Origin of the sequence: Cupriavidus sp. BIC8F, from assembly GCF_032465815.1 — a bacterium.
Lineage (GTDB): Bacteria > Pseudomonadota > Gammaproteobacteria > Burkholderiales > Burkholderiaceae > Cupriavidus > Cupriavidus necator.
Genome location: NZ_CP136094.1, coordinates 2,648,098 through 2,876,645 on the forward strand (window position 1 = coordinate 2,648,098; position 228,548 = coordinate 2,876,645).

At 67.6% G+C, this 228,548-nt stretch carries 196 protein-coding genes, 5 tRNA genes and 1 pseudogene (2 of these 202 only partly in view); 116 read left to right on the forward strand and 86 right to left on the reverse strand.

Annotated features, from left to right (window positions below; genetic code table 11):
* From RS901_RS12420 to RS901_RS12470, 11 genes are all read left to right on the forward strand, one after another.
* Positions 1-1,150, forward strand: partial view of a ShlB/FhaC/HecB family hemolysin secretion/activation protein gene (locus RS901_RS12420; protein ID WP_316149053.1) — the 3' portion only. It extends 500 nt beyond the left edge of the window; the window shows 1,150 of its 1,650 coding nt (coding positions 501-1,650); the start codon falls outside the window, past its left edge; the stop codon is at positions 1,148-1,150.
* 67 nt (positions 1,151-1,217) lie between these two features.
* Positions 1,218-2,978, forward strand: a complete 1,761-nt coding sequence (locus RS901_RS12425) for a DUF2341 domain-containing protein (protein WP_316149054.1) — start codon at positions 1,218-1,220, stop codon at positions 2,976-2,978.
* Between the two features lie 15 nt (positions 2,979-2,993).
* Positions 2,994-3,404 carry a biopolymer transporter ExbD gene (locus RS901_RS12430; RefSeq protein ID WP_316149055.1) on the forward strand — a complete coding sequence of 137 codons (411 nt, stop codon included), beginning with the start codon at positions 2,994-2,996 and terminating at the stop codon, positions 3,402-3,404.
* Positions 3,405-3,415: 11 nt separating this feature from the next.
* Positions 3,416-4,120 carry a TonB family protein gene (locus RS901_RS12435; RefSeq protein WP_316149056.1) on the forward strand — a complete coding sequence of 235 codons (705 nt, stop codon included), beginning with the start codon at positions 3,416-3,418 and terminating at the stop codon, positions 4,118-4,120.
* 70 nt (positions 4,121-4,190) lie between these two features.
* On the forward strand, positions 4,191-5,975 hold the full coding sequence (locus RS901_RS12440) for a putative porin (protein ID WP_316149057.1): 1,785 nt from the start codon (positions 4,191-4,193) through the stop codon (positions 5,973-5,975).
* Between the two features lie 10 nt (positions 5,976-5,985).
* The gene (locus tag RS901_RS12445) at positions 5,986-6,729 is read left to right on the forward strand and encodes a hypothetical protein (RefSeq protein ID WP_316149058.1); all 744 of its coding nucleotides are present in this window, start codon (positions 5,986-5,988) and stop codon (positions 6,727-6,729) included.
* Positions 6,730-6,789: 60 nt separating this feature from the next.
* Positions 6,790-7,572: a YbjN domain-containing protein gene (locus RS901_RS12450; RefSeq protein ID WP_316149059.1), complete on the forward strand. Its 783-nt coding sequence runs from the start codon at positions 6,790-6,792 to the stop codon at positions 7,570-7,572.
* Positions 7,533-8,228, forward strand: coding sequence for a secretin and TonB N-terminal domain-containing protein (locus RS901_RS12455; RefSeq protein ID WP_316149060.1), 696 nt, complete (start codon positions 7,533-7,535; stop codon positions 8,226-8,228). Before RS901_RS12450 ends, RS901_RS12455 begins: the two co-directional genes overlap by 40 nt.
* Positions 8,225-8,740: an RNA polymerase sigma factor gene (locus RS901_RS12460; RefSeq protein ID WP_316149061.1), complete on the forward strand. Its 516-nt coding sequence runs from the start codon at positions 8,225-8,227 to the stop codon at positions 8,738-8,740. Before RS901_RS12455 ends, RS901_RS12460 begins: the two co-directional genes overlap by 4 nt.
* Positions 8,741-8,827: 87 nt before the next feature.
* Positions 8,828-9,835, forward strand: a complete 1,008-nt coding sequence (locus tag RS901_RS12465) for a FecR family protein (protein ID WP_316149062.1) — start codon at positions 8,828-8,830, stop codon at positions 9,833-9,835.
* Between the two features lie 190 nt (positions 9,836-10,025).
* Positions 10,026-23,690, forward strand: coding sequence for a filamentous haemagglutinin family protein (locus RS901_RS12470; protein ID WP_316149063.1), 13,665 nt, complete (start codon positions 10,026-10,028; stop codon positions 23,688-23,690).
* Between the two features lie 161 nt (positions 23,691-23,851).
* Here RS901_RS12470 and RS901_RS12475 read toward each other — a convergent pair whose 3' ends face one another.
* Positions 23,852-25,225, reverse strand: a complete 1,374-nt coding sequence (locus tag RS901_RS12475) for a tetratricopeptide repeat protein (protein ID WP_316149064.1) — start codon at positions 25,223-25,225, stop codon at positions 23,852-23,854.
* 257 nt (positions 25,226-25,482) lie between these two features.
* Between RS901_RS12475 and RS901_RS12480 the strand changes: the two genes are divergently transcribed.
* Genes RS901_RS12480 through RS901_RS12495 form a run of 4 tightly spaced genes read left to right on the forward strand, consistent with a single transcriptional unit; the run spans position 25,483 to position 30,998 of the window.
* Positions 25,483-27,345, forward strand: coding sequence for a BTAD domain-containing putative transcriptional regulator (locus RS901_RS12480; RefSeq protein ID WP_316149065.1), 1,863 nt, complete (start codon positions 25,483-25,485; stop codon positions 27,343-27,345).
* A gap of 24 nt (positions 27,346-27,369) precedes the next feature.
* Entirely contained in the window at positions 27,370-28,197 is an 828-nt protein-coding gene (locus RS901_RS12485; protein ID WP_316149066.1) for a hypothetical protein, read from the forward strand.
* A 44-nt stretch (positions 28,198-28,241) separates the two neighbouring features.
* Positions 28,242-29,600: an IS1182 family transposase gene (locus RS901_RS12490; RefSeq protein ID WP_316153348.1), complete on the forward strand. Its 1,359-nt coding sequence runs from the start codon at positions 28,242-28,244 to the stop codon at positions 29,598-29,600.
* Between the two features lie 48 nt (positions 29,601-29,648).
* Positions 29,649-30,998, forward strand: a complete 1,350-nt coding sequence (locus tag RS901_RS12495) for a tetratricopeptide repeat protein (RefSeq protein WP_316149067.1) — start codon at positions 29,649-29,651, stop codon at positions 30,996-30,998.
* Between the two features lie 16 nt (positions 30,999-31,014).
* Here the strand turns inward: RS901_RS12495 and RS901_RS12500 are convergent, their stop codons facing one another.
* From RS901_RS12500 to RS901_RS12515, 4 genes are all read right to left on the reverse strand, one after another.
* Positions 31,015-33,015 (reverse strand): thioredoxin domain-containing protein, encoded by a 2,001-nt coding sequence (locus RS901_RS12500; protein ID WP_316149068.1) that lies wholly within the window; start codon positions 33,013-33,015, stop codon positions 31,015-31,017.
* A gap of 79 nt (positions 33,016-33,094) precedes the next feature.
* On the reverse strand, positions 33,095-33,388 hold the full coding sequence (locus tag RS901_RS12505) for a hypothetical protein (protein ID WP_316149069.1): 294 nt from the start codon (positions 33,386-33,388) through the stop codon (positions 33,095-33,097).
* Positions 33,389-33,878: 490 nt separating this feature from the next.
* Positions 33,879-34,166 carry a GYD domain-containing protein gene (locus RS901_RS12510; protein ID WP_013956269.1) on the reverse strand — a complete coding sequence of 96 codons (288 nt, stop codon included), beginning with the start codon at positions 34,164-34,166 and terminating at the stop codon, positions 33,879-33,881.
* A 166-nt stretch (positions 34,167-34,332) separates the two neighbouring features.
* A complete protein-coding gene (locus RS901_RS12515; RefSeq protein ID WP_316149071.1) occupies positions 34,333-35,361 on the reverse strand; it encodes a TGS domain-containing protein in 1,029 nt (342 codons plus the stop codon).
* Positions 35,362-35,753: 392 nt separating this feature from the next.
* Here RS901_RS12515 and RS901_RS12520 point away from each other — a divergent pair, with 392 nt between their 5' ends.
* A complete protein-coding gene (locus RS901_RS12520; protein WP_316149072.1) occupies positions 35,754-36,329 on the forward strand; it encodes an acyloxyacyl hydrolase in 576 nt (191 codons plus the stop codon).
* A 140-nt stretch (positions 36,330-36,469) separates the two neighbouring features.
* Positions 36,470-37,345, forward strand: a complete 876-nt coding sequence (locus RS901_RS12525) for a pirin family protein (protein WP_316149073.1) — start codon at positions 36,470-36,472, stop codon at positions 37,343-37,345.
* Here the strand turns inward: RS901_RS12525 and RS901_RS12530 are convergent.
* The 7 genes from RS901_RS12530 to RS901_RS12560 all read right to left on the reverse strand — a co-directional run bounded on the left by RS901_RS12530 (position 37,302) and on the right by RS901_RS12560 (position 45,017).
* Positions 37,302-37,571, reverse strand: a complete 270-nt coding sequence (locus tag RS901_RS12530) for a porin (RefSeq protein ID WP_410054110.1) — start codon at positions 37,569-37,571, stop codon at positions 37,302-37,304. The genes RS901_RS12525 and RS901_RS12530 overlap by 44 nt on opposite strands.
* Positions 37,572-37,840: 269 nt before the next feature.
* Positions 37,841-38,665 carry an SDR family NAD(P)-dependent oxidoreductase gene (locus RS901_RS12535; protein ID WP_316149074.1) on the reverse strand — a complete coding sequence of 275 codons (825 nt, stop codon included), beginning with the start codon at positions 38,663-38,665 and terminating at the stop codon, positions 37,841-37,843.
* A 26-nt stretch (positions 38,666-38,691) separates the two neighbouring features.
* Complete coding sequence (locus RS901_RS12540) at positions 38,692-39,108, reverse strand: MaoC family dehydratase (protein ID WP_316149075.1); 417 nt, start codon at positions 39,106-39,108, stop codon at positions 38,692-38,694.
* A 14-nt stretch (positions 39,109-39,122) separates the two neighbouring features.
* Positions 39,123-39,563, reverse strand: a complete 441-nt coding sequence (locus RS901_RS12545; RefSeq protein ID WP_035819041.1) for a MaoC family dehydratase N-terminal domain-containing protein — start codon at positions 39,561-39,563, stop codon at positions 39,123-39,125.
* A gap of 20 nt (positions 39,564-39,583) precedes the next feature.
* On the reverse strand, positions 39,584-40,771 hold the full coding sequence (locus RS901_RS12550; RefSeq protein WP_316149076.1) for a lipid-transfer protein: 1,188 nt from the start codon (positions 40,769-40,771) through the stop codon (positions 39,584-39,586).
* 38 nt (positions 40,772-40,809) lie between these two features.
* On the reverse strand, positions 40,810-41,949 hold the full coding sequence (locus tag RS901_RS12555; protein WP_316149077.1) for an acyl-CoA dehydrogenase family protein: 1,140 nt from the start codon (positions 41,947-41,949) through the stop codon (positions 40,810-40,812).
* A 203-nt stretch (positions 41,950-42,152) separates the two neighbouring features.
* Positions 42,153-45,017 carry a LuxR C-terminal-related transcriptional regulator gene (locus RS901_RS12560; RefSeq protein WP_316149078.1) on the reverse strand — a complete coding sequence of 955 codons (2,865 nt, stop codon included), beginning with the start codon at positions 45,015-45,017 and terminating at the stop codon, positions 42,153-42,155.
* Positions 45,018-45,372: 355 nt separating this feature from the next.
* Here RS901_RS12560 and RS901_RS12565 point away from each other — a divergent pair, with 355 nt between their 5' ends.
* On the forward strand, positions 45,373-45,654 hold the full coding sequence (locus tag RS901_RS12565; protein ID WP_316149079.1) for a helix-turn-helix transcriptional regulator: 282 nt from the start codon (positions 45,373-45,375) through the stop codon (positions 45,652-45,654).
* A gap of 30 nt (positions 45,655-45,684) precedes the next feature.
* Here the strand turns inward: RS901_RS12565 and RS901_RS12570 are convergent, their stop codons facing one another.
* Both RS901_RS12570 and RS901_RS12575 read right to left on the reverse strand, forming a co-directional pair.
* Entirely contained in the window at positions 45,685-46,662 is a 978-nt protein-coding gene (locus RS901_RS12570) for a tripartite tricarboxylate transporter substrate binding protein (protein ID WP_316149080.1), read from the reverse strand.
* A gap of 230 nt (positions 46,663-46,892) precedes the next feature.
* Positions 46,893-48,056 carry a CaiB/BaiF CoA-transferase family protein gene (locus tag RS901_RS12575; RefSeq protein WP_316149081.1) on the reverse strand — a complete coding sequence of 388 codons (1,164 nt, stop codon included), beginning with the start codon at positions 48,054-48,056 and terminating at the stop codon, positions 46,893-46,895.
* A gap of 224 nt (positions 48,057-48,280) precedes the next feature.
* Here RS901_RS12575 and RS901_RS12580 point away from each other — a divergent pair, with 224 nt between their 5' ends.
* A complete protein-coding gene (locus RS901_RS12580) occupies positions 48,281-49,003 on the forward strand; it encodes a hypothetical protein (RefSeq protein WP_316149082.1) in 723 nt (240 codons plus the stop codon).
* A gap of 92 nt (positions 49,004-49,095) precedes the next feature.
* On the opposite strand, the gene RS901_RS12585 is transcribed toward RS901_RS12580, so the two are convergent.
* The 11 genes and pseudogenes from RS901_RS12585 to RS901_RS12630 form a co-directional block, all read right to left on the reverse strand.
* Positions 49,096-50,835, reverse strand: a complete 1,740-nt coding sequence (locus RS901_RS12585; protein ID WP_316149083.1) for a long-chain fatty acid--CoA ligase — start codon at positions 50,833-50,835, stop codon at positions 49,096-49,098.
* A gap of 31 nt (positions 50,836-50,866) precedes the next feature.
* On the reverse strand, positions 50,867-52,099 hold the full coding sequence (locus tag RS901_RS12590; RefSeq protein ID WP_316149084.1) for an acyl-CoA dehydrogenase: 1,233 nt from the start codon (positions 52,097-52,099) through the stop codon (positions 50,867-50,869).
* A gap of 66 nt (positions 52,100-52,165) precedes the next feature.
* Positions 52,166-52,303 carry a hypothetical protein gene (locus tag RS901_RS38830; protein ID WP_410054173.1) on the reverse strand — a complete coding sequence of 46 codons (138 nt, stop codon included), beginning with the start codon at positions 52,301-52,303 and terminating at the stop codon, positions 52,166-52,168.
* Positions 52,243-53,430: a CoA-binding protein gene (locus RS901_RS12595; RefSeq protein WP_316149085.1), complete on the reverse strand. Its 1,188-nt coding sequence runs from the start codon at positions 53,428-53,430 to the stop codon at positions 52,243-52,245. Before RS901_RS12595 ends, RS901_RS38830 begins: the two co-directional genes overlap by 61 nt.
* A gap of 65 nt (positions 53,431-53,495) precedes the next feature.
* A complete protein-coding gene (locus tag RS901_RS12600) occupies positions 53,496-53,894 on the reverse strand; it encodes a Zn-ribbon domain-containing OB-fold protein (RefSeq protein WP_316149086.1) in 399 nt (132 codons plus the stop codon).
* 17 nt (positions 53,895-53,911) lie between these two features.
* Positions 53,912-55,078, reverse strand: a complete 1,167-nt coding sequence (locus RS901_RS12605) for a thiolase domain-containing protein (protein ID WP_316149087.1) — start codon at positions 55,076-55,078, stop codon at positions 53,912-53,914.
* 40 nt (positions 55,079-55,118) lie between these two features.
* Positions 55,119-56,016, reverse strand: a pseudogene (locus RS901_RS12610) (SDR family NAD(P)-dependent oxidoreductase).
* 156 nt (positions 56,017-56,172) lie between these two features.
* Positions 56,173-56,547, reverse strand: a complete 375-nt coding sequence (locus tag RS901_RS12615; RefSeq protein ID WP_316149088.1) for a Bug family tripartite tricarboxylate transporter substrate binding protein — start codon at positions 56,545-56,547, stop codon at positions 56,173-56,175.
* A 32-nt stretch (positions 56,548-56,579) separates the two neighbouring features.
* Positions 56,580-57,821, reverse strand: a complete 1,242-nt coding sequence (locus RS901_RS12620) for a CoA transferase (protein WP_316149089.1) — start codon at positions 57,819-57,821, stop codon at positions 56,580-56,582.
* A gap of 20 nt (positions 57,822-57,841) precedes the next feature.
* Positions 57,842-59,218: an MmgE/PrpD family protein gene (locus RS901_RS12625; RefSeq protein WP_316149090.1), complete on the reverse strand. Its 1,377-nt coding sequence runs from the start codon at positions 59,216-59,218 to the stop codon at positions 57,842-57,844.
* 16 nt (positions 59,219-59,234) lie between these two features.
* On the reverse strand, positions 59,235-60,401 hold the full coding sequence (locus RS901_RS12630) for an acyl-CoA dehydrogenase family protein (RefSeq protein ID WP_316149091.1): 1,167 nt from the start codon (positions 60,399-60,401) through the stop codon (positions 59,235-59,237).
* Between the two features lie 255 nt (positions 60,402-60,656).
* Between RS901_RS12630 and RS901_RS12635 the strand changes: the two genes are divergently transcribed.
* From RS901_RS12635 to RS901_RS12645, 3 genes are all read left to right on the forward strand, one after another.
* On the forward strand, positions 60,657-61,718 hold the full coding sequence (locus RS901_RS12635; RefSeq protein WP_316149092.1) for a MaoC family dehydratase: 1,062 nt from the start codon (positions 60,657-60,659) through the stop codon (positions 61,716-61,718).
* 45 nt (positions 61,719-61,763) lie between these two features.
* Positions 61,764-62,756, forward strand: a complete 993-nt coding sequence (locus RS901_RS12640) for an HpcH/HpaI aldolase/citrate lyase family protein (RefSeq protein ID WP_316149093.1) — start codon at positions 61,764-61,766, stop codon at positions 62,754-62,756.
* An 86-nt stretch (positions 62,757-62,842) separates the two neighbouring features.
* Positions 62,843-63,634 (forward strand): GntR family transcriptional regulator, encoded by a 792-nt coding sequence (locus tag RS901_RS12645; protein WP_316149094.1) that lies wholly within the window; start codon positions 62,843-62,845, stop codon positions 63,632-63,634.
* On the opposite strand, the gene RS901_RS12650 is transcribed toward RS901_RS12645, so the two are convergent.
* Entirely contained in the window at positions 63,609-63,770 is a 162-nt protein-coding gene (locus RS901_RS12650; protein WP_316149095.1) for a LysR family transcriptional regulator, read from the reverse strand. The two genes, RS901_RS12645 and RS901_RS12650, sit on opposite strands and share 26 nt — an antisense overlap.
* A gap of 79 nt (positions 63,771-63,849) precedes the next feature.
* Positions 63,850-65,403, reverse strand: coding sequence for a long-chain fatty acid--CoA ligase (locus tag RS901_RS12655; RefSeq protein WP_316149096.1), 1,554 nt, complete (start codon positions 65,401-65,403; stop codon positions 63,850-63,852).
* A gap of 246 nt (positions 65,404-65,649) precedes the next feature.
* Here RS901_RS12655 and RS901_RS12660 point away from each other — a divergent pair, with 246 nt between their 5' ends.
* The 8 genes from RS901_RS12660 to RS901_RS12695 all read left to right on the forward strand — a co-directional run bounded on the left by RS901_RS12660 (position 65,650) and on the right by RS901_RS12695 (position 74,223).
* Positions 65,650-66,408 carry an IclR family transcriptional regulator gene (locus RS901_RS12660; RefSeq protein WP_316149097.1) on the forward strand — a complete coding sequence of 253 codons (759 nt, stop codon included), beginning with the start codon at positions 65,650-65,652 and terminating at the stop codon, positions 66,406-66,408.
* A 189-nt stretch (positions 66,409-66,597) separates the two neighbouring features.
* On the forward strand, positions 66,598-68,223 hold the full coding sequence (locus RS901_RS12665; RefSeq protein ID WP_316149098.1) for an ABC transporter substrate-binding protein: 1,626 nt from the start codon (positions 66,598-66,600) through the stop codon (positions 68,221-68,223).
* Positions 68,224-68,256: 33 nt separating this feature from the next.
* Positions 68,257-69,228 (forward strand): ABC transporter permease, encoded by a 972-nt coding sequence (locus RS901_RS12670; protein WP_316149099.1) that lies wholly within the window; start codon positions 68,257-68,259, stop codon positions 69,226-69,228.
* Positions 69,229-69,279: 51 nt separating this feature from the next.
* The gene (locus RS901_RS12675; protein ID WP_316149100.1) at positions 69,280-70,236 is read left to right on the forward strand and encodes an ABC transporter permease; all 957 of its coding nucleotides are present in this window, start codon (positions 69,280-69,282) and stop codon (positions 70,234-70,236) included.
* 10 nt (positions 70,237-70,246) lie between these two features.
* Positions 70,247-71,209 carry an ABC transporter ATP-binding protein gene (locus RS901_RS12680; protein ID WP_316149101.1) on the forward strand — a complete coding sequence of 321 codons (963 nt, stop codon included), beginning with the start codon at positions 70,247-70,249 and terminating at the stop codon, positions 71,207-71,209.
* Positions 71,206-72,165: an oligopeptide/dipeptide ABC transporter ATP-binding protein gene (locus RS901_RS12685; RefSeq protein ID WP_316149102.1), complete on the forward strand. Its 960-nt coding sequence runs from the start codon at positions 71,206-71,208 to the stop codon at positions 72,163-72,165. The genes RS901_RS12680 and RS901_RS12685 overlap by 4 nt, the downstream gene beginning before the upstream one ends.
* Before the next feature lie 169 nt (positions 72,166-72,334).
* Positions 72,335-73,372 (forward strand): porin, encoded by a 1,038-nt coding sequence (locus RS901_RS12690; protein ID WP_316149103.1) that lies wholly within the window; start codon positions 72,335-72,337, stop codon positions 73,370-73,372.
* Positions 73,373-73,374: 2 nt separating this feature from the next.
* Positions 73,375-74,223, forward strand: coding sequence for an N-formylglutamate amidohydrolase (locus tag RS901_RS12695; protein WP_316149104.1), 849 nt, complete (start codon positions 73,375-73,377; stop codon positions 74,221-74,223).
* A gap of 13 nt (positions 74,224-74,236) precedes the next feature.
* Here RS901_RS12695 and RS901_RS12700 read toward each other — a convergent pair whose 3' ends face one another.
* Genes RS901_RS12700 through wrbA form a run of 3 tightly spaced genes read right to left on the reverse strand, consistent with a single transcriptional unit; the run spans position 74,237 to position 76,681 of the window.
* Complete coding sequence (locus tag RS901_RS12700; RefSeq protein WP_316149105.1) at positions 74,237-75,655, reverse strand: FAD-binding oxidoreductase; 1,419 nt, start codon at positions 75,653-75,655, stop codon at positions 74,237-74,239.
* Between the two features lie 19 nt (positions 75,656-75,674).
* Positions 75,675-76,082 (reverse strand): DUF2069 domain-containing protein, encoded by a 408-nt coding sequence (locus RS901_RS12705; RefSeq protein ID WP_316149106.1) that lies wholly within the window; start codon positions 76,080-76,082, stop codon positions 75,675-75,677.
* Positions 76,079-76,681 carry an NAD(P)H:quinone oxidoreductase gene (gene wrbA / locus RS901_RS12710; protein WP_316149107.1) on the reverse strand — a complete coding sequence of 201 codons (603 nt, stop codon included), beginning with the start codon at positions 76,679-76,681 and terminating at the stop codon, positions 76,079-76,081. The genes RS901_RS12705 and wrbA overlap by 4 nt, the downstream gene beginning before the upstream one ends.
* Before the next feature lie 166 nt (positions 76,682-76,847).
* Between wrbA and RS901_RS12715 the strand changes: the two genes are divergently transcribed.
* A complete protein-coding gene (locus tag RS901_RS12715) occupies positions 76,848-78,194 on the forward strand; it encodes a YihY family inner membrane protein (RefSeq protein WP_316149108.1) in 1,347 nt (448 codons plus the stop codon).
* Between the two features lie 33 nt (positions 78,195-78,227).
* Here the strand turns inward: RS901_RS12715 and RS901_RS12720 are convergent, their stop codons facing one another.
* The 3 genes from RS901_RS12720 to RS901_RS12730 all read right to left on the reverse strand — a co-directional run bounded on the left by RS901_RS12720 (position 78,228) and on the right by RS901_RS12730 (position 80,782).
* A complete protein-coding gene (locus RS901_RS12720) occupies positions 78,228-78,545 on the reverse strand; it encodes an Mpo1-like protein (protein ID WP_316149109.1) in 318 nt (105 codons plus the stop codon).
* A 102-nt stretch (positions 78,546-78,647) separates the two neighbouring features.
* The gene (locus tag RS901_RS12725) at positions 78,648-79,472 is read right to left on the reverse strand and encodes an alpha/beta fold hydrolase (protein ID WP_058696867.1); all 825 of its coding nucleotides are present in this window, start codon (positions 79,470-79,472) and stop codon (positions 78,648-78,650) included.
* Positions 79,472-80,782, reverse strand: a complete 1,311-nt coding sequence (locus RS901_RS12730; RefSeq protein ID WP_316149110.1) for an O-acetylhomoserine aminocarboxypropyltransferase — start codon at positions 80,780-80,782, stop codon at positions 79,472-79,474. Before RS901_RS12730 ends, RS901_RS12725 begins: the two co-directional genes overlap by 1 nt.
* 240 nt (positions 80,783-81,022) lie before the next feature.
* On the opposite strand from RS901_RS12730, the gene RS901_RS12735 reads away from it, so the two are divergent.
* The 5 genes from RS901_RS12735 (at position 81,023) to RS901_RS12755 (ending at position 86,750) form a co-directional block, all read left to right on the forward strand.
* A complete protein-coding gene (locus RS901_RS12735; RefSeq protein ID WP_013956299.1) occupies positions 81,023-81,469 on the forward strand; it encodes a CBS domain-containing protein in 447 nt (148 codons plus the stop codon).
* A 150-nt stretch (positions 81,470-81,619) separates the two neighbouring features.
* Complete coding sequence (locus RS901_RS12740) at positions 81,620-83,518, forward strand: MFS transporter (protein WP_316149111.1); 1,899 nt, start codon at positions 81,620-81,622, stop codon at positions 83,516-83,518.
* A 27-nt stretch (positions 83,519-83,545) separates the two neighbouring features.
* On the forward strand, positions 83,546-84,268 hold the full coding sequence (locus RS901_RS12745) for a glutathione S-transferase C-terminal domain-containing protein (RefSeq protein ID WP_316149112.1): 723 nt from the start codon (positions 83,546-83,548) through the stop codon (positions 84,266-84,268).
* A gap of 85 nt (positions 84,269-84,353) precedes the next feature.
* Positions 84,354-85,463, forward strand: coding sequence for a chorismate synthase (aroC, locus tag RS901_RS12750; protein ID WP_041227845.1), 1,110 nt, complete (start codon positions 84,354-84,356; stop codon positions 85,461-85,463).
* Positions 85,464-85,475: 12 nt separating this feature from the next.
* A complete protein-coding gene (locus RS901_RS12755) occupies positions 85,476-86,750 on the forward strand; it encodes an MFS transporter (protein ID WP_316149113.1) in 1,275 nt (424 codons plus the stop codon).
* On the opposite strand, the gene RS901_RS12760 is transcribed toward RS901_RS12755, so the two are convergent.
* Complete coding sequence (locus tag RS901_RS12760; protein ID WP_316149114.1) at positions 86,672-87,778, reverse strand: NAD(P)/FAD-dependent oxidoreductase; 1,107 nt, start codon at positions 87,776-87,778, stop codon at positions 86,672-86,674. The two genes, RS901_RS12755 and RS901_RS12760, sit on opposite strands and share 79 nt — an antisense overlap.
* 37 nt (positions 87,779-87,815) lie before the next feature.
* A complete protein-coding gene (locus RS901_RS12765; RefSeq protein WP_316149115.1) occupies positions 87,816-88,529 on the reverse strand; it encodes a FadR/GntR family transcriptional regulator in 714 nt (237 codons plus the stop codon).
* 240 nt (positions 88,530-88,769) lie between these two features.
* Here RS901_RS12765 and RS901_RS12770 point away from each other — a divergent pair, with 240 nt between their 5' ends.
* From RS901_RS12770 to RS901_RS12780, 3 genes are all read left to right on the forward strand, one after another.
* The gene (locus tag RS901_RS12770) at positions 88,770-89,657 is read left to right on the forward strand and encodes a flagellar brake protein (RefSeq protein ID WP_316149116.1); all 888 of its coding nucleotides are present in this window, start codon (positions 88,770-88,772) and stop codon (positions 89,655-89,657) included.
* 89 nt (positions 89,658-89,746) lie between these two features.
* Positions 89,747-90,856: a triacylglycerol lipase gene (locus RS901_RS12775; RefSeq protein WP_316149117.1), complete on the forward strand. Its 1,110-nt coding sequence runs from the start codon at positions 89,747-89,749 to the stop codon at positions 90,854-90,856.
* Entirely contained in the window at positions 90,843-91,892 is a 1,050-nt protein-coding gene (locus tag RS901_RS12780; RefSeq protein WP_316149118.1) for a lipase secretion chaperone, read from the forward strand. Before RS901_RS12775 ends, RS901_RS12780 begins: the two co-directional genes overlap by 14 nt.
* A gap of 78 nt (positions 91,893-91,970) precedes the next feature.
* Here the strand turns inward: RS901_RS12780 and RS901_RS12785 are convergent, their stop codons facing one another.
* A complete protein-coding gene (locus RS901_RS12785; RefSeq protein ID WP_316149119.1) occupies positions 91,971-93,659 on the reverse strand; it encodes an electron transfer flavoprotein-ubiquinone oxidoreductase in 1,689 nt (562 codons plus the stop codon).
* Between the two features lie 310 nt (positions 93,660-93,969).
* On the opposite strand from RS901_RS12785, the gene RS901_RS12790 reads away from it, so the two are divergent.
* The 5 genes from RS901_RS12790 (at position 93,970) to RS901_RS12810 (ending at position 98,458) form a co-directional block, all read left to right on the forward strand.
* The gene (locus RS901_RS12790; protein ID WP_018310306.1) at positions 93,970-94,755 is read left to right on the forward strand and encodes an SDR family oxidoreductase; all 786 of its coding nucleotides are present in this window, start codon (positions 93,970-93,972) and stop codon (positions 94,753-94,755) included.
* 267 nt (positions 94,756-95,022) lie between these two features.
* Positions 95,023-95,625, forward strand: a complete 603-nt coding sequence (locus tag RS901_RS12795; protein WP_316149120.1) for a TRAP transporter small permease — start codon at positions 95,023-95,025, stop codon at positions 95,623-95,625.
* Positions 95,622-96,926 carry a TRAP transporter large permease gene (locus tag RS901_RS12800; RefSeq protein WP_013956315.1) on the forward strand — a complete coding sequence of 435 codons (1,305 nt, stop codon included), beginning with the start codon at positions 95,622-95,624 and terminating at the stop codon, positions 96,924-96,926. Before RS901_RS12795 ends, RS901_RS12800 begins: the two co-directional genes overlap by 4 nt.
* A 49-nt stretch (positions 96,927-96,975) precedes the next feature.
* The gene (locus RS901_RS12805) at positions 96,976-98,004 is read left to right on the forward strand and encodes a DctP family TRAP transporter solute-binding subunit (protein ID WP_316149121.1); all 1,029 of its coding nucleotides are present in this window, start codon (positions 96,976-96,978) and stop codon (positions 98,002-98,004) included.
* Between the two features lie 52 nt (positions 98,005-98,056).
* A complete protein-coding gene (locus RS901_RS12810; RefSeq protein WP_316149122.1) occupies positions 98,057-98,458 on the forward strand; it encodes an acyl-CoA thioesterase in 402 nt (133 codons plus the stop codon).
* A gap of 15 nt (positions 98,459-98,473) precedes the next feature.
* Here RS901_RS12810 and RS901_RS12815 read toward each other — a convergent pair whose 3' ends face one another.
* A complete protein-coding gene (locus RS901_RS12815; protein WP_316149123.1) occupies positions 98,474-99,019 on the reverse strand; it encodes a PAS and helix-turn-helix domain-containing protein in 546 nt (181 codons plus the stop codon).
* 182 nt (positions 99,020-99,201) lie between these two features.
* Here RS901_RS12815 and RS901_RS12820 point away from each other — a divergent pair, with 182 nt between their 5' ends.
* Both RS901_RS12820 and RS901_RS12825 read left to right on the forward strand, forming a co-directional pair.
* The gene (locus tag RS901_RS12820) at positions 99,202-99,903 is read left to right on the forward strand and encodes a CoA transferase subunit A (protein WP_013956319.1); all 702 of its coding nucleotides are present in this window, start codon (positions 99,202-99,204) and stop codon (positions 99,901-99,903) included.
* An 11-nt stretch (positions 99,904-99,914) separates the two neighbouring features.
* Positions 99,915-100,553: a CoA transferase subunit B gene (locus RS901_RS12825; protein ID WP_013956320.1), complete on the forward strand. Its 639-nt coding sequence runs from the start codon at positions 99,915-99,917 to the stop codon at positions 100,551-100,553.
* Positions 100,554-100,621: 68 nt separating this feature from the next.
* Here RS901_RS12825 and RS901_RS12830 read toward each other — a convergent pair whose 3' ends face one another.
* Positions 100,622-101,104 (reverse strand): DUF411 domain-containing protein, encoded by a 483-nt coding sequence (locus RS901_RS12830; protein WP_316149124.1) that lies wholly within the window; start codon positions 101,102-101,104, stop codon positions 100,622-100,624.
* Between the two features lie 10 nt (positions 101,105-101,114).
* Positions 101,115-101,891 (reverse strand): 3-hydroxybutyrate dehydrogenase, encoded by a 777-nt coding sequence (locus tag RS901_RS12835; RefSeq protein WP_316149125.1) that lies wholly within the window; start codon positions 101,889-101,891, stop codon positions 101,115-101,117.
* A gap of 206 nt (positions 101,892-102,097) precedes the next feature.
* On the opposite strand from RS901_RS12835, the gene RS901_RS12840 reads away from it, so the two are divergent.
* The 13 genes from RS901_RS12840 to RS901_RS12900 all read left to right on the forward strand — a co-directional run bounded on the left by RS901_RS12840 (position 102,098) and on the right by RS901_RS12900 (position 114,257).
* Positions 102,098-102,979 (forward strand): alpha/beta hydrolase, encoded by an 882-nt coding sequence (locus tag RS901_RS12840; RefSeq protein ID WP_316149127.1) that lies wholly within the window; start codon positions 102,098-102,100, stop codon positions 102,977-102,979.
* Positions 102,980-103,023: 44 nt separating this feature from the next.
* Positions 103,024-103,386, forward strand: coding sequence for a RidA family protein (locus tag RS901_RS12845; RefSeq protein WP_010813105.1), 363 nt, complete (start codon positions 103,024-103,026; stop codon positions 103,384-103,386).
* A 15-nt stretch (positions 103,387-103,401) separates the two neighbouring features.
* The gene (locus RS901_RS12850; protein ID WP_316149128.1) at positions 103,402-105,621 is read left to right on the forward strand and encodes a bifunctional (p)ppGpp synthetase/guanosine-3',5'-bis(diphosphate) 3'-pyrophosphohydrolase; all 2,220 of its coding nucleotides are present in this window, start codon (positions 103,402-103,404) and stop codon (positions 105,619-105,621) included.
* A gap of 21 nt (positions 105,622-105,642) precedes the next feature.
* A tRNA-Val gene (locus tag RS901_RS12855) sits at positions 105,643-105,719 on the forward strand.
* A gap of 360 nt (positions 105,720-106,079) precedes the next feature.
* Positions 106,080-107,987, forward strand: a complete 1,908-nt coding sequence (gene thrS, locus RS901_RS12860) for a threonine--tRNA ligase (protein WP_316149129.1) — start codon at positions 106,080-106,082, stop codon at positions 107,985-107,987.
* A gap of 48 nt (positions 107,988-108,035) precedes the next feature.
* Entirely contained in the window at positions 108,036-108,557 is a 522-nt protein-coding gene (gene infC / locus RS901_RS12865; RefSeq protein WP_078195944.1) for a translation initiation factor IF-3, read from the forward strand.
* 167 nt (positions 108,558-108,724) lie between these two features.
* The gene (gene rpmI / locus RS901_RS12870; protein ID WP_006575466.1) at positions 108,725-108,922 is read left to right on the forward strand and encodes a 50S ribosomal protein L35; all 198 of its coding nucleotides are present in this window, start codon (positions 108,725-108,727) and stop codon (positions 108,920-108,922) included.
* A 28-nt stretch (positions 108,923-108,950) separates the two neighbouring features.
* Positions 108,951-109,307 (forward strand): 50S ribosomal protein L20, encoded by a 357-nt coding sequence (rplT, locus tag RS901_RS12875; RefSeq protein WP_008650487.1) that lies wholly within the window; start codon positions 108,951-108,953, stop codon positions 109,305-109,307.
* Between the two features lie 238 nt (positions 109,308-109,545).
* Entirely contained in the window at positions 109,546-110,577 is a 1,032-nt protein-coding gene (gene pheS, locus RS901_RS12880; RefSeq protein ID WP_010813101.1) for a phenylalanine--tRNA ligase subunit alpha, read from the forward strand.
* Between the two features lie 57 nt (positions 110,578-110,634).
* A complete protein-coding gene (gene pheT / locus RS901_RS12885; protein ID WP_316149141.1) occupies positions 110,635-113,082 on the forward strand; it encodes a phenylalanine--tRNA ligase subunit beta in 2,448 nt (815 codons plus the stop codon).
* 90 nt (positions 113,083-113,172) lie between these two features.
* Positions 113,173-113,583: an integration host factor subunit alpha gene (locus RS901_RS12890; RefSeq protein WP_022534405.1), complete on the forward strand. Its 411-nt coding sequence runs from the start codon at positions 113,173-113,175 to the stop codon at positions 113,581-113,583.
* 116 nt (positions 113,584-113,699) lie between these two features.
* Positions 113,700-114,125 carry a MerR family transcriptional regulator gene (locus tag RS901_RS12895; protein ID WP_013956331.1) on the forward strand — a complete coding sequence of 142 codons (426 nt, stop codon included), beginning with the start codon at positions 113,700-113,702 and terminating at the stop codon, positions 114,123-114,125.
* A 55-nt stretch (positions 114,126-114,180) separates the two neighbouring features.
* Positions 114,181-114,257 (forward strand) — tRNA-Pro (locus RS901_RS12900).
* A gap of 406 nt (positions 114,258-114,663) precedes the next feature.
* On the opposite strand, the gene RS901_RS12905 is transcribed toward RS901_RS12900, so the two are convergent.
* Both RS901_RS12905 and RS901_RS12910 read right to left on the reverse strand, forming a co-directional pair.
* Positions 114,664-115,170 (reverse strand): cupin domain-containing protein, encoded by a 507-nt coding sequence (locus RS901_RS12905; RefSeq protein WP_316149143.1) that lies wholly within the window; start codon positions 115,168-115,170, stop codon positions 114,664-114,666.
* 43 nt (positions 115,171-115,213) lie between these two features.
* Positions 115,214-115,474, reverse strand: coding sequence for a hypothetical protein (locus RS901_RS12910; protein ID WP_035817461.1), 261 nt, complete (start codon positions 115,472-115,474; stop codon positions 115,214-115,216).
* A 226-nt stretch (positions 115,475-115,700) separates the two neighbouring features.
* Between RS901_RS12910 and RS901_RS12915 the strand changes: the two genes are divergently transcribed.
* The 4 genes from RS901_RS12915 to RS901_RS12930 all read left to right on the forward strand — a co-directional run bounded on the left by RS901_RS12915 (position 115,701) and on the right by RS901_RS12930 (position 117,097).
* Positions 115,701-116,087 (forward strand): hypothetical protein, encoded by a 387-nt coding sequence (locus RS901_RS12915; protein ID WP_316149145.1) that lies wholly within the window; start codon positions 115,701-115,703, stop codon positions 116,085-116,087.
* A gap of 40 nt (positions 116,088-116,127) precedes the next feature.
* Positions 116,128-116,361 carry a hypothetical protein gene (locus tag RS901_RS12920; RefSeq protein WP_035817458.1) on the forward strand — a complete coding sequence of 78 codons (234 nt, stop codon included), beginning with the start codon at positions 116,128-116,130 and terminating at the stop codon, positions 116,359-116,361.
* A gap of 86 nt (positions 116,362-116,447) precedes the next feature.
* The gene (locus RS901_RS12925; RefSeq protein WP_018310329.1) at positions 116,448-116,636 is read left to right on the forward strand and encodes a hypothetical protein; all 189 of its coding nucleotides are present in this window, start codon (positions 116,448-116,450) and stop codon (positions 116,634-116,636) included.
* 101 nt (positions 116,637-116,737) lie between these two features.
* Positions 116,738-117,097 (forward strand): hypothetical protein, encoded by a 360-nt coding sequence (locus RS901_RS12930; RefSeq protein WP_316149147.1) that lies wholly within the window; start codon positions 116,738-116,740, stop codon positions 117,095-117,097.
* 187 nt (positions 117,098-117,284) lie between these two features.
* Here the strand turns inward: RS901_RS12930 and RS901_RS12935 are convergent, their stop codons facing one another.
* Both RS901_RS12935 and RS901_RS12940 read right to left on the reverse strand, forming a co-directional pair.
* The gene (locus RS901_RS12935) at positions 117,285-122,141 is read right to left on the reverse strand and encodes an NAD-glutamate dehydrogenase (protein ID WP_316149149.1); all 4,857 of its coding nucleotides are present in this window, start codon (positions 122,139-122,141) and stop codon (positions 117,285-117,287) included.
* Positions 122,142-122,310: 169 nt separating this feature from the next.
* A complete protein-coding gene (locus tag RS901_RS12940; protein ID WP_316149150.1) occupies positions 122,311-122,865 on the reverse strand; it encodes a MarR family transcriptional regulator in 555 nt (184 codons plus the stop codon).
* Between the two features lie 394 nt (positions 122,866-123,259).
* On the opposite strand from RS901_RS12940, the gene RS901_RS12945 reads away from it, so the two are divergent.
* Complete coding sequence (locus tag RS901_RS12945; RefSeq protein WP_316149151.1) at positions 123,260-124,777, forward strand: acetyl-CoA hydrolase/transferase family protein; 1,518 nt, start codon at positions 123,260-123,262, stop codon at positions 124,775-124,777.
* A gap of 79 nt (positions 124,778-124,856) precedes the next feature.
* Here the strand turns inward: RS901_RS12945 and RS901_RS12950 are convergent, their stop codons facing one another.
* The 3 genes from RS901_RS12950 to RS901_RS12960 form a co-directional block, all read right to left on the reverse strand.
* Positions 124,857-125,216 (reverse strand): hypothetical protein, encoded by a 360-nt coding sequence (locus tag RS901_RS12950; protein ID WP_316149152.1) that lies wholly within the window; start codon positions 125,214-125,216, stop codon positions 124,857-124,859.
* Between the two features lie 320 nt (positions 125,217-125,536).
* The gene (locus RS901_RS12955) at positions 125,537-126,517 is read right to left on the reverse strand and encodes a tripartite tricarboxylate transporter substrate binding protein BugE (RefSeq protein ID WP_316149153.1); all 981 of its coding nucleotides are present in this window, start codon (positions 126,515-126,517) and stop codon (positions 125,537-125,539) included.
* 341 nt (positions 126,518-126,858) lie between these two features.
* Positions 126,859-126,934: transfer RNA gene (locus RS901_RS12960), tRNA-Lys, on the reverse strand.
* A gap of 147 nt (positions 126,935-127,081) precedes the next feature.
* On the opposite strand from RS901_RS12960, the gene RS901_RS12965 reads away from it, so the two are divergent.
* On the forward strand, positions 127,082-127,990 hold the full coding sequence (locus RS901_RS12965) for a LysR family transcriptional regulator (protein ID WP_316149154.1): 909 nt from the start codon (positions 127,082-127,084) through the stop codon (positions 127,988-127,990).
* 133 nt (positions 127,991-128,123) lie between these two features.
* Complete coding sequence (locus RS901_RS12970) at positions 128,124-129,512, forward strand: 8-oxoguanine deaminase (RefSeq protein WP_316149155.1); 1,389 nt, start codon at positions 128,124-128,126, stop codon at positions 129,510-129,512.
* A 116-nt stretch (positions 129,513-129,628) separates the two neighbouring features.
* On the opposite strand, the gene RS901_RS12975 is transcribed toward RS901_RS12970, so the two are convergent.
* Positions 129,629-129,704: transfer RNA gene (locus RS901_RS12975), tRNA-Lys, on the reverse strand.
* Between the two features lie 226 nt (positions 129,705-129,930).
* Here RS901_RS12975 and RS901_RS12980 point away from each other — a divergent pair.
* Positions 129,931-130,194: a DUF1488 domain-containing protein gene (locus RS901_RS12980; RefSeq protein WP_010813081.1), complete on the forward strand. Its 264-nt coding sequence runs from the start codon at positions 129,931-129,933 to the stop codon at positions 130,192-130,194.
* Between the two features lie 221 nt (positions 130,195-130,415).
* On the opposite strand, the gene RS901_RS12985 is transcribed toward RS901_RS12980, so the two are convergent.
* The 5 genes from RS901_RS12985 to folD all read right to left on the reverse strand — a co-directional run bounded on the left by RS901_RS12985 (position 130,416) and on the right by folD (position 136,694).
* Positions 130,416-132,206: a SulP family inorganic anion transporter gene (locus tag RS901_RS12985; RefSeq protein WP_316149156.1), complete on the reverse strand. Its 1,791-nt coding sequence runs from the start codon at positions 132,204-132,206 to the stop codon at positions 130,416-130,418.
* Positions 132,207-132,225: 19 nt separating this feature from the next.
* On the reverse strand, positions 132,226-132,741 hold the full coding sequence (gene hpaR, locus RS901_RS12990; RefSeq protein WP_316149157.1) for a homoprotocatechuate degradation operon regulator HpaR: 516 nt from the start codon (positions 132,739-132,741) through the stop codon (positions 132,226-132,228).
* A gap of 86 nt (positions 132,742-132,827) precedes the next feature.
* A complete protein-coding gene (gene xth / locus RS901_RS12995; protein ID WP_316149158.1) occupies positions 132,828-133,658 on the reverse strand; it encodes an exodeoxyribonuclease III in 831 nt (276 codons plus the stop codon).
* Positions 133,655-135,739 (reverse strand): M3 family metallopeptidase, encoded by a 2,085-nt coding sequence (locus RS901_RS13000; RefSeq protein ID WP_316149159.1) that lies wholly within the window; start codon positions 135,737-135,739, stop codon positions 133,655-133,657. Before RS901_RS13000 ends, xth begins: the two co-directional genes overlap by 4 nt.
* A 103-nt stretch (positions 135,740-135,842) precedes the next feature.
* Entirely contained in the window at positions 135,843-136,694 is an 852-nt protein-coding gene (gene folD / locus RS901_RS13005) for a bifunctional methylenetetrahydrofolate dehydrogenase/methenyltetrahydrofolate cyclohydrolase FolD (RefSeq protein ID WP_316149160.1), read from the reverse strand.
* Positions 136,695-136,854: 160 nt separating this feature from the next.
* Between folD and RS901_RS13010 the strand changes: the two genes are divergently transcribed.
* Positions 136,855-137,535 carry a hypothetical protein gene (locus RS901_RS13010; RefSeq protein WP_316149161.1) on the forward strand — a complete coding sequence of 227 codons (681 nt, stop codon included), beginning with the start codon at positions 136,855-136,857 and terminating at the stop codon, positions 137,533-137,535.
* 102 nt (positions 137,536-137,637) lie between these two features.
* Here RS901_RS13010 and RS901_RS13015 read toward each other — a convergent pair whose 3' ends face one another.
* Both RS901_RS13015 and RS901_RS13020 read right to left on the reverse strand, forming a co-directional pair.
* Complete coding sequence (locus tag RS901_RS13015; protein ID WP_010813074.1) at positions 137,638-138,270, reverse strand: response regulator transcription factor; 633 nt, start codon at positions 138,268-138,270, stop codon at positions 137,638-137,640.
* 169 nt (positions 138,271-138,439) lie between these two features.
* Complete coding sequence (locus tag RS901_RS13020; protein WP_316149162.1) at positions 138,440-141,025, reverse strand: PAS domain S-box protein; 2,586 nt, start codon at positions 141,023-141,025, stop codon at positions 138,440-138,442.
* A 426-nt stretch (positions 141,026-141,451) separates the two neighbouring features.
* Here RS901_RS13020 and aceE point away from each other — a divergent pair, with 426 nt between their 5' ends.
* The 7 genes from aceE (at position 141,452) to amrS (ending at position 150,663) form a co-directional block, all read left to right on the forward strand.
* Positions 141,452-144,139, forward strand: coding sequence for a pyruvate dehydrogenase (acetyl-transferring), homodimeric type (gene aceE, locus RS901_RS13025; RefSeq protein WP_316149163.1), 2,688 nt, complete (start codon positions 141,452-141,454; stop codon positions 144,137-144,139).
* A 167-nt stretch (positions 144,140-144,306) separates the two neighbouring features.
* Positions 144,307-145,971 carry a dihydrolipoyllysine-residue acetyltransferase gene (aceF, locus tag RS901_RS13030; RefSeq protein ID WP_316149164.1) on the forward strand — a complete coding sequence of 555 codons (1,665 nt, stop codon included), beginning with the start codon at positions 144,307-144,309 and terminating at the stop codon, positions 145,969-145,971.
* Between the two features lie 72 nt (positions 145,972-146,043).
* Positions 146,044-146,721 (forward strand): MFS transporter, encoded by a 678-nt coding sequence (locus RS901_RS13035; RefSeq protein WP_316149165.1) that lies wholly within the window; start codon positions 146,044-146,046, stop codon positions 146,719-146,721.
* Positions 146,722-146,754: 33 nt separating this feature from the next.
* Positions 146,755-148,539, forward strand: coding sequence for a dihydrolipoyl dehydrogenase (lpdA, locus tag RS901_RS13040; protein ID WP_316149166.1), 1,785 nt, complete (start codon positions 146,755-146,757; stop codon positions 148,537-148,539).
* 320 nt (positions 148,540-148,859) lie between these two features.
* The gene (locus tag RS901_RS13045) at positions 148,860-149,297 is read left to right on the forward strand and encodes a universal stress protein (protein ID WP_316149167.1); all 438 of its coding nucleotides are present in this window, start codon (positions 148,860-148,862) and stop codon (positions 149,295-149,297) included.
* Positions 149,298-149,383: 86 nt separating this feature from the next.
* Positions 149,384-149,578: a hypothetical protein gene (locus RS901_RS13050; protein ID WP_316149168.1), complete on the forward strand. Its 195-nt coding sequence runs from the start codon at positions 149,384-149,386 to the stop codon at positions 149,576-149,578.
* Positions 149,575-150,663, forward strand: a complete 1,089-nt coding sequence (amrS, locus tag RS901_RS13055) for an AmmeMemoRadiSam system radical SAM enzyme (RefSeq protein WP_316149170.1) — start codon at positions 149,575-149,577, stop codon at positions 150,661-150,663. Before RS901_RS13050 ends, amrS begins: the two co-directional genes overlap by 4 nt.
* A gap of 282 nt (positions 150,664-150,945) precedes the next feature.
* Here the strand turns inward: amrS and phaP1 are convergent, their stop codons facing one another.
* Positions 150,946-151,524, reverse strand: coding sequence for a TIGR01841 family phasin PhaP1 (gene phaP1, locus RS901_RS13060; protein ID WP_011615034.1), 579 nt, complete (start codon positions 151,522-151,524; stop codon positions 150,946-150,948).
* A 359-nt stretch (positions 151,525-151,883) separates the two neighbouring features.
* On the opposite strand from phaP1, the gene RS901_RS13065 reads away from it, so the two are divergent.
* From RS901_RS13065 to pbpG, 5 genes are all read left to right on the forward strand, one after another.
* Positions 151,884-152,804: a histone deacetylase gene (locus RS901_RS13065; RefSeq protein ID WP_316149173.1), complete on the forward strand. Its 921-nt coding sequence runs from the start codon at positions 151,884-151,886 to the stop codon at positions 152,802-152,804.
* A complete protein-coding gene (locus tag RS901_RS13070; RefSeq protein ID WP_316149174.1) occupies positions 152,801-153,724 on the forward strand; it encodes a DMT family transporter in 924 nt (307 codons plus the stop codon). The genes RS901_RS13065 and RS901_RS13070 overlap by 4 nt, the downstream gene beginning before the upstream one ends.
* Positions 153,725-153,796: 72 nt before the next feature.
* Positions 153,797-154,255, forward strand: coding sequence for an acyl-CoA thioesterase (locus RS901_RS13075; protein WP_410054111.1), 459 nt, complete (start codon positions 153,797-153,799; stop codon positions 154,253-154,255).
* Positions 154,256-154,272: 17 nt separating this feature from the next.
* Entirely contained in the window at positions 154,273-154,995 is a 723-nt protein-coding gene (locus RS901_RS13080; protein WP_316149175.1) for a nitroreductase, read from the forward strand.
* Positions 154,996-155,267: 272 nt separating this feature from the next.
* Positions 155,268-156,491 (forward strand): D-alanyl-D-alanine endopeptidase, encoded by a 1,224-nt coding sequence (pbpG, locus tag RS901_RS13085; RefSeq protein WP_316149176.1) that lies wholly within the window; start codon positions 155,268-155,270, stop codon positions 156,489-156,491.
* Positions 156,492-156,559: 68 nt separating this feature from the next.
* Here the strand turns inward: pbpG and RS901_RS13090 are convergent, their stop codons facing one another.
* From RS901_RS13090 to RS901_RS13100, 3 genes are all read right to left on the reverse strand, one after another.
* Complete coding sequence (locus RS901_RS13090; protein WP_316149177.1) at positions 156,560-157,972, reverse strand: FAD-binding oxidoreductase; 1,413 nt, start codon at positions 157,970-157,972, stop codon at positions 156,560-156,562.
* A 15-nt stretch (positions 157,973-157,987) separates the two neighbouring features.
* Positions 157,988-158,737, reverse strand: coding sequence for a FadR/GntR family transcriptional regulator (locus RS901_RS13095; protein ID WP_316149178.1), 750 nt, complete (start codon positions 158,735-158,737; stop codon positions 157,988-157,990).
* A 139-nt stretch (positions 158,738-158,876) separates the two neighbouring features.
* Positions 158,877-159,662, reverse strand: coding sequence for an IclR family transcriptional regulator (locus tag RS901_RS13100; protein WP_013956405.1), 786 nt, complete (start codon positions 159,660-159,662; stop codon positions 158,877-158,879).
* 237 nt (positions 159,663-159,899) lie between these two features.
* Between RS901_RS13100 and RS901_RS13105 the strand changes: the two genes are divergently transcribed.
* From RS901_RS13105 to RS901_RS13115, 3 genes are read left to right on the forward strand one after another with little or no spacing between them, the layout of a single operon-like run.
* Positions 159,900-160,625 (forward strand): (Fe-S)-binding protein, encoded by a 726-nt coding sequence (locus RS901_RS13105; protein WP_316149180.1) that lies wholly within the window; start codon positions 159,900-159,902, stop codon positions 160,623-160,625.
* 29 nt (positions 160,626-160,654) lie between these two features.
* Positions 160,655-162,067 (forward strand): LutB/LldF family L-lactate oxidation iron-sulfur protein, encoded by a 1,413-nt coding sequence (locus RS901_RS13110; protein ID WP_316149182.1) that lies wholly within the window; start codon positions 160,655-160,657, stop codon positions 162,065-162,067.
* Positions 162,064-162,333, forward strand: a complete 270-nt coding sequence (locus tag RS901_RS13115) for a hypothetical protein (protein WP_316149183.1) — start codon at positions 162,064-162,066, stop codon at positions 162,331-162,333. Before RS901_RS13110 ends, RS901_RS13115 begins: the two co-directional genes overlap by 4 nt.
* An 18-nt stretch (positions 162,334-162,351) precedes the next feature.
* Here RS901_RS13115 and RS901_RS13120 read toward each other — a convergent pair whose 3' ends face one another.
* Positions 162,352-163,239 carry a LysR substrate-binding domain-containing protein gene (locus RS901_RS13120; RefSeq protein ID WP_013956407.1) on the reverse strand — a complete coding sequence of 296 codons (888 nt, stop codon included), beginning with the start codon at positions 163,237-163,239 and terminating at the stop codon, positions 162,352-162,354.
* 151 nt (positions 163,240-163,390) lie between these two features.
* Here RS901_RS13120 and RS901_RS13125 point away from each other — a divergent pair, with 151 nt between their 5' ends.
* The 3 genes from RS901_RS13125 to RS901_RS13135 are packed head-to-tail and all read left to right on the forward strand — an operon-like array spanning position 163,391 to position 166,328.
* Positions 163,391-164,392: an ornithine cyclodeaminase family protein gene (locus RS901_RS13125; RefSeq protein WP_011615047.1), complete on the forward strand. Its 1,002-nt coding sequence runs from the start codon at positions 163,391-163,393 to the stop codon at positions 164,390-164,392.
* Complete coding sequence (locus RS901_RS13130) at positions 164,389-165,225, forward strand: phosphate/phosphite/phosphonate ABC transporter substrate-binding protein (RefSeq protein WP_316149184.1); 837 nt, start codon at positions 164,389-164,391, stop codon at positions 165,223-165,225. The genes RS901_RS13125 and RS901_RS13130 overlap by 4 nt, the downstream gene beginning before the upstream one ends.
* 56 nt (positions 165,226-165,281) lie before the next feature.
* Positions 165,282-166,328, forward strand: coding sequence for a tripartite tricarboxylate transporter substrate binding protein (locus tag RS901_RS13135; protein WP_316149185.1), 1,047 nt, complete (start codon positions 165,282-165,284; stop codon positions 166,326-166,328).
* 64 nt (positions 166,329-166,392) lie between these two features.
* Here the strand turns inward: RS901_RS13135 and RS901_RS13140 are convergent, their stop codons facing one another.
* The 3 genes from RS901_RS13140 to RS901_RS13150 form a co-directional block, all read right to left on the reverse strand.
* Positions 166,393-167,187, reverse strand: a complete 795-nt coding sequence (locus RS901_RS13140; protein WP_114136460.1) for an ABC transporter ATP-binding protein — start codon at positions 167,185-167,187, stop codon at positions 166,393-166,395.
* A gap of 1 nt (position 167,188) precedes the next feature.
* Entirely contained in the window at positions 167,189-168,085 is an 897-nt protein-coding gene (locus RS901_RS13145) for an ABC transporter permease (RefSeq protein WP_013956412.1), read from the reverse strand.
* 174 nt (positions 168,086-168,259) lie between these two features.
* A complete protein-coding gene (locus tag RS901_RS13150; protein ID WP_316149187.1) occupies positions 168,260-169,237 on the reverse strand; it encodes an ABC transporter substrate-binding protein in 978 nt (325 codons plus the stop codon).
* A gap of 200 nt (positions 169,238-169,437) precedes the next feature.
* On the opposite strand from RS901_RS13150, the gene RS901_RS13155 reads away from it, so the two are divergent.
* From RS901_RS13155 to RS901_RS13165, 3 genes are read left to right on the forward strand one after another with little or no spacing between them, the layout of a single operon-like run.
* A complete protein-coding gene (locus tag RS901_RS13155) occupies positions 169,438-169,629 on the forward strand; it encodes a hypothetical protein (protein ID WP_316149188.1) in 192 nt (63 codons plus the stop codon).
* Between the two features lie 48 nt (positions 169,630-169,677).
* On the forward strand, positions 169,678-170,694 hold the full coding sequence (locus tag RS901_RS13160) for a DUF2092 domain-containing protein (protein ID WP_316149189.1): 1,017 nt from the start codon (positions 169,678-169,680) through the stop codon (positions 170,692-170,694).
* An 11-nt stretch (positions 170,695-170,705) separates the two neighbouring features.
* Positions 170,706-171,188 (forward strand): hypothetical protein, encoded by a 483-nt coding sequence (locus RS901_RS13165; RefSeq protein ID WP_316149190.1) that lies wholly within the window; start codon positions 170,706-170,708, stop codon positions 171,186-171,188.
* Between the two features lie 52 nt (positions 171,189-171,240).
* On the opposite strand, the gene RS901_RS13170 is transcribed toward RS901_RS13165, so the two are convergent.
* The 11 genes from RS901_RS13170 to RS901_RS13220 form a co-directional block, all read right to left on the reverse strand.
* Positions 171,241-172,275, reverse strand: coding sequence for a quinone-dependent dihydroorotate dehydrogenase (locus tag RS901_RS13170; protein WP_316153492.1), 1,035 nt, complete (start codon positions 172,273-172,275; stop codon positions 171,241-171,243).
* A gap of 89 nt (positions 172,276-172,364) precedes the next feature.
* Complete coding sequence (locus RS901_RS13175; RefSeq protein WP_316149191.1) at positions 172,365-173,153, reverse strand: arginyltransferase; 789 nt, start codon at positions 173,151-173,153, stop codon at positions 172,365-172,367.
* 68 nt (positions 173,154-173,221) lie between these two features.
* Positions 173,222-173,974, reverse strand: coding sequence for a leucyl/phenylalanyl-tRNA--protein transferase (aat, locus tag RS901_RS13180; RefSeq protein ID WP_035815704.1), 753 nt, complete (start codon positions 173,972-173,974; stop codon positions 173,222-173,224).
* A gap of 40 nt (positions 173,975-174,014) precedes the next feature.
* The gene (locus tag RS901_RS13185) at positions 174,015-174,599 is read right to left on the reverse strand and encodes an NUDIX hydrolase (RefSeq protein ID WP_316149194.1); all 585 of its coding nucleotides are present in this window, start codon (positions 174,597-174,599) and stop codon (positions 174,015-174,017) included.
* Between the two features lie 215 nt (positions 174,600-174,814).
* Positions 174,815-174,890, reverse strand: a tRNA-Met gene (locus RS901_RS13190).
* Positions 174,891-175,012: 122 nt separating this feature from the next.
* Positions 175,013-175,765 carry an RES family NAD+ phosphorylase gene (locus tag RS901_RS13195; RefSeq protein ID WP_316149195.1) on the reverse strand — a complete coding sequence of 251 codons (753 nt, stop codon included), beginning with the start codon at positions 175,763-175,765 and terminating at the stop codon, positions 175,013-175,015.
* Positions 175,725-176,114 carry an MbcA/ParS/Xre antitoxin family protein gene (locus RS901_RS13200; RefSeq protein WP_316153494.1) on the reverse strand — a complete coding sequence of 130 codons (390 nt, stop codon included), beginning with the start codon at positions 176,112-176,114 and terminating at the stop codon, positions 175,725-175,727. The genes RS901_RS13195 and RS901_RS13200 overlap by 41 nt, the downstream gene beginning before the upstream one ends.
* Before the next feature lie 93 nt (positions 176,115-176,207).
* Entirely contained in the window at positions 176,208-177,458 is a 1,251-nt protein-coding gene (boxA, locus tag RS901_RS13205; RefSeq protein ID WP_316149196.1) for a benzoyl-CoA 2,3-epoxidase subunit BoxA, read from the reverse strand.
* A gap of 43 nt (positions 177,459-177,501) precedes the next feature.
* Positions 177,502-178,926: a benzoyl-CoA 2,3-epoxidase subunit BoxB gene (boxB, locus tag RS901_RS13210; RefSeq protein WP_316149197.1), complete on the reverse strand. Its 1,425-nt coding sequence runs from the start codon at positions 178,924-178,926 to the stop codon at positions 177,502-177,504.
* A 35-nt stretch (positions 178,927-178,961) separates the two neighbouring features.
* The gene (gene boxC / locus RS901_RS13215; RefSeq protein WP_316149198.1) at positions 178,962-180,671 is read right to left on the reverse strand and encodes a 2,3-epoxybenzoyl-CoA dihydrolase; all 1,710 of its coding nucleotides are present in this window, start codon (positions 180,669-180,671) and stop codon (positions 178,962-178,964) included.
* A 105-nt stretch (positions 180,672-180,776) separates the two neighbouring features.
* Positions 180,777-181,736 carry a helix-turn-helix transcriptional regulator gene (locus RS901_RS13220; RefSeq protein WP_316149200.1) on the reverse strand — a complete coding sequence of 320 codons (960 nt, stop codon included), beginning with the start codon at positions 181,734-181,736 and terminating at the stop codon, positions 180,777-180,779.
* A gap of 268 nt (positions 181,737-182,004) precedes the next feature.
* On the opposite strand from RS901_RS13220, the gene RS901_RS13225 reads away from it, so the two are divergent.
* The 11 genes from RS901_RS13225 (at position 182,005) to RS901_RS13275 (ending at position 194,068) form a co-directional block, all read left to right on the forward strand.
* Positions 182,005-183,660, forward strand: a complete 1,656-nt coding sequence (locus RS901_RS13225) for a benzoate-CoA ligase family protein (protein ID WP_316149201.1) — start codon at positions 182,005-182,007, stop codon at positions 183,658-183,660.
* A gap of 35 nt (positions 183,661-183,695) precedes the next feature.
* Entirely contained in the window at positions 183,696-184,532 is an 837-nt protein-coding gene (locus tag RS901_RS13230; RefSeq protein WP_316149202.1) for an alpha/beta hydrolase, read from the forward strand.
* Positions 184,533-184,652: 120 nt separating this feature from the next.
* Positions 184,653-185,855, forward strand: a complete 1,203-nt coding sequence (locus RS901_RS13235; protein WP_013956428.1) for an ABC transporter substrate-binding protein — start codon at positions 184,653-184,655, stop codon at positions 185,853-185,855.
* A gap of 72 nt (positions 185,856-185,927) precedes the next feature.
* Positions 185,928-186,794: a branched-chain amino acid ABC transporter permease gene (locus RS901_RS13240; RefSeq protein WP_316149205.1), complete on the forward strand. Its 867-nt coding sequence runs from the start codon at positions 185,928-185,930 to the stop codon at positions 186,792-186,794.
* Position 186,795: 1 nt separating this feature from the next.
* Positions 186,796-187,893: a branched-chain amino acid ABC transporter permease gene (locus RS901_RS13245; protein WP_316149206.1), complete on the forward strand. Its 1,098-nt coding sequence runs from the start codon at positions 186,796-186,798 to the stop codon at positions 187,891-187,893.
* Positions 187,890-188,660, forward strand: a complete 771-nt coding sequence (locus tag RS901_RS13250) for an ABC transporter ATP-binding protein (protein WP_114134773.1) — start codon at positions 187,890-187,892, stop codon at positions 188,658-188,660. The genes RS901_RS13245 and RS901_RS13250 overlap by 4 nt, the downstream gene beginning before the upstream one ends.
* On the forward strand, positions 188,657-189,370 hold the full coding sequence (locus RS901_RS13255; RefSeq protein ID WP_114134774.1) for an ABC transporter ATP-binding protein: 714 nt from the start codon (positions 188,657-188,659) through the stop codon (positions 189,368-189,370). Before RS901_RS13250 ends, RS901_RS13255 begins: the two co-directional genes overlap by 4 nt.
* Positions 189,371-189,668: 298 nt before the next feature.
* Positions 189,669-191,570 carry a potassium transporter Kup gene (locus tag RS901_RS13260; protein WP_316149207.1) on the forward strand — a complete coding sequence of 634 codons (1,902 nt, stop codon included), beginning with the start codon at positions 189,669-189,671 and terminating at the stop codon, positions 191,568-191,570.
* Positions 191,571-191,850: 280 nt separating this feature from the next.
* Positions 191,851-192,255 (forward strand): hypothetical protein, encoded by a 405-nt coding sequence (locus RS901_RS13265; protein ID WP_316149209.1) that lies wholly within the window; start codon positions 191,851-191,853, stop codon positions 192,253-192,255.
* Positions 192,256-192,474: 219 nt separating this feature from the next.
* Entirely contained in the window at positions 192,475-192,864 is a 390-nt protein-coding gene (locus RS901_RS13270) for a hypothetical protein (RefSeq protein ID WP_316149210.1), read from the forward strand.
* A gap of 67 nt (positions 192,865-192,931) precedes the next feature.
* Positions 192,932-194,068, forward strand: a complete 1,137-nt coding sequence (locus RS901_RS13275; RefSeq protein ID WP_316149212.1) for an alpha/beta fold hydrolase — start codon at positions 192,932-192,934, stop codon at positions 194,066-194,068.
* Between the two features lie 18 nt (positions 194,069-194,086).
* Here the strand turns inward: RS901_RS13275 and RS901_RS13280 are convergent, their stop codons facing one another.
* Entirely contained in the window at positions 194,087-195,142 is a 1,056-nt protein-coding gene (locus RS901_RS13280; RefSeq protein ID WP_316149213.1) for a bifunctional UDP-4-keto-pentose/UDP-xylose synthase, read from the reverse strand.
* A gap of 43 nt (positions 195,143-195,185) precedes the next feature.
* Positions 195,186-196,940 carry a glycosyltransferase family 39 protein gene (locus tag RS901_RS13285; RefSeq protein WP_316149214.1) on the reverse strand — a complete coding sequence of 585 codons (1,755 nt, stop codon included), beginning with the start codon at positions 196,938-196,940 and terminating at the stop codon, positions 195,186-195,188.
* Between the two features lie 304 nt (positions 196,941-197,244).
* Between RS901_RS13285 and RS901_RS13290 the strand changes: the two genes are divergently transcribed.
* Positions 197,245-197,916, forward strand: coding sequence for a response regulator (locus RS901_RS13290; RefSeq protein WP_316149215.1), 672 nt, complete (start codon positions 197,245-197,247; stop codon positions 197,914-197,916).
* Positions 197,913-199,268: an ATP-binding protein gene (locus tag RS901_RS13295; protein WP_316149216.1), complete on the forward strand. Its 1,356-nt coding sequence runs from the start codon at positions 197,913-197,915 to the stop codon at positions 199,266-199,268. The genes RS901_RS13290 and RS901_RS13295 overlap by 4 nt, the downstream gene beginning before the upstream one ends.
* A gap of 57 nt (positions 199,269-199,325) precedes the next feature.
* On the opposite strand, the gene RS901_RS13300 is transcribed toward RS901_RS13295, so the two are convergent.
* On the reverse strand, positions 199,326-201,677 hold the full coding sequence (locus tag RS901_RS13300) for a Tex family protein (protein ID WP_316149217.1): 2,352 nt from the start codon (positions 201,675-201,677) through the stop codon (positions 199,326-199,328).
* Between the two features lie 169 nt (positions 201,678-201,846).
* Here RS901_RS13300 and RS901_RS13305 point away from each other — a divergent pair, with 169 nt between their 5' ends.
* The 3 genes from RS901_RS13305 to RS901_RS13315 all read left to right on the forward strand — a co-directional run bounded on the left by RS901_RS13305 (position 201,847) and on the right by RS901_RS13315 (position 205,117).
* Positions 201,847-202,638, forward strand: coding sequence for a hypothetical protein (locus RS901_RS13305; RefSeq protein ID WP_316149218.1), 792 nt, complete (start codon positions 201,847-201,849; stop codon positions 202,636-202,638).
* Between the two features lie 34 nt (positions 202,639-202,672).
* Entirely contained in the window at positions 202,673-202,876 is a 204-nt protein-coding gene (locus tag RS901_RS13310; protein ID WP_012352626.1) for a DUF465 domain-containing protein, read from the forward strand.
* A gap of 84 nt (positions 202,877-202,960) precedes the next feature.
* Positions 202,961-205,117, forward strand: a complete 2,157-nt coding sequence (locus tag RS901_RS13315; RefSeq protein WP_316149220.1) for an ATP-dependent DNA helicase — start codon at positions 202,961-202,963, stop codon at positions 205,115-205,117.
* An 80-nt stretch (positions 205,118-205,197) separates the two neighbouring features.
* On the opposite strand, the gene RS901_RS13320 is transcribed toward RS901_RS13315, so the two are convergent.
* Entirely contained in the window at positions 205,198-206,028 is an 831-nt protein-coding gene (locus tag RS901_RS13320) for an outer membrane protein assembly factor BamD (protein WP_114135275.1), read from the reverse strand.
* A gap of 17 nt (positions 206,029-206,045) precedes the next feature.
* Here RS901_RS13320 and RS901_RS13325 point away from each other — a divergent pair, with 17 nt between their 5' ends.
* Positions 206,046-207,308 carry an RluA family pseudouridine synthase gene (locus tag RS901_RS13325; RefSeq protein WP_316149221.1) on the forward strand — a complete coding sequence of 421 codons (1,263 nt, stop codon included), beginning with the start codon at positions 206,046-206,048 and terminating at the stop codon, positions 207,306-207,308.
* A complete protein-coding gene (gene pgeF / locus RS901_RS13330; RefSeq protein ID WP_316153496.1) occupies positions 207,292-208,095 on the forward strand; it encodes a peptidoglycan editing factor PgeF in 804 nt (267 codons plus the stop codon). Before RS901_RS13325 ends, pgeF begins: the two co-directional genes overlap by 17 nt.
* Positions 208,096-208,108: 13 nt before the next feature.
* On the opposite strand, the gene RS901_RS13335 is transcribed toward pgeF, so the two are convergent.
* Complete coding sequence (locus tag RS901_RS13335) at positions 208,109-208,312, reverse strand: hypothetical protein (protein ID WP_316149222.1); 204 nt, start codon at positions 208,310-208,312, stop codon at positions 208,109-208,111.
* A 444-nt stretch (positions 208,313-208,756) separates the two neighbouring features.
* Here RS901_RS13335 and RS901_RS13340 point away from each other — a divergent pair, with 444 nt between their 5' ends.
* The 9 genes from RS901_RS13340 to RS901_RS13380 all read left to right on the forward strand — a co-directional run bounded on the left by RS901_RS13340 (position 208,757) and on the right by RS901_RS13380 (position 219,689).
* A complete protein-coding gene (locus RS901_RS13340) occupies positions 208,757-210,526 on the forward strand; it encodes a class I poly(R)-hydroxyalkanoic acid synthase (RefSeq protein ID WP_316149223.1) in 1,770 nt (589 codons plus the stop codon).
* A gap of 84 nt (positions 210,527-210,610) precedes the next feature.
* The gene (locus tag RS901_RS13345) at positions 210,611-211,792 is read left to right on the forward strand and encodes an acetyl-CoA C-acetyltransferase (protein WP_316149225.1); all 1,182 of its coding nucleotides are present in this window, start codon (positions 210,611-210,613) and stop codon (positions 211,790-211,792) included.
* Between the two features lie 76 nt (positions 211,793-211,868).
* Complete coding sequence (locus RS901_RS13350) at positions 211,869-212,609, forward strand: 3-ketoacyl-ACP reductase (protein WP_013956453.1); 741 nt, start codon at positions 211,869-211,871, stop codon at positions 212,607-212,609.
* Between the two features lie 437 nt (positions 212,610-213,046).
* A complete protein-coding gene (phaR, locus tag RS901_RS13355; RefSeq protein ID WP_013956454.1) occupies positions 213,047-213,598 on the forward strand; it encodes a polyhydroxyalkanoate synthesis repressor PhaR in 552 nt (183 codons plus the stop codon).
* Between the two features lie 295 nt (positions 213,599-213,893).
* Positions 213,894-214,862 (forward strand): tRNA-dihydrouridine synthase, encoded by a 969-nt coding sequence (locus RS901_RS13360; protein ID WP_316153497.1) that lies wholly within the window; start codon positions 213,894-213,896, stop codon positions 214,860-214,862.
* 146 nt (positions 214,863-215,008) lie between these two features.
* Complete coding sequence (gene rimO / locus RS901_RS13365) at positions 215,009-216,388, forward strand: 30S ribosomal protein S12 methylthiotransferase RimO (RefSeq protein WP_316149227.1); 1,380 nt, start codon at positions 215,009-215,011, stop codon at positions 216,386-216,388.
* A 91-nt stretch (positions 216,389-216,479) separates the two neighbouring features.
* Positions 216,480-217,664, forward strand: a complete 1,185-nt coding sequence (bktB, locus tag RS901_RS13370) for a beta-ketothiolase BktB (protein ID WP_316149228.1) — start codon at positions 216,480-216,482, stop codon at positions 217,662-217,664.
* An 8-nt stretch (positions 217,665-217,672) separates the two neighbouring features.
* The gene (locus RS901_RS13375; RefSeq protein WP_316149230.1) at positions 217,673-218,299 is read left to right on the forward strand and encodes a hypothetical protein; all 627 of its coding nucleotides are present in this window, start codon (positions 217,673-217,675) and stop codon (positions 218,297-218,299) included.
* A gap of 166 nt (positions 218,300-218,465) precedes the next feature.
* A complete protein-coding gene (locus RS901_RS13380; protein ID WP_316149231.1) occupies positions 218,466-219,689 on the forward strand; it encodes a cystathionine beta-lyase in 1,224 nt (407 codons plus the stop codon).
* Positions 219,690-219,695: 6 nt separating this feature from the next.
* Here RS901_RS13380 and RS901_RS13385 read toward each other — a convergent pair whose 3' ends face one another.
* The 8 genes from RS901_RS13385 to mfd form a co-directional block, all read right to left on the reverse strand.
* On the reverse strand, positions 219,696-219,935 hold the full coding sequence (locus RS901_RS13385) for a DUF2789 domain-containing protein (protein ID WP_316149232.1): 240 nt from the start codon (positions 219,933-219,935) through the stop codon (positions 219,696-219,698).
* A gap of 117 nt (positions 219,936-220,052) precedes the next feature.
* Positions 220,053-221,702, reverse strand: coding sequence for a PepSY-associated TM helix domain-containing protein (locus RS901_RS13390; protein WP_316149233.1), 1,650 nt, complete (start codon positions 221,700-221,702; stop codon positions 220,053-220,055).
* Between the two features lie 8 nt (positions 221,703-221,710).
* Complete coding sequence (locus tag RS901_RS13395; protein ID WP_316149234.1) at positions 221,711-222,022, reverse strand: hypothetical protein; 312 nt, start codon at positions 222,020-222,022, stop codon at positions 221,711-221,713.
* On the reverse strand, positions 222,019-222,306 hold the full coding sequence (locus RS901_RS13400) for a hypothetical protein (RefSeq protein WP_316149235.1): 288 nt from the start codon (positions 222,304-222,306) through the stop codon (positions 222,019-222,021). Before RS901_RS13400 ends, RS901_RS13395 begins: the two co-directional genes overlap by 4 nt.
* A 210-nt stretch (positions 222,307-222,516) precedes the next feature.
* Positions 222,517-223,371, reverse strand: coding sequence for a phosphoserine phosphatase SerB (gene serB, locus RS901_RS13405; protein WP_316149236.1), 855 nt, complete (start codon positions 223,369-223,371; stop codon positions 222,517-222,519).
* Between the two features lie 114 nt (positions 223,372-223,485).
* The gene (locus tag RS901_RS13410; RefSeq protein WP_316149237.1) at positions 223,486-224,877 is read right to left on the reverse strand and encodes an amidohydrolase; all 1,392 of its coding nucleotides are present in this window, start codon (positions 224,875-224,877) and stop codon (positions 223,486-223,488) included.
* A gap of 123 nt (positions 224,878-225,000) precedes the next feature.
* The gene (gene argE / locus RS901_RS13415) at positions 225,001-226,218 is read right to left on the reverse strand and encodes an acetylornithine deacetylase (RefSeq protein ID WP_316149238.1); all 1,218 of its coding nucleotides are present in this window, start codon (positions 226,216-226,218) and stop codon (positions 225,001-225,003) included.
* Positions 226,219-226,291: 73 nt separating this feature from the next.
* Positions 226,292-228,548, reverse strand: the 3' portion of a protein-coding gene (mfd, locus tag RS901_RS13420) for a transcription-repair coupling factor (RefSeq protein WP_316149239.1). It continues 1,193 nt past the right edge of the window; 2,257 of the gene's 3,450 nt are visible here — the last part of the coding sequence; the start codon falls outside the window, past its right edge; its stop codon occupies positions 226,292-226,294.

Consider the following 228,548-nt stretch of genomic DNA (forward strand, 5'->3'; position numbering starts at 1 on the left):
GCAGACGGAGCTGACCGCATTGAACCGCAGTGCCAAGCGCCAGGTGGTGCCGCTGGTGCGGCAGGGCGCGATGCCGGGCACCATGGACGTCGACCTGAAGGTCGACGACAGCAGTCCGTGGCGCGCCAGCGTTGGCCTGAACAACGACTACAGCGCGGATACGAAGGAGCTGCGCGCGTTTGCCTCGCTGGGCCACGACAACCTCTGGCAGCTGGGCCACAGCGCGTCCGTGAGCTTCTTCGGCGCGCCGCAGGACCTGAACCAGACCCAGGTGTGGTCCGGCTCCTATGTGGCGCCGATCCGCGGCAGCAACTGGAGCGTGGAGGCGTCGGGCTATCTGTCTGACAGCAACGTGGCCACGGTGAACGGCACCAGCGTGCTGGGCAAGGGCCACGCCGTCGGTCTGCGCGGCACCTATACCGTGCCGGACACCGGGGCATGGTGGCATACGCTGAGCCTGGGCGTGGACTTCAAGGACAACGAAGAGGTCACGCGCCTGGGCAATGCCGGCGACACCGTGCCGCTCAAGTACGCGCCGATCACGCTTGCCTATGCGGGCTTCACCCAGACTGAGCGCGGCCAGCTGGGCATCAACGCAGCGCTGGTCGCGGGCACGCGCAGCTTCCTTGGCTACGGCAGCAACTGGGAACAGTTCGACTACAAGCGCTACAAGGCCTCGCCCAGCTTCCTGCTGCTCAAGGGCGATACCAGCGGCACCTACAACTTCAAGGGCAATGCGCAGCTCGCCTGGCGCCTGGCCGCGCAGATCACCGATTCGCCGCTGGTGTCCAGCGAGCAGATCGCGGCCGGCGGCATGAATTCCGTGCGCGGCTACCTGTCGGCGGAAAGCACCGGGGACTACGGCGTGGTGGGCTCGGTGGAGCTGCGCACGCCGCCGCTGGACTTCTTCGGCGGCGCGGTGGAGGACTGGCGCGTCTATGCCTTCGTCGACGCCGGCCAGGTGCGCCTGCGCGAGCCGCTGCCCGAGCAGGACAGCCGCTTCTCGCTGGCCTCGGTGGGCCTGGGCACGAGCTTCCGGCTGGCGCGGCGCGTCAGCGGCCGGCTCGACCTGGGCTACCCGCTCAAGGACGGACAGCGCACTGAACGACACGACCCGCGCCTGAATTTCAGCGTGACCGCGAGCTATTGACGACCACCGCCGCGCGCCACGCCTCACCACCTTGCATTCCGATACAAGCCAACGGAGAACCATTGTCATGCGACGTTCCCTTCTGCTGCTGCTCGCGCTGGCGAGCCTGCTCCTGCCGGGCCTGGCCCAGGCCTGGTGGCAGCCCGACTGGGCTTACCGCAAGCCCGTCACCATCGATGCCGGCCCGCAGGGCGGCGCCATCGGCGGCGATGCCGGCCGCACCCCGGTGCTGCTGCGCCTGCATACCGGCAACTTCAGCTTCGAGGGCGTGAGCGAGACCGGCGCCGACCTGCGCTTTGTCGCCGGCGACGACAAGACCGTGCTGAACCACCAGATCGAGCAGTTCGATCCGCTGCTGGGCATCGCGCTGGTATGGGTGGATGTGCCCGCGGTCTCGGCGGGCGCCAAGCAACAGCTGTGGATGTACTACGGCAATCCCAAGGCGCCTGCATCCGGCAACGGCCAGCGCAGCTTCGATCCGGACTTCACGCTGGTCTACCACTTTGCCGAAGGCAATGCGCCGGCGCGCGACACCACGGCCTATGGCAACCACAGCCAGACCGCCGTGACGTCGCTGGACGGCACCGTGATCGGCAAGGGCGCGCAGCTTGGCGCCGCCGCGCTGGCGCTGCCGGCGTCGCCTTCGCTGGCGCTGCAGGCGGGCGCGCCGTTCGCGCTCTCCGCATGGGTGCGGCCTGACCAGCTGGGTCCGCAGCAACTGGTCTATGCCCGCCGCGACAGCGCCGGTGAATTGCTGGTCGGCATCGATCAGGGCGTCCCCTTCGTGCAGGTCAATGGCCGGCGCAGCAATCCGGGCCAGCCGGTGCAGGCCGGGCAGTGGTCGCACCTGGCAGTCAACGCCGACGGCAAGACCGTGACCCTGTTCGTGGCCGGCCGCGCCGCGTCCTCGCTGGAGGCGGCGCTGCCTGCCATGAACACCCCCGCCTTCATCGGCGCGGACAGCGCGGGGCAGGGTGCCTTCACCGGCGCCATCGATGAAGTGCGGGTGTCGAAGGTGGCGCGCCCGGCCGCGCTGCTGCTGGCCGACGCCGTCTCGCAGGGCGCCGATTCGCGCCTGGTGGTATTCGGTCCGGACGAGCAGCAGGCGGGCAAGAGCCACTTCGGCTATATCCTCGCCGCCATGCCGCTGGACGCCTGGATCGTAGTGGGCGTGCTGGGCATCATGATGGCGCTGTCGTGGGCCATCATGATCGGCAAGGGCCGCAACTTCGGCGCGGTCTCGCGCGCCAATGCGGCCTTCATGGAGCATTTCCGCGAGGCCTCCGGGGTGTCGCTGGACCACCTGGCCAAGACCAACCGGGTGCCGGCCGAGGTCCGCGAGCATTCGTCGCTGTGGCGCCTGTATGAAGTCGCCGTGGACGAGCTGCACCGCCGGCACCAGCTCGGCTACGACCTGAACGCGGTCACCGACGCCACCATCAGCGCCATCCGCGCGTCCATGGACGGCGTGATGGTGCGCGAGAACGAGCGCATGGCCAGCCGCATGAACTGGCTGTCCACCACCATCGAAGGCGCGCCCTATGTGGGCCTGTTCGGCACCGTGATTGGCATCATGCTGGTGTTCGTGGTGGCGGCCATGGCCGGCGCGGTGGACATCAACTCAGTCGCGCCGGGCATGGCGGCGGCGCTCCTGTGTACCGCCGCGGGCCTGGGCGTCGCGATTCCGGCGCTGTTCGGCTACAACTGGCTGGCCTCGCGCTCGGACGCCATCGGCGCCGACATGGCCGTGTTCGTGGACGAGTTCGCCACGCGGCTGGCTGAAGAGCAGGGCGAGGGCCGGCGCGCCCCGGTCCTGCAGCGCGCCTGAGCGGGGCCGGCAATCATGGCAAACGCAACCAGGTTCGGCGTCAGGAAGCGCACGGGCGGCATCAATATCACGCCCTTTGTCGACGTGCTGCTGGTGGTGCTGGTGATCTTCATCCTCACCAGCAACGCCAGCATCCCCGGCATCAAGGTAGACCTGCCCAAGGCCAGCGCCTCGGTCGCGCTGGAAAAGCCCAAGACCAAGGCCATCACCATCGATAACGCGGGGCAGGTGTTCCTGGACGCTTACCCGGTCACGCTGGCCGAGCTGGAGGAGCGCCTGCGCACCGAGAAGGCGCTGTCGCCCGATTTCCCGGTGATCGTGCGCGGCGATGCCTCGGTGCAGTACGCCAAGGTGGTGGAGGTGCTCGACCTGCTGCGGCGGATCGAGCTGAACCAGATCGGTCTGGTGACCGGCAAGCCGGCATAAGGAGCGGAGCCGTGAACCATCGCGAACCCATGCCCGTGCCCGCGCAGCGCGCCGCCGCGCTGTGGCGGCGCTGGGGCGGGCTCCTGAGCGGCGCGCTGGTGTTCGCCGCGCTGGCCTCGCTGATCTGGTACCTGCTGTCGGATACGGCAGCCACCCGGCGCGAGGCACCCGCCACGCCCACGCTGGTGCTGCCGCCTCCTCCGCCGCCGCCGCCCGAGCCGGAGAAGCTGCCCGAGCCCGAGCCGGTCAAGCCCGAAGTGGTCGAGCCCGAGCCCAAGCCCGCGGAGCCCGCTGAAGCGCCGCAGGACGACAGCCCGCCCAGCCCCTCGCAGGACCTGGGCGACCCGGTCACCATCGACGGCGCCGCCGAGGCCGGCACCGATGCCTTTGGCATCCGCGCCGGTGGTGGTGGCGGCATGACGGGCGGTGGCGGCGGGCTGGGCAGCCGCTCTTATTCGGCCTATGTCTCGAGTGCCTTGCAGCAAGCCTTTGTGCGTGACCAGCGCACCCGCCAGCTGGCCTTCGACGACATCCGCATCGAGCTCTGGCTGGACGCGGAGGGCCGCGTCACCCGGGTCGAACTGGCGGGCAGCTCGGGCAATGCCACGACCGACCAGGCGGTGCTTGCCATGGTGCGGGATTTCCGTGCCGACGAGCGGCCACCGGCATCGCTGCGGTTCCCGATGCGCATGTCGATCAAGGGCCGGCGGCCATGAATGTCCTGAAGGCCTGGCCATGCGCCGGCCCGACGTTTCTCTTCATCCCAACAGATTTCCGAACGAACCGATGAACCACTTTGTCCATCCCCATCGCCACGCGGGCCGCGCCAGCGTGCTGGCCGCCGCCGTGGCAGCCGTGCTGCTCGGCGCCGCGGGTGCCAGCCATGCGCAAGCCGCGGCGCCGGCCGAGAGCGCCATGGTCAAGCTGATCCGCGGCCTGATCCAGAGCGGCGCGCTCGACAAGAACACCGGCGAGGCCCTGCTGGCCCAGGCCCAGACTGAAGCCATGGCTGCGCAGCAGGCGCAGCGCGTGGCGGCGGCGCCCGCCGCGGGCGCTGCCGCTGGTGCCGCCACCGGTGCCGCCACTGCAGGTGCCGCGCGCGCCGCTGCGGGCGACGTGCGTGTGCCCTATATCCCCGAGACCGTGCGCGACCAGATCCGCGACGAGGTCAAGGGCGAGGTCATGGCCCAGGCCAAGGCCGAAGGCTGGGCCGCGCCCAACGAGACGCCGGAGTGGACCAAGCGCATCCATATCGAAGGCGATGTGCGCGTGCGCAACGAATCGCGCTTCTACTCGGGCAACAACAGCGACATCCAGATCGACTGGGCCGCCATCAACGACGGCAGCGGCTTCGATGTCAACCCGAACACCAACCTGACGCTGCCGCCGCTGCTCAATACCCGCCAGAACCGCACCAACCAGTGGCGCGCGCGCGCCCGCCTGGGCGTGCTGGCCGACATCTCGGACAGCGTCAAGGCCGGCGTGCGCATCGCCACCGGCAACGATGACAGCCCGGTCTCGACCAACCAGACGCTGGGCGGCGGGCTGGCCAAGAAGGATGTGTGGCTGGACCAGGGCTGGCTGTCGTACCGGCCCGCGGAGTGGGTGAACCTGACCGGCGGCCGTTTCGGCAATCCCTTTGTCTCCAGCGACACGCTGTTCTCGAACGACCTGAACTTCGACGGGATCGCGGCGCAGTTCGACAAGGCGATTCCCGACAAGGATGTGTCGCTGTTCGGCACGCTTGGCTTCATCCCGCTGGAGTACTCGGCCGACAGCACGCCCAAGCACAGCCAGGAGAAGATGAAGAGCGAGAACAAGTGGCTGCTCGGCGCACAGTTCGGCGCCAGCTGGAAGGTGAACACCGACAACCGCCTGCGCGGCGCGCTGGCCTACTACGATTTCCGCAACGTCAGCGGCAAGGTTTCCGAGCCCTGTGCGCTGTACGCCGGCGCCGACGGCTGCAGTACCGACTGGACCCGGCCGGCCTTCATGCAGAAGGGCAACACCCTGATGCTGTTGCGCAATATCGCGCTCAACCCGCTCGATCCGGCCAACACCCCGCAGCCGCAGTACGTGGGCCTGGCCTCGGAGTTCCAGCTGATCGACCTGAACCTGCGCTGGGATACCAAGGTTGCCGGCTACGGCCTGCGCCTGGACGCCAACTACATCCGCAACCTGGCCTACAACGAAGACGACATGTGGACGCGCGCCAACGGCGGCATCGTCAACAACTTCGGCGGCAGCGGCGGCACCACGCGCGCGGACTTCCGCAGCGGCGGCAACGCCTATATGTTCCAGGCCACCTTCGGCAAGCCCAGCCCGGCGGCACGCGGCGACTGGAACGTGCTGGCCGGCTACAAGCGCATCGAGCCCGATGCGATGCCCGACGGCTACAACGATCCGACCTTCCACCAGGGCGGCACCAATGCCCGTGGCTATTACCTGGGCGGCTCCTATGCCTTCGACAAGAATGCCTGGGTGACCGGCCGCTGGATCTCGACCAAGGAAGTCTTCGGCCCGCCGCTGTCGATCGATACCCTGCAGGTCGAAGTCAATGCGCGCTTCTAAGGAGGATGCCGTGTCCACAACGCTCCTTTGCCGCATGAAGGCCGTGGCGCTGCTGCTGGCGCTGGCGGCGGGCGCCGCCCATGCCCAGCAGGGCCAGAGCATGGAAGAGCGCCTGCGCAACCAGCTGCGCATCACCACCACGCAGCTGCAGCAGGCGCAGAACGAGCTGGCGGCGCTGAAGGCGGGCCAGTCCCCCCGCGGCGGCGCGGGCGGCGGCGATGCCGGGACGCTCAGGAAAGAGCTCGACGCCGCGCGCGCCCAGCTTGCCGCCGAGCGCGACGCGCGCGACAAGCTGGCCGGCAGCGCCCGCCAGGCCCAGCAGCACAGCCAGGCCGTGGCGGAGAAGGCCGGCAGCCAGATCGCGCAGTACCGCGGCGCCTACGACGAGCTGCTGCGCATGGCGCGCGGGCTGGAAGCCGAACGCCAGCGCCTGGCGGCCGAGGCCACGGCGCGGCAGACCGTACTGTCGCGTTGCGAGGCGGCCAACGCCCAGCTCTACGCGGCCGGCCAGGACATCCTGCGTGCCTACGAAACCGTGGACCTGGGCACCGTGCTGGCCGCGCGCCAGCCGTTCGCGGCCCAGAGCCGCGTGCGCTACGAGCAGATCGCGCAGGAGTACGGCGACAAGCTCTACCAGGGCCGTTTCGACGCGCGCAGCACCGGCGAGGCCGCAGCGCCGCAGGCGGATGCCGCGCCGGCGAAGGCCGCGGCCGAGCCCAAGGGCGAAGCCGGCACCGCCGTGCCGCGCCTGTGACATGAATCGCGGCAAGACGCCTTGCCTTGCCGTACCACGTTTTGCTTTCAAGGAATTGCCATGACCGAATCCGTTTCCGTTGCCGCCGAAGCCACCGCGCCGGCGCTGCTTGCCGCCGTCAATGCCGAGCAGGTGGCCCAGGCCATCCGTGCGGCCGGCTGCGCCGTCAACATCATCGAAGAGGAGGGCGTTGCGCGCCTGCATAGCGCCAGCCACGGCATCGGCTTCCAGGTGCTGTGGGGCAACCGGCTGGCGACCGGCCAGTACCTGGACTTCACGCTGAGCTGCCCGCTGCGGGTCGAGGGTGGCACCTTGCCCGATGCGCTGCTGGCCGAATGGCATCGCAGCCGGCGCTTTGCCCGCGTTGCCGCGCACTGCGATTTCATCGTGCTGGAGATGGACGTGATGGTGACCGGCGGCGTCAGCGCGGAATACCTGTCGGTATCGCTGCAGCTGTGGACGCAGATGATGGGCCAGTTCTTCCTGCACCTGCGCAACTACCGGCCGGAAGCGCCGGAAGGGGCCGACGGGCTGCAGCCCGCCGCCCCGCCACCGCCGTCGCCGAGGCCTGACCGCTGCAGCGGCCAGGCAGGCGCACGGCTTCGAGGGCGGCGCGAAGGAAAAGGTGTTCCGGGGGCGCGCTGTCCTCCTTTTTGCCTTGTAATCCCAACGTCATACGGGGTCTTTACGATCCCAGTCGATGATCGCGCCGGCCACGCCGCCGGCCGCATCGAAGGATCCGGGCGGACACAATGCCTGCGCCGGACCGGCACGCACCCCTATGAACAGGTCATCCGATCTCCATGGCATGTCTGGCTGCCTCCACCGGTGCGCGCGCACTGACAGGGTGCGCCGCGGCCATCGCGCTGGCAACGAGCCTGGCGTGGCCAGGCGTGGGCAGGGCCGCCGCGGAGATGGCCTTTGACCTGCCAGCCCAACCGTTGAAGGCGGCGCTTTCGCGTTACGACGCGCAGACCAATATGTCTGTCTTCTATCCCTCCGAGCTGGCCGAAGGCCGCACCTCGCATGCCGTGCATGGCACGCTGACGCCGGAACAGGCGCTGCACCGCCTGCTGCAGGGCACGGGGCTTGCCGCCCGGGCCGCCGCCGGTGACGCGTTCGTGCTGGTGCCGTCCGGCGAGGAACCGGCGTCGTCCGATGCGCAGGGCGAGCCGTCCGCGCGTCAGCCTTACCATGGCCTGGTGCAGGCGCATGTCCGTCAGGCGCTATGCGCGCGCCCTTCGCTGGCGCTGGGCACCTACCGGCTGGCGCTTGCCGTGCACATCGATGGCGCGGGCCGCGTGCGGCGCGCGCGCCTGCTCGACACCACCGGCGACCGCGGCCGCGATGCCGCGATCGTGCAGGCCGTGCGGCAGGTCGACATCGGCCGCGCGCCGGCCGAGCCGGAAAAACCGTTCGTGCTGCTGGTGCGGCCGGTGCAATGCGAGCAGGGCCAGGGCTGCGCCTCGCCATGCGAAGCGCAGCGGGACAGCCGATGAGCGAGAGCATCCGTTCCAGCCTGCGCGAGCTGCTCACCCAGCGTTACGAAGACCTCAAGCGGCGCCTGACCTGGCGCCTGGGCTCGGCGGAGCTGGCCAGCGACGCGCTGCACGACACCTGGGTCCATCTGGAAGACCGCAATGACGCCAACGGCCCGGTCGCGAGTCCCGCGGCCTACCTGATGCGCATGGCCACCAACCTGGCCCTGGACCGGCTGCAGCGCGACCGCCGCTACATGAGTGCGGACGAGCTCGAGTCCCTGATGACGGAGATCGTCGATCCCGCGCCTGGGCCGGCGCAGACCGTGGCCGCACGCGGCGAGGTCGCGGCGCTGGCAAGCCTGATCGAAAGGATGCCGCCGCGGCGGCGTGCGATCTTCCTGGCGGTGCGCGTCGAGGAGCTGTCGAACCAGGAGGCGGCGGTGCGCTTCGGGGTGTCGGCGCGGCTGATCGGGCTGGAGCTCAAGCGTGCCCACGAATACTGCGTGGCCCACATGGAAAAGCATGACTGAAGAAACCGTGCCGATCCGTGGCGCCAGAACCGTCTTGTATGCAGGCGATACAGGACGGGGAGCTTGCGCAACGCCATGACATCCACCATGAATCCTCCGCTACAACAGCCACGCGGCCTGAGCCGGGTCGAGCGCGAAGCATTGCGCTGGGCGCGCCAGATCGCGACAGGAGAGATGACGCACGCCGATGGCGATGCGCTGCGGCGCTGGTGCCGCGCCGATCCCGCGCATGCAGCGGCCTTTGCCTCTGCGCAGCGCCGCTGGGAGCAGCTTGCGGCGGCCGGCCGGCTGGTGCTGGAGCGCGACCCGGACGCGGCACGCGCCGATGCCAGGCCGGCACCGGCACCGGCACGCAGGGCCACGCCGGTGCGCTGGCAGCGCCGCGCCTTTCTCGGCGGGGCGCTTGGCGCCGCGGCGGCGACCACCGCCGCGCTGATCCACCCGCCGCTTGGGCTGTGGCCGTCGGCGCGCGAACTGCGCGCCGACTACCGTACCGTGGCCGGCGAGCAGCGCCGGCTGGCGCTGGCCGGCGATGTCACCGTCGAACTCAATACGCGCACCAGCATTGCCGTGCGCCAGCAGGGCCGCGTGCCCGGCATCGACCTGATCGCGGGCGAGACCGCCATCGACATGGCCGAGGCGCGCCATCCGTTTGCCGTGCTGGCGGGCGCGGGGCGAACCATCGCCACGCGCGCGCGCTTCGAGGTGCGCCACACCACCGCGGGGGTTTGCGTGACCTGCCTGCAGGGGCTGGTGCGAGTGGCACATCCAGCCGGCATGGCCACGCTGTCGGCGCGGCAGCAGGTGGCCTACGACGAGCGCGCGCTGGCGCGCGTGGTCAGCGTCGACGATGCGCGCATGCCAGCCTGGCGCGAGGGCTACCTGCGCTTTGCCGACACCCCGCTGCGCGATGTGGTCGATGAACTCAACCGCTACCGCAGTGGCAAGCTGGTGCTGATGAATGAGCAACTGGCCGCCAGGCCGGTGACGGGCCGCTTCCAGATCCGCGCGCTCGACAAGGCCATCGCGCAGATCCAGCAGTCATTTGGCCTGAGCGCGCGCCACCTGCCCGGTGGCGTGGTGCTGCTTTCCTGAACGGGTGATGCCCCGGCGGCGCTGTCACGAAATCTTCAAGGAAAAGCTTGCCGATTCGGGCGCGCCAAAAAGTCTAGATCCCAGGAGCACCGGCGGCAGGCGCCGCCGGTGGCAATGACGACAGGACCGGGCCGCATCGTTCCGAAGCGTGCACTGGTCCGCCAACTTGCTTGACGGGATTGAGGGCACCATGCAGATGCGCGTTGACGACAGGACCATGCTTTCGCGGCACAAGGCCAGGTTCAGGCTGGCTGTACCGGAGGCGAGGCCGCTGGCCCGGGCCGTGGCCTTGCTGGTGGCGGCGGGAGGCATGCTGGCCAATGCGCATGCCGCCCAACCGTTCAGCCGCGCCTGGATGGCGCAGAAGAACATGATGCAGGACAGCGCGGCCGCCACCGGCCGCCTGCCCAACGGCACCCCCGCGGCGGCGCTGACCAGCCCGCAGGCGCAGCAGCAGCGCGCCAATGAACAGCTGCAGCGCTCGATCCAGAACCTGGGCCAGGCCGCGCAGGGCATTGCCGCCATGCAGGCCGCGCAGGAAGCGGCGCGGCAGGCTGCGGCGCGGGAGCCTTCGGTGCCCGATGGCCTGGCCGAAGGCGGCCTCAAGGTCGACACCAACAGCCTCACCGCCGGCTGGATCAACGCGAACAAGCCAAGCCCGGCGGTGGTGGACGGCAAGACCCACGTCACCATCGAGCAGACCGGCGAGCGCGCCATCCTGAACTGGGAGACCTTCAACGTGGGCCGCAATACCACGGTGGAGTTCCAGCAGCGGCCCGACTGGGCCGTGCTCAACCGCGTCAACGATCCGCAGGCGCGGCCCAGCAAGATCCAGGGGCAGATCAAGGCTGACGGCACGGTGATGATCGTCAACCGCAACGGCATCGTCTTCACCGGCACCAGCCAGGTCAACACCCGCAACCTGGTCGCGGCCGCCGCCGGCATGACCAACGCCCAGTTCGACAAGGGCCTCTACAGCGAGGCCAAGGGCAACGGCCATGTGCCGACGCTGGCCAACGACCTGGCGGTGTCGACCACCTCGGTGACCCATGGCAATGCCACGGCCGACGTGGTGGTGGAGGCGGGCGCGCGCATCGAGACGCGCAAGCCGCAGACCGTCACCGAAGGCGGCGGCTACGTGCTGCTGGCCGGCCGCGAGGCGCACAACCGCGGCACCATCGTGACCCCGGCCGGGCAGACCGTGCTGGCCGCGGGCGACAGCTTCGTCATCCGGCGCGGGCTGGGGACAGACAGCAACCAGAATTCAAGCACGCGCGGCAACGAGGTGGACGTGCTGCGGCTGCCCGGCAGCGAGGCCGGGCGCGTCAGCAACAGCGGCCTGATCCAGGCCGCCACCGGCGACATCACGCTCAAGGGCCATGTCGTCGAGCAAAAGGGCGTGCTGCTGTCCAGCACCTCGGTCAACACGCGCGGCACGCTGCACCTGCGCGCCGAAGGCGATGCGAAGAGCCAGGTGGTGCTGGCGCCGGGCAGTGTCAGCGCCATCCTGCTCGATGACAGCAACGGCACCGCGCTCGACGTGCAGCGCGACGCGCTGCTGCGCGAGTCCGCCAGCTTCAGCGAAGGCGGCTATAACCGGCGCGACCAGTCGCTGGTGCAGATTGCCTCGGCCGGCGACGTGCTGTTCGAGGCCGACTCGCTGGCGCTGGCCACCGGCGGCCAGATCAGCGTGGCGGCCGCGCGCCGCACGCGCCTGGCCGACCGCGCCATCCTCGACGTGGCTGGCGCGGTGGGCGTCAATGTGGCGATGGAATCGAACAACGTTGAGATCAACGTCCAGGGTAACGAGCAGCGCGACGCGCCCGACAACCGCGATTCCAAGACCCTCAACAACAACACCATGTGGGTGGATCGCCGCTATCTGGTGCGCGTGCCGGCGGGCACCAACGGCTACACCACCGACCGCTGGTACACCGGCGGCGGCCTGCTGGAGGTGAGCGGCTACCTGAGCACCAGTGGCCACGGCATCGGCGAATGGGCGGCGCTGGGCGGAACCGTGCGGTTCGATGGCGGCGAACTGGTGACGCAGGCTGGTTCGGCCATCAATATCTCGGGCGGCTCGCTCAACGTGCAGACCGGCACGCTCCGCCAGAGCTGGCTGCGCGGCGCCGACGGGCAACTCTACAACCTGGCCACGGCGCCGGCGGACATCCGCTACCTGGGCCTGTACCGCGGCTACGAGAACGAGCACAAGCGCTGGGGCAAGAGCGCCACCGAACAGTTCTACAACCCGCTGATCGCGCCGCAGGAGCGGCTGGAGAACGGCTATACGGTGGGCCGGGACGCCGGGCGCGTGCTGGTCGGCACCGGCACGGCGGTGCTGGAGGGCGATATCCAGGCCAGGGTGTACCAGGGACCGCGCCAGGGCGAAGCGCGCGACGCCGGCCTCGATGGCTACCGGCAAGCGCAGGTGGCCGCGCCGCTGGCCGGGGAGCTGGTGCTGGGCAAGCTGGTGCCGGTGTTCGACACTGGCACCGGCATGCTGCGCGAGAGCCCGTCGGCGGTGGCGCGACAGGTCGATATCGGCGCGGTGCAGCGCATCGCGCAGGGGCTGGCGGCTGACGATGCCTTGCCTGAAGACCTGGTTGGCAACGTCCGCCTGGATGCCGGCTGGCTGAACGGGCTGGGGCTGGGCGCGTTCAGGGTCTTCGCCGGCAAGGGCATTGCGGTCGATGTGCCGCTGTCGGTGGCGCCGGGCGGCACGCTGGCACTGCACGCGCCCCAGGTCGAGGTGAAGGCCGGCCTGGCCGCGCGCGGCGGCACCATTGCGCTGGGCGATATCGTCAGCAGGCTGGGGCCGAGCAGCACGCTCAACTGGCTCGACATGCCCATTGCCGCCACGACGGCCGGGCAGGCAGTGGTGAAGGTGGCGCCGGGGGTCATGCTGGATGCGCGCGGACTGTGGACCAACCTCAGGCAGGACGCGGGTGATATCGGCGGGCTGCCCTACGTCAACGGCGGCACCATCGAGCTCAGCAGTTCGGGCGATGTCCTGCTTGGCAGCGGCAGCGTGCTGGACGTGTCCTCGGGCGCGGCGCTGATGGCCAACGGCTCGCTGCAAGGCGGGCGCGGCGGCAATATCGCGCTGCGCTCGAACCAGTATGACATTGACGGCAACGGCTCAGGCACCCTGCGCATGGACGGCGAGCTGCGCGGCTACGGCGTGCGCGGCGGCGGCACGCTGACCATCGATTCGGGCCTGGGCGTGGCCATCGGCGGCGGCCTGCTGGCCGAGGCCGGGCGGCTGAAGGCGGGCGAGTCGGTGCCGGTGCACCTGACGCTGGAGCAAGCCTTCACCATTGCGGCAGGCACGGTGCTGCCGGTCGACTATACCTATGCGTCCGATGTTGCCGCGCCGGGCGAGATGGCGCCGGGGACGATCCAGATCACGGCCGAGCGCACGCTCAAGCTGGGGGCGGACTGGGTGGTGCCGCAGGGCGTCAACTGGAACCCGTTCGTGGTCTATGACGAGTCGGGACGCTGGTATTCATCGGGCATGACGGTGCCCGCGGGCACGGTGCTGACGCGCACGCAGAGCGATATGGCGCCGGGCTATGTCGTGCCCGCGGCCGTGTTCCCCGGCGGCATGCCGGTGGCCGAATTCAGCACCACCATCAAGGCCGGCACGCCGTTCGGCAAGGACCGCGAGCTGGCCGCGGGGGACCGCCTGCCGGCCGGCGTGGTGCTGTCCGCCGATGTCGCGGTCAAGCCGCTGCTGGTGCTGGACGGCAACCTGTTCCAGACCGGCTTCGGCCGCTACGAGGTGACCGGCCAGCAAGGCGCGCAGGTCGCGGCCGGCGCCACCATCGACGTGAACATGCCGGTGCTGCGCCACGACCAGGCCAGCGCCCACGCGGTGCCCACCGGGGCCGCGCCGGAGCAGGCGCTGTGGCGCGAGCTGCCGCCGCTCTGGGAGGAAGATGCCGGGAACGCCGTGCTGACGCAGCGGCGTGGCGCCGACCTGGTGCTGACCGGCGGCAACGTGTACGGCCAGGCCCCCGTGGTGGTTGGGCGGGGCGCCACCGTGACGGTGGACCCGGGCCGCGCGCTGACCCTGCGCGGCAATGGCCAGATCACCATTGACGGCACGCTCAATGCCTGGGGCGGCAAGATCGCCGTGCTGCAGACCGCGCTTGGTGCCACCCCCGACACCGCGGCGCCGAGCGGCCAGCCCGACACCAAGTCGATCTGGATCGGCAGCGGCGCCGTGCTCGATGTGGCGGGCCGCGCCGTCACCGCGCGCGACACGCAAGGCCGCACTTACGGCGTGGTTGCCGATGGCGGCATCATCGAAATCGGCGCGCGCCACGTCGAAGGCGCGCGCGAGGTCGATGCCACCGATGCCTTTGTGATCGTGCGCCCGGGCGCGCGGCTCGACGCGTCCGGCGCCATGGCGGTGCTGGACGTGCCCGGCATGGGCGCGACCCGGGTTGCCGGCGACGGCGGCGTGATCGCGGCCAGCTCGATGCGCGGGCTGTACGTGGAAGGCGATGTGCGCGCGGCCGCGGGCGGGCAGGGCGCCGCCGGCGGCACGCTGGCGCTGAACCTGGAAACGCCGGTCTATCTGAACGTGGACCGCAACACCCTGAAGGGCGCGGCGGCCGATGACGAGGTGCGCGTGCCGCGCGAGCTGGTGCTGGCGCAAGTGCAGGGCGACAGCAGACTCGCCGCCGAGCTGCGGCCCGGCATGCGCGACGGTGCCCTGCGCTATGGCAGCGCCCGCATCGGCGTGGACCGCATCCAGGCCGGCGGCTTCGACAACCTTGCGCTGCTGGCCAACGGCCTGATCAGCTTCGAGGGCGATGTGAACCTGGCGATGGGCCAGAGCCTGCGCCTGACCGCCAGCGCGATCGGCCTGGCGGACCAGGCCGCGCCCGCCACGCGCGTCAGCCTGGCGGCGCCCTATATGCGGCTGGCCGGCGATACGCGCAAGCAGGCGGACAACACCATCATGCCCAATCCGGTGCGCGGCTCGAAGAATGCGGGCGCGGCCGCCGGCACGCTGGGCGTGCCGCTGGTGGCCGAGGGCTCCAGCTTGCTCGCGGATGCGCAGTTTCTCGACCTGGTGGGCGAGGTCGGCATCGGCGCGCGCGGCGAGATCATCCGCAACGCCGGCGACCCGCTCAAGGTGGAGCGCGGCGCGTTCGACCGGATGACGCTGCGCAGCGCCTCGGATATCCGCCTGTCCGACGCCGCGGTGCTGTACCAGCCCGGCAACCTGACGCTCGCCGCTTCGCAGATCTACCCGGCCATGCACGACAGCGGCAAGGTCGTGGCCGGCCTGCGCAACATCATCGATCAATGGGGCAATCCGGCGCGCGGCTTCGACCCCGCCCGCAGCCTGACCATCGAGCGCGTGGGCGAGGCGCTGCCCGCCATGCCGTATTCGGTGTTCGGCAGCCTGATCCTCGCCGGCCCCACTGTCAACCAGGGCGGCGTGCTGCGGGCCCCGCTGGGCACCGTCTCGGTGGGATCCAAGCTGCATGGCGAGGAAACCGGCCAGGTCAACCTGCTGCCGGGCAGCGTGACCTCGGTCAGCGCCAACGGGCTGGTGATGCCATACGGCGGCTCGCTCGACGGCCTGAGCTATATGCACAACGGCACGGATGCGGGGTTCGACCGCGTGGGCGCGGGGCCAGCCATCGTGCTGTCGGGCCACGCCATCGACGTACAGAAGGATGCGCTGCTCGACCTGCGCGGCGGCGGCGAGCTCAAGGGTGCTGCCTTCCTGGCAGGCCGGGGCGGCTCCACCGACGCGCGCCTGCATCCGCTGGCGCAGGTGTCGCTGAAGGGCGGCTTCACGCTGCCGGGGCTGGCCACCAACCCGGTCTATGCCATCGTGCCGGGCGTACAGGCACGCTATGCGCCGATCGTTGCGGAGAAGGGCGCCAGCGATCCGGCCATCGGCCGGCAGATCACCATCGGCGCGGGCGTGCCGGGCCTGCCCGCCGGCACCTATACCCTGCTGCCTTCGACCTTCGCCCTGTTGCCGGGCGCGTTCCGCGTCGAGCTCAACGGCATCGGCAGCAAGGCCGTGCCGCAAGGCCAGGCGCTGGCCATGCGCAATGGCTCGTATGCCGCCGGCGTGCAGCTCGGCACGGTCAATACCGGCATCCGCGACGCCCTGCCGACACAGGCGCTGGTGACGTCCGCCGATGTGCTGCGCCGGTATTCGCAGTACAACGAGATGAGCTACGCCGAATTCGGCCTGGCCCGGGCCGAGCGTGACGGCGTGCCGCGCAGCATGCTGGAGCGCGACGCCAAGACGCTCACGCTGGACTTCACTCCCGACACCTCGAAGGGCAAGCTCGGCGATGCGCCGCCGCTGCGCTTCGCCGGCTCGACCGACTACAGCACGCCGCAGGGCGGCCACGGCGGCAGCGCGCTGGTCCTGAGCGACAGCGGCAACTACGAGATCCTGGCCGCGGGCGCCGCGCCCACTCCGGTGGCCGGCACCGGCCTGATGAGCCTGATTTCCCTGCGCGCGGACGACCTCAACGCCATCGGCGCGAACCGCCTGGGCATCGGCGGCCTGCCCGCAGTGGCCGTCAGCGCCACCGGCAGCACCCAGCGCGACAACGTTGCGGTTTTCTCCAGCAACAGCAGGAACATCATGCTGCGCGAAGGCGCGGTGCTCAGGGCGGGCGAGGTGTTCCTGGTCACCAGCAACAAGCACGGTGGCATCGTCATCGAGCAGGGCGCGGGCATCAATACGCTGGGCCGGGGCAAGGCGGCCTGGGATTCGACCCATGGCTACGTGTACGAGCCCGGGCCGGTTTCGGTGCTGGCCGTATCCAACGGCTGGCTGGACGTGCTGGCGCCCGCGGCCTCCAACGATCCGGACCGTGGCCCGGGCCGCATCGACATCGGCGCCTGCAAGCCCGGGGCCGTGTGCAGCGGTACCACGCAGTTGTACTCCGAAGGCACCATCGCCGCCGTCACCGACCAGACCTTCGACTTGCGCGACACGGCGCGCTATGGCACGCGTAATCTATCGCTGGCGGTTGGCGGCATCAATGTCGGCAGCGAGGCATCGCTGGCCGCGGTGGCGGCGCGCAATGCCCTCGCGCCCGGGCTCACGCTCAACCAGGGCGTGCTGGACCGGCTGCTGCGCGGCGACGCCAGCACGGGCGCGCCGGCGCTGGAAAACCTGGTGCTGACCGCGCGCGATGCCGTCAATTTCTACGATTCGATCGAGCTGTCCACCATCGATCCGGCCACCGGCAAGTCCTCGCTGGAGCGGCTGGTGCTGACCTCGCCGGCCATCTATGGCCTGGGCGGTGCGGATGCGCAGGCGCGCATCCGCACCGACGTGCTGGTCTGGAACGGCACCAATACCGCGCCGGGCCAGGTCGCAGCCGGCGGCGCCGGCACGGGCAGCGGGCGTCTTGCCATCGACGCGCGCCGGATCGAATTCGGCTACGGTCCGGGCTCGCGGCCCGATACCGTCCATGACATGGACCGGCTGGTGCTGGGCTTCGGCCAGGTGGAGCTCAATGCCAGCGACCGCATCACGGCCAACCAGAAGGGCTCGCTCTCGGTCTACCAGGCGCGCGGCGCATGGGATGCGGCAACCAATGGCTACCAGTACAGCGGCGGCAACCTGCACATCAACACGCCGCTCCTGACCGGCCAGGCTGGCTCGGTCAACAAGATCCGCGCGGGTGGGGATATCCGCGTCGCCGCGCCGGCCGGCGCGGCCGTGGCGCCGCTGTCCAGCCAGGAGCTGGCGGCTGCGCTGGGCGCCGAAGTGGCGCTCGACGGGCGCAGCGTGGCGCTGGACACCGCGGTGGCGCTGCCCAGCGGCAAGCTCACGCTGTCGGCTACGGGCGACGTGGTGCTCGGCGAGCGCGCGCAGCTCGACCTGGCCGGACGCAGGATCGATTTCTTCGATGTCAGCAAGTACAGCTGGGGCGGCGACGTGGTGCTGGAAAGCCGGGCCGGCGATATCCGCCAGGCGGCGGGCTCGCGCATCGACCTGTCCGCCCAGGAGAACCGCGCCGGCAAGCTCACCGCCGTGGCGGTGGGCAGCGGCGCCGGCACGGTGGACCTGCAAGGCGCCATCGCGGGCGCCAGCACGGGCCACTACGATGCCGGCGGCACGCTGGTGCCGTTCGCGGCCGGCGGCGCCGATATCCGCGGCCAGCATATCGCCGACTTCGCCGGGCTCAACCAGCGCCTGAACGAGGGCAAGGTGCACGGCAGCCGCGGCTTCCAGCTCAAGCAGGGCGACCTGACGGTGGGCGACGAGCTGAAGGCGCGCGAGATCAGCGTCTCGGTGGACGGCGGCCGCCTGGTGGTAAACGGCACGGTCGACGCCAGCGGCGAGCAGGCCGGCAGCATCCGCCTGGCCGCGCGCAACGGCGTCACCATCGGTGGCGCGGCGCTGCTCGACGCGCACGGCCGCGTGCTGCGCGTGGACAGCTACGGCAAGCTGATCGAGGCGCCCAACCGCGCCGTGATCGACATCAACGCCGGCAACGGGCGGCTGCTGCTGGCAGACGGCGCGCGCATGGATGTGCGTGCCGGCACCGACGGCGCGGCGCAGTCGCTGGGCACGGTGGAGCTGAGCGCGCGCCGCCTCGGCGGCGCCACCGGCAACGATATCGACATCGATGCGGCCGGCACGGTGCGGATCGACGGCGCGCGCGCCGTCACGGTCAACGCTTTCCATACCTACAACGATGCGCCGCTGGTCACCGGCGGCACCGCCGACGGACGCGGCTACCAGTCCGTCACCCAGGCCTACCTGAACGAGAAGCACGACGACAGCGTCGGTTTCATGGCCCACGCGCTGGCCAACGGCGACCTGATGGGCCGCAGGCTGGCCGGCCTGCGCCGCTACGCCGACGCCTTCCATCTGCGCCCCGGGGTCGAGATCGTCAGCGCCACGCCGGACGGCGACCTGCACCTTGACGGCGATATCGACCTGTCGGGCTTTCGCTACGCCAGCGTCAATCCGCATACGCAGCAGAGCGCCGTGCGCGGCTCGGGCGAGGCGGGCGCACTGGTGCTGCGCGCCGGCGGCGACCTCAAGATCTTCGGCAGCGTGTCGGACGGCTTCGACGGCGCGGCGCTGCCGGTCACGCCGGACGACCAGGGCTGGATGCTGCTCAAGGGCCGCGTGCCCTGGGGTGGCGACTTGGTGGTGCCGGTCGACGGCACCGTCACGCTTGCCGACGGCACCTTCTTCAACCCCGGCCGCGCGCTCAACTACGCCTTGCCGATGCAGGCCATGAGCCTGCGCGCCGGCACCGAGCTGGCCACGCGCGCCACGCTCACGGCGGACCTTCTGCTGCCGGCCGGCACGGTGCTGGGCGGCGCCATCCGCGACGCGGCGGGCAATGTGATCCATGCCGCCGGCACGGTATTGTCCGCGGTGCTGACGCTCACGAACGGCATGCAGCTCGACGCGGGCAACCGCCTGCCGGGCGCGGCCAGGGTGGCCGCGATGACCTGGCCGGCCGGTGTGCCGCTGCCCTTCCCCGACGGCGCCGTGAATGATATGGGCGGCTGGAATCCCGTCAACGGCGTGGTGCTGGCGGGCGACCTGCCGCTGCGCAAGGGCGCGATGATCCCCAGCGAAACCGTGGTGAAGCTGCCGGGCGATGCCCAGAGCGTGCTGCTGCGCCCCGCCGATGCCAGCGGCAACCAGGGCCGCACCTGGGCGCTGGCGCCGATGCTGGCCGAGGGCTCGCAATCGTGGTCGATGCGGCTGGTGGGCGGCGCCGACACGGGGGCGGCAGATACGCGCGCGCTGCTGCCGCGCAGCACGCGCGGGCAGATCCTGCTGGCCGATACGCACTACGGCCCCGGGCCGGAACGGGTCCTCAGGCCGGGCACCGGCTTGCCGGGCCAGTACGTCTGGGGGCCGGACGCCGAACCCTTTTTTGGCGAGCCCGCGGGCACGCCGATCAACCTCGACGACTGGGGCGGCGAGGCGGCGGTGGCCGACTTCAACAACGCGGGGCTGGGGGTGATGGTGGTCAAGGTGGCCGACGGCACGCCGCCCGAATACGACGATAAGATGACGCCCACGCGCCAGCAGCTGTTCAGCGTGCTGCGCACCGGTACCGGCGACCTGGACCTGCTCGCCGCCGGCGACTTCACCATGACTTCGCCGTTTGGCGTCTATACCGCCGGCACCCAGGCCGCGGGCGTCGGTCCCGCCTACAACCAGCGCCGCGCGGTCGGCTACGGCGGCACGCTGCTGGGCGAAAAGGGCGGCTTCCTCGAACCCTTTATCAACGGCGGCAGCCAGAGCCTCTACCGGGCCTGGTATCCCGAGCATGGCGGCAACGTGCTGGTGCGCGCCCAGGGGGACGTGCGCGGCGACGTGATCGGCACCAAGCCCGGTTCGCAACGCATGGACGATGCGCTGGGCGTGATGCGCGGCAACTTCGACAACTCCGCCGTGGGCGGATGGCTGTGGCGCCAGGGTACTGGCAGCGCTGCGGCGGCGGGCGAGGGCGTGCCCACGGCGTGGTGGATCAACTTCGGCAGCTATGTGGAGGCGATTCCGGACACCAGTGCGCTGCATGGCACCGCGCCGTTCCTGGTGGGCTTCACCGGCATCGGCACGCTCGGCGGCGGCAATCTCGTGCTGGAAGCCGGCGGCAATGCCGGCATGCTGGAGTCGCGCATGGGCAATGGCGCCGGCTTCCTGTCGCGCAGCCAGGGCCTGAACCTGGCCGTGGCCAGCACCGGCCGCGTTTCGGCCGATGGCAGCCAGCTGACGCTGACCGGCGGCGGCGACCTGGACATCCGCATCGGCGGCGGCCTGAACCCGGTGGCGGAAGTCCGTGCCCAGCCCAATTCCAGTGGCGAAATCACGCCCGAGACCCGCTTCCAGAGCCCGCGGCTGGACCTGAACAGCACCTTTGTCAACCTGCGCGGGGCGATGCGCCTCGAAGCCGGCGCGGTGGGCGGCATCGAGTTGCGCTACGACCGTGCCGATCCGATGGAGTCGCGCGCCTACCAGCCCTATGTCTCGACCTCGGCGATCGCGGGCGGCGGGCCGGTGCTGGTGCCGGGCGACGCCGGCGTGCGCATCGACGCGCGCGGCGACCTGGCGCTCGGCGGCGTGGGCGATCCCGGCCGCGTGGCCCAGTTCCACAACGGCACGCCTTTCACGCTCAACGGCACCGCCCACGATGGCCAGGGCTGGAGTTGGTTCTCGCTGTGGACGCCGGCCACCGCCATCGATCTGTTCAGCGCGGGCGGCAACCTGACGCCATCGATGGCCTGGATGGACCCGCGCCGGCGCAGCAACCACAGCGCCACCGACGGGCGCTTCGTGATGCCGGCTATCCTGCGCGCGGCGGCGCCCAGCGGCAGTCTCTACTACGGCAACGCGAGTTCGGGCCAGTTGAACAACGGCAGTCCGGACCTGTCTCCGGTCGGGCTGGTGCTGGCGCCGTCGCCGGTAAGCCCGCACTTCGCCGTGCAGGGCACCGGTGCGCTCGAACTGCTGGCCGGCGATTCCATCTATGCCGCCGGCTATGCGGTGACGCAGTCCGGCGCCGACCCCACCGCGTTGCCCAGCCCGTTCAACCCGGCCTTTGTCGGCGTCGTGGGCAAGGCCTGGTTCGGGGCGCACAATGTCGGCAACCTCGACCCGCAGGCGCTGGCGCCCAGCCTGATGTTCAACAAGGCGCTGGAGAGCGGGCAACTCTACCCGCTGTTCAGCCTCACACCGCCGACGGCATCCGGCTATGCGCGCGTCGGGCAGCCGCCCGCGCGCTTCTATGCGAAGGATGGCGATATCGTCGGGCTGCGCACCGGCACCATCGTCTACCGCGGCAACCTGAATGGCGCGCCGGGCAACGACGAGACCTGGTACGAGGGGGGCGGCCCGGTGGCGATCCGCGCCGGGCGCGATATCGTCAATGCCGGCACGCCCCTGGGCAGCTTCGAGCTGGCGCCGGAAGAGGCGCTGGGCTGGTTCGGCATGTTCTACAGCGGCGAGCCCGACGCGCCGCTGCGGCCCACCCGGATCTCGGCCGGCAGCGCGCGCGGCAACCTGATCGTGCACAACAACGGGGACGATATCTCGATGGTCTCGGCGGGCCGCGATATCCGCGGCGGCAGCTTCTACGTGGCCGGCCCCGGCCTGCTGGAAGTGAGCGCCGGGCGCGATCTCTACCTGGCTGACAAGGGCGAGCTCAAGAGCCTCGGCGCGGTGGCCAATGTGAGGCCGGGCGACCGTTCCAGCGGCGCCGGCATCGCGGTGGCTGCCGGGGTGGGCGCCAGGGGGCTCGACGGTCTCGGCTTCCAGGCCTTCGCCGCGCGCTACCTGGATCCGGCCAACCAGGCCGACGCCGGCCGCCCGCTGGCCGGGCAGCCGGGCAAGGCGGTGACCATCTACGGCGGCAAGCTGACACTGGCCGACTGGCTGCGCGCAGAATTCGGCTACCGCGGCGACGAAGCGGGCGCGCCCGCCTTCCTGGCCGGCAAGCAGGCCGAGCTGGACCAGGCGCGCCAGCAGGCGCAGGCCGCCGGCACCAGTGCGGCCAACCGCGACCTGCAGCGCGAATACGGCCTGGCCGGCCAGCTGCACCTGGTCAACTGGCTCACCGGCCGCTTCGGCGGCAGCAATGGCCTGGGACTGCATTTCGACGCGGCCACCATGGATGCGCGGCAGTTCTTCGCCGCGCTGCCGCCCGAGCAGCAGCGCGCCTACCTGCGCAATGTGTACTACGCCGAGCTCAAGGCATCGGGCCGCGAGTACAACGACGCCGACGGTGCGCGCGCCGGCAGCTACCTGCGCGGCCGCGAGGCCATCGCCACGCTGTTCCCGGAGCAGGACCGGCAAGGCGCCAGGCTGGACTACCAGGGCGACCTGACCATGTTCAGCAGCGCGCGGTACTACCTGAGCGGCATCAACAACATCGATGGCATTTACTCCACCCGTCCCAAGGCGGGCGTTAAATACCTGACCAAGGCCGAGTGGGTGGCCGCGGGCAGACCGAGCTATGAGGTGCCCTTCTACGATGTGCTCGATGCCGGCATCCACACCAACTTCGGCGGCGACATCAGCGTGCTGACGCCGGGCGGGCGCACCCTGGTCGGCGTGGATGGCGGCTTCGTGCCGGGCGAGGGCTCGGGGATGCTGACCCAGGGCGCGGGCGAGGTGCAGATGTACGCGAAGGACAGCATCCTGCTGGGCCAGAGCCGCATCTTCACCACCTTCGGCGGCAATATCCTGGGCTGGTCTGCGCAGGGCGACATCAACGCCGGGCGCGGCTCCAAGTCCACCGTGGTCTACACGCCGCAGCGCCGCGTGTACGACGAGATGGGCCTGGTCACGCTGTCGCCGACCACGCCGAACACCGGCGCGGGCATCGCCACGCTCAACCCGATCGCCGAGGTCCCGCCCGGCGACATCGACCTGATCGCCCCGCTGGGCACCATCGACGCGGGCGAGGCCGGCATCCGGGTATCGGGCAACGTCAACCTGGCCGCGCTGCGGGTGGTCAATGCCGAGAACATCCAGGTGCAGGGCAAGTCGACCGGCATCCCGGTGGTGGCGGCGGTCAACGTCGGCGCCCTGACCAATGCCAGCGCCGCCGCGTCGCAGGCAGCCAGCGCCGCGCAGGACGCGGTGCAGCGCGACCGGGCCGCGGCGCGCCAGGCACTGCCGTCGGTGTTCACGGTGCGGGTGCTGGGCACCGGCACCGAGCCGGCCGAAGGCACGCCGCGCCCCCGCGAAGGCGCGAGCGCAACGCCGGCCAGCTACGATCCGAAGGGGCCGGTGCAGGTATTGGGGCAGATGGCGTTGAGCGAGGCGCAGTTGAGCCAGCTGACGCCGACCGAGCGCAGCAACCTGCGCTGATGGCACCCTGACGATCGAGGGAGCGCTTTGGGGAGGCTTGCCTGGGCTCGGCACGAGCCAGGGCAAGCCTCCTCGTTTTTTATCCGCTCATGGGCCATTGTCGGCCGGCCCAGGTGCCGGCGACAAAGGCCTGGGCTCGGCACGTGGCCAGCCGGCTCGCGTCACGCCACCTTCGCCGCGACCGCCTCCCCGTGGCCGTCCGCCGCTTCGCGCTGGAGCGCTGAAGCGCGCTGCACCAGCTTGCTCAGGCTGGGGTTCATCGGCTTGAGCTCCATGCGCTCGGCCGCCAGCGCGCAGGCCAGGTTGGCGCGTTGGCCTCGCAACGCCGCCTCGATCAGCGTCAGGTTGACGAGATCGCGCTGGGCGTGGCTGCCGCCAAAGCGATGCGCGATCTGGCGTACCGGCAGCAGCAACCCGATGGCGTGGTCGTAGTCTTGCCGCGCGAAGGAGAGCAGGGCTTCGGTCACCGGCAGGCCGACCTCGCGGGTCATCATCGCGTTGGAGCCGCTGCCACCTGCCGCGGCGCGCATGCTGGCAAGCAGGCCGGCCAGGGCGCTGTCGCGCCCGGCGCAGAGATAGGCCATGGCGGCATGGGTGTCGTTGAAGGCGTAGTAGCCTTCGGCACCGCGCGCCTGCCAGGTGTCGGCGACTTCGTTCCAGCGCGCGCCCACGTCGATGCCGCGCAGGTGCAGGCGCCACAGCATGGCGCAGGCATCGATCAGCTCCAGCGCCACCGCGGAGTGGTGCTCGCGGATATGCGCGTCGTAGATGTCCAGCACCTGCGTGGTATGGCCGAGTTCGAGATGGAACAGCGCCAGGTGCCACCAGTTGTGCACGGCCATCATGTTGTCCTGCGACCAGTCGGCAGCGCGCCCGCTCAGCCAGTCGATGCCTTCATCCTGGCGGCCCTGCATTTCCATCACGTGGGCGACCGCATGAATAGCCCAGGGATCGCGCGGATTCAGTTCCAGGGCGAAGCGGCCGCGTTCCTCCGCTTGCTCGTACAAGTTCGTTTCCTCAAGACCGAACGCATGCATGCCAAGGACGTAGCCGAAGCCGGGTACGCGCGTATTCCAGTGCGGCAGCACCTGGGCGATGCGGTCTCGCAGCAGGGTGGACTGCCCGAGCAGGAAGTCGCCGATATGGGCGACCTGCAGCGCCAGGCTGTCGCGCGGATAGTCGACCGCAATGTCGCCGTACAGCTGGATCGAGCGCGCGAAGTGGCCGTCCAGCCAGGCGCGCGCCGCGGCGATATGCCGGCGCTCGCGTTCGTTGGCGCTGGCGGACAGCGCTTCGCCTGCCTCGACGCTCTGCCTGAGCATCGGCTCCACGGCGCCGTCGCCAGCCGTGATCATCATCCCCGCGCGCAAGGCATGGCCCATCACGAAGCCCGGATCGTCGGCCAGAGCATTGTCGATCACCGTGAGCGGGTCGCCGTAGTAGCCATGCAGCAATTCCAGGGCGGCTTCGAAGCGCTCCAGCGAGTTGGTGTTGGTGCTCGAGACCGAAACACCGCGCGAGTCAGTATGTGTCATGACGCAATCCTTCCAGTGTGACCGAGGCAGCCCTTGCCTCGATGGCAGCCCCTGTTCGTCTGCTATGTCGGAGCCACGCGGCCCGGGGCTGTGGTCATACTAGGCAGCCGGCGTGAACGGGCCCGGCAATCCAGCGTGAAAGAAGCGTGAAAATTGCGGCGGACCGGGAAGTACCGGCTTCATATCTTTGCGCCGGCGAGGGCGCGCGTGATGCTGTGCCGTCGCCTATAAAGGATGGGCTTTCAGGATTCCAAATCATGGCCCGCGCCCGTCTTGACCTGTTCGGCGGCTTCCAGCTGAGTTCCGCAGCCGGAACGCCGATTCCGCTGACTGCCCGCAAGGCGCGCGCAGTGCTGGCCTATCTCGCGCTGGCGCAAGGGCGCGCCCAGCCGCGCGACAAGCTGGCCGCGCTGTGCTGGGCCGAAAGCAATGCCGAGCAGGCGCGCAGCAGCCTGCGCCAGGCGCTCAGCGCGGCGCGGCGCGCGCTGGAAGAGGCTGGCCAGCACGTGGTGCTGGCAGAAGGCGACAGCGTGACGCTCGGCGAAATCGAGGTCGACGTGTGCGAGTTCGAGCAGTGTGCCCGTGAAGCCACGCCCGCGTCGCTGGCGCGCGCCGCGGCGCTGTACCGGGGTGACTTGCTGGAGGGCTTCCATGCCGCCGCGCCGGCGTTCGACCACTGGCTGGCGATCGAACGCGAACGTCTGCGCGGCGTGGCGTTGGCGGTCATGGCCAGGTTGCTGGCGCACCACGAACAGGCCGGCGAGACGGAGCAGGCCATCGCCAGTGCCACCCGCCTGCTTGCGCTCGATCCGCTGCAGGAAAACGTGCACCGGGCGCTGATCCGGCTGTATGAACGCCAGGGCCGGCAGGCGCTGGCGCTCAAGCAATACCGCTTGTGCCGGGCGGCACTGCAACGCGAACTCGGGGTATCGCCCGAGCCCGAGACCGAGGCGCTGTACCAGGCGATGCTGCGGGCCCGCCGCGAGCCGGTGGCTGGCATGCCGGCTGGTGACGACGGTGCCGCGGTGCCACCTGCGTCCGCCGTAATCGCTGCCGAGCCGCAGCTGCGCCACGCAGTGGTCCTGGTAGCCAGCCTGGACGATAGCAGCGCTGGCCTGGAGCCCGAGCCATTGCACGATGCCCTTGCGCGCTGGCGCCGGCATGCCAGGGCATTGGCCAGCGCCTGCGACGGTCATATCACCGATGAAATCGGAACCCGGCTGACCATCGTGTTTGGCGTTCCGGTGGCGCATGGGAACGACGCCGAGCGCGCCCTGCATACCGCCGGGGCGCTGCATGCCGGTCTGGCGCGGCTGGCGGAATCCGCCAACGCCAGGCTGCTGGCGCGCGTAGGCCTGGCCAGCGGCCAGGTGCTGGCCGCCTGCGGCGAAAGCGGCATGACGCTGACCGGCGGGCCGGTTGGCGTGGCCTTGCAGGCGATGGAGCGCGCCGAGCCTGGCGCAACCATGGTGTCGAATCGGGTCTACCAGGCGCTGCCCGGACGCCTGGAAGCGGACTGCGTGGCGCACGCCGTGCTCCCCGGCGTGGCCGAACCGATTCCGCTCTGGCGCGTGCGGCGCTTTCTCGGGGTGGAACAGGCGCCGGCGCAGCACGCCTTCGTCGGGCGGCAAGCGGAGCTGGCCCAGCTCGCCGGCGTTGCCGACAGCTGCCTGCGTTCCGGCCATGGCCGGGTCGTGCTGATCCGCGGCGAGGCCGGCATCGGCAAGAGCCGGCTCGCCGACCGCTTCGTCGCGCTGGCGCGCGAGCATGGCCTGGAGGCACACCGGGTGCTGGTGCTCGACTTCGGCGCCGGCAGCGGCGGCGATCCCTTGCGCATGCTCGCGCGCAGTCTGCTGGGCGTCGCGCCTCGCACGGACGCGAATGGCGCCGCCGCCGAAGAAGCGACAGGCGCGGCCATCGGGCAAGCGCTCGCGGCCTGGCAACTCGGCGAGGATGAGCTTGTGTTCGCCCGCGACATGTTCGAGCAGCCCCAGTCCCAGGAGCAGGCCGCTGCACTGGCCGCGATGGACGCCGCCAGCCGGCAACGCGGCGCACAGCGATTGATGGTGACGCTGGCCACCCGCCGCAGTGCGGTGCGCGCGCAGTTGATCGTGGTCTAAGACGTCCACTGGGCCGAGCGCACGGTGCTCGATTGCCTGGCGCAACTGGCCGCGGCAGCCCGCAGCCATGCGCTGATCCTGGTGCTGACCGTACGTGCCGAGCATGACCCTCTCGATGCGGCCTGGCGGGCGACCAGCCAGGGAGCATCGCTGACCACCATCGACCTCGGACCGCTCGACGATGCCGATGCGCACGAACTGGCTGCCTGCCATCGGCAGGTCGATCCTGCCGTGGCCGCTACCTGCATTCGCCGGGCTGAGGGCAATCCGCTGTTTCTCGACCAGTTGCTGCGCGGCGCGGAGGCGGGTGCGGACGAGTTGCCCGGCACGCTGCAGAGCATTGTGCTGGCGCGGATGGACCGGTTCTGTACCGCCGACCGCCAGGCGCTGCAGGCCGCTGCCGTACTGGGCCAGCGCTTTGGCCCGGCCGCGCAGCGGCATTTGATCGAAGATCCCGCGTACGCTTGCGAGCGCCTGGTGCAGGAGGCCATGGCCCGGCCGGAAGGCGAAGACTATCTGTTCATGCACGCGCTGATCCATGAGGCGGTGTACGCCTCGCTGCTCAAGTCACGGCGACAGAATCTGCACCGGCGCGCGGCCGCCTGGTATGAAGGCCGGGACCCGGCGCTGATGGCCGAGCACCTGGATGCCGCAGGCGATCCCGGCGCGCCCGAGGCCTATGCCGCCGCGGCGCGCCATGAGGCGGCGCACTTCCGCGGCGAGCGCGCATTGCGCCTGGTTGAGCGTGCGCAGCGCCTGGATAGCGGCGACGCCTGCAGGCACACGCTTGCCTGCCTGCACGGAGAGCTGGCACTAGGAGTTTGTCGGGCTTTGCAGTCTTCCGCAAGATGACGTTGTCCGAGATAATCGCTGGCGCACAACCAAAGACCTACCCGATGAGCCGCTTCGTTCCCGTAGACCGAGATACCGCGTACCTGTTGCCGCCCTCAGTGGACGAATGGCTGCCCGATGATCACTTGGCGCGCTTCGTAGTCGAAGTCATCGAGCAGCTCGATCTGAGCGAACTGACACGCCAATACGCGGGCCGGGGTTCGGCGGCGCACCATCCCGCCGTGTTGCTGGGCTTGCTGATCTACGGCTATGCCAATGGCGTGCACTCGAGCCGCAAGCTCGAACGCGCGACCTACGACTCGGTGGCCTTCCGCTATGTGGCAGCCAACACCCACCCGGATCACGACACGCTGGCGACGTTCCGGCGTCGATTCCTGAAGGAGGTGGAGGCGCTGTTTGTGCAGGTGCTGGTGCTGGCGCGCGAGATGAAACTGCTCAAGCTCGGGCACATTGCGCTGGACGGCACCAAGATCGACGCGAACGCGAGCAAGCACCGCGCCCTGTCGTGGGGTCATGCCCAAAAGATCGAGGCGCAGTTACGACAGGAAGTGCAGGCCCTGCTTGCGCTGGCCGAGAACAGCGACCGCGCAGCCATCCCGGATGGCATGGACGTGCCGGCGGAGATCGCTCGACGCGAAGACCGCTTGAGCGCGATGGCGCTGGCCAAGGCAAAGATCGAGCAGCGCGCCGCCGAGCGTCATCAACTCGAACAGCAGGAGTACGAGGCCAAGACGGCTAAGCGCAAGTCTCAGCGGGACGCTGGCAAGAAGCCGCGCGGCAAGGATCCCGAGCCACCAGAGGCGGGGCCCAAGGATGGCGATCAGGTGAACCTCACGGATGAAGAGTCACGCATCATGCCCGTCTCGGGGGGTGGCTTCGAACAAAGCTACAACGCGCAAGCCGGGGTAGACACAGAGACGATGATGGTGGTCACCCAGCACGTGAGCCAGGCGTGCAACGACAAGCGCGAAGTCGTGCCCACGCTGGAGCAGATCGCGGCGTTGCCTGCGGTGCTGGGCGAGGTGCGCACGCTGATCACGGACAACGGCTTCTTCAGTCAGGCCAACGTGATCGCGTGCCACGATGCAGGGATCGAGCCGCTGCTGGCGCTAAGGCGGGAGCCGCATCATGCCCCTGTGCTGGAGCGCTTTGCCCCCGATGTGCCGCAGCCCCAGACCACGGACCCGGTTGTGCAGATGGCGCACCGACTGGGCACACAAGCCGGGCGCGCCCTCTACAGCTTGCGCAAGCAGACGGTGGAGCCGGTGTTCGGCATCATCAAACGGGTAATGGGTTGGCGCCAGATGAGCATGCGCGGGCTGGACAAGGCGCAAGGCGAATGGAGTCTTGTGACCATGGCCTGGAACATCAAGCGCATGCACGTTCTGCGAGCGGTTGGATAGCAAAGTGCGCCTCGACTACCCAAAGCCGAGCCCCTAAGGCGCTCCAATGTGCCATCACAGTGCCTCGTCAACCATCAAGAGCGTTCGATCAGCGCGATTGCCGTCCAAAAATCTCGTCGCACCGATCATTCGGATTCGCCCGGGCTCAAGTCCGACGGACTCCTAGACCTTGGCCTGCCGACGCAATCGCTGCAGGCGTTCCGGCAAGCGCAATTGCTGGCGAGCGATGCGGCACAGCGTGCCCGTGTGTGGCTTGGCACGGCAGCCGCCTTGCGCCTGCTCGACCGCTATGACGAAGCCCTGGCGGCGCTGCGCGAGGCGGAGCAGGCCGCCGCTGTGCCGGGCCAGCCAGAGCGGCTGGCCGAGATCGAATCGCTGCGCGGCAATCTCTATTTCCCGAAGGGCGACATGGAAGAGTGCCTCGCCGCCCACCAGCGCGCCCTCAGCCATGCGAGGGCGGCCGGATCGGTGCTGGGCGAGGCGCGTGCGCTGGGCGGCCTCGGTGATGCGTACTACCAGCAAGGCCGCATGCTGACCGCGCATGCGCATTTTGTCCGCTGCGTCGAGCTGGCGCGGGCGCACGGCTTCATCCGCATCGAATGTGCCAACCTGCCGATGGTGGGCGCGGTGGAGCTGTTCCGCAACGAACTTGCGGCCGCGCAGGCCAGCTGCGAGGAAGGGCTGCGCCTGGCGCGGCGCATCAGTGATGCGCGCAGCGAGATGCTGGCCTGCGACGTGATGACATCGACCGCACAACTCGCAGGCGACTGGCCGCGTGCCGAAGCGCACGCGCGGCTGGCACTGGCGCTGACGCGCCGGTTGGAGGCCCGGCGCTTCGAGGCGGAAGTGCTGGCCCGGCTTGGCCTGGCCATCGGCGCGCTCGGCCAGGTGCAGGAGGCGGAGTCCCTGCTCGACGAGGCGCTGCAGTTGAGCCACGCCAGCGGCGTGCGGTATTCAGGGCCAACCGTGCTGGCGTTCCTGGCGCGCACCACGCGCGATCCCGACAAGCAGCTCGACGCCCTGCGCCAGGGCGAGGCCATGCTGGCCCAGGGCTGCGTGAGCCATTGCCACGTCGACCTGCTCGAAGCTGCGATCGACGTTTCGCTGGCGGAGCGCCGGTGGCAGGAAGCCGAACGCTACCTGGCAGCGCTGCAGGATTACATGCAGCATGAGCCGTTTCCGTGGGGAGACTTCCTGATCCGCAGGGGCCGCGCGTTGATCTGCGCCGGACGGGAAGAGGGCGGCGCGAGCACGCCGCCGCTTTGCGCCCGCTTACGGCTGCTCAGGGACGAGGCACATGCGGCCGGTCTGAATGCGTCCCTGGGTGCCATCGATGCGGCACTGGAGCGGCTGACAGCGACATCGCGTATCGGGCAGGACGCATCAGGCCCGCCCTGATCGAAAGGGCTCACCGTCACCCCACGCAGCGTTCAAGGAGCGCCTGGCCGCTGGTCACGGGTGCGGTACAGGTGCGATGCCGGCACACGTAGGCGGCCGGCCGGCCGTCGACCGGGAGCCGCCCCTGGCCGACGGGAACGTCTTCGGCGAATGCCAGCACGCGTGCCGGAAGATAGGTGCGGTGAACGCTTTCCACCAAGGCGGCGGCCGCCGCCTTGTCGCCGGCAAGAATGATCCCGAACGCGCCGCGCTGCGCGAAGTCCGCGGCGGCCAGGAGGTGCACGAAGCCGGCCGGGGCCGCTGCGGCGGCAGCCCGGTAGCGCTGGAATTCGTGCTCGGCGAGGTCACGATAGCGATCCTCGCCGGTGAGTTCATGCAAGCGCATGAAGGCGAACACGCTGGCTGAAATGCCAGACGGCCAGGCGCCGTCGTACGGAGCGCGAGGCCTGTGTATCAATGGCTCGCCATCATTGGGCGTGAAATACAGCCCGTCGTCCCGGAACCTGTCGATGATGAGCGCCACGAGTTCGGCTGCGCGATCGAGGTATCGCCTGTCGAAGCAGGATTCGTAGAGGTCGATCAGCGCGTTGGCCAGGAAGGCATAGTCTTCCAGGAACCCTGGCACCTTGACTGTGCCGTTCTTCCAGTACCGATACACACCGCCGTCCGGCATGGTGAGCTTGTCCTGGATAAAGCTGGCGGCACGCCTTGCGGCGGCGAGGTGTGCGGGGTTGCCCGTTGCCTGGTAAGCCGCGCAGAGTCCCTGGATCATGAGACCGTTCCACCCGGCGAGAATGTTGTCGTCGCGGCCGGGGCGCACGCGCCGGGCGCGAGCTGCCAGTAGCCGCTTGCGCCAGCCTTCGAGCCGCGCCTCCTCCTGGGGTGCCAGCATGACCGCACGGTGGAGCACCGATCTGCCGGCTTCAAAGTTCCCGCCCTCGGTGACGCCGTAGGCGCGACACGCCAGGGTCCCCTCGGATTCGCCCAGGACTGCCTTCACCTCGGCCGCTGTCCAGACATAAAAGCGGCCTTCCTCGCCTTCGCTGTCGGCATCTTCGCCGGCATGGAAGCCGCCGTCGGGGTGCGTCATGTCTCGCAGAATGTACGCGATCGTTCCCTCGAATACGCGGCGCCAGGCTTGCTTTCCGGTGAGGCGATAGGCGTTGGCGTAGAGGGCGACGAGCTGGCCGTTGTCGTAAAGCATCTTTTCGAAGTGGGGCACGGCCCAGCGTTCGTCGACACTGTAGCGGGAAAACCCACCGCCGAGCTGATCATGGATGCCGCCGGCCGCCATGCCGTCGAGCGTGCGCTCCAGCGCATCAAGCAGCGCGGGTTCATGCGTTCGCTGACAGATGCGCAGCACGAGGTCGTACGCGCTTGCGTTGGGAAACTTGGGCGCTCCGCCCAGGCCGCCATGGGTCGGGTCCGTATTGCGCGCGAGGGCGAGGGCTGTCTGCGCGGGGAGGTCCTGGACCTCCGCGGCTTGTTCCAGGTCTTCACGGCTCAGGACCGCATCGTCCAGCTGCCGGAACCCCTGCTGAAACTGCTCGATGGTGTTGCGCAGTTCCTGGCGGCGATGCGTCCAGGCTTCGCTCAGGCTCAGCAGCACGCGCGGGAGCCCAGGGCGGCCGTAGCGGTCATCCGGCGGAAAGTAGGTGCCACCGTAGAATGGCTCTCCTTGCGGCGTCAGGAACACCGTCAGCGGCCAGCCGCCGCCCTGTCCCATCAACTGGGGGACTTTCTGGTAAATGTCGTCGAGGTCGGGACGCTCCTGCCGGTCGACCTTGATGCTGATGAACCGCTCGTTCATCAGGGCGGCGATCCGGGGATTCTCGAACGATTCGTGCGCCATCACGTGGCACCAATGGCAGGTGGCGTAGCCGACCGAAAGCAGGACCGGCTTGTCGTCGTCGCGCGCACGGCGAAACGCCTCTTCGCACCAGGGATACCAGTCGACAGGATTCTCCGCATGTTGCCGGAGGTAAGGCGAGGATTCTGTGGCGAGCCGATTTGTCATCCTGGTCTCCAGCCTGGGCCGGTGAGACAACTGTGGCGCAGAACAGCGCGCCCGGCAAGCGCGTGGCTGGTTTCCGGCATCAGGCCACCCCAACCCCTTGTGACCAGTACTGGTATCGCCAGGTAAAGCCATCGCGCGGTGGCATGGTGCCGGGGGGTGCCCCGCCGCCGCGATAGGCGAAGGTGTACAGCACCAGCGCCGTGCGCCGCGAAGAATACCGGTCCCGCAGGGGCATGGCTTCCCTTGCGGGCCACCAGCGCGGTGCAAGCAGCGCGCCGCTGACATAGGCCAGGCCGCAGTGCCCCCAGCCGGCGGCAGACAGCTGCCACAGCCACCGGTAGCCGGCGTTCGGAGGGCGTGAGCGAGCGCGCATGCGACTCCTTGTTTCAGTTCGGATCAGGTATGGCTCTGATCCGATCCGTCCACTTTTGCATTGCGAACGGTTTGCCGACCATGGACTGCGATCGGTTAAGGCGACTGTGGCAAAAAAATCTGCCCGCGGCAATGCAAGTTACAGTGCCTGCCGGCATGCCGCCAGCGGCGCCCGCGAGGCGAGTGGTCAACGTCGCCCTGATACGCCGCAAATAAAAAGAGCACCTTCTACAGGTGCTCAGCGCTTCCAACAATCGGGTGCGTCCGAACCGGGTCAGCAACTTATGATCCGGTCCGGACCTGCAGGCATATGTGGCCTGCACGATCACGCTTCATCTGGCAGATCATCCAGGAAACATGATCGTTTCGCTGACCTACCTTCGCTTTACTCAAGCGTGTCTCAGTCAGCACTTCGAGTATAGGGCAGCCGACGGTCAGGTCAACCTGAATCTGGTGCCGCCGCGCCAGCAGCCTGGTTCCATCGGTCTGCGTTACAGGGCCGCGATGAACTTGTCCCACGGCGTCGCTTGCAGCGTCTCGGTCGCGGCGTGTCCATAGCCCCGGATGATCAACGCCGCCCGCTCGAGTTGCTTCAGGTCGTCCGTCTCGACAATGTCCACGACGTCAAAGCGCCCGAGTGTCAGATAGCTGTCCTTCCAGGTGACGGCAGGGCATTCGGCCTTGATTTTCTCGGCCACCGTGGCGGCGAGCTTCTTCATGTCCCTGGGGTCCGTGAACGCGTCAGGAGCGAGACGGCTGAGGATGACGTATGTAGTCATGGGATACCTCCGTGCAAGAAATTGCTCCACAAACCGGCACGGCAGTCACGCGGGAACAACCGGCCGCAGGTCTTTCAGTCTATGTCATCGTCGCTCGCCTGCTGCGACGTGTCCCCAAGCCTCGTGGGCCGGGCCATCAACGAACTCCCTGCGGCCATGGCTTTGATCAGCCATGCGCCTGCGAATGCAGTTCCACCACGTCTCGATCGGCTACCGGATGATCGGCGCCCACCTGCTGGCCGCTGAACTTGCCACTCCCCCAGATGCGGGCGAACTTGAACGTACGCGCGAGATCAGGGTGCACCTGCAAGGCGACATCCAGCACGGTGTCGCCGCGGCGCATCGTAAAAGGCCGACGCTGGTCGACGGGTTTCCCGGGTGCCTTGGTGTAGACACGCACGATGCCCAGAGCCGTGAAAAGGAATGGACCGACCTCGGCCAGTCCGCGCCCGTCGGTTGCCGAGGTTGAGAGCGCCGGAAAACGTACACCGAGCAGGTCTTCGAGCACGGCCGCGTCTTCCGGGTTGGCGAGATCGGTCTTGTTGGCCAGCAGCAGCGCAGGGAGGTGGACACTGAACGGGTCAGCCGCCGCTTCCGCCGTCGCCCCAGGGCTGTCGGCCTGACCCGGCCAGTGCTCCGACAGGATGATCTTTGCCTCGGCGAGCCGCCGCAGAATCAGCGCCAACTGTTCTGTACAGTCTGGCGCGCTCAGATCGGCCACGAGCAATACGCCGTCCGTCGCCCGCAATATGTCAGTGAGCCCGGGTTGCATGAATTCGACGCAGACAGGTGGCAGATCCACCAGCTGAAAAGCAATGTCGTCGAACGGCAACATGGCGGGAACCGGAAACTGCGTAGGGTGGGGGTAGGGCCCGACCTCGCTGCCCGATCCTGTCAGCCTTGCGTGCAGGCTGGATTTTCCGGCGCCGGGCGGGCCGATCAGACAGAGCTGGGCCGCACCTTCGGGATGCACCGCATGTGCCGACCCTCTGTGAGCGGCCTTCCCGTGGCCCGCAGATGCCTGGGTGAGTTCCCTGATCCGCGACTTGATATCGGCCTGCAGACGCTCCGTCCCCTTGTGTTTCGGGATGACACGGAGCATCTCCTTCAGGCATTCGAGCTGCTCGCGCGGCTGGCGTGCCAGCCGATAGGCTTGTTCGGCCTGCTTGTACTCTGGGGTGAGGTTTGCTGGCATGGGCTGTCGCCAGAGTTTCAGCGTCCGGAAGCCGAGAGAGCGATCCAATCGGGGCCAGCTTGACCGCCAAGCCCCGGAGCCCGAAGAACTCGGCCGCGCACGATGGCGGGGCCAGCAGCCCCACCATGGCCCGTGGGCGTCCCCCGTGATTTCCATGCAGATTTGTCTATGTTCTGTCTGGGCTTCGCGGTTATCCGCGTACTACCAAGTTTCGACAATTATCTGTTGATTTGCCAATGCTTTGGCCGTGACGCCGCATTGTTCCGCCTTTGGAACACTGTGTTTGCTTCAGGCAGGCTTCCACAAATTTGAAGGGCTGCTATCTTCGAGCGCCGTGATCAGAACAAAGTGGCAGCGCCGCGATACACCTTGGCGCTGCCCGAAACCCACGGATGTCAGTGAAGAAAGCAACCCGATCAAGCCGGCTGGCGTACCTTGCGGCCGCCGTTCCGTTCGCGGCCTGCCTGTGCGCGCTGCCCGCCGCCGACGCGGCCACCTTCTCGATGCAGGGCGGCTATGGCCGCGACAACGGTCACGGCCTTGAAAAATACGAAGTGGCCGCGCGCTGGGACGATATCGTGCAATGGCAGCTGTCCAACCGCTTTGCACTGTCCCTGGACGGCGAGGTCAATCTCGCGAACTGGCGGGCGCTGTCGTCCCGGCCGTCGAGCCAGTTGACCGAGTTCGGCGTGTCACCGATCTTCCGCCTCAGCTATGCGGGCGAATACGCTACGCCGTTTGTTGAAGCCTCCGTGGGTTTGCGCGTGCTCAGCCATACCGAGATCGCCGACGGCCATCGCATGGGCTCGGCTTTCCAGTTCTCCGACATGGTCGGCGTGGGCCTTGCCTTCGGCAAGGCGCAGCGGCTTGCCATCGGCTACCGTTTCCAGCACCTGTCCAACGCCGGCATCGAGCAGCCCAATCCCGGCACCAATTTCAGCATGGGCTACGTGCGCTACCGCTTCTGACGGGGTGGCGGCCGGACATCGTTCCAGCCGCAGGACACTGCATCGCAATCCCACGGTCTACCGCGCATGGGTTGCGACACCTATCATTGCTCCATGCATTATTGCCTGCCACTATCGGCCGGCATACTCGGAGGACAGACATGAAGCGCATTCTGGGCGTCTACAGCGCACCGCGTCAGCACTGGGTCGGAGATGGCTTTCCGGTGCGCTCGATGTTTTCGTACATGAGCCACGGCAAGCAGCTGAGCCCGTTTCTGCTTTTGGATTACGCCGGGCCGGCCGACTTCACGCCGACGCAGCGCCCGCGCGGGGTTGGCCAGCATCCGCACCGCGGTTTCGAGACCGTGACCATCGTCTACAAGGGCGAGGTCGCGCATCGCGACTCGACCGGGCAGGGCGGCGTGATCGGCCCCGGCGACGTGCAGTGGATGACGGCGGGCGCCGGCATCCTGCATGAGGAATTCCACTCGCCGGCCTTTGCGCAAAGCGGCGGCGCGCTGGAAATGGTGCAGCTGTGGGTCAACCTGCCGGCGCGCGACAAGATGACCACGCCCGGCTACCAGGCCATCGTCGACCACGATATCCCGGTGGTGCCGATGCCCGATGGCGCCGGCACGGTGCGCGTGATCGCCGGTGAGTACGCGGGCAAGGCCGGTCCGGCGCGCACCTTCACGCCGATGCATGTGTGGGATATGCGCCTGAACCAGGGTGCCAGCACGCGGCTGGCGCTGCCGGAGGGCTGGCATACCGCGCTGGTGGTGCTGCGCGGCAAGATCACGGTCAACGCTGAAGCGACGGTGCGGGATGCCGAGATGGTGGTGCTGGACGGTGCCGGCGAGGATGTGAACATCGAAGCCAGCACCGACGCGGTGGTGCTGCTGCTCAGCGGCGAGCCGATCGACGAGCCGATCGTCGGCCACGGCCCGTTCGTGATGAATACTGAAGAGCAGATCGCCGATGCCTTCCGCGACTTCAGCAGCGGCCACTTCGGCAGCATCGCGGCGGGCGGCCGGTAGGCGCCTGCTGCAGCAACGGGGCGAGCCTTGCGGCTCGCCCCGGGCCGCCGACCTGCGGCATGCCGATGCGCTTGCCGCCCTGCGTGGGCGTGGTGGCGGATGCGGCCACGCGATTGACATACTCGATCGATCCGTCGATGACACCATACAGCGTCACGCCGGACTGTGCATTGGCGCTGCCTGCGGCCGCGCCCAGTACAGCCGGCGTGATAAGCGATTTCTTCATGCTAAGTCGTCTCCTGTCGGTTTTCATGGAAGGCGCTGGCCGGTTGCTACGCCCGGCTCTGTTCCATTAGACCTTTGTGCGTGGTGTCAGGCCCCCTCCTAAAAGGAGTGAATCGGGGTCTGGGTGTTGCCATGCCGCACGGTTGATGGCAGGAGGAGAGTCCCTATTGGCTTGAGGTGGGGGGCAGTGCCGGCGCCAGCGCTCCGGATGGCGAAGCCCAAAAAAACGGGGGCTCGCCAATGCGAGCCCCCGCTTCGGTGCGGCTGGACTTACTGCACGTTGCCGGCGACCGCGATCACCTGGCCGGTGATGTAGTTGGAATCCGGCGAGCAGAACAGGTACACGCCGCCCGCGGCTTCTTCCGGGGTGCCCCCGCGGCCAAGCGGATTGCGCTGGGCGTGCGTCTTCAGCGCTTCCGGGTTCAGGCCCACGCGGATTTCGCGGCCTTCGATGTTCACCGTGGCGCCGGCCTTGGCGTCGGCCGAGGTCATGCGGGTGTGGATCAGCCCGAACGCCACCGCATTCACGTTGACGTTGAAGCGGCCCCACTCGCGCGCCATGGCGCGGGTCATGCCGATCACGCCCGCCTTGGCGCCGGAGTAGTTGATCTGGCCGGCATTGCCGTTCAGGCCCGAGGTCGACGAGATATTGACGATCTTGCGGTACACCTCGCGGCCGGCTTCCTTGTCGGCGGCGGCCAGTGCCTTGATATGCGGGTAGGCGGCGCGCAGGATGCGGAAGGGCGCGGTCATGTGGCAGTCCAGGATGGCGTACCACTGCTCGTCGCTCATCTTCTGCACCACGTCGTCCCAGGTGAAGCCGGCGTTGTTGACGATGACGTCGATGCTCTTGAAATTGCTCATCGCCGTGTTGATGAAGCGGTCGGCAAAGTCCGGTGCGGACACGTTGCCCACGCAGGCCACGGCTTCGACGCCCATTGCCTTCAGTTCTTCGACGGTCTGTTGCGCCGGCTCGGCGTCCAGGTCATTGACGACCAGGCGCGCGCCTTCGCGTGCCAGCCGCATGGCGATGGCGTTGCCGATGCCGCGGCCCGAACCGGTGACCAGTGCCACCTTGCCTTCAAGTGCTCCCATTTCTGACTCCTTGTGCTTGATTGGATTTACAGGGCAACGACGGCGTCGCCGAGGATCTTGCTTTCGCCATACTGGTTGGCGGTCTGGATTTCCAGCTTGACGCGCTTCTCGCCTTCGATTTCCAGCTTCTCCACCACGCGGCCGGTGCAGGTGATGCGATGGCCCAGGTGCGTGATGCCGACAAAGCGCACGCCGAACTGGCGCAGCTGGCGCTGGTCCACCCACTGCGTCAGCAGGCGGCCCAGGTAGGCCATCGACAGCATGCCGTGGGCAAACACGTCGGGCATGCCGGCCTTGCGGGCGTAGTCGGTGTCGATATGGATGGGGTTGTGATCGTTCGAGGCGCCGGCAAACAGCGCCAGCGTGGTGCGATTGATCGGTTCCAGCGTCAGCGGCGGCAGGGTGTCGCCCACCTTGACCTGGTCGAAGCTCAGTTTGCTCATCGGGGTTCTCCGGTTCAGCCGTTGCGATGCACCAGCACGCTGCGCAGGTCCGCCACGTGCTCGCCGTCCTGATTGGCGACGCGCGTCTCGCGCACCACGAACTCCAGCGCGCCACCCTTCTTGTCGTAGATGTCGGTGATGGTGGTCTTGAAGTGCAGCGTATCGCCCGCATAGGCCATGCGATGGTAGTCGAAGGACTGCTCGCCGTGCAGGATGCGGTCCGGCCGGATGCCGAGTTCCTGGCGCCAGGTGCTGGGCGGCTGCGTCAGCTCCAGCGAGAACAGGAAGGTCGGCGGCAGCGGCAGGCCCGGGTGGCCGGCGTCGCGCGCGGCGGCTTCATCGATATAGACCGGATCGGTCTGGCCGGTGGCCTTGGCGAAAAAGCGCAGCTGGCTGGCCGGCGCGGACGTGCGGAAGTCCGCAATCACCCGGCCGATATGTTTCTTGTCGATCATGGATGGGCTCCTGTGTGTGCTCAGGCGTGCTTCTGGTACAGCGTGACCACGCAGGCGCCGCCCAGGCCGAGGTTGTGCGTCAGGGCCAGCCGTGCGCCCTCGACCTGGCGCTGGTCGGCGGTGCCGCGCAGCTGCTGGACCATCTCGTAGCATTGCGCCAGGCCGGTGGCGCCCAGCGGATGGCCCTTCGACAGCAGGCCGCCCGACGGGTTGACCACCCACTTGCCACCGTAGGTGTTGTCGCCGTCGTTGACCAGCTTCTCGGCGCCGCCTTCCGGGCACAGGCCGAGGCCTTCATAGGTCAGCAGCTCGTTCTGCGCGAAGCAGTCGTGCAGCTCGATCACGTCGATGTCCTGCGGGCCGACGCCGGCCTGCTCATACACCTGCTGCGAGCCTTCGCGCGTCATGTCGAAGCCGACCACACGGATCATGTCGCGTGCGTCGTAGGTGCTGGGGCGGTCGGTAGTCAGCGACTGGCCGGCGATCAGCACGTCGGTCTTCAGGCCCTTCTTGCGGGCGAATTCCTCCGACACCACGATGGCGGCTGCGGCGCCGCAGGTGGGCGGGCATGCCATCAGGCGCGTGAGCACGCCTTCCCACAGCGCGGGCGCGGCCAGCACGTCCTCGGTGGTCAGCACATTGCGGAACACGGCCAGCGGGTTGTTGGCGGCGTGGCGGCTGGCCTTGGCGCGGATCCTGGCGAAGGTTTCCAGCCTGGTGCCGTACTTTTCCATATGGGCCCTGCCGGCGCCGGAGAACTGGCGGATGGCATTGGGCAGGTCCTTGCGGTCGACCAGTTCGTCCACCAGGCCGATGGCGCGCTCCAGTGCCGGGGCGCGGTCGTCCCAGCGCGACTTCAGCGCGCCCGGCTGCATGAACTCGAAGCCGACTGCCAGCGCGCAGTCCACCGCGCCGCTCTGCACCGCCTGGCGCGCCAGGAACAGCGCCGACGAGCCGGTGGCGCAGTTGTTGTTCACGTTGATGACGGGGATGCCGGTCATGCCGACCTGGTACAGCGCCTTCTGGCCGCAGGTTGAGTCGCCATACACGTAGCCGGCGTAGGCCTGCTGCACGTCCTCATAGCCGAGGCCGGCGTCTTCCAGCGCCTGGCGCACGGCCGTGGCGCCCATCACGTCATAGGTGTCGCTGCTGCCCGGCTTCTTGAACGGGATCATGCCGGCGCCGGCGACGAAAACCTTGCGAGTCATGTGTGTGCTCCGATGAGTCTTTGTTTTGGGGTCGGTGCTTAGAGCTTGCGCGCGATCAGATCGCGCATCACTTCGCTGGTGCCGCCGTAGATGCGGGTCACGCGCATGTCGGCAAAGGCACGCGCCACCGGGTACTCCATCATGTAGCCGTAGCCGCCGTGCAGCTGCACCATCTGGTCGAGCGCGGTGCCCAGCACTTCAGTCGCGTGGAGCTTGGCGATGGCCGCTTCTTCCAGCGTCAGGCGGCGGCGGATGTGCTCGCCGAGGTAGTGGTCGACCAGCAGCCGCACCGAGATCGCCTGCGTCTTGATGTCGGCCAGCTTGAACTTGGTGTTCTGGAAGTCCCAGACGGTCTGGTTGAAGGCCTTGCGGTCTTTGACGTAGGCCAGCGTGTGTTCCAGGCAGACCTCCAGCTTGGCGGCAGCGCTGACCGCGATCGACAGGCGCTCCTGCGGCAGCTCGGTCATCAGGTAGGCGAAGCCCTTGCCTTCCTCGCCGAGCAGGTTGGCCACCGGCACGCGCACGTTGTCGAAGAACAGCTCGGCGGTGTCCTGCGCGTGCTGGCCGACCTTGTCCAGCTTGCGGCCGCGGCGGAAGCCCTCGCGGTCGGCTTCGACCACGATCAGGCTGACGCCGCGCGCGCCGGCGGTCGGGTCGGTCTTGCAGACCATGATGATCAGGTCGGCGTTCAGGCCGTTGCTGATGAAGGTCTTGCTGCCGTTGATCACGTACTCGTCGCCATCGCGGATGGCGGTGGTGCGGATCGCCTTGAGGTCGCTGCCGGTGCCCGGCTCGGTCATGCCGATGGCCAGGATGTATTCGCCGGAGCAGACCTTGGGCAGCCAGCGCTGCTTCTGTTCCTCGCTGCCGATGCGGGCGATATACGGCGCGATGATGTCGGAGTGCACGCCGAAGCCGACCCCGCTCAGGCCGGCGCGGGCATACTCTTCGGCATAGATGGCGGAGTGGCCGAAGTCACCGCCGCCGCCACCGTACTCGGTCGGCAGCGTCACGCACAGCAGGCCTTCGCGGCCGGCCTTGAGCCAGGTTTCGCGGTCGACCTTGCCGGCCTTGTCCCATTCAGCTTGCCTGGGCAGGCATTCGCGTTCCAGGAAGCGGCGCACGGTGGTGCGGAACATCTCGTGGTCGTCACGATAGATGCTGCGGTTGATTTCCATTGGGTGACTCCGGATATCGGTCTGCGGTAGGTTGCCTCGGCCCAGGCATGCGGCCACTGGTATGGCGCTAAGGTACCGGGGAGGAGGGGGCCGCGAACACCACCCGCGTCAGGTGGCCGGAGACAGCAAGGAGGGGGGGCGCGCATGGGCTGCGCGGCGCTGGAGAGGGGGAGCGGGGGAGGGAGAGGGGGGCGGCCGCACCGTCAGTGCGGCGCGTCAGGCGGCTGGGCGCCGCCGGCCTGGTCCAGTTCGCGGTCGCGGGCGCGGGCCACGGCCTCGTCGCGGCTGCTGACGCCCAGCTTGCGGAAGATGTTGCGCAAGTGCCATTTGACCGTCTCCGGCGACAGTCCCAGGGTACGCGCGATCTTCTTGTTGGGCAGGGCCTGGCCGAGCAGGCGCACGACATCGGCTTCGCGGTCGCTCAGTTCCTCAATGCGCGCGTCGGCCCTGGCCGGGCTGCCTGCGGGCGCGGCAGCCGCGGCGGTGCCGCCCGCTGCGCCGGCCTGCACGGCGCGCGGCGGCACGGTTGCCTGCAGGCGTTCGACATAGAACGCAAGCACCGGGTCCAGCGTGGTGTCCGCGGCCACGCGCACGATCTGGCCGAGTGCGCCGGGGCAGGCATCGATCACGCTGCGCATCAGGCCGAGCCGGTGGCCCCGGCGCAAGCTTTCCAGCACATGCGTGCGTGCCGCCTCGGCGTCGCCGCGGCGCGATGCCACCACGGCCGCCAGCATGTGCATCTGCGCCACGTGGCGTTGCCAGCCGCGCGCCTCGCAGTACGCGATCAGCGCTGCCGAGCGGGCCTCGGCCCAGCGCATGTCGTCATGCGCCAGGCTGAGCAGCAGGCGGGCGCGCTCGGTCACCATGTGGATGGCGTCCAGCGAGCCGCGCGGCGCGTTGCGATGGCGCGCGGCAATGGCATCCAGGCGCGCCAGCGCGGCTTCGGCGGCGGCGATGTCGCCGCTGGCCAGGTGCAGCCGGATCTGGTTGGCCAGGCTCTGCGCGACCAGCCGGTCCAGGCGCAGCTGCGTGCCGTAGTCCTCCAGCCGTTCCAGCTGCGCGAAGGCATCGAGCCGGTGGCCGCAGATCCAGTGCGCGGCTGCCAGCACGGTGTGCACCCGCAGCACCGAGTCGGGGATCGATACCCGTTCGAGCACGTCGACCCGGTCTTCCAGCAGCCGGCGCGCGGCCTCCAGGTCGTTCTGCTCATACAGCGCCTCGCCCAGCAGTGCCGCGGCAAAGTACTCCGGCTCGGCGCCGGCGCCGCCGTGGCCCGCTTGCTCGACTTCACGCAGTACGTCGCGGGCGACGCGCTCGGCCTGGATCATGTTGCCTTCCAGCGCATGGCTGAAGCCGATCATGCAGCGCCCGTTGAGCATGCCGCTGGCGGTGCCCAGCAGCGGCACGCCGTCGATCACCAGCGGCGGCGCCTCGGTCTGGATGCGGCGGGCGCGCTCGTAGTCGCCCAGGTGCATGTAGAGCCACGACAGCAGGTTGTTGCGCGAGCCGATAAACAGCGCCGGCATGTCGGCGGGCGCGCTCTCGATCTGCGGCAGCAGCGCCAGCGCGCCCTGGCTGTCGTCGCGCAGCAGCGCCAGGGAAAAGCGCAGCAGTGCGAGCCGGTAGCGCAGCGAGGCGTCGCCCGGCGGGATGTCGGCCTCCAGCCGGTCCGCGGCCGCGGCGCACGCGTCCAGGTCGCGCGAGAACATCTGCGTGCGCAGCGCCAGCAGGCGCAGTTCGGGGCGCTCCTGCACCTGGTCGGCGGGGATGGTGCGCAGCAGCCCGAGCGCCTTGCGCACCTCGCCGCGCATGATCAGGGTGTCGGCATAGCGCTGCACCAGGTCGGCGGCGGTGTCGGCATCGCCGGCCAGCACCGCATGCCGCACGGCCTCTTCCAGCATGCGGTGGTCGCGGAACCAGCGCCAGGCCGCCGCGTGCACGGCGCGCTGCTGGGCCTCGCTGCGCGAGCGGAAACGCTGGGCCAGGGTTTCGCGCAGCAGCGGATGCAGCCGGTACCAGGATTCGCGCTCGGGGCCCTGTGCCGGGGTGATGAAGAGGTTCTCCTGTTCCAGCCGCGCCAGCGGCGCCAGGATCTCGCCTTCGCCCAGCGCCTGCTCTCCCAGGGCCTCGCACAGCGACGCGGTGAAGCGTTCGCATGCGGCGGCGCGCACCAGCAGCTCGGCTTCGTCCGGCGCCAGGCGCGACAGCACTTCGCGTTCGAAATACTCGGCGAAGGCGCCGGCATCCTGCACGCTGGCCTGCACGAAGCCGGTGGCAAAGGTGAGGCCGCTGGCGTTCGCCTTCTTGCGTTTCCAGTGCGCGGCAAAGAGCTGCAGGCCGGCCACCCAGCCGTCGGTCAGCTCGTGCAGCATGCGCGCATCGCGCGGGCTGATATCGCCCAGCTGGGCGCGCAGGAAATGCTGCGATTCAGCCAGCGTGAAGCGCAGGTCGCGCTGGTCCAGCTCGAGCAGCATGCCCTGGTCGCGCAGGCGCCCGAGCGACAGTGGCAGCGCCACGCGCGAGGCCAGCACCACATGGAAATTGGCCGGGGCATAGTCGAGCAGCCACTGCAGCGGTTCCAGCACGCGCGGCGCCGTCAGGTGGTGCACGTCGTCGAGCACCAGCGTCACGTCGCGCGGGTGGGCGGCAATGCCGCGCACCAGCGCGATGATGGCGCGCTCGACGGCTTCGTCGTCCGTGCCGCGGTCGGCCAGCACCATGGCTTCGCGCGTCAGCGCGGGGCTGACCTCGGACAGGCAGCCGAGCAGGCGGTCCAGGCAGCGCTGGCGCTCGTTGTCGGCCGGCGCCAGCGTCAGCGCGGCCATGTCGAAGCCGAGCGCCAGCAGGTCCAGCCGCCATGCGGTCAGCAGCGCGGTCTTGCCGTAGCCGGCCGGGCCCTGCAACACGATGCAGCGCCGGCGCCGCGCCTCGGTCAGCTGCGCCAGCAGGCGCTCGCGCGCGACCACGCGCGCCGCGCTGCGCAGCGAGGCCGGCCGGGACGGCTGCGAGGCTGGCGCGGCGGGCTGGCTACGGGGTGCGGCTGGCGGATTGGCTGGCGTCTGGGGCATGGGCGAGGCAGGACGGTGCAGGTGAGGTGCGGAGGAAATGCGGGTGAGGCAGCGCGATGCGCGGCAAAGGCGGCACGTTGTCGCGATTGTACTGGCAGACGCGGCGCGGCGGCCAAGCCACGCCCGGCCCGCTGTCCGGGTGGCCAGGGTGGGACGCGCACAGCACCCGCAGGCCACCCGGAACAGGTGGGGAAGGGTTTGCCGGGTGTCCGGTCACATGGCGTCGCCTTATATTCGCGCGGCGGCAAGCCCGCTGGCGAAGCGCGTGCCTTTTCATGCCTGCACGCCTTCGCCCCTTCATCGTCTTGCCGCTTCGTCCCTTTGCCCCGCTTCGATTGCGCACCGCTGGACGCCCATGGAAACCATACATGCTGCCGTCGCGACCCGCCTCGTGCCGCCGCGATGCCGGCGCCACCGCCCGGGCCGGCCGAGCCCAGTCCCGAGCCCGCCGCCGCGCGAGCGCGAGATCCTGGCGCTGCTGGAGCAGTCGATGTCGAACAAGCGCATTGCGCTGGTGCTCAACCTGAGCGTCGACACCGTCAAGTGGAACCTGCGGCAGATCTACGCCAAGCTCAACGTGTCGCGCCGCAACGATGCCATCCTGGTGGCGCGCAGCGCGGCGCAGCGGCCGGGCTGACCGTACTGGCCACCTGGCCGCGCGCTCGCCTTATTCCGCGGTGGCGCCGCTGGCCTTGATCATCTGGGCGATGATGGGCTCGGTCGCGTCGAATTCGCGCCGGAACTCCGCCGCCGAGTTGCCCACCGGGTCCATGGCCAGCGCATCGAGCCGCGCGCGCATGGTCGGCGACTGGATCGACGCCCGCGCTTCCGTCTCAAGCCTGGACAGGACCGCCGCCGGCGTGCCGGAGCGCGCGAACAGGCCAAGCCAGGCCGGCGAGCGCAGTTCCTGCTGCTTCAGCCCGGCCTCGGCCATGGTCGGCACGTCGGGCAGCTCCTTGATGCGCTTGTCGCCCATCACCGCCAGGGCCGTCAGCCGGCCGCTCTTGATATGCGGGCCGAGCGTGCTCATGGAGCCGATCGCCCAGGCGATGTTGCCGGCGATCATGTCCTGCGCCATCGGTGCCTCACCCTTGTAGGCCACGTGCGCCATGTCCAGGCCGCGCACCTGGTTCAGGTGCGCGCCGACCAGGTGCGGGAAGGTGCCGACGCCGTAGGAGCCGTAGCTGACCTTGCCCTTGTTCTTCGCGGCCCAATCGAGAAACTGCTGCACGTTCTTTGCCGGCACGTCCCGGTTCACCACCAGCACGATCTTGCCGACCGACACCTCGGTGATGAACGCCAGGTCCCGGCGCACGTCGTACGGCACGTTGCGGTACAGGTGCGGCGTGTTGATCAGCGGCGAGGAGTGGCTGAGCAGGATCGTGTAGCCGTCCGGCGCGGCACGCGTGATGGCCTGCACGGCGATCACGCCCGCGCCGCCGGGCTTGTTGTCGACGATGATGGTTTGCCCGAGACGCTTGCCCAAGTCCTCGGCCAGTGCGCGCGCCACGGTGTCGGTGGCGCCGCCGGGTGGGCCCGGGACAACAAAGGTGATGGGACGCGACGGGTAGCTCTGGGCACCGCAGGCGGCGCTCCACGCCATCGCTGCCATCGCTGCCATCGCGATCAGGGACTTCATGCGCATGATGTGATACCTCGGGAAAGGGAGTAGGAGACTGCGCAGCAAGACGGGCTGCATGTGGGAAGTTATAGGATGCCCGGCACCTTGCATGCCCCCCATATCGGCTGGGCGGGATTGCCCTAGGTGCCGGCCAGTCGGGCAGAAAATAAAGGCTGCTCCGGCACGAGGCCGGAGCAAGACACGCAGCCGGACGATGCCGGCCAGGTGGAGATTGCGTTGTACCGCGCGGTCCCTTAGCGCTCTGCCATCAGCCCCAGGCCCTGTGCCTGCAACCGGGCCACGCCATCGGCATCGAAGCCCCAGTCGCGCAGCGCGGCGGCGCCATGCTCGCCGCGCGCCGGCGCGGGCCCGGAGATCTCGGACGGCGTGCCAAGGAAGCGCGGCGCCGGCGCCGGCTGCACCACGCCCGCGACTTCGACAAAGCTGCCACGTGCGCGGTGATGCGGGTGGTTGGGCGCCTCGCTGAATTCCAGCACCGGTGCGATGCAGGCATCGCTGCCTTCGAACACGGCGCACCATTCATCGCGCGTGCGCGTCAGGAAGACGGCCTCGAACTGCTCGCGCAGCAGCGGCCAGCCGTTGCGGTCGTACTGGGCCGGCAGGTCCTTGCCGGCAAGGCCCAGCTTGTCCAGCAGCTCGGCATAGAAGCGGCCCTCGACCGGGCCGATCGACATGTACTTGCCGTCGCGCGTGCGGTAGTTGTCATACCAGGGCGCGCCGCCGTCGAGCACGTTGGCCTGGCGCTCTTCGCGCCAGTTGCCGGAGGCCAGCAGGCCCCAGAACACCGCGCCCAGTTGCGCGGCGCCTTCGGTCATGGCCGCGTCGACCACCTGGCCCTTGCCGCCGCGCTGCACATTGAGCAGCGCCGCCACCACGCCGAGCGCCAGCAGCATGCCGCCGCCGCCATAGTCGCCGACCAGGTTCAGCGGCGGCACCGGTGCCTGCCCGGCGCGGCCGATACCCGACAACACGCCGGACAGCGCGACATAGTTCAGGTCGTGGCCGGCACGGTCGGCCAGCGGGCCGGTCTGGCCCCAGCCGGTCATGCGCGCATAGACCAGCCTGGGGTTGAGCGCCAGCGCGGCGTCGGGCCCCAGGCCCAGGCGCTCCATGGTGCCCGGGCGGAAGCCCTCGATCACCACGTCGGCGCGTTCGACCAGCGCCAGCGCCGCGCGCTGCGCTTGCGGCTGCTTCAGGTCCAGCGTGACCGAGCGGCGGCCGCGTCCGGTGATATCCACGCGCTTGCCGGTGGCCGACTTGGGCCCCAGGTCGGCCGGCGCCGCCGGGCGGTCGACGCGCAGCACGTCGGCGCCCATGTCGGCCAGCAGCATGGCGCCGAACGGGCCCGGCCCGATGGCTTCGAATTCCAGTACGCGGATTCCGCTCAGTACACCCATGGTGGTTCTCCTCTTGCCCAGTGCCGTTTGCATGGGACGCACCCATGCCCTTGATTGCGTTTCTTGCACTGGCTGCAAGTAGACCAAAAGCGGGCGCCCCCGAGCCCCACCCGTATCAGGTAGTAGGCCGCCCACCCTTCCTGCGGTGCACAAATGCGCTCCTATAATCGGTTCACCATGCGGCCGCAGTGCAGGCCGGAAGACGAAGTGAGCCGGAGCCAGAAGTGAGCAATACCCAGCGCGCAATCGCATCGCCAACGCGGACACGGCAGGCCGCACGCTTGTTGCCAGTCCTGAGCGAACTCAGGCAAGAGGTGCGGTCACTGAGCCGGCGTGCGCATCGCCTGGCGCTCGCGCAGGCTGACGGTGATGACGATGCCTGCCGCCATCAGCTGGCGCAGTTGTTCGAGCGCTGGATCGAAGACGGCTCGCCACGCGCGCAGGTGGTCTGCTTTGCCTCTGCCGCCGAGTTCGGCCTGCCGCTGCACCGGCATGCCGGGCGCTGCCGCGCCGCGGCGATGTGCGACGGCTCCGATGCGGTGCGCGCCTTGTACTGGGCGGCGCTGCACCGCACGCGCAGCCGCGTCGGCATGACCGCGCAGATGGAAGATGCGCAGGGCGCAGTGCTGCCCGCGGTGGCGCCCGTGCCACCGGCTGCCGCGCAGCTGCGGGTGCTGCCGGCCGCATCGTTGCGGCCGCTGTGCCGCCGCTGCGAGCGGCTGCGCCTGGATGCGCGCTGCGCCAACGGCCACGGTGCGTTGCGCCCGCTGGGCGACATGCAGTGGCGCAGCCTGGCCGCGGGCGTGCAATGCCAGACGCGCGAGCACCAGTGCGATACCTGCAACACACACTGGACCCAGCACCGCAGCGCGGCGGACCCCTTTACTGCCTGGACCATCAGCCGGCGCGGCAATGCAATGCCGGCAAGGGACGCATTGACAGCCTGAAAGCGATGCACCGGCCATGCTGCATTGGCCGGCAAGAACAGAAACGGCGCGCCGGACCTTGCGGACCGGCGCGCCGTCTTGCTTGCGGGTTGCTAGGCCTTGTGGTTCGGCAACGGAGCGCCCTGCATCTCCTGCTCCTGCAGTTCGCGCCACGCGATCTTGCCGGTGGCGGAGCGCGGCAGGCGCTCGACAAACTGCACGATGCGCGGCGCCTTGTAGGTCGCCATGCTGGTGCGGCACCAGGCCAGCAATTCAGCCTCGGAAACGCCGGCGCCCTCGCGCCGCACGATCACCGCCTTCACGGTCTCACCCCGGTGCGGATCGCGCGCGGCGATCACGCAGGCTTCCAGGATGGCAGGGTGGGTATGCAGGATCGCTTCCACCTCGGCCGGCCACACCTTGTAGCCCGAGGCATTGACCATGCGCTTGAGGCGGTCGCGCATGACGAAGTAGCCGTCGGCATCGACGCTGGCAAGGTCGCCGGTACGGAAGAAGCGCTTGCCGTCGATGGCGATAAAGCTCTCGGCATTGGCGGCGGGCTGGTTCCAGTAGCCCAGCATCACCTGCGCGCCGTGCACCACGATCTCGCCGACCTCGCCGCGCGGCACTTCGGCCAGCGTGGCGGGATCGATGACGCGCGCGTCGACGCCGTAGGTCGGCACGCCCAGGTGCCCGGAGCGCGGTGCGGCGAGCGGGTTGGCGATGATGAACGAGGCGGTCTCAGTCAGGCCGTAGCCTTCGACAAACTGCAACCCGTAGCGCTCCTTCATCACCCGCGCGGTGCTGTCGGGCACCGCCGCGCCGCCGCCGACCACGCAGGCCAGGCTGCTCAGGTCGAACGACTCGATATCCGGCTGCGCGAAGAACTCCACCAGCATCGGCGGCGGCGCCGCCCAGAACGTGACGCGATGGCGCGCCACCAGCTGCGCCGCGGTGCGCCGGTCCCAGCGCGGCAGCAGCACGATGGTGCCGCCCATGTAGACCGGCGCGTTGACGCCGTTCTGCAGCCCGAGCAGGTGGAACATCGGCGCCACCGCCAGGAAAGTCGACTCGGCGTGCGAGCGCCGCCACAGCTGCGAGCCCGCCACCGACACCATCACCGTGCGGTGCGTGTGCATGCAGGCCTTGGGCGCCCCGGTGGTGCCCGAGGTGTAGGGCAGCATGCACAGGTCGTCCACGCCTGCGGCGCGCGGCGATGGCGTAAGGCCGGCGGCCATGGCCTGCTGCCAGTGGACTGCGCCGGCCGGCAACGCCGCGCCGGTCGAGCGCTGCTGCACCCAGTCCGGGATCGCGAGGCTGTCGTCGGGCTGCGCGGGCAGGGCATCGCCATAGTGATGCACGATCACGTGGCGCAGCGGCGTGGTGCCGACCAGCGGCGCCACCTGGCCGACCAGCTCGCTTGCGGCAAACGCGGCCACGGCGCCGCTGTCGGTGACGATATGGCGCAGCTCGTCTTCCAGCAGCATGGCGTTGGCCGGCACCACCACGGCATCGGCGCGCAGGATCGCGTGGTAGGCCACGATGAACTGCGGGCTGTTCTGGCTGAGCAACACCACGCGGTCGCCGCGGCGCACGCCGCATGCCTGCTGCAGGTAGCCGGCCATGCGCTCCACCTGCGCCAGCAGCTCGGCATAGGTGGTGGCGCGGTGGTAGAACTGGACCGCGACCTTGTCGGGGAAGCGCCGGGCCGAGATCTCAAGGTTCTCGGCCAGCGTGGTGTGCGGCATGTGGAAGACACGCGGCACGTCGCCGAGCACCACTGCGGCATCCACCGCAAGCGGGTCCGTGGGGGCGGCGACGACGCCTGCATCGGGCAGATCGTTGTGGGTCATGGTTGTCTCCTCTGTCATGTTGCAGTTGCCGTCAGAACGCGGTATCGCCATCCAGCAGCCGGCGCGCGATGGTGCGGCGCTGGATCTCCGAGGTGCCGTCGGGGATGCGCATGGTGCGCGCCCAGCGATAGCCGGCTTCGAGCCTGAGTTCATTGGTCAGGCCCATGCCGCCGTGGATCTGGATGGCGCGGTCGTAGACGCGGCCCACCATCTCGGTGGCGCCGGCCTTGACCATCGACACCTCCTTGGTGGCCGGCAGGTTGTGGTCGACCAGCCAGGCGCAATGCCGGATCATCGACTTGGCGGCGTAGATGTCCATGGCGCATTCGGCCAGCATCATCTGCACTGCCCGGTGTTCGGCGATGGGCTGGCCGAAGGTCTTGCGCACCCTGGCGTATTCCAGCGCCTGCGCCAGCGCCCATTGCGCCAGGCCCAGGCAGGTGGCGGCCATGCTCAGGCGGCCGGCGTTGACGCCGTCCAGCGCCACGTTCAGGCCGCGGTCTGCCGGGCCCAGGCGGTGGCTGTCGGGCACGCGCACGTGGTCCAGCGAGACGATGCCGATGTCCGCGCCCAGGTGGCCCATGATCGGAATCACGCTCGGCACCGAGAATCCCGGCGTATCGGTCGGCACGAAGAAGCCGGTGATGCCGCCCTTGCGCGCCCGCGCCTTCTCTTCATCCGTGACCGCGAAGATCATCGCGTAGTCGGCGTAGGGGGCATTGGTGATCCATTGCTTGGTGCCGTTCAGCACCCAGTGGTCGCCATCGCGCACCGCACGTGTGCGCATGCCCAGCACGTCGGAGCCGGCGTCCGGCTCCGACAGCCCGAAGCACATGGTCTTGTCGCCGCTGGCGAGCCCATCGCGCACGGTGTCGAGCAGGGCCGGGTCCATATGCCTGAGCACCGGCGACAGCCCGTTGGTGAAGGGCGACGGCAGCACCACGGTCTGCACCAGGTGGCGCTCCGGCCCGCAGTGCGCGTTCAGCCGCTCCTGGATATACACCGATGCCTGCGGCCCGAGGCCGCCGCCGCCGAGAGACTCGGCGCTGAGCGCGGTATAGAAGCCCAGCTCCGCCGAGCGCATGCGCACCTGGCGGCGCAGCGCCAGCACGGCGGGCGTGTAGCGGCCGTTCTCGTCGTAGATGGTGCGTTCGCTGCCCAGCAGGGCGCGGTGCTCATGCTCCAGCGCGGCCACTTCGCGGTCGATGAACTTGATCAGCGCATCGCCGAATTCGACCCATTCGCTAGGGATCTCAAAATCCATGTTGCTGCTCTCCTTGATTGGTCCGCGTCCCGGCTTGCGGGACGCACATTGTTCTGAGGGGGGCGTTCAGCCCGGGCTGCCGAGTTCGAGCACGGCGTCGACGGCATAGGCGCCCTCGCCATCAGGCAGCGCGATCACCGGGTTCAGGTCCACGGCCTGCAGGCGCGATCCGGCGCCGGCGGCAAACACCGACAGCCGCGCCAGCGTGCGCGCGAGCGCGCGGATGTCTGCCGGCGGCCGGCCGCGCGCGCGGTGGTGTCCACCGGGTTGCGCGGCGAGCAGATCGGCAGCAGCTCCAGCAGGCGCGACTGCACCGGGGCCGGCATCTCCGGCATCGCCAGGCCGGGCTCCTCCGCGGCATCGGAAACGATCACCCCGGCGCCGCCGCTGACGGTGATCACACCCAGCGTGTTGGCCGCGGGGAAGATGCCGCGCTGGCCCACGCGCACGATATCGAGCATGTCCTCGGTGCTGCGCGCGCGCACCACGCCCAGTTCAGCCAGCACCGCGTCCACCACGGCGTCGTCGCCGGCGATAGAGGCCGTGTGCGAGCGCGCCGCGGCGCCGCCCGGCTCGCTGCGACCGACTTTCATCATCACCACCGGCTTGCGTGCCCGGCGCGCCGCCTGCAGGGCCGACACCAGGCCGGCGCCGTCGTTGATGCCCTCCGAGTACAGGGCGATGACCCGGGTGGCGGGATCATCCACCAGCAGCTGCAGCGCATCGCCCAGGGTCAGATCGGCCTCGTTGCCGGTCATGATGACGCTGGACAGGACGATGTCGGCGTTCCGGGCTGCCATCACCAGGTGGCCGCCGCAGGCGCCGGACTGGCTGACGATGCCGACCGAGCCCGCGCGCAGCGTGCCCAGGCCAATGCTCGACGCGAACCTGCCGACAAAGCCGGTATGGACATTGACCAGGCCAAGGGCATTGGGCCCGAGCGGGCGGATGCCGGTGCGGCGCGCGATGGCCAGCAGCTCTGCCTGGCGCGCCACGCCGTCGCCGCCGACTTCGGCGAAGCCGGCGCTGAACAGGATGGCGGCGCGCACGCCGCGCTCGCCCAGCGCAGCGACGGTATCCGCGACGTGCTCGGCCGGCACCGCCACCACCGCAGCGTCGGGCGTTTCAGGCAGGTCGGCGACGCTGGCGTAGGCGGTCAGGCCCTGCACCTCGGCGCGCTTCGGGTTGACCGGCAGGATGCGGCCGGCGTAGCCAAGCGCGCGCATGGCCGCGATCGGGCGCCCGCCGATCCGCGCCGGATCGCCGCAGGCGCCGATGATGGCGACCGAGCGGGGGTGCAGCAGGAAGCCCAGGGAAGGGGAGGCAGTCATGGAAGTCACTTCGGGTTGAGGCAAAAGCCGTGGTGCCGCAGGCAAGGCCCGCGGCACCACGCGGCTCAGGCTAGCGTGAAGGTCGGTACCGGGGCGCCGCCATCGCTGGGCGAGAACTTCACCCGTACCTTCTGCCCGATCCGCACCGTGTCGAGGTCACAGTCGACGATATGGGTCATCATGGTCACGCCTTCGTCCAGCGTCACGTAGGCGATGCAGAACGGAGTGGGGCCTGCGCGGCGCGTCACGCTGAAGCTGTAGATCGTGCCGCGGCCGCTGGCCGGCTTCCACGAGGTGGTGCCCATGCAGAACGGGCACAGCACGCGCGGATACCAGTGGGGCTTGCCGCAGTCGTCGCAGACCTTGACCAGCAATTGCCCTTCGCGCGCGGCCTGCCAGAAGGGCAGGTTGTCGGGCTGCTCGTCCGGCGCCTTGTAGGCCATGGGGGTATGTGGGGTCGTCATGTCATTGCTCCCGCGCATTATTCACGTTCAAGGATCAGGGTGGCGCTGCCGTGGCGCGAGCCCAGGTAGCCGCCGGTGCCTTGTGCCAGCGCCAGGTCGCAGTTGGCGACCTGCACCGCCCGGTGGGCTTCGCCGCGCAGCTGGCGCACGGCTTCGATGACCTTGGTGATGCCGCCGCGGTTGGCCGGGTGGCTGTTGCACAGGCCGCCGCCGTCGGTGTTGAAGGGCAGCTTGCCGACGCCCGAGATCAGGTTGCCGTCGGCCACGAACCTGCCGCCTTCGCCCTTCTTGCAGAAGCCCAGGTCTTCCAGCTGCATCAGCACGGTGATGGTGAAGCTGTCGTAGATCGACGCATACTTGATGTCGGCCGGCGTAACGCCCGCTTCGGCAAACGCCGTCGCGCCCGAGAAGCGCGCGCCGGACCAGCTCAGGTCGACTTCGCCACCGAGCTGGCCCTTGATGTACTCGCCGGCGCCGCGGATCTTCACTTTGGGCCGCTTCAGCGTGGCGGCGATTTCCGGGCGCGCCACGATCAGTGCGCCGCCGCCGTCCGATACCACGCAGCAGTCGAGCTTGTGCAGCGGATCGGAAATCATGGGCGAGTTCAGCACGTCCTCGACCGTGACCACGTCGCGCAGCATGGCATGGGGGTTGTGCTGCGCGTGGTGCGACGCGGCCACCTTGACCCAGGCGAGCTGTGCGGCGGTGGTGCCGTACTCGTGCATATGGCGCATGGCCGCCATCGCGTACAGGTTGACGGTGACCGGGCTGAAGGGGCTCTCGAACGGCGCGTCGGGCAGGTTGGCGCCCCAGTTGCGCGCCTGGGTGCCGCTGGAGCCTTCCGAGCGCGGGCGGCCCGCCAGCGTGATCAGGGCCACGTTGCACTTGCCGGCCGCGATGGCCTGCGCCGCGTGCGAGACATGGACCAGGTAGGCCGAGCCGCCGGTGTCGGTGGAATCGACATGGCGCACCTTGAGGCCGAGATAGTCGACCATGTTGACCGCGCCCAGCCCCGGCGCGTCGCCGGCGCAGAAGTAGCCGTCCACGTCGGCCAGCGTCAGGCCCGCGTCTTGCAGCGCGCCCTTGGCGCTTTCGGCGTGCAGCTGCGCCACCGACTTGTCCGGTGCCTTGCGGGTCGGGTGCTCATAGGCGCCGACGATATAGGCCTTGCCGTTGATGCTCATAATGGTGTTCTCCGGGATAGCGTGGGGGTCAGATCGGATCTCAGCCGATCACGTCGGGGGAGCGCTCCAGCTTGAAGAAGCTGTTGCGCATGGCCGGCATGGCGATCTCGCCCACCGTTTCAGGCGTCCAGCCCTCGCTCATATGCACCGAGCGCACCGGGCGCGGCTGGCTCATCAGGATGATCTCGTTGGCGCGCACCGCGAAGATCTGGCCGTTGACTTCGCTGGCGGCCGGGCTGGCAAGGTAGGCCGCCACCGGCGCGATCTTGCCGGCTTCCATCTTCTGCAGCTTGGCCACGCGTGCCTTCTGTTCCGGGGTTTCGGCCGGGATCGAGCTGGTCATGCGGCTCCAGGCGAACGGCGCGATGCAGTTCGAGCGCACGTTGAAGCGCTGCATGTCCAGCGCGATCGACTTGGACAGCGCGGCAATGCCCAGCTTGGCCGCCGAGTAGTTGGCCTGGCCCAGGTTGCCGATCAGGCCCGAGGTGGAGGTCATGTGCACGTAGGCGCCGCTCTCCTGGTCCTTGAAGTAGTTGGCCGCGGCGCGGCTGACGAAGAAGGTGCCGTGCAGGTGCACGTCAATGACCGAGCGCCATTCTTCTTCATTCATCTTGAAGAACATGCGGTCGCGCAGGTTGCCGGCGTTGTTGACCACGGCGTCGATGCGGCCGAAGTTGTCCAGCGCGCATTGCACGATGGCATTGGCGCCGTTCCAGGTCGACACGCTGTCGGTATTGGCCACGGCCTCGCCGCCGGCGGCGCGGATCTGCTCCGCCACGCGCTGCGACTGTGTCGCCGCCTTCGCCGGTCATCGACACGCCGAGGTCATTGACCACCACCCTGGCGCCGGCGGCGGCCAGCGCCAGCGCGATGCCCTGGCCGATTCCGCCACCTGCGCCCGTTACCAGCGCCACCTTGCCTTGCATGGATCCACTCATTGTCCTGCTCCTGAACGTAAGAATTGATGGTTTCAAGCGCTGCGCGCGCCGCGGGCCTATTCTGGCCGGATCCCGGCCTTGGCGGCTACGCCGCGCCACAGCGCCAGGTCGCGCGTGATGTGCTCGGTCAGCTCCGCCGGCCCGGTCAGCATAGGCTCATAGCCGGCCTTGCGGATGCTTTCTTCGTAGGTGGGTGAAGCTCTTCACGGGGTCGTAGCCAACTGCCTTTTGCACCACCGGCACCATCGTCATCATCGGACTTGTGACAAAGATCAGCGTATAGCCGTCGGGATCCGCGTGCGTGACCATGTTGGCGGCGATGCCGCCGGTGGCGCCGGCACGGTTATCGACGATCACCGGCTGCTTGAGGATCTCGCCCAGGCGCGCGGCGTAGGTACGCGCGGCTACGTCGGTGGGGCCGCCGGCGCCGAAGCCGACCACCAGGCGGATCGGGCGTGAGGGGTAGGTTTGCGCGTGGCTGGCCGCCGCCGCGGCGAGCATCAGCCCGGTGAAGAGCGCTTTCAGTTTCATCGTGTCTCCTGTTGACCGGTGCGTGGTTGACGTCAGCGGATTGCCCCCGCCGCGCGCATGCCCCCGATCTCTTCCAGCGCATAGCCCGCGGCCAGCAGGATCGCGTCGGTGTGCTCCCCAAGCATGGGCGCGCGCTGGCGCACCGCGCCGGGGGTGGCGCTGAGCTTGATCGGCACGCCGGCGATCTTGGCCGGCGTGGCCGAGCCCGGTTGCTCGACGTCGACCAGCATTTCGCGCACACGGTAGTGCGGGTCCGCGAAGATCTCCGCCGAGGTGTAGACCGGACCGAACGGCACCTTGCCGCCCAGGCACTGTGCGATCTCCTCCTTGGTTCGCGCCGTGCTGAACGCTTCGATGGCGTCGATCACTTGCTGCGCGTTGCGCACACGCGCGGCATTGGTGGCGAAGTCCTCGTCGGTGGCCATGTCGGGGCGGCCGATGGCGTGGGCCAGTTTGGCCCAGAAGGCGTCGGTGGCGCAGGCGATCGAGACATGGCCATCGCGGGCGCGGAACAGGCCGAACGGGCACAGCAGCGGGTGGCGGTTGCCTTCGGGCGCAGGCACGGTGCCGGTGTAGGAGGTCTGATAGACGATGCGCTCGCACATGGCCAGCACCGCGTCGGTCATGGCCACGTCGACAAACTGGCCTTGGCCGGTTTCGCGCGCGCGATGCACCGCGGCCAGGATGCCGATGCACAGCATCAGCGCCGGCACGGTGTCACCCACGCCGGGGCCGATCTTGGTGGGCGTGTCGCGGTCCGGGCCGGTGATTCCCATCATGCCGCCCATCGCCTGCGAGACCACGTCATAGGCCGGCCATTGCGCGTAAGGGCTTGCGCCGCTGCGCGGATCGCCGAAGCCGCGCACGGTGCCGTAGACCAGGCGCGGATTGGTCTCGCGCAGGGTTTCATAGGCCAGCCCGAGGCGCTCCATCACGCCGGTGCGGAAGTTCTCGACCACGACGTCGGCGCCGTCGATCAGCCTGCGCGCGATCTCGCGGCCGGCGTCGGTCTTCAGGTCGACGGCGATCGATTGCTTGTTGCGGTTGACGCTTTGGAAATAGCCGCCAAAGTCGCGCAGCGTGTCGTCGGCGCAGAAGGGGCCGGTCACGCGCGTGCCGTCGCCGGTCATGGCTTCGACCTTGATGACTTCGGCACCGTGGTCGGCCAGCACCTGCGTGCAGAAGGGGCCGGCCAGCATCTGGGTGAGGTCCACCACGCGCAGGCCGGCGAGGGCGCCGGCGGGCCCGGGGGCGGTCGGTTGGGAATGCTGCATGCTTGACTCCGTGGGGCGGCTCAGGCGGAAGTGCCGGCCATGAATGCGTGGATGCGGGGATACAGCGCGGTAGCCGGCAGGGCATCCAGTTCTTCAACCAGGGCCCACAGCGCTTCGGCCTTTGCCGCGCCGACCAGCGCCGCGGCCTTGGCCCTGAGCTTGGCGGCCTTGCGTGCGTATGGCATCGGGGCGCTCAGTTCGACGTGTGTGGTGTGGACGGCGCTGGCGCGCGTGTTGACGCGCGCGCGGCAGGCCGTGTCGGCGATCGCCGGATCGGCTTCGATGACTACGCGGCGTGCCAGGTCGAGCAATACGGGGTCTTCGCAGCGCGCGGCGGTATATGAATCGAGCGCAGCGGTGTCGATGCCGGCCAGTACCATCGCGGCGGTCAGCGACAGGCTGAACTTGGCTTCCAGGCCGGTGCGCGGCCGTTCGATGCAGCAGACCGGCAGCCACTGCGGGCTGATGCGCAGCGTGACCCGTTCGATGTCGCGTGCATGCAAGGCGTGGTCCGCGCGCAGCGCCAGCAGCGCCTCCAGGGCAGGGTGGGTGCCGTGGCAGCAGGCGTGGAACTTGTATTGCACATCGGCAAAGCGGAAGACTTCCGGCAAGCTGTCGAAGGGGGCAGCCAGGCTGCCCTCGCCCACGCCGTGCGTGGCGGCAAAGCCGCCGGCGCACTCGATGGCGTCGGGACGCGAAATGAAGCCGAGGGCGGCCAGCATGGCCGCCTCGACCCCGCTCGACGCCGCCATGCCGGCATGGAAGGGCTTGCTCATGGTGCCGAACTGGCATTTGAGGCCGCTCGCCCGCGTGGCGGCCAGGCCAAGTGCGTAGCCAGCCTGCACCGCATCGAGCCCGAGCAGGCGTGCGCTTGCCGCGGTTGCACCAAATGCGCCTGAAGTGGCGGTCTGGTGGAAGCCGGCGTTGTAGTGAGGCCGGCCCAGCCAGCCGCCCACGCGGCAGGTCACCTCGACGCCGGTCAGGAAGGCTTCCAGCAGGGCCTTGCCGTCCGCCTGCTGCCGCTCGGCAACGGCGAGCGCGGCCGGCAGTACTGCGACGGTCGGGTGCCCGACAAAGTCGAAGTGGGTGTCGTCGTAGTCCAACGCATGCGAGGCAGCGCCATTGAGCAGCGCGGCAGCGCGCGCCGGCACCCGTTCGGTCATGCCGAAGGCGCTGGCCTGCGGCGTCCCGGCCTCGCCCCGGACCATCCCGCGCACCGCCTGGCTGACGGGCTCGCCGGCGCCGGCCAGCGCCACCGCGAAGAAGTCATAGACCGACAGGCGGGCGATGCCGAGCGCCTGCTCGGGAAAGCGCAATGCGCGGTCGACGGCGAAGCGCGCCGCCTGCCGGCTGATGCCGGCGCCGGCGAGGCCCGTCGTTGGCGTGGATGCGTGCATGGTCAGGCTCCGGCGTTCAGGCTTCGACCTTGCCCAGCATCGCATCGGAGATGATGCGCATCTGGATCTCGGAGGTACCCTCGAAGATCCTGGTCAGGCGTGCATCGCGCCAGTAGCGCTCGGCCGCGAAGTGCGTGGTGTAGCCGGCGCCGCCGTGGACCTGCAGGCCTTCGCTGGTGACGCGCTCCGACATCTCGCTGGCGAACAGCTTGACCATGGCCGCTTCGGTGGAGCAGCGCTGGCCGTCGTCGATCTGCTCGCACACGGCGTAGAGCAGCGCGCGCGAGGCTTCGATCTGCGTGGCCATGTCGGCCAGCTTGAAGCGGATCGCCTGGAAGTTGCCGATGGGCGAGCCGAACTGGGCGCGCTCGCGTGCGTACTGGATCGCATCCTCCAGGCTGCCCTGCGCCAGTCCGATCGAGCGGGCGGCGGTGTGGGCACGGGCGGTCTCCAGGCCGGCAGTGGCCAGGTAGAAGGCTTTGCCTTCCTCGCCGACCATCTTGTCGGCCGGCACGCGGCAGCCGTCGAAGGCCAGCTCCCAGGTGCTCCAGCCGTAGTAGCCGATCTTGGGGATGGGGCTGCCCTGGACGCCCTCGGGCAGCTGGCCGCGCGGCTTCTCGAGCATGAAGGCGGACAGGCCGCGGTGGCGGGCCTTGGGGTCGATCACGGGGTCGGTGCGGCAGACCACCAGGATGAAATCGGCCTCGTCGGCGAAGGTGCACCAGTACTTGCTGCCGGTGATGACCCAGTCGTCGCCGTCGCGCACGGCGCGGCACGAGATATTGGCCACGTCGGAGCCGGCGTTGGGCTCCGACAGCGAGAACGCGCCGAGAAATTCACCGCGTGCCATGCGCGGCAGGTAGTCGGCCTTCTTCTCGGGTGACAGCTCCTTGAGCGCGCCGATCAGACCGTTGCCGCGCGCAATCATGCTGCCCACGCTCATCCAGCCGCGCGACAGCTGCTCGGCCACCAGGCAGTACTCATAGGCGCCCAGGCCCAGGCCGCCGTATTCCTCCGGAATCAGGATGCCGAAGTAGCCCATCTCGGCCATTTCATCGATCAGCTCGCGCGGGATCTGGCCTTTCTCGGGGTCCAGCTTGTTGGCGATCGGCAGCACGCGATCCATGGTGAATTGCCTTGCGGCTTCCTGGATCATGCGCCGCTCTTCGGTCAGTTTTTGCACGTTGCGCTCCTTTGGTCGGTCCCTGCGATGTCCTGAATCGGGTGATATGTACGTACATAGTAAGGGATTTGAACGGTTGGGAGGCAAGCCAAATCAGCGCGCCCACCCGGTTCGGGTGGGAGGATTTGGCTCAAATTTTACGGACTCTTCCAGTTCTTCCGCCACGATTGACATAGCCTGGTGTGTCATTCACTATGTACGTACATATAGACGACGGAGGACGAGGTCTTCCGCCAGCCGAGGAGAGAAGGGCGAATGCAGAAGAACCGGAGCGGCAACTTTTTTGAGGATTTCCGCGTGGGCACGCGCATGCGGCACGCCACGCCGCGCACGCTGACCGAAGGCGACCGCAGCCTGTACATCGGCCTGACCGGCAGCCGCGCGGCACTGGGCACGGCCGACACCAATGCGGCGCAGTTCGGGCTGGCGCGCCGGCCGCTGGAAGACCTGCTGGTGTTCAACACCGCGTTCGGCAAGACCGTGCCGGATATCTCGCTCAATGCCGTGGCCAACCTGGGCTATGCCGATGTGCGCTTCCTGGCCCACGTCTATCCGGGCGACACGCTCGCGGTGGAGAGCGAGGTGATCGGGCTGAAGGAGAACTCGAACCGCAAGAGCGGCGTGGTCTATGTGCGCTCGACCGCGCACAACCAGCACGGCGAGGTCGTGCTGACCTGGATCCGCTGGGTCATGGTGCACAAGCGCGACCACGCCGCCGCCTGCGGCGAGGCGGTGTTGCCCGGGACCGAGCCGGCGGTGCCGGCGGCGCGGCTCTGGCATGGCGGCTATGGCCCCGGCGTGCGCGAGATCTGCGCCATGACCGGCGTGGACGACCTGTGGGAAGACTACGCAGCGGGCGAGCGCCTTGACCATCCCGGCGCGATGACGGTCAACGACAGCGACCACAGCATCGCCACCCGGCTCTACCAGAACACGGCCCGGGCGCATTTCGACGGCTTTGCGATGGCGGCAAAGGGCGGCCAGCGCCTGGTGTATGGCGGGCACATCATCTCGCTGTGCAAGGCCCTGTCCTACGATGGCCTGGAGAACGGCCTGTCGATGCTGGCGATCAACGGCGGCAGCCACGTCAATCCCACCTATGCCGGCGACACCATCGCCTGCGCCACCCAGGTGGTGGAAAAGCTCGACCTCGGGCTGGCGCATGTCGGCGCGCTGCGCCTGCGCACCATCGGCATCAAGAACGCAGCAGCCGGCACGGTGGTGTTTCCGCCCGCCGCCGACGGCAAGCCCGCGCATCCGGCCAACGTGGTGCTGGACCTCGACTACACCATCGCCATGCCGCGCCGCGGCTGCTGAGCCGGCTTGCACTCCCATTCCAACATCCGTTTCCAGGAGTCATCCATGACCACCACCCATCCGCGCGACGCACTCTTTGCCGGCGAGAAATCCTTCCCCGTGCTGGCCGCGTGCGAGCACTTTGCCGGCAGCGAGAAGCTGATCGGCAAGGCCTTCGACCTGCAGGTCGAGTACGGCCCCGTCTTTGACGTGACCTGCGATTGCGAAGACGGCGCCGCCGCCGGCCAGGAGCGCGAGCACGCCGCCATGGTGGCGCGCATGATCGCGTCGGAGCGCAACCGCCACGGCCGCGCCGGCGCGCGTATCCATGATCCCGCGCATCCGGCCTGGCGCCAGGACGTCGACATCATCGTGGGTGAGGCCGCCAGCCGCCTGGCCTATATCACCGTGCCCAAGGCCACCAGCCACCAGCAGGTCGCCGAGGTGATCGAATACATCGGCCAGGCCGCGCGCAAGGCGGGCCTTGGACGCGAGATCCCGGTCCACGTGCTGGTGGAAACGCATGGCGCGCTGCGCGATGTGTTCCAGATTGCGACGCTGCCCAATATCGAGGTGCTGGACTTCGGCCTGATGGATTTCGTCAGCGGCCACCACGGCGCCATCCCGGCGGCGGCGATGCGCAGCCCCGGCCAGTTCGAGCACGCGCTGCTGGCGCGCGCCAAGGCCGACATGGTGGCCGCGGCGCTGGCCAACGGCATCGTGCCGGCGCATAACGTCTGCCTGAACCTGAAGGACGCCGAGGTGATCGGCGGCGATGCCACGCGCGCGCGCAATCAGTTCGGCTTTCTGCGCATGTGGAGCATCTATCCCGCGCAGATCCTGCCCATCGTCAATGCCATGCGCCCCGATTTCACCGAGGTGGAGGACGCGGCCGGCATCCTGTGCGCGGCGCAGGATGCGGACTGGGGCCCGATCCAGTACAAGGGCGAGTTGCATGACCGCGCTACCTACCGCTATTTCTGGGGCGTGCTGGAGAAGGCCAAGGTCACCGGCATGACGGTGCCGGCCGAAGCCGACCAGCGCTTCTTCGCGGCCTGAGCCGCGCGGTCCCGGGGCACCGCCGCCGCTTGTCTTACAATGCGCGGACCCATTTTCATGCAGCGGCCCGGAGCCATCTCATTGCCATGCGCAACCAACTGAACGACAAGCGGGCAGAAGCACCGGCGACGCCGGGCGGGACGGCCTCGACCCGCTACGCCGAGCTGGCCAGCACCCTGGTCCGGGATATCGTCGAGGGCCGCCGCGTGGTCGGCAGCCTGCTGCCGACCGAGCATGAGCTGGCCGAACAGCATGGGGTCAGCCGCCATACCGTGCGCGCGGCGCTCAAGCTGCTGCAGGACTGGGGCTATATCTCGCGCAAGAAGGCGGTGGGGACCATCGTCGAGAGCGCCAACCCGGACGCGTCGTACACCCAGTCGTTCGGCACCGCCGAAGACCTGGTGCGGGTGGCAGCCACCGAGATCCGCAGCATCGAGGCGGTGCGCAGCGTCACGCTGGACCGCGCCGAGGCCCGCGTGCTGGAGGCGCCGATCGGCAGCGAATGGCTGCGTTTTTCCGGCACGCGGGTCGATGCCCGCAAGGGCAGCACACCGGTGGCGCGCGCCGACATCTACATCGACGCCTCGCTGGCGCACTTGGCGGATACCATCCGCAACAACCCCAGGCTGCTGGTCAGCGCGCTGATCGAGCGCGATTGCGGCGTGGCCATTGCCGAAATCCGGCAGGTCATCCACGGCGTGCTGATCGATGAGCGCCTGGCAAGGGTGTTGGGCGCCGAGCCGGGTTCGGCCGGCCTGCGGCTGATCCGCCATTACAAGGACGCGCAGGGCAGGATCCTGGAGATCACCGACACGATCTATCCGGCGGACCGGGTGACCGTGGCGTTCCAGCTCAAGCGCAGCCGGGTGCAGCTGTAACGGCTGCGCCCAGCCGGCGCTTCAGGTCCGCCACGCTCTTGGTGACGGCTGACTGGGTCACGCCGACGGCATCCGCGGCTTTCGAGAACGATCCAAACCGGCCAACTGCAACCGCTTGCCTGAGTCGGGCATCCATGTTCCTGTCCTTCGGGGCGCGTCTGATGTGACAGCAGGGCAGGGACGCGGCCCGAAGGTGTCAAGGCATCACGCGGCGCTCAGTTCACCGCGCGCGTCTTGCCGTCCCAGTGCGGCGCGCGCAGGTCGCGCTTGAGGATCTTGCCCGCGCCGGACAGCGGCATTGCCTGGCGGAACTCCACCGTCTTGGGGCACTTGTAGCCGGCAATATGCGCGCGGCAATGTTCCTGGATTTCCGCTTCGGTCGCCTGCATGCCCGGCTTGAGCACCACTACCGCGTGCACGGCCTCGCCCCATTTCTCATGCGGTACGCCGATCACGGCGCTCATCGCCACGGCGGGGTGGCGGCCGAGCACGTTCTCCACTTCCGCGGAATAGACGTTTTCGCCGCCGCTGACGATCATGTCCTTGAGGCGGTCGACGATAAAGATATAGCCCCGGTCATTCATGTAGGCGCCGTCGCCGGTGTGCAGCCAGCCGTCCTGCAGGGCCTTTGCAGTGTCTTCCGGGCGGTTCCAGTAGCCGGGCGTGACGCCGGCGCTGCGCACCCGGATCTCTCCCACGGTGCCGCGCGGCACCTCATTGCCCTCGGGGTCGACGATCTTCACTTCGATGCCGATGCCGGCGCATCCGGCGGACAGGTGCAGGCCCTGCGCCCGCGCCGCGGGGCTGTGGTTCTCGGGCGGGTTGGTGGTGACGATCATGGACTCGGTCATGCCGTAGGAGTGAGCGAAGTCCACGCCCGGCAGCTTCTCCATGGTCTGTTCCAGCACGGCTGCGCTGATGGCGGAAGCACCGTAGCCCAGGCGGCGCACACTGCTGAGGTCGCGCTTCGGGAAATCGGGATGGCTGATCAGCATCTGGATCATGGTCGGCACCAGCGCCAGTTCGGAAATGCGCTCGCGCTCGATGGTCTCCAGCATCTCGCGCGGCTCGAACATCGGCATGATCACGTGCGTCTCGCCCGCCAGGAACTGGTTCAGCACGCGCGACATCGACGCAATATGGAAGAACGGGTTGGCATGCAGGGCCCGGCCGCCGCGCAGCGGCGGGGTATCCGCCATGCGCTGCAGGCAGCCGCACCACAGCGTGCTGTGGGTCTGCATCACGCCCTTGGGGAAACCCGTGGTGCCGCCGGTGTACATGATGACGGCAAGGTCGCCGCCGCCGCGCTGGGCGTCGGGCACCGGGGCGCTTTGCGCGACCAGTTGCTCGAACGACAGCATGCCGTCGGGCGCATTGCCGTCGCCGGCGTGGATCAGCACTGGCGCGCGTTTGGCCGTGTCGCGGATGCCCGCGGCCATCGGCAGGAACTGGTCGTCGATCACCAGGATGCCGGTATCGCAGTCATCCAGCGAATAGACCACTTCAGTCACGCTCCAGCGCACATTGATCGGATTCAGCACGCCGCCGCCCCACCAGGCAGCCATGGCGTACTCGAGGTAGCGATCCGAATTCAGCGCCAGGATGCCGACGCGGTCGCCCGGCTGCATGCCGAGCGCTTGCAGCGCGCCGGCCAGGCGCGCCACGCGGTCGCCGAATTCACGGTAAGTGCGGTGCCGGCCGCGGAAGATGGTGACGACTTGGTCGGGCTGTTGCTGCAGGGAGCGGTGCAGGGCTCTGGTCAGGTACAAGGCTGTCTCCGATATCTTTGCATGAGGTGCGGCGAGTACTGCCGATCATAAGCCGAGGTTTGCATTCGAAATTACCAGATTGTGGAATTCGCAGGTGATGCTCCCATCGCCGGAGGCTCTGCCTGATTCATCTTCCTTCGGGGCGCTCCTGAATCGCCTGTCCGTGCGACGCAGTGCATACCGAGTGCTTGCGGCGACCGCTACAATCCGCGATGGGACATTTACGAACATTGCGAAGAAGGATCGATGACCTACATCGTTGAAGCGGTGGATGAAGCCTTGGGCTTGCTGATGCTGGTGGCCGAGCACCCATCGCTGGGCGTGACCGAACTGGCGCGGCGGGCCGGGCTGACCAAGGCACGCGCCTTCCGCCTGCTGACCACGCTGGAGCACCGCGGCCTGATCGCGCGCGAGTCGACGGCGGCGGTCTACAAGCTCAGCTACAACGCGCTGCTGGTGGGCAATGCCGCGCGCGAGCAGTTCGACCTGGTCAAGCTGGTGGCGCCGCGGCTGGCGGCGATCGGCGCGGCCTGCGGCGAGAACGTGATCGTGCGCGTGCGCGATGGGCTGGAGTCGGTGTGCGTGGCGCGGCATGAGTCGACGCAGTCGGTGCGCGTGCATACCGAGATCGGCAACCGCCGGCCGCTGCATGTGGGGGCCTCCGGCAAGCTGCTGCTCGCCTTTGCCGCGCCCGAGGTGCTGGACGCCGTGCTGGCACAGCAGCTTGAACGCTTCACCGCCAAGACCATCATCGAACCACAAGCCCTGCGCGACGAGCTTGCGGCGATCCGCGCCGCCGGCTATGCCGTATCGCTCGGCGAGCGCGATGCCGATGCCGTCTCTGCAGCCGCGCCGCTGCGCGACCACAGCGGTGCGGCAGTGGCGTCGCTGAGCATCGCCAGCCCGGCCAGCCGGACCACGCGGGAGGCGCTGGACCGACATGTGGCGATGGTGGTGGCGGAGGCCGCCGCGCTGTCACGCGCGCTCGGCCATACCGGCAGCTGAACCCGGCTGGGCGCGGCAGGACCGCGCAATTTCCCGACATCTCAAAAGCGGCGCTTCGGCGCCGCTTTTTCTTTGCCCGCGTGAATCACAGGGGTAAACCCTGCTTATCGACACCGGCTTCGATGTCTTATCCTTCGATACGCGGTATCACTGAATGAAACATTGTTTCGAGAAACGAACCAGATCCCCATGTCTCACCTTGCTGTCCACCTGGCGTCACGTATCGCCGCTGCCTTGGCTGCGTTCGCGCTGCTCGCGACCGGCCACGCCGCGCATGCCGCCGACCTGCGCATCGGCTACAAGGCCGAGATCAGCGCGGCCGATCCCCACGTCCTGGACGCCGCTGGCCGCAACCTGTGGGGCCACGTGTACGAGACCCTGGTCGGCCTGGACAATGCGCTACGCCCGGTGCCCCAGCTGGCAACGGCATGGCGCCAGCTGGACGACCGCAACTGGGAATTCCAGCTGCGCCCAGGCGTGCGTTTCAGCAACGGTGAGTCATTCACTGCCGAGGACGCACGCTACTCGATCGAGCGCGCCGTGAAGCTGCCCGGCGCGCGCACCTTCCGCACTTACCTGAAGTCGGTTGCAGCGGTAGAGGTGACGGGGCCGCTGACGCTGCGCGTGCGCACGCGCTCGCCCAATCCGCTGCTGCCGCAGAACGTCGGCATGGTGGCGATGCTGCCGCGCTCGCTCGGAAAGGCCGTGCGCGAGGCCGACTTTGCCCATGGCAGTGCCAGCATCGGCACCGGCCCATACAAGCTGGTGGCCTGGGAGCACGGCCAGCAGCTGACGCTGGCGCGCAATCCGGGCTACTGGGGCGCACCCCAGCCGTGGCAGCGGGTGGTGTTCCAGTTCATCCCGAAAGAGCCGGCGCGGGCCTCGGCGTTGCTGTCGGGGCTGGTGGATGTGATCGACGCCTCGTCGGCCAGCATCGCCGAAGCCTTTGCGCGCACCAATGGCCGCATCCGCACCGTATCGGCCACCTCGTACATGCTGAACTACCTGCAGCTGGATCAGGCGCGCGCAGTGTCGCCTTATGTGCAGGACAACGCGGGCCAACCGCTGGCGGCCAATCCGTTGCGGGACGCCCGGGTGCGCCAGGCCATCAGCCTGGCCATCGACCGCGACCTGATCGCGGCGCGCGTGACCAAGGGCGATTCCGTGCCGGCCGGGCAGATGGTGCCGCAGGGCTTCTTCGGCTTTGCCCCGGCCGTGCCGGCGCCGCGTGCCAATGCCGCCCGGGTGCGCCGCCTGCTGGCCGAGGCGGGCTATCCCGAGGGTTTTCGCCTGACGCTGCATTGCCCCAACGACCGCTACCTGAACGACGCCAAGACCTGCGAGGCGGTGGGGCAGATGCTGACCCGCGCCGGCATCCGCACTGAGGTGCGCACGCTGCCGTATTCGGTCTATATCACCCGCGCCACCTCGGGTGGCGAGGGCGGCAAGCCTGAGTTCAGCGCCTTCCTGCTCGGCATCGGCGCGGTCAGCGGCGATTCGCTGGAGCCGCTGGTGGCGGTGGCGCATGCGCAGGACAAGGCCGCCGGGCTGGGCGCCAACAATCGCAGCGGCTATGCCAACGCGGCAGTGGATGCGCTGATCGAGGAATCGATGCACACCATGGCGCCGGCACCGCGCGACCAGGTGCAGCAGCGCGCGGCCGAGCAGTTGGCCGCCGACGCGGGCATCGTGCCGCTGCATCACCTGCGCGCGGCGTGGGCCTATCGCGACGGGCTCGCCGTGCAGCCGCGCAGCGACGGCTTCACCTATGCCAGCAATATCCGCCCGGCGCCGCCCGCCGCCCCGCAACGCTGATCCGCGCCACGGACTATCCGGCCCTTGACCATCATGTTCGAAACCCTTCTCAAACGGCTGCTGCAGAGCCTTGTGGTGCTGTGGATCATGTCGGTGCTGACCTTCTGCGCGGTCAACCTGATCGGCGACCCGGTGCACTTGCTGGTCAGCCCCACCGCCACCGAGCAGGAAATCACCGAGGCGCGCCACGCGCTCGGCCTGGACCTGCCCATGCCCCGGCAATACCTGCGCTTCCTGCAGGGCGCCCTGCACGGCGACCTGGGCGATTCCTTCATCTACAACCGGCCGGCGATCGAACTGATCGTCAGCCGCGTGCCGGCCACGCTGGAACTGGCCGTGACCGCGCTGCTGCTGTCGCTGGGCATCGGCATCCCGATGGGCGTGTTTGCGGGCCTCAAGCCGCATAGCCGGCTGGCGCGGACGCTGATGGCGTGCTCGCTCGGCGGCGTGATCATGCCGACGTTCTGGATCGGCATGATCGGCATCCTGGTGTTCTCGGTGAACCTGGGCTGGCTGCCATCGGGCGGGCGCGGTCCGGTCAGCACGGTGCTGGGCGTGCCGCTGTCGGTGACCAGCTGGGAAGGCATCCGTTTCCTGCTGCTGCCGGCGCTGACGCTGTCGCTGTTCAAGATCTCGCTGGTCGCGCGCCTCACTGAGGCCGGCACGCGCGAAGTGGCGGGTCAGGAGTACATCAAGTTTGCCCGCGCCAAGGGCGTGGGCGGCGCGCGGCTGGTGCTGCGCCACGTGGTGCCCAACGTGCTGATCCCGATCGTCACCGTGGTCGGCCTGGAGTTCGGCCACCTGATCGCGTTCTCGGTGGTGACCGAGTCGGTGTTCTCCTGGCCCGGCATGGGCAAGCTGATCATCGATTCGGTGCTGGCGCTGGACCGTCCGGTGGTGGTGGCCTACCTGCTGGTCACGCTGGTGCTGTTCGTGGTGCTGAACCTGGTGGTCGACCTGCTCTACGTGGTGCTGGACCCACGCCTACGGCACAAGCCGGCCTAGCCAGCGCGTCCGCTGCCGCTTTTCTCCCTGCAAAAGAACGAGACTGAACCGATGTCCCTGCCTGTATCTGAAGCCGACACTGCCGTGCCTGCGCTTGCGCCGGCCGCGGCGGAACCGGCACCTGCCGCCGCGCCGCCTGCGGCACGGCCTTCGCTGCTGCGGCGCTTTTGCGCCAACCGCGTCTGCGCCGCTGCGCTGGCATTGCTGGTGGCGCTGCTGCTGGTGGCCGTGCTGGCCCATGTGATCAGCCCGCAGAATCCCTATGACCTCGCCACGGTGTCGGTGATCGATTCCGAATTGCCGCCGGGCAGCGTCGGCTATGAAGGCCAGTCGCACTACTGGCTGGGCACCGACGGCGCCGGGCGCGACCTGCTCAGCGCCATCTTCTACGGCATCCGTATCAGCGTGGGCGTTGGCGTGATCAGCGCGGTGGTGGCGCTGATGGTCGGCAGCGTGGTGGGCCTGGCCGCCGCATACTTCGGCGGCGTAGCGGATGCCGCCATCATGCGCGTGGTCGACCTGCAGCTGAGCCTGCCCGCGGTGCTGGTGGCGCTGATCCTGCTGGCGGTGCTGGGGCAGGGCGTGGACAAGACCCTGCTGGCGCTGGTGATTGTGCAGTGGGCCTACTTTGCCCGCACCGTGCGCGGCGCGGCGCAGGTGGAGCGGCGCAAGGAATATGTCGAGGCCGCGCTCGGCCAGGGGCTGCCGGCGCTGCGCGTGATGTTCCGCCATATCCTGCCCAATTGCATGGCGCCGCTGGTGGTGACCGGCACGCTTCAGATCGCGCATGCGATCACGCTGGAGGCCACCATGAGCTTTCTCGGCATCGGCCTGCCGCGCACGCAGCCGTCGCTGGGCATGCTGATTGCCAATGGCTTCGAATACATGCTGTCGAACAAGTACTGGATCAGCATCTTCCCGGGCGTGGCCCTGGTGCTGCTGATCGGCTCGATCAACCTGGTGGGCGACCGCCTGCGCCGCGTGCTCAATCCGCGGCTGGAAGGGTAAGGAGCCCGGCATGGCACTACTGGAAGTTACCGGCCTGAGCACCAGCTTCGCGTTCGCGCGCGGGGCGGTAAAGGCGGTGGATGGCGTGTCGTTTGCGCTGGAGCCGGGCGAGATCCTCGGCATCGTCGGCGAGTCGGGCTCGGGCAAGTCGGTGACGGCGTTTTCGCTGATGAACCTGCTGGACCCACCCGGGCGCGTCACTGGCGGTTCGGTCCGCTTCAAGGGACAGGAGCTGCTGGCGTGTTCGCCGCGCCAGTGGCAGGCGCTGCGCGGCGACCGCATCGCGATGGTGTTCCAGGATCCGATGATGTCGCTCAACCCGGTGATGCGCGTGGGCGACCAGCTGGCCGAGACCGTGCTGGTGCATCACCGCCGCACCCGCGCGCAGGCGCATGCGCAGGCAGTGGATGCGCTCACGCGCGTAGGCATCCCGGCGCCGGAGGAGCGCATGCGCGCCTATCCGCACGAGCTGTCGGGCGGCATGCGCCAGCGCGTGGCGATCGCCAATGCGCTGATCAACCGCCCGGACCTGATCATTGCCGACGAGCCTACCACCGCGCTGGACGTCACCATCCAGGCGCAGATCCTCTACGAGATGAAGCAGCTGGTGCGCGAGACCGGTGCCGCCGCGATCTGGATCAGCCATGACCTGGCCGTGGTCAAGGACCTGGTCGACCGCGTCTGCGTCATGTACGCCGGCAGGGTGGTGGAGCAGGGCCCGGTCGCGGAGCTGATCGAGCGGCCGCTGCACCCCTATACACGCGGGTTGCTGGATTCGCTGCCCACGCCGGCCATGCGCGGCGAAACGCTGCGCGCGATCCCGGGCGCGGCACCGGCGCTGGCCGCGCTGCCGCCAGGCTGCGCCTTTGCGCCGCGCTGCCCGCGCGCGCAGGACGCTTGCCGCCAGGCACCCCCTGAAACCACCGTGCGCGGCCGGACGCTGCGCTGCTTTTTTCCCCCGGAGGCGGCATGACAGTCATGCTCGAAGCGCGCAACCTGCAGAAACGCTTCTCGCTGAAGCCCGGCCTGCTCGGGCGCATGGCTGGCAAGCCGATGCAGGCGGTGCATGCCGTCAACGATGTCTCGCTGCAGGTGAGGAAGGGCGAGGTGCTCGGCGTGGTGGGCGAGTCCGGCTGCGGCAAGTCCACGCTGGGGCGCATGCTGGCGGGGCTGCTGCCGCAGACGGGCGGCGAGATTGCGTGGGAAGGCAGGCGCGCCGATATCGCGTCGCCCGGCTATCACCGCGCCGTGCAGATGGTGTTCCAGAACCCCTATGCCTCGCTCAACCCGCGGCTGCGCATCGGCCAGGCCATTACCGAAGGCGCGGTCTACCACGGCATGGTCAAGCGTGCGCGCGCGGCGTCGTTCGCCGGCGAACTGCTGCAGCAGGTGGGGCTTGATCCCAGCTACGCCGGGCGCTTCCCGCATGAGTTCTCCGGCGGCCAGCGCCAGCGCGTGGCCATTGCCCGCGCACTGGCGCTGCGCCCGCGCCTGCTGATCTGCGACGAGGCCGTGTCAGCGCTCGACGTCTCGGTGCAGGCGCAGATCATCAACCTGTTCATGCAGCTGCGGCGCGAGCACGAACTGACCTATGTCTTCATCAGCCACAACCTGGCGGTGGTGGAGCATATGTCGGACCGCGTGGTGATCATGTATCTGGGCCGCATTGTCGAGAGCGGCGCTGCGCGCGACGTGTTCGCCGCGCCCAACCATCCCTATACCCGTGCCCTGCTGGCCGACGCGCCGCGCCTGGGCGCCAGCCCGCCCGCGCACCAGCCGATCCGCGGCGAGCTGCCCAGCCCGCTGGCGCCGCCCACGGGCTGCGCCTTCCATCCGCGCTGCCCGCATGCGAGCGCGCGTTGCGCGGCCGAAGTGCCGGTGCTGCGCGATATCGGCGCAAGGCTGTCCGCCTGCCACTTGAATGACTAGATAGCCGCCGCCCGGCGCGGCCAGCCCACGCTCCCCCCGTGCATCGATGCCATCCCGCCCCGCGCGGGGCGCGGGGGAGGGTGCGCGCTGCGCGGGCAGATAGCGCGGCAGCCGGGACCACCCGAGGGGGACTTGTGCGTTGGCACACAACAGGAGAGGGAGCAGAAGGATGAAGTGTATCCAGACCAAGAGCGCGCTCGGACGCGCCTGCATCGGCGGCGCGCTGGCGCTGCTGTCGGCCGCGGCCGACGCATCGGTGACGCTGTACGGCCGCCTCGACACCGATATCGAATACCAGAAGGGGCCGGACGGCCGCGCCACGCAGATGACCGACAACGCCTCGCGCTGGGGCATGCGCGGCAGCGAAGACCTGGGCGGAGGCTTGCGCGCCGCGTTCGGGCTGGAGCAGGGCTTTGCCGCCGACAGCGGCACGGCCACCAACCCGCTGTTCCGCAATGCCTTTGTCGGACTGCAGGGCGGCTTCGGCGCGATCGCGCTGGGGCGGCTGGATTCTGCCACCATCGTCGGCTCGCCGATCTATTCGCAGGTGACGCAGAACATCGACTTCGTCATCCACGATGCGGGCGCTACCGCCATCGGCACCAAGGTGCTGAACTCGCGCAACCGCGTGTCGAACGCGCTGGGCTATGTGACGCCGGAGTTCGGCGGCTTTTCAGTGCGGGCGCGCGTGAACCTGGCGGGACCCGATCCGGCCGCACCCAACGCCAGGTCGCCGGTGCAGGCCGAGGACGACTTCCGCCAGTACGACCTTGGCCTTAACTACGCCGCCGGCAACTTTGCCGCGGGCGTGGGCTATTCGCGCGATGCCAAGACCGGCGGGCTGGTGGCCAATGATTTCCGCGACAAGGTGCAGGCCGCGGCGTCGTACGACTTTACCGTGGTCAATATCTACGGCATCTACGGGCGCGACCGCTACGCGGGCACTGCCGCCACGCGCACCGACGTGCCTTACTGGCTGGTTGGCTTCACCGTGCCCTATGGCCCGCACAAGCTCACCGTGAACTACATGGAGCGCGCGGTGCAGCGCGACCCGCAAGGCAGGCTCAAGAAGGTGCAGGCCGGCTATGGCTACAGCCTGAGCAAACGCACCATGCCCTACGTCTTCTTCGATCGCGAGGATCCCAACTCGCACAAGCCCGGTGGTACCGTGACCACGGTCGGCATCGGCATCCAGCACAAATTCTGATAATGGCGCTTCCTTATTCGCTGACTGAACCGGCTGGCGCGGCGCTGCCGCTGGTGGTGGACTCCCCGCACAGCGGGCTGGTGCATGCCGAGAACCTGCCGCTGGCGGCACCCCCGGAAGCCCTGCTGACGGGCTGGGACGCCTATGTCGACCAGTTGTTCGCGCATGCGCCGATGGTGGGCGGCACGCTGCTATGCGCGGGCTTTCCGCGCTGGATGGTGGATGTCAACCGCGCCCGCGACGACATTGATCCAGCCCTGATCGACGGCGCCATGCCCTATGCGGTGCAGCCCAGCGACAAGTCCGGGCGCGGCATGGGCGTGCTGCGCCGGCTGGCGCTGCCGGGCGTGCCGGTGTACGCCGCGCCGCTGTCGCCGGACATGGCGGAGTATCTGCTGAAGACCTACTACGATCCCTACCACGGCGCGCTGTCCGGCCTGCTGGCGCAGCACCATGCGCGTTCGGGCGCGGTGTGGCATATCGACTGCCATTCGATGAAATCGCGCGGCAATGCGATGAACGTGGATAACGGTGCGGAGCGGCCGGATTTTGTGATCAGCAACGGCGACGGCGCCACCTGCTCGCCGGCGTTTATCGAGCTGGTGGCGCAGTGCCTGCGCGGCTGCGGCTACCGGGTGGGCATCAACTGGCCGTACAAGGGCGCGGAGCTGATCCGCGCCTATGCCGACCCGGCGCGCGGCCGCCACAGCCTGCAGATCGAAATCAACCGCGCGCTCTATATGGACGAGGCAAGGTTCTCGCAGCACGGCGGCTTCGCCGTGCTACGCGGCCATCTCGACCAGTTGCTGGAGGAGGTGGCGGCATATATCCGCGAGGCACTGGCGCGATGATGGCGCGGCGCGCTCAGATCACCTTGCCGGGATTCATCAGCCCCTGCGGATCGAGTGCGCCCTTGATCGCGCGCATCATCGCCAGCTCGACCTCGCTCTTGTAGAGCCGGTTTTCCTCGCGCTTGAGCTGGCCCAGTCCGTGCTCGGCGGAAATCGAGCCGTTATGCGAGCGCACGCTGTCGTGCACGATGCGGTTGACCTGGTCCTGGTGGGCCAGGAAGGCATCATGGTCGACGCCTTCCGGCGGCGACACGTTGTAGTGCAGGTTGCCGTCGCCGAGGTGGCCGAAGGTCACCATGCGCGCGCCGGGGAAGGCGTTCTGCAGCAGCGCGTCGGTGGTCTCGATAAAGTCAGCCACGCGCGACACCGGCACGGCGATATCGTGCTTGATGTTCTTGCCGTCTTCCACCTGCGCCAGCGGGATATGCTCGCGCAGGTTCCAGAAATCGCGCGACTGCTGCACCGATTCCGCCACCACCGCGTCGGCGACCACGCCGGCATCGAAGGCGGCCGACATCATGGTTTCGAAGATGCCGCGCGCATGGGCTTCGCTTTCGCTGTCGGACAGTTCCAGCAGCACCAGCTGCGGGTGGATGTCTGCGAACGGATAGCGCAGCTGCGGGAAGTGCCGCGTCACCAGCGTCATGCTGAGCGCGGACATCAGCTCAAACCCGGTCAGCATGGCGCCCGCATGCGATTGCGCGATGGCCAGCAGCGCCAGCGCGGCGCGCGGGCTCTGCACCGCGGCCAGCGCGGTGACCGAGGCGCGTGGCAGCGGGAACAGCTTCATCACCGCCGCGGTGATGATGCCCAGTGTGCCTTCGGCGCCGATAAAGAGGTCGCGCAGGTCGTAGCCGGTGTTGTCCTTGCGCAGCCCGCGCAGACCGTGCCAGATCTCGCCCGACGGCGTCACCACTTCCAGGCCCAGGCACAGCTCACGCGTGTTGCCGTAGCGCAGCACCGCGGTGCCGCCGGCATTGGTCGACAGGTTGCCGCCGATGGTGCAGCTGCCTTCGGCCGCCAGGCTCAGCGGAAACAGCCGGCCGTGCTCGCGCGCCACGTCCTGCAGGTGCTGCAGCACCACGCCGGCCTCGACCGTGATGGTGTTGTTGAGCGGATCCACCTGGCGGATGCGGTGCAGCCGCTGCAGCGAGATCACCACCTGCTCCTGCCCCGCCACCGGCGTGGCGCCGCCGCACAGTCCGGTGTTGCCGCCTTGCGGCACCACGGCGATCTGGTGCGCATGGCAGGCATGGACCACCTCTGCGACCTCCTCGGTGGTGCCGGGGCGCAGCACCGCCAGCGCCTCGCCGCGATAGCGCTTGCGCCAGTCGGTCAGGTAGGGCGCCTTGTCGGCTGCATCGGTCAGCACGTGCTGCGCACCCAGCGCGGCGCGGCACAGTGCGAGGAAGGAGTCTTGATGCGAGGTCATGGCGATGGCGGAATGAGGGTCAGGACTTGGGCGCGGCTGGCTTGCCGGCCGCCCGGGCGCGGCGCTTGTAGGGGCGCAGGTACAGGATGGTGCTGGTGAAGTACACCAGCGTCAGCGCCACCTCCACCCACGCCAGCGTGGACGAGGGCGCGCGGTCGCTGGTGGCGCGCACGATGCCCTCGGTGAAGAACAGCAGGATCAGCATCGACGACCACTGCATGGTGTAGCGGTTGCGCGTCAGCACGCCGCGCAGCGGCAGCAGCAGCGGCAGGAACTTGATGATCAGCCACGACCCCCCGGGGCGCAGCGGCGCCAGGAACCATTCCCAGGCGATGCACAGCACCATCAGCGCCAGCAAACTGCCCACGCTGAACCGGTACAGCCAGGGGCTGTGCAGCGCCTGGTCGCTCTCGGGGATGGGGCTCATGCCGCGTCTCCCGCCAGGCGCAGCGCGGTCCGCGCCAGCCGCCGGCCCATGGCGATGGCCAGTCCCGACTCGTCTTCCGTGACCGGGCCGCGGTTGTCGCCGTGGGCATGGTGGCTGGGGCCGTAGGGCGTGCCACCGGAGGCCGTGGTCATCAGGCCCTTCTCGGAATACGGCAGGCCCAGGATCAGCATGCCGTGGTGCAGCAGCGGCAGCATCATCGACAGCAGCGTGGTTTCCTGCCCGCCGTGCAGGCTGCCGGTGGCGGTGAACACGCAGGCCGGCTTGCCGGTCAGCGCACCCGACAGCCACTGCGCCACGGTGCCGTCCAGGAAGTACTTCATCGGCGCGGCCATGTTGCCGAAGCGGGTGGGGCTGCCCAGGGCCAGGCCGGCGCATTCCTCCAGGTCGCGCAGCTCGGCATAGGGCGGGCCGTCGGCCGGGATATCGGACGCGGTGGCCTCGCACACGGTGGAGACCGGCGGCACCGTGCGCAGCCGGGCCTGGGCGCCGGGGACGCTGTCGATACCGTTGGCAATCAGTTCGGCAAGTTTGCGGGTGCTGCCGTGGCGGCTGTAATACAGGACGAGGATGTCGGTCATGGAGCGGGATGGCCGGCGGTGGCGGGGTGGTGTTGCGCGAAGGGTGCCGGAAGCAATGCGCGTATTATAGATGCGCCCCCCGCGCCATCTCCCATCGGCTTCGCGCCCCCGGTGCCGCGGGCCGCCTGTTTATCCGTCAGAACCAGATCCAGGAGGTTGTTTGCGCATGATTGGACCCCGCGTTGCCCGCCTGCGCCGGGAATGGAACCTGCAGAAGGTACGCGCCCTGGCGCGCTATGCGCTGCGCCGCGCCGGCGAAGACCGGCTGCCGCAGGTCTCGGCCAGCCTGACCTTCACCACCGTGCTGGCCGTGGTGCCGGTGCTGACGGTGGCATTCGCGCTGCTGGCCGCGTTCCCGGTGTTCCGCGACTTCCGCAACGCAATCGAGGCGTTCCTGTTCCAGAACCTGATCCCCGGCAACGTCAGTGAGTCGATCCAGCGCTACCTCGGCATGTTCGCCAAGAGCGCGCGCGGGCTGACCGCAATGGGCCTGGGCGGGTTGATGGTCACCTCGGTGCTGACCATGCTGACCGTGGAAGACGCGCTCAACGCGATCTGGCGCGTCAAGCAGCGTCGCCCGCTGGCGCAGCGGGTGCTGGTGTTCTGGGCGGTGCTGACCTTCGGGCCGGTGCTGATCGGCGCGAGCCTGTCGATCAGCTCTTACCTGATCTCGGTCTCGGCGGGCTATGTCGGCACCATGCCGGTGGGGCTGGGGCTGCTGGTGGGCGCGACGCCGGTGCTGCTGTCGGCGCTGGCCTTCGCCTTCCTGTACACGGCGGTGCCCAATGCCTATGTCGAATGGCGCGATGCCATCGTGGCGGGCCTGGTGGCGGCGATCGCGTTTGAGTTTGCCAAGCGCGGCTTCGGCTACTTCATCACGCATATCCCGACTTACACTGCGGTCTATGGCACCTTCGCGGCGCTGCCCATCTTCCTGCTGTGGATCTATCTGAGCTGGCTGGTGACGCTGCTGGGCGCGACCATTGCCGCCAACCTGCCGGTGGTCCGGCAGGGCTATTGGCGCCGCCGGACCTTTGCCGGCAGCGAGTTCTTCGACGCGCTGGGCGTGCTGCTGCTGCTCTACCGCGCGCGCGACGAGGTGCCGCGCAGCGTCGGGGAACTGGACCTGGGCCGCAAGCTGCGGGTCGAGGCTGATTACCTGTCGGGCCTGCTGGGCAAGCTCAAGGCCTTGCACCTGATCGGACGCCTGCAGCAGGAGCGTGGCCAGGCCCACTGGGCGCTGCTGTGCGATCCGTCGCAGGTGACGCTGCGGACGTTGCATGACCGGTTGGTGCTGAACCTGCCGCGGCTGCCGCGCACGGCGCTGGCGCAGCAGCTGCGCGGCGCCGATGCGCTCAAGTCGATCCTGGACAATCCGCAGCTGGATCAGACGCTGGAGGCGGTGTTCCGGCAGCAGCCGGCCGATCTGCCGCCGACTGAAGGGGATGGGGGGAGCCACCCGCAGCGGCGCACGCTGGAAGTGGTGCCGCCGGGCTGGCATGGGCAGGTGTAAGGCCCCGGACCAGCCCTGCGACAGTGAAGTTGCTCAGAAGGGAATCCTGCCCCGCCAGATATCGGCATACATCACCCAGTCCCCCATCAGGCTGTAAAGCGGATGCCGGAACGTCGCCGGCCGGTTCTTCTCGAAACCAAAGTGCCCGACCCAGGCAAAGGCGTAACCTGCCAGCACAGCGGCCAGCAGCCACCACGCATTGCCGGTAACCACCAGCGCCACCAGGCACAGCAGCGCGACCGTCGACCCGGCAAAATGCAGCCGCCGGCAGGTACGGTTCTGGTGTTCGTTCAGGTAGTAGGGGTAAAAGGCCGCGAAGTTCTCGAACTCGCGCGCGCGGGCGTGGGCCATGGCTGTCTCCGGCAGGTCTTGTTTTGTGCAGTGTAGACCTTCTGCGCCGAGGTGTCGGATGGCTGGCTGCCGGCGTGGCCGGCCAGCCATCCGGGGCCTGACTCAGCCGGCCGCGACCACCTTGCGCGCAAACGCCGCCAGCGCGTCCAGCACTTCATCGGGGCGTTCGCCCATCAGCGCGTGGCCGCACGGCACCGTGACCAGGCTTGCCTTGGCCATCTTGCCGGCCAGCGCCTGGGCCGCCTTGGGCGACGTCATCATGTCCTTGGTGCCGGTGATGAACAGTGCCGGGCAGGCGACCGCGGCCGCGGCCTCTTCGCCATGGGCGTAGGCATTGCAGGCCGAGAAGTCATTGTGGAACACATGGGCCTGCGGGTTGTTGCGCGACACGCGCTCCATCAGCCGCTGGCTGCCGCCGTGCATCCACGCGCCCGGCCCGGGCGAAGACGGCTTGTTGGCCAGGCTCGAATGCGACCAGGTGTTGACCATGGCGATGGCCTCGCCCTCGCGGTTGAGCGAAGCGTCCAGCAGCGCGTCCGAGACCTTCATCGGGTAGGCCGTCGCCAGCAGGCCGATGCCGCGCACCGCCTGCGCATGCCGCGCCGCGCATTCCAGCGCTATCAGCGAGCCCATGCTGTGGCCGAACACGAAGGCCGGCGCCTTCACGCCGGCAGCCGCCACCAGCGCCATGACCCAGTCGGCCATGGCCTCGACGGTGGCCAGCGGCGCGCCCTTGCTGCGGTTGTGGCCCGGCAGGTCCACCGCCAGCACCGAGAAGCCGTGGTTGGCAAACCAGCGCGTCTGCAGGGCCCACACGCTGTGGTCGTTCTGCGCGCCGTGGACGAACACGGCGCAGGGCAGGGCGGGATCGAAGGGTTTGCCGCCGGTATAGGCGTAGGCCGGCTGGCCTGCAATGGTCAGTTCCATCAGGCTTGCCCTCCCTTGCCACTCATCGCCTTCTCGGCCGCCTTCAGGCCGCGCTTGAGATCGTCGATCAGGTCATCCGGGTCTTCCAGCCCGATCGACAGCCGGATCGTGCCCTCGGTGATGCCGGCCGACTGCAGCGCCGCCGCGTCCATGCGGAAGTGCGTGGTCGAGGCCGGGTGGATCACCAGCGAGCGCGCGTCGCCGACGTTGGCCAGGTGCGAGAACAGCGACATGCTCTCGATAAAGCGCTGGCCGGCCACGCGGTTGCCCTTCAGGTTGAAGCTGAACACCGCGCCGCAGCCGCGCGGCAGCAGGCGCTTGGCCAGTTCGTAGTCGGGGTGCGATTCCAGTTCCGGGTAGGACACCGACTCCACCATCGGGTGCGAGACCAGGAACTGCACCACCTTGCGAGTGTTGTCGACATGCCGGCTCATGCGCAGCGGCAGCGTCTCCACGCCCTGCAGCAGCTGCCAGGCGGCCATCGGGTTCATGCAGGCGCCGAAGTCGCGCAGGCCCTCGCGGCGCGCGCGCAGCAGGAAGGGCGCCACCGTGCTTTCCTCGGTGAACACCATGTTGTGGAAGCCCTCGTACGGCTCGGACAGCTCCGGGAAGCGCCCGGAGGCCTCGAAGTCGAAGGTGCCGCCTTCGACCAGCACGCCGCCGATGGTGGTGCCGTGGCCGCCCAGGAACTTGGTGGCGGAATGGTAGAGCAGGCCGGCGCCATGGTCGAACGGGCGCAGCAGGTAGGGCGTGGTGAAGGTGGAATCCACCAGCAGCGGGATGCCGTTGTCCTGGCCCAGTTGCGCGAGCGTGGGGATATCCAGCACGTCCAGCCCCGGGTTGCCCAGGGTCTCGCCGAACAGCAGCCGGGTATTGGGCCGGATCGCCGCGCGCCAGGCGTCGAGGTCGCGCGCCTTGACAAAGGTGGTCTCGATGCCGAAGCGGCGCAGCGTGTAGTGCAGCAGGTTGTGCGAGCCGCCGTACAGCGCCGACGAGGCCACCACGTGCGAGCCCGCGCCCATCAGCGTGGCCACCGCCAGGTGCAGCGCGGCCTGGCCCGAGGCCGTGGCGATGGCGCCGGCACCGTTCTCCAGCGCGGCGATGCGTTCCTCCAGCACGGCCACGGTGGGGTTGGAAATACGGGAGTAGACGTGCCCCGCGCGCTCCATGTTGAACAGCGACGCGGCGTGCTCGCTGTCGCGGAACACGAAGGACGTGGTCAGGTGGATGGGGGTGGCGCGGGCCCCGGTGGCGGGGTCTGGCGCGGCGCCGGCGTGCAGCGCCAGCGTGTCGAATCGGGTTCCGGACATGGTCGGTCGGCCTTGAGTTGTCTCCGGCCAGCATCGTAGCACCGTGCGCCCGCCGACGCCCGCAAACCGGCCTCCCGCTTTACTTTGACGGGGAGTTTGGGCTAGGATCGGCCAACGGGGCGCTACGATGCAGAGTGCGCCCGCACACCCATAGACAGATAACAATGTGACCGGTATCGCCCCCTGTGCCCCCCGGCCGGAGCGATGCCCTCAGTTTGAGCGCAGGCAGCGGAGACCAACATGAAAGTCAGCGACATCCTCCAGATCAAGGGCAATACGCTCTATACCGTGACGCCTGACACCTCCTTGCTGGTAGCCGTCCACACCATGGCCGAGCACGATATCGGCTCGCTGGTGGTGATGGAATACGGCGACCTGGTCGGCATGCTGACCTTCCGCGAGATCATCGAGACACTGGCCCGCAATAATGGAAACGTCGGCAGCACCAGCATCCGCAAGGTGATGGACGATGCGCCGCTGACCTGCACCATGGAGACCGACGTCAACGAAGTCCGCCGCATGATGCTGGAGCGTCACACCCGCTACCTGCCGGTGCTCGACAACCGCACGCTGATGGGCGTGATTTCCTTCTACGACGTCGCCAAGGCCGTGGTCGAGGACCAGAGCTTCGAGAACAAGATGCTCAAGGCCTATATCCGCGACTGGCCGGAAGAGCGCGCCGAGTGATGGCGCCGGGCCGCCCGGGCTGAAGCTTCCTTCGGAAATACCCTCGGTTGGCGCCACGCGGCCGCGGCGGGGTGGCGGCCGAACCGCGGCTCCGGCACACTAGCCGGCGTTCCCATTTCGGCGGCGGTCCCCTGACCGACCGGCCCATCCATGAGCCAACACAGCCAGTTCCGACTGCTCGGCCTGCGCCGCTTCGCCCCGTTTTTCTGGACCCAGTTCCTGGGGGCGATGAACGACAACGTCTTCAAGGTCGCCTTCACCTCGCTGGTGACCTACCACACGGCGCTGTTCGAGGGCGTGGACGCGCGCAGCGCGGCCTTCCTGATCTCGGCCATCTTTATCGCGCCGTTCGTGTTGTTTTCCGCCACCAGCGGGCAGATTGCCGACAAGCTGGAGAAGTCGCGCCTGATCCGGCTGGTCAAGTCGCTGGAAATCGCCATCATGGTGCTGGGCCTGGCCGGCTTTGCCTGGCACAGCGCGCCGCTGCTGTATGCCGGCACCTTCCTGATGGGGCTGCATTCCACGCTGTTCGGGCCGGTCAAGTTTGCCTACCTGCCGCAGCACCTGGATGAAAGCGAGCTGGTCGGCGGCAACGGGATGGTGGAGATGGGCACCTTTGTCGCGATCCTGATCGGGACGCTGATCGGCGGCGAGCTGGCCGGGCTGCAGCAGGGCGGCACGATCGTGGGGCCGATGTACGTGGGCGCGGTGTGCGTGGTGATCGCGGTGGCGGGGCGGCTGGTGTCGGGCCGCATCCCGGTCTCGCCGGCGCCGCAGCCGGACCTGCGCATCAACTGGAACCCGTTCTCCGAGACCTGGCGCAACCTGGTGCTGGCGCGCGGCAACCGCACGGTATTCCTGAGCCTGCTCGGCATTTCGTGGCTGTGGTTCCTGGGCGCCACCTTCCTGACCTCGTTCTTCAGCTATGCCAAGGATGTGCTGGGCGGCGACCAGAACGTGGTGACGTTGCTGCTGGCGGTGTTTTCGCTGGGCATCGGCACCGGTTCACTGCTGTGCGAGCGCTTGTCCGGGCGCCATGTCGAGATCGGCCTGGTGCCGTTCGGCTCGATCGGCATGACGGTGTTCGCGGTCGACCTGTACTTTGCCAGCCAGGGGCAGGCACCCGTGGCGCTCAGCGGCATCGGCGGCTTCCTGGCCGAGCCGCGCCACTGGCGCGTGCTGGCAGACCTGTTCCTGCTGGCCATGTTCGGCGGCTTCTACAGCGTGCCGCTGTACGCGCTGATCCAGAGCCGCAGCGCACCCACGCACCGCGCCCGCATCATCGCCGCCAACAACATCCTGAACAGCTTCTTCATGATTGCCGCTTCGCTGCTGGGCGTGGCGATGACGCGGGCGGGCTACAGCATCCCGCAGCTGTTCCTGGTGGTGGGGCTGCTCAATGCGGTGGTGGCGGTCTACATCTACTCGCTGGTGCCCGAATTCCTGCTGCGCTTTATCGCGTGGATCCTGGTCCATACCCTCTATCGGCTGCGCCGCGTCAACGCCGAGCGAATTCCCGCCGATGGCCCGGCCGTGCTGGTCTGCAACCACGTCAGCTTTGCCGACGCGGTGGTGCTGATGGCCTGCAGCCCACGCCCGGTGCGCTTCCTGATGGACCACAACATCTTCAAGGTGCCGCTGCTGTCGTGGTTCTTCCGCCAGGCCCGCGCGATCCCGATCGCGCCGGCGCACGAGAATCCGGACATGCTCAGGCGCGCCTATGACAGCGTTGCGCAGGCGCTGGACGAGGGGGATCTGGTCTGCATCTTCCCGGAAGGCAAGATCACCGCCACCGGCGAGATCAACCCGTTCAAGCAGGGCGTGCAGCAGATCATCCGGCGCACGCCGGTGCCGGTGGTGCCGATGGCGCTGCGCGGGCTGTGGGGCAGCTTCTTCTCGCGCAAGGGGGCACCGGCGATGTCGCGGCCGTTCCGCCGCGGCATCCTGAACCGGCTGGAACTGGTGGTGGGCGAGCCCGTGCCGCCCGAGGCCGCCACCCCGGAAGGGCTGCAGCAGATGGTGCAGGCCCTGCGCGGCGACTGGCGCTAAATCCGTTGTGCGGAACCCGAGACCACGATGATCACGCTCTATACCTTTGGCCCCGCCTTCGGGCTACCCGACGCCAGCCCCTTCGTCACCAAGGCCGAGATGCTGCTCAAGCTGGCCGGCCTGCCTTACCAGGCGCGCCGCGGCAGCCTGCGGCGCGCGCCCAAGGGCAAGCTGCCCTACCTGGACGATATGGGCCGGATCGTGGCGGATTCCACCATGATCCGCTGGCATATCGAGAAGACCTACCACATCGACTTCGACGCCGGCCTGAGCGCGGCCGAGCGCGGCATCGCCTGGGCCGCCGAGAAGCTGATGGAAGACCACCTGTACTGGGCTGTGGCGCGGGTGCGCTGGCTGGACCAGGCCAACTTTGACAAGGGGCCGGCCCAGTTCTTCCGCGGCGTGCCGGCGCCGGTGCGCGGCCTGGTCGAGCGGCTGGTGCGCTACAAGGTGCGCAAGACGCTGTGGGGGCAAGGCCTGGGCCGGCATAGCGAAGAAGACCTGGTGGCGCTGGCCAGCAAGGGCGTGACCTCGATCGCCGACATCCTGGGCGACAAGCCCTACCTGATGGGCAACGCGCCATGCGGGGCCGACGCCACGCTGTTTGCCTTTGCCGGCAGCCTGCTGTGCCCCGTATTCGACACTCCGATCCGCACCGCGGCCGAGGGGCATGCCAACCTGGTGGCCTATATGGAGCGGATGCGCGCCGAGTTCTACCCCGAACTGGCGCTGGAAAGCGCCGCCGCCTGAGCCTGTCGGGCCGCGCTGCGGCCGCCCGAGGCCCGCCATTGGCCTTACAATGGAAACCTTCCCCAATTCCTGTGCGGTTTCCATCATGTCCGGCAACACCCTTGGCCTGCTTTTCACTGTTACCACCTTCGGCGAATCGCACGGGCCCGCCATCGGCGCGGTGGTGGACGGCTGCCCGCCGGGCATGGCGCTGACCGAGGCCGACATCCAGGGCGACCTGGACCGCCGCCGGCCCGGCACCTCGCGTCACGTCACGCAACGCCAGGAAGCCGACCAGGTCGAGATCCTGTCCGGCGTGTTCGAGGGCAAGACCACCGGCACCCCGATCTGCCTGCTGATCCGCAATACCGACCAGCGCAGCAAGGACTACGGCAATATCGTCGAGACCTTCCGCCCGGGCCATGCCGACTACACCTACTGGCAGAAGTACGGTATCCGCGACCATCGCGGCGGCGGCCGCTCGTCGGCGCGCCTGACCGCGCCGGTGGTGGCGGCCGGGGCGGTGGCCAAGAAATGGCTGCGCGAAAAGTACGGCACCGAGATCCGGGGCTATATGTCGCAGCTCGGCGAAATCGCCGTGCCCTTCACGGACTGGTCGCATGTGCCGCAGAACCCGTTCTTCGCGGCCAATGCCGACGTCATCCCAGAACTGGAAACCTATATGGACGCGCTGCGCCGCGACGGCGACTCCGTCGGCGCGCGCATTGAGGTGGTGGCCAGCAACGTGCCGGTGGGCCTGGGCGAACCGCTGTTCGACAGGCTCGACGCCGACATCGCCCACGCGATGATGGGCATCAACGCGGTCAAGGGCGTGGAGATCGGCGCCGGCTTCGACAGCGTGGCCCAGCGCGGCAGCGTCCATGGCGACGAGCTGACCGCCGAGGGCTTCCGCACCAACAATTCCGGCGGCGTGCTGGGCGGCATTTCCACCGGTCAGGACGTCACCGTGTCGCTGGCGATCAAGCCGACGTCTTCCATCCGCACCCCGCGCGAATCGATCGACAAGGCCGGCAATGCCGCCACCGTCGAGACCTTCGGCCGCCACGACCCGTGCGTGGGCATCCGCGCCACGCCGATCGCCGAGGCCATGCTGGCGCTGGTGCTGATCGACCACGCCCTGCGCCACCGCGCCCAGTGCGGCGACGTCAAGGTCGATACGCCGCGCATTCCCGCGCAGGCCGGCCAGACGCCTTGATCTGACCTCGCGTTGGCCACGCCTTTCGCGGGCGGCGGCGCTACCGGCGCCGGCCGCCCCGACTACGCCCGTTTCGGGCTCTTCTATCTTGGCTACTACGGCTACGTCGGCCTGATTTCGCCGTACGTCAGCCTGTATTTCGCCGACCGCGGCTTCAACCCGGTGCAGATCGGCGTGCTGATGGCGAGCTTCCAGGTCAGCCGCATCGTCGGGCCCTACCTGTGGGGCTGGCTGTCCGACGTGATGCACACGCGCGTGCGCATCCTGCGCGTGAGCGCGTTCACCTCGTTGCTGGCCTTCCTGATGCTGCCGGGTGTGGGCAGCTACGGCGGCATGATGGCGATGATGCTGACGCTGAGCCTGTTGACCAGTGCGATGTCGCCGCTGGGCGATGCCCTGACCATCTCCACGCTGCGCCGCTACGGCGCCTTCGACCATAGCTACGGCCGCATCCGCATGTTCGGCTCGGTCGGCTTTATCGGCGCGGTGCTGGCCGGCGGGGCGCTGTTCGAAGCGGTCGGCATGCGCGCCTTCCCGTGGGTGGCCAGCACGCTGCTGGCGATCCTGGCAGCGGTGGTGCTGACCATGCGCGACGCCGCCGCCGACGGTCCGCACACGGCGCCGCCGCGCGCCTTGCCGCTGCTGCGCCGCCCGGACGTGGCCTGGTTCCTGGCGTCAGCCTTCCTGATGATGTTCGCGCACGCCGCGCTCTATGTGTTCTATTCGCTGTGGCTGGCACAGCTGGGCTACAGCAAGTTGGCCATTGGCGTGATGTGGACAATCGGCGTGGTCGCCGAGATCGTTTTCTTCTACTACCAGGGCCTGCTGTTCGCGCGCTATGCGCTGCGCACGATCCTGGCCGGCACCTTTGTGCTGGCGGCGCTGCGCTTTGGCCTGACCGGCTACTTCGCAAAGTTTGCCTGGCTCATGGCGCTGGTGCAGGTGCTGCACGCGGCCACCTTTGCCGCGCACCACAGCGCCAGCCTGAAGCGGTTGCAGGCCTGGTTTGCCGGGCCGCTGCAGGGGCGCGGGCAGGCGCTGTACACGGGCATTTCCTACGGCGTCGGCGGCACGCTGGGCGGGCTGGCGATGGGCTGGACCTGGAACGCGCTGGCGCCCGAGCATACCTTCGGGCTGGCCGCCATTGCCGCGGCGGCCGGCGCGTTCTGTGCCGTGATGAGCTTCCGCGCGGAAGGGGGCGGCGCGGTTCAGGCCAGCGCCGCGCAGACCCGCTCGGCGATGGCCAGCGACGAGGTCAGCCCCGGCGACTCGATGCCGAACAGGTGAACCAGCCCCGGCACGCCATGCACGGCGGGGCCGTCGATGCGGAAGTCCGCCGCCGCTTCATGCGGGCCGCTGATCTTGGGGCGGATGCCGGCATAGCCGGGTTGCAGCGCGCCGTCGGCCAGTCCGGGCCAGTAGCGGCGCACCTCGTCATAGAAGCCGTCGGCGTCGGCCGGGTCCACGCCGTATTCGATCTCGTCGATCCAGCGCACATTGGGGCCGAAGCGCGCCTGCCCGCCCAGGTCGATGGTCAGGTGCACGCCCAGCCCAGCCGCCTCGGGCACGGGGTAGATCAGCCGTGAGAACGGCGCGCGCCCGGCCAGCGTGAAATAGCAGCCCTTGGCGTAGTACTGCGGCGGGACATGGGCCTCGGGCATGCCGTCGATGCGGCGCGCCAGTTCCGGCGCGGTCAGCCCGGCCGAGTTCACCACGGTGCGCGCCAGCAGCGTGGTGGCGCTGCCATCCTCGTTGCCGATCTCCAGCCGGATGCCGTCCGGCGTCACCGCGCCGCCCAGCACCGGCGACTGCACCGCCAGCATCGCGCCGGCGTTTTCCGCGTCGCCCAGCAGTGCGGTCATCAGGCCATGGCTGTCGACAATGCCGGTCGACGGCGACAGCAGCGCGGCATGGCACTGCAGTTGCGGCTCCAGCGCCTGCGCCTCGGCGCGGCTGACGAGGCGCAGGTCGTCCACGCCGTTGGCCGCCGCCTTGGCGCGGATGCTCTCGAGCGTGGCCACCTGGGCCTCGCTGGTGGCCACGATCAGCTTGCCGCAGCGCTGGTGCGCCACGTGATGGCTGGCGCAGTAGTTGTACAGCATGGCCTTGCCGCGCACGCACAGCTGCGCCTTGAGCGAGCCGGCCGGGTAGTAGATGCCGGCGTGGATGACCTCGCTGTTGCGCGCGCTGGTGATGGTGCCGAAGGCGTTCTCGGCTTCCAGGATGATCACTTCGCGGCCCTGCAGCGCGAGTGCGCGCGCCACCGCCAGTCCCACCACGCCGGCGCCGATGACGACGCAATCCACTGTTTCCATGGTTGTTCCTTGCTCCAATGTCCTGTGTGTTCGGGGCTCAGGCCGGCAGGCCGAGGCGGGCTGCGGCAGCCGCAAGGTGCTGCTGCGCGGCGTCGCGGGCGGCCGCGGCGTCGCCGGCGGCAATGGCTTCGGCCAGCGCCGCATGTTCCTGGTCGGCCGCGCGCGGCGCGCCGGTCGTCATGTTCAGCCGCGCGGTGTTCTCCCAGGCGCGCTGGCGCGCGGCCAGCATCTGCTGGCTGACGAAATCGGTCAGGCCGGTAAAGCAGGGGTTGTGCGCGGCCTCGGCAATGGCATGGTGGAAGGCCATGTCGGCCGCGGCCGCGCTGGCCATGTCGCCCTGGCCGTCGGCCTGTGCCTGCATCGCCGCCAGCGCGGCCCGGATGGCGTCAATATCGGAATCGGAGCGCCGCTGCGCGGCCATCTCGGCGCAGGCCGTTTCCACCACCCGGCGCAGTTCGAACAGCTGCGCCAGCGTCGGGCCGCCATCGGGCGAGCTGGCCACGCGCCAGGCCTGGCCGCCTGGCGTCTCCGACACATAAGCGCCCGAGCCCTTGCGCGTCACCAGCACGCCATCGGCCTTCAGCTGGGCGATGGCCTCGCGCACGATTGGCCGGCTCACGCCGAAGGTATCGGCCAGGCTCGTCTCCGCTGGCAGGCGCGCGCCCGCGCCGTAGCGGCCGGCGAGGATGTCGTCGTGCAGGGTCTGGGCAATGCGGCTGGCGAGCGAGGCCGGGCGGGGCAGGATGGTCATGGTTTAATATGTCAGGCTGTCAGACAGCTTTTGGTGATTTTCGGCTTAACTTTGCGGTGCGTCAAGGCTTCCATAGGGAGCGAATGCTACACATGCGGCCTTGGTCGATCGCCGAGGGCTTAATTTCGCCGCGCCGGCGCCGATAGAAGCCTGATACAGGTGGCGGATCCTGCGCGTCAGCTCCGCCCAAGGCTTGCCATGCCCCGTGGCGTCCAATGCCGGGGCCTACTGCGAACAGCCATGATCCAGCTCACACCTAACGATCTTCCCGTCGGATACCCGCTGCCCTGGTCATTGCTCGATGGCGAGGGCAACCTGGTGCTCGGCAGCGGCAGTGTCATTCCCGATGAACGCGACCTGGCGCTGGTGTTCCACCATGGCGTGGTCTGCCGCGAAGATGGCCACGACGATGCCGATGACGAACTGCGTCCGACCACCGGGCCGCTTGGCCTGCAGGTCGGCACGCTGCTGCATGTCAAGCATGAGGGCGAGGCCGCGCGCCCGGCCGCCAGCCGCCTGATCGGTTTTATCGAGCAGGGCCTGTTTGTCACCTGGCCGCAGCTCGGCGGGCGCGACCTGCCGCTGCAGGCGGGCGATGCCGTGCTGCTGCGCGGCTTCTCCGGACAGGCCATCCACAGCTTCACCTCGACCATCACCGCCGTGTGCCGCAGCCCGTTTCGCTACCTGGTGCTGTCGGCGCCGGTGCAGAAGCACGCAACGCCGGTACGCAAGGCCGCGCGCGTGCCTACCCGGCTGGCCGCCTACCTGACCGAGCCCGGCGATGACGACGGCATCGACACCGGCACGGCGCGCCTGGCGCTGCTGTCCGACCTCAGCACCGGTGGCGCGCTGGTGCAGACCACCGCGCCGGCGCCGGCACCGGGCAGCCGCGTGCGGCTGCGCTTCAAGATGCGCACGGCGTCACTGGACAGCGAGGTCACCATCGATGGCTGGGTCCGCCTCGCGCCCCCCGGCGCGGCCAGCGACGATGCCGACTTTCCGGCCTTCGGCGTGGCCTTCGACGTGCTGGCCGAGCGCGAGCTGACGCTGCTGCAGTGCTACATCTACGAACAGCTGCTTTCCAGCACCCGCATGCCCTTGCAGCCCGCGGCTGTAGCGGCCGTTTAGAGGGAATCCGCTAATGTTTTGATTGTCTCGTCGGGGCGGCCAGTCTTTACTGCTTCCAGCATAAAAAGACCCACCACCGAGGAGACAAGATGGAGCACAGCGGACACCACGCGTGCGGACAACGCACGCCCGCGCTACGCGAGCAGAAGGCCGGCAAGGCCTTGCGCAGGCTCGCAGGCACAGCCACGCTGGTCGCAGCGGCCATGCTGGCGCAGCCAGCACCGGCCCTGGCCGCGAGCGGCGACTACGCGAAGACGCGCTACCCGATTGTGCTGGTCCACGGACTGACCGGCGCGGCCAAGATGGGTGGTGTGCTCGACTACTGGTATGGCATCCCCGAAGTGCTGCGGGCCAACGGCGCGCAAGTCTATGTGGCCACGGTGCCGTCGTTCAACAGCGACGAGGAGCGCGCGCTGGCGCTTCAGGCCTATGTGCGCGCGGTCAAGCTGGAAAGCGGCGCCGACAAGGTCAACCTGATCGGCCACAGCCAGGGCGGGCCGACCTCGCGCATGCTGGCGGCGATGTCGCCGCAGGACGTGGCCTCGGTCACCACCATCGGCAGCCCGCATCGCGGCAGCGAAGTGGCCGACACCGTGCTGGACCTGATCAATGGCGTCAACAGTATTCCGATCGCCGGGCCGGTACTCGTCGGCATCATCCAGGGCGTGCTCGATACCGTGGGCTGGTTCAACGGCATCGGCAACGGGCAGGCGCTGGACCAGGATGCGCTGGCCTCGCTCAGGATCCTGACCACGCGCGGCGCCGCCGAGCAGAATGCGCGCCTCAATGCCACGCTGGTGCCCGGCACGAAATCGGCGCTGGGGCCGGATTGCAATACCGCTGGCGCGGTGTCCGAGCAACGGCAGGCGCGCGATGCCGCGGGCAACCTTGTCACCCATACCCAGGCTGCGTATTCCTGGACCGGGCAGGGCGGGCCGTTCAGCCTGCTGCGTTCCAACCTGCTGGACCCGACCACGGTGATGATGTCGACCTCGGCCGGGCTGATGGACCTGAAGGGCGCCGGCCCCAATGACGGGCTGGTCTCGGTCTGCAGCAGCAAGTGGGGCCGGGTGCTGGCCACTGGCTACTACTGGAACCATCTCGACGAGGTGAACCAGATGGCCGGCCTGTACCAGGACGTCGATCCGCGCACAGTCATCCTCAGCCACGCCAACCGGCTGCGCAATGACCAGCTCTGAGCGCTCGCCGCGGCTCTGGCTGGCCTTGCTGCCGGCCGGCGCAGCGGCGGCCGCGGTGTACTGGCTGACGATGCCGTCCGGCCCGGTCGTTGTGCCGCAGCGCACGGCAGCGCTCACCACTGCCGCGAGTCCTGCGGCCACATCGGCTGACGCCGGACCCGCCGGCGCGGCTGCCTTGCCATCGCTGTCCGGCGTCGACGTGCCCGCAGGCCCCGAACTCGACGCGCAGGGGAACCTGCGACTGACGCGCGCGCTGCGCACCTACTTCGACTACTTCCTCAGCGCCCGCCACGACGCCGGCGGCGCCGACGCGCTGGACCAGCTGGTGCACGACGATATCCGCCGCCGCGTGCCGCAGCCCGCGGCAGGGCAGGCGTGGCAGCTGTGGCAGCGCTATGTAGCCTATCTTGCCGAGATTCAACTGCAGGCCACCCGCAAGCCGCGGGCGGATTCGAACGGCACGCTGGATGCGGCGCAGGTGCAGCAGCTGCGCGCGCTGCAGGCTGAGCGCAACGGTGCGCGGCAGCGCCTGCTGCCGGAGGTGGCGGCAATCTGGTTCGGCGACGAGCAGGCGTATGACGATGCCATGCTGGCGCGGCTCGACATCGCGGCGCAATCCGGCCTGGATGACGCGCAGCGGCAGCAGCGGCTCGCCGAACTCGAAGCCACGCTGCCCGAGCCATTGCGCGCGGCACGGGAGGCCAGCGCGCGTCCGCAGACGATCAGCGACACCATCGCCGGCATGCAGGCCGCCGGCCGCAGTGCGCAGGACATCGGCGCGGCGTTGGCGCAGGCCTACGGCCCCGACGTGGCGCAGCGCTACCAGCAGCAGGCGCAAGCCGGGCAGGCCTGGCAGCAGCGCTACGACGACTACGCCGCGCGCCGCGCCCAGATCGAGTCGTTCCCGGGGTTGTCGGAGCAGGACCGCCGGCAGCAGCTGGATGCGCTGCGCAGCCAGGCCTTCGGCAATCCCAGCGAAGCGCTGCGGGCCGAGGTCGTCGACAAGGCGATGGCCGCGCGCCGGCAGGCACGATAGCCGCGCTGCATCGGCCAAAGAAAAACGGCACCGGGTTTCCGGTGCCGTCTTCACATGCCAGCCGCTGGCGCGGCCGCCTTACATCCCGACGTAGTTCGGACCGCCGCCGCCTTCCGGCGTCACCCAGACGATGTTCTGGGTCGGATCCTTGATGTCGCAGGTCTTGCAGTGCACGCAGTTCTGCGCGTTGATCTGCAGACGCTCCTTGCCCGACGTCTCGTCCTGCACGAACTCGTACACACCGGCCGGGCAGTAGCGCGACTCGGGGCCGGCGTACTTGTCCCAGTTGATGTTGACCGGCACGCTGGCGTCCTTGAGCGTCAGGTGCGCCGGCTGGTTCTCTTCGTGGTTGGTGTTGCTGATGAACACCGAACTGAGGCGGTCGAAGGTCAGCTTGCCGTCCGGCTTCGGGTACTCGATCTTCTGGCACTCGGCCGCGGGCTTCAGGTACACATGGTCCGGCTTCACGCGGTGGATGGTCCACGGCGGGTTGCGGATGCCCAGCTTGGGCAGCAGCCATTGCTCGATGCCGGTCATCAGCGTGGCGGTGGTGCGGCCCTTCTTGAACCACTGCTTGAAATTCTTGGCCTGCAGCAGTTCCTTGTGCAGCCAGCTCTGCTCGAACGCGGTCGGGTAGGCGGTCAGCTCGTCGTGCTGGCGGCCGCCCTGCAGCGCGTCATAGGCGGCCTCGGCGGCCAGCATGCCGGTCTTGATCGCGGCGTGGCTGCCCTTGATGCGCGAGGCGTTCAGGTAGCCGGCGTCGCAGCCGACCAGGGCACCGCCCGGGAACACGGTCTTGGGCAGCGACAGCAGGCCGCCGGCGGTGATGGCGCGCGCGCCGTAGCTCAGGCGCTTGCCGCCTTCAAAGTACTGGCGGATTTCCGGATGCGTCTTGAAGCGCTGGAATTCCTCGAACGGCGACAGCCACGGGTTGGTGTAGTCCAGGCCGACCACAAAGCCGACCGCGACCTTGTTGTCTTCCATGTGGTACAGGAACGAGCCGCCGTAGGTGGCCGGGTCCAGCGGCCAGCCGGCGGTGTGCACCACCAGGCCGGGCTTGTGCTTGGCCGGATCGATTTCCCACAGTTCCTTCAGGCCGATGCCGTAGCTCTGCGGATCCTTGCCGGTGTCGAGGCCGAATTTCTCGATCAGCTGCTTGCCCAGGTGGCCGCGTGCACCTTCCGCGAAGATGGTGTACTTGGCATGCAGCTCCATGCCCAGCTGGAAGTTCTCGGTGGGCTCGCCTTCCTTGTTGATGCCCATATTGCCGGTGGCCACGCCCTTGACCGAGCCGTCTTCGTTGTAGAGCACCTCGGCGGCGGGGAAGCCCGGGAAGATTTCCACGCCCAGCGCTTCGGCCTGCTGGCCCAGCCAGCGCACGAAGTTCGACAGGCTGATGATGTAATTGCCTTCGTTGTGGAAGCACTCGGGCAGCAGCGCGGGCGGCGTGCCCTTGGAGCCGGACTCGTTCAGGAACAGGAACTTGTCTTCGGTGACCGCCTGGTTCAGCGGCGCGCCCAGTTCCTTCCAGTTCGGGATCAGTTCATTGAGGGCGCGCGGATCCATGATGGCGCCCGACAGGATGTGGGCGCCGGGCTCGGAGCCCTTTTCCAGTACGCACACGTTGACGTCGGCGCCTTTCTCCTGCGCGAGTTGCTTCAGGCGGATGGCCGTGGCCAGGCCGGCGGGGCCGCCGCCAACGATGACCACGTCGTATTCCATGGCTTCGCGCGGGCCGAACTGCTCCAGGAGCTGTTGCTGATCCATTGTCTCTAACCCTCTATTTCTTTGCTGCTTGCTTGCAATTGTGGGAAATGCGGTGATCGTTTTGCCGAGAACCGGGCCTGCGCGCGGACGGGAACCGCGGGTGGGTGAGTTGGCAGCGATTTGGGGTCCAAAGACGCCCGGATCACGCGTTTTCCCTCTTTCCCTTTGCTGGCCAAGTTCTTAGAATCTCCGGCATTGTCCGGGACTCGCCACCCACAGGCAAGGATTTTTTTGGAACGGTCGTTCTTTTTTTGATATGCTGCCTTCTGCTCCCGCATAGGCCGGAGGAGCTCCCGCACAAGAGGTAATCATGGGTTTGTCGATCAATCTGGAAGGCAAGGTCGCGCTGGTCACCGGCGCTTCAAGCGGGCTGGGCTCGCGTTTCGCCACGGTGCTGGCCGCCGCCGGCGCCAAGGTGGTGCTGGCCTCGCGCCGCACCGAGCGGCTCAAGGAACTGCGCGCGGCGATCGAGGCCGAGGGCGGCAGCGCCCACGTGGTGCGCCTGGACGTCACCGATCCGGACAGCATCCGCGCCGCGGTGGCGCACGCGGAGACCGAGGCTGGTTCCATCGATATCCTGGTCAACAACTCCGGCGTGTCGACCACGCAGAAGCTGACCGATGTGACCGCTGATGACTTCGATTTCGTCTTCGACACCAACACCCGCGGCGCCTTCTTCGTCGCCCAGGAAGTGGCCAAGCGCATGATCGCGCGCGCCAAGGGCGCCGAGCGCAACGGCAGCCCGCTGCCGCAGGCGCGCATCGTCAATATCGCCTCGGTGGCCGGGCTCAAGGTGCTGTCGCAGATCGGTGTCTATTGCATGAGCAAGGCGGCCGTGGTGCACATGACCAAGGCCATGGCGCTGGAATGGGCCCGCCACGGCATCAATACCAATGCCATCTGCCCGGGCTATATCGACACCGATATCAACCACCACCACTGGGACTCGGACGCCGGCCAGAAGCTGATCCAGATGCTGCCCCGCAAGCGCCTGGGTAAGCCAGAGGATCTCGACGGCCTGTTGTTGCTGCTGGCATCCGACCAGTCGCAATTCATCAACGGGGCTGTCATCACCGCCGACGACGGCATGGTCTGACCGCCTGATCGCTGACCGGGGGCGCAAGGCCCCCTGCATCCCGGCCGCGCGCCAAAAGCGCCGCGGGATGCCCGGATTGCACGCCCAGGGCTTATCCGGTCCCCTTGGGTGCGCCGTCGTCAGCACACATCAATCATCAGAAAATTCGTGCGTGGCGGGCCAGTCTTGGCATAATCCGCCATGTCTGCAGATTAAGTCTTTACATACAAATAGAAAAACGCCGCGGTGGCCGCATGGCCCGAGCGGCCCGGACCGGAGGCCGGGGAGATGGAGCAACAAGAAGAGGCACGGCGCAACGCCGTGCCGCAACACGTCGTCGATTCCGCGGTGATCCCGCAGGCTGCCGACGAAGCGCAGGACGCTGAATTCCGGGTATCGCCCCGCCTCGAGGACTGGATTGGCGTGATCGTGATGGTGCTGCTGGTCGGCATCACCTTCGCCAACGTGGTGGTCCGCTATTTCACCGACGAGTCGTTTGCCTGGACCGAGGAGTTCTCGGTCTTCCTGATGATCGTGCTGGCGCTGGTCGCCGGCAGCGCCGCGGTGGCTCGCGACCGCAATATCCGCATCGAATTCTTCTTCGAGCGCGGCAGCGCGGCCCGGCAGCGGCGCCTGGCGATCCTGTCGGCGCTGGCCGTGGCGGTGATGTTCATCGCGCTGGCAGTGCTGGGGGCGCGCATCACCTGGGACGAATACACCTTTGGCGAGACCTCGCCGGGCATCGGTGTGCCGAGCTGGTGGTATTCGATCTGGCTGCCGGTGCTGTCGGCCGGCATCGCGCTGCGCGCGCTGGGGCTGGTGCTGCGCAACGTGCGCGCGCTCAAGGCGCTGCATGCGGCCAGGACAGGCACGCTGGAGCAGGCGCCATGACTCTCGTTGCCATCATCCTGTTCGTGGTCTTTATCGGCCTGATGCTGCTGGGCGTGCCCATCGGCGTGTCGCTGGGCCTGGGCGGCCTGGTTGCCATCGGCCTGTCCAATCTCGACACCCAGATGTTCGGCCTGCTGGCCGTGCCGCAGAACTTCTACGCTGGGCTGGCCAAGTATCCGCTGCTGGCGATCCCGATGTTCGTGCTGGTGGGGTCGATTTTCGACCGCTCCGGCGTGGCGCAGCGGCTGGTGACCTTTGCCATCGCCATCGTCGGCCGCGGCCCGGGCATGCTGCCGCTGGTGGCGATCCTGGTGGCGATGTTCCTCGGCGGCATCTCCGGCTCCGGCCCGGCCAACGCGGCCGCGGTGGGGGGCGTGATGATCGCGGCAATGTCGCGCGCGGGCTATCCCGGGTCGTACAGCGCGGCGGTGGTTGGCGCTGCAGCCGCGACCGACATCCTGATCCCGCCCTCGGTGGCCTTCATCATCTACAGCGTGCTGGTGCCCGGCGCGTCGGTGCCGGCGCTGTTTGCGGCCGGCATGATTCCGGGCATCCTGGCCGGTGTCGCGCTGATCGTTCCGGCGGTGTGGCTCGCGCGCAAGCACAACATGGGCGCGATCGAAGCCGGGTTGCCGCGCCCGCCGTTCTGGAAGAGCCTGCGCGAGGCCGCGTGGGGCCTGGTGGCGCCGTTCCTGATCCTGGGCGGCATGCGCGCCGGCTGGTTCACGCCGACCGAGGCCGCCGTGGTGGCCGTAGTCTACGGCCTCTTTGTCGGCATGGTGGTGTACCGCAGCATCGGCATGCGCGACCTGTTCACCATCTTCCAGGAGGCGGCCGAGACCTCGGCGGTGATCCTGCTGGTGGTGGCGCTGGCCGGCATCTTTGCCTATGCGCTGTCGACGCTGGGCGTGATCGACCCGCTGGCGCATGCCATCGCCACCTCCGGGCTGGGCGAGTACGGCGTGCTGGCGCTGATCGTGCTGCTGCTCATGACGGTGGGCATGTTCCTGGACGGCATTTCGATCTTCCTGATCTTCGTGCCGCTGCTGCTGCCGATCGCCAATGCCTTCCACTGGAACCCGGTATGGTTCGGCGTGGTGCTGACGCTGAAGGTGGCGCTGGGCCAGTTCACGCCGCCGCTGGCCGTGAACCTGATGGTGTCGTGCCGGATTGCCCGCGTGCGCATGGAAGAGACCGTGCCCTGGGTGATTTGGATGCTGCTGGCGATGTTTATCGCCATGCTGATGGTGCTGGCCTATCCGCCGCTGGCGACGTGGCTGCCTGAGTACCTCGGCTACTGATGTTCCGCATTCACAAACAAGAATTGACGCATTCCCGAGAGGAGATGAAATGAAACGTCGTGCCCTGATGCTCGCAACGGCTGCCGCCATTGCCGCTTCCGCCTTCGCCCCCGCTGGCGCAATGGCCCAGACCTACAAATCCGAGTACAAGATGTCGCTGGTGCTCGGCCCGGCCTTCCCGTGGGGCAAGGGCGGCGAGATCTGGGCCGACCTGGTCAAGCAGCGCACCAACGGCCGCATCAATATCAAGCTGTACCCGGGCACCTCGCTGGTGGCCGGCGACCAGACCCGCGAATTCTCGGCGATCCGCCAGGGCGTGATCGACATGGCGGTGGGCTCGACCATCAACTGGTCGCCGCAGGTCAGGGAACTGAACCTGTTCTCGCTACCGTTCCTGATGCCCGACTACAAGGCGCTGGACGCGCTCACGCAGGGCGAAGTCGGCAAGTCGCTCTTCACCACGCTGGAAAAGGCCGGCGTGGTGCCGCTGGCCTGGGGCGAGAATGGCTTCCGCGAGGTGTCCAACTCCAAGCGCGAAATCCGCAAGCCAGAAGACCTCAAGGGCATGAAGCTGCGCGTGGTCGGTTCGCCGCTGTACATCGAGACCTTTAACGCGCTGGGCGCCAACCCGACCCAGATGAGCTGGGCCGACGCGCAGCCGGCGATGGCCTCGGGCGCGGTCGACGGGCAGGAGAACCCGCAGTCGGTGTTCGCCGCCGCCAAGCTGTACACGGTGGGCCAGAAGTTCGTCACCACCTGGGGCTACGTGGCTGACCCCCTGATCTTCGTGGTCAACAAGCAGATCTGGGAAAGCTGGACCCCGGCCGACCGCGAGATCGTCAGGCAGGCCGCCATCGACGCCGGCAAGCAGGAAATCGTGCTGGCCCGCAAGGGCCTCGCGGAGGCCGGCGCGCCGGCCTGGAAGGACATGGAGGCACACGGCGTCAAGGTCACGCACCTGACGCCGGCCGAGCACGACAGCTTCCGCAAGGCCACCGCCAAGGTCTACGACAAGTGGAAGAAGCAGATCGGCGCCGACCTGGTGACCAAGGCCGAAGGCGCGATCGCCAAGCGCTAAGCCACGCAGAGGGCCCGTCAGTATCGGCGGGCCTGTTCCTTTGGAGACTGTGATGAAGCACGTCTATACGGTGGTCATGCCGATCCGCTGGGGCGACATGGATGCCATGGGCCATGTCAACAACACCGTCTATTTCCAGTACCTGGAGCAGGCGCGCATCGAGTGGTTCGCGTCGCTGGGCCGCGGCGGCAAGGACTCGAACGGGCAGGGCCCGGTCATCATCAATGCGCATATGACCTTCCTGAAGCAGCTGCGCTATCCGGGCGACATCGAGTGCCGCGTCTACGCCGGCCAGCTCGGCCGCACCAGCTTCGAGACCCGCATGGAAATCCGCCGCACCGACCTGCCCGATGTGGTCTGGGCCGAGGGCGGGGCCAAGGTGGTGTGGTGCGATTACACGCAGGAGAAGTCGGTGCCGGTGCCGGCCGAGATCCGCGCGATCATCGAGGGCTGACGCCCGCCACGGGGCTCAGTGGTTGACCAGCCGCTGCACCAGATCCACCGAGGTACTGGCCCCGTACTTCTTCATCAGCCGCGCCCGGTAGATATCCACCGTGCGCGGGCTGATCGCCAGCGACTTGCCGATCTGCTTGCTGGTCTTCCCCTCCACCAGCTGCGCCGCGATCTCGCGTTCGCGCGCGGTCAGCTCGGCCGTGACCTGGCGCTTCTGCGACAGGTCCTCGAAAGTCCAGATCCCGGCGCCCAGCGGTTGCGTGCGGTCCAGCGCGCGCCCGGTGACATGGCACCAGAACAGTTCCCCGCCGGCGCGTTTCATGATGCGCTCATCCGAGTACATGCCGCGCTTGCCCATGATCGGCGCGATGCGCGCGCCGGTGCGCTCGAATTCGTCGGCGGTGGGGTAAAGCACCTGGAAGGACTGGCCCAGCAGCGCCTCGCGCGTGGTGCCGAAAATGCGGCAGACCTCCTCGTTGCAGTCCTCGATCACGCGTTCGCGTGACAGCACCAGGCCCACGGGGGCGAGCTGGAAGGCGGTCTGGTAGTCGATTGCGGGCATCTGCTTATGTATTTTTACGTAATGGCGTAGCCGGCTGCGCTTGCGTATGCTGTCGGTCGGACGAGTTGCGGCGACTGTCGCCCGCCTGTTGCCGATTGTACCGTTACAATTTCCCTGCGTCGCCCGCCGCACAACCCGGTGGCGGGAAGAGCGACAGGGAACTACCGAGGAAGGAGCGAAGCATGAACAAGGTCTACGCCAGCGCCGCAGAAGCGCTTGCAGGCGTCGTCCGCGACGGCCAGACGATCGCCGTTGGCGGTTTCGGCCTGTGCGGCATCCCCGAGGCGCTGATTGCCGCGCTGCGCGACAGCGGCGCCAAGCAGCTGACCTGCATCTCCAACAACGCCGGCGTCGATGGCTTCGGCCTGGGCCTGCTGCTGGCCACGCGCCAGATCAGGAAGATGATCTCGTCCTACGTGGGCGAGAACAAGGAGTTCGAGCGCCAGTACCTGGCGGGCGAACTGGAGCTGGAATTCACGCCGCAAGGCACGCTGGCCGAGAAGCTGCGCGCCGGCGGCTCGGGCATCCCGGCCTTCTTCACCAAGACCGGTGTCGGCACCATCGTCGCCGAAGGCAAGGAAATCCGCGAATTCGACGGCGAGCAGTACGTGATGGAGCGTTCGCTGACCGCTGACGTGGCGCTGGTCAAGGCATACAAGGCCGACAAGGCCGGCAACCTGGTGTTCCGCCGTACCGCGCGCAACTTCAACCCGATGTGCGCGATGGCGGGCAAGGTCACCATCGCCGAGGTCGAGCATATCGTCGAGACCGGCGAACTGGACCCGGATGAAATCCACCTGGCCGGCATCTTCGTGAAGCGCCTGGTGCTGAACACCACCCCCGAGAAACGCATCGAGCAGCGCACCGTGCGCGCGGCCAGCTGAGGAGACCCATCATGGCATGGACACGTGACGAAATGGCCGCGCGCGCCGCGACCGAGCTGCAGGACGGTTTCTACGTCAACCTGGGCATCGGCCTGCCGACGCTGGTGGCCAACTGGGTGCCGGAAGGCATGGAAGTGTGGCTGCAGTCCGAGAACGGCCTGCTGGGCATCGGCCCGTTCCCGACCGAGGACGAAGTCGACGCCGACATGATCAACGCCGGCAAGCAGACCGTGACGACGCTGCCGGGCTCGTCGATCTTTTCTTCGGCCGACTCGTTCGGGATGATCCGCGGCGGCCACATCAACCTGGCGATCCTGGGTGCGATGCAGGTCAGCGAGAAGGGCGACCTGGCCAACTGGATGATCCCGGGCAAGATGGTCAAGGGCATGGGCGGCGCGATGGACCTGGTGGCCGGCGTTGGCCGCGTGGTGGTGCTGATGGAACACACCGCCAAGAAGAAGGACGGCACCGAGGACATCAAGATCCTGAAGGACTGCAACCTGCCGCTGACCGGCGTGGGCGTGGTCAACCGCATCATTACGGACCTGGGCGTGATCGACGTGACCGAGGCCGGCCTGAAGCTGGTGGAAACCGCCCCGGGCGTCAGCCGCGAGGAAATCCAGGCCAAGACCGGCGCGCCGCTGCTGTAAGCGGCCTCCGGAAAGGAAAAATGCCCCGCCGGTTCGCACCGGCGGGGCATTTTTCATGGGGACGGCAGTCAGCCGGCCTGCTTGTTGTAGCTGGCGAACACCGAAGCGGCGCCGTCCGTTTTTACGATCAGCACGTCGAACGGGTCCTTGCGCGGGCCCTGTTCCATGCCGGGCGAGCCGACCGGCATGCCCGGCACGGCCAGCCCGACGGCCTTGGGCTTTGCGGCCAGCAGCTTGCGGATATTCGCCGCCGGTACATGGCCCTCGATGGCGTAGCCGCCGATATACCCGGTGTGGCAGGAGCCAAAGCGTTCCGGCATGCCGAAGCGCTTGCGGTACACGCCGGTGTCCTCGACATCATGCACCGTCACGGTGAAACCGTTGCTGCGCAGGTGCTTGACCCAGTCTTCGCAGCAGCCGCACAGCGGGCTCTTGTAGACGTCGATGGCAAGCGGCTTGGCGGCTTGCGCCAGCGCGCCCGCCACCGGTGCCAGCGCCCCGGCTGTGACCGCGCCCAGCGCCAGCGCGCGCAGGAAACTGCGTCGTTGCATCGCTTGCTCCTTACTGCGCCACCCAGCCGCCGTCCATGTTCCAGATCGCGCCGCGGACCTGGCGGGCCGCTTCGGATGACAGGAACACGGCCAGCGCGCCCAGCTCATCGGGCGTGACAAACTGGCCCGAGGGCTGCTTCTCCAGCACCAGCTCGCGCTTGGCCTGTTCCACCGGAATGCCTTCCTTCTGCGCGCGGGCTTCGACCTGCTTCTGCACCAGTGGCGTCAGCACCCAGCCCGGGCAGATCGCGTTGGCGGTGACGCCGGTCTGCGCGGTTTCCAGCGCGGTCACCTTGGTGAAGCCGACGATGCCGTGCTTGGCCGCCACGTAGGCGGACTTCTGCGCCGAGGCCACCAGCCCGTGGGTGGAGGCAACATTGATGATGCGGCCCCAGTCCTTCTGCTTCATGCCGGGCAGCGCCAGGCGCGTGGTGTGGAAGGCCGAGGTCAGGTTGATGGCGATGATCGCGTCCCAGCGCTCGGGCGGGAAATCCTCGATGGCGGCCACGTGCTGGATGCCGGCGTTGTTGACCAGGATGTCGGTGCCGCCGAAGTCGGACTGCGCGTAGCGCATCATGTCTTCGATCTCGGTCGCCTTGCTCATGTCGGCGCCGTGGTAGCCGACCCGGATTCCCTGGCCGGCCTGCGCGATCTCTGCCTTTGCGGCGTCCGCGTCACCAAAGCCGTTGACGATGATGTTGGCGCCCTGGGCCGCCAGCGCTTTCGCGATGCCGAGCCCGATGCCGCTGGTCGAGCCAGTCACCAGTGCGGTCTTGCCGTTGAGCATGTAAGCCTCCGTCGAGAGAAAGGGATGCCACAGAAGGAGTGCCACAGGGTTGGCGGCGCGCGCCGTGGCGGTGCGCGGCCGCGCACGCGGGGCGCTGACACTGTGCTGTGGCATTGTACCCGCTGCGGCGTACAATCCAGCTTTGCTCAACCTCCGGCAGCGCCGTCTTCTTTGCGGTCCGCGGTCCGGTTCGTCAGGGAGTCCAGATGTCTGCCAGTCCGCGTCTCGGTTTTGTCCAGTGCATCAGCCCGGCGGGCCTGCACCGCATGGCGTACCACGAGTGGGGCGACCCCGCCAATCCGCGCGTGCTGGTGTGCGCGCATGGGCTGACGCGCACCGGCCGCGACTTCGACGCCGTCGCCAGCGCGCTGTGCGGCGACTACCGCGTGGTCTGCCCCGATGTGGCCGGGCGCGGCCGCTCGGAATGGCTGGCCGATGCCAACGGCTATGTGGTGCCGCAGTACGTCGCGGACATGGTCACGCTGATTGCGCGGCTCAATGTGGAGAAGGTGGACTGGTTCGGCACCTCGATGGGCGGGCTGATCGGCATGGGCCTGGCCGGGTTGCCGAAGTCGCCGGTGCGCAAGCTGCTGCTCAACGACGTGGGCCCGAAGCTGGCGCCGTCGGCGGTGGAGCGGATCGGCGCCTACCTGGGGCTGCCGGTGCGCTTCAAGACCTTCGAGGAAGGCCTGGCCTACCTGCAGACCATCAGCGCATCGTTCGGGCGCCATACGCCCGAACAGTGGCGCGAGCTCAACGCCGCCATCCTGAAGCCGGTGCAGGGCACGGACGGCCTGGAATGGGGCTTGCATTACGATCCGCAGCTGGCGGTGCCGTTCCGCAAATCCACGCCCGAGGCCATTGCTGCCGGCGAGGCCGCGCTGTGGCGCAGCTTCGAGGCCATCGAAGGCCCGGTGCTGGTGGTGCGCGGCGCGCAGTCGGACCTGCTGCTGCGCGAGACCGTGGCCGAAATGGTCGCGCGCGGCAAGCATGTGAGCTCGGTGGAAGTGCCCGACGTGGGCCATGCCCCGACCTTTGTCGATCCGGCGCAGATTGCGATCGCCCGGCAGTTTTTTACCGGGGCCTGATTGCATCGCATGCCGGCCTTGTTTTTATCAGTCAACGCATTGTCATGAGTAACCTTGAACTGAAGCGCGCCCACGTGGGCAAGCGGTTGTCCGAATACGCGGTTTATAACGGCGTGGTGTATCTCGCCGGTCAGGTGCCCGAGGTCGATCCCAAGGCCGATATCCGCGGCCAGACGCGCGAGGTCCTCGGCCATATCGACCGCCTGCTGGCCGAGGCCGGCAGCGACAAGACCCGCATCCTGTCGTGCCAGATCTTCCTGACCAATGTCGACCAGATCGGCGAGATGAACGAGGTCTGGGACGCCTGGGTGCCGCAAGGCAACACGCCCCCGCGCGCCACCGTCGAAGCCCGCCTGGCCAATCCCGATTACCTGATCGAAGTGGTGGTGACCGCTGCGCTCAACTGATGCAGGCGTTGTGACATGGTGACGTCCACCGACCTGACCGCTCGGGTCGCGGGCATTCCGGATGCCGAACTGGTCGAACGCGCACTGGCCTACGTGCGTGAGCACGGTGCCGAGGTCGCGCTGCCCACCGGCGAGACCGTGCTTTCGCACGCGCAGGGCATGCTGCGCATTCTCGACGGCCTGCGCGTCGACGACGCTGCGCGCGCCGCCGCCTGCCTGTTCGGGCTGGTGGCCTTCGTGCCCGGCACCGAGGCCGAGATCGCGCCGCGCTTTGGTGACGAAGTGGCGCGGCTGGTCGACGGTGTGCGGCAGTTGCTGCGCATCGGCGCCATCGCCGGCAGCCGCCCCGATGCCGAGCCCTCGAAGAACGAAGCGCAGGCGCGCCACGAACAGGTCGAGGCGCTGCGCAAGATGCTGCTGGCGTTTGCGCAGGATATCCGCGTGGTGCTGGTGCGCCTGGCCTCGCGGCTGCAGACCCTGCGCTGGCTGGCCGAGACCAAGCAGGCGCCGCTGCCCGGCGTGGCGCGCGAAACACTGGACATCTACGCGCCGCTGGCGAACCGCCTCGGCATCTGGCAGATGAAGTGGGAGCTGGAGGACCTTGCGTTCCGCTTCGAGCAGCCCGATACCTACAAGCGCATCGCCAAACTGCTGGATGAAAAGCGCATCGAGCGCGAAGGCTATATCGCCAGCGCCATCGAACGGCTGCAGTCCGAACTGGCGACCGCCGGCATCCCCGCCGAGGTCAGCGGGCGGCCCAAGCATATCTACAGCATCTGGAAGAAGATGCGCGGTAAGGAGCTGGATTTTGCCGACCTGTACGATGTGCGCGCATTCCGCGTGATCGTCGACGATATCAAGGACTGCTACACGGTGCTGGGTATCGTCCACCATATCTGGCAGCCGATCCCGCGCGAGTTCGACGACTACATCTCGCGGCCCAAGGCCAATGGCTACAAGTCGCTGCATACGGTGGTGATCGGCGATGACGGGCGTGCCTTCGAGGTGCAGATCCGCACCCACGAGATGCACCACTTTGCCGAATACGGCGTGGCCGCGCACTGGCGCTACAAGGAAGCGGGCAGCCGCGGCTATGCCGGGCAGTTTTCCGCCAGCGAGCGCTATGACGAGAAGATTGCCTGGCTGCGCCAGCTGCTGGCGTGGAAGGACGATGCCGACCACAGCGTGGCGCACGACGAGTCGTGGGAGCAGATCAAGCACGCCGCGATCGACGACCACATCTACGTGCTGACGCCGCAGGCGCGCGTGGTGGCGCTGCCGCAGGGCGCCACCGCGGTTGACTTTGCCTACTACCTGCACAGTGATCTCGGCCACCGCTGCCGCGGCGCGCGCGTGGACGGCACCATGGTGCCGCTGAACACGCCACTGAAGAACGGCCAGACGGTGGAGATCATCGCGGTCAAGCAGGGCGGACCGTCGCGCGACTGGCTCAACGCGGACCTGGGCTACCTGGCCAGCAGCCGCGCGCGGGCCAAGGTGCGGGCCTGGTTCAATGCGCTCGATTCGCAGGAGACTATCGCCCAGGGCCGCGTGCTGATCGACAAGACGCTGCAGCGCGAAGGCAAGACCGCGGTCAAGCTGGAAGACCTGGCCACGCGGCTGGGCTTCAAGACGCCGGAGGACCTGTTTGCGGCAGTGGCCAAGGATGAGTTCAGTCTGCGCCACGTGGAGCACGCGCTGCGACACCCGGAGGGCGAGGTCCAGGCGCCGCTGAGCGAGGAAGACGCTGTCACCAAGAAGAGCCGCGCCACCAGCGTGGCGCGCGGCGCCAAGAGCGGCGTGCTGGTGGTGGGGGTGGATTCGCTCATGACGCAGATGTCGCGCTGCTGCAAGCCGGCGCCGCCGGACGACATCGTCGGCTTTGTCACGCGGGGGCGCGGGGTGTCGATCCATCGGCGCAGCTGCCACACCTTCCAGCAACTGGCCGGGCGCGCGCCGGAGCGGGTGATCCAGACCGAGTGGGGCCAGAAGAGCCACGCCGCGGTCTACCCGGTCGACATCTACGTCGAGGCGATTGACCGCCAGGGGCTGCTGCGCGATATCTCCGAAGTGCTGTCGCGCGAGAAGATCAACGTCACCGGCGTCAAGACGCTCTCCAGCAAGGGCGTGGCGCGCATGCAGTTCACTGCCGAGGTGTCCGAGGCTACGCAGCTGCAGCGCGCGCTGCAGTTGATCGAAGACGTCCAGGGGGTGTTGCAGGCGAAAAGAAAGTGATGCTATACTTGCGGCTTCGCTAGGCTCGTAGCTCAGCTGGTTAGAGCACCACCTTGACATGGTGGGGGTCGTTGGTTCGAGTCCAATCGAGCCTACCAACGAATTGCAGTAAAGCAGTAAAAGAAGTGTGGCAGGTCCGATTCAACCCCATACGGAACGGAAGGGCATCATGGTTATGACACCGCGAACTACTACCGCTGGCAAGCGACAGTAGTCGAGGTGCGCCTTCGACCCGGTTGGATCGGGTTTGACAAAGAGAAACGCGGCCTTGGCCGCGTTTTTTTTCGTCTGTCGCCTGCCAGCGCCCTGATAAGCTGCCGCCTTTCCGGTGCGGCGGAGCAGGGCGGTAAAGAATAAATCGCCAGTCCCGCAGGCATGCGGGGGCCGGTGCCACAAGATGCAGTTTGATCCGCTCAGGCGATGCGCAAGGCGCAGCCGGCGGAACCTGGAGAGTCGAAATGATCGCAATCACGCTGCCGGATGGGTCCCGCCGCGAGTTTCCCGGCCCGGTGACGGTTGCCGAAGTGGCGCAGAGCATCGGTGCCGGCCTGGCCAAGGCCGCGCTGGCCGGTAAGGTGGACGGCCAACTGGTCGACACGAGCTACAAGATCGACCGCGATGCCGAACTGGCCATCGTCACGGACAAGGACGCCGATGGCGTCGATGTGATCCGCCACTCCACGGCGCACTTGCTGGCCTATGCCGTCAAGGAGCTCTATCCGGAAGCGCAGGTGACGATCGGGCCCGTGATCGAAAACGGCTTCTACTACGACTTTGCCTACAAGCGTCCGTTCACGCCCGAAGACCTGGCCGCCATCGAGAAGAAGATGACGGAGCTCGCCCGCAAGGACGAGAAGGTCATGCGCGAAGTGTGGAACCGCGACGAAGCGGTGGCGCTGTTCGAGTCGATGGGCGAGAAGTACAAGGCGGAGATCATCGGCTCGATCCCCGCCGACCAGGAAATCGGCCTGTACCGCGAAGGCAGCTTCGTCGACCTGTGCCGCGGCCCGCACGTGCCGTCCACGGGCAAGCTGAAAGTCTTCAAGCTGATGAAGGTGGCTGGCGCCTACTGGCGCGGCGATGCCAACAACGAGATGCTTCAGCGCATCTACGGCACGGCCTGGGCGAAGAAGGAAGACCAGGAAGCCTACCTGCACATGCTGGAAGAGGCCGAGAAGCGCGACCACCGCAAGCTGGGCAAGACGCTCGACCTGTTCCACCTGCAGGAAGAGGCGCCCGGCATGGTGTTCTGGCATCCGAAGGGCTGGCAGGTGTGGCAGGCCGTCGAGCAATACATGCGCGGCCGCCTGACGGACGCCGGCTACGATGAAGTCCGTACGCCGCAGGTGATGGATCGTTCGCTTTGGGAAAAGTCCGGCCACTGGCAGAACTACAAGGAGAACATGTTCGTCACGGAGTCGGAGAAACGCGACTACGCGATCAAGCCGATGAACTGCCCGGGCCATGTGCAGATCTTCAACCACGGCCTGCGTTCGTACCGCGACCTGCCGCTGCGCCTGGCTGAGTTCGGCGCCTGCCACCGCAACGAGCCGTCGGGCGCGCTCCACGGGCTGATGCGCGTGCGCGGCTTTGTGCAGGATGATGCGCACATCTTCTGCACGGAAGAGCAGATCGTGGCGGAGGCCAAGGCCTTCAACGAACTGGCGTTCTCGGTCTACGACGACTTCGGCTTCAAGGATGTGAAGGTCAAGCTGTCGCTGCGCCCGGACCAGCGCGCCGGCTCCGACGAGGTCTGGGACCACGCCGAAGAGGGCCTGCGCCTGGCGCTGCGCGCCTGTGGCGTGGATTGGGAAGAGCTGCCCGGTGAGGGCGCCTTCTACGGCCCCAAGGTCGAGTACCACATCAAGGACGCGATCGGCCGCTCGTGGCAGTGCGGCACGCTGCAGCTTGACCTGGTGCTGCCGGAGCGCCTGGATGCCGAATACGTCTCCGAGGACAACTCGCGCAAGCGCCCGGTGATGCTTCACCGTGCCATCCTGGGTTCGTTCGAGCGTTTCCTGGGCATCCTGCTGGAAAACCACGCCGGTGCGCTGCCGGCCTGGCTGGCCCCGGAGCAGGTGGTGGTCATGAATATTGCGGATTCGCAGGCGGAATACGCCGAAAGCGTCGTGCAATTGCTGCAAAAACAAGGGTTTAGGGCCAAGGCCGATTTGCGTAATGAGAAAATTACGTATAAAATCCGCGAGCATTCGCTTCAAAAGGTTCCCTACCTGCTGGTAGTGGGCGATAAGGAGCGGGATGCCAGTCAAGTGGCCGTGCGTGCCCGTGGCAACGTGGATCTGGGTGTGATGCCCGTCTCCGCGTTTGTTGAGCGTCTGCAAAACGACGTCGCCAGCAAAGCCTGATGGGTGGTGAGCACGGCTTGTTTTTTTGTCTTCTTGAGGTAACGCAACATCGCTACGGACAAAGGTCATCGCATCAACCGGGAAATCAGCGCGCCTGAGCTGCGGCTGGTAGGGGTTGATAACGAACAGCTCGGCATCGTCAAGTTCATGGACGCGCTCCGGCTGGCTGAAGATAAGGACTTGGACCTGGTCGAGATCGCGCCGAACGCGGTTCCGCCCGTCGCCCGGATCATGGATTACGGGAAGTTCAAGTACGAGGAAGCCAAGCGCGCCCACGAGGCGAAGCTGAAGCAGAAAATCATCCAGGTCAAGGAAGTCAAGTTCCGGCCGGGTACGGATGATGGCGACTACAACGTCAAGCTGCGCAACCTGAAGCGCTTCCTGGAAGATGGCGACAAGACCAAGATCACGCTGCGGTTCCGTGGTCGCGAGATGGCGCACCAGGAAATCGGCGCGCGCATGCTCGAACGCCTGAAGGCGGACCTGGAAGAAATCGGCCAGGTCGAGCAGATGCCGAAGATGGAAGGGCGCCAGATGGTGATGGTGCTCGCTCCCAAGAAGAAGAAGTAATTCCTGCGCGGTGCAGCGGCCGGGATGCCAGGCATCCCGGCGTTGCTTCGTGCGGAAGTCGCGCGCGGCCCGCAAGGGCCGCTGTGCAACAACAAGTGGATGCGGGTCTTGCAAGCGTCGGCGTGAGCCGTCCACCTGCATGCATGTCATATGAGCTGGAGTTTTTCATGCCGAAGATGAAGACGAAGAAAAGCGCCTCCAAGCGCTTTACTGCCCGTCCGAACGGTTCGTTCAAGCGTGGCCAGGCCTTCAAGCGTCACATCCTGACCAAGAAGACCACCAAGAACAAGCGTCAACTGCGCGGTACTCAGGACGTCCATGAGACGAACCTGAAGTCGGTGCGCGCGATGATGCCTTACGCATAACCCCTGACGAAAACGAAAGGAGAATTACATGCCTCGAGTAAAGCGTGGGGTCACTGCACGGGCCCGTCACAAGAAAGTCATCGATGCTGCCAAGGGTTACCGCGGCCGTCGCAATAATGTCTATCGCATCGCCAAGCAGGCGGTCATGCGTGCTGGCCAGTACGCATACCGCGATCGCCGCAACAAGAAGCGCGTGTTCCGCGCTCTGTGGATTGCGCGTATCAATGCCGCGACGCGTGAGCATGGCATGACCTACAGCGTGTTCATGAACGGTCTGAAGAAGGCCTCGATTGAACTCGACCGCAAGGTGCTGTCGGACATGGCTATTCACGACAAGCCTGCCTTTGCCGCCATCGTCAACCAGGTGAAAGCCACCGTTGCCTGATGCCGGCTGCGGTAGCGCGTAAGCGCTGCCGGGCAAGCACCGACCGCAAGGTCGACCGCTGACCGCAAGGTCCGCTGAAACGGGGCTCCTCACCGAGCCCCGTTTTTATTTCGAATGCCGTTTCAGTTGCCGGGACCTGGCTGCCGAGACCGCATTCGAAACGAACACCGCACGTAGTGCCAACCCACGTCGGACCGGTGCGTACCGGCCCGACGCCAAAAATCCCACGACCGCCGCCATGTCTCAGGATCTGGATCAAATTGTCGCCGATGCCCAGGCCGCCTTCGCTGCAGCCAACGACAACGCCACGCTGGAAAACGAAAAAGCCCGCTTCCTGGGCAAGACCGGCGCGCTGACCGAACTGCTCAAGGGCCTAGGCAAGCTCGACCCGGAAACCCGCAAGACGGAAGGCGCCCGCATCAACCAGATCAAGCAGCAAGTTGAAGCCGCCCTGCAGGCACGCCGCCAGGCGCTGGCCGATGCGCTGATGAACGCGCGCCTGGCCGCGGAGGCCATCGACGTCACGCTGCCTGGCCGTGCGGTCAGCCGCGGCAGCCTGCACCCGGTGATGCGCACGTGGGAGCGCGTCGAGCAGATCTTCGGCTCGATCGGTTTCGATGTGGCCGACGGCCCCGAGATCGAGACCGACTGGATGAACTTCACCGCGTTGAACAACCCGGACAACCACCCGGCGCGTTCGATGCAGGACACCTTCTATGTCGACGGCCGCGACAGCGAAGACAAGCTGCTGCTCCTGCGCACGCACACCAGCCCGATGCAGGTCCGCTACGCCAAGATGCATGTCGAGAAGTACGCCGGCAAGGCGATGCCGCCGATCAAGGTGATCTGCCCGGGCCGCACCTACCGTGTCGACAGCGATGCCACGCACTCGCCGATGTTCAACCAGGTCGAAGGCCTCTGGATCGGCGAGGACGTCAGCTTTGCCGACCTGAAGGGCGTGTACACCGACTTCCTGCGCAAGTTCTTCGAGCGCGATGACATCCAGGTGCGCTTCCGCCCGTCGTACTTCCCGTTCACCGAGCCGTCGGCAGAGATCGACATGGCCTTCGGCAATGGCAAGTGGCTGGAGATTTCCGGTTCGGGCCAGGTGCATCCGAACGTGCTGCGCAATATGGGCCTCGATCCCGAGCGCTACATCGGTTTCGCGTTCGGCTCCGGCCTGGAGCGCCTGACCATGCTGCGCTATGGCATCAACGACCTGCGCCTGTTCTTCGAGGGCGACGTGCGCTTCCTGCGCCAGTTCGCCTGACGCGCCGCCGTCCCCTCGTCAACGACCACACAGAATACTTACCGGATCAGAAGCGCCATGCAATTCTCGGAATCCTGGCTTCGCACCTTCGCCAACCCTGAAAAGATCTCCACCGACGCGCTGTCGCACACGCTGACCATGGCCGGCCTGGAAGTGGAAGAGGTGGGCCCAGTTGCGCCGCCGTTCGACAAGGTGGTGGTCGCGCGCGTGCTGTCGACCGAGCGCCATCCCAACGCCGACCGCCTCAACGTGTGCCAGGTCGATGCCGGCACCGGCGAGACCCTGCAGATCGTCTGCGGCGCGCCCAACGTCAAGCCCGGCATCCTGGTGCCGTGCGCACTGGTTGGCGCCGTGCTGCCCCCATCCGAGGACGGGGGCCAGCCGTTCGAGATCAAGGTCGGCAAGCTGCGCGGCGTGGACAGCTACGGCATGCTGTGCTCGGCACGCGAACTGAAGCTGTCGGAAGAGCACGGCGGCCTGCTGGTGCTGCCGGAAGACGCGCCGGTCGGCCAGAACATCCGCCAATACCTCGACCTGGATGACCAGGTCTTTGTCATCAAGCTGACGCCGAACAAGGCCGACTGCCTGTCGATCCACGGCGTGGCGCGCGAGGTGTCGGCACTGACCGGCTCCGCGCTGACGCTGCCCGAGATGAAGCCGGTGGCGGTGACGATCCAGGACAAGCTGCCGGTCAAGGTATCGGCGCCGGACCTGTGCGGCCGCTTCTCCGGCCGCGTGATCCGCGGCGTCAACGCGCGCGCGGCCACCCCGGCATGGATGGTGCAGCGCCTGGAGCGTTCGGGCCAGCGCAGTGTTTCCGCACTGGTCGATATCTCGAACTACGTGATGCTGGAACTGGGACGTCCCTCGCACGTGTTCGACCTGAACAAGATCCACGGCGGCCTGGACGTGCGCTGGGGCCGCAAGGGCGAGCAGATCAAGCTGCTCAACGGCAACACCGTCGAGGTCGACGAGCAGGTCGGCGTGATCGCCGATGACAAGGAGATCGAAAGCCTGGCCGGCATCATGGGCGGCGACAGCACCGCCGTGACGCTGGACACCACGGACATCTATCTCGAGGCCGCATTCTGGTGGCCCGCTGCGATCCAGGGACGTGGCCGCCGCTACAACTTCTCGACCGACGCCGGACACCGCTTCGAGCGCGGCGTGGACTATGCCACCACGGTCGAGCATATCGAGCGCATCACCGCGCTGATCCTCGAGATCTGCGGCGGCCAGGCGGGCCCGGTGGACGACCACGTGGTCAACCTGCCGCAGCGCAAGCCGGTCAGCCTGCGCGTGGCGCGCGCCGAGCGCGTGCTGGGCATCGAACTGTCGCCGGCGGCTATTGCCGATGTGTTCCAGCGCCTGCAGCTGCCGTTCGTGCGCACGCAGGGCGCCGAGGGCGAGGTGTTTGAAGTCACGCCGCCGAGCTACCGCTTCGATATCGAGATCGAGGAAGACCTGATCGAGGAAGTGGCCCGCATCTATGGTTTCGAGCGCATCCCGGCCCGTCCGCCGATCGCCGAGAGCGAGATGCGCCCGACCAACGAGGCCCGCCGCTCCACCCACGTGGTGCGCCATGCCGTGGCCGCGCGCGACTACCAGGAAGTCATCAACTTCGCCTTCGTCGAAGAGAAGTGGGAGCGCGACTTCGCCGCCAACGACAACCCGATCCGCCTGCTGAACCCGATCGCCAGCCAATTGGCGGTGATGCGCTCGACGCTGATCGGCGGCCTGGTCGACAAGGTGCGCTACAACCTGAACCGCAAGGCCGCGCGCGTGCGCCTGTTCGAGGTGGGCCGCGTGTTCCATCGTGACGCCAGCGTGAAGGACGGCGGCCTGACGGTGGCCGGCTACGATCAGCCAATGATGGCCGCGGGCATTGCCTACGGCCCGGCGTTCGAAGAGCAGTGGGGCATCCCAACGCGCAACGTCGACTTCTTCGACATCAAGGGCGATGTCGAGGCGCTGTTCCATCCGCGCGTGCCGCGCTTCGAGCCGGTGTCGCACCCCGCGCTGCACCCAGGCCGCGCCGCGCGCGTGCTGCTCGACGGCAAGGCCGTGGGCGTGGTCGGCGAGCTGCATCCGCGCTGGCTGCAGGAATACGAGCTGACGCACGCTCCGGTCGTGTTTGAACTGGCGCTTGACGCGCTGCGCGACACCGGCCTGCCGGTGTACACCGAGATCTCCAAGTTCCCGGCCGCGGTGCGCGACCTGGCCGTGGTCGTGAAGCAATCGGTGCGCGTGCAGGACCTGCTGGACGCCATGCGCGCGGCACTGGAAAAGCAGGGCTATGGCCGCTACTGCCAGAGCCTGGTGGTGTTCGACGAGTTCCGTCCCAAGGGCGCTTCCGCTGCCATTGGCGCGGACGAGAAAAGCCTTGCGTTCCGGGTGACCTTGCAAGATACTGGGTCGACCCTCCAGGACGAAACCGTCGACAGCGCAGTGCGCTGCATGGTCGACGCGCTGACAGAGGCCTTCCAGGCCCGGCTGCGCGGCTAAGCCATCGCCAGTACGCGACGGACACACGATAAACAAGGGCGCCCGGGCTTGCCCCGGGCGGATCGCCAGACACACACTTGAGCGATCGACATGAATGATCGAGACGCGAATTCCATGACCGCTGCAGCACTGGGTGAGATGAGCGACCGGCAGGCTTCCTCCCTTGACGACGCGACGCCGGATAACCGCGCGACCGAAGTTCCCACGCTGACCAAGGCCGAACTCGCCGAGATGCTGTTCGACCAGGTGGGCCTGAACAAGCGCGAATCAAAGGACATGGTCGAAGCCTTCTTCGACGTTATCCGCGAAGCGCTGGAGCAGGGCGACAGCGTCAAGCTGTCCGGCTTCGGCAACTTCCAGTTGCGCGACAAGCCGCAGCGGCCCGGCCGCAATCCCAAGACCGGCGAAGTCATTCCAATCACCGCGCGCCGCGTGGTCACGTTCCACGCCAGCCAGAAGCTCAAGGGCCTGGTGGAAGAACGCGCAGGCATCGCCGGCTGACGCGTCACCCTAACGGCGGATTGCTTCCCGAAGCCGGCATCGGTATGCTTCTGGGCGCGCACCTGGTGCGCGCCAACCGCATGGCCGGCATGGCCTGACGCTCGTCTACACACCACATGTCGGACAAATCCAGCGATCGCATCGCGTTGCCGCCGATTCCGGCCAAGCGCTACTTCACCATCGGTGAGGTGAGCGAGCTTTGCGCCGTCAAGCCGCACGTCCTGCGCTATTGGGAGCAGGAGTTCACGCAACTCAAGCCCGTCAAGCGCCGCGGCAACCGCCGCTACTATCAGCACCATGAAGTCCTGCTGATCCGCCGCATCCGCGAACTGCTCTACGAACAGGGCTTCACCATCAATGGCGCGCGCAACCGCCTCGATGAAGGCCGTCATCACAGTGGGGCAGCGGCAGCGCCTGAGGCCGCAGAGGTTGGCGAAGAAAACGCGGCGGCATTGTCGGTCGACATCAGCGGCTTGCGCAATGAACTGGTCGAAGTACAGCACCTGCTCGCGCAACTGCGGGAGATCGCGAAGCACGGATAATTTCGACGTCAGGAGCTAGTCATACGGGAAACGCTTCTGTTATAATTTTCTTCTTCGGGGCGTAGCGCAGCCTGGTAGCGTACCTGCATGGGGTGCAGGTGGTCGGAGGTTCAAATCCTCTCGCCCCGACCAGACAGAAACCCGCTTGGTGAATAGCCAAGCGGGTTTTTTATTTTGTGCTCCGGGCTAGCCCTCCAGGCTGTCTGATTGGAGGCATCCAATACTCAGGCATGGTGTGGCTCTGACATAGGCCAAAGGTCTTCTCGCTGGGCGAGCAAATCGGCTTCGCTGTCGGTGAGGCTGTCACTCACAAAGAACTCGCGGCGTTCGACGTTGTTTCCAACGAGGCGCTCGAGGGTTACCCGACGATACGTTGCCTGATGCGCAGGGTCGTTCGCGCTGCTCGGCCGTTGCCAGAAAAAGCGGTGAGATACCCGGGTTCTCCCATCATGGCCCGCCGGGGCCCTGGCTTAGACTCGTGCCGCTGTACTCACCAGCCCGCCCGCACCCCGCCTTGGCGGGCTGTTTTTTGGGGGGGCTAGCGCGCCAGCCTGCGCAACAGCGCGTCATGTCCGCTTGCCAGGCCGGCAAGCGCCGTTGCGTCGGCCAGTTCGAAATCGCTGAACCGGAAGGCTGGTGCCACGGTGCAGCCGACCAGTGCGAAGTCCACGCCATCACCCAGATCCACGCGTTCGGCGGCAAACCATAGTCCGGCGGGCACCATTGCCTGGAAGGCCGCGCCGGGATGCCGCAGCGGGTCGCCCAGGCGCTGCGTGACGATGGTCCCGTCCACGATCCGGTGCACGTCCACGGGGGAGCCTGCGTGGTAGTGCCAGAGTTCGTCGGACCGGATGCGATGCCAGGCGGAATAGTCGTTGCCGCACAGCATGTAGTGGATTGCAGTGCAGGCTTCGCGCGTGCGACCGTCCTGGCAGACGACCTGTTCTTCGCCGCGATAGGTTTCGCGGTAGTAGCCGCCTTCCGGATGCGGCTGCAGGTCTAGTGAGCGGATCAGTTGGCTGGCGGTCGGGCTGATGTCTGGCATGTGGGCAAGCGGTGTGGCGCATCGGGGATGCGGAAGCCGTAGCTTAAAGCAGCGCGAAGCGTGCCTGGCCGGGGCCGACGAGGGCGGGGCGGCTGACCGGGTAGCGGTGACGGGTGCCCTGGGCGTCGAAGGACAGGAAATCCGGCGTCCAGCGCAGGGCCTGCAGCTGGCGTGGCTCGATGCCGTCGACGAGGATGGCGCCGGCGCCCACGCAGACACTGCCGCAGGGCAGGCGCAGGGATTCGCTGTCGTCGCCGAAGTAGTAGGCCTCGAGCAGGATGGAATCGGACTGGTACAAGGGCATGGGGCAGTATCCGGATACTGTATGGATGTACAGTATATCTCTGGCTGGCTGTTCGGTCATCCCCCACGATTCTCATTTTCGTGCGCCCGCACACCCTGCTGCGCTGTGCATTTGCCGCGTGGAAGTTGGTGGCAAGCGGTGTCGGCCCGTATTGGTATAACCTGAAAACGATGGCGGTCGCACAGTGTGGTCGTGCCAGGCCGGCAGGGTCGCTACGGGGGATGCCATGGCGAGGTGCGGGAGCAAGGCTTGCTGGTTTGGCTTGGGTGTGGTGCTGGGCGCGGCGGTGGGCGGTGCCTGCGCCATGCTGGTGCGCTCGGCCGCGGAGCAGCGGGTGCTGCGCCAGCGCGATGCGCCGCTGGTGCCGTCCGATCCCGCGGCGGATCAGGCGCTGACCGATACCGCCACCGACGTGGTGGAGTACGGCGGCTTCGTGATCCACGTGTATTGCCACGCGCTGGGCATGGGGCGGTTCAGGGCCCTGTGCGATATCTGGGAGTCGGGCGCCGTAGTGCTGGAGGGCGGCGCGCCGCCGGCCACGCACGCGACGCCGGACGAGGCGCGGGCCGCGGCGATTTCGTGGGCGCGGCAATGGGTGCAGCACAATGGCTGAAGGCGCCGCCGCGCAATCATCGCCATGACAGGAGATGCCGATGCACGCCTGTGACCTGTGTCATCAGCTGGTGGGCGAACCGTCCAGCGTGCCGCCGCACGAGAACCTGGCTGCCTCGGGCATGGCTGCGATGAGCAACCGGTGCAAGGTCGACAGCCGCTGGCGCTGCACCGGCTGCGGCGCCTGGATGTACCAGAGCACGGCATTGGGTGAGCCGCCGAATATGTGGCGGATGGGCCCGCGCCCGGCCGACTGGCCTGATAATCACGGCTGAGCAGGCATGGCCGCCACCAGGCAGTGCGGCCATGCCCCGTATCGCGCCCGGCTCAGGCTCTCGGGCGTCTGTTTCAAGGAGAATTCATGTTTGTTTGTGGGAACCAGGCTTGCGGTGCGCGCTGGGAGCCGAATGAGGTGCAGATCCGCAATGAAGGGCAGGGTCCCGTGTTCCGCTGCCCGCAATGCGGCGCACGCAATCACGTCCAGGCACGCACCGCGCGCGACGGCAGCACGGTCTACCGCCAGGTGGCGGCGAAGCCGGCGCCGCGCTAGTCCGGACCGGCGGGCGGCACGCCATGTCACCCCACGCATGTGGGGTCAAATCCACATGGCTGCTGCCTTAAGCTTGCTCAGGCGGGACCGTTATACACATCATGGACTTTGCCGACCTTCCTCAATACTCTGCTTCCAATGCTGAACGCATGGGCTGGGCGAACGCTTCGCCGGAAGTGATCGCCAAGGTATTGAATTCAGCACTGGCAGCGCAGGACCTCTCAGGGTTTGCCGCGCTGCTGTCGGATATCGCGCGCGACCGCGGCTTCAAGGGCGAGCGTGCCGCGCACCAGTCGATCTACGACATGCCGTACGCCAGCCTGCTGCCCAGGCAGAAGCACCTGCTTTCCGATGCCTTCGACCTGCTGGTCCTGCTCGGGCTGGAACTGCGCCCGCGTGGTGCCGACGCCGGCATCGGCGACGACGCGGACATCGACATGGACGCAGAAGCAGACGAATAAGCCCCAACTGGACCACGCCGCCGTGCTGGTGCCCTGTTCCGCAAATGCCTTGCCATGAAATCGCCCAGTTGGCCGCCATGCGTCGTTGCCCGTCGTTGCCATAGCTACGGCTATGGCGCCTCATCGCGCCTAGCCTGACGACCAACTGGGCGATTTCATTTTGGCAAGTTATCTACGGAACCGGGCACTAGGCGCGTTCCAGCATGCCGATCTCGCGCACCGCGACCGACAGCATCGACAGTCCCGCAGCCCCCGAGGCGCGCTGGTCGGCCAGCATGCGCGTAAAGCGTTCCAGCGCGCCATGACGGCTGGACCGCCAGGCATCGATCATGGCTTCGGGCGTATCCAGTTCACCTGCCTGCGACAGCACGCTGACGGTCAGTGCGCGCTTGAGCCGCCCCAGGTCTTCCAGCGTGGTGGTGCGTGCCAGCAGGTCCCAGTGCGTGTCCGATGGCAGCGCCAGCGCGCGCTCGCGCAGCCAGCTGAAGCTCAGGTGGCTGTCCAGCGCGAAATAAACCCCCGCCACCAGGTCCAGGCTGCGTTCGCACGCCGTGGCCACTTCGGCGATATCGAGCGCGGCGGCGGAGATCTCGCTGCCGGCCACGCGCACGGCCAAAGCTTCGTCGACCCCCGCATCCGTCAAGGCCCGGGTGCGCTCTGACAGCGCCGTCGCATCGGCCGGCGGCAGCAGCCGCGGCAGTTGCGGTGCCAGCCATTGCGCGGCCTGGGCAAAGCGCGCCAGGTCCTCGGCGGCCTTGCTGCCGCCGCGCAGATAGCGGATGAACCACAGGCACGCGCGCTCCAGCAGCAGCGCCACGGCCCCGAACATGCGCGCCTGCTCGGCATCGGCCACACGGTTGTCCAGCGCATCGATCTCCTGCCACAGGGTGGTCAGGCCGAAGACATCGCGTGCGATCAGGCAGGCGCGCACGATATCGGCCGGGCGTGCGTCGGTCTCTTCCATGATCCGGTGCACGAAGGTGGCGCCGATGCGGTTGACGAGCATATTGGTCAGGTGCGTCGACAGGATCTCGCGCCGCAGCGGGTGGCGCTGCATCGCGTCGGCGTAACGCTGGCGCAGCGGCACCGGGAAATAGTCCGACAGCAGTCCGGCAACCAGCGCGTCTTCCGGCACGTCGGAGGCCAGCAGTTCGTCGTACAGCCACATCTTGCTGTAGGCAAGCAGCACCGCACGTTCGGGCGATGCCAGGCCTTCATCGGCCAGCTTGCGCTCGGCGATTTCCTCCTCCGAAGGCAGGAACTCCAGCGGGCGGTTGAGCCGTCCGGCGCGCTCCAGCCAGCGCACCAGGCGCGCCTCGCCATCGAGCAGCGCGGGGCTGCTGCGCCCGGCCACGGACAGTGCCTGGGTCTGGTAGTAGTTGTCCTGCAGCACCAGCAGGCCGACCTCGTCGGTCATCTCGGCCAGCAGCTTGTTGCGCTGCTTCTCTGTCATTTCGCCGTCGGCAACCACCAGCCCGAGCAGGATCTTGATATTGACCTCGTGGTCCGAGCAGTCCACCCCGGCCGAGTTGTCGATGGCATCGGTGTTGATGCGACCGCCGTTGCGCGCGAACTCGATGCGGCCCAGCTGGGTGAAGCCGAGGTTGCCGCCTTCGCCGACCACCTTGCAGCGCAGGTCGTTGCCGTTGACACGCACCGCGTCGTTGGTGCGGTCGCCGGCTTGCAGGTGGGTTTCCTGGCTGGACTTGACATAGGTGCCGATGCCGCCGTTGTAGAGCAGGTCGACCGGCGCCATCAGGATGGCGTGGATCAGCTCTGCCGGCGACAGCGTGGCTGCCGTGACCCCCAGCACCGCCTGCACCTGCGGCGACAGCGGGATGGTCTTGGCGCTGCGCGGATAGATGCCGCCGCCGGCGGAGATCAGCGTGGCGTCGTAGTCGGCCCAGCTGGAGCGGGGCAGGCCGAACAGCCGCGTGCGTTCCTGCAGGCTCTTTGCCGTGTCCGGGTCGGGATCGAGGAAGATATGCCGGTGGTCGAAAGCCGCCACCAGCCTGATATGCGGCGACAGCAGCATGCCGTTGCCGAACACGTCGCCCGACATGTCGCCGATGCCGGCCACGGTGAAGTCCGTGGTCTGGATATCGACACCCAGCTCGCGGAAATGCCGCTTGACCGATTCCCACGCACCGCGCGCGGTAATGCCCATCTTCTTGTGGTCATAGCCGACCGAGCCCCCGGACGCAAAGGCATCGCCCAGCCAGAAGCCGTATTCGGCCGAGATCGCGTTGGCGAAGTCGGAGAACGTCGCGGTGCCCTTGTCGGCTGCCACCACCAGGTAGGGGTCGTTGTCGTCGTGGCGCACCACCTCGGGTGGCGGCACCAGCTGGCCGCCGACGAGGTTGTCGGTCAGGTCCAGCAGCCCGCGCAGGAAGGTCTGGTAGCAGGCAATGCCCTCTTGCAGGAAAGCATCGCGGTCGGTGGGCGGGGGCGGGCGCTTGACCACGAAGCCGCCCTTGGAGCCCACCGGCACGATCACCGTGTTCTTGACCATCTGCGCCTTCATCAGGCCCAGCACTTCCGTGCGGAAGTCCTCGCGCCGGTCTGACCAGCGCAGTCCGCCGCGGGCCACACGCCCGCCGCGCAGGTGCACGCCCTCAACGCGCGGCGAGTAGACCCAGATCTCGAACATCGGGCGCGGCTCGGGCAGGCCGGGGACCAGCGCGGGATTGAACTTGAACGACACATAGGAGCGCGGCTGGACTTCCTCGCCACGGTGGAAATAGTTGGTGCGCACGGTGGCGTTGATCACGCCCAGGAAGAGCCGCAGGATGCGGTCCTCGTCCAGGTTGGGCACCTTGTCCAGCGCCGCGCCGATATCGGCCAGCAGCTTGTCGCAGCGCGCCTGGCGGGCGGTGTCGGTGGCGACCTCGCTGAAGGTGTCGAAGCGCGCCACGAACAGGCCGACCAGCATGGCGGCAATGGCCGCGTTGCCGGTCAGCGCGCGCTCGATATAGGCGTCGCTGAAGGTCGAGCCGACCTGGCGCAGGTAGCGGGCATAAGCGCGCAGGATGGTGACGTCGCGCGCGGCCAGCTCGGCGCGCAGCACCAGGCGGTTGAAGTCGTCGTTCTCGATCTCGCCGTGCCAGGCGCGCGCGAAGGCATCCTCGAACAATGCTTTGACGCGCGCGATGTCGAATTCCGCCGCGCCGCCGCTGTCGGCAATCTCCAGCCCGAAGTCGTGCACCCATACCGGCGTGCCGCTGTCGGGTTCGATCAGGTAGGGGCGCTCTTCATCCACGCGCACGCCCAGGTGTTCCAGCATGGGCAGGCTGTGCGACAGCGCGATCGGCTCGCCGGCACGGTACACCTTGAAGCGGAACACCCCCGGTGCGGCCTCGATCGGCCGGTACAGGTTCATCGCCATGCCGTTGCCGTGCAGCGCGTGCTCCATCAGCTCGATATCGCGCACCGCGGTGCGGGCCGGATAGTCCTCACGGTAGCCGGCGGGGAACGAGCCGCCGTAGCGCTGCAGCAGCCGGTTGCCTTGTTCTTCGCCGTGGCTTTCATGCAAGGCTTCGGCGAGATCGTCCTGCCAGCGGCGGCTGGCGTGCACGATGCGCGCCTCCAGCTCACGCGTATCAACGTGCGGCATGGTGCCGGGCTCGCCGCGCACGGTCAGCTGGATGCGCGCCAGCGGCGACTCGGACAGCAGCGGCGTGAACTCGCAGCTGGTGCCGTGGAAGGCCGCGGTCAGCAGCTTCTGGATCTTCTGGCGCAGGTCGGTGTTGTACTTGTCGCGCGGCACGAACACCAGGCACGAGACAAAGCGGTCGAAGCGGTCGCGCCGTACAAAGAGCCGGGTGCGCTGGTGTTCCTGCAGCCGCAGGATGCCGGTGGTGATGTCGAACAGTTCATCCTCGGTGGCCTGGAACAGTTCATCGCGCGGATATTGCTCAAGGATGGTCACCAGCGACTTGTACAGGTGCCCCTTGGCCAGGAAGCCCGCGCGCGCCAGGATATTGGCGCACTTGAGCCGCACCAGCGGAATTTCCGCGATCGGCGCCATGTAGGCAGTTGAGGTGTACAGGCCGACAAAGCGCCGCTCACCGAACAGCTGCCCCTTTTCATCGAGCAGCTTGACGCCGACATAGTCGAGATAGCCCGGCCGGTGCACGGTGGCGCGCGAATTGGCCTTGGTCAGGAAGATCGGCGAGGCCCCTTCGATGATCGCGGTGGCCGCGGCGGGCAGCAGCGTGAGGTCTTCGGCATCAGGCTCGCGCAGGCTTTCGCGCAGGATGCCCGCGCCCGAGCCCGGCACGCCGCGCAGGAAGTAGCGGCCGTCCTGCGACACCAGCTGGTAGTCACGCTGGCCGAGGAAGGAGAAGTGGTCATCCATCATCCAGTCCAGGAAGGCGCGCGCTTCGGCGCTTTCCGGCGCGGCCGCGTCGGGCGCCTGCGCCATGGCGGCGATGGTGGCCTGGGTGATGTCGCACATCTTCGGCCAGTCTTCCACCGCCGCGCGCACGTCGACCAGCACCTGCGCGATGCCGCTGCGCAGCGTCTCCAGCCGCGCGGCCTCGCCGCTGCGGTCGATCTCGAAGTGGATAAAGGATTCCAGGCGCGAGCTGTCCCCGGCCTCGCCGGCGCCGCCCGGGGCGATCCGCTCGATGCCGCCGCGCGCGTCGCGCCAGACCCGGAACACGGGATGGATGGCCGAGTGCAGCGCCAGTCCCTGCCGGTTGATCTCCATCGTCACCGAGTCGACCAGGAAGGGCATGTCGTCATTGACGATCTCGACCACGGTGTGGTCAGAGTGCCAGCCGTGCTCTTCCAGGTTGGGGTTGTAGACGCGGATGCGCGCATTGCCGGGGGTGAATTTCTGTGCGGTCTGCCAGTGCGCCATCACGGCGCCGTAGAGATCGTCGACGTCGCGCTGGAGCAAGTCTTCGGCGTCGGCCTGGTCGTAGTAGTGCAGCAGGAAGGGCTCGACCACGGCGAACATCGCCGCCGGCAGCCGCTCGCGCGCGAAGCTGGCCAGTTCGTCCAGCAGGTGCGCGACCTTGTCTTCGTTCTCCTGCGGCATGATCCCTCCTCGCGGTGTCGATGGGCGGCCCGCGGCATGTGCCGGGGCATGCTCATACTTTAGGAAAAAACCGGATGCCCGGCGCAAGAAAAGTGGCGGGTATGAGGATGACGCATGAAGAAAAGCGGACGGATCCCGCGGTTGCCCGCGGGACCGGCTTGCGCGGCGCTCAGAGGCGCGTAGCGGCGAGGGTGGGGCAGGAGGTAGGGCGATGCGCGACCGGCGGCAGGCCGGGGCAATGCGAGGGCGCGGCGGCTGTCTCCTGCCGGGCGGCTTCGGTGCCCGCGCGAACCTGGCGCATGGTGTGGTCGCTCAGCGTGGTCTTCATCCGCTCCAGCAGGGTGCCCAGCGCAGCACGCTCTTGCGAACTGAACGCCGCCACTGACACGCTGTGCAGCGCGCTGAGGGCCTGCGCGGTGCGCTGCAGCCGGCTGGCTGCGCTTGCTGCGATGCGGGGCGCCTGGGTGCCGGCGTACTCGATCCAGCCGTCGCGCCGCAGTTCATCCAGCATCGTCTCGGAACGCGCGGCATCGATCGGCATCGGGCCGGTCAATGGCGAGCCGCGCACGAAGGCATCCTGGCGGATGGCCCGCAGCAGCAGCCACTGGGCGTAGTTCAGGCCAGAAGCGCACAGCGTCTGTTCCAACGCACTTTGCCAGGCGGTTACGGCATCAACCAGGGCAAGGACAACCGGCTCGCTGGGTTCGAGGGGTCTTGGCTGCATGAATGGCGTCTCCTGTTTTGGTTTGCCGCCACTGCGATGCGCTGGCATCCGTCGCATGGGTGCCAGGGGCCGGAGCATGGCCGGCCCGGGCGGCACGGACGCCGCAGCCTCTCTGGCGGGGCACGGTCGACCGATGGGGCAGACACTACCAGAATCCTTTGCCGGCATTGTGACAGCGCGGGAATGCCCTGTGGCATCACAGGGACATAGTGGCCCGCACGTCTCCCAGCATGGTTTCAACTATGAATAAAGCGACTGGAAGACATGACTTTAAATCACAGCAAGAATGTATGCCGCTGGCTACACTGCCTGCCGGAGACCCCGCCAACGAGCCTTCAGGCCAGCAGGGGCGCGCGGCGCGGGCACGGGCCCGGCCGCCAGACCGGAGATAAGGATGTACAAGGAACGCATTCGCCTGGCCAGGCTGCACGACAAGGTAGTCTCGGCCGACGAAGCCGCCGCGCTGATCCGCGACGGCATGACGGTAGGCATGAGCGGCTTCACGCGCGCGGGCGACTGCAAGGAAGTCCCGTTTGCGCTGGCGCGCCGGGCGGCAACCGAGCCGCTGCGCATCACCCTGATGACCGGCGCCTCGCTGGGCAACGATATCGACCGGGTACTGGCAGAGGCCGACGTGATTGCGCGCCGCCTGCCGTTCCAGTCTGACGCCACGCTGCGCCGCAAGATCAACGCCGGCGAAGTGATGTTCATCGACCAGCACCTGTCCGAGACCGTGGAGCAACTGCGCTCCGGCCAGATCGCGCCGGTGGACGTTGCGGTGGTGGAAGCGGTGGCGATCACCGAACAGGGCGGCATCATCCCCAGCACCTCGGTCGGCAACTCGGCCAGCTTCGCCATGCTGGCGCGCAAGGTGATCGTCGAGATCAACCTGAACATGCCGCTGGAGCTGGAAGGGCTGCACGACATCTACTTCCCGGTGCAGCGCCCGTACCGCCAGCCGATCCCGCTGATCGCGCCCGAGCAGCGGATTGGCCTGCCGTATATCCCCATCGATCCCGAGAAGATCGCGGCCATCGTCATCACCGCCAAGGACGACAGCCCGTCCAACGCGCTGCCGCCGGATGCCGAAACGCGCAATATCGCCGGCCATCTCAACGATTTCCTGCTGCGCGAAGTCCGCGCCGCCAGGCTCTCGCCCTCGCTGCAGCCGCTGCAGGCGGGCATTGGCACCATCGCCAACGCGGTGTTGCACGGCATGGTCGATTCACCGTTCCGCGACCTGCAGATGTATTCCGAGGTGCTGCAGGACAGCACCATTGAACTTCTGGATGCGGGGCGCCTGGCGTTTGCCTCGGCCTCTTCGGTGACGCTGACGCGCGAGGTGTACCAGCGCTTCCTGTCGAACCTGGAGCGCTATCGCTCGCGCCTGGTGCTGCGTCCGCAGGAGATCAGCAACCATCCGGAGATTCTGCGCCGGCTCGGGCTGATCACCATCAATACGGCGCTGGAGTGCGACATTTACGGGAACGTCAACTCCACGCATGTGGGGGGCACGCACATGATGAACGGCATTGGCGGCTCCGGCGATTTTGCGCGCAATGCGCATCTGTCGGTATTCGTGACCAAGTCGGTGGCCAAGGGCGGCGATATCTCCAGCATCGTGCCGATGGTGGCGCACGTGGACCATACCGAGCACGACGTCGACATCATCGTCACCGAGCACGGCCTGGCCGACCTGCGCGGCCTGGCGCCGCGCGAACGCGCGCGCACGGTCATCGCCAACTGTGCCGACCCGCAATACCGCGAGCTGCTGGGCGACTACTTCCGGCGCGCCAGCACCCACGGCGGCCAGACCCCGCACCTGCTGGAAGAGGCGCTGTCCTGGCATGTCGGCTTCCGCGATCGCGGCACCATGCAGCCCGCGCAGCCGGCCCAGGCGATGGCAGCCTGAGTGCGGCCCAGCCAGAAAGCAAAACAGCCCGCGCAAGCGGGCTGTTTGCCTTGGTGCCGCCGGTTGGCGGCGGGCAGGCTTACTGCGCCTTGCCGCCCTGGCTGGCAGGCGCCTTGGCGCCCTCGGTGTACGGATCAGTCTTGCCGGCCTTGGCGCCATCGGTGTACGGATCGAACTTGCCGGACTTGGCGCCATCCGTGTTCGGGTCGAACTTCTTGCCCGAGTTGGTCAGGTCCGACTTGGTCGATTGCTTGGCGCCATCGGTGTACGGGTCGAACTTGCCGGACTTGGCGGGGTTCTGGTTCGGGCTGGCCTTCTTGGTGTGGCTGCCACCGTAGAGATCGCCGCCATCGGTGTAGTTCTTCTGCGCATAGACCTGCGTCGCGCCCAGCGCGGCCAGTGCTGCAACGATCAGGGTCGAAACGGTCTTCTTCAGCATCTTGCTTATCCTCGCGATTGACGGTCGCGCAGCGCCTGCGCGAATCCGGTTTTGGGGCCGAGCTTGGCCGGTGAAGGCCGGGCACATGTGGCGGAACACCCGGTAAATGTACCGAGTCAGCGCTTGTCCGCAAAGTGAAAGTTTCTTCTACAAGTATTGAACACCCATGGCGTTGCCTGCGTACTGCGCCGGATCAAATGCAACGATCCTGGGATAGATGTGGGTGACCCATGACCCATTTTCAACCGCCAGCCATAAAAAAACCGGCTGCCAGGTGGCAGCCGGTCATGATCCCTCGCGGGACGGTTTTCGCCGTCCGGTTATTCCAGTGTGATGTTCTGGTCGTGTGCGATCTTCTTGCGCAGGTCCAGCTCGCGCTTGATCTGGGCGGCGTACTGCGCCGGGGTGTTGCCGTCGGTGTAGGCACCGCTGTCGGCCAGGCGGCGCTTGACGTTCGGGTCCTGCAGCGCCTTGACCGCGGCGTCATGCACGCGCGTGATGATCGCCGCCGGCGTGCCGGCCGGCGCCACCAGGCCGTACCAGGCCATGTTGTTCATGTCCTTCATGCCGGCTTCGGCAAAGGTCGGCACGTCAGGCAGGCCCTCGACCCGCTTGGGTGCCGCCACCGCCAGCGCGCGCAGCTTGCCGGCCTGGATATGGGGCATCGACGACGGCAGGTTGTCGAACTGCGCGTTGACCTGGCCGGCCAGCGTGTCGTTCAGCGCAGGGCCCGATCCGCGGTAGGGGATATGGACCATGTCGGTCTTGGTGATGTCCTTGAACAGCTCGCCGTCCAGGTGCGAGATGCTGCCCTTGCCGGCCGAGGCGTAGCTGTACTTGCCGGGGTTGGCCTTCAGCATCGCGACGAATTCCTTCAGGGTCTTGGCCGGCACCTTCGGGTTGACCGTCAGCACGTTCGGCACGTTGACCAGGTTGGTGATCGGCGCGAAATCCTTGAGCGGGTCGTACGGGTTCTTGGGGTTGGTGGCGGGGTTGGTCGCCATCGTGCTGACGGTGGCGATGCCAAGCGTGTAGCCGTCCGGGGCGGACTTGGCGAGCGCGTCGGCGCCGATCGCGCCGCCGCCGCCGCCGCGGTTTTCCACCACCACCGGCTGGCCCAGCTCGCGGCCGAGGCCGTCGGAGACCGCGCGCGCAACGATGTCGGTGGTGCCGCCGGCCGCGAACGGAACGATCAGGCGGATCGGCTTGTTGGGGTAGGACTGGGCCTGGGCCAGGCCGGCGTGGGCCAGGCCAAGGGCGGCGATGCAGGCGGCTGCGCCGGCGTTGATAACTGCTTTCAAGGAGTGCCTCCGTTCTTCTTTCACTGATTCGCCAGGCGGGCTGCAGGCGTTTCTTCGGGCGCGACTCTTCGTCTGCGCCCCGCGCTGTCACGGATCCCCGCGCTGGCATGACCAGGCCGTGCCGGGATGCGGCGACGGCCGGCACCTTGCGACAGTTCCGCGATACGGAACTATGTTCCACAATGTGCGCGGGAGCGATTCAACCGGGAAAGCGGGCGCAGGGGAATTGGTGAGAACCCGCGTATCAAGAAAACCGCAACCGTGCCGACCGCGCGCTCAGGAGCCGGGCGGCGGAAATGAAAAAAGCCGGAAGCAAGGCTTCCGGCTTTTCCTGAATTCGCTGGTGGGGCGTGAGTGACTCGAACACTCGACCTACGGATTAAGAGTCCGCTGCTCTACCAACTGAGCTAACGCCCCAACGAAGAAAAAGATTGTAGCAAGGTATCGGATAAGACGCAATAGCCTTCGCGCAATTTTTGCGAGCCAAGCTGCACTGGCCGCTACAATGCCAGGCCACCGCGCGCATCCCGCGCGGTGCTTCCGATCCACCAGCTTGCCCAGCCCATGCACGCCAGAGTCCTGCGCTATCTCGACGAGGTCGTCCGCCGCGGTTCGATCCGCAAGGCGGCCGAACACCTGCATGTGGCGCCGACCGCGGTCAACCGCCAGATCCTGGACCTGGAGGCGGAACTGGGCGCGCCGCTGTTCGAGCGCATCAACAAGCGGCTGCGGCTGACGCCACTGGGTGAGATGGTGCTGGCCCACGTGCGCCAGACGCTGCGCGAGCACGACGCGCTGCGCGAGCGCATCGAGGACTTCAAAGGCGCGCGCCGCGGCGAGGTCACCGTGGCGGTCACGGCCGGCCTGGCGGGCTCGTTGATGCCGTCGCTGGTGCATGACTTCCGCCAGCGCTATCCGGGCATCGTGGTGCGCGTCGCCGACCTGCCGGTGGCCGACATCATCGCGGCGGTGGAGCAGGGCGACGCCGACCTGGGCCTTGGCTATGACCTGCCTGAGTTGCCCGCCTTCCGGGTGCTGGCCACCAGCGACTGGCAGATCGGCGCGGTGGTGCCGCCGGGCCATGCGCTGGCGGCCCGGCAATCGGCGCTGCTGAGCGAATGCGTCGGCTATCCGCTGATCCTGCCGGCGCCTTCCCTGTCGATCCGCGCCATCCTTGACGCGGCCTTTGCCCGCAATGCGATCGAGGTCTCGCCGGTGGCGGAGTCCACCTCGACCGCGCTGATCCGGCAACTGGTGATGCTGGGCACCGGTATCGCGCTGCTGAACCCGCTCGATGTGATGGAGGAGCGCGCCCGCCAGGCGCTGGTCTATGTGCCGCTGCGCGACCGCCACCTGCAGGGCCAGACGCTGACGCTGGTGGCGCGCGCCCGCAGCCCGCTCAGCGCCGCGGCCGAACTGATGGCCGAGCGCATCGGCGACGCGCTGGCGGTGTTGTTCGCGCAGGCGCGTTGATCAACTGGATGCCGCAGGTGTCCACTTTTTGTGGACAGGATGATCGGAATTCTGCGCTTGGGGGATGGCACCTCGCCGCCGTAGACTGGCGGCCATCCAGTCCCCCAATTCGTTTTGCAGAAGGAATTCCGCCATGACCCTGATTGCCCTGAACGCCGATGTGCTGGTCACCATGGACGCGCAGCGCCGCGAGATCCGCGACGGCGCCCTGGTTGCCGAAGGCCCCGCCGTGCAGTGGGTCGGCCCCACCTCGGAACTGCCGCCGCAGTACCGGCGCATGGTCGATGACGGCGGCGCGCAGGTGCTCGACATGCGCGGCCGCGTGGTCACGCCCGGCCTGGTCAACACCCACCACCACATGTACCAGAGCCTGACGCGCGCGGTGCCAGCGGCGCAGGATGCCGAGCTGTTCTCATGGCTGACCAACCTGTACATGCTGTGGTCGCACCTGACGCCGGAAATGATCGCGGTGTCGACCAAGACCGCGATGGCTGAGTTGATGCTGTCGGGGTGCACCACCACCAGCGACCACCTCTACCTGTTCCCGAACGGCTCGCGCCTGGATGACTCGATTGCCGCGGCGCAGGAGATGGGCATGCGCTTCCACGCCGCGCGCGGCTCGATGAGCGTGGGCCGCAGCAAGGGCGGCCTGCCGCCGGATGTGGTGGTGGAAGAGGAGGCCGCCATCCTGCGCGACAGCCAGCGGCTGGTGGAGCAGTACCACGACAGTGCGCGCCACGCGATGCTGCGCGTGGTGCTGGCGCCGTGCTCGCCGTTTTCGGTGTCGCGCGACCTGATGCGCGAGTCGGCCAACATGGCGCGGCACTATGGCGTGTCGCTGCACACGCACCTGGCCGAGAACGACAACGATATTGCCTACTCGCGTGAGAAATTCGGCCTGACGCCGGCCCAGTATGCCGAGGACCTGGGCTGGGTCGGCCACGATGTGTGGCATGCGCACTGCGTCAAGCTGGACGACGAGGGCATCGCGCTGTTTGCCCGCACCGGGACCGGCGTGGCGCATTGCCCGTGCTCGAACATGCGGCTGGCGTCCGGCATTGCGCCGGTGCGAGCCATGCGTGATGCCGGCGTGCCAGTGGGCCTGGGCGTGGACGGTAGCGCCTCGAACGACGGCGCGCATATGCTGGGCGAGGCGCGCCAGGCCATGCTGCTGCAGCGCGTTGGCTACGGGCCGGCCGCCATGAGCGCGCGCGAGGCGCTGGAGATTGCCACGCTGGGTGGTGCGCGCGTGCTTAACCGCGACGATATCGGCGCGCTGGCGCCGGGCATGTCGGCGGATTTTGTCGCCTTCGACATGTCGCAGGTAGGCTTTGCCGGCGCCGGCCATGACCCGGTGGCGGCGCTGGTGTTCTGCACGCCGGCCAATGTCGCGGCGAGCGTGATCAACGGCAGGGAAGTGGTGCGCGACGGTGCACTGCTGACGGCCGACCTGCCCAACGTGCTGCTGCGCCATCGCGCGCTGGCGCGTACGCTGTTCGAGCGGGCCAGCCAGGGCGCCTGATGCACGGGCCGCTGCGGTGTGGGCATGTGCCCTGCGCCGCAGCGGATAAGCCAATGAAGCAAGCGCACAAAGCAAAAGGCCGGAAGCATTGCTGCTTCCGGCCTTTCTGTATTCGGTGGTGGGGCGTGAGTGACTCGAACACTCGACCTACGGATTAAGAGTCCGCTGCTCTACCAACTGAGCTAACGCCCCAACGAAGAACGAGATTCTAGCATGATTTCCGGCGCTGTCAAATGTTTGATGCACTTGCCGGAACAACCCCCGTCGTTGTGACCGGGAGCCACACATGCGCGCGGATGGAACTCAAAGACGGCCGTGATGGTCTTCGCAATGAGCGCATTCGCATGGGCTCTATCCATACGATTTTGCCGGAGCCATGTTAGGATGTTTCTCCACTTGCATATGGAGGGCTGCACCGATGGAAATCAAATTCCAAGAGCAAGAGCGCTACGACATCAATAATGAAGGCTTGCTGTTCCAGGCACTTGTCAATGGCGAGAAGGTGACTTGCGTGGTGACACGCGAAGCACTGTGGGAAGGCTTCAGTGCCGACCAGGTACTGTCGCTGGAAGAGGCATTCCGTGCCGGTCGCGAAACCATCGAACGCGCCGCCGTGGTGCTGATCGAGCAGGGCGCGCCCCAGCCAATCGTCGTCAAGCGCGCCCACGTGGCGCCGATCTGATGCGGATGGATGCCCCGGCCAGCCCCCGGCATGCCGCGGGCGCCCATCTGTTATCAGGTTCCCAGACGTAGGGCCGTCCGGCCTTGCGTGCCAAGCCGGCAACACCGGCACAGGCAGTCTCCCGGTTTTCCCGTTCCAGTTTCCTGGTTTTCCTGCAGCCGTATTGTTGCTTGAACGCTGGTGCGCAGCCGCCGCTCATGCCGACGCGCCGGCGCTTCAGTTCATTGTGCTGCCGGGGCCGCGGCGCCAGGCCGTGACGCGCACTCTTCAAAGATCCGCACGGTGCATTGCGCGCAGATGTCCGGCGAGAGCTGGTCGACGATCGTGTGCAGCGCCTGCCGCTTGGTCGGGAAAATATGGTCTGCCCCGAGCTTGTCGGTAAAGCCGGTCTGCGCCCAGGTCTGCAGCACCTGTGTGCGCGGGCGGTGAAAGTACAGATCACCACCCAGCGCACGCCGTTCGGCGAGCTCGTTTTCCCACATCTCGGCACCGGCCAGATCGATGAAGTTCATGCTCTTGGTCATCGCCAGCAGGTGCGTCTGGCCGGCGTTGACCGTGCGCAGCCAGTGCAGGCGATCCGTCACGTATTGCACGGCGCCGAAGTAGATCGCGCCTTCCATGCGCAGCAGCTTCAGTTGCGGGCATTCCGGCTGCGGGCGGCGCAGCTCGTCCAGCGGCGTGAAGCGCCGGCCGGGATCGTCGGCGTCGGGCACCAGGCTGCGCGCGGCCGGCCGCGACGTGCGGTACAGGTAGGCGACCAGTGACAGCACGGTGCCGAGCAGCACCGCCATCTCCAGCCGGATCACCAGCGTGGCGGCGAAGGTGCCGATGGCAATGGCAAACTCCGTGCGGCTGAGCGTGAAGATGCGTCGCAGCCGCACGGTGTCGAGCAGGCCCCACGCCACCAGCAGCAGCATCGCGGCGATCGCTGCCATCGGGATCTGTGCCAGCAGCGGGGCGCTGACGGCCACCAGTGCCACCAGCCACAGCGCCGAGAACACGCTGGCCAGCGGCGTGCGCGCGCCGGCTTCGAAGTTGGGCACCGAGCGGTTGAGCGAGCCGCACGAGATATAGCCTGAGAAGAAGCCGCCCGCGATATTGGACAGACCCTGGCCGATGAACTCGCGGTTGGCGTCGATATGCTGGCCCGAGCGCAGCGCCACCGCCTTGGCGATCGAGATCGACTGGCCCAGCGCGACGATGGTCAGCGCAGAGGCGATGCCGAGCAGGTCGGGCAGCTTGCGCCAGTCGACATCGGGAAGGTGGAACCGCGGCAGCGCCGACGGGATCGGCCCGACCACGTTGACATGGTGGGCGCCGCCCGCGCCGGACTGGTTCAGCAGCAGCGCCACGCCGTAGCCGGCGAGCAGCCCCAGCAGCATGAACGGCAGCCGCCGCCACAGCCGCTTGCACATCAGCGTCACCACTAGCGTGACCGCGCCTACGGTGGCCGCGCCCCAGTTGATGGTGTCGATGTTCTCGAACAGGTGGCGCAGCACGCCGAACGCACTGGTGCCGGTCGGCACCGCCAGCCCGAACAGGTCCTTGAGCGCGTACAGGCCGATCAGCGTCGCGGCGCCGCAGGTGAAGCCGAGCAGCACCGACGGCGAGATAAAGTTGGCCAGCGTGCCAAGCCGCAACGTGCCCACGGCGAGCTGTATCACGCCCACCACGATGGTGACCGCCAGCGCCAGCCCGATATAGGCCGGGCTGCCGGCATATGCAAGCGGGCTCAGCATCGCGAACAATGCCAGCGAATTGGCGTTGGTCGGCCCCGACATCACGTGCCAGCTCGAACCGAACAGCGCCGCCACGATGCACGGCACCACCGCGCTGTAGATGCCGTATTGCGGCGGCAGGCCGGCCAGCGTGGCGAAAGCCACGCCCTGCGGCAGCACCAGCACGGCGCCGAGCAGGCCGGCCACCAGGTCGGCGCGCAGCGTGGTCTTGTCGACGCGCTGGCTCCATGGGAACAGGCGCGGCAGGAGTGATCCGGGATGGGACGCGGGCATCGGCAATGAAGGGGCAGGCTCAGCCGGCCTCGCCGCCGCGCCCGGGCGGTGGCGAGACAGCGGATTCGGGCGGGGTGGATTCGGGCAGGTCCGGCGGCGCCAGGCCGGCCAGCATGGCGTCGAGCGCGCGGTAGACCTCGGTCAGACGCTCGGGGCCGAGCCGCTGCGCCAGCTCCTGGTAGCGTGCATCGACCAGAGGCTCCATTTGGACGATGATGGCGCGTGCCGACGGCGTCAGGCTGACCAGCTGGCGGCGCTGGTCGGTGGCAGAGCGGGTCCGTTCGACCAGCCCGGCGTCTTCCATGCCGCACAGCATGCGGGTCAGGCTGGGGCTCAGGATCAGGCAGGCTTCGGCCAGCTGGTTCGGCTCCATCGGCTCGCGCTCGTTGAGCGTGCGCATCACGCGCCATTGCTGCTCGGTGATGCCGAACTGCCGCAGGATCGGGCGAAAGCCGGCCAGCAATGTCTCGCGCGCTTGCAGCAGCAGGTGAGGAAGGTTGCGGTGGCGGAACATGGCCTGGCTGGTGTGGCTCATGCCCGCAGTGTAGCGGGCGCGGCGCCGCGCGGCGAGCCGGGCTTGTCCGGACTTGCCTGAACCTGCGCGCGGCGCCAGCGGCGTGTTCAGCCGCAGTTGAGTGTGGCGACCACTGGTGTGTGGTCCGACGGCTGCTCCCACGTGCGCGGCACGCGGTCGATCACGCAGGCGCTGCAGCCGCTGGTCAATGCCGGCGACAGCAGGATGTGGTCGATGCGCAGGCCCGCATTGCGGCGGAATGCCATCATGCGGTAGTCCCACCACGAGAAGGCCTTGTCGGGCTGCTCGAACTGGCGGAATGCATCCGCCAGGCCGAGCTCCACCAGCGCGGCGAATGCGGCGCGCTCCTGCGGCGAGACCAGGTTCTGGCCTTCCCATTTCTTGGGGTCGTGCACGTCGCGGTCTTCCGGCGCGATATTGAAGTCGCCCAGCAGCGCCAGCTTCGGGTAGCGCTTCATCTCTTCGCGCAGCCAGGCCGTCATCGCATCCAGCCACTTGAGCTTGTAGACGAACTTGTCCGAGTCCAGCGCCTGCCCGTTGGGAAAGTAGGCGCAGACCAGGCGCACGTCGCCGTACGTGGCCGCGATCACGCGCTGCTGCGCGTCCTCGAAGCCGGGGATGTTGCGCACCACGTCGGCGGGGCCGGGCATGCTGGCGTCGCGGGCGAGGATGGCCACGCCGTTGTACGTCTTCTGCCCGGTGTAGATGCTGTGGAAGCCCGCGTTCTCCAGCTCGGCCAGCGGGTACTTGTCGTCCGGCAGCTTCAGTTCCTGCAGGCACAGCGCGTCGATCGGCGCGCCGGCCTGGTCCTGCTCGGCCAGCCATTGCAGCACCTGCGGCAGGCGCACCTTGAGCGAGTTGACGTTCCAGCTGGCAATGCGAAGCGGGCCGCTGGCGGGCAGGGCGGCCGCGCTCATGCTGCCATCCCGCCGTGGCGCAGCAGTGCGTCGATCTGCGGCGCGCGGCCGCGGAATGCGACAAACGAGTCCATCGCCGGACGGCTGCCGCCGACCGACAGGATCTCGCGCTGGTAGCGCGCGCCGGTCTCGCTGTCGAGCACGCTGCCCGACAGCTGCGCGGCTTCTTCGAACGCCGCGTACACATCAGCCGACAGCACCTCGGCCCACTTGTAGCTGTAGTAGCCCGCCGCATAGCCGCCGGCGAAGATATGGCTGAAGGTGTTCGGCCAGCGTGACAGCGGATGCTGCGGCACCACGTGCACGCGGTCGTTGACCTGGCGCGACAGGTCCAGCACCGAGGTGGCGCCGGCCGGGTCGAAATCGGTATGCAGGTGCATGTCGAACGACGAGAACACGATCTGGCGTAGCGTCATCATGCCGTTCTGGAAGTTCTTGGCGGCCAGCATGCGGTCAAACAGCGCGCGTGGCAGCGGCTCGCCGGTGTCGACGTGCTGCGTCATGCCGGTCAGCACCTCGTACTCCCAGCAGAAGTTCTCCATGAACTGCGACGGCAGCTCCACCGCATCCCATTCCACGCCGTTGATGCCCGACACGCCCAACTCGCCCACCTGCGTCAGCATGTGGTGCAGGCCGTGGCCGAACTCATGGAACAGGGTGATCACTTCATCGTGCGTGAACAGCGCGGGCTTGCCGCCCACCGGCGCCGAGAAATTGCAGGTCAGGTAGGCCACCGGCGTCTGCACGCCGCCTTGCTCCAGCACCTTGCGGCCGCGCGCGTCGTCCATCCAGGCGCCGCCGCGCTTGCCTTCGCGCGCGTACAGGTCGATGTAGAACTGGGCCAGCAGCGTGCCGTCGGCGGTGGTGACGCGGAAGAAGCGCGCGTCCTTATGCCAGGTCTGCGCCTGCTCGGGCTCGATGCGCACCGAGAACAGCTTCTGCACCACGCCGAACAGGCCCTCGAGCACCTTCGCTTCCGGGAAGTACTGCTTGACCTCTTGCTCGGAGAACGCATAGCGCTGCTCGCGCAGCTTCTCCGAGGCATAGGCGACATCCCACGGCGCCAGTTCAGGCAGTCCCAGCTCCGCCGCGGCAAAGGCCTTCATCTCGGCCCAGTCCTTCTCGGCGTAGGGGCGCGCCTTGACGGCGAGCTCGTCGAGGAACTTCAGCACCTCGGCCGGCGATTCGGCCATCTTCGGCACCAGCGAGACTTCGCCGTAGCACTGGTAGCCCAGCATCTGCGCCTCTTCGCGGCGCAGGGCCAGCTGCTCGCGCATATTGGCGGTGTTGTCCCAGTCGGCCTGGCCCTGGCCATGCTGCGGACCCAGTTCCGAGGCGCGCGTGACGTTGGCTTCATACAGGGTCTGGCGCAGCGCGCGGTCGTCCGCGTACTGCAGCACCGGGAAGTAGGACGGGAAGTGCAGCGTGAACTTCCAGCCGGCCTTGCCATCCTTCTCTGCGGCATGGCGGGCGGCTTCCTTGGCGTCGTCGGGCAGGCCGGACAGGCGGGCCTCGTCCTCGACATGCAGCGCGTAGGCGTTGGTGGCATCCAGCACGTGGTCGGAGAAGGCCTTGGACAGCTGGGCCTGCTGCTCCTGGATCTCGGCGAAGCGCGGCTTCTTGTCTTCAGGCAGCTCGGCACCGCCCAGGCGGAAGCCGCGCAGTTCGTTTTCGATCAGCTGGTGGCGCGCCGCGCTCATGCCGGCGAACGCCGGGCTGGCGGCCAGCGCCTTGTACTTGTCGTACAGCGCCAGGCTCTGGCCGAGCGAGGACCAGAACTCGGTCATGCGCGGCAGGTTCTCGGCGTGCGCGCGGCGCAGTTCGGGCGTATCGGCCACGGCGCTCAGGTGGCTGACTACGCCCCAGGCGCGGCCCAGTGGCTCGGTGGCCGCTTCCAGCGCCTGCACGGCGCTGGCCCAGTCGGCGGGCGTGGCCGGATCTTCGGCGCGGGCGACTGCCTGCTGTGCGAGTTCCAGCAGCACGTCCAGCGCCGGGCTGATGTGCTCGGGCCGGATTTCTGCAAAGCGGGGCAGGTCGGAAAAGTCCAGCAGAGGATTGGTAGCGTTGGCGGCTTGGTCCATGGCGTGTTCTCGGTTGGCTGGCCTCGATCGGGCAATATTCCCGCAGATGGGGCCGGGGCGCCGGATTTTCCAGAGCCCCGGGTGGCGTATCGTACGCGCGGCCTCAGCCGGCGGCGCGCTCGGCGGCTTCCAGCGTATTGACCAGCAGCATAGTGATGGTCATCGGGCCGACGCCGCCCGGCACCGGCGTGACGTAGCCGGCGACTTCACGCACGCCGGCAAAGTCGACGTCGCCGCAGAGCTTGCCGTTGTCGTCGCGGTTCATGCCCACGTCGATCACCACCGCGCCCGGTTTGACCATGTCGGCGGTGATCAGGTTGCGCTTGCCGACCGCAGCCACCACCACATCCGCGTCGCGGGTGTGGGCGCCGATGTCGCGCGTCTTGCTGTTGCAGATGGTGACGGTGGCGCCGGCCTGCAGCAGCAGCATCGCCATCGGCTTGCCGACAATATTGGAGGCGCCCACCACCACGGCGCGCGCGCCGCGCAGCGGGAACTGGACCGATTCCAGCATCTTCATGCAGCCGTAGGGCGTGCAGGGGCGGAACAGCGGGGCGCCGGTCATCAGCGCGCCGGCATTGGCTACGTGGAAGCCGTCGACATCCTTTTCCGGCGCGATCGCTTCAAGCACCTTGTGGCTGTCGATATGCTTGGGCAGGGGCAGCTGCACCAGGATGCCGTGGATGTTGGGGTCCTGGTTCAGGGCCTCGATGCGGGCCAGCAGTTCCGCCTCCGACAGGTCGGCCGGGTAGCGGTCGAGCGAGGAATGAAAGCCGTTGTCCTGGCAGGCCTTGACCTTGTTGCGGACGTAGACCTGGCTGGCCGGGTCCTCGCCGACCAGGATCACGGCCAGGCCGGGCCGGTGACCACGCTCGGTCAGGCGGGCGGCGCGCAGGGCGGCTTCGGAGCGGATTTGTTTGGCAAGGGCGTTGCCGTCGATCAGGTGGGCAGGCATGGAGGCTGGGCGGGTTCGTGGCCGGGAGGTGGAGGTGCCGCCGCGCGCCGGAGCGCGGGCTGGGCTAAAGGCGGAATTATAAAGGTTGCGTGGGGCTTGCCGCACGGAGCTTGACCGGGTGCAAGGGCCGGGCGGGGGCAGCGCTGGTAGCATCGGCCGCATGCACACCGCGCTGCCGTCCCTGTTGTCCCACCCCTTGCTGCTGTTGCTGTCCCTGGCGGCACTGCTGTGGGCGCTGACGCGCCGGCCCTGGCGGCTGTTGCGGCGCAATGCGCTGCAGAACGCCTGGCTGGGTGCGATGTTGCTGGTGGCGCTGCTGTGGACGTTGCGCGCCACGCTGGTTGGCGGGCTGGTGATCCAGTTGCTCGGCGCCACGCTGATGGTGACGCTGTTCGGGCTGCCGCTGGCGCTGCTGTCGCTGTTCGTGGTGGACGTGGTGTCGCTGTTCGGGCTCGAATACCTGGCCGGGCACGGCTGGGCCCAGTTCGACTGGCCCTCGCTGTGGGTGCGCTACGTCTGGCTGGCGCTGCTGCCGGCGCTGATCTCCGCGGCGCTGCAGGCAATGATGCGGCGCCTGCTGCCACGCCATCCGTTCGTCTTTATCCTGGGGCACGGCTATTTCACGGCCGGGCTGGCCGCGCTGGGCGCCAGCGCTGCGGAGGCCGGCTGGCGCCACCTGACGGCGCCGGGCCTGCCATGGAGCGTTGCCGACACCCTGACGGCAGCCGTCATCCTGGCCTTTGGCGAGGCCTTCCTGACCGGCATGCTGGTGGCGATTTTTGTGGTCTATCGGCCACAATGGGTCGTCACGTTCCGGGACGAGGAATACCTGGACCGCTGACGGGGCTGAGGGGATGCAGAGGCGGCGCCGGACGGCGCGCCGAGAGGGCAGCCGGTGCGGCCGCGGGCCGCACCGGGTCAGGCGGAGGCAGGCGCCAGCCGCTCAGCTGTTGCGCGATAGCGCCAGGCGCAGCAGGTCGGCGACGGTGTTGACGTTGAGCTTTTCCATGATGTTGGCGCGGTGCGCCTCCACGGTCTTGATGGAAATGCCCAGGTCGTCGGCGATCTGCTTGTTCAGGCGGCCGGCCACGATGCGCTCCAGCACCTGCTGTTCGCGCGTGGTCAGCTTGCCCAGCAGGTCCTTGGCGGCGCGCTGCTCGCGTGCGGCGGAATGGTCGGTGCGGGCTTTGGTCAGCATGCGCTCGACCAGTGCGCGCAGCTCGGACTCATCGAAGGGCTTTTCTATGAAGTCGATGGCGCCGCGCTTCATCGTCGACACCGCCATCGGCACGTCGCCGTGGCCGGTGATAAAGACGATGGGAATGTCGATCTGCTCGGCCAGCATGCGCTCCTGCAACTCCGGGCCGCTCATGCCGGGCATGCGCACGTCGAGGATCAGGCACGATACCTGGCTGGCATCGTAGGCGGCGAGGAACTGCTCGGCGCTGGTGAAGCTGCGCACCTGATAGCCATTGCCCTCCAGCAGCCAGGTCAGCGAGTCGCGCATGGCTTCATCGTCGTCGACGATGAACACGGTCTCGCCGCGGTGGGGCGTGGGGTTTGGCGTTGCGGTCATGTAGTCTCCTCGGGACAACAATTCATTGCTGCGAAGTGTAACCGGCAGCGGCCCTCTGTGGCGAGACAGGCCCCCCACATCCGTGGGGAAACGGGGCGGGCCGGCTTTTTCTGGAATCCTTGGGTACGCCCGGGCGCGAAGGCCCCGGCAACAGGGCCTGTGGAGCGGCTTAATGTTCGGCCAGCGCCGATTGCAGCGGCAGCATGATTTTAAATGTACATCCGATGCCGTCGGCATTGTTCTCCACCCACAGGCGGCCCTGGTGCGACTCGATGATCGAGCGGCAGATGTTCAGCCCCATGCCCATGCCGTCGGACTTGGTGCTGAAGAAGGGCTCGAACAGGCGCTCCTTGGTGGCTTCGTCCACGCCCGGGCCCTGGTCGATCACGTCGATATGGACGTTGTCGCCGATCTCGCCCGGCTCCACCCGCGCATGCAGGCGCACCACGCCGCCGGCATGCAGGGCGGGCAGGCCGGCCATGGCCTCGACCGAGTTCTTGAGCAGGTTCACCAGCACCTGCTCGATCAGCACCGGGTCGACATAGACCGTCAGCGGCGGGGTCGGCAGGCGGGTCAGGATGGTGACGCGGCGGCGCGTGGCCTCCAGGTCGGCCAGGCCTACCGCGTCGGCGACGATGTCGTGCAGCGCGGCTTCGCGCCGCTGCGGCTGGCTGCGCTTCACGAAGCCGCGGATGCGGCTGATGATGGTGCCGGCGCGCACCGCCTGGGCCGAGGTCTTCTCCAGCACCGGGATCAGGTCCTCGGGCGTGCTGCGGCCCGAGTGCAGCCGCGCCACCGCACCCATGCAGTAGTTGTTGATGGCCGCCAGCGGCTGGTTCAGCTCGTGCGCCAGCGACGACGCCATCTCGCCCATGGTGGTCAGGCGGCTGGTGAACTGCAGGCGCTCTTCATGCTGGCGCGCCATTTCCTCGGCGGCCTTGCGCGCGGTGATGTCGGTGGCGATCTGCATCTGCGCCAGGTGGCCGTCGACCCACTGGATATAGCGGCGGCGCACTTCGAACCATTTCTGCATGTCGGGCACAAACACTTCGCGCGCATCCGATGCGTACGGCATCAGCTCGGACGCCGGCAGGCCGGCATAGGCGTCGACATAGTCGGTGTTGTCGCTCGAGACCTGGTCCTTGTCGAGGTCGTCGCCGGCCAGCTTCAGGTGGCCCTCGGCCTCCCAGCCGAACAGCTGGCGGTAATAGCGGTTGGCAAAGAGCAGCTCCGCCTTGTCGGTGGCCAGCACCGACACCGCGGCGTCCAGGCTTTCCAGCACCGTGGTGAAGCGGTCATGCGCCGCGGCCAGTTCCTCGCGCGCGCGCTTGGGCTCGGTGATGTCCGTCATCGAGCTCATCCAGCCGGTATGGCGGCCGCGGCTGTCCACCAGCGGCGACACGTACATGCGCGCATAGAAGCTGCTGCCGTCGCGGCGCATCACGCGCATCTCATAGCCGCCGGCGGGCGACTTGCCCTGCAGGGTCAGGTCGATCTGCTTCTGCATCTCCTGCTGGTCGTTGGGCGGCCAGTAGGGGAAGGGCGGCAGGCGCCCGACCAGGTCGTTCTCCTGCCAGCCGGTCATGCGGCAGAAGGCCGGGTTGACATAGGTGATGCGGCCGTTCAGGTCGAGCGCGCGCAGGCCGATCAGCATCGAGTTTTCCATCGCGCGCCGGAACGAGGTCTCGGCCAGCAGCGCGCGCTGTGCCTCGGAGCGGCGGCTGGTGTGGCGCCACATGCTCCACAGGCTCCACAGCAGGAAGCACGACAGCCCCACCACCAGCCACAGCAGCATGTTGTTGGGCAGGTTCGACGCCGGCGGGTAGGCATCGGCGCGCAGCGACAGCGAGTGGCCCGGCGGATCCAGCAGCACCTCATACGACAGCGCATTGCCCGGCACCGGCCGCAATGAGGTGCTGGCGCGGGTCTGGTTGTTCTTGTCGATCAGCGAGAAGCGGTAGCGCTCGGTCAGCTCGGGCGGCAGCAGGTGCGTGAGGATGCCGTTGATCGAGTACAGCGCGCCGAGCGTGCCGAGGAACTCGTTGTCGCGCACGATCGGCACTTCCATCAGCATGAAGCTGTCGCCGCGCTCGTTGACCAGCGGACGCGAATAGACCACGCGCTGGGTCTCGCGCGCGGCGTCGAAGGTGTCGAGCACTTCGGGTTCGAGCGGCTGGTCCTGGGTCTCGCGCAGGCGGCTGGCGAATTCCGAGGTCGATGGCAGCGACCAGCGGCCGCGCTTGGTGGCATCGAGCCAGTTGATGAAGACGATCTCGGGGTTTTCGCGCAGGATTTCCTGCGCCGCGGTGCGGTAGGCGCCTTGCTCAAGCTGCGCGGCGGCAATGTCGCGCGCCAGCGAGGCGAGCTGGTCCTGGTTGCTCAGCAGCGACAGGCGCACGCGCTGCTGTGCCCAGGCGGCGTCGCGGTACAGGGCGTCGCGCTGCTGCTGGCGCTCGGTTTCGTGCAGGGACCACAGGATCACGCCCATGGCCACCGTGAACAGCACGATGGCAACCAGCGGGATGAACATGAACCAGCTGGTGGCGACCAGGTTGCGCCAGCGCAGCCACCACAGCCCGCGCGGTGCGGCCACGGGGGCGCCGTCGTCGGGGCCCAGCGCCTCGATCGGCCCCAGTCCGGCCGCCGGCGAAGGGGCGTGCGCTGGATCGCCTCCGGCCGCCTTGGCTGACCCCGACGCGTCGGGAGGAAGCATGGCTGCACGCAGGCTGGAGAGAAGTCGGTCGAAAAACGGCATGGGAGGGATTGACGGCTGACCGACCAGTGTACCGAGATTATTGCGGTGCGTCGCTTGGGGAAAGCGCCAATGAAAACATTGCTGCTGCGGCCGGTGCGGGCAGGCTTATGGCGCATGGCGGGCCGGCCCGATGGTGATTCTTGGTGCGCTGCCGCATAATTCCACATTATAAAAAACGATACCGCAATTTGAAAATTTCACTTGTGTTGGACTTTGGGCTTCCATAGAATCGGTTCGACCCAAGAATGCGGGCGGAAGCCATGCGCCTGCCGCGCGGAGAAACCGGAACAGGTTTCCCGGCGGTGGCCCGATGCAAGGCGGCATGGCGCCGGATCCGCAAGTCGGTGCGAGTCATACGTAAGTAAAGTCGTGTCCGGGCGCTGCCAGCGCGGGCGCGGAAGCAAAGAATTCACCCAGGAGACAGTCATGTCCGCCGTACCAGAGCAGATTCTCGGCGCCTCGAGCGCCAACGACGCCGATCCCCAGGAGACCCATGAATGGCTCGACGCCCTGCAGGGCGTCCTGGCCGCCGAAGGTCCGGCGCGCGCCGCTTTCCTGATCGACAAGCAGATCGAATACGCACGCGTGAACGGCGTCACCCAGCCGTTCCACGCCGAGACGCAGTACATCAACACGATTCCGGTCGAGCAGCAGGCCCGCATCCCCGGCGACCAGGACATCGAGCACCGCATCCGCTCGTACACCCGCTGGAACGCCATGGCGATGGTGCTGCGCGCCAACAAGCACACCAACGTCGGCGGCCACATCTCGTCGTTTGCCTCGGCGGCCACGCTGTATGACGTCGGCTACAACCACTTCTGGCGCGCCCCGTCGGAAGCCAGCGGCGGCGACCTGGTCTTCGTGCAGGGCCACTCGGCTCCGGGCGTGTATTCGCGCGCCTTCCTGCTCGGCCGCCTGACCCAGGACCAGCTCGACAACTTCCGCCAGGAAGTGGACGGCAAGGGCATCTCGTCCTACCCGCACCCGTGGCTGATGCCGGACTTCTGGCAGTTCCCGACGGTGTCGATGGGCCTGGGCCCGATCATGGCCATCTACCAGGCCCGCTTCATGAAGTACCTGGACAGCCGCGGCCTGGCCAAGGCCGGCGACCGCAAGGTCTGGGCCTTCCTGGGCGACGGCGAGACCGACGAGCCGGAATCGCTGGGCGCGATCGGCATGGCCGGCCGCGAGAAGCTCGACAACCTGGTCTTCGTCATCAACTGCAACCTGCAGCGCCTGGACGGTCCGGTGCGCGGCAACGGCAAGATCATCCAGGAACTGGAATCCGAATTCCGCGGTGCCGGCTGGAACGTGATCAAGGTGGTGTGGGGCAGCAAGTGGGATTCCCTGCTGGCGCGCGACACCAAGGGCCTGCTGATGAAGCGCATGATGGAATGCGTGGACGGCGAGTACCAGACCTTCAAGGCCAAGGACGGCGCCTATGTGCGCGAGCACTTCTTCAACACGCCTGAACTCAAGGCGATGGTGGCCGACTGGTCCGACGACGATATCTGGCGCCTGAACCGCGGCGGCCACGATCCGCACAAGATCTATGCCGCCTACAAGTCCGCCAGCGAGCACAAGGGCCAACCCACGCTGATCCTGGCCAAGACCATCAAGGGCTATGGCATGGGCGACGCCGGCCAGGCCATGAACGTGGCCCACCAGCAGAAGAAGATGCCGGTGGACGCGATCCGCAAGTTCCGCGACCAGTTCAGCATTCCGGTTGCCGACGACAAGCTGGAAGAAGTGCCGTACATCACCTTCGAGGAAGGCTCGAAGGAACTGGAATACATGCGCCAGGCGCGCATGAACCTGGGCGGCTACCTGCCGGCCCGCCGCCAGAAGGCCGAGGCGCTGCCGGTGCCGCAACTGTCGGCGTTCGACGCGCTGCTCAAGGCCACCGGCGAAGGCCGCGAAGTGTCCACCACCATGGCCTTCGTGCGGATCCTGAACACGCTGCTGAAAGACAAGCAGATCGGCAAGCACGTGGTGCCCATCGTCCCGGACGAGTCGCGCACCTTCGGCATGGAAGGCCTGTTCCGCCAGGTCGGCATCTGGAACCAGGAAGGCCAGAAGTACGTGCCGGAAGACCATGACCAGCTGATGTTCTACAAGGAATCGCAGACTGGCCAGGTGCTGCAGGAAGGCATCAACGAAGCCGGCGCCATGTGCGACTGGATCGCCGCCGCCACGTCGTACTCGACGCACGGCGTGCAGATGATCCCGTTCTACATCTACTACTCGATGTTCGGCATTCAGCGTATCGGCGACCTGTGCTGGGCTGCTGCCGACATGCGCTCGCGCGGCTTCCTGCTGGGCGGCACCGCCGGCCGCACCACGCTGAACGGCGAAGGCCTGCAGCATGAGGACGGCCACTCGCACGTGTTCCACGCCGCCATCCCGAACTGCATCTCGTACGACCCGACCTTCCAGTACGAGCTGGCGGTGGTCATGCAGGACGGCCTGCGCCGCATGTACGCCGAGCAGGAAGACGTCTACTACTACCTGACGGTGATGAACGAGAACTACGAGCATCCGGAAATGCCGGCTGGCGTAGAGCAAGACATCGTCAAGGGCATGTACCAGTTCCGCAAGGGCGTCGAGAACAGCAACGCGCCGCGCGTGCAGCTGCTGGGCTCGGGCACGATCTTCCGCGAGGTGATCGCCGCTGCTGACCTCCTCAAGAAGGACTGGGGCGTGGAGTCGGACCTGTGGGGCTGCCCGAGCTTCACCGAGCTGGCCCGCGAAGGCCACGACGTCGAGCGCTTCAACCTGCTGCACCCGACCGAGACCCCGCGCGAATCGCACGTGGCCAAGAGCCTGAAGTCGGCCCGCGGCCCGGTGATCGCCTCCACCGACTACGTGCGCGCCTTTGCCGAGCAGATCCGTCCGTTCGTGCCGCGCCGCTACGTGGTGCTGGGCACCGACGGCTTCGGCCGCTCGGATACGCGCGAGAAGCTGCGCCACTTCTTTGAAGTGGACCGCTACTGGGTCACGCTGGCCGCGCTCAAAGCGCTGGCCGACGAGGGTGCGATCGGCCGCGACAAGGTCGCCGAGGCCATCAAGAAGTACAACCTCGACCCGAACAAGCCCAACCCGATGTCGGTCTGATCCGGCAGCCAGCACCCACCCCCGCAGTACGGCAACGCCGTGCCGCGGGCGCCCCGGTCAGAGCCCGGACGGCGCCTTGCGGCACGGCGGCGTGACAGAAGCGGGCGGCGAAGGTAATCTCGCCGCTTGCGGACGTCGCGCGTGCCGGCCTGCCCAGGAGACACTGAATGAGTCAAGCGATTGAAATCAAGGTGCCGGATATCGGCGACTATGACGCCGTTCCCGTCATTGAAGTGCATGTGAAACCCGGCGACAGCATCAACGCGGAAGACGCGCTGGTGACGCTGGAGTCGGACAAGGCCACCATGGACGTGCCCTCGCCGCAGGGCGGCTTGGTCAAGGAAGTCAGGATCAAGGTTGGCGACAACGTTGCTGAAGGCTCGGTGCTGGTGATGCTGGAGCCGGCCGGCCAGGCCGCTGCTGCGCCCGCGCCTGCAGCCGCACCGGCGCCTGCCGCCGCTGCACCGGCCCCGGCACCCGCCACAGCCCCCGCGCCGGCCCCGGCCGCAGCGCCGGCTGGCGGTGGCGGCATCATCGAGGTGAAGGTGCCTGATATCGGCGACTACGACGCCGTGCCGGTCATCGAAGTCCACGTCAAGGCAGGCGACACCATCAACGCTGAAGACGCCGTGGTGACGCTGGAGTCCGACAAGGCCACCATGGACGTGCCGTCGCCGCAAGGCGGCGTGGTCAAGGAAGTCAAGGTCAAGGTCGGTGACAACGTGGCCGAAGGCACGCTGCTGCTGATCCTGGAAGGCGCCGCCGCAGCGGCCGCCCCGGCCGCTGCCACCGCGGCACCGGCTCCGGCTGCCAGCGCGCCCGCACCGGCACCGGCCCCCGCAGCAGCCGCCGCCCCGGCTCCGGCCGCAGCGCCTGCTGCCGCGCCGGCCGCCGCTGGCGCAACCGGCAAGGCCGCCCACGCCAGCCCCTCGGTGCGCAAGTTCGCACGCGAGCTGGGCGTGGACGTGTCGCGCGTGCCGGGCACCGGCCCCAAGGGCCGTATCACCCAGGAAGACGTGCAGGGCTACGTCAAGGGCGTGATGAGCGGCCAGGCCGCCGCGCCCGCGCAGGCCGCCGCGGCTGGCGCCGGTGGTGGCGAGCTCGGCCTGCTGCCATGGCCGAAGGTCGATTTCACCCGCTTCGGCGAGGTCGAAAGCAAGGCCCTGTCGCGCATCAAGAAGATCTCGGGCGCCAACCTGCATCGCAACTGGGTCATGATCCCGCACGTCACCAACCATGACGAAGCGGACATCACCGAACTGGAAGCCTTCCGCGTCCAGCTGAACAAAGAAAACGAGAAGGCCGGCATCAAGGTGACGATGCTCGCGTTCATGATCAAGGCCACCGTGGCGGCGCTGAAGAAGTTCCCGAACTTCAATGCCTCGCTGGACGGTGACAACCTGGTGCTGAAGAAGTACTTCAATATCGGTTTCGCCGCCGACACTCCGAACGGCCTGGTCGTGCCGGTGATCAAGGACGCCGACAAGAAGGGCGTGCTGGAGATCAGCCAGGAGATGAACGAACTGGCCAAGCTGGCGCGCGACGGCAAGCTCAAGCCGGACCAGATGCAGGGCGGCTGCTTCTCGATCTCGTCGCTGGGCGGCATTGGCGGCACGTACTTCACGCCGATCATCAATGCGCCGGAAGTGGCCATCATGGGCGTGTGCAAGTCGTACCAGAAGCCCGTGTGGGACGGCAAGCAGTTCGTGCCGCGCCTGACGCTGCCGCTGTCGCTGTCGTGGGACCACCGCGTCATCGACGGTGCCGAGGCCGCGCGCTTCAATACGTACTTCGGGCAACTGCTGGCGGATTTCCGCCGGATCCTGCTGTAAGCGGGGTTGCGCCGGGCGGGCAGGCCGACGGCCTGGCCTGCCCGGCGCACCACGCGCAACCGGGAGCGAGCCATGACTACCTGCGTGGTCGTCAGGAAGGGCGCCGAGGTGGCCATCGCGGCAGACGCGCTGGTCACCTTTGGCGACACGCGTCTGTCGCGCGCCTACGAGCGCAACCAGAAGGTGTTCCCGGTGGGCGATGGCTTTATCGCGCTGGCCGGGACCACCGCGCACTTCCCGGTCATGCGCACGCTGCTGGCGGGGCTGGGCGAGGAGTGCCGGCTGGGCTCGCGCGATGACGTGTTCCGCACCTTCCTGAAGGTGCATGAGAAGCTGAAGTCGGACTATTTCGTCAACACCAAGGAAGACGAGGACGATCCCTACGAGTCGTCGCAGATCGTATGCCTGATCGCCAATCCGGCGGGCATCTTCGGCGTCTACTCGTACCGCGAGGTGTTTTCGTTCGACCGTTTCTGGGGCATCGGCTCGGGCCGCAACTACGCGCTGGGCGCGATGCATGCGGTCTATGACCGGCCGGACCTGGACGCGGGCGAGATCGCGCGTATCGGCGTCGATGCGGGCGTGGAGTTCGACAAGAGTTCGGCGGGGCCGATCGAGGTGCACACCGTGCGGCTGCACGAGGGTGACGCCGCACCGGCGCCGGCGGCTGGCGGTACCGCGGGCGGCAATCCGTCGACCGGCAAGACAGCACCCGACAGCGCGGCAACCAACAACGACGGCGCGCCCTGAAGCCGAGAGGCGGGCGCGCATAGAGGAGCAAACATGAGTGTGATCGAAGTCAAGGTGCCGGATATCGGCGATTTCGACGCGGTGGAAGTGATCGAGGTGCTGGTCAAGGCCGGCGACACGGTCGAGGTGGAACAGTCCCTGATCGTGCTGGAATCCGACAAGGCCAGCATGGACGTGCCGTCGTCGGCCGCCGGCAAGGTGATTGAGGTCAAGGTCAAGGTCGGCGACAAGGTCGGCCAGGGCGCGGTGATCTGCACCATCGAGGCCCAGCAGGCCGCGGCCGCCCCGGCGCCCGCGCAAGCTCCGGCACCGGCGCAGGCTCCCGCACCCGCGGCGGCTGCTCCGGCCCCGGCTCCTGCCGCCGCCAGCCACAGCGGCGGCGCCGATATCCAGTGCGAGATGCTGGTGCTGGGCGCCGGCCCCGGCGGCTATTCGGCCGCCTTCCGTGCCGCGGACCTGGGCATGAACACCGTGCTGGTGGAGCGCTACGGCACCCTGGGCGGCGTCTGCCTGAACGTGGGCTGCATCCCGTCCAAGGCGCTGCTGCACAACGCCGCCGTGATCGACGAAGCCAAGGCGCTGGCCGCCCACGGCATCCTGTTCGGCGAAGCCAAGATCGACCTCGACGGCCTGCGCCACTACAAGAACCAGGTGGTGGGCAAGCTGACCGGCGGCCTGGCCGGCATGGCCAAAGCGCGCAAGGTGCAGGTGGTGCGCGGCATCGGCAACTTCCTCGACCCGCACCACATGGAAGTCGAACTGACCGAGGGCGAGGGCAAGCGGAGCACCGGCAAGAAGACCGTGATCCGTTTCGAGAAGGCCATCATCGCCGCCGGCAGCCAGGCGGTGAAGCTGCCCTTCATCCCGGAAGACCCGCGCATCGTCGACTCGACCGGCGCGCTGGAGCTGCCCGAAGTGCCCAACAAGATGCTGGTCATCGGCGGCGGCATTATCGGCCTGGAAATGGCCACGGTGTACAGCACGCTGGGTGCCGACATCGACGTCGTGGAAATGCTCGACGGCCTGATGGGCGGCGCCGACCGCGACCTGGTCAAGGTCTGGGAAAAGAAGAACAAGGACCGCTTCGGCAAGGTCATGCTGAAGACCAAGACGGTCGGCGTGGAAGCCAGGCCGGACGGCATCTACGTCAAGTTCGAAGGCGAGGCCGCGCCGGCCGAGCCGCAGCGCTACGACCTGGTGCTGGTGTCGGTGGGCCGCTCGCCTAACGGCAAGCGCATCAGCGCCGAGAAGGCCGGCGTTGCCGTGACCGACCGCGGCTTTATCGACGTCGACAATCAGTTGCGCACCAACGTGCCGCATATCTTTGCGATCGGCGATATCGTCGGCCAGCCGATGCTGGCGCACAAGGCCGTGCACGAAGCCCACGTGGCGGCGGAAGCCGCCCATGGCGAGAAGGCTTACTTCGACGCCAAGCAGATCCCGTCGGTGGCCTTCACCGATCCGGAAGTGGCCTGGGCCGGCCTGACCGAAGACGAGTGCAAGGCGAAGGGGATCAAGTACAGCAAGGGCGTGTTCCCCTGGGCGGCCTCGGGCCGCGCCATCGCCAACGGCCGCGACGAGGGCTTCACCAAGCTGATCTTCGACGAGGAAACCCATCGCGTGATCGGCGGCGGCATCGTCGGCACGCATGCAGGCGACCTGATCAGCGAGGTCTGCCTGGCGATCGAGATGGGCGCCGACGCGGTGGATATCGGCAAGACCATCCATCCGCACCCGACGCTGGGTGAGTCGATCGGCATGGCGGCGGAGATCTATGAAGGTACGTGTACTGACGTGCCGCCTCCGCGCAAGCGCTGAGCGCCGGTCGCTGCAAGCGAAAAAGCCCGCCTGTCCAGGCGGGCTTTTTCATGGGCAATTATGCAATTAACCGCCAAAATTTGCCGGCATCCGCGAGGTCTGGTTGCCATGACCGCTTGCGTCGCGGCCAGGGTGCAGATTGCAACAGGAGCGGCGCAAGATCTTCGCTGCCTATACTGAATTCAGCCGGCATGCACCTCAATGCAACCGAGGGCGGCACTGCATATTCGCACGCGGCCGTTCGCTTGCCAGATGCCTGCTGGCGGGATCCGGTGGCCCCCCCCCCGGTGGCTACCGTTCAGCTGACAAGGAGGCACGACGTGTTCAGGCATCTTCTTGTTGCGGTAGACGGCTCCGCTCTGGCCGAAGCGGCCTTTCGCAAGGCACTGGCGTTCGCGCAGGAGACACAGGCCAGCATTACGGCGGTGCGCGCCTGCCCGGATTTCCACATCACGACTTACCACACCGAAATGCTCACCGACACCCGAGAGCAGTTCGAAGAGGCGGTCCTCGAGGACGCATCGAAATACCTCGACGGCATTGCGCGAGAGGCCGCCGCGGCAGGCGTGCCTTGTGACACCAGCAGTGTGGTCGACGATCACCCCTACGATGCCATCATCAAGGCTGCCGAAGAAAAGGATTGTGACCTGATTGTCATGGCGTCTCATGGACGCAGGGGTGTGAAGGGGCTGCTGATCGGCAGCGAAACCCTGAAGGTACTGACCCACAGCAAGATTCCGGTGCTGGTATATCGCTGAACGTTGGGGCCGCCGGCATCGATGCCGCCGGACACGTTTGTGATGCCACCATGGTTGCCCGTCATGGGCGCCATAAAGGATCCACCATGAGTAATCGCCGCTATGTCGTGATGATCGACCAGCCCAGGGACGTTGCCGACGAGCAGATGGCAGAGTACATCAAGCATGCCATCGCCGGCTGGGGTGCCGGATTGCCCCCGCCTCCGGCGGACAGCCCGTTCTTCGACCTGGATGTGTTGTCGGTAACAGTGATCAGCAAACCGCACAAGGACCATCCATGAAGGATGCGCCCGGTTCAGGGAGTTATCCCGGCCGTTACTGGCACTTCCTGGATGACGGCCGCATGCAATGCGACCTGTGTCCGCGCCACTGCCGCCTGCATGGCGAGCAGCGCGGCGCTTGCTTCGTGCGCCAGCGGGTCGGCGATCGGATGGTGCTGACTGCCTACGGCCGCTCATCGGGCTTCTGTATCGATCCTGTCGAAAAGAAGCCGCTCAACCACTTTTACCCGGGCTCCGCCGTCCTGTCGTTCGGCACGGCCGGCTGCAACCTGGCCTGCAAGTTCTGTCAGAACTGGGACATCAGTAAATCGCGTGAGATGGAAACCCTGGCCGATGCGGCCATGCCCGAAGCGATCGCCGCATCGGCGGCGGCGCATGGTTGCAAGAGCGTGGCTTTCACCTACAACGACCCGGTGATCTTCGCCGAATACGCCATGGACGTAGCCGATGCCTGCCACGATCTGGACATCAAGGCGGTGGCGGTGACCGCCGGGTATATCGGCGCCGAAGCGCGGCGTGATTTCTACGCCAGGATGGATGCGGCAAACGTCGACCTGAAAGGCTTTACCGACGAGTTCTATGTTGCCTTCACCGGGGCGCACCTGCAGCCGGTACTGGAGACGCTCCGGTACCTGAAACACGAAACCGATGTCTGGCTGGAGATCACGACGCTGCTCATTCCCGGCAAGAACGACAGCGATGACGAGATTCGCGCCGAGGCCCAGTGGATCGCCAGGGAGCTTGGCCCCGACGTCCCGCTGCACTTCACCGGATTCCATCCGGACTACAAGATGCGCGACGTGCCGCCGACCCCGTGTTCCACCCTTGCGCGTGCTCGCAAGCATGCGCTGGCGGAGGGGCTGCATTACGTCTACACCGGCAACGTCCACGACACCGCCGGTGCCACCACCTATTGCCCTGTTTGCCGCGCGCAGCTCATTGTGCGCGACTGGCATGCGATCGAAAGCTATCGCCTGACTCCCACGGGAACTTGCCCGGACTGCTTTACGCAGATTGCAGGACGTTTCGGGAGTTTTGAGCGTCAGTTCGGGCGGCGGCGGATTCCTGTGCACATCGGAGAATAGGACTGCATGCAGGCCCGGACCCCACGGCCGCTGGTCACTGGGACCAACCTGGTGGAAAGGTGAAGAGCAAAAAAAAAGCCCGACCTGTAGAGGTCGGGTTTAACGATACCTTTGGACAAGGAGACCGCGGTACCGAGGAGACATCGGCAGACAAGGCAGCGCCGGTGCAACTCAGTCAGGGCACTACCTTCATCGTTGGCAAAGCACACCGCAAACGCCAGGCGTCGATATGCTTTGCCAACGGACCGGCCGCAGCCGGTCCATCTTCAACGCAGGCAGCTATCAGGCAGCCGTGGTCTTCTTCGCCGTGGCCGTACGGGCCGTGGCGCTGGCTTGCTGGGCAGCCTTGGTGGCAGCCGTTGCCGCAGCCTGGAAGTTGGTTTCAGCGATTTCGACCGCTTGCTTGGTCGCCTTCTGCACCGACTCGTAGGCGTTGTTGGCAGCGGAGATCGCCGACTTCACGATGGCCACGGTCGATTCCGAACCGGCCGGGGCGTTCTTGGCGAGGTTCTCGACCAGGGCTTGCACGTTCTTCGAGCCTTCGGCCAGTTGGGCCTCGGCTACCTTGGTGAACTCGCTCTGGGTTTCCGAAGCGATTTCATACAGGTGGCGGGTGTAGGCCAGGGTCTTTTCGGCAACCGGCTGCACGGCTGCGGCCTGGATGGCCAGCAGTTCCTGCGCGTCCTTAGCCGACAGTGCCTTCTTGGCGTTGTCGACGCCTTCTGCGAACGAGGTCTTGACGACCTGCAGGTTCAGCTCGACGAGCTTTTCGACGCCTTCAAACGCCTTGGTGGTCAGGCCGAACAGCGTTTCGAGGTTGGCCTTTTGCGCTGCTGCAACTTGTTCCGGGGTGAGGATCATTGCTGGTCTCCAGTGGTGAACTTCAAGGTCTAGCAAATTAAGCCGCCTAGATGTCAGGGCCGTGACGGTGTTGTGCCCGATTCGGCCAGCCCAGGCGTGTGGGTGGGTCAAGACGCATTTCTTGTTTGGTGCGCCGCAACAATTCCTATTGTAGGGACGCCGGATTCAATGTCAAGTGGATTTTGTGCGATGCACAAGACAGTGTTGCAGACGATGTGCGAATGTGGCGGCTGCGCCATCCCGGCGCGCTCCGACGATGGCCGGGCAGGGGTGCTACCATCCCGGATTGCCCGCGCCCGCACGGCTGGCCGCCGCCGGGAATCCAACAAGACGTGAACCGAACCGCCCAGGCCACTTCCATGCTCGCCTTTTACGCCGACCACTTTGTGCTGCCACTGCCACCCGGGCACCGTTTCCCGATGCGCAAGTACAGCATGCTGCGCGATGCCGTCGCGGCGCAGGTGCCGGGGCTGCGCCTGGTGGAGGCGCCGCGCGCGGGCGACGACGCCTTGTTGCTGGCGCACACGCCCGGGTACGTGCAGGCCGCGTCAGCCGGCACGCTCGACGCGGCGCGCCAGCGTGAAATCGGCTTCCCATGGTCCGAGGCCATGGTGGAACGTTCGCGGCGCTCTGCCGGCGCCACCATCGAGGCCTGCAGGACGGCACTGCGCGAAGGCATTGCCGTGAACCTGGCGGGCGGTACCCACCATGCGTATGCCGACAAGGGCGGCGGCTTCTGCGTGTTCAACGATGCCGCCATTGCGGCGCGCGTGCTGCAGCGCGATGGCGCCGTGCGCCGCGTGGCCGTGGTCGACCTGGACGTGCACCAGGGCAACGGCACCGCGTCGATCCTGCAAGGCGATTCCTCCGTGTTCACGCTGTCGCTGCATGGCGAGAAGAACTATCCGTTCCGCAAAGAGGCCAGCGACCTGGACGTCGGCCTGCCGGACGGCTGCGACGACGACACCTATGCGCAGGCGCTGCGGGCGGCGCTGGACACGCTGTTCAGCCGCTTCGATCCTGAACTGCTCATCTACCTGGCCGGTGCCGATCCGCATGAGGGCGATCGCCTCGGGCGGCTCAGGCTGACCCTGGCGGGCCTGGCACGGCGCGACCGGCTGGTGTTCGATGCCGCGCATGCACGCCAGTTGCCGGTGGCGGTGGCGATGGCGGGCGGCTACGGCAACCGGATCGAGGACACGGTTGCGGTCCACACGCAGACTGTGAGCCTGGCCGCGCAATATCACGCGCGCCATGCACAGGGGGCGCTGGCCTCATGAGCGGCGTGATGGAGCAAGGCGGCGCGGCGGCAAGCGCCCGCGCCACGCTGTGGGTGGCGTCGATGCCGTGGCTGTTCGTGCTGATCTGGAGCACCGGCTTTATCGTCGCCAAATACGGCATGCCGTATGCGGAGCCGATGACCTTCCTGTTTCTGCGCTTTGCCGGCGTGATCGTGCTGATGGTGCCATTCGTGCTGCTGGCGCGGGTGCCGCTGCCGCGCCTGCCAGGCAAGGCGGAAACGGACTGGCGCGCGGTCGGCCATATCGCCGTCGCCGGGCTGCTGCTGCAGACGGGCTACCTGGGCGGCGTCTGGGCGGCGATCAAGCTTGGCATGCCTGCCGGCGTATCGGCGCTGATCGTCGGCATGCAGCCGATCCTGACCGCGCTGATCGCCACGCGCATGGGTGAGCGCATCGGCGCGCGCCAGTGGTTGGGGCTGCTGCTGGGCATTGCCGGCGTGGCGCTGGTAGTGGCCAACAAACTGGGTGCCAGCGGGCTCACGCCGGCAAGCCTGGCACTTGCGGCTGGCGCCTTGCTCAGCATCACGGTCGGCACGGTCTACCAGAAGCACTTCTGCCCGGTGTTCGACCTGCGCATGGGCTCGGTGATCCAGTTCGCCGCGGCGGCACTTGCGTGCGTGCCGTTCATGTTCCTGTTCGAGACCCGCGCGGTGCAGTGGAGTGCGGCGATGTTCGGTGCCATGGCGTGGTCGGTGGTGGCGCTGTCGATCGGCGCAATCTCGCTGCTGTTCCTGCTGATCCGGCAGGGCGCGGCCACCAAGGTGTCGAGCCTGATGTACCTGACGCCGCCCACTACCGCGGTGATGGCCTGGCTGCTTTTCGGCGAGCGCTTTCCGCCGCTGGCCGCCGCCGGCATGGTGCTCGCGGCGCTGGGTGTCGCACTTGTCATCCGCCGCTAGCCGCGGCGCGTTCGTGTCGCGTATGCGGTTACTTCAGAGTATTCCTATTCCATCCTGTCCCGTCCACGTCTCATGAAACCGCAAGCCGAGTCGCGCAGTGCCTATCCGTACTTCCAGCCGATCACCACGCGTTGGATGGATAACGATGTCTATGGCCACGTTAACAACGTTGTCTACTACAGTTATTTTGATACCGTGGTGAATACCTACCTGATCCGGCGGGGCGTGCTCGATGTCACGTCGGGCGACACGATCGGGCTGGTGACCGAGACGCAGTGCAACTACTTCTCATCGCTCAGCTTCCCCGAGACCGTGGTGGCCGGCCTGCGCGTGGCAAGGCTGGGCACGTCGAGCGTGCGCTATGAGGTCGGGCTGTTCAGCGGCGACAACGAGACCGCCGCCGCGCAGGGGCATTTCATCCACGTCTATGTCGATCGCGCCACGCGCCGGCCGGTGCCGTTGCCCGAGCCGCTGCGCGAGGCGCTGCTGCCGTTGGTGATGACCGACGCGGTGACGGGCGGGCAAGGGTAAGAACGGGGCAACAGGAGATGAACAAGATGTCCCACGAGGTGCAACTCGGTTCGCAGGATGCCGTGGACTGCGTGGATCGCGCGATCCTGACGCGGCGTTCGGTGCGGGCCTTTCTCGATACGCAGGTGCCGCGCCGGACCGTCGAAGAAATCCTGGCCGTGGCCAGCCGTGCGCCGTCGGGCACCAATACGCAGCCGTGGCGCGTCTATGTGCTGTCTGGCGAGGCCAAGGCCAAGCTTTGTGCCGATGTGCTGGGCGCCTATGAAGACCCCGAGCGCGACAGCAAGTACCTGGAGGAGTATCCGTACTACCCGCGCGAGTGGGCCGATCCCTACTTGTCGCGGCGGCGCAAGGTGGGCTGGGACCTGTACGGGCTGCTTGAGATCAGCCGCGAAGACAAGGCGCGCATGCATGAACAGCACGCGCGCAACTTCCGTTTCTTCGATGCGCCGGTGGGGATGATCTTCACCATCGACCGCATCATGGAGCAGGGCAGCTGGCTGGACTACGGCATGTTCCTGCAAAGCATCATGGTCGCCGCCCGGGCGCGCGGGCTCGATACCTGCCCGCAGGCGGCGTTCACGCAGTTCCACAAGATCATTGGCAGTCACCTGAGGCTGCCGCCGGAGGAAATGGTGGTGTGCGGCATGTCACTGGGTTTTGCCGACCCGGAGGCGATCGAGAACCAACTGACCACGGAACGTGAACCGGTCAGCGGGTTCGCGCGTTTCCTCTCATAGTAAAGCTTGTATCAATGTGTAACGATGAATGCCGATATACAAGGTGACTTCCCTGTATTGGCTGGAGCGTTTCCAAGGGGCAGCAAGGTGAACCCGGGTACGCCTGGGGCAAGCCAGAGGCAGTTCGCATGCAAACGTGACCTTTTGGTTTCTTTTTCCACAATGTGGAAATGTTTGCAAATCGAACTTTAAGGAGCGTCTGTAAGTCTTTAATCTTGCTAACAATTTCTTTCTTTCCTACACTAGCGCCATTCCTATGCGCTGAACGAATCATGTTCCGGTCTGATTCCATTTTTTCCAGATTCTTCGGCTCCGCACCCCTGTCCGCTGTTGCCGCCGCGGTCCTGGTGTCGGTGTCGATGGTCGCGGCGCCTGTCGCCGAAGCGGCCACCACGTCCACAACTACCCAAAAAACGTCCAAGAAGCAGGCAAAATCGGCTAACGCCGAGAAAAAGACTACTTCAAAAACTGTCGCCAAGAGTTCGCGTGGCGGCAAGGTCGCCAAGAGCGAAGCAAGCAGCACGCGCAAGGTGGTGGTGCTGAAGAACGGCAAGCGCCATACCGTCGTGGCCCAGCGCGCGGCACCCGTGCGCGCCGTCTTCACCCCGGCCAAGCCGTCGTTGGGCGAAGCCATGGGCTTGCGCGACACCGATGACGCGCTGGCACTGCGTTCCAGCGTGGCGCTGGTGATGGACCAGAACTCGAACGAGGTGCTGTTCCAGAAGAACGCCAGCGCGGTGCTGCCGATTGCCTCGATCACCAAGCTGATGACCGCGCTGGTGGTGATGGACGCCCGCCTGCCGATGGACGAAGTCCTGACCATTTCCGAGGACGACCGCGACACCGAGAAGCACAGCAGCTCGCGCCTGCGCTTCGGTACGCAGCTGACGCGCCAGGAACTGCTGCTGCTGGCGCTGATGTCGTCCGAGAACCGCGCCGCGTCGGCGCTGGGCCGCAACTATCCGGGCGGCCTGCCGGCCTTTGTGCAGGCGATGAACCGCAAGGCCCGCGAGCTGGGCATGAACGACAGCCACTTCGTCGATTCCAGCGGGCTGTCGAGCAGCAATGTGTCGAGCGCGACGGACCTGGTGCGCATGGTCAACGCGGCGTACCGCAACCCGACCATCCGCGAGTTCTCGACGCAGACCGAGCATGAGGTCAACGTGATGGGCCGCACCCAGCACTACGTCAGCACCAACCGCCTGGTGCGCGGCGGCAACTGGGAGATCGGCCTGCAGAAGACCGGCTTTATCTCCGAAGCTGGCCAGTGCCTGGTGATGCAGGCCAAGGTCCAGGGCCGCAACGTGGTGATGGTGTTCCTGGACTCGGCCGGCAAGCTGTCGCGCTTTGCCGATGCCAACCGCGTCAAGGAGTGGCTGGAGCATGCGCCGGCGCCATCGGCGCCGCAGCGTGGCTTCCCGTCGTCGCCGAACCTGACGCAGGCTCCGGGCGGCGCGCAAGCGATCCTGGCTTCGCAGCAGTCGCGCGGCATCTGATACGGAACGCCTGACCGGAAAAAACGCGCCGTGCTACGGCGCGTTTTTCTTTTTGGCGGCCGCAGCCATCAGAGGAGCTTGCCGGGGTTCATGATCCTGGCCGGGTCGAACACGGCCTTGATCTCGCGCATCAGCCGCAGTTCCAGCGGGTCCTTCATGGCCAGGAAGGCATGGCGCTTGAGCTGGCCGATGCCATGCTCGGCGCTGATGCTGCCGCCGTAGCGCATCACTTCGTCCAGCACCGCGTCGGTCACCGCATCGCCTTGCGTGGCCGCCCAGTCCCTGGGCGCGCCGGCTGGGCGCGACAGGTTGTAGTGCAGGTTGCCGTCGCCGAAGTGCCCGAAGATAAAGGGCCGGATGGCGGGGTCGAGCCCACGCAGCCGCGCTTCCATCGAGGTCATGAAGGCCGGGATCTGCTCGATCGGCAGCGAGATGTCGTGCTTCAGGTGCGGCCCGTCGGCGCGCTGTGCCTCGGAGATTTCCTCGCGCAGTTTCCACAGCGCCTGCAATTGTGCGAGCGAGGCAGACACGGCTGCATCGAGGCACAAATCGCGCTCCAGCGCCTCGCCGATGACGCGTTCGAGCAGCGCATTCAGTGCCGCTTCATCGGTGGTGTCGGCCAGCTCCACCAGCACATAGGCAGGATAGCGCTGCGCAAACGGCTCCTGCACCCCTTCCGCGTGCGTGAGCACCAGGTCCAGGCAGTCGCCGGTAAAGAACTCGAAGGCCTGCAGGCGTGCGCCGCACTGCGCGAACAGCAGCTCGTAGAATGCCAGCGACTGCGCCGGCGAGGCCACCGCCGCCAGCACCACGCTGCGCGTGTCGGTGCGCGGGAACAGCCGCAGCGCGGCCGCGGTGATCACGCCGAGCGTGCCTTCGGAGCCGATCAGCAACTGCTTCAGGTCATAGCCGGTATTGTCCTTACGCAGCGTGCGCAGGCCGTGGAAGACCTCGCCGTTGGGGAGCACGGCTTCCACGCCCAGCACCAGCTCGCGCGCCATGCCATAGCGCACCACGTTCACGCCGCCGGCATTGGTCGCAAGGTTGCCGCCGATCTGGCACGAGTCTTCGGCCGCCAGCGACAGCGGCAGCAACCGGTTGGCGTCTTGCGCCGCGCGGCGCAGGTTGCCGAGGATGCAGCCGGCCTCGGCAACCATGGTGTTGGCGATGGTGTCGAGCGAGCGCACCGCGTTCATGCGGTCCAGGCTCAGCACCACGTTCTGCGCCTGCGCATCGGGCGTGGCGCCGCCGCACAGGCCGGTATTGCCGCCGCGCGGCACCACCGGCACCGCGGCCTGCTGGCACAGCGCCAGGGCGCGCGACACCTCGTCCACGGTACGCGGCCGCAGCACGGCCTGGGCCTGGCCGCGGTAGATGCCGCGCCAGTCGGACAGCCACGGGGCGATGTCGTCGGGGTTGGTCAGGACGGTGTCGGCGCCGAGGGCCTCGGTGAGCCGCTGGGCGAATTGGCCGGTTTGCATGGTGGCGGTGTCGTTTCAGGAAAGGGAAGGGGGGCTGGCTGGGCGCGCTGTCGACGTTTCATCGGCGCGCGTGCGCAACACAAGGCCAAGCCGGCGTGCGGCGCATTGCAGGTGCGTCACCGCGGCAGCGCGGGCCGCCGCGGCATCGCCACGGCGGATGGCATCGACGATCGCTTCATGCTCGGCATGCACGGTCTCGGCCAGGCCGGCCTGGCGCAGCGTATTGGCGCGCGCGGTGGCCACGGCCTGGTGCAGCTGCAGGTTCAGGTACTGCAGCAGCTGGCGGTAGTAGGGGTTGTGCGTGGCGGCGGCAATGCCGATATGGAAGGCGGCGTCGATATCGGCGGCCGGCTGCGGGTCATAGAGATGAGCGTGCAGCCGCTGCAGCAAAGCGCTCAGTGCGGCCACGTCCCCATCGCTGCGGCGCACGGCGGCCAGCGCCGCGGCGGCGCCTTCCAGGTCGATGCGCAGGTCATACAGGTCGGCCAGCCCGCTGGCGTCGATATCGGGTTCGCGCGGCAACTGGAACCCCGCCGCGCCGGTACGCGAGCGCACCGTGCAGCCAACGCCCTGGCGTGACTCGACGAACCCCTGCGAACGCAGGTGCTCGGTGACTTCGCGGATCACCGCGGCGCTGACGCCGTACTGCTCGGCCAGCTGCCTGCCGGTCGGCAGCCGGCTGCCGACGGGGTAGGCGCCGCTTTCGATATCGGCGCGCAGCTGGCGGGTGACCTGCTCGGTGAGGGTGACGGCGCGGGTTCGCATGGGTGCCGATTATAAGGTTTGCTGGTTATCTGAAAACTAAGGGTAAACCATTGAATTGGGATGGCCGTAGCCCCAAAGCAAAACGCGCGGACTGCCATGATGGCAGTCCGCGCGTTGGCGGTGGCTGGTGATTCGGTCTTCAGGCGGCGGCTTCGGTCACGTAGCCCATGCCGCGCGAGATCTGCAGCGCCGTGTCCTTCAGGTTCTGCAGCCAGCTGTCCTGCAGCCGGTCGGCCGGCGCCGACAGCGACAGCCCGGCCACCAGCCGGCGCGAGTCGTCATAGATGCCGGCGGCAATGCAGCGCACGCCCAGTTCCAGCTCTTCATTGTCGCGCGCATAGCCGTTGGAGCGCACCCAGCTGAGTTCCCGCTCCAGCTTGGTCAGGTCGGTGATCGAAGTGCGGGTATGTCCGGCCAGTCCGGTGCGGGTGGCGTAGTTGCGCACGCGCGCGGCTTCGTCCGCAGCCAGGAACAGCTTGCCGACCGAGGTCAGGTGCAGCGGCGCGCGGCCGCCGATGGCGCGCACCACCTGCATGCCCGAGCGCTCGCTGTAGGCGCGCTCGATGTAGACGATCTCGTCGCCCTGGCGCACCGACAGGTTCACGGTCTGGCCGGTGACGCGGTGCAGTGCGCGCATCGGCGCCAGCGCCGCGTCGCGCACCGACAGGCGTGCCTTGACCAGGTTGCCCAGTTCCAGCAGCCGCATGCCGAGCCGGTAGCTGCCGGGATCGGAGCGGTCGACAAAGCGGCAGGCCACCATGTCGTTGAGGATGCGGTGGGCAGTTGAGGGATGCAGCCCCGTGGCCAGTGACAGCTCTTTCAGGCTGACCGGGTCGGCGTGCTGCGCGAGCGCGTCCAGCAGGGTCATCATGCGCTCGATGACCTGGATGGACGTCTTGCCGGGTGACTTGTCTGCGTCGGACATAGAAGGGAAAAGGAGAAATGTTGCCTTGCGGCATTTTTAAGCGTCTGCCTGATTCTATCTCGCATTGTGAAAATTTCAATAGGTGAAATGACATTACCGTAAGAAACGCCCGGTGATGTCGCTACCGGAAGTGATGTGCATTGCACCGGATTCACGCCCTTGCTGAACGGTTTGTGCGCCACACGCGCGACGCAAACGCGCATAATTGCGGGGTTTCGGGGTCTGGAGAAGTCGACAATGCGAGTTGGTCTGTTCGCCACCTGCCTGGTGGACCTGATGCGTCCGGAAATCGGGTTTTCGGTGCTCAAGCTGCTGGAAGCCGCCGGCTACGAGGTCATGGTGCCCGAGGCGCAGACCTGCTGCGGCCAGCCGGCCTACAACTCGGGCGAGCGCGCGGTGTCGCGCGACCTGGCGGAGAAATTCCTGCGCGAGTTCGAGATGTTCGACTACATCGTGGTGCCGTCGGGCAGCTGCGGCGGCATGATCCGCCAGCACTACGGCGACCTGCTGCACAACGATCCCGAACTCAACGGCCGCTATGAGCGCCTGCGCGAACGCGTGTTCGAGCTGACGGATTTCCTGGTCAACGTGGCCAGGGTGCAGACGCTGCCGTCGTCGTTCTCGGGCCATGTCACCTATCACGACTCCTGTTCCGGCCTGCGCGAGCTGGGCGTCAAGCAGCAGCCGCGTGAGCTGCTGTCGCGCCTGCCGGGCGTGCTGCTGACAGAAATGAAGGATTGCGAAGCCTGCTGCGGTTTTGGCGGCACCTTCTCGGTCAAGTACGGCAATATCTCGACGGCGATCGTCGACGAGAAGTGCGCCAACATCAAGGCCAGCGGCGCCGATACCGTGGTGCTGGGCGACCTGGGCTGCATCCTCAATATCGAAGGCCGCCTGCGTCGCACCGGCGACAGCAGCACGCGCGTGCTGCATATCGCCCAGGTGCTGGCGGGCGACGCCTGACATCCGCTGAAATCCGGGGAATCGCCACGATGCAAGTCCACAGCATGGAATTCAAGGCGCGCGCCGGCCAGAAGCTGGCCGACCAGCGCCTGCAGCAGAACCTGAAGAAGCTTTCGACCAAGTTCGTCACGGCGCGCGCCGACGCGATCCGCGATATAGACTTCGACGCCACGCGCGAGGCCCTGAAAGAGCGCCGCAACCGCGCGCTGGAAAACCTCGACGTCTGGCTGGCCACCTTCGAAGAGAACGCGGCGAAGCGCGGCGCCACGGTGCTGTTTGCCGAGACCACCGCCGATGCTGCGCGCCTGGTGGCCGAGATCGCGCAGAAGCATGGCGTGAAGAAGGTCATCAAGAGCAAGTCCATGGTGACCGAGGAAATGCGGCTGAACCAGGTGCTGGGCGAGATGGGCGTGCAGAGCATCGAGACCGACCTGGGCGAATACATCCTGCAGATCAACGACTCGGAACCGCCATCGCACATCATTGCGCCGGTGGTGCACAAGGACAAGGACGAGATCGCCGACCTGTTCGCCAGGGTCCACCACAAGCCGCGGCTGACCGAGATCCCGGAGATGACGCGCGAGGCGCGCGAAGTGCTGCGCCCGGAGTTCCTGAGCGCCGACATGGGCGTCACCGGCGGCAACTTCATCATTGCCGAGACCGGCTCGGTGGCGGTGGTCACCAACGAGGGCAACGAAGGCATGTGCACGGTGATGCCGCGCGTGCACGTGGCCGTGACCGGCATCGAAAAGGTGCTGCCGACGCTGGAAGACCTGGCCACGGTGATGCGCCTGCTGCCGCGCTCGGCCACCGGCCAGGCCATCTCGAACTACTTCTCGCTGCTGACCGGCCCGCGCGCCGAGGGCGAGCGCGACGGCCCCGAGCATATGTACTTCGTGCTGGTCGATGGCGGCCGCACCGGGCTGATCGGCGGCGACTTCCAGGAGATGCTGCGCTGCATCCGCTGCGGCGCCTGCATGAACCACTGCCCGGTCTACCAGAAGATCGGCGGCCACGCGTACGGCTGGGTCTATCCGGGCCCGATGGGCAGCGTGCTGACACCCAGCTACGTCGGCCTGGCCAATGCGATCGACCTGCCGCAGGCGGCGACCATGTGCGGCGAGTGCAACCGCGTGTGCCCGGCATCGATCCCGCTGTCGGACCTGCTGCGCAAGCTGCGCGAGAAGCAGATGGAACGCGGGCTGCGCCCGTGGCAGGAGCGCTTCGCGGTGCAGGCGTGGGGCTACGTCGCCAAACGCCCGGAGCTGTATGCCTTTGCCACCCGCATCGGCGCCTGGCTGCTGGGCCGCATGGGCGGCAGCAACAAGCTGATTGCCAGCCTGCCGATGGCGGGCAAGGGCTGGACCGAAACCCGCGACATGCCGGCCCCGTCGGGCCGCACGTTCCGCGAACTGTACAAGGAAAGGAGGGCACGTTCATGAGCGCCGCCAACAACGAAGCACTGGCGCGCATGCGTGCCGCACTGGACCAGCACCTGGCCGGATCTATGCCCGCTGGCGACCTGGTGCGCGCATGGCGCGAAGCCGGTGCGGGGCTGGCGCTGCCGCCGGTCTACGGGCAGGCGATGGAAGAACTGCTGCGCCGGCTCGAGATGTCGGCGGTGTTCGCGCAGGATAGCTGCTCGTTCTCGAGCTCGGCCGTGACGGACCAGCTGACGCGCTGGCTGGACAAGGCGGCAACGGTCTGAGGCTTCAGTACAGCACCACTAACCCTTCATCATCCCCGTCAGCGTATCCACGAATTCCAGCGACAGCCGCGACAGCGGTTCAGTCTGCACGTGGAAGATCTGCACCGAGGCATTGACCTTGGTGCGTACCGGTACCGCGACGATATTGGGCCAGCTCTGGCCGAACACGGTCATGGCATCGACCAGCGCGATGCCGGCGCCGGCCTGCGCCAGCGCGCGCGCCACGTGCGCCTGCTCCACCTGCACGCGCATATCGGGCTGGTTGCCCTCGCTGCCGAACATCTCATGGACCAGCAATCCGAACGGCACGTCCGGTCCGTAGCCGATCAGGTCTTCCCCGACCAGCTCGGCCGGGCGCACCCAACTCCGCGTGGCCAGCCGGTGATCCACCGGCACCAGTGCCACGATCGCGTTCTTTACCAGCAGGCGCGCCTCCAGATTGGGGTGCACCAGCGGCATGTTCGACACGGCCAGGTCCACCTGTCCTGACAGTAACGCGCGCAGCATATTGCCGGGGATCTGCGTTCGCACCACCACGCGCACCGCCGGGTGCGCAGCGCGAAAGCTGGCGATGGCGCGCGGCAGCACGGTTTGGCCCAGGTTGGGGCTGCATGTGAGGCGCAGGCTGCCGGTGCGGTTGGCCGCGAGGTCCTCGGCGATCTCGTTGACGCGCTCGATCCCTTCATAGACCGCATTCACTTCGCCCAGCAGGCGCCGCGCTTCCGGCGTAGGGTAGAGCCGCCCCTTGGTGCGGCGGAACAATTCCAGGCCGAGGCGTTGCTCGGTGTGCGACATCAGCCGGCTGATGGCCGGCTGCGACACGTACAGCAGCTTGGACGCACCGCTGATCGAGCCGGTCAGCATCACCGCGCGGAATACCTCGATCTGGCGCAGGTTCATTTTCATGACATTAACCTGATGTTAAGGCTGGCGGACATATAAGCATATGACAGTCAATGGCGCCATACCTACACTGAACTCCATCGACACACGCCGCGCGCCGCAGGGCACGCACCAGCGATGTGCAGGGTTTTCCCTCCCGGAGGCAGGAGACTGTATGAGCGACATCCATCTCACCTACATCAACGGCAAGGACATCGCGCGCCTGGAAATGACCGACGCCGAGATCCTCGACGCGGTCGAACAGGCGCTGGTGGCGCAGGGCAACGGCCAGACCGTGATCGAGCCGCGCGTGCACCTGATTCCCGACCCCGCCTTCAACGGCCACTTCAACGTGTTGCGCGGCTATGTGGCGCCGCTGGGGCTGGCAGGCGTCAAGATCGTCGGCGACTTCGTCGACAACTACAAGCTCGGGCTGCCATCGGAAATGGCGATGCTCAACCTGTTCGATCCGCGCACCGGCATGCCGGTGGCGATGATCGATGCCACCTTCATTACCGATGCCCGCACCGGCGCGCTGACCGCGCTCGGCGCCAAGCATCTGGCGCGCCGCAATAGCAAGGTGCTGGGCCATATCGGCGCGCGCGGCACCTCCTACTGGAATGTGCGCCTGCTCGACAGCCTGTTCGACTTCGACGAGATCCGCGTGCACTCGCGCCGCCCCGAAAGCCGCAATGCCTTCGCCGCGAGGCTGGAGCGCGATCTCGGCAAGAAGATCGTCGTCACCGAAGACTGGGAGTCGTGCGTGCGCGGCGCCGATATCGTGATCGAGGCCTCGCGCCTGGAGCGGCCGACGCCGATGCTGAAGACCGAGTGGATCAAGCCCGGCGCCTTTGTCGTGCCGTACGGCACCATGAGCGCGGTCGAGCTGTCGCTGACCGACATCATGACCAGGATGGTGGTGGATGACTGGGGCCAGTGCAAGGGCGGCATGTTCGGCTCGCTGCGCGCGCATGTGGAAGCCGGCAAGCTGTCGGAACAGACGCTCTATGCCGAGCTGGGCGAGATCGTCGCCGGGCGCAAGCCGGGCCGCCAGAGCGACGACGAGACCAACCTGTTCTGGCACCGCGGCCTGTCGCTGAGCGATATCGCGCTGGGCCACGCCATCCTGAAAAAGGCCGAGAGCCGCGGCCTGGGCCAGAGGTTGCTCTACGCATGATCGCCAACGCCCGCATGTACTCGGTCAGCGCCCCGGTGGAGCAGGCGTGGCGCGCGCTGTTGGCGCACGTGGCCGACCGCGCCGGCGTGGACCTGCCGTATGTCGAACATCCCGCGCCGGCCCCGGTCAACGCGTTGTGGGCGCGGCCGGACTGCGGCTGCGTATTCATGTGCGGCTATCCCTATGCCAGCGCGCCGGTAACGCCGCAATTGCTGGCCGCGCCGGTGCCGGCGCTGGCGCGCTACGGCGGGCGCCCGGTCTACTTCAGCGAATTCATCGTGCGTGCTGACGCGCCGGTGCAGGCGCTGGCGCAGACCTTCGGCGCTCGGCTGGCATGCATGCTGCCTGAGTCCAACTCGGGCTACAACGCGCCGCGCCATCACCTGATGCGGCTGGCGCCAGCCGGCACCCGTGCGCCGTACCGGCCTGCCGCCGCACCTACGCCGACACCGCGTGAGGTCATCGACGCGGTCATCGGCGGGGACGCCGAGGTGGGAGTGGTCGACAGCTATGTGCTGGACCTGCTGCGCCGCTTCGAACCCGGGCTCGCGGGCCAGCTGAAAACGCTGGAGGTGACCCCGGCCGCGCCGATCCCGCCGCTGGTCGCCTCCGCGCAGGCCGACCCGCACGAGTGCGCGTATGTGCGTGCCGCGCTGCTGACGCTGCATGAGGGTGCAACGGGGACCGCGCTGCTGTCCATGCTGGGGCTGGCGCGCTTTGCGCCGGTGCAACCGGCCGACTATGCCGTTCTGCCTGAACTCGCACGCGAAGCGGACCAGGCGGGGTTTGCGCTGACCGATGCCGGACCGGGCACGGCCAGGCACGATGACTAGACTGCCGGCGCGGTGGGGGAGCCAAGCCTGATCACTGCCAAATAGGGGAAACCGTCATGAAGACCGCTGTGAAACCTGATGTGGAAGCTGCCGTGAAGCCCGCCGTAAATCCTGTCCTTCGACGCATGGCCATGCGCTACTTGCTTGCCTGCATCGGGGCCTGCGCCCCGTGGCTCGCTGCCGCACCCGCGCTGGCCCAGCCGCCTGGGTATCCCGCCAAGCCGGTGCGCATCGTGGTGCCGTTCGCCGCCGGCGGGCCCGCCGATGTGCTCGGCCGCGCGGTCGGCGAAGGCATCGCCAAGGCCACCGGCCAGAGCGTGCTGGTGGAGAACAAGGCCGGCGCTGCCGGCACCATCGGCGTCGACATGGTGGCCAAGGCCGCGCCCGACGGCTATACGCTGGCGCTGGTGCCGGTCGGCAATATCGCGGTGAACCCCACGCTGATGCCGAACCTGCCGTACAAGCCGGCCGACCTGGCGCCGGTGGCGATGCTGGCCACCGCCGAGAACGTGCTGGTGGTCAATGCGGCCACGCCAGTCAAATCGCTGGCGGAACTGCTCAAGCTGGCCGGGCAGAAGCCGGGTGAGCTGAGCTTTGCTTCGCCCGGCGCCGGCAGCCAGGCGCACCTGGCCGGCGAACTGCTGCAGCTGGATGCCCATGTCAAGCTGAACCACGTGCCGTACAAGGGCATCAGCCCGGCCATGACCGATGTGGTCGGCGGCCAGGTGACGATGATGTTCGCGCAGATGTCGGCGGCGCTGCCCTATATCAAGGCCGGCAAGCTGCGCCCGCTGGGTGTGGCCAGCGCCAAGCGCTCCGCGGTGCTGCCCGATGTACCGACCATCGCTGAACAGGGCTTCCCGAAGTTCGAGGCGTTGTCGTGGTATGCGCTGATGGCCCCGGCCGGTACGCCCGCGGAGATCGTGCGCAAGCTCAGTCAGCATGTTGATGCAGTGCTGGCTGATGCGACGCTGAAGGAAAAGCTGGCCACGCTGGGGATGGAAGCGGCCGGCGGCACGCCGCAGCAGCTTGCCACCACCATCCAGACGGAAAGCACGCGCTGGGCCGGCGTGATTCGGCAGCGGCATATCACTATCGACTGAAGCGTCGCGCACTGGCATGAAAAAGGGGAGCCGCCTGGCTCCCCGTCTTCATCGCCCGCCGTCTTCAACCCAGCAAGAGCGCATCATCATCCAGCTGCTCGTGCCGCGTCTGCTCAAACATCTTCAGCAGGTCCGGCACATCCAGGCCCTTGCGCTTGTCGCCAGACACGTCCAGCACCACCTGCCCCTGGTGCAGCATCACCGTGCGCTGCCCATAGTCCAGCGCCTGGCGCATGCTGTGCGTCACCATCATCGTGGTCAGCTTGCTTTCCTCGACGATGCGCGCGGTCAGCTCCAGCACGAAGGCGGCGGTCTTCGGGTCCAGCGCGGCGGTGTGCTCGTCCAGCAGCAGGATGCGCGACGGCTGCAGCGAGGCCATCAGCAGGCTTACCGCCTGGCGCTGGCCGCCGGAGAGCAGGCCGATGCGGTCGGTCAGGCGGTTTTCCAGGCCGAGGTTGAGCAGGCGCAGCTTCTCGCGGAACAGCTCGCGCGAGGCGCGGTTCAGTGCCGGGCGGAAGCCGCGGCGGCTGCCGCGGGCCATGGCCAGGGCCATGTTTTCCTCGATGGTCAGCGCCTCGCAGGTGCCGGCCATCGGGTCCTGGAACACGCGGGCCACCAGTTGGGCGCGGTCCCATGCGGGCTGGCGCGTGACGTCGGTGTCATCGATGGCAATGCGGCCCGAGTCGACCATCTGGTCGCCGCTGATCGCGTTCAGGAAGGTCGACTTGCCGGCGCCGTTGGAGCCGATCACGGCCACGAACTGGCCGCTGGGGATCTCCAGGCTGAGTCCGCGCAGGGCGCGGGTCTCGATCGGGGTGCCCGGGTTGAAGGTGAGCTTCAGGTCTTGTGCGCGCAGCATCTCAGGCACCTCCGTTCTTGCGGGCGAACAGCTTCTTGCGGGTCGCCGGCAGCACCAGCGCGATTGTCACCAGCGCGGCGGTGACCAGGTTCAGGTCCTGCGCCTTGAGGCCGATGAAGTCGCTGTTCAGCGCCAGCGCAATGAAGAAGCGGTACAGGATGGCGCCCAGCACCACGGCCAGCGTGGTCCAGATCAGGCGGCGTGCCGGCAGGATGGTTTCGCCGATGATCACCGCGGCCAGGCCGATCACGATGGTGCCGATGCCCATGGAGATATCGGAGCCGCCCTGGGTCTGCGCGAACAGCGCGCCGGCCAGTGCCACCAGCGCATTGGACAGCGCCATGCCGGCCAGCGTGGCGCGGCCGGTGGGGATTCCCTGCGAGCGGGCCATGCGCGGGTTGGCGCCGGTGGCGCGCATTGCCAGGCCCAGCTGCGAGCTGAAGAACCAGTCCAGGCCGACCTTGGCCACCACCACCACCACGAGCAGCACCAGCGGCCGCAGCACGTAGTCAGGCAGCCATTCGGGCTGCAGGATGGTGAACAGCGTGGGCTCGGTGATCAGCGGCACATTGGGGCGGCCCATGATGCGCAGGTTGACCGAGTACAGCGCGATCATCATCAGGATACTGGCGAGCAGGTCCATGATCTTCAGGCGCACATTGAGCCAGCCGGTGATGAAGCCTGCCAGCGCGCCGGCTGCAATCGCCACGGCAGTGGCCACGAACGGGTCCTGGCCGGCGGCGATCAGCGTCGCGGCGACGGCGCCGCCGAGCGGAAAGCTGCCATCAACGGTCAGGTCGGGGAAGTTGAGGATGCGGAAGGAGATCAGCACCCCGAGCGCCACCAGGCTGAAGATCAGGCCGATCTCCAGGGCGCCCAGAAGGGAAAAGAGGGACATGGGGGAATCCTGTTGCAGGGGCTGGCGGCTGCCTTGGCGCCGCCTTCGGGGCGGGTGGGCCGGCCGCCCGTGTGGGGCTGCCGGCCGCCTCGCCCTGTTCTGTCCCGTCGGGCCGGATAGGCCCGACGGAGCACCCGCCGCCTTGCGGCGGCAGGGGGCAGTGCTGGTCTGTGCTTACTTGATGACCGTCTTGGCTTCCTTGACCAGCTCCGGCGACAGCGTGACGCCTTGCTTGGCAGCGGCGCCCGTGTTGACGAAGAGTTCCAGGTTGTCGCTGGTCTGCGAGGCGATCGCGCCCGGCTTCTCGCCCTTCAGGATGCGCACCACGACCTTGCCGGTCTGGTGGCCGAGGTCGCCGTAGTTGATGCCCAGCGCGGCCACGGCGCCACGCTTGACGCTGTCGGTATCGGCGGCCACCAGCGGGATCTTGGATTCGTTGGCGACCTTGACCAGGGACTCATACGCCGACACCACGTTGTTGTCGGTGTTGGTGTAGATCACATCGACCTTGCCGATCAGGCTCTTGGCGGCCGGGCCAATGTCAACGGTACGCGGCGCGGCGGCTTCCTTGAGCGTCAGGCCGTCCTTGGCCAGCAGCTCCTTCAGTTCCTTGACCACTACCACCGAGTTGGCTTCGCCCGGGTTGTAGACCATGCCCACGGTCTTGGCCTTGGGCACCACGCGCTTGATCAGGGCGACCTGCTTGTCCAGCGGCAGCTTGTCCGACACGCCGGTCACGTTGGTGCCCGAGGCCGACCAGCTCTTGACCAGTTGCGCGGCGACCGGATCGGTCACGCCCGAGTACACCACCGGCACGGTCTTGGTGGCGGCAACCACGGCCTGGGCCGACGGCGTGGCGATGGCAACGATGGCGTTCGGGTTGTCGCCGACGAACTTGCGGGCGATCTGCGCCGCGGTGCCGGTGTTGCCCTGGGCGCTCTGGTATTCCCACTTCAGGCTCTTGTCGGCGTCGTAGCCGGCGGCCTTCAGTTCGGCGCGCACGCCGTCGCGGATGGCGTCCAGCGCGGGATGGTCAACGATCGACAGCACCTTGACGGTCTGGGCCTGCACGGCGCCGCCGTACAGCAGTGCCAGCGCCACGGCGCCGCCCAGGATGGACTTGGTTGCTGCGAAACCCTTGATGGACTTCATTGTCTGTTCTCCCCCGAAACTCGGTTCTGGATTGGATACGGCCGCGGATGGTTCGGTCCGCCGTCCTGGCCCGCGCGCATGCTGGCGTACGGTGCCGGTCCGGGCGGGCGCGGCGGCTTCCTGCGGCTGGAGGGAGCGTGCGCGGGCGCGTCGGATGCGACAGCGATAAGGCTGCGAGGATACCATTTCTCGCGCACGATATGGACAGTCATCATGCCGAAGTGGGGCATCGGATGCTGTCAGACGCCCGCAATCCGCCATCGAGGCGCATTTTATTGCGCGGGATTCATATTTTGCTTGTGGATTACCCTGATTGCGGCGGCGACATCTTCATGCAATTGCGCGATCGGGGTGTCGAGGCTTTCCTCGAGCCCTGGCTTTCGCCGGCATGATGAAAACGATGCGGTACGCGCCGTGTATCGGCGGCCAGAGCGGGGATCTTGAATTCACGTTTCGAAAAGATTCATGTCTTCCAGCCGGTATTCGGAAATTCAGATCAGCTAGCATTCATCCACTGCGGCAGCGCCGGGACGCCTTGGAAGAGGGCTGTTGCCCCGAAATCTCCGACACAGCGCTGGATTCGCGAGCGATGGGATGGGTTGTCCTCCGTGATGGCATCAAAACCTGTGAGGTTCGCTATGTATCGTGTCTTGAGTATTGCCGTGCTGGGGGTCTCGCTTGCGGCGTGCAGCACCCCGGCGCCGACGGCTTCGGCGCCGGTCACCCAGCCCGCGTCCGTCCAGCCCGCGGCTTCCACTGAACCGGCGGCTGCCAGCAAGCCGGCAGCCAATGCTGTGGACCCGGCGGTGATCCAGGCCCTGAACAACATGGGCACCTACCTGTCGACGCTGAAGCGTTTCAGCGTCGATATCGACCTGGACGGCGAGCGCGTCCTGGCCGATGGTCAGAAGCTGCAGCATTCGGCGACCGCCAAGATCGACATCGACCGGCCGAACAAGATGCGGGCGCTGATGCGAAGCGCGCGCGCGCAACGTGACCTGATCTACGACGGCAAGACCGTTACGCTCTACCAGCCGGAGCAAAAGTACTACGCGTCAGCCGGCGTGACGGAGAACCTTGGCGATCTGATCGTTCATCTGCGCCGGCGGTTCGGGATCGAGGTGCCGATCGGCGACCTGTTCCTGTGGGGAACGCCCGCGGCACCCGTGGACGACATCACCTCGGCCATGTACGCGGGCAGCGACTACATCGATGGCACGCTCTGCGAACACTATGCCTTGCGCCAGGGGGCGGTCGACTGGCAGATCTGGATTGCAGGCGGCAGCCGTCCGGTGCCGCGCAAGGTGGTGATGACCAACCGGGCTGACGAGGCACGCCCGCAGTCGGTGACTTGGCTGGACTGGAAGCTGAAGCCGGCTTTCAAGGATTCCGTCTTCCACTTCACGCCGCCGCAGGGCGCCCGTGAGGCCAAGTTCGTTCCGCTCAGGACCCAGTGAAGGAGAGGCACATGAAACGAGTCGAAAAGTCCCTCCTCGCGGTCCTGGGTGCCGTCGTGCTTGCCACCTATGGCTGGGTGCCGCAGGCTGAAGCGCGTGGCGGCGGTCACGCCGCGGGGCGCGGCGGTGGTGGCGGCGCACAGGTCAGCAACGTGCGGGCCGACGCACGCACGAACAATGTCCGCAGCTCCAGCGTGAACAGCGTCAATGCCAACCGGAACGTCAACATCAATACGAACCGGAACGTCAACGTCAATGTCGACACGCATGGCGGATGCTGCGGCGGCTGGGACAACGACTACCACCCGGTTGCCACCGCTGCCGCCGTAACCGCAACGGTGGCCGTGACCGCTGCTGTGGTGGGTTCGGTCGTGCGCTCGGTCCCGCCAAGCTGCGTCCCGGTCAGCTATGGCGGCATGGTGTACCAGCAGTGCGGCAGCACCTGGTATCAGCCGCAGGGAACCCAGTACGTTGTGGTGAATGCTCCGTACTGACGCGGCTGGCTGCGATGGGTTGAGCCGCGCCAGTCCTGCCTGAGGCGTCGGCTCAGCCGCGCAGCGCCGCGGCGCACTCGCGCACCAGCGCCGGGCCGCGGTAGATCAGGCCGCTGTAGACCTGCACCAGCTTCGCGCCGGCGTCGATCTTGGCGCGCGCATCGGCGCCGCCGAAGATGCCGCCCACGCCGATGATCGGCACCGCGTCGCCGACCACGCCGTGCAGCGCGCGCACCACCCGGGTCGAGGCCTCGAACACCGGGCGGCCGGACAGGCCGCCGGCTTCCTCGGCGTGGGGCAGGCCCTTGACCGCATCGCGCGAGATGGTGGTGTTGGTGGCGATCACGCCGTCGATCTTGTGCCGCACCAGTGCGTCGCCGATATTGCCGACCTGGTCGGCATCCAGGTCCGGCGCGATCTTCAGCGCCAGCGGCACGTAGCGCTTGTGCCGGTCGGCCAGGCGTTGCTGCGCGTCCTTCAGCGTCGACAGCAGGCTGTCCAGCTCGCTCGCGCCTTGCAGCTGGCGCAGGTTCTTGGTGTTGGGCGAAGAGATATTGACCGTCACGTAGCTGGCATGCGGGTAGACGCGTTCCAGGCAGTAGAGGTAGTCATCGTTGGCGCGCTCGATCGGCGTATCGGCGTTCTTGCCGATGTTCAGCCCCAGCACGCCGCCCTCGGCCTTCCAGCGCGATGCCCGCACATTGGCGACAAAGGCATCGACGCCGCCGTTGTTGAAGCCCATGCGGTTGATCAGCGCATCTGCCTGCGGCAGCCTGAACATGCGCGGGCGCGGGTTGCCCGGCTGCGCGCGCGGCGTGACCGTGCCCACCTCGATAAAGCCGAAGCCGAACGCGGCCAGCCCGTCGATATAGGCGCCGTCCTTGTCCAGCCCCGCGGCCAGCCCGACCGGGTTGGGGAAGCGCACCCCCATGACCGTGCGCGGGTCGTCGGCAATCTTGTTGCCGATGCAGCCGCCCAGGCCCATGCGGTGGGCGCGCAGCAGGTTGTTCAGCGTGAAATGGTGGGCGTCCTCGGCATCCATCGAGAACAGGGCGGGGCGAAACAGGGGGTAGAGCGCGTTGAGCACGTGGGGCAGGGGCAGAGTGAATACCAGGCCCGCATTGTAGCGGCTGGGCCGCATGCCCGGGCAGCGCGCGGGCGGATGCCGCGACCCGGCTATTCCTGGCGGGGTGCAGGCTCGGGGCTGGCCGCATCCCCGGCTTCGTCCTCGAACGCATGCCAGTGGTTGTCGGTCAGCACCTGCAGCGGCCGGAAGCGTGCCTTGTAGGCCATCTTGCGGCTGTCGGCGATCCAGTAGCCCAGGTAGAGGTGCGGCAGGCCCAGTTCAAGCGTCTGGCGGATCTGCCACAGGATGTTGTAGGTGCCGTAGCTGGCGTTGCGTTCAAGCGGGTCGTAGAAGGTGTAGACCGACGACAGCCCGTCGTCGAGCACGTCGATCATGCTGACCATGCGCAGGCGCCCGGCCTCGGGCGAGCCCGGCGGTTCGCGGAACTCCACCAGGCGCGAGTTGACGCGGCTCTGCAGCAGGAACTGTTCGTACTGGTCGCGGCTGTCCTGGTCCATGCCGCCGCCGGCGTGGCGCATCGACTGGTACAGCAGGTACAGCGAATAATGCTCTTCGACATAGGTCAGCGGCGCCACCAGTGCCTGCAGGTGCTGGTGGCGGCTCCAGGCGCGGCGCTGCGAGCGGTCCGGCGCGAACTGGTCGACCACCACGCGGCATGGCGTGCAGGCGTGGCATTCGTCGCAATACGGCCGGTAGGTGAAGATGCCGCTGCGGCGAAAGCCGGCGCGCACCAGGCGTGAATAGACGTCGGCATTGATCAGGTGCGCCGGGGTGGCGACCTGGGAGCGTGCCATGCGGCCGTCGAGATAGCTGCAAGCGTAGGGCGCCGTGGCATAGAACTGCAGCGCGGAGAGCGGAAGTTCCTTCAGCTTGCTCATGACTCAGGGGGCTCCGGGCGGGACGATGCGGCCGGACGCGCAGTCAGCGGGGCGTCCCGTGCCAGGTTTCAGCCGGCCGGCGCGGCGGGCGTCCCGGCCCAGCGCTCCAGCACCGATTTGTCGAACCGCCACGGGCTGATCGCCGGTTGCGCCGTCGCCGCCCGTACATGGGCCACGAATTCTGCGCGGGGGATCGGGCGCGCACCCAGCGAGGCCAGGTGGTCGGTTTCCTGCTGGCAGTCTATCATCGCCACGCCGTGATTGCCGAGGAACGCGCACAGCGCTGCCAGCGCAATCTTGGAGGCATCGGTGCGGTGCGCGAACATCGATTCGCCGAAGAACATCCGCCCCAGCGCCACCCCATACAGGCCGCCCACACGTTCGCCGCGGTACCAGCTTTCGACCGAATGGGCCATGCCGTTGCGGTGCAGCGTACCGTACGCGGCAATGATGTCGTCGGTGATCCAGGTGCCGTCCTGGCCGTCGCGCGGCGTGGTCGCGCAGGCGCGCATCACCGCCAGGAAGTCGTCGTCGACGCGGATCTCCCAGTCAGCATCGCGCAGCACGCGGCGCAGGGTCTTGCGCAGGTTGAGCGAGACGCGCAGCGCAGGCGGGGGCAGCACCATGCGCGGATCGGTGCTCCACCACAGCACCGGCTGGCCGCTCGAATACCACGGGAAGATGCCCTGGCGGTACGCCAGCAGCAGCCGCTGGGGCGACAGGTCGCGGCTGGCCGCCAGCAGGCCGGGGGCCTCGGAATCGGGTCCGAGCGCCTCGCCAACTGGCGGAAACGGGTCTTGCGGGTCCAGCCAGGCAATCATGCGGGCTGCGCCGTAGGGCGATGCGCGGCAGCCGCGCCGCTCAGGGCGTGACCGTGGCCCGGCTGGTCAGCGGGCGCATGGGCTTGTCGATATCCAGGCTGTGCAGCCTGAAGCTGCCGTCCTGCAGCCGGCCGGCGGCGCGGTCGGCGAAGAAGCAGCGCAGGGTGTGGATCACGGTGGGGAACGCCAGTTCATCCCAGGGCACATCGGCCTCTTCCACCAGCTTGACCTCCAGGCTTTCCTCGCCGGGGGCGATATCCAGGTCGTCCAGCGTGGCAAGGTAGAAAAGATGCACCTGGTGCACATGCGGCACGTTCAGGATCGAGAACAGCTCGCCGACCCGCACGCGCGCGCCGGCTTCTTCCAGCGTCTCGCGCGAGGCAGCCTGCGCGGTGGTTTCGCCGATCTCCATGAAGCCCGCCGGCAGGGTCCAGAACCCGTAGCGCGGCTCGATCGCGCGCTTGCACAGCAGGACCTTGTCCTCCCACACCGGGATCGTGCCGACGACGTTGCGGGGATTGACGTAGTGGATGGTGCCGCAGTTGTCGCAAACACTGCGCGGGCGGTTGTCGCCGTCAGGCACGCGCAACACGACCGCATGACCACAGTTCGAGCAGAATTTCATGAGGGGCGTCCGGGAGGAATGGCGAAAGTGTATCACCCTCGCCGAGGGGGCCGGCAGGCATGATTGGGGCGGTGGGGCACCATTGGTTAAGGCAGCCGGGTGCTGCACGGAGGGCAGCATCGGGTTGCCAGCGCCGGAGAGCACTGGAAAACAAAAAACCCGCCAGTGGCGGGTTTATCTGCTTTGACGGCGCCGCATGATACGCATCATGCGGTTGGTTGCGGGGGCAGGACTTGAACCTGCGACCTTCGGGTTATGAGCCCGACGAGCTGCCAACTGCTCCACCCCGCGTCCGTCGAAGAGAAGACTATATAGCATCTGGTTGCGCAATGCAACACCTGATTAAAAATACCTTCCAGCGGTGAGCATTGCCGCATGCCATAACGATTAGATCGCCGGCACGGGGCAGAGGTTCAGCCCTTGCCAGCGTTATCGATTGTGCGCTGCCACAGCGCGGCTTCGAACTCGAAGCTGTCGCGTTGCTGCAGGTCGTCGCGCTGCCAGATCACGCGGTCGCGGCGTACCGTCAGCATCCAGGTGGTGGTGGCCAGCGGCGCCGGGTGGGAGAACGCGCGCGGGGTCAGCACCGCGCCGCAGGGGCCATGCTGGGGATCGCGCACGGAGGTGTAGCGGATCAGGCCAAGGCCGGCCTCGCGCGCGATGCGGCCGAAGGCCTGGCAGGGCTCATGGTGGTCGGGGTCGGTCCAGGTTGCGTGGTCCTGGTCGAGCGGCGGTGTGTCCAGCGCCACGCCCCAGGTCTCGACGCGCACTTCGAACAGTGTCTGCGCGCGGGCGTCGATGCCCGGCAGCGCGGGGCTGTCGTTGAGGAAGCGCCAGCGCCAGTAGCCGAGTTCGGCGCACGCGGTGCGGATTTCGTTGGCGCCGTAGAACACGCCCGGATCCTGGCTGGCGCGAAAGCGCGAGCCCCAGGGCGAGGGCGGATAGCGGAACGGGGTGAACAGCAGGTAGTGCAGGTGGCGTGCCTCGGCGGGCACGGCGGGTTTGCCGGCGTCGAGCACGGCTTCCAGCACAGCCTGTTCTTCCAGGCTGTCGACCAGCGGCATGGTGGATACGACGTGCTGGGCCTCCACCGCCCGCCACAGCGTGAGCGCGAACTGCCGGCGCTCAGATGCGACCGCGGGTGGCGTCCAGGTAGTGAACGACACGGACCAGACCTTCCGTTGTGCGGATCATTTCAAGGGGCTTGCCGCCCAGCGCCAGGTTTTCATTGGTCAGCCATAGCCGGGCCTGGTCGCCGTGGCCCAGGATGGCATCCAGCGATCGGAACAGGCGCACGAACAGCACGCCGAATTCCCACTCCTTGCGGTGCGCATCGAGCACATAGCCGCCAGATGCCATGCGCGACACTGATGCCGTGCTGATGCCCAGCACGCTTGCCACAATGGCCTGGCTGATGCCAAGGAAGCCAGCGGCGCGCATCACCGCCTTGGTCAGTGTGGTGCCGGGGTCGGGGCCGCCGGCGGGATCGGTTTCCGGAATCCGCCTCGATTGCATCGCCATCACTCCTGTTTCTTCAGAAAGATTATAGGCGATGCATTTCAGAAGGGAAGCGGCTGCTGAAAAGACCAGCAAACTGCGGGGGCTGAGTCAGTAGGTCTCGATATGGAGCCGGCCCTCGGCCTTCATGGCGGTTTCGATCTCCGGCCAGGCGTGCCCGGCGCCGGCGCACACCGCTTCGAATGCCTCCAGCACGCCTGCTTCCATGCCCTTCAGTCCGCAGATATAGACATGGCCGTTGGGATCGGCCAGCAGGGCGGCGGCGCTGTCCGCGGCCTCGCGGATCGCGTCCTGCACGTAGCGGCGCGGCGCGGCGGGGTCGCGCGAGAAGGCGAAATGGATGTCCAGGAAGTCCTTGGGCAGCTTCAGCAGCGGGCCGAAGTAGGGCAGTTCGTTGGCGTTGCGGGCGCCGAAGAACAGCTGCCGGCGCCCGCCGAAGTGCGCCATGTTGCGGCGCATGCGCTCGGTCATGGCGCGCATCGGTGCTGAGCCCGTGCCGGTGCAGATCATCATGATGCTGGCCTCGGCATGGTTGGGCATCAGGAAGGTCGATCCGAACGGGCCCACCACCTGTACGTTGTCGCCCTTGGCCAGGTCGCACAGGTAGTTGGACGCGACGCCCCGCACCGGCTTGCCGTCGTGGTCCTGGTCGACCCGTTTGACGGTCAGCGCCAGGTTGTTGTAGCCGGGGCGCTCGCCGTCGCGCGGGCTGGCCACCGAGTACATGCGGATGTAGTGCGGCTTGCCCGACGCATCCGTGCCGGGCGGCACGATGCCGATCGACTGGCCTTCCAGGATCGGGAAGAAGTGCGTGCCGAAATCCAGCACGATATGGTGGATGTCGCTGGACGCGTCCTCGGCGGTCAGCCGGTAGTTGCCGGCCACGGTCGCAGTGACCGGCGCGCGCACGCCATGCAGGTTCACATAGGGATGGGCCGCCGACCACGGCGCACGCGGCGAGGTGTGGCGGCTGGTTTCCACGGACTGGATGACCGCGTCGGGTGCGGCGCCGGTTGCCGTGCCGCTGCCGGGGGTTGCCTCCGGCGCCTCACCCAGGTCGGCCAGTTCCGGCAGCGGCACCTCGGCCGGCAACTCGTCCCACAGCAGTTGCGCCTCGATCGGGTAGGCCTGGCCGCGCAGCATGGTGCGCCAGTTGTCGATGGCGCCGGTCGGGCAGGGCGACAGGCAGGCGTTGCAGCCGTTGCACACGTCCGCCCTGACCACGTAGTTGCGGTCGTCGTGGGTGATGGCATCGATCGGACAAGTGTCCTCGCAGGTATTGCAGCGGATGCAGATTTCCGGATCGATCAGGTGCTGCTTGATGATGTCGGGGGCGCCCATGGCGTGTCTCCGGTGGCTCCTGGCCTGTCCTTGTGGTTCTGGTTCAGTTGAAACGCACGTACTCGAAATCCATCGGCTGTCGGTTGATGCCCACCGCCGGCGGCGCGATCCAGTTGGCGTACTTGCCCGGCTCCACCACGCGGCCCATCAGCGAGGCCACAAAGGCGCGGTCTTCATCGGTGGCCAGCCACTTGCGTTCGTTGGCCTTCCACTCGGCTTTGGAAATCAGCTGGCCCTCGGGCGAGACGTGCACATTGGCCAGCGTGCCGATCTTGCGGTTGAAGGCCTTGTGCGGCACGGTCAGGCGGAACGCGATGCCGGCCTTCTCGATGACCTTGTTCCAGCGCGCGACGCCGCCCATGCTGTCCTTGATGTAGTCATCGCGCAGCACTTCATTGAGCGCGTTGAGCATCGGCACCTCGCGCTCGCCCAGGTGGCCGTCGCGCACTTCCAGCACGCGGTAGACATCGCTCTTGAGCACGTGGTCGTCGGCGCGCTTGCCTTCCTCGAAGCGGCCCTTCAGGCCGGCGCTGTAGAAGGTGGCGGCGTTGGACGACTGGTCGGCCCCGAACAGGTCGATGGTGACGCTGTAGTGGAAGTTCAGATAGCGCTGGATGGTCTCCAGGTCGATCACTCCGGCGGCGCGCACTTCGGCGGGGTCTTCGATGCCGCGTTCGCGCATCACCTCGCAGGTGCGCTGGATCACGCGCGACACGCCCGATTCACCCACGAACATATGGTGCGCTTCCTCGGTCAGCATGAAGCGCGTGGTGCGTGCCAGCGGATCGAAGCCGGATTCGGCCAGCGCGCACAGCTGGAACTTGCCGTCGCGGTCGGTGAAGTAGGTGAACATGAAGAACGCCAGCCAGTCCGGCGTGCGCTCGTTGAAGGCACCGAGGATGCGCGGATTGTCCTGGTCGCCCGAGCGGCGCTCCAGCAGCGCCTCGGCTTCCTCGCGGCCGTCGCGGCCGAAATAGCGGTGCAGCAGGTACACCATTGCCCACAGGTGGCGGCCTTCCTCCACATTGACCTGGAACAGGTTGCGCAGGTCGTACAGGCTCGGCGCGGTCAGGCCCAGGTGGCGCTGCTGCTCGACCGAGGCGGGCTCGGTGTCGCCCTGCGTGACGATGATGCGGCGCAGGTTGGCGCGGTGCTCGCCCGGCACGTCCTGCCAGGCGGCTTCGCCCTTGTGCTCGCCGAAGTGGATCCTGCGCTCGGGGTCGGCCGGCTGCAGGAAAATGCCCCAGCGGTAGTCCGGCATCTTGACGTGGTCGAAATGCGCCCAGCCCGATGGATCGACCGACACCGCGGTGCGCAGGTAGACATCGAAGTTGTGCGAGCCGTCCGGCCCCATGTCGCGCCACCAGTCGAGGAACGCCGGTTGCCAGTGTTCCAGCGCGCGCTGCAGCGCGCGGTCGTCGGACAGGTTGACGTTGTTGGGGATCTTCTGGCTGTAGTCGATGCTCACGTGCTGTCTCCTTGTTGTCTGGCGGGGCCCGGGCGCTACACCCGGTCCCAGTCGAAGCGTGCCTTGTTGCCGCTGCCGAAGACCTTCAGCGCGCCGTTCTCGCCGACAGCGTTAGGGCGCTGGAAGATCCAGTTCTGCCACGCGGTCAGGCGGCCGAAGATGCGCGTTTCCATGGATTCGGCGCCGCCGAAGCGCAGGTTGGCTTCCATCCCGGTCAGTGCATCCGGCGACAGGCTGGCGCGTTCTTCCAGGGCGATGCGGATCTCGTCCTCCCAGTCGATATCGTCGGGCGCGGCCGTAATCAGCCCGAGCGAGTCGGCGCTGAGCGCATCCAGCGGCGCGCCGATATGCTCGCGCACCGCCGTAAGCGCGGCCTCGTCGCCATAGAAGCGCGCCGCCAGCCGGGTTTGCCCGTTGGGCATGGGGTAGTGGCCGAAGTTGAGCGCGGAGGCGAACACGCGCGGCGCGTCGTCCGGGGCGTCGGGCAGGTGCAGCATGTAACTGCGGTCGGCGGCCAGCGCCAGTTCCAGCAGCGTGCCGGCAAAGCAGGAATCGGCTTCGATCAGCGCGATCAGGCTGCGCGACGACACATCCAGCCGCGCCAGCGTGCGGCGCAGCATGCCGATGGTCTCGCGCACGAACCAGTGGCCGGCATGCCCCTGCAGCAGCGCATCGGCGGCCAGCACCGCGGCCGGGTCGCCATCGGTCTTGAGCACCCAGATGCCGATATCCAGGTGGTTGGCACGGAGCGTCAGGATGGCGTCGTCAAGCTCGCGCGCCATCTTCAGCGGCCACCATTGCGCGCCGGCCGCGACCACGCCGGCGAGATCCGCGGGCTGGTGCTTGTCGGGCCCGAATACGGTCAGCGTGGCCTTGCGTGCCGCGGGATCGACATGCACGCGCACGGTCTCGTAGCGGTAGCCATCGGGCTCGATGGTGCGCGACAGCGCTGTCAGCGTGATGCCGTGGTGGCCCTGTGGCCGGTCGCTGGTCGCCGCCAGCGCCGCCGCGCGCTCGGCGATGTAACCGGCAAAGCGCGCCGGCTTGACCACTTCGTCAACCAGCTTCCAGTCCTTGGCGCGCTGGCCGCGCACGCCTTCCGTGGTAGTGCAGAAGATGTCCGCGTGGTCGCGGCGCACGTGGCGCTTGTCGGTCACGCGCGTCAGGCCGCCGGTGCCGGGCAGCACGCCGAGCAGCGGCACCTCGGGCAGGCTTACCGCGGACGAGCGGTCATCGACCAGCACGATCTCGTCGCACGCCAGCGCCAGTTCATAGCCGCCGCCGGCAGTGGTGCCGTTGCAGGCGGCGATGAACTTCAGCCCCGAGTGCCGGCTGGCATCCTCGATGGCATTGCGGGTCTCGTTGGTGAACTTGCAGAAGTTGACCTTCCACGCATGCGACGACAGCCCCAGCATGAAGATATTGGCGCCCGAGCAGAAGATGCGCTCGCGCGCGCTGGTCAGCACCACAGTGCGCACTTCGGGGTGTTCGAAGCGGATGCGCTGCAGTGCGTCGTGCAGTTCGATATCGACGCCAAGGTCGTAGGAATTGAGTTTCAGCGCGTAGCCGGGGCGCAGTCCGCCGTCCTCGTCGACGTCCATCGCCAGCGTGGCGACGGGGCCGTCGAAACTCAGTTTCCAGTGGCGGTACTGGTCGGGATGGCGCTCGAAGGTGACGGGTGCGGGCGCGTCTGACGAGGCGGCTGCCTGGTCAGGGCGCAGTGGGGCGGTTGCCGGCGCGGACATGGCTGTCTCCTGAGTGCACTATAGTGCCTTGCGGCTTTTGATGAAATATAGTGCATGGAGACGGCCGGCGCAATGTCTTTGTCGGCCGCGCGCGGCCAGGGGTAGTCAGGCGCCGGCGGCCTGGAGCTGCGCTCGCAACTGTTGCAGCGAGGTGGCGGCGTCCTTGCCGCTGGTGTCGATTGAGATATCGGCGCGGTCATAGAGCGGCGCGCGTGCCTGCAGGATGCGGCGCAGGTCGGCCATGGCCTCGCGGTTGCCTTCCATCGGCCGCATGTCACCCTGGGCCACCACGCGCGCCATGTGCTCCTCCGGCGAGGTGCGCACCCAGATGGTGTAGCACTGCGACAGCAGCAGGTTGAAGGTGGCGGGTTCAGAGACCAGGCTGCCCGGCGTGGCCAGCACCAGGCGGTCGTGCTCGCGCAGGGTGCGCTCCAGTGCGCGCATCTCGTAGCGGCGATAAGCCGCCTGGCCGTAGAGCGAGTGGATTTCCGACAGGCTGGCGCCGGCTTCCTGCTCGATCACGGTGTTCAGTTCGACAAAGGGCACGTCCCTGGCCGCAGCCAGCGCGCGGCCCAGGGTCGACTTGCCGGCGCCGCGCAGGCCGATCAGCGCGATGCGGCGGTGGCGCGCATCGCCGGACTCTGCGGGGGCCAGTGCATGGCGGCAGGCTTCACGCACGCTCGCCAGGTCGCCCGCGGGCAACTGCGCCAGCCATTGCACCATCTGCGCAAACGCGGTGGCCTGCTCGCCGTTCAGGCCGTCCACTTCGGCCAGCACCACCGGCAGCGGCACGTCGAGCGCGTGCGCCACCTGGCGCAGCAGCAGCACTGACGCATTGCCGGTGCCGGTTTCCAGGTTGGCCAGGTAGCGTTCGGACACGCCGGCGCCGCGCGCCAGGTCCTTGCGCGACATGCCGCGCGAGGCGCGCAGCGAGCGGATGCGCTCGCCCAGCAGCGTCAGGTAGGGGTCGCGCTCGGCGTTGGCGGCTGCGGCGGGCGCATCCCCGGCAGGGCGCGTGTCGGCATGGGTCTCGTTGGCGGGCAGCGGGGCGGGATCGCGGCGCATGGTGGTGGTTTTGGGTTGGCCGGCAGAAAAAGCAAGGGCGCATTATACGAGCAGCCTTGGTGCGCCAAGTGGCGCGGCAGGCAGTCGGTTCGATAAAGCCTGTCCTATAGTGCATCCCCTCGCTTGCATAATAGTTGATATGAAATAAAATGCATCAACAAGCGGATGCCGGCATGCACATTGGCGGAAATCGGCAAACAGAACAGCGACTGGACTGACGCTGGCGCGGCGCCCGTGGCCCGCGGCGCGACACCAAGGAGTGGAGACAATGACGCCCCCCAATACCGCCGCCGGCATGCTAGCGGCAGCATCGCCCGTGCCGCCGGCTGTTCCACCCGCTACCGATGGCGTGGCGGCACTGCCCACCCGCTACAACGCCGCCGAGGACCTGCTGTCGCGCAATCTCGAGGCAGGGCGCGGGGGCAAGACTGCCTACATCGACGACACCACCTCGCTGACTTATGCCGAGCTCGATGCCCGCGCCCGCCGCTTTGCCGGTGCGCTGCGAGACGCGGGCTTCCGCCAGGAAGAGCGGCTGCTGCTGTGCGCGCTCGATACCATTGATTTCCCCACGGTATTTCTCGGCTGCCTGCTGGCGGGCGTGGTGCCGGTGGCGGTCAATACCCTGCTGACCGCGGACGATTACGCCTACATGCTTGGCCACAGCGGCGCGCGCGCCGTGGTGGTGTCGGAGCCGCTGCTGCCGGTAATGAAGGCCGCCATCGAGAAGAGCGGGCTGGCGCCGATGGTGATCCAGGCGGCGCCGCATGCCGATGGCGCGCCGGCGTGCAGTGTGGGCGCGATGCTGGCGCGCACGCGTTCTCCCGCGCAGACCGTGCGCAGCGGCCCGGACGACATGGCGTTCTGGCTGTATTCGTCGGGCTCGACCGGACGGCCCAAGGGCACCGTTCACACGCATGGCAACCTGTTCCATACGGCTGACCTGTATGCCCGCCAGGTGCTGGGCATCCGCGAGGACGACGTGGTGTTCTCGGCCGCCAAGCTGTTCTTTGCCTACGGGCTGGGCAATGCGCTGACCTTTCCGATGTCGGTCGGCGCCACCACCGTGCTGATGGCCGAGCGGCCCACGCCGGCGGCCGTGTTCAGGCGGCTGCGCGAGCAGCGGCCCACGGTGTTCTGCGGCGTGCCCACGCTGTTTGCGGGCATGTTGGCGGCGCCTGAGTTGCCGCCGCGCGCCGAGGTGGCGTTGCGTGTATGCACCTCCGCCGGCGAGGCCCTGCCGCGCGATATCGGCGAACGCTTCCTGGCGCATTTCGGCTGCGACATCCTGGATGGCATCGGCTCGACCGAGATGCTGCATATCTTCCTGTCGAACCGGCCGGGTGAGGTGCGCTATGGCACCACCGGCAAGCCGGTGCCAGGCTACGCGCTTAAGCTGCTGGACGAGCGCGGCGAGCCGTGCGCGCCCGGCGAGATCGGCGATCTCTATATCAAGGGCCCCAGTGCCGCGCTGATGTACTGGTGCAACCGCGACAAGAGTCGCGATACCTTTGTCGGCGAATGGACGCGCAGCGGCGACAAGTACCTGTGCGATGCCGATGGCTACTACACCTATGCCGGCCGCAGCGACGACATGCTCAAGGTCGGCGGCATCTACGTGTCGCCGTTCGAGGTCGAGGCCGCGCTGGCGCAGCACCCGGCCGTGCTGGAGGCGGCGGTGATCGGCGTCACGGATGCCGACGAACTGGTCAAGCCCAAGGCCTTTGTCGTGCTGCGTCCCGGCCAGCAATGGCATGACGGCATGGCGGCGGAACTGCAGGCCTTTATCAAGTCGCGCCTCGCGCCGTACAAGTACCCGCGCCAGATCGAATGCGTGCCCGAACTGCCCAAGACCGCGACCGGCAAGATCCAGCGCTTCCGCCTGCGCCAGCGCGAGCAAGCCGCGCGGGAGGCGGCGCAATGAAGCGCCCGTAGCTTCTGGACATTCCTTCTGAACCGATGCAAGACAACAACGTGCCCATGCAAAGCAGCCTGGTGGAAATTTCCTTCGACAACCGCCGTATCCGGATCGAGTACCAGTGGCTGCGGCCTGAACGCGCGCAGCGCCCGCTGGTGGTGTTCCTGCATGAGGGGCTGGGCTCGGTCAGCATGTGGCGCGATTTTCCGCGCGAATTTTGCGAGGCCGGCGACTTTCGCGGCCTGGTTTTCTCGCGCTACGGCTACGGACGTTCGACGCCGCGGCCGCACGACGAAAAATGGCGTCCCGACTTCATGCATCGCCAGGCACGCGAGGCGCTTCCCGTATTGTTCGACGCACTCGACATCGGTCCCGGCCGCGCGCACGGCATGCCCTGGCTGCTGGGCCACAGCGACGGCGGCTCGATCGCGCTGATCCACGCCGCCAGCTTTCCACAGGCGGTTGCCGGCATCACCGTGCTGGCGCCGCATATCATGGTCGAAGACCTGTCGGTGCGCAGCATCGCGGGCACGCGCCAGGCCTACCTGGACACCGACCTGCGCCAGCGGCTGGCGCGCCATCATGACGACGTCGATTCGGCCTTCTGGGGCTGGAACGATATCTGGCTCGACCCCGAATTCCGCCAGTGGGACCTGCGTCCGCTCCTGTCCGGGCTGCGCTGTCCGGTGCTGGCGGTGCAGGGCGAGGACGACGAGTACGGCACCATGGCGCAGATCGAGGGTATCCATCGATATGCCCCCCAGACCACCTTGCTTAAACTCGCGCGATGCGGGCATTCGCCACACCGGGACCAAAAAGAACCGTTGACGCTGGCTGCCGTTCGGCATATAAATCTGCATACTTCAAACCTAAAATAATTCGGCTTCCCGCCTGTTGCGAAGGGTCCTCACGGTGCATGCGCCAGCGCGGGACACAGCAAGGGCAGGGGTGACCGGCAACGGTCCAGCGAGCCACCGGCTTGACCACCAGGAGACACCATGCGTCGCTTCACCTCGCGCAGGCTTGCGCCTGCCTGCCTTGCCGTCGCCACCGTCTTTGCCATGGCCGGCGCGTCCGCGCAGCCTGCGGCCCCCGCACCCGCTGCGCCAGGGGGAAAGATCAAGGTCGGCTTCATGCTGCCGTACACCGGCACCTATGCGGCCCTGGGTACGGCCATCGAGAACGGCTTCCGCATGTATGTGCAGCAGCAGGGCGGCAAGCTTGGCGGACGCGACATCGAGTACTTCAAGGTCGACGATGAATCCGATCCGGCCAAGGCGCCGGAGAACGCCACCAAGCTGGTCAAGCGCGACCAGGTCGACGTGGTGGTCGGCACGGTGCATTCGGGCGTGCAGATGGGCATCGTCAAGGTGGCCAAGGAGAACAACACGCTGCTGATCATTCCCAATGCCGGCGTGGACGAGGCAACGGGTCCGCTGTGCGGCCCCAACATCTTCCGCACCTCATTCTCGAACTGGCAGCCGGGCTACGCCATGGGCCAGGTGCTGGGCGAGCGCGGCCTGAAGAAGGTGGTGACGCTGACCTGGAAGTACGCCGCTGGCGAACAGTCGGTGAAGGGCTTCAAGGAAGCGTTCGAGGCCAAGGGCGGCAAGGTGGTGAAGGAACTGAACCTGCCGTTCCCCAATGTCGAGTTCCAGGCGCTGATTACCGAAGTGGCGTCGCTCAAGCCTGACGCCGTGTTCGTGTTCTTCGCCGGCGGCGGCGCGGTCAAGTTCGTCAAGGACTGGGCTGCGGCAGGGCTCAAGGACAAGATCCCGCTGTACGGCTCGGGCTTCCTGACCGATGGCACGCTCGAAGCACAGGGCAATGCCGCGCAGGGCCTGGAAACCACGCTGCACTACGCCGATGGCCTGACCAACCCGCGCGACAAGAACTTCCGCCTGGACTACGCCAAGACCTACAAGCTGCAGCCCGACGTGTACGCAGTGCAGGGCTACGATGCCGCCCAGCTGCTGGCAGCCGGCGCCACGGCGGTGAAGGGCGACATGACGCGCAAGGCTGACCTGTACAAGGCCATGGGCGCGGCCAGGATCGACAGCCCGCGCGGCGCCTTCACGCTGTCCAAGGCGCATAACCCGGTGCAGGACTTCTATCTGCGCAAGGTCGACGGGCGCGAGAACAAGGTCAGCTCGGTAGCCGTCAAGGCACTGGCCGACCCGGCCCGCGGCTGCCGCCTCTGATCGGCTCTTCCGGAGCAGCCTGATACCGCGCCTTCGTCCTCCAGGGACAGGTGCGGTGGCGGCTGACGCAACATGGATATCGTCTCCTTCCTGATCCAGTGCCTGAACAGCGTGCAGTACGGCCTGCTGCTGTTCCTGGTGGCCAGCGGCCTGACGCTGATCTTCGGCATCATGGGCGTGATCAACCTCGCCCACGGCAGCTTCTACATGCTGGGCGCCTACCTGGCCTTCACGCTCGCCGGCCTGACCGGCAACCTGTTTATCGCCATCCCGCTCGGCATCGTGCTGGCGGTGGCATTCGGCTATGTGCTGGAGTGGGCCTTCTTCAGCTACCTGTATGAGCGCGACCACCTGCAGCAGGTGCTGATGACCTACGGGCTGATCCTGGTGTTCGAGGAGTTGCGCAGCATCCTGGTCGGCGATGACGTGCACGGCGTGCAGGTGCCGGCGCTGCTGGACGGCGCGTTGGCGATCGGCAACGACATGACCTATCCGGTGTACCGCCTCTTTATCTCCGCGATATGCCTGGTGGTTGCCCTGGCGATGTACTACGTGATCCGGCGCACCCGGCTGGGCATGATGATCCGCGCCGGCGCCACCAACCGCGAGATGGTGCAGTCGCTGGGCATCAACATCACGGTGCTGTACCGTTTCGTGTTCGCGCTGGGCGTGGCGCTGGCAGTGCTGGCCGGCATGATCGCTGCGCCGGTGTCGTCGGTCTATCCGGGCATGGGCGCGCAGGTGCTGATCGTCTGCTTCGTGGTGGTGGTGATCGGCGGCATCGGCTCGGTCAAGGGCGCGCTGGTGGCGTCGCTGCTGCTGGGCTTCGTCGATACCTTCGGCAAGGTGTTCTGGCAGGAGGCGGCCGGCGTGCTGATCTACCTGCTGATGGCGATGATCCTGCTGTGGAAGCCGCAGGGGCTGTTCAAGGCAGGATGACATGAACCCGACGACATTGCCGGCGCGCCGGCACTCCTTCCGCAATGCCACGCTGGCCACCGGGCTGGGCTGGCTGGTGGCGTTCGCGGTGCTGGCGGCACTGCCGCTGCTGCTGACCGCGGACAGCAACAAGTTCTACATCGAGCTGCTCAGCAAGGTGATGATCATGGCGATCTTCGCGCTGTCGCTGCAGCTGCTGATCGGCTACACCGGGCTGGTCAGCCTGGGCCATGCCGCGTACTTCGCCATGGCGGCGTATGCCACCGCAATTCTGGCGCCGCAGGCCGGCCCGGGCAACGGCTGGCTGCTGCTGGCGGGTGCGCTGGCCGCATCCGCGCTGCTGGCGCTGGTGGTGGGGGCGCTGGTGCTGCGCACCCGCGGCGTGTATTTCATCATGGTAACGCTGGCGTTCGCGCAGATGGTGTATTTCGTCTTCCACGACACCAAGATCGCGGGCGGCAGCGACGGCACCTATATCTACTTCCGGCCGGAATTCCCGGTGCCTGGCGAGCACCTGCTGACGGTCAACGATCCCACGCATTTCTACTGGCTGGTATGGCTCGGGCTGGTGCTGACGGTGGCGGTGCTGGCGTTGGTGCTGCGCTCGCGCTTTGGGCACGCGCTGGTCGGCATCCGCCACAACGAGCAGCGCATGCGCGCGGCCGGCTATGCCACCTACCGCTACCAGCTTGGCGCTTTTGTCGCGGGCGGGCTGCTGGCGGGGCTGGCCGGGTTTCTGTATGCGATCCAGTTTGGCTTCGTCAATCCGGAGATCGCGTCGTGGCACCAGTCCGGCAACGCCATGCTGATGGTGATCCTGGGCGGCGTGGGCAGCCTGGCCGGCGCGGTGCTGGGCGCGTTCTCGTTCGTGCTGCTGGCCGAGTGGTTCAGCACCCTGACCAAGCACTGGCAGCTGCTGATGGGGGGCTTCATCATCGTCGCGGTGGCGCTGTTGCCCCGCGGGCTGGTCAGCCTGCCGTCGGTGCTGCGGCACGGACGCCGCGGACGCCGCAATGGCGATGCCGGCACCGGCACGGATGAGGCCGCGGGCACTGCGGACAGCCGCCGCGAAGGACGCCGCAATACGGAGGCCGCATGACATCGCAAGGAACCCCGATCCTGCAGGCGCAGCAACTGACCCGGCGCTTCGGCGGCCTGACCGCCGTGGCGGGCGTCGACCTGTCGCTGGCGCTGCATGAGATCCATGCCGTGATCGGCACCAACGGCGCGGGCAAGTCCACGCTGATCAACATGCTGTCCGGCGAACTGCCGCCGTCGTCCGGCCGGCTGCACCTGAAGGGCGAGGACGTGACCGGCTGGTCGCAGCCGCGGCTGGCGCGCCATGGGGTGGGGCGCAGCTACCAGCGCAACAATATCTTCCTGCCGCTGACGGTGCGCGAAAACTGCCGGCTGGCCGCGCAATCGCGCGCGCAGCGGGCGTGGCGGCTGTGGGAAAGCGCCCAGGGCTGCCGTACCAGCGCCACGCTGGCCGACGAGGCCCTGGAGCGGGCCGGCCTAGCACCGCTGGCGGACCGGCTTGCCAGCGACCTGGCGCATGGCCAGAAGCGCCAGCTGGAGGTGGCGATGTGCCTGGCCACGCAGCCGGTCGCATTGCTGCTGGACGAGCCGCTGGCCGGCATGGGCGCGGAAGAGTCGGCGCGGATGCTGGCGCTGCTGCGCGGCCTGCGCGAGGGCCACGCCATCCTGCTGGTCGAGCATGACATGGACGCGGTGTTCTCGGTCGCCGACCGCATCACCGTGATGGTCAACGGCGCCGTGATTGCCACGGGCAGCCCCGAGGCGATCCGGACCAACCATGAGGTCCAGGTCGCTTACCTGGGCGAGGAAGAGAGCGAGGCCGCATGAATGCCCCGATGATCGAAGCCACCGGCATCAACGCCTGGTATGGCTCCAGCCACGTGCTGCGCGACGTCGACTTCACCGTCGGCGTGGGCGAAACGGTCGGGCTGCTGGGCCGCAACGGCATGGGCAAGAGCACGCTGCTGCGCACGCTGCTGGGCCATGTGCGCCAGCGCCAGGGGCAGATCCGCGTGGCCGGCCGCGACGTTTCGCGCGCGCAGCCGTTCGAGGTGGCGCGCCTGGGCGTGGCCTACGTGCCGGAGGGCCGCGGCATTTTTCCCAGCCTGTCGGTGCGTGAAAACCTGCTGATGGCCGCGCGCAAGGGCTGCAACGGCCGCAACGACTGGGACGAGGCGCGCGTGCTCGACCTGTTCCCGCGGCTGAAGGAGCGCCTGTCCCATGGCGGCCAGCAGCTGTCCGGGGGCGAGCAGCAGATGCTGTCCATCGGCCGCGCGCTGATGACCAATCCCGACTGCCTGGTGCTGGACGAGGCCACCGAAGGGCTGGCCCCGCGCATCGTGCGCGAGATCTGGGCGGTCATAGCCACCGTGCGCGGCACCGGCATCGCCTCGGTCGTGGTTGACCGCAATTTCCGCTCGGTGCTGGCGCACGCCGACCGCGCCGTGGTGCTGGAAAAGGGCCGGGTGGTGATGGCCGGCCCCGCATCGGACCTCGCCGGCAAGCCCGAAGCACTGGACCGCTATCTCGGTGTTTGACGTTTAGTGCCTCATAAGGCGCTTTTGTTGCCCTGCCGCAACGCCACTTGCGGGCGCAAGGACACGCTGCTTTGCTCTCCCGGGGCTTGACCATCCGCCGCTTCCCTCCCATCCTTGCGAAGTCACGAAAGCGGCATCCCCTTTTGCCGCAGTGGTCGATAGTCGGCAGTTCATCTAGAATTGCGCGCGTTTGTGCAATGCAATAGAAAAAGTAAGCGGACCCGCAGCCACTGCGTCAGGACCGGGTCGCCGGATAGGCATCAACCGCCCGCGAGCCCGGTCAATCAGACCAATACTCATGACCCAATCCGCAACAACCAGTCATTATTTTGTCGAAAGCCCCAGTACGCGGGCGCTGATCGTGGGAGCGATCGGTGTCGTCTTCGGCGATATCGGCACCAGCCCGCTTTACGCGCTCAAGGAATGCTTCAGCCAGGAACACGGCATTCCGTTCAGCCCTGATGCCGTGCTTGGCATCATCTCGATGCTGTTCTGGGCGATGATCATCGTCGTTTCGCTCAAGTACGTGATGTTCGTGATGCGCGCCGATAACGACGGCGAAGGCGGCGTGCTGGCTCTGATGGCGCTGGCGCTGCGCACAGCGGCACCGCGTTCGCGCATGGCGCGCCTGCTGATGATGCTGGGCATCTTTGGTGCCTGCATGTTCTATGGCGATGCGGTCATTACGCCGGCAATCTCGGTGCTGTCGGCGGTGGAAGGGCTGGAGATCGCCGCGCCGGGCCTGTCGCAATTCGTCATTCCGATCACGCTGGTCATCCTGTGTGCGCTGTTCTTCATCCAGCGCAGCGGCACGCATGCCGTGGGCAAGCTGTTCGGCCCGATCATGGTTGCGTGGTTCATCGCGCTTGGTGCGCTGGGGCTGCTGCACCTGGTGAATGCGCCGGGCATCCTTCTGGCAGTCAGCCCGCACTATGCGGTCAGCTTCCTGATGGAGCATTCGCTGCAGGCCTTCGTCGTGCTGGGTTCGGTGTTCCTGGTGCTGACCGGTGCCGAGGCCCTGTACGCGGACATGGGCCACTTCGGCGCGCGCCCGATCCGCTATGGGTGGTTCCTGCTGGTGATGCCCTGCCTGATGCTCAACTATTTTGGCCAGGGCGCGATGTTGCTGAACAATCCGGCAAACATCTCCAATCCCTTCTACCTGATGGTGCCGGACATGCTGCAGCTGCCGATGGTGCTGCTGGCGACCGCCGCCACTGTGATTGCTTCGCAGGCCGTGATCTCGGGAGCCTTCTCGCTGACCAGCCAGGCCATCCAGCTTGGGTTCGTGCCGCGCATGCGCATCCGCTATACCTCTGCAGCGGAAATCGGCCAGATCTATCTGCCGGTGATCAACTGGATCCTGCTGGTACTGGTGGTGATCGTGGTGGTGGCGTTCAAGAAATCTGAGAACCTGGCGGCTGCCTACGGTATTGCCGTGACGACGACCATGGTGATCACGACCTTCCTGGCGGCGGTCGTGATGCGTAATGTCTGGAAGTGGCATCCGGTGCTGGTCACGCTGATCGGCCTGTCATTCCTGCTAGTCGACCTGGCGTTCTTCTCGGCCAACCTGCTGAAGATCGCCGAAGGCGGCTGGTTCCCGCTGTTGATGGGCGCTACGGCCTTCTTCCTGCTGATGACCTGGTACAGCGGCCGCAAGCTGCTGCGCGCGCGCAGCCTGGAAGATGGCATCCCGCTCGAGCCCTTTATCGCCGGGCTGCTGGCGCACCCGCCGCACCGCGTCGAGGGCACTGCAGTGTTCCTGACCGGCAATACCGAGTCCGTGCCGGTATCACTGCTGCACAACCTGAAGCACAACCGCGTGCTGCATGAGCGCGTGGTGTTCCTGACCTTCGTCACGCGCGATATCCCCTACGTGGACGACAACCATCGCGTGAGCAGCAAGGACCTCGGCGGCGGCGTCTTTATCCTGAAATCCGAATACGGCTTCAAGGAGACGCCCGATGTGCAGAAGGTGCTGGACCTGGCCGACCGCAAGCTTGGCATGCACTTCGAGCTGATGGAGACCTCGTTCTTCATCGCCCGCGAATCGGTGATTCCGTCCAAGCTGCCGGGCATGCCGATGTGGCGCGAGAGCCTGTTCGCCTGGATGCACCAGAACGGCGCCAAGCCGTCGGACTTCTTCCAGATCCCGGCCAACCGGGTGGTGGAGCTGGGCACCAAGGTCGAGATCTGAACGCGCGGGCCCAGGCGCCCGCTTTCGTCGAATTCGGCAACCCCCGGACGCGCCGCCAGGCGATCCGGGGGTTTTGCTTTCTGCCCGGTTTGCGCCGCCTGCCTGCCATACGCCACCCGCAGCCCGGCCCTCGGGGCGCTTGTCCCGGGAAGTCGCGCGTTGCGGACCCCGACCTGGGACACCGGCCTCATGCGTGCACACCGCCCCCGGCCAGACAATGCAACCCTCAGCTTGTCACTGACCGCCTTCATGGCGGTCCCTTCCAGAAGGAGGCTGTGCCATGTGCGCGTTGCAGCAGTGGTCTCGCCAGTCCAGCCGGCATGCCGACAGTATCCGTCGCATCCGTCGGCTGCGAGCGGCGCTGCCGCTGTCGCTGCCATCGCTGCTGCCGGCGCTCCTGCTGCTCTACGTCTTCTGTCTTTCACATGCGAACTGGGAATCGTGCCTCGCCTCACTGCGTGAGCTGAATCACGATCACGGCGCGCCGGCGCGCGAGCTGGGACGCGCGTTGTCGCTGGCGCGCTCCCTGCGCGGACGCCAGGCTCCGGATCCGGCTGCCTGGCACGCCGCGGTGCAGCTGGCCGCCGACCGGGGGCCGGCGTGCCTGGCGGCACTCGGGCGCGGTCCGGCGCGGCTGCTGCCGTCGCTGGCGGCGCTGTTCGCGATGCTCGCATGGCTGCACTGACGCAGGGCGGCCGCTTTTCCCTTTCCCGCATCCGCATACCACTGATCCAGGGGTCAGGCGCTGCGCCGCTGCCATGATGGGATGGCAGCCGGCTTGCGCCAGGCAACGGCTGGCACGGCTCGAGGCGATCCCGTGCGGCCCGTGCCGTTTCGTAGCCGATCGCCCACATGAGGCGTGCCGTCGCGGCAAGCGCCGCCGGCATCCCTGTTGGAGATAGCAATGCACAAGATTCTTGCCAAGACCCTGCTTGCCGCTGCCGCACTCGCCGCCGGGTTCAGTCATGCCGCCCACGCCGGTGCGTATGGCGAAGCACTGGCCGCCGCCGTGCCGCGCCACAACGCGCAGCGCGACGCCTTCACGGACGGCGCGCGCAGTCCGGCCGCCGAGGCCGCGATGCGGCCCGTGGTGGCGCGCGGCAGCATGTCAGTGTGCATGGTCCGAGGCTTTGATCCGAACCGGGATGCGATGCGCAAGCCTGATCCCTACACGGATGGCGCGCGCATGGGGCGCTTCGATCCCTTTACCGAGGGGACGCGTATCAGTTCTCGCGATGGTTTCACCGACGGCGCGCGCAGCGATGCACGCGGCAGCGAGGAATGCCTGTCCTGAGTGACCGACAGCGCTTTGGCGCCACCCATCCTTTGCCTAAGCTAGGGGAGTCACGCGGCGCGCCCGCATGGCAGCCGCGGCCCGCGGCTGCCGGCAGGCCGTCCCAGCACCGCGCGGCCCCGACATGCCGATGTTCAAGCAGCAGCTCCGCCTGTGCACCAGTCGTGACGGCGTTCGCCTTGCGTACGCCATCACGGGCAGCGGCGCGCCGCTGGTCAAGGCGGCCAACTGGATGAGCCACCTGGAGTTCGACGTCGGCAGCCCGGTGTGGAGCCACATGATCACGGCGCTGTCCGCCACGCATACGCTGATCCGCTATGACGAGCGCGGCTGCGGGCTGTCTGACCGGGATATCGAGGACCTGTCCTTCGATGCGTGGCTGCGCGACCTGGAAACCATCGTCGACGCCACCGGGGTGGACCATTTTCCGTTGCTGGGCATCTCGCAGGGCGCGTCGATTGCCGTCGCCTACGCGGTCGCGCATCCCGAGCGGGTCAGTCATCTGGTGCTGCACGGTGGCTACGCGCGGGGGCGCCTGAAGCGCGACAACCTGAGCCAGCGCCTGCTGGAAGAGGCCGAGCTGATGAACAAGCTCGCCGAGCTTGGCTGGGGCCAGGAGAATCCGGCTTTCCGCCAGTTCTTCACCACCCAGTTCATTCCCGGCGGCACGGCCGAGCAGCATGCATGGTTCAATGAACTGGAGCGGGTTTCGACCTCGCCGCTGAATGCGGCGCGCTTCATGCGCGTTTTCAATGAGATCGACGTGGTGGCGCTGCTGCCCCAGGTATCGTGCCCGACACTGGTGCTGCACGCGGTGCGCGATGCGCGCGTGCCGTTCGACGAAGGGCGCCTGATCGCCAGCGAGATTCCCGGCGCGCGCTTCGTGCCGCTGGAAAGCGGCAATCACCTGTTGCTGGAAACCGAGCCCGCATGGCTGCGCTGGCTGGACGAGGTGCGCGCCTTCCTGCCGGCTGGGGAGCCAGTGCGCGACCCAGCCTTCACCGCGCTGACCCGGCGCGAGCGCGATATCGTCGAACTGATCGCGCAGGGCCGCGACAACGCCCAGATCGCCGCGCATCTCGACCTGTGCGAAAAGACCGTGCGCAACCACATCACCAGCATCTTCGCCAAGCTGGAAGTGGAAAACCGCGCGCAGGCGATCGTGCTGGCGCGCAAGGCCGGCTTTGACCGCACCGGTGCCTGAGCCGGCGGGGCCAGGACTTCAGCCCTGGTTCACCAGGATGCGCGCGTCGCTCACGTGCCCGCGATACGCCTCGAAGATGCGGCGCAGCGCCGCTTCCATGTTGATCCCGGGCTTCCAGCCCAGCTCTTCGATGGTGTTGTCGATCTTCGGCACGCGGTGCTGCACGTCCTGGTATCCCTTGCCGTAGAAGTCGCCCGACGAGGTCTCGATGATCTGCGTCTTGCGCGCTTCGTCAGCGTATTCCGGGTAGTCGGCGGCCATCTTCAGCATCATCTCGGCCAGCTCGCGCACCGAGTGGATATTGCCCGGGTTGCCGATGTTGTAGATCTTGCCGCTGGCCACGCCGTTGGGGTTCTCGATGATGCGCATCAGCGCGTCGATGCCGTCGGCGATATCGGCAAAGGCGCGCTGCTGGGCGCCGCCATCGACCAGCTTGATCGGCTCGCCGCGCACGATATGGCCGAGGAACTGCGTCACCACGCGCGACGAGCCTTCCTTCGATTCGAAGATCGAATCCAGCCCCGCGCCGATCCAGTTGAACGGGCGGAACAGGGTGTAGTTCAGGCCTTGCTCCATGCCGTAGGCGTGGATCACGCGGTCCATCAGCTGCTTGGAGCAGGCGTAGATCCAGCGCGGCTTGTTGATCGGGCCGTAGACCAGCGGCGAGGCGTCGGGGTCGAACTCTTCGTCGCTGCACATGCCGTAGACCTCGGAGGTCGACGGGAACACCAGGTGCTTGCCGTACTTGACCGCGGCGCGCACGATCGGCAGGTTGGCCTCGAAGTCCAGCTCGAACACGCGCAGCGGCTGGCGCACGTAGGTGGCCGGGGTGGCGATGGCCACCAGCGGCAGCACCACGTCGCACTTGCGGATGTTGTACTCGATCCACTCCTTGTTGATGGTGATGTCACCCTCGAAGAAGTGCATGCGCGGGTGGTCGACGAGGTCGCCGAGGCGGTCCGACGACATGTCCATGCCGTAGACCTCCCACGGCGTGGTTTCCAGGATGCGGCGCGTCAGGTGGTGGCCGATGAAGCCGTTGACGCCGAGGATCAGTACTTTCTTGCCTTGCATTGCGTTTGACGATGGCATGGGAAAACGGAACTCGCTGGCGCGGCTAGCGCGCGCCAGCGATGGGGAAGTTGGCGACGGCCACGCGCCGCCAGTCGCGCGCGACCACATGCATCGGCACGCGCGCACTCAGCTCGGCAAAGGTCTGCGGCGACAGCAGCGCGACGGCGCGCGGACCGTGCAGCCAGGCATCGATAAAGGCATCGACGGTGGGCAGCCATTTCTGCGGCTCCTGTTCGGTGCCGAAGGTTAGTTCGTCGGCTCGCGCCACCATGGTGAGCGGATGGTGCAGGTAGAACGGCAGCGTATGGTCCAGCATGCCGACGCCATAGAGCGGCATGCCAGGCTCCAGTACGCGCGCGATCGGCGCCACCATGTCGATGCCCGACGCCGAGCGGCCGATGGTTTCGTGGCCGAGCAGGGCGGTGGAGAATGCCAGCAGCATCCCGAATGCATAGGCTGTAATACTGGCCATGCGCCCGTGCCGGCGCTGCAGCCACAGGCCCGCCACGGCGCTCAGCATCACCAGCGCGAACGCCAACGCCGCCCACACCGCATAGGCCCGGTACAGCGCATTGGGCGTGTTGTTGGAATCGAGCGTGGCCACGTAGGGGCTGGCCAGCAGCCCGATCGCGCCGACGACCAGCATCGCCCGCAACTGTCGGCGCCAGGCACGCTCGCCGGTCTGCACCAGCGCCGCACCCGCCAGCATCCCAAGCGCCGGGAACACCGGCAGGATATAGCCGGGGAGCTTGGATCCGGACAGGCTGAAGAAGACGAAAATCGACGCGGCCCACAGCGCCGCCATCAGGGCAGGCTGGAACGGCCGCGAACTGCCTGCGTCGGCGACGCCGGCACGTTGCCGGACGGCGCGCGCCATGCCGGGCACCAGCCCCAGCCATGGCAGGAAGCCACCGACCACCAGCGGCACGAAGTACCACAGCGCACCCTTGCGCGCATGCACGGTCGAGGTATAGCGCTGCCAGTGCTCGTGGATAAAGAAAAAGCGCAGGAATTCCGGGTTGCGCCGCGCCACCAGCCAGTACCACGGCACCGCCACCAGCAGCATCACCACGATGCCGGCCGGCACATGCAGCCTTCGCCACAGCGCCAGGTCGCGCGTCACGCAGGTATAGATCACCAGCACCAGGCCGGGCAGCGCCAGGCCGACCAGCCCCTTGGTCAGCACGGCCACGCCCATCGCGGCCCAGCACGCCAGCATCCAGTTGCGGCGCGCGGCGGGCGTTGCGGCCGGATGCTGGGCCAGCAGCATGCACGCCAGCACGCAGGCCATGACGCCGGACAGCGTCATGTCCAGCGTATTGAAATGCGCGGCGACGTTCCACATCGGTGCGGACGCCAGCACCAGACCCGTCAACAGTCCGGCGCGCGCGCCGAACCAGCGTGCCGCGGCCAGCATCGACACGCCCAGCCCGGCCATGCCGGCCAGCGCCACGCACAGCCTTGTCTGCCATTCGCCGACGCCGAACAGCGTGTACGACAGCGCCGTCACCCACATATGGAAGGGCGGTTTCTCGAAGTACTTCAGCGCGTTGTAGCGGATGGTGACCCAGTCGCCGCTGCTCAGCATCTCACGCGCGATCTCGGCATAGCGGCCCTCGTCGGGGCCGAGCAGGTGGCGCACGCCCAGCGTGCCGAACCAGACCAGCGCGAACGCCAGCGCCACCAGCGCCACCGTCAGGGCGGGCATGCCGGCGATGCGTGCGGCATGGCCGGGCTCGCCGGCCCGGGCGGCGTCAAGCCTGCGCACGGCGGCAGAGCGATTGGGACGTTGAGGCATGGCAGGAACGTCGTGGCCTGGAGGCGGGTGTGACGGCAAGGGCGGCGGTGGCTTGGGTAGGGTGCTGAGGCGGCGCTGCGCGGCAGCGCGGCCCGGCGGCATGGCCATGACAACGCCGGCTGGAGGTGCGGCGTTGACTCAGGCTGGGTCCTGGCGCGGAGAGGGCGAGAATAATGGGCAAACCTTAATGGCAGATTAAGCGGGCGCGCACATAATGCCCACGATGCGTTGCAGGCGCGATGCTGCACGCGCTCATGTGACCGGTAAATAACACCGGAAGGATAACCGAACCCAGCCCGGAAAAATGAGAATCCTGATCGTTGAAGACGACCCGATGCTGGGCGACGGGCTTCGCCGCGGCCTGCAACTGCTGGACTATGCGGTCGACTGGTTCAGCACGGGCGCTGAAGCCGACCATGCACTCGGCGTGGTCCACTATGATGCCGTGGTGCTGGACCTGGGCCTGCCAGGGGAGGACGGCATGTTGCTGCTCGCGCGCTGGCGTGCCCGCGGCTGCCGCATCCCGGTGATTGTGCTGACCGCGCGCGATGCGATCGACAGCCGCATCGGCGGCCTTGACGCCGGCGCCGACGACTACCTGGTCAAGCCGATCGCGCTCGATGAGCTGGCGGCCCGGCTGCGTGCCGTCACCCGCCGCGCCGCGGGCCTGTCGTCGCCAGTGTGGAAGCACGGCGCGCTGGAATTCCACCCGGCAGCGCGCCAGGCGTACTGGCAGGGCCAGCCGGTGGAACTGACCAGCCGCGAAGCCATGTTGCTGGAGCTGCTGCTGGCGCACCCCAACCGGCTGCTGACGCGCGACTTCCTGCGCGACAAGCTTTATGACTGGCAGGGCGGCGTCGAGAGCAACGCGCTAGAGGTGCATATCCACCACTTGCGCCGCAAGATTCATCCGAAGATCGTGCGCACCTTCCGCGGCGCGGGCTACACGCTGGGCGCGGCGGAGGATTGCATATGACGTTGCAGCGCCGGCTCATTTTTGCGGTGCTGATCGCCGCGCCGGTGGTGTGGCTGCTGACCATCGGCTTGACCTACGTGCGGGCCCGGCATGAGATCAACGAGCTCTATGACACTGACATGGTGCGCATGGCGCTGCAGATGCATTCGGTGGTCCCGCTGGTGGATGTCGCCGCTGCGCCGTCGCGCACGCGGCTGCCGCAACTGGTGGAAGGCGACCAGGGCGACGCCGGGCTGGGCGACCTGGCCATCGCGGCGTGGCTGCCGGACGGCAAGTCGCTGCATATCGATCCCGAGGGCGACCTGCTGCCACGCGCCCCCGGCGTCAAGGGCTTCACCGATATCACCATCAACAAGAAGGCCTGGCGGCTCTACTACCTCGACGACCCCGACACCGGCTGGCGTGTCTGTGTCGGCCAGCAGATCGGCGAGCGCAACGAGCTGATCCTGTCCTATATCGCCGCGCAGGTGCTGCCGTGGGCCGCGGGGCTGCTGGTGCTGATCGGGCTGCTGATCTGGTTCATGCGGCGCGCGCTGGCGCCGGTGCGGGCGCTGTCCTCGGACATCGAAGGGCGCGCCCCGGACGACCGCCGGCCGCTCAGCCTTGAGGCCGTGCCCGGTGAACTGGTGCCGCTGGTGCATGCGATGAACCGGCTGCTGGCGCGCGTATCCGATTCAATTGAACACGAACGGCGCCTGACCGCCGATGCGGCGCACGAGATGCGCACGCCGCTGGCCGCGCTCAAGGCGCAGTGGGAGATAGCCGAGCGCTCGCCTGACGCCGACGAACGCGCGCAGGCGCGCGCCAATGTGGCTTCCGGCATCGACCGCATCGGCCGGCTGGTGTCGCAGCTGCTGACACTGAGCCGGCTGGAGGATGCCTCGGCGCCGCCTTCGCGCCAGCCTGTCAACTGGCTGCCCGTGGCGCAGCAGGCGCTGTCAGACTGCCTGGGCCTGGCCCAGCAGAAACAGGTCGATGTCGAGCTGGAATGGCCGGCGCAGGGCCATCCCCCATTGCCCGTGGCGGGCGACACCAGCCTGCTGTCGCTGATGCTGCGCAACCTGCTCGACAACGCCATCCGCTACAGTCCGCCGGGTGCGCTGGTGACGGTCGATTTCCAGCCTGACGGCATCACCGTGCGCGACCAGGGGCCGGGCGTGGCGCCGGACGTGCTGGCACGGCTGGGAGACCGCTTTTTCCGCGGCGGCAGCGGGCAGCGCGAGCAGGGGCACGGCCTTGGCATTTCCATCGCGCGGCGCGTGGCGCGGCTGCATGGGCTGGAAATTGCGTTCGCCAACCGCTCGGATGGGGCCGGGAAGGGCCTGGCGGTGCGGATCGGGCGCGGCGGCTGAAAGCAAAGACGCCCCGCACGGCTTCCCGTGCGGGGCGTCTTGCCATGCGCTTGCGGCTTAGCGCTTGAGCTTGGCGAAGGCCGCGGCCATCGCGCCCGCCGGTTCCTGCTCGCGGCGGCCGCCACCCAAGCCCTTGCCGCCATTGCGCTGAGCGCCGCGGTCGCCACGGTCGCCGCCGGCACGCGCCGCGGCCTGGCCGGGCTCGTCGTCCAGGCGCATCGACAGGCCGATGCGGTTGCGCTTGACGTCGACCTCCATCACCTTGACCTTGACCACCTGGCCAGCCTTGACCACCTCGTGCGCGTCCTTGACGAACTTGCTGGACAACGCCGAGATATGGACCAGGCCGTCCTGGTGCACGCCGATATCGACAAACGCACCGAAGGCTGCCACGTTGGTGACCACGCCTTCCAGCACCATGCCGGGCTGCAGGTCCTTCACGTCTTCCACGCCTTCCTGGAAGGTTGCGGTCTTGAACTCGGGGCGCGGGTCGCGGCCCGGCTTTTCCAGTTCGGTCAGGATGTCGCGGACGGTCGGCAGGCCGAAGGAGTCGTCGGTGAACTGCGTCGGCGACAGGCCGCGCAGCGCGTCGCGGTTGCCCATCACATCGCGCAGGCCCTTCTTGACGTGTTCCAGGATGCGCTGCACCACCGGATACGCCTCCGGGTGCACCGAGGAGCGGTCCAGCGGATTGTCGCCGTCGTTGATGCGCAGGAAGCCGGCCGCCTGCTCGAAGGTCTTGTCGCCCAGGCGCGGCACCTGCTTCAGCGCGTTGCGGTTGGGGAAGGCACCATTGGCGTCGCGGAACTCGACGATATTGCGCGCCAGCACCGTGTTCAGGCCCGACACGCGCGCCAGCAGCGGCGCCGACGCGGTGTTGACGTCAACGCCCACGGCATTTACGCAGTCTTCGACCACGGCGTCCAGCGCCCGCGCCAGCTCGCGCTGGTTGACGTCATGCTGGTACTGGCCCACGCCGATCGACTTGGGATCGATCTTGACCAGCTCGGCCAGCGGATCCTGCAGCCGCCGGGCAATCGACACCGCGCCGCGCAGCGACACATCCAGGTCCGGGAATTCCTTGGCTGCCAGCTCCGACGCCGAATACACCGAAGCGCCGGCCTCGCTGACCACGATCTTGGTCAGCTTCAGTTCGGGCATCTGCTTCATCAGGTCCTGCACCAGCTTGTCTGTTTCGCGGCTGGCGGTGCCGTTGCCAATCGACACCAGCGCCACATTGTGCTGTTTTGCCAGGCGCGCCAGCGTGGCGAGCGAGCCGTTCCAGTCGCGGCGCGGCTCGTGCGGGTAGATGGTGGCGGTGTCCAGCAGCTTGCCGGTGTTGTCCACCACGGCGATCTTGCAGCCGGTGCGGATGCCTGGGTCGACGCCCATCACGGACTTGGGCCCGGCCGGCGCGGCCAGCAGCAGCTCATGCAGGTTGCGGCCGAACACCTTGATGGCTTCGTTCTCTGCGGTTTCGCGCAGCTGCGTCAGCAGTTCGGTTTCCAGGTGGGGCTGCACCTTGACGCGCCAGCACCAGCGGCATACGTCGCCCAGCCACTTGTCGGCCGGGCGGCCCAGGTTCTGGACGCCGACCTGGCGCGCGATCATGCCTTCGCACGGGTGCGGCACCATCGCGTCCTGTTCCTCGCCCAGGCCCAGCTTGACCATCAGCACGCCCGCGTTGCGGCCGCGGAACAGCGCCAGCGCGCGGTGCGACGGCACGGTGCGGATGGTCTCGCTGTAGCTGTAGTAGTCGCGGAACTTCTCTTCCTCGGCGGTTTCCTTGCCTTCCATCACGGTGGAGGCCACCACGCCGTTGTTCCACAGGTGCTCGCGCAGCTTGCCCAGCAGTTCCGCGGTTTCGCCGAACTGCTCGGACAGGATGTCGCGCGCGCCGTCCAGCGCGGCCTTGACATCCGGCACGCCGCCGTCGGCGGTGGGGTTGCCGTTGACGTACTTGGCGGCCTCGGCCTGCGGGTCCAGCGTGGGATCGGCCAGCAGCGCCTGCGCCAGCGGCTCCAGCCCGCATTCGCGCGCGATCTGGGCGCGGGTGCGGCGCTTGGGCTTGTAGGGCAGGTAGAGGTCTTCCAGCGTTTGCTTGGTTTCGGCGGCCTCGATGGCGGCCTGGAGCTCGGGCGTCAGCTTGCCTTGCTCCTGGATCGACGCGAGGATGGTCGCGCGGCGGTCTTCCATGTCGCGCAGGTACAGCAGGCGCTCTTCCAGGTTGCGCAGCTGCGTGTCATCCAGGTTGCCGGTCACTTCCTTGCGGTAGCGGGCGATGAAGGGCACGGTGGCGCCTTCGTCGAGCAGCGCCACGGCCGCGGCCACCTGGCGCGGCTGCACGGACAGTTCAGCCGCGATGAGCGAGACAATCTTTTGCGAGACGGATGCGGGCAGGTTGGACATCGGAGAGCGCAGCGAAAAACGCAGTCAGTCGAAAGCGGGGCATTTTGCCACAAGCGTGGGAGGTATCCGCCGGGGCGCGCTGTGGGTGCGGGGCGGGCGGCGTCCCGCGCACGTCCGGAACGGGCCGGCGGGGCAGGCCGGTACCCAGCCCGGATGCTAGAATCCGGTCATGATCGTCAAGTCCCGCCCGGCCGCCGCCAAGGCCACCATCCTGGCCATGCCAACCTTCGCCAACGTGCCTGAAACTTCCCTGTTCCGATTCGGCCGCCTGGCTGCACTGGCCGTGGCTGCATGCGCCGTGCTGATGCCGCTGCGCGAGGCGCGCGCCCAGGCTTCCGCGTCCGCCGCGCCGCCCGCCGCCAATGGCCAGCGCGACTTTGCCGCCGAACGCAAGGCCGTCGACGATTCGCGCGCCTGGACCAACTACCGCTTTGCCGCCGCCGAACGCGAGTGCTACGGCAAGTTCTTTGTCAACCGCTGCATCAACAATGCCAAGGAAGTCCAGCGCGAGGAGCTGCAGGTGCTGCGCAAGCGCGAACTGGAGGTAGGCGAGGCCGAACGCGCCCACCGCGCCGCCGAGCGCGACCGCGAACAGGCGCTGCGCAACGCCGAGTTCGAGGCCAGCCAGCCGAAGCGCTCGGCCAGTGAACAGTCCAGCCGCGAGGCCTTCCAGAAGAAGCAGCAGGAACAGCAGCTGCGCGAGGCGCAGCGCCAGGGCGAGGCGCCGCAGCGTGCCGCCAACGCGCAGGCGTACGAGAAGAAGCAGTCCGACTTCGATGCCCGCATGCAGGAGGCCCAGCAGAAGGGCGCCGAGCAGGCCCGCCAGCGGCAGGAGAATGTCAAGGCGTACGAGGCCAAGCAGCGCGACCTCGAACAGCGCCAGAAGGAACTGGAAGAGCGCCGCGCCAAGGCGAAGGAGCAACAGGGCCAGGCGTCGGCGCCGCGCCCGTTCGGCTTCTGAGGCCCGGCACCGTGACTGCGCAGCGGAGGCATAGATGGACAGCAACCTGAACACCCTGGAGCGGCGCATCATGGAGTTGCAGATCGAGCACCGCGACCTGGATTTCCTGATCGACCGGCTTGCCGGCGACGCCATCCATGACGAACTGCAGCTGCGCCGGCTGAAAAAGCGCCGCCTCAAGCTGAAGGACGCCATCACGCTGCTGCAGCTGCAGCTCGAACCCGACGTGCCGGCCTGAGCGCATCCGCGCCAGGCTAGCCCATTGTCTTGCCGATCGCCGCCGGCCCTGTCCGGCGGCCCATACAACATTCTCCCCCCTCCCTTGTCCGATCTTCCAGATTCCCCTGAGCCGCCCGAAGCCGTCAGCCTGACCGACGCCGGGTCGCCCGCGCCTGCCGGGCCCGCCGACGACGGCGCCAGCCGCGGCGCTGAACTGGCCACCATCTTTGCCGATACCGGCACGCTGGCTCAGGCCATTCCCGGCTACCGGCCGCGCGCCTCGCAGCACAAGATGGCCGAGGCCGTCGCCGATGCGATCGCGCAGAACGATTCCGTCATCGTCGAGGCGGGCACCGGCACCGGCAAGACCTACGCCTACCTGGTGCCGGCGATGCTGTGGGGCGGCAAGGTGATCCTGTCGACTGGCACCAAGAACCTGCAGGACCAGCTGTTCCTGCGCGATATCCCCACCGTGCGCCATGCGCTGAACGTGCCGGTCTCGGTGGCTCTGCTCAAGGGCCGCGCCAACTACGTCTGCCACTACCACCTGGAACGCGCGCAGGCCAACGGGCGCCTGGCGTCGCGCCAGGATGCGGCGTGGCTGCGCGAAATCGGCCGCTTCATCAAGGAAACCTCCACCGGCGACAAGGCCGAGCTGGCGTCCGTGCCCGAGAACGCGCCGGTATGGCAGATGGTGACCTCCACGCGCGACAACTGCCTGGGATCGGAATGCCCGCATTACAAGGAATGCTTTGTGATGCGCGCGCGCAAGGAAGCGCAGCAGGCCGACGTGGTGGTGGTCAACCATCACCTGTTCTTTGCCGACGTGGTGCTGCGCGACACCGGCATGGCGGAACTGCTGCCGGCGGCCAACACCGTGATCTTCGACGAAGCCCACCAGCTGCCCGAGACCGCCACGCTGTTCTTCGGCGAGACACTGTCGACCAGCCAGCTGCTGGAAATCGCCCGCGATTCCGTGGCCGAAGGCCTGTCGCATGCGCGCGATGCGGTGGACTGGGTCGCGCTGGCCGCGCCGCTGGAGCGTGCCGCGCGCGACCTGCGCCTGGCCTTCAGCAAGGACAATGCGCGGCTGGCGCTGGGCCAGATCGAGGCCGACCGCCGTATCGCCGAGCCTTTCAACGAGACGCTCGATGCGCTGGACGAGGCGCTGTCAGACTTCGTCGAAATGCTCGAAAGCCAGGCCGAGCGTGCCGAATCGCTGCAGCAATGCCACCGCCGCGCGCTGGAGCTGGCCAACAAGCTGGCCGCGTGGCGCGCCGATGCCACGCCCACGCCGGCACCGCAGCCGCCGGAGGGCGACGGTGAAACCGCGCCAGCGGTGCCCGCCGGGCCTGAAACCGTGCGCTGGGTCGAGGTGTTCTCGCATACCGTGCAGCTTCACCGCACGCCGCTGTCGATCGCGCCGATCTTCACACGCCAGCGCGACGGCCAGCCGCGCGCGTGGGTTTTCACCTCGGCCACGTTGTCGGTGAAGGGCAACTTTACCCACTACGCCGCGCAGCTGGGGCTCGACAAGGACCGCTCGCTGACGCTGCCCAGCCCGTTCGATTACGCGAAGCAGGCGCTGCTCTACGTGCCGCGCGACATGCCGGCGCCGCAGTCGCCGCAGTTCACCGACGCGGTAGTGCAGGCGGCATTGCCGCTGATCGAGGCCGCCGGCGGGCGCACCTTCCTGCTGTGCACCACGCTGCGCGCCGTGCAGCGTGCCTCGGACCTGCTTTATGACGCGTTTGCCGAGCGCGGCCTGAACCTGCCGCTGCTGGTGCAGGGCCAGGCCAGCCGCACCGAGTTGCTGGACCGCTTCCGCGAACTGGGCAATGCGGTGCTGGTCGGCAGCCAGAGCTTCTGGGAGGGCGTGGATGTGCGCGGCGAGGCGCTGTCGTTGGTGATCATCGACAAGCTGCCGTTCGCGCCGCCGGACGACCCGGTGCTGGCCGCGCGCATGGAAGTGCTGCAGAAGAAGGGCCTGAGCCCGTTTGCCGTGCACCAGCTGCCGCATGCGGTGATCACGCTCAAGCAGGGGGCGGGGCGGCTGATCCGTTCGGAATCGGACCGCGGCGTGCTGGCGATCTTCGATACGCGGCTGGTCGAGAAGCCCTATGGCCGGCAGATCTGGCAAAGCCTGCCGCCGTTCACGCGCACGCGTGAGGCAGCGACGGTGGTGCGGTTCCTGGAGTCGCTGCGCGGGCCTGGCAAGGAAGCTGAGGCGGAGCCCGCAGGGGACGCGGCAGCTGACTGAACGCTGCGGGTGCCGGAAAAAGAAAAACGGGACGTATCCTCCGATACGTCCCGTTTTTTATGGCCGCTGGCCAGCCGGCGTCAGAACACTTCCCACCAGGCCTTGTCCTTGCGGCGCGCGCCGTACTTGATGAAATCGCTGTCCGGGAAATTGCGCTCCATCACGCGCGCGGTGTCGTCGCGCAGGTCCTTCATGCCCATCGCGTCATACGAGCGGATCATGATGTACAGGGCCTCTTCGTTGGCCGGTGCGCCGTCATAGTCCTTCAGTGACTGCTGGGCACGGTTGACGGCTGCCAGGTAGGCGCCGCGCCGGTAGTAGTAGCGCGCGGCATGCACTTCATGCTGGGCCAGCGAGTTGACGATGTACTGCATGCGCAGCGTGGCGTCGGGGGTGTACTTGCTTTCCGGGTAGCGCGTGATCAGCGTATGGAAGGCGTCGTACGCGGCGCGTGCGGCCTTGGGGTCGCGCTCGCTCAGGTCCTGGCCCGAGAATCGGCCCAGCCAGCCCAGGTTGTCGTTGAAGTTGATCAGGCCCTTGAGATAGTAGGCGTAATCGATATTGGGATGGTTCGGGTGCAGCTGGATGAAGCGGTCCACCGCGGCCAGGGCTGCTGCCGTTTCACCATCCTTGTAGCTGGCATAGGCGGTATCGATCTGGGCCTGCTGCGCATAGCGGCCAAACGGATAGCGGCCTTCGAGCTTTTCATACAGCTTGACGGCACGCGTGTAGTCGCCGCCATCCAGCGCATCCTTGGCTTCCGAATATAATTTGTTGGCCGACCAGCCTGCGGTCTCGTCGGGTTGGTCCGCGAGCAGGCCGCATGCAGACAGCATGACGCAGCCGCCTGCGAGCAGAACCGCTCCAATTGTCGTGCGCCAGCGCGCGCGTTTCATGCTCTGCAATTGCATGGGCAATCGTATCCCGGATGAAGAAAAATAGCGTCAAGCATTATAGCCCAAGCCCCCAGCCCAACCCCGAAGCAGGAGATGGCGTGGGAGGACTTCCACCAGAACGGGTGCGCGCAGTCGCGTCCGTGGCCGATTTCGAGGCACATCCCGAGGAATTTGAAGACCTTGCCGAGACGCCGTCCGGCAGCGGCGCGCCAGCAGCCGAGCCGGCCGTGACCCTGACGCTGGAGGTGGACAGCGCCTCGCATGGCGAGCGGCTCGATAAATTGCTCGCGCGTCACTTCAGCGAGTTTTCACGCAGCCGCCTGCAACAGTGGATCGAAAGCGGCGCGGTGCGCGTCGACGGCCAGGTGCGCCGGCCGCGCGACGCGGTGCAGATGGGCAACCGCATCGAGATCCAGCCGCAGGCCGCGCCGGAATCGTCCGCTTTCTCGCCCGAGGACGTGCCGCTGGACGTGGTCTATGAAGACGACACCCTGCTGGTCATCAACAAGCCCGCGGGCCTGGTGGTGCACCCGGCTGCCGGCAACTGGAGTGGCACCGTGCTCAACGGGTTGCTGCACCGCGACCCCGCCGCCACGTCGCTGCCGCGCGCGGGTATCGTGCACCGGCTCGACAAGGAAACCTCAGGGCTGATGGTGGTGGCGCGCTCGCTGACCGCACAGACCGACCTGGTGCGCCAGCTGCAGGCGCGCACGGTCAAGCGCACCTATATCGCGCTGGTGTGGGGCCGCACCTATGACGAGGGCACCATCGACGCGCCCATCGGCCGCGACCCGCGCGAGCGCACGCGCATGGCGGTCGTGCATACCGCCAGCGGCAAGCCGTCGCGCACGCATTTCCGCACGCTGGCCACGGTGCCGCTGGGGCGGGGCTTCGTGTCGATGGTGATGTGCAAGCTGGAGACCGGCCGCACGCACCAGATCCGCGTGCATTTCGAATCGATCGGCCATCCGCTGGTGGGCGACCCGGTCTACTTCCGCGCCACGCAGCGCGGGCAGCGCCCGGCGGTCCGCGCGCCACTGCCGGTGCCATATGAGCGCCAGGCGCTGCATGCGTACCAGCTTGGCCTGGTGCACCCGGCCACCGGCAAGCGCATGTCGTGGACCGCGCAGCCGCCGGAAGACCTGCAGGCGCTGATCGATGCGCTGGATTTTGAAAGCGCGCAGGCCGACGAGGAAGAAGAAGCCTGGGACGAAGTCTGGGAAGGCGGCGAGGCCCACTGGGAATACGCCGGCGATGATGAAGACGGTGACGATGATGATGAGCGCAGCGCCTGATCCCGCCTGGCTGGTCCCTGACTGGCCCGCGCCGGCGCGCGTGCGCGCGCTATCCACGACGCGCCAGGGCGGCGTCAGCAAGGGCCCGTACGGGCTTGCCGGCGGCGCCCCGGGCGGCCTGAACCTGGGCACCCACGTTGGCGACGACCCCGCCGACGTGGCGCGCAACCGCGCGCGGCTGGCCGCATGCCTGCCGTCGATGCCGCAATGGCTGGAGCAGGTGCATGGCTGCGCGGTGGCGACGGTCGATCATGTCGCGGCCCCGGGCGCGCCCGTGCCCCAGGCCGACGCGAGCCTGGCGGCGGCACCCGGCCACGTCTGCGCCGTGATGACGGCGGATTGCCTGCCGGTGCTGCTGTGCGATGCGCAGGGGACGGTGGTGGGCGCCGCGCACGCGGGCTGGCGCGGCCTGTGCAGCGGCGTGATCGAAGCCACGCTGTCACGGATGCAGGCCGCTGCCGGTGCTGGCGCCCCGCGCTGGCTGGCGTGGCTGGGCCCGGCCATCGGCCCCGACGCGTTCGAGGTGGGTGCCGAAGTGCGCGATGCCTTCCTGGCGCAGGCACGCGCCGATGAACAGGCCGCGGTTGCCGCAGCCTTCCGCGCTGGCGCACCGGGCAAGTATCTTGCCGACATCTATGCGCTGGCGCGCATGCGCCTGGCGCGCGCCGGCTGCACCGAGGTCTACGGCGGCGACGCCTGCACCGTGGCCGAAGCCGGTCGCTTCTACTCCTATCGGCGCGACGGCGTGACCGGCCGCATGGCCAGCCTGGTCTGGCTGGCGGACTGAGCCGGCCGCTGCCTCAATCGTCCTTGCCCCTGGCCGCCTGCGCGCGCTCGGCTTCGGCCTTGCGCCGCCGCCGGCCGGGCGTGCCCATGATGTAGAGCACCAGCGCCACCGGCGCCACGCCATACATCAGGAAGGTGGCAACCCCTGCCACCACGGTGTGCTCGGTGATCGCCATCATCAGCGCCACGTAGAGCCAGCCAATGGCTACGATGTACATCAAAATTTCATCCTTCTCGCCTATGCTCTGTGGCCTCGGCAGATGCGAGCGCTGCATACCGTCCGGTAGGTCGGGATGCGCGCGGCGCCGGGGCGGATTCCCGCATTGACAGCGCGTGCGTTGCAAGGCAACAATGGGCTCAAATGTCTCGGAATCGCTGACGATTCCCAGGTTTCTCCGGCAAGCATACCGCATGGCGTTGCCACGCCAGAGTGTTGCGTTTGCCGGATAAAAGGGGAGCCGCTATCGGAATGGACGCAAGCCATGGCCGCAGCAGGTGCGGTCTGGGCTTCCAGCCAGTTCCAGGGCAGATGTGCCGGCAGACCCTCCCGCTTTGGGGGAGGCAAGCCGGGTCCATTCGGATAGCATCTCCCCATGCAAAGTGCCGGCCAGGGCAATGCCCGGAGCCGGTTCGAATAGTGACGGCAGAGAGACAATCAAATCATGGCGACCGGCAAAGGCGCGGCAGCTTCCACTCAGGAAGGCAAGTCCCAACCATTCAAGTTCACGCCGGGGCCATTCGATCCAGCCACATGGCTGGAATGGTCCCGCCAGTGGCAGGGCACTGAAGGCAACGGCCACGCGGCCGCGTCCGGTATTCCGGGCCTGGATGCGCTGGCAGGCGTCAAGATCGAGCCGGCGCAGCTGGGTGATATCCAGCAGCGCTACATGAAGGATTTCTCAGCCCTGTGGCAGGCCATGGCCGAGGGCAAGGCCGAGGCCACCGGGCCGCTGCACGACCGGCGCTTCGCCGGCGACGCATGGCGCACCAACCTGCCATACCGCTTCGCTGCCGCGTTCTACCTGCTCAATGCGCGCGCCTTGACCGAGCTGGCCGATGCCGTCGAGGCCGATGCCAAGACGCGCCAGCGCATCCGCTTCGCGATCTCGCAATGGGTCGATGCGATGTCGCCCGCCAACTTCCTCGCCACCAATCCCGAGGCGCAGCGCCTGCTGATCGAGTCAGGCGGCGAATCGCTGCGTGCCGGCGTGCGCAACATGATGGAAGACCTGACGCGCGGCAAGATCTCGCAGACCGACGAGAGCGCGTTTGAGGTCGGCCGCAATGTCGCGGTGAGCGAAGGCGCCGTGGTCTTCGAGAACGAATACTTCCAGCTGTTGCAGTACAAGCCGCTGACCGACAAGGTGCATGCGCGCCCGCTGCTGATGGTGCCGCCGTGCATCAACAAGTACTACATCCTGGACCTGCAGCCGGAGAGCTCGCTGGTGCGTCATGTGGTGGAGCAGGGGCATACGGTGTTCCTGGTGTCGTGGCGCAATCCGGACGCCAGCATGGCCGGCAGCACCTGGGACGACTACATCGAGAACGCGGCCATCCGCGCCATCGAAGTCGCGCGCGACATCAGCGGGCAGGACAAGATCAACGTGCTGGGCTTCTGCGTGGGCGGCACCATTGTCTCGACCGCGCTGGCGGTGCTGGCCGCGCGCGGCGAGCACCCGGCCGCCAGCGTCACGCTGCTGACCACGCTGCTGGACTTTGCCGACACCGGCATCCTCGACGTCTTTGTCGACGAGGGCCATGTGCAGCTGCGCGAGGCCACGCTGGGCGGCGGCGCCGGCGCGCCGTGCGCGCTGCTGCGCGGCCTTGAGCTAGCCAATACCTTCTCGTTCCTGCGTCCGAACGACCTGGTGTGGAACTATGTGGTCGACAACTACCTGAAGGGCAACACGCCGGTGCCGTTCGACCTGCTGTTCTGGAATGGCGACGCCACCAACCTGCCGGGGCCGTGGTACTGCTGGTACCTGCGCCACACCTACCTGCAGGACGAGCTCAAGGTGCCGGGCAAGCTGACCGTGTGCGGCGTGCCGGTGGACCTGGCCAGCATCGACGTGCCGACCTACATCTACGGCTCGCGCGAAGACCATATCGTGCCGTGGACCGCGGCCTATGCCTCGACCGCGCTGCTGGCGAACAAGCTGCGCTTCGTGCTGGGCGCGTCGGGCCATATCGCCGGTGTGATCAACCCGCCGGCCAAGAACAAGCGCAGCCACTGGACCAACGATGCGCTGCCGGAGTCGCCGCAGCAATGGCTGGCCGGCGCCACCGAGCATCACGGCAGCTGGTGGCCGGACTGGACCGCATGGCTGGCAGGTCAGGCCGGCGCGAAACGCGCTGCGCCCGCCAACTACGGCAATGCGCGCTATCCCGCGATCGAACCCGCGCCTGGGCGATACGTCAAAGCCAAGGCATGACGCTTGCATGAGTGCCGGCGTGCGTCATGCACGGCGCCGGCAGGCTTGCAGGTTCCCTCCCGTTTCCATTGAAAGGACTACACAATGACTGACGTTGTCATCGTATCCGCCGCCCGCACCGCGGTCGGCAAATTTGGCGGCTCGCTGGCCAAGATCCCGGCGCCGGAACTGGGTGCCCTGGTCATCAAGGCCGCGCTGGAGCGCGCCGGCGTCAAGCCGGAGCAGGTGAGCGAAGTCATCATGGGCCAGGTGCTGACCGCCGGTTCGGGCCAGAACCCCGCCCGCCAGGCCGCGATCAAGGCCGGCCTGCCGGCGATGGTGCCGGCCATGACCATCAACAAGGTGTGCGGCTCGGGCCTGAAGGCCGTGATGCTGGCCGCCAACGCGATCATGGCGGGCGACGCCGAGATCGTGGTGGCCGGCGGACAGGAAAACATGAGCGCCGCGCCGCACGTGCTGCCGGGCTCGCGCGACGGTTTCCGCATGGGCGATGCCAAGCTGGTCGACACCATGATTGTCGACGGCCTGTGGGACGTGTACAACCAGTACCACATGGGCATCACCGCCGAGAACGTGGCCAAGGAATACGGCATCACGCGCGAGGCGCAGGATGAGTTCGCGGTCGGCTCGCAGAACAAGGCCGAAGCCGCGCAGAAGGCCGGCAAGTTTGACGAAGAGATCGTCCCGGTGCTGATCCCGCAGCGCAAGGGCGACCCGGTGGCCTTCAAGACCGACGAGTTCGTGCGCCAGGGCGCCACGCTGGACAGCATGTCCGGCCTCAAGCCCGCCTTCGACAAGGCCGGCACGGTGACCGCGGCCAACGCCTCGGGCCTGAATGACGGCGCCGCCGCGGTGGTGGTGATGTCGGCGGCCAAGGCCAAGGAACTGGGCCTGACCCCGCTGGCCACGATCAAGAGCTACGCCAACGCCGGTGTCGATCCCAAGGTGATGGGCATGGGCCCGGTGCCGGCCTCCAAGCGCGCGCTGTCGCGCGCCGAGTGGACCCCGCAGGACCTGGACCTGATGGAAATCAACGAGGCCTTCGCCGCGCAGGCGCTGGCGGTGCACCAGCAAATGGGCTGGGATACCTCCAAGGTCAACGTGAATGGTGGCGCCATCGCCATCGGCCACCCAATCGGCGCTTCCGGCTGCCGTATCCTGGTGACGCTGCTGCATGAGATGAAGCGCCGCGACGCCAAGAAGGGCCTGGCCTCGCTGTGCATCGGTGGCGGCATGGGCGTGGCGCTGGCAGTCGAGCGCAAATAAGGAAGGGGTTTTCCGGGGCCGCGCGCGGTTGGCGCGGACCCGGCGACGATAACGAAGAGCCAATCAAGGAGTGGACATGACTCAGCGCATTGCGTATGTGACCGGCGGCATGGGTGGTATCGGAACCGCCATCTGCCAGCGGCTGGCCAAGGATGGCTTTCGTGTGGTGGCCGGCTGCGGCCCCAACTCGCCGCGCCGTGAAAGGTGGCTCGAGCAGCAGAAGGCACTCGGCTTTGACTTCGTTGCCTCTGAGGGCAACGTGGCTGACTGGGACTCGACCAAGACCGCATTCGACAAGGTCAAGGCCGAGGTCGGCGAGGTCGATGTGCTGATCAACAACGCCGGCATCACCCGCGACGTGGTGTTCCGCAAGATGACCCGTGCCGACTGGGACGCGGTGATCGACACCAACCTGACCTCGCTGTTCAACGTCACCAAGCAGGTGATCGACGGCATGGCTGACCGCGGCTGGGGCCGCATCGTCAACATCTCGTCGGTGAACGGGCAGAAGGGCCAGTTCGGCCAGACCAACTACTCCACTGCCAAGGCCGGCCTGCACGGCTTCACCATGGCGCTGGCGCAGGAAGTGGCGACCAAGGGCGTGACGGTCAACACCGTTTCGCCGGGCTATATCGCCACCGACATGGTCAAGGCGATCCGCCAGGACGTGCTCGACAAGATCGTCGGGACGATCCCGGTCAAGCGCCTGGGTGAGCCGGAAGAGATCGCTTCGATCTGCGCCTGGCTGTCGTCGGACGAGTCCGGTTTCTCGACCGGCGCCGACTTCTCGCTCAACGGCGGCCTGCATATGGGCTGACCTGCCGGCCTGGTTCAACCAGTCGGCAGCCGGCGCTGGCGCCCGCGTATTGCGGTGCAGCCAGCGCGGCGCACAAGGCGGCGGAACGCTACGTTGCGCCACCTGTTTCGCGGGCCGTGATGGCCCGCGAATCGTTTCTGCCCGCGTGGCATTCCTCCCTTTTTGCGCCAGTTCACCGGGTTTTCCTTAAGCCTGGTCGCTTTTCTTAGTGCCTTGTTGGGCATAGAATCAGGGCAGCGGCGCAGCCAGCACCATGTTCGTGCAGCGCGGCCCTCGCGGGGGCGAGGTTGCAGGCCGCCACGCGCAGCCATGCGCGAACAGGCCACCAGACGGCCGGCACGACAACAAGCAGATGGCGCGGGCGATACCGATTTGCGCACTGCACCCCATGCGGTGCAGCAGCGCGCAAACAGCGATGACACAAGGACAGAGCACCGATGGCCACGACCAAAAAAGGCGCAGAGCGACTGATCAAAAAGTATCCGAACCGCAGGCTCTACGACACCCAGACCAGCACCTACATCACCCTGGCCGACGTCAAGCAACTGGTCATGGATTCAGAAGAATTCAAGGTCGTCGACGCCAAGTCTGGTGACGAACTGACCCGCAGCATCTTGCTGCAGATCATCCTGGAAGAAGAATCGGGCGGCGTGCCGATGTTCTCCAGCGCGATGCTGTCGCAGATCATCCGTTTCTATGGCCATGCCATGCAGGGCATGATGGGCACCTACCTGGAAAAGAACATCCAGGCCTTCATCGACATCCAGAACAAGCTGGCCGAGAACTCCAAGGGCCTGTATTCCGGCGAAACCTTCAGCCCCGACATGTGGTCGCAGTTCATGAACATGCAGGGCCCGATGATGCAGGGCATGATGAGCAACTACATCGAGCAGAGCAAGAACCTGTTCGTGCAGATGCAGGAGCAGATGCAGAGCCAGGCCAAGAATATGTTCGGGACGTTCCCGTTCAACCAGCCGGACAAGAAGTAAAGCACTAGCGGCGGGTTCTCCACCCGCCGCATATCCCGCGCGCGGGCTGGCACTCAGCCCGCGCTCGCATGCAGGCGGATGCCCAGCGCCCGCATCACCTCCCTGAAGGCCCTGCCGACGCAAAGCAGGTAGAATGCGCGATCTGCGCCCCCTAGGCGCACGCAATCACGCAATTCTCTCCAGCGGCGGCTCAGTGTGGACTCGCCTTTTGTGCGCGAAACCCCATGCCCTCCGTTATCCAATATGCTCGTCCGGCCTTTCAGGCCCGGCCCTCTGCTTCGGTGGAGGCCTTGCCATGAGCCGGCTGTTCCTGGCCCCCATGGAAGGGCTTGCCGACTACGTCTTGCGCGACGTGCTGACCGACGCTGGCGGCTACGACGGCTGTGTATCCGAGTTCGTTCGTGTGACGGGTTCGTTGCTTCCTGCGCGGGTCTACGAGCGCGATACGCCCGAAATCCTCGCCGGCGGCTATACCCGCAGCGGCACGCCGATGGTGATCCAGTTGCTCGGCAGCGATCCGGAATGGCTGGCGCGGAATGCGGCCTATGCCGCGACTTTGTCGCCGCATGGCATCGACCTGAACTTCGGTTGTCCCGCCAAGGTCGTCAACCGGCATGGCGGCGGCGCCATGCTGCTGACGAATCCTGAGTTGTTGAACCGGATCGTTGCGTCCGTGCGCGCGGCGGTGCCGGCCCATATCGCCGTGACGGCGAAAATGCGGCTGGGCGTCTCCGATACCTCGTTGGCCATTGATTGCGCCAAGGCGCTGGCCGAGGGCGGCGCGGCTTCGCTCGTGGTGCATGCCCGCACGCGGGACCATGGCTACCGGCCGCCGGCCCACTGGGACTGGATTGCGCGCATTGCGGCGGCGGTGGACGTGCCCGTGATTGCCAACGGAGACGTCTGGACGGTCGCGGACTGGGAACGCTGCCGGGCTGTCAGCGGTTGCGCCGACGTGATGATCGGGCGCGGCGCCGTGTCCGATCCCTTCCTGGCCCAGCGCATTCGCGGGCTGATGGACAGCTCGCCGTCGGACGAGGAGTGGCCGCTGGTGCTGCGCCAGATCGCCACTTACCTGAAAAAGCTGCATGCCCGTATTGCCTCCTGCCACGAGCATGGGCGCGTGAAACTGTGGCTCAGCTATCTCAAGCGGACGTGGCCGCAGGCCGCCGAACTGCATGCGGCCATCCGGCGCATGCAGGACTCCCTGGAGATAGAGCGGGTCCTGGAAGGCCTGCCGGGAGCCGCTACCGCGCTGGAATGACGCGGCATTGCCGCAGCCTGGGCCACATGTGTGGAGTCAGGCGCCGAGAATTCATGGCAAACGGTTAAAATGCGCGATTGGCTCACCGGCCGCCGGCCTTGTCCCCGCATATTCCGCCGCGCCTGCCCCCACATTCGGATTGCACTGTGAAAAACCCTTCAGAATCAACGACCCAGAAAGACCATAGTCCGCGTGTGGGATTCGTTTCCCTTGGCTGCCCCAAGGCGCTGGTCGACTCCGAGCAGATCATCACCCAGCTGCGCGCCGAGGGCTATGCCATCAGCGGCACCTATGACGGCGCCGACCTGGTCGTGGTCAATACCTGCGGCTTTATCGACGAAGCCGTGCAGGAGAGCCTGGACGCCATCGGTGAGGCCCTGACCGAAAACGGCAAGGTCATCGTCACCGGCTGCCTTGGGGCGAAGAAGGATGCGGCGGGCCACGACATCGTGTCGTCGGTGCACCCCAAGGTGCTGGCCGTGACCGGCCCACATGCGCTGGGCGAGGTGATGCAGGCGGTGCACACGCACCTGCCCAAGCCGCATGACCCGTTCACCGACCTGGTGCCGGCCGCCGGGATCAAGCTGACGCCCAAGCACTACGCCTACCTGAAGATTTCCGAAGGCTGCAATCACCGCTGCTCGTTCTGCATCATCCCGTCGATGCGCGGCGACCTGGTGTCGCGCCCGGTGGCCGAGGTCATGCTGGAGGCCGAGAACCTGTTCAAGGCCGGCGTCAAGGAACTGCTGGTGATCTCGCAGGACACCAGCGCATACGGCGTCGACGTCAAGTACCGCACCGGTTTCTGGAACGGCCGCCCGCTCAAGACCCGCATGACCGAACTGGTGGCGGCGCTGGGCGAGCTGGCTGCGCAATATGGCGCCTGGGTGCGCCTGCACTACGTCTACCCATACCCGCACGTCGACGAGATCATCCCGCTGATGTCGCAGGGCCACGTGCTGCCGTACCTCGATGTGCCGCTGCAGCATGCGCACCCGGACGTGCTCAAGCGCATGAAGCGCCCGGCCAATGCCGAGAAGACCATGGACCGGATCCGCGCCTGGCGCGAGATCTGCCCCGACCTGACCATCCGCAGCACCTTTATCGCGGGCTTCCCGGGCGAGACCGAGGCGGAGTTCCAGACGCTGCTGGACTTTATCGCCGAAGCCGAACTGGACCGCGTCGGCTGCTTCGCCTATTCGCCGGTGGAGGGCGCCACCGCCAACGACCTGCCGGGCGCGCTGCCCGACGAGGTGCGCGAGGAACGCCGCGCCCGCTTCATGGAAGTGGCCGAAGAGGTCTCGGCCCGACGCCTGCAGCGCAAGGTCGGCCAGACCCTGCGCGTGCTGGTGGACGAGGTCAACCAGGACGGCGGTATCGGCCGTTCGTCAGCGGATGCGCCGGAAATCGACGGGCTGGTCTATATCGCGCCGCCGGAGCGTACCTCCCAGCGCTACCGCGCCGGCGAGTTCGTCGACGTGAAGATCACCGGCGCCGACGGCCACGACCTGTGGGGCGAGGTCTGAAACGGGTTGATTAGGTAAAAGTACGCTCGTTCGATTTCATCCGCGTCCCGCTATACTGTGCGGTGCAACATAACCTCATGGAGACAAAGTCATGACGCGTGAAGTGGTAGTGGTGAGCGGTGTCCGTACCGCGATCGGGACCTTTGGCGGCAGCCTGAAGGATGTGGCGCCGGCGGAGCTGGGTGCGCTGGTGGTGCGCGAGGCGCTGGCGCGCGCGCAGGTATCGGGCGACGATGTCGGCCACGTGGTGTTTGGCAACGTGATCCAGACCGAGCCGCGCGACATGTACCTGGGCCGCGTCGCGGCTGTCAACGGCGGGGTGACGGTCAACGCCCCCGCGCTGACCGTGAACCGCCTGTGCGGCTCGGGCCTGCAGGCCATCGTCAGCGCCGCGCAGACCATCCTGCTGGGCGATACCGACGTGGCCATTGGCGGCGGCGCGGAAAGCATGAGCCGCGCGCCGTACCTGGCGCCGGCAGCGCGCTGGGGCGCACGCATGGGCGATGCCGGCCTGGTCGACATGATGCTGGGCGCGCTGCACGATCCCTTCCATCGCATCCACATGGGTGTGACCGCCGAGAACGTCGCCAAGGAATACGACATCTCGCGCGCGCAGCAGGACGAGGCGGCGCTGGAATCGCACCGCCGCGCTTCGGCCGCGATCAAGGCCGGCTACTTCAAGGACCAGATCGTCCCGGTGGTGAGCAAGGGCCGCAAGGGCGACGTCACCTTCGACACCGACGAGCACGTGCGCCATGACGCCACCATCGACGACATGACCAAGCTCAAGCCGGTCTTCGTCAAGGAGAACGGCAGCGTCACCGCCGGCAATGCCTCGGGCCTGAACGACGCCGCCGCCGCCGTGGTGCTGATGGAGCGCGCCGAGGCCGAACGCCGCGGCCTGAAGCCGCTGGCCCGCCTGGTGTCCTACGGCCATGCCGGCGTGGACCCGAAGACCATGGGCATCGGCCCGGTGCCGGCGACGAAGATCGCGCTGGAGCGTGCCGGACTGCAGGTGTCGGACCTGGACGTGATCGAAGCCAACGAAGCCTTTGCCGCGCAGGCGTGCGCGGTGACCAAGGCGCTCGGCCTGGATCCGGCCAAGGTCAACCCGAACGGATCGGGCATCTCGCTGGGCCACCCGATCGGCGCCACCGGTGCCCTGATCACGGTGAAGGCGCTGTATGAGCTGAACCGCGTGCAGGGCCGCTACGCGCTGGTGACGATGTGCATCGGCGGCGGGCAGGGCATTGCCGCCATCTTCGAACGCATCTGAGGTTAGCCTTGCGCCCGGCTTTGCTGACGAAGAACCTCTGCACGCTCGGCCTGGCCGCCGTGCTCGTCCTGGCGGGTACGGTGCAGGCAGCGCCGGGCACCGAGCTGACGACCGGCCCGGTGATCGGCGGGCCAGCCGGCGGGGAAGGCCTGGGTATCAACCAGGCCATTCGCGACGGCGAAGCCCGGCGCGGCGGCACCTCGCTTTCCACTGGCGCGCCAAGACCTCTGGCGCCGCGGCCGGAATATGCGTCGCTGCCGGTCTACGTCGGCAAGGTCGGCGACCAGCCGGTGCGGCTGCGCCTGGGCCCCAAGCCTGACGAGCGCGACAGCGTGCGCGGCGAATACGCCGGCCGTGGCGCCGGTGTGCGCCTGCTGGCCGGCGAGTGGGAGAACGGCGCCTTCCTGATGGAGGAGTCCGACGACGGCACCCGCGTGTCGGGCAACTGGGAAGGCAGCATCGACGCCAGCGGCGCCGTGCGCGGCACCTGGACCGATGCGTTCAACCCGGCCATCGTGCTGCCGTTCTTTATCCGCCCGCTGGGCGTGCTGGTGATCCCCCCGTTCGACATGACGCCCAACAGCGGCGTCACCTACGCGCCGCCGGCGCCGAAGTCCTCGATTTCCGGCTGGTAAGCCGTTTCCTGGTGCCCGCCGTTGCCATCGCCGGTGGCGCGGCCGGCATTTGCTGGTAAGCTCGAAGGCTCATCGAGTCTCATTCCTGACCGTGCCGTGCTTCTGCCTGGGCGATACCGCCGGGGCAGCGCGCCGTGGCCGGCCAGCAGCCAGCAAGGAAACCGCCGTGTCCGATTCGCCATCCGACAAGCCCGCGTCGCCCGCCCATTACCTGCAAACCGTTGCGGTTCAGCCCGAGCTGGAGATCGCGCCCGGCTTTGCCTCGTTTTCTCCCGCCACGCACCGCGGCTCCACCGTGGTGTTCCGCAACCTGGCCGAACTGCGTGCACATGGCGACGGTGCCACCACCTACTGGCGCTATGGCCTGCACGCCACGCCCACCAGCGAGGCGCTGTGCCAGCACTTGGCGCTGCTGGAGGGCGCGCGCCACACGCTGCTGCAGCCGTCGGGGCTGGCGGCAATCTCGCTGGTCTACTTCGCGCTGCTCAAGAGCGGCGACGACGTGCTGGTGCCGCACAACGTCTACGGCCCAAACCGCGACCACGGCGAGTGGCTGGCGCGCGAATTCGGCGTGACCGTGCGCTACTACGATCCGATGGACGCCGCCGCGGTGGCGGCGATGATCCGGCCGAATACGCGCCTGATCTGGATGGAGTCGCCCGGTTCGGTGACCATGGAAGTGCCCGACAGCGACGCCATCGTCGCCGCGGCCAGGGCGCGTGGCGTGCTGACCGCGATCGACAATACCTGGTCGGCCGGCATCTACTTCCGCCCGTTCGACAAGGGCATCGACATCTCGGTGCAGGCGCTGACCAAGTACCAGTCCGGCGGCAGCGACGTGCTGATGGGCGCCGTGCTGACCTGCGACGATGCCCTGCATGACCGCCTCAAGCGCACCCGCATGCTGATGGGCTGGGGTGTTTCCGCCGATGACTGCCACCTGGTGCTGCGCGGGCTGCCGAGCCTGCCGGTGCGCCTGGCCGCGCATGACCGTGCGGCCCGCGAAGTGGCGGAGTGGCTGCACCAGCGGCCCGAGGTTTCGCGCGTGCTGCATCCGGCGCTGCCGGACTGCCCCGGTCACGCCAGCTGGCGGCGCGATTTCACCGGTGCCAGCGGGCTCTTTGCCATCATCCTGCGGGCAAGCTATACGCGCCAGCAGGTGGATGCCTTCGTCGAGGCGCTGCAGCTGTTTGCGATCGGCTGGTCCTGGGGCGGCGCCCACAGCCTGGCCGTGCCATACCACGTGCAGGGCATGCGCCCGGCGGGCACCTGGCCGCCGGCCGGCTGGCAGGATACCGGCGAACTGGTGCGGCTTTATATCGGCCTGGAAGACACGCGCGACCTGATCGCCGACTTGCGCCAGGCGCTGGAGGCTACGCTGGCCGCGTAAGCGGCCTCAGGCTGGCTGTCTCAGGGCGAGGTTGAGCTGGTCGACGACCTCGGCCCAGTCGGCGTCGTCCTGCAGCTCGTCGCGCAGCAGCGTGGCCTGGGCCGGGGTCCAGAACGGTGCCTCGGCCAGTTCGACATCGTCGGGCAGCGGGGCGTGCGTGCCGATAAAGCTGCGGATGCTGGCTTCGTCGGAGGCCAGGCCGAGTTGGGCGAACAGTTCGGAAAACTGGTGGAAGGTCGATTCCATGGCGGTCGGCTCGATGTTGTTGGCCTGAGATAGTGTAGGGCAGCGGCCGGGCTGGCGCGGCCAAGGAAACAAAAACGGACGCTGCTGCGTCCGTTTTTGCGTGCGGGCGCCGAGCGCTCAGGGCGTATCCGCGCTGGGCATCGTCTTGGCGCTCGCGGTGGGCCTGGAAGCTTGTGCTGCCCGGGCTGCCTGCGGCATCGCCCAGACCGACTCCGCCGGCCCGCTGCGCGCGCGGCGCTGCGTGGCGCGGGCCAGGGCGACAAAGCCCGCGGCCAGCGCGATCGCGCCGATATCGAAGCCGGCGATGATCCAGTGCCCGCTGGGGATGCTGTGCAGCAGGTGGTCGCCGGTCAGGATCGCGTTCGCCAGCGGCACGGTCAGCGACGCTAGCGCGGCGGCGTAGAGCAGTTCCACCGCGGCGCGTACCGGCGGGCGCAGCAAAGCCCAGGCACAGGCCAGGCCAAACACCGTGAAATAGGTGTAGCTCACCGCGCGCTCCGGCCACAGCAGTGCCGCCGGGAAGCACAGCGCCACGCCGATGCAGCAGCCGATGCACACGCCGACCGTGCCCTGCGCCAGCAGCCGGTGCACGCGCGGCTGCTCCGCCTGGCGCAGCTTGCGCCGCGACTCGATCCACAGCAGATTGCCCGAATAGAACAGGAAGGCGCCGGCCAGCCCGGCCAGCAGGTAGACCAGGCGCACCGGCAGCTCGCCGAAGGTGCCGAAATGCAGCGCGTACAGCGCGCTGTAGAGCCCGTGGTTGCTGTCGCGCGTGCCGGCGGTCTGGTTGGCGGTCAGCTGGCCCGCGTTGGGCTCGCCGCTGGCGGCATGGATGCCCACCGAGCCCAGGTTGCCGAGGGCTTGCGTGCTGGTGCCGCGCACTTCCACCACGGCGTTGGCGTCGCCATAGCGCTGGAAGCGGAACGACTCGGGCGTGAAACGCTCGCCGCCGTGCTCGCGCGCGATCTGCACCAGCGTTGCCGTGGGCATGGTCGGCACCGCGCGATTGGCCGCGGCCACTTCCGGTACGGCGGTGGTGGCACGGGGCACCGCCTCGAACAGGCGGCCGTCGAAGGTCAGCGTATTGAACACCATCATCAGCACCAGCGACAGGCTGAACAGTGCGCCGGTGATGGCAAAGACCAGGTGGAAGGGCAGGCTGAACAGGCCCAGCACATTGTGGGTGTCCATCCAGAAGCGCTTCAGGTTGCGCCCGGGGCGCACCGCGAACAGGTCCTTCTTCAGCCGCGGCAGGTGCAACAGCACGCCCGACACCAGTGCCAGCCCGTACAGCACCGAGATCGCGCCCATGAAATAGATGCCGCCGACCGGGATCCCCAGCGAGTAGTGCAGGCTGTTCAGGAACGCCGACAGTTCGCCGATCACCTGGTCGCGCGAGGTGTCGCGCTGCATCGCGGCGTCGCCGGCCAGGCGGGCGTCGGTGGTCATCTGCCACTCGCCGGCCTTGTCCTGCCAGTAGGCCGAGATATTGGGCTCGCCCTCCGACGGCATGATCACGTAGGAACTGGCCGCGGCCTCGGGGTGGATCGCGACCAGCTTCTGCATGAAGCGGTCGACCGCGGCCGGGTCGGCCTTGGCCTCGACCGGCGCATTTCCTTTCAGCCGCGACGGCGACTGCCATACATGCAGCTCATGGTGGAAAACGGTGACCGCCCCGGCGAAGAAGGCGATAAACAGGGCCCAGCCGGCCATCAGGCCGACCCAGGTATGCAGCGTCTGGTACAGGCGCAGGTTTGCGGGTTTCATGATGGTTCTCAGGAGGCGGGCAGGGCGGCCAGTGCAGCCGGCGCCAGGCCGGCCAGTCGCAGCGCCCACAGCGCGCCGAAGCAGACCAGGTTGGCGCCGCCCAGCCAGATCCAGGCGGTGCGGCTGGAACGGAACAGCAGGCTGGCGCTGATGATGGCCACCCACACCGGCAGGCAGGCCACCACGGCCGCGACGATGCCGGTTTCCCAGCCGCCTGGCAGCCACAGAATCGACAGCGTGCACAGCGCCACCGTCAGCGGCAGCCCGAGCAGCGCACCGGCCAGCCATTTGGTGCCCATCGCGGATTGGTCTGCGCTCATGCCCGTTGCTCCCCTGCCGCCCTGCGCTTGCGCGCGGCATAGGTGCCGATAAAGGGCCACACCGACAGCGCGCAGGGCACGGTCACCAGGCTGGCCGCAATGGCCACGGGCCAGCCGTCGGTCGTGCTCCACAGCCAGGTGCTGACGATGACAAGGGCCAGGCCCAGCCAGCCCAGCACACGCGGTTGCGCGACCCTGCCGGGCGGCAGCAGGACCTGGTTGGGCGCGGCCAGGTACAGGCACACGGCCGCAGCCAGGCCGAGAAGGACGGCCAGAACTTGCATGGGGCAATGCCAGATAAACGAAACATTAATGGTAATGATTCGCATTTGAAGAAGCAAGCGCTAAGTAGACGCTGCATCTCAGGGATTTATCTGCACTTGGAGCGGGACTTGCGCTGGCCGTAGCGCGAATTGTTGCTGGCGGCCCGGGTGGTGGGGCCGGCCGGGCGATTGCCGCCCGGCGCGCAATGCCGCGTTTGCCGCGGCCCGGGATCAGTGCGGGAACAGCGCCAGCAGGCCGTCCAGCCCGACGTGGTTGAACGCGACGCTGGCCTGCGCGCGCACCACGGGCTTGGCCCGGAAGGCCACCGACAGGCCGGCCACGGCCATCATCTTCAGGTCGTTTGAGCCATCGCCCATGACAATGGCCTGGTCCGGCGTGGCGCCGATCTGGGCGCAGACTTCCTGCACCGTGCGGGCCTTGACGTCGGCATTGACGATCTCGCCGACGACATTGCCGGTCAGCTTGCCGTCGACGATCTCCAGCGTATTGGCGCGGGTCACGTCTAGTTTGAGCCGTGCCTTGAGCTTCTCGGTGAAATGCACGAAGCCGCCCGACACCAGCAGCGTGCGCAGGCCCAGCGCCTGCACGGTCTGCAGCATGCGCTCGGCGCCCGGCGACAGCCGCAGGCGCTCTTCGTAGACGCGGTCCAGCACGCTGGCGTCCAGCCCCTTGAGCAGGGCCACGCGGCGGCGCAGGCTTTCGTTGAAATCGGTGATCTCGCCGCGCATGGCGGCTTCGGTGATGGCAGAGACCTCGGCCTTGAGGCCGCAGAAGTCAGCGATCTCGTCGATGCACTCGATCGTGATCAGGGTCGAGTCCATGTCCATCGCCACCAGGCGGAAGTCGGACAGCTTGCGCCCCGCGGGCACTACTGCCCAGTCGATCGCGCGCGGCCCGCAGAAATCGTCCAGCGCATCGCGCAGCGCCGGCGTCAGCGGCGCGCATTCCTCGGCGGCGGCCACGGTGTCGCTGCGCAGCACCAGTTCAGAGGCGCGGGCCAGGGTGCGGGCGGTGTCGAGGTCGGCGGTGGGAAACGGGGCGGTGCTCTGGAGGATCAGGGGCATGACGAATGAGGATCGGGCGCTTGCCGCGCTGGCGGCAAGGCGGGGCAGGGCTGGCCGCAATGCGCGCGGCAAAATTGCTATTGTAGCCCCGCCGCAGCGCCCCGGGCGAGCCGCTCAGCGCTGCGCCATCACCATGTAGTCCACGGTCAGGCTGGACAGGGCGCGCACGCCGTTGATCAGCGCCGGCTCGTCCACATAGAACTCAGGCGAGTGGTTGGACGGCGCCTTGGTCACATCCTGGCCCTTGGGCGTCACACCGAGGTTGAAAAACAGGCCCGGCACTTTCTCCTGGTAGAAGGAGAAGTCTTCGGATGCGGTCGCCTTGGGCGTGATCAGCCAGTTGCCTTCGCCGGCCACGCGCTGCAGCGTGGGTGCCATCTTCTCGGTCAGTGCCGGCTGGTTGATGGTGGCGTTGTACAGCTCGACCACGCGGAAGCTGGCCTCGGCTCCGGCACTGGTGGCGATGGCCTCGGTGGTGCGCTTCATGCGGGCATGGATGTCCTTCTTCATGCCTTCGTCATAGGTGCGCACCGTGCCCATCATCTCGACCTTCTCCGGCACGATGTTCATGCGGTTGCCGCCGTGGATGGTGCCCACGGTGATCACCGACGGTTCCAGCATGGCGTTGACCTGGCGGCTCTGGATGGTCTGCAGGCCCATCACGATCTGCGATGCCACCACGATCGGGTCGATCCCGCCCCACGGCCGCGCGCCGTGCGTCTGGCGGCCCTTGACGTCGATCCAGAACTGGTCGGCCGCCGCCATCGAGGGGCCGCTGCGCCAGCCCAGCTTGCCCGATTCGATGCCGCTGCTCACATGCAGGCCGAAGATCGCATCGACCTTGGGATTGTCCAGCACGCCTTCGGATACCATCTGCTTGGCGCCCCAGGTGTTGGAGCCATTGGGTTCGAAGTCGGCCGGGCTTTCCTCGGCCGGCTGGAAGATGAACTTGACCGTGCCGGGCAACTGGTCCTTCATGCCGGCCAGCACTTCCGCGGTGGCCATCAGGATGGCGACGTGGGTGTCATGGCCGCAGGCGTGCATCACGTCCACTTCCTTGCCCAGGTACTGGCCCTTGGCCTTCGACGCGAACGGCACGTCCACGCGCTCCTTGACCGGCAGCGCGTCCATGTCGGCGCGCAGCGCCACCACCGGGCCGGGCTTGCCGCCCTTGAGCACGCCGACCACGCCGGTCTTGGCCACGCCCGTCTTCACTTCCATGCCGAGCTTGCGCAGGTGGTCAGCCACCAGCTTCGCGGTGCGGGTCTCGTAGTTGCCCAGTTCCGGATGCTGGTGGATGTCGCGGCGCCATGCGATCAGCTGCTTCTCGACCGCCTTGGCGCGGGTTTCGATCTGCGCATGCAGTGTGTCGGCGCCAGCAAGCGTGGGAGACGCGGCGGCCGGAGCCTGCGCTTGCGCGGTATGGCAGAGCAGGCCGGCGGCGAGGGCCAGGCCGGCGAGCGCGAAGCGCGTGGTGGAACGGGATGCGGAATCACGGACAGCCATGCAAGGTCTCCTTCGTTGTTGTTGGTGTGATGCAGGCAGTGCTGCGGCCGCGCCGGATGGGGCGGCCAGAAGGGTGCCGCGCTGTGTGTCCTGGCCGGGCACACAACGCGGCTGAGGGGGATGTCAGCCCGCCACGCGCAGACTGTCGATCACCTTGTGCAGGAAGGCCTCGCAAGCAGCCAGCTGCTCCAGCGAAACAAACTCATCCGGCTTGTGCGCCTGCTGGATATCGCCAGGCCCGCACACCACGGCCGGAATGCCGGCGCGCTGGAACAGGCCGGCCTCGGTGCCGTAGGCCACCTTGTTGGTGTCGCGGTCGGCGGTCAGCGCGCGCACCAGCTGCGTGATTGCTTCCTGCTCGGCCACGTCCAGCGACGGCGCGGCGGCGATCTTGCTCAGCGTCAGGCCGGCGTCGGCATGCTCGGCGCGCATCTTCGGCAGCAGCACGTCGTTGGCGTAAGCCTGGATGCGGGCGTAGATGGCTTCAGGGTCCACGCCAGGCAGGTTGCGGAATTCGAACACGAACTCGCACAGCGCCGGGATGGTGTTCAGCGCGATGCCGCCCTGGATGGTACCGGTCTGCGCGGTGGTGTAGGGCACGTCGAAGGCCTGGTCGTAGGGGCCGTTGGCCTTGAACTCATCGGCGATGTCGCGGATGAAGCAGATCAGGCGCGCGGCGTATTCGATTGCATTGACGCCGCGCGGCGTCAGCGACGAGTGCGCGGCCTGGCCCCTGACGCAGCAGCGGTAGGCGTTGATGCCCTTGTGCGCCACGATCACGCGCATGCTGGTGGGTTCGCCGACGATGCAGCCGCCGGGCCTCACGCCGCGCTCGCGCAGTTCGGCCAGCAGGTAGGGCGTGCCCATGCAGCCGATCTCTTCATCGAAGGACAGCGCATAGTGCACCGGCTCGCGCAGCCTGGCCTGCAGGATGGCCGGCAGCAGCGACAGGCTGGTGCCGATAAAGCCTTTCATGTCGCAGGTGCCGCGGCCGTAGAGCTTGCCGTCGCGCACCACCGGCTTGAACGGGTCGGTGGTCCAGTCCTGCCCATCCACCGGCACCACGTCGGTATGGCCGGAGAGCACGATGCCGCCATTGGTGTTGCCGTCGGCGGCGGGCACGGTGACGAACAGGTTGGCCTTGTCCTGCTGCGGGTTGTAGCTCAGATGCGGCTTCAGCCCCTTGGCCAGGAAATGGTCGCGCACCGACTCGATCAGGCCCAGGTTGGAGTGGCGGCTGGTGGTGTCGTATGCAACCAGCCGCTGGGTCCATTCAAGCGCGCTGCCGCGCGCGGCGATTTCGGTGACGGGCTGGCGGGAGGAAGCGGCTTGGGCGGGCATGGGGCGATTATCACTAACTTGTTAAGGATTTGATCCTACACCCGGCCTCGCGCCGCGTCCATGCAGGAGACTCCTACGCCAGTTGCCGCAACGTGTGCTTGATGGTCTGCGCGCGGATCTCCACGTCCGGCATCTTGGCCTCGATGCGCAGCTTGTCCTGCCCGGCCAGCTTGATATGGCGGTTCTTCTGCACCAGGTCGATGATGCGCATCGCGTCGATCGGCGGGTTGGGCACGAACTGCACGCTGATGGTGGCCTCGCCCGCGTCGATCTTGCGCACGCCCAGCGGCGCCGCGGCGATGCGCAGCCGGTGGGTCTCGACCAGTGCCTGCGCCTGCGCCGGCAGCCGGCCGAAGCGGTCGATCAGCTCTTCCTGGATGTCGTCCACGCGTTCGGCGGTCTCGCAGTTGGCCAGCCGCTTGTACAGCGACAGGCGCTCGTGCACGTCGGCGCAGTAGTCGTTGGGCAGCAGCGCCGGCGTGCCCAGGTTGATCTCGGTGGTGGCGGCCAGCGGCGCCATCAGGTCGGGCTCCTTGCCGGCCTTGAGCGCCTTGACCGCGGCGTTGAGCATGTCGGTGTAGAGCTGGAAGCCGATCTCGTGGATCTCGCCCGACTGCTTGTCGCCCAGCACCTCGCCCGCGCCGCGGATTTCCAGGTCGTGCATGGCCAGGTAGAAGCCCGAGCCCAGTTCTTCCATCTGCTGGATGGCCTCCAGCCGGCGCCCCGCCTGCTTGGTCAGGCCCTCGACGTCATGCACCAGCAGGTAGGCATAGGCCTGGTGGTGCGAGCGCCCGACCCGGCCGCGCAGCTGGTGCAGCTGCGCCAGGCCGAACTTGTCCGAGCGGTGGATCAGGATGGTGTTGGCGGTCGGCACGTCGATGCCGGTCTCGATGATGGTGGTGCACAGCAGGATGTTGTCGCGGCGCGCGACGAAGTCGCGCATCACGCGTTCCAGCTCGCGCTCGTGCATCTGGCCGTGGGCGACGGCAATGCGCGCTTCGGGCACCAGCTCGGCCAGCCGCGCGCGCTTGTTCTCGATGGTCTCGACCTCGTTGTGCAGGAAGTAGACCTGGCCGCCGCGCTTGAGCTCGCGCAGGATGGCCTCGCGGATCACGCCGTCTTCCTCGCGCCGCACGAAGGTCTTGATCGCCAGCCGCTTCTGCGGCGCGGTCGCGATCACCGAGAAATCGCGCAGGCCTTCCAGCGCCATGCCCAGCGTGCGCGGGATCGGCGTGGCGGTCAGGGTCAGCACGTCGACCTCGGCGCGCAGGGTCTTCAGCGCCTCCTTCTGGCGCACGCCGAAGCGGTGTTCCTCGTCGATGATGACCAGGCCCAGGCGCTCGAACCTGACCTGGTCGGACAGGATCTTGTGGGTGCCGATGACGATGTCGACGGTGCCTTCGTTGATCTGCTTGATGGCCGCGTCGATCTCTTTCTTGGTCTTGAAGCGCGACAGCTCGACGATGCGCACCGGCCATTCGGCAAAGCGGTCGGACAGGGTCTGGAAGTGCTGCTCGGCCAGCAGCGTGGTCGGCGCCAGCATCGCCACCTGCTTGCCGCCCAGCACCGCGACAAAGGCCGCGCGCAGCGCCACCTCGGTCTTGCCGAAGCCGACGTCGCCGCAGACCAGCCGGTCCATCGGCTTGCCCGAGGTCATGTCGGCAATCACCGCGGCAATGGCAGCGGCCTGGTCCGGCGTTTCCTCGAAGCCGAAACTCTCGGCAAAGGTCTCGTAGTCCTTGGGCGAGAGCGGGAAGGCAAAGCCCTCGCGCGCGGCGCGGCGCGCGTACAGGTTGAGCAGCTCGGCAGCGGTGTCGCGGATCTGCTGCGCGGCGCGGCGCTTGGCCTTGTCCCACTGGCCAGAACCGAGGTGGTGCAGCGGCGCGGTATCGGGATCGGCGCCGGAATAGCGCGAGATCACGTGCAGCTGGTGCACCGGCACGTACAGCTTGCTGCCCTTGTCGTAGTCCAGGTGCAGGAATTCCTCGTCGCCCTGGCCCATGTCCAGCGTGACCAGGCCCTGGTAGCGGCCGATGCCGTGCTCGCTGTGCACCACCGGGTCGCCGATCTTCAGCTCGGCCAGGTCGCGCACCATCGAGTCGACGGCGGAGGCCTGCTCCTGCTTGCGGCGGCCGGTGCGGCGCGCGGTGCCGGCGTACAGCTCGGCCTCGGTGACAAAGGCGATCTGCCCCTGCGGCAGCGCAAAGCCGCTCTGCAGCGGCGCCACCGCGATCGAGAAATGCGCTTCGCCGGCCAGGAACGCGGCAAAGTCGTCCACCGGCTGCGGGCGCAGGCCGCTTTCGGCAAAGAGCTGCAGCAGGGTCTCGCGC

Excerpts from the sequence above, each read along its gene's own strand:
- RS901_RS12425 (WP_316149054.1), top strand. The coding sequence starts at position 1,218 with ATGCGACGTTCCCTTCTGCTGCTGCTCGCGCTGGCGAGCCTGCTCCTG.
- RS901_RS12430 (WP_316149055.1), top strand. The coding sequence starts at position 2,994 with ATGGCAAACGCAACCAGGTTCGGCGTCAGGAAGCGCACGGGCGGCATC.
- RS901_RS12440 (WP_316149057.1), top strand. The coding sequence starts at position 4,191 with ATGAACCACTTTGTCCATCCCCATCGCCACGCGGGCCGCGCCAGCGTG.
- RS901_RS12450 (WP_316149059.1), top strand. The coding sequence starts at position 6,790 with ATGACCGAATCCGTTTCCGTTGCCGCCGAAGCCACCGCGCCGGCGCTG.
- RS901_RS12455 (WP_316149060.1), top strand. The coding sequence starts at position 7,533 with ATGGCATGTCTGGCTGCCTCCACCGGTGCGCGCGCACTGACAGGGTGC.
- RS901_RS12460 (WP_316149061.1), top strand. The coding sequence starts at position 8,225 with ATGAGCGAGAGCATCCGTTCCAGCCTGCGCGAGCTGCTCACCCAGCGT.
- RS901_RS12465 (WP_316149062.1), top strand. The coding sequence starts at position 8,828 with ATGAATCCTCCGCTACAACAGCCACGCGGCCTGAGCCGGGTCGAGCGC.
- RS901_RS12470 (WP_316149063.1), top strand. The coding sequence starts at position 10,026 with ATGCAGATGCGCGTTGACGACAGGACCATGCTTTCGCGGCACAAGGCC.
- RS901_RS12475 (WP_316149064.1), bottom strand. The coding sequence starts at position 25,225 with ATGACACATACTGACTCGCGCGGTGTTTCGGTCTCGAGCACCAACACC.
- RS901_RS12480 (WP_316149065.1), top strand. The coding sequence starts at position 25,483 with ATGGCCCGCGCCCGTCTTGACCTGTTCGGCGGCTTCCAGCTGAGTTCC.
- RS901_RS12490 (WP_316153348.1), top strand. The coding sequence starts at position 28,242 with ATGAGCCGCTTCGTTCCCGTAGACCGAGATACCGCGTACCTGTTGCCG.
- RS901_RS12500 (WP_316149068.1), bottom strand. The coding sequence starts at position 33,015 with ATGACAAATCGGCTCGCCACAGAATCCTCGCCTTACCTCCGGCAACAT.
- RS901_RS12505 (WP_316149069.1), bottom strand. The coding sequence starts at position 33,388 with ATGCGCGCTCGCTCACGCCCTCCGAACGCCGGCTACCGGTGGCTGTGG.
- RS901_RS12510 (WP_013956269.1), bottom strand. The coding sequence starts at position 34,166 with ATGACTACATACGTCATCCTCAGCCGTCTCGCTCCTGACGCGTTCACG.
- RS901_RS12515 (WP_316149071.1), bottom strand. The coding sequence starts at position 35,361 with ATGCCAGCAAACCTCACCCCAGAGTACAAGCAGGCCGAACAAGCCTAT.
- RS901_RS12520 (WP_316149072.1), top strand. The coding sequence starts at position 35,754 with ATGTCAGTGAAGAAAGCAACCCGATCAAGCCGGCTGGCGTACCTTGCG.
- RS901_RS12525 (WP_316149073.1), top strand. The coding sequence starts at position 36,470 with ATGAAGCGCATTCTGGGCGTCTACAGCGCACCGCGTCAGCACTGGGTC.
- RS901_RS12530 (WP_410054110.1), bottom strand. The coding sequence starts at position 37,571 with ATGAAGAAATCGCTTATCACGCCGGCTGTACTGGGCGCGGCCGCAGGC.
- RS901_RS12535 (WP_316149074.1), bottom strand. The coding sequence starts at position 38,665 with ATGGGAGCACTTGAAGGCAAGGTGGCACTGGTCACCGGTTCGGGCCGC.
- RS901_RS12540 (WP_316149075.1), bottom strand. The coding sequence starts at position 39,108 with ATGAGCAAACTGAGCTTCGACCAGGTCAAGGTGGGCGACACCCTGCCG.
- RS901_RS12545 (WP_035819041.1), bottom strand. The coding sequence starts at position 39,563 with ATGATCGACAAGAAACATATCGGCCGGGTGATTGCGGACTTCCGCACG.
- RS901_RS12550 (WP_316149076.1), bottom strand. The coding sequence starts at position 40,771 with ATGACTCGCAAGGTTTTCGTCGCCGGCGCCGGCATGATCCCGTTCAAG.
- RS901_RS12555 (WP_316149077.1), bottom strand. The coding sequence starts at position 41,949 with ATGGAAATCAACCGCAGCATCTATCGTGACGACCACGAGATGTTCCGC.
- RS901_RS12560 (WP_316149078.1), bottom strand. The coding sequence starts at position 45,017 with ATGCCCCAGACGCCAGCCAATCCGCCAGCCGCACCCCGTAGCCAGCCC.
- RS901_RS12565 (WP_316149079.1), top strand. The coding sequence starts at position 45,373 with ATGGAAACCATACATGCTGCCGTCGCGACCCGCCTCGTGCCGCCGCGA.
- RS901_RS12570 (WP_316149080.1), bottom strand. The coding sequence starts at position 46,662 with ATGCGCATGAAGTCCCTGATCGCGATGGCAGCGATGGCAGCGATGGCG.
- RS901_RS12575 (WP_316149081.1), bottom strand. The coding sequence starts at position 48,056 with ATGGGTGTACTGAGCGGAATCCGCGTACTGGAATTCGAAGCCATCGGG.
- RS901_RS12585 (WP_316149083.1), bottom strand. The coding sequence starts at position 50,835 with ATGACCCACAACGATCTGCCCGATGCAGGCGTCGTCGCCGCCCCCACG.
- RS901_RS12590 (WP_316149084.1), bottom strand. The coding sequence starts at position 52,099 with ATGGATTTTGAGATCCCTAGCGAATGGGTCGAATTCGGCGATGCGCTG.
- RS901_RS12595 (WP_316149085.1), bottom strand. The coding sequence starts at position 53,430 with ATGACTGCCTCCCCTTCCCTGGGCTTCCTGCTGCACCCCCGCTCGGTC.
- RS901_RS12600 (WP_316149086.1), bottom strand. The coding sequence starts at position 53,894 with ATGACGACCCCACATACCCCCATGGCCTACAAGGCGCCGGACGAGCAG.
- RS901_RS12605 (WP_316149087.1), bottom strand. The coding sequence starts at position 55,078 with ATGAGCATCAACGGCAAGGCCTATATCGTCGGCGCCTATGAGCACCCG.
- RS901_RS12615 (WP_316149088.1), bottom strand. The coding sequence starts at position 56,547 with ATGAAACTGAAAGCGCTCTTCACCGGGCTGATGCTCGCCGCGGCGGCG.
- RS901_RS12620 (WP_316149089.1), bottom strand. The coding sequence starts at position 57,821 with ATGCAGCATTCCCAACCGACCGCCCCCGGGCCCGCCGGCGCCCTCGCC.
- RS901_RS12625 (WP_316149090.1), bottom strand. The coding sequence starts at position 59,218 with ATGCACGCATCCACGCCAACGACGGGCCTCGCCGGCGCCGGCATCAGC.
- RS901_RS12635 (WP_316149092.1), top strand. The coding sequence starts at position 60,657 with ATGCAGAAGAACCGGAGCGGCAACTTTTTTGAGGATTTCCGCGTGGGC.
- RS901_RS12640 (WP_316149093.1), top strand. The coding sequence starts at position 61,764 with ATGACCACCACCCATCCGCGCGACGCACTCTTTGCCGGCGAGAAATCC.
- RS901_RS12645 (WP_316149094.1), top strand. The coding sequence starts at position 62,843 with ATGCGCAACCAACTGAACGACAAGCGGGCAGAAGCACCGGCGACGCCG.
- RS901_RS12650 (WP_316149095.1), bottom strand. The coding sequence starts at position 63,770 with ATGGATGCCCGACTCAGGCAAGCGGTTGCAGTTGGCCGGTTTGGATCG.
- RS901_RS12660 (WP_316149097.1), top strand. The coding sequence starts at position 65,650 with ATGACCTACATCGTTGAAGCGGTGGATGAAGCCTTGGGCTTGCTGATG.
- RS901_RS12665 (WP_316149098.1), top strand. The coding sequence starts at position 66,598 with ATGTCTCACCTTGCTGTCCACCTGGCGTCACGTATCGCCGCTGCCTTG.
- RS901_RS12670 (WP_316149099.1), top strand. The coding sequence starts at position 68,257 with ATGTTCGAAACCCTTCTCAAACGGCTGCTGCAGAGCCTTGTGGTGCTG.
- RS901_RS12675 (WP_316149100.1), top strand. The coding sequence starts at position 69,280 with ATGTCCCTGCCTGTATCTGAAGCCGACACTGCCGTGCCTGCGCTTGCG.
- RS901_RS12680 (WP_316149101.1), top strand. The coding sequence starts at position 70,247 with ATGGCACTACTGGAAGTTACCGGCCTGAGCACCAGCTTCGCGTTCGCG.
- RS901_RS12685 (WP_316149102.1), top strand. The coding sequence starts at position 71,206 with ATGACAGTCATGCTCGAAGCGCGCAACCTGCAGAAACGCTTCTCGCTG.
- RS901_RS12690 (WP_316149103.1), top strand. The coding sequence starts at position 72,335 with ATGAAGTGTATCCAGACCAAGAGCGCGCTCGGACGCGCCTGCATCGGC.
- RS901_RS12695 (WP_316149104.1), top strand. The coding sequence starts at position 73,375 with ATGGCGCTTCCTTATTCGCTGACTGAACCGGCTGGCGCGGCGCTGCCG.
- RS901_RS12700 (WP_316149105.1), bottom strand. The coding sequence starts at position 75,655 with ATGACCTCGCATCAAGACTCCTTCCTCGCACTGTGCCGCGCCGCGCTG.
- RS901_RS12705 (WP_316149106.1), bottom strand. The coding sequence starts at position 76,082 with ATGAGCCCCATCCCCGAGAGCGACCAGGCGCTGCACAGCCCCTGGCTG.
- wrbA (WP_316149107.1), bottom strand. The coding sequence starts at position 76,681 with ATGACCGACATCCTCGTCCTGTATTACAGCCGCCACGGCAGCACCCGC.
- RS901_RS12715 (WP_316149108.1), top strand. The coding sequence starts at position 76,848 with ATGATTGGACCCCGCGTTGCCCGCCTGCGCCGGGAATGGAACCTGCAG.
- RS901_RS12720 (WP_316149109.1), bottom strand. The coding sequence starts at position 78,545 with ATGGCCCACGCCCGCGCGCGCGAGTTCGAGAACTTCGCGGCCTTTTAC.
- RS901_RS12725 (WP_058696867.1), bottom strand. The coding sequence starts at position 79,472 with ATGGAACTGACCATTGCAGGCCAGCCGGCCTACGCCTATACCGGCGGC.
- RS901_RS12730 (WP_316149110.1), bottom strand. The coding sequence starts at position 80,782 with ATGTCCGGAACCCGATTCGACACGCTGGCGCTGCACGCCGGCGCCGCG.
- RS901_RS12735 (WP_013956299.1), top strand. The coding sequence starts at position 81,023 with ATGAAAGTCAGCGACATCCTCCAGATCAAGGGCAATACGCTCTATACC.
- RS901_RS12740 (WP_316149111.1), top strand. The coding sequence starts at position 81,620 with ATGAGCCAACACAGCCAGTTCCGACTGCTCGGCCTGCGCCGCTTCGCC.
- RS901_RS12745 (WP_316149112.1), top strand. The coding sequence starts at position 83,546 with ATGATCACGCTCTATACCTTTGGCCCCGCCTTCGGGCTACCCGACGCC.
- aroC (WP_041227845.1), top strand. The coding sequence starts at position 84,354 with ATGTCCGGCAACACCCTTGGCCTGCTTTTCACTGTTACCACCTTCGGC.
- RS901_RS12760 (WP_316149114.1), bottom strand. The coding sequence starts at position 87,778 with ATGGAAACAGTGGATTGCGTCGTCATCGGCGCCGGCGTGGTGGGACTG.
- RS901_RS12765 (WP_316149115.1), bottom strand. The coding sequence starts at position 88,529 with ATGACCATCCTGCCCCGCCCGGCCTCGCTCGCCAGCCGCATTGCCCAG.
- RS901_RS12770 (WP_316149116.1), top strand. The coding sequence starts at position 88,770 with ATGATCCAGCTCACACCTAACGATCTTCCCGTCGGATACCCGCTGCCC.
- RS901_RS12775 (WP_316149117.1), top strand. The coding sequence starts at position 89,747 with ATGGAGCACAGCGGACACCACGCGTGCGGACAACGCACGCCCGCGCTA.
- RS901_RS12780 (WP_316149118.1), top strand. The coding sequence starts at position 90,843 with ATGACCAGCTCTGAGCGCTCGCCGCGGCTCTGGCTGGCCTTGCTGCCG.
- RS901_RS12785 (WP_316149119.1), bottom strand. The coding sequence starts at position 93,659 with ATGGATCAGCAACAGCTCCTGGAGCAGTTCGGCCCGCGCGAAGCCATG.
- RS901_RS12790 (WP_018310306.1), top strand. The coding sequence starts at position 93,970 with ATGGGTTTGTCGATCAATCTGGAAGGCAAGGTCGCGCTGGTCACCGGC.
- RS901_RS12795 (WP_316149120.1), top strand. The coding sequence starts at position 95,023 with ATGGAGCAACAAGAAGAGGCACGGCGCAACGCCGTGCCGCAACACGTC.
- RS901_RS12800 (WP_013956315.1), top strand. The coding sequence starts at position 95,622 with ATGACTCTCGTTGCCATCATCCTGTTCGTGGTCTTTATCGGCCTGATG.
- RS901_RS12805 (WP_316149121.1), top strand. The coding sequence starts at position 96,976 with ATGAAACGTCGTGCCCTGATGCTCGCAACGGCTGCCGCCATTGCCGCT.
- RS901_RS12810 (WP_316149122.1), top strand. The coding sequence starts at position 98,057 with ATGAAGCACGTCTATACGGTGGTCATGCCGATCCGCTGGGGCGACATG.
- RS901_RS12815 (WP_316149123.1), bottom strand. The coding sequence starts at position 99,019 with ATGCCCGCAATCGACTACCAGACCGCCTTCCAGCTCGCCCCCGTGGGC.
- RS901_RS12820 (WP_013956319.1), top strand. The coding sequence starts at position 99,202 with ATGAACAAGGTCTACGCCAGCGCCGCAGAAGCGCTTGCAGGCGTCGTC.
- RS901_RS12825 (WP_013956320.1), top strand. The coding sequence starts at position 99,915 with ATGGCATGGACACGTGACGAAATGGCCGCGCGCGCCGCGACCGAGCTG.
- RS901_RS12830 (WP_316149124.1), bottom strand. The coding sequence starts at position 101,104 with ATGCAACGACGCAGTTTCCTGCGCGCGCTGGCGCTGGGCGCGGTCACA.
- RS901_RS12835 (WP_316149125.1), bottom strand. The coding sequence starts at position 101,891 with ATGCTCAACGGCAAGACCGCACTGGTGACTGGCTCGACCAGCGGCATC.
- RS901_RS12840 (WP_316149127.1), top strand. The coding sequence starts at position 102,098 with ATGTCTGCCAGTCCGCGTCTCGGTTTTGTCCAGTGCATCAGCCCGGCG.
- RS901_RS12845 (WP_010813105.1), top strand. The coding sequence starts at position 103,024 with ATGAGTAACCTTGAACTGAAGCGCGCCCACGTGGGCAAGCGGTTGTCC.
- RS901_RS12850 (WP_316149128.1), top strand. The coding sequence starts at position 103,402 with ATGGTGACGTCCACCGACCTGACCGCTCGGGTCGCGGGCATTCCGGAT.
- thrS (WP_316149129.1), top strand. The coding sequence starts at position 106,080 with ATGATCGCAATCACGCTGCCGGATGGGTCCCGCCGCGAGTTTCCCGGC.
- rpmI (WP_006575466.1), top strand. The coding sequence starts at position 108,725 with ATGCCGAAGATGAAGACGAAGAAAAGCGCCTCCAAGCGCTTTACTGCC.
- rplT (WP_008650487.1), top strand. The coding sequence starts at position 108,951 with ATGCCTCGAGTAAAGCGTGGGGTCACTGCACGGGCCCGTCACAAGAAA.
- pheS (WP_010813101.1), top strand. The coding sequence starts at position 109,546 with ATGTCTCAGGATCTGGATCAAATTGTCGCCGATGCCCAGGCCGCCTTC.
- pheT (WP_316149141.1), top strand. The coding sequence starts at position 110,635 with ATGCAATTCTCGGAATCCTGGCTTCGCACCTTCGCCAACCCTGAAAAG.
- RS901_RS12890 (WP_022534405.1), top strand. The coding sequence starts at position 113,173 with ATGAATGATCGAGACGCGAATTCCATGACCGCTGCAGCACTGGGTGAG.
- RS901_RS12895 (WP_013956331.1), top strand. The coding sequence starts at position 113,700 with ATGTCGGACAAATCCAGCGATCGCATCGCGTTGCCGCCGATTCCGGCC.
- RS901_RS12905 (WP_316149143.1), bottom strand. The coding sequence starts at position 115,170 with ATGCCAGACATCAGCCCGACCGCCAGCCAACTGATCCGCTCACTAGAC.
- RS901_RS12910 (WP_035817461.1), bottom strand. The coding sequence starts at position 115,474 with ATGCCCTTGTACCAGTCCGATTCCATCCTGCTCGAGGCCTACTACTTC.
- RS901_RS12915 (WP_316149145.1), top strand. The coding sequence starts at position 115,701 with ATGGCGAGGTGCGGGAGCAAGGCTTGCTGGTTTGGCTTGGGTGTGGTG.
- RS901_RS12920 (WP_035817458.1), top strand. The coding sequence starts at position 116,128 with ATGCACGCCTGTGACCTGTGTCATCAGCTGGTGGGCGAACCGTCCAGC.
- RS901_RS12925 (WP_018310329.1), top strand. The coding sequence starts at position 116,448 with ATGTTTGTTTGTGGGAACCAGGCTTGCGGTGCGCGCTGGGAGCCGAAT.
- RS901_RS12930 (WP_316149147.1), top strand. The coding sequence starts at position 116,738 with ATGGACTTTGCCGACCTTCCTCAATACTCTGCTTCCAATGCTGAACGC.
- RS901_RS12935 (WP_316149149.1), bottom strand. The coding sequence starts at position 122,141 with ATGCCGCAGGAGAACGAAGACAAGGTCGCGCACCTGCTGGACGAACTG.
- RS901_RS12940 (WP_316149150.1), bottom strand. The coding sequence starts at position 122,865 with ATGCAGCCAAGACCCCTCGAACCCAGCGAGCCGGTTGTCCTTGCCCTG.
- RS901_RS12945 (WP_316149151.1), top strand. The coding sequence starts at position 123,260 with ATGTACAAGGAACGCATTCGCCTGGCCAGGCTGCACGACAAGGTAGTC.
- RS901_RS12950 (WP_316149152.1), bottom strand. The coding sequence starts at position 125,216 with ATGCTGAAGAAGACCGTTTCGACCCTGATCGTTGCAGCACTGGCCGCG.
- RS901_RS12965 (WP_316149154.1), top strand. The coding sequence starts at position 127,082 with ATGCACGCCAGAGTCCTGCGCTATCTCGACGAGGTCGTCCGCCGCGGT.
- RS901_RS12970 (WP_316149155.1), top strand. The coding sequence starts at position 128,124 with ATGACCCTGATTGCCCTGAACGCCGATGTGCTGGTCACCATGGACGCG.
- RS901_RS12980 (WP_010813081.1), top strand. The coding sequence starts at position 129,931 with ATGGAAATCAAATTCCAAGAGCAAGAGCGCTACGACATCAATAATGAA.
- RS901_RS12985 (WP_316149156.1), bottom strand. The coding sequence starts at position 132,206 with ATGCCCGCGTCCCATCCCGGATCACTCCTGCCGCGCCTGTTCCCATGG.
- hpaR (WP_316149157.1), bottom strand. The coding sequence starts at position 132,741 with ATGAGCCACACCAGCCAGGCCATGTTCCGCCACCGCAACCTTCCTCAC.
- xth (WP_316149158.1), bottom strand. The coding sequence starts at position 133,658 with ATGAGCGCGGCCGCCCTGCCCGCCAGCGGCCCGCTTCGCATTGCCAGC.
- RS901_RS13000 (WP_316149159.1), bottom strand. The coding sequence starts at position 135,739 with ATGGACCAAGCCGCCAACGCTACCAATCCTCTGCTGGACTTTTCCGAC.
- folD (WP_316149160.1), bottom strand. The coding sequence starts at position 136,694 with ATGCCTGCCCACCTGATCGACGGCAACGCCCTTGCCAAACAAATCCGC.
- RS901_RS13010 (WP_316149161.1), top strand. The coding sequence starts at position 136,855 with ATGCACACCGCGCTGCCGTCCCTGTTGTCCCACCCCTTGCTGCTGTTG.
- RS901_RS13015 (WP_010813074.1), bottom strand. The coding sequence starts at position 138,270 with ATGACCGCAACGCCAAACCCCACGCCCCACCGCGGCGAGACCGTGTTC.
- RS901_RS13020 (WP_316149162.1), bottom strand. The coding sequence starts at position 141,025 with ATGCCGTTTTTCGACCGACTTCTCTCCAGCCTGCGTGCAGCCATGCTT.
- aceE (WP_316149163.1), top strand. The coding sequence starts at position 141,452 with ATGTCCGCCGTACCAGAGCAGATTCTCGGCGCCTCGAGCGCCAACGAC.
- aceF (WP_316149164.1), top strand. The coding sequence starts at position 144,307 with ATGAGTCAAGCGATTGAAATCAAGGTGCCGGATATCGGCGACTATGAC.
- RS901_RS13035 (WP_316149165.1), top strand. The coding sequence starts at position 146,044 with ATGACTACCTGCGTGGTCGTCAGGAAGGGCGCCGAGGTGGCCATCGCG.
- lpdA (WP_316149166.1), top strand. The coding sequence starts at position 146,755 with ATGAGTGTGATCGAAGTCAAGGTGCCGGATATCGGCGATTTCGACGCG.
- RS901_RS13050 (WP_316149168.1), top strand. The coding sequence starts at position 149,384 with ATGAGTAATCGCCGCTATGTCGTGATGATCGACCAGCCCAGGGACGTT.
- amrS (WP_316149170.1), top strand. The coding sequence starts at position 149,575 with ATGAAGGATGCGCCCGGTTCAGGGAGTTATCCCGGCCGTTACTGGCAC.
- phaP1 (WP_011615034.1), bottom strand. The coding sequence starts at position 151,524 with ATGATCCTCACCCCGGAACAAGTTGCAGCAGCGCAAAAGGCCAACCTC.
- RS901_RS13065 (WP_316149173.1), top strand. The coding sequence starts at position 151,884 with ATGCTCGCCTTTTACGCCGACCACTTTGTGCTGCCACTGCCACCCGGG.
- RS901_RS13070 (WP_316149174.1), top strand. The coding sequence starts at position 152,801 with ATGAGCGGCGTGATGGAGCAAGGCGGCGCGGCGGCAAGCGCCCGCGCC.
- RS901_RS13075 (WP_410054111.1), top strand. The coding sequence starts at position 153,797 with ATGAAACCGCAAGCCGAGTCGCGCAGTGCCTATCCGTACTTCCAGCCG.
- RS901_RS13080 (WP_316149175.1), top strand. The coding sequence starts at position 154,273 with ATGAACAAGATGTCCCACGAGGTGCAACTCGGTTCGCAGGATGCCGTG.
- pbpG (WP_316149176.1), top strand. The coding sequence starts at position 155,268 with ATGTTCCGGTCTGATTCCATTTTTTCCAGATTCTTCGGCTCCGCACCC.
- RS901_RS13090 (WP_316149177.1), bottom strand. The coding sequence starts at position 157,972 with ATGCAAACCGGCCAATTCGCCCAGCGGCTCACCGAGGCCCTCGGCGCC.
- RS901_RS13095 (WP_316149178.1), bottom strand. The coding sequence starts at position 158,737 with ATGCGAACCCGCGCCGTCACCCTCACCGAGCAGGTCACCCGCCAGCTG.
- RS901_RS13100 (WP_013956405.1), bottom strand. The coding sequence starts at position 159,662 with ATGTCCGACGCAGACAAGTCACCCGGCAAGACGTCCATCCAGGTCATC.
- RS901_RS13105 (WP_316149180.1), top strand. The coding sequence starts at position 159,900 with ATGCGAGTTGGTCTGTTCGCCACCTGCCTGGTGGACCTGATGCGTCCG.
- RS901_RS13110 (WP_316149182.1), top strand. The coding sequence starts at position 160,655 with ATGCAAGTCCACAGCATGGAATTCAAGGCGCGCGCCGGCCAGAAGCTG.
- RS901_RS13115 (WP_316149183.1), top strand. The coding sequence starts at position 162,064 with ATGAGCGCCGCCAACAACGAAGCACTGGCGCGCATGCGTGCCGCACTG.
- RS901_RS13120 (WP_013956407.1), bottom strand. The coding sequence starts at position 163,239 with ATGAAAATGAACCTGCGCCAGATCGAGGTATTCCGCGCGGTGATGCTG.
- RS901_RS13125 (WP_011615047.1), top strand. The coding sequence starts at position 163,391 with ATGAGCGACATCCATCTCACCTACATCAACGGCAAGGACATCGCGCGC.
- RS901_RS13130 (WP_316149184.1), top strand. The coding sequence starts at position 164,389 with ATGATCGCCAACGCCCGCATGTACTCGGTCAGCGCCCCGGTGGAGCAG.
- RS901_RS13135 (WP_316149185.1), top strand. The coding sequence starts at position 165,282 with ATGAAGACCGCTGTGAAACCTGATGTGGAAGCTGCCGTGAAGCCCGCC.
- RS901_RS13140 (WP_114136460.1), bottom strand. The coding sequence starts at position 167,187 with ATGCTGCGCGCACAAGACCTGAAGCTCACCTTCAACCCGGGCACCCCG.
- RS901_RS13145 (WP_013956412.1), bottom strand. The coding sequence starts at position 168,085 with ATGTCCCTCTTTTCCCTTCTGGGCGCCCTGGAGATCGGCCTGATCTTC.
- RS901_RS13150 (WP_316149187.1), bottom strand. The coding sequence starts at position 169,237 with ATGAAGTCCATCAAGGGTTTCGCAGCAACCAAGTCCATCCTGGGCGGC.
- RS901_RS13155 (WP_316149188.1), top strand. The coding sequence starts at position 169,438 with ATGGACAGTCATCATGCCGAAGTGGGGCATCGGATGCTGTCAGACGCC.
- RS901_RS13165 (WP_316149190.1), top strand. The coding sequence starts at position 170,706 with ATGAAACGAGTCGAAAAGTCCCTCCTCGCGGTCCTGGGTGCCGTCGTG.
- RS901_RS13175 (WP_316149191.1), bottom strand. The coding sequence starts at position 173,153 with ATGAGCAAGCTGAAGGAACTTCCGCTCTCCGCGCTGCAGTTCTATGCC.
- aat (WP_035815704.1), bottom strand. The coding sequence starts at position 173,974 with ATGATTGCCTGGCTGGACCCGCAAGACCCGTTTCCGCCAGTTGGCGAG.
- RS901_RS13185 (WP_316149194.1), bottom strand. The coding sequence starts at position 174,599 with ATGAAATTCTGCTCGAACTGTGGTCATGCGGTCGTGTTGCGCGTGCCT.
- RS901_RS13200 (WP_316153494.1), bottom strand. The coding sequence starts at position 176,114 with ATGCAATCGAGGCGGATTCCGGAAACCGATCCCGCCGGCGGCCCCGAC.
- boxA (WP_316149196.1), bottom strand. The coding sequence starts at position 177,458 with ATGGGCGCCCCCGACATCATCAAGCAGCACCTGATCGATCCGGAAATC.
- boxC (WP_316149198.1), bottom strand. The coding sequence starts at position 180,671 with ATGTCCGCGCCGGCAACCGCCCCACTGCGCCCTGACCAGGCAGCCGCC.
- RS901_RS13220 (WP_316149200.1), bottom strand. The coding sequence starts at position 181,736 with ATGCGCCGCGATCCCGCCCCGCTGCCCGCCAACGAGACCCATGCCGAC.
- RS901_RS13225 (WP_316149201.1), top strand. The coding sequence starts at position 182,005 with ATGACGCCCCCCAATACCGCCGCCGGCATGCTAGCGGCAGCATCGCCC.
- RS901_RS13230 (WP_316149202.1), top strand. The coding sequence starts at position 183,696 with ATGCAAGACAACAACGTGCCCATGCAAAGCAGCCTGGTGGAAATTTCC.
- RS901_RS13235 (WP_013956428.1), top strand. The coding sequence starts at position 184,653 with ATGCGTCGCTTCACCTCGCGCAGGCTTGCGCCTGCCTGCCTTGCCGTC.
- RS901_RS13240 (WP_316149205.1), top strand. The coding sequence starts at position 185,928 with ATGGATATCGTCTCCTTCCTGATCCAGTGCCTGAACAGCGTGCAGTAC.
- RS901_RS13245 (WP_316149206.1), top strand. The coding sequence starts at position 186,796 with ATGAACCCGACGACATTGCCGGCGCGCCGGCACTCCTTCCGCAATGCC.
- RS901_RS13250 (WP_114134773.1), top strand. The coding sequence starts at position 187,890 with ATGACATCGCAAGGAACCCCGATCCTGCAGGCGCAGCAACTGACCCGG.
- RS901_RS13255 (WP_114134774.1), top strand. The coding sequence starts at position 188,657 with ATGAATGCCCCGATGATCGAAGCCACCGGCATCAACGCCTGGTATGGC.
- RS901_RS13260 (WP_316149207.1), top strand. The coding sequence starts at position 189,669 with ATGACCCAATCCGCAACAACCAGTCATTATTTTGTCGAAAGCCCCAGT.
- RS901_RS13265 (WP_316149209.1), top strand. The coding sequence starts at position 191,851 with ATGTGCGCGTTGCAGCAGTGGTCTCGCCAGTCCAGCCGGCATGCCGAC.
- RS901_RS13270 (WP_316149210.1), top strand. The coding sequence starts at position 192,475 with ATGCACAAGATTCTTGCCAAGACCCTGCTTGCCGCTGCCGCACTCGCC.
- RS901_RS13275 (WP_316149212.1), top strand. The coding sequence starts at position 192,932 with ATGGCAGCCGCGGCCCGCGGCTGCCGGCAGGCCGTCCCAGCACCGCGC.
- RS901_RS13280 (WP_316149213.1), bottom strand. The coding sequence starts at position 195,142 with ATGCAAGGCAAGAAAGTACTGATCCTCGGCGTCAACGGCTTCATCGGC.
- RS901_RS13285 (WP_316149214.1), bottom strand. The coding sequence starts at position 196,940 with ATGCCTCAACGTCCCAATCGCTCTGCCGCCGTGCGCAGGCTTGACGCC.
- RS901_RS13290 (WP_316149215.1), top strand. The coding sequence starts at position 197,245 with ATGAGAATCCTGATCGTTGAAGACGACCCGATGCTGGGCGACGGGCTT.
- RS901_RS13295 (WP_316149216.1), top strand. The coding sequence starts at position 197,913 with ATGACGTTGCAGCGCCGGCTCATTTTTGCGGTGCTGATCGCCGCGCCG.
- RS901_RS13300 (WP_316149217.1), bottom strand. The coding sequence starts at position 201,677 with ATGTCCAACCTGCCCGCATCCGTCTCGCAAAAGATTGTCTCGCTCATC.
- RS901_RS13305 (WP_316149218.1), top strand. The coding sequence starts at position 201,847 with ATGATCGTCAAGTCCCGCCCGGCCGCCGCCAAGGCCACCATCCTGGCC.
- RS901_RS13310 (WP_012352626.1), top strand. The coding sequence starts at position 202,673 with ATGGACAGCAACCTGAACACCCTGGAGCGGCGCATCATGGAGTTGCAG.
- RS901_RS13320 (WP_114135275.1), bottom strand. The coding sequence starts at position 206,028 with ATGCAATTGCAGAGCATGAAACGCGCGCGCTGGCGCACGACAATTGGA.
- RS901_RS13325 (WP_316149221.1), top strand. The coding sequence starts at position 206,046 with ATGAAGAAAAATAGCGTCAAGCATTATAGCCCAAGCCCCCAGCCCAAC.
- pgeF (WP_316153496.1), top strand. The coding sequence starts at position 207,292 with ATGAGCGCAGCGCCTGATCCCGCCTGGCTGGTCCCTGACTGGCCCGCG.
- RS901_RS13335 (WP_316149222.1), bottom strand. The coding sequence starts at position 208,312 with ATGTACATCGTAGCCATTGGCTGGCTCTACGTGGCGCTGATGATGGCG.
- RS901_RS13340 (WP_316149223.1), top strand. The coding sequence starts at position 208,757 with ATGGCGACCGGCAAAGGCGCGGCAGCTTCCACTCAGGAAGGCAAGTCC.
- RS901_RS13345 (WP_316149225.1), top strand. The coding sequence starts at position 210,611 with ATGACTGACGTTGTCATCGTATCCGCCGCCCGCACCGCGGTCGGCAAA.
- RS901_RS13350 (WP_013956453.1), top strand. The coding sequence starts at position 211,869 with ATGACTCAGCGCATTGCGTATGTGACCGGCGGCATGGGTGGTATCGGA.
- phaR (WP_013956454.1), top strand. The coding sequence starts at position 213,047 with ATGGCCACGACCAAAAAAGGCGCAGAGCGACTGATCAAAAAGTATCCG.
- RS901_RS13360 (WP_316153497.1), top strand. The coding sequence starts at position 213,894 with ATGAGCCGGCTGTTCCTGGCCCCCATGGAAGGGCTTGCCGACTACGTC.
- bktB (WP_316149228.1), top strand. The coding sequence starts at position 216,480 with ATGACGCGTGAAGTGGTAGTGGTGAGCGGTGTCCGTACCGCGATCGGG.
- RS901_RS13385 (WP_316149232.1), bottom strand. The coding sequence starts at position 219,935 with ATGGAATCGACCTTCCACCAGTTTTCCGAACTGTTCGCCCAACTCGGC.
- RS901_RS13390 (WP_316149233.1), bottom strand. The coding sequence starts at position 221,702 with ATGAAACCCGCAAACCTGCGCCTGTACCAGACGCTGCATACCTGGGTC.
- RS901_RS13395 (WP_316149234.1), bottom strand. The coding sequence starts at position 222,022 with ATGAGCGCAGACCAATCCGCGATGGGCACCAAATGGCTGGCCGGTGCG.
- RS901_RS13400 (WP_316149235.1), bottom strand. The coding sequence starts at position 222,306 with ATGCAAGTTCTGGCCGTCCTTCTCGGCCTGGCTGCGGCCGTGTGCCTG.
- serB (WP_316149236.1), bottom strand. The coding sequence starts at position 223,371 with ATGCCCCTGATCCTCCAGAGCACCGCCCCGTTTCCCACCGCCGACCTC.
- RS901_RS13410 (WP_316149237.1), bottom strand. The coding sequence starts at position 224,877 with ATGGCTGTCCGTGATTCCGCATCCCGTTCCACCACGCGCTTCGCGCTC.
- argE (WP_316149238.1), bottom strand. The coding sequence starts at position 226,218 with ATGCCCGCCCAAGCCGCTTCCTCCCGCCAGCCCGTCACCGAAATCGCC.